Raw genomic sequence first — 178,128 nt, forward strand, 5'->3', positions numbered from 1 at the left:
TCGCCGAGCGCTTCGCCGACGAGGGCCTCGCCGACCGCCCCGACCTGCTGCCCCGCCCGTTCCCCGTGGACGGCACCGTCGCCGCGTCCTTCGGCGAGGCCCAGCGGGCCTCCTGGTCCATCGCCGTCGAGGACGAACTGCCCGTCGTCTCCTGGTCGGTGACCGGATTCGCCGACGGGCGGCCGGTCGGCGAGCCCACGCCGGCGGCCCGGGCCACCGCCGAGGGCGCCGAGGGCAGCGTGGCGCTGGCCGGGCTCGGCCACGACAGCCGGGGCATCGCCGAGCGCGTCACCGCCGCACTGCGCGGGGCGCACGAGGCGCGCGCGGGAGCCGGCTCGTGAGCCGGCGCCTGGCGCGCCGAACGCGCCTGCTCACGGCCGCCGGCCTTGCCCTCGGCGTGCTGTGGGGCACGGCCACGCCCGCCGGAGCCGACTCCATCAGGGATCAGCAGCGTTGGGCCCTGGACGCCGTGAACGCCCCCGCCGCCTGGGAGTTCACCCGGGGCGAGGGCGTCACCGTCGCCGTCCTCGACACCGGCGTGGACGACGACCACCCCGACCTGGCGGACAACGTCGACTCCGGCTGGGACTTCGTTCAGATGGGCGCCGAGCCGGGCGACCGGTACTGGGCCGCCCACGGCACCGCGATGGCCGGCATCATCGCCGGCCACGGCCATGGCCGCCAGCGCGGCGACGGCGTGCTCGGCGTCGCCCCCGAGGCCCGCATCCTGCCGGTCCGGGTCCTGCTGGAGGACGACGACCCGGAACGCGACCGGGCCAGGGACGAGCGCGCCGGCGCACTCGCCGATGGCATCCGCTGGGCCGCCGACCAGGGCGCCGACGTGATCAACCTCTCCCTCGGCGACGACAGCGCCTCCGCCCACCCTGACCCCGAGGAGGACGCCGCCGTCCGCTATGCCCTCGGCAAGGGCGCGGTGGTCGTCGCCTCCGCCGGCAACGGCGGCGAGAAGGGCGACCCGGTCTCCTACCCCGCCGGCTACCCCGGCGTGATCGCGGTCACTGCCGTGGACCGGGGCGGCAGCCCGGCCGAGTTCTCCACCCGCCGCTGGTACTCGACGATCAGCGCGCCCGGCAAGGACGTCATCGTCGCCGACCCCGACGGCCGCTACTACACCGGCTGGGGCACCTCGGCCGCCGCCGCGTTCGTCTCCGGGAGCGTCGCGCTGCTGCTCTCCGCCCACCCCGACCTCGAACCGGCCCAGGTGCGGCGGCTGTTGACCGAGACGGCGCAGCACCCGCCGGAGGGCGGCAGGAACGACGCGGTCGGCAGCGGCATCGTGGACGCCGCCGCCGCGATCGAGGCCGCCAACGAGGCGGCGGGCGCGGCGGGCGCGCCCGCCGCCGAGAGCGGCGGCACCTATGCCGGCGAGTACTTCGGTCCCGGGCCCGCCAACGAGTCCGCCGACGGCGGCGGCACCGGCTGGCTGGCCCCGGCCGCCGGCGCGACGGGCGTCCTGCTGCTGGGCACCGGCGGCGTCCTCCTCTTCCGCCGCATCTGGCTGGGCGGCCTGCCTGTGAGATGAACGCTGGCCGCTGGGCTTTCGGGGAACGGGCCGCCGGCCCGGCCGCTGGCCGCCTGCGGCGGGCGTTGCGGGTGGGTGGCGGCTTGGACTGCCGCCGGGCCCCCGGCCGCCTGCGGCGGGCAGGGCAGGCAAGCGGTCTGTTGGTCCGTCGCATCCCGTTCCGTCGGGCCTGCGGCGGGCGTTGCCGGAGGGCAGTCGGTTGCCCCGGTCGTTGGTCGCCTGCGGCGGGCATGGTGGGGCTGCGAGAGGGCGGCCGGTTGGGCTGCCGCCGGCCGCCTGCGGCGGGCGCGCGGCTGGACGGCGCGGCTCCTGGTCGCCTGCGGCGGGCATGGGGGGCAGCGGCCCGTTGGTTCGTCCCGCCGCGCTTGCGGCGGGTGCTGCGGGAACGTGGTCACTGCGCCCGGCTGCTGGTCGCCTGCGGCGGGTGCGGTGGAGTAGCCCCGGCGGGTGGTGGCTTCGGCTGCCGGCGGGCCCCGCCGCCTGCGGTGACCATGGGAGCAAGCGGCCCGTTGGTCCGTCTCGACCCGCCTGCGGCGGGTGCTGCGGGAAGACAGCGGGGTGGCCCGGCTGCTGGCCGCCCATGCGTGGGCCGTTGGCGCCGCCCGGCTCTGCCTGCGGCGGGGGTTGCGGGCCGTTCTGCTGCACGCCGGCGCGGCGTGGGCGGTGAACGGAACGGTGGCGCGGTCGAGTTGGTGATCAGGGGTGGGCCACGGCCGCACGGTGCCGCTGTGCGAGGGGTGTTGAGGAAGCCGGTCGAGGATCGGCCGTTGGCGGAACGGTGGCGCGCGTCGGGCGGCTGCCGGCTTGCCGGTGGGGTGTCCGCCGGGCCGCGAGCCCGTGGCCGCGCTGGCTGGCGGGCACCCCGCTCGCCAGGGCAATGGGTGCCGTCCGTGGGTGAGTTGGGCTGCTGCCGGTGGGGTGTCTGCGGTGGCCTGATGCTCTGGTGGCGCCTGGCGGTGGTGCGTCAGTCGCTGGTTCGGGCTGACAGGTGGCGCGCCCGGCGGGCGGGCGCGTGGTCAACGGCAGTTCACCGTCGGGGAGTTGGGGGTGCTCGTCGGCGGTGACCGGGGCCGGCCATGCCCGCTCCGCCGGGTTGCCGGCCGGCGGGCACACCTGACCTTCGGCCTCCGGCCGCCCGCCCAGGTCAACAGGCTGCGTCCGTCTGGGAGTCGGGCGGCCCCGGCCGGCCGGCGAACGCGGGGGAGTCGTCCGTGGAAACCGGCGAGCGCGGTGGTCCACCGCGCGGCGGAGCCCGCCGGTGCCCAATCGCCCCAGCACCAGCCCACCGCCCCGGAGTCCCGACGGCCCCTCCGGCTCATCGGCTCGCCGGCCCAACGGCCCCGCCGGCCCAACGGCCCCGCCGGCCGAACGGCCCCGGCGACCCGCAGTCCGAACAGTCCCGGCGGCCCGCCGGCCTATCGGCTCGCCAGGCCAACGACCTGCCGGCCCACCGACCCGGCGCCCCATCGACCCATCGGCCCATCGGCCGAACGGCCCGCAGTCCGAACGGCCCCGCCGTCCCGTCGACCTATCGGCCCGCAGCCCCGCCGGCCCACCGAGCCGCATCCCCAACGGCCCCTCCGGCCCATCGACCCGCAGCTTAACGACCTGCCGGCCCACCGACCCGACGCCCCATCGACCCGCAGCCGAACGGCCCCACCGACCTGCCGGCCCACCGACCCGACGCCCCATCGACCCGCAGCCCAACGACCTGCCGGCCTGCCGGCCCGTAGCTCAACGAACTGCCGACTTGCCGGCCCGCAGCCCCAACGGCCCCGCCGGCCGAATGCCCCATCGACCCGCAGCCGAACGGCCCCACCGGCCTGCCGACCCACCCACCGCCCCGCCGGTCCAACGGCCCCGCCGACCTACCGGCCGCACCGGCTGAACGGCCCACCGGCCCATCGACCTGCCGGCCCAACGGCTCCGCCGGCCCGGCCGCCCCGCCGCTCAACGACCTGGCCCCGCCCCACCGCCTCACCACGCCACCGCCCCACCGCCCCGCCGCTCCACCGCCCCGCCGGCAGCGCGACGTTCGGACCGGGCCCGCGCGGTCCGACGGCGTCTCGCATCCAGGAAACAGCGCCCCGCACCAGGAAGCAGAATCCCCACGTCCCCGAACCCCCCGGAGGGAACCCCACCACCCGGCACCCCCACCCGACCTGAACCCCCCAGGGGTTCAGGTCACCCGAGGCGCCGCGCCAGCGGCCAACGTGTGGATGGCCGCCTCGGCGGCCCACTCGACGGCCGCTATCCCGGCCTCCTGGCTGGAGTGCCCGTCGGAGACCACGGCCACCAGGTAGTCGCGGCCCCGCGCCGTCACCCAGCCGATGCTGTTGACGTCCCACAGCCCGGTCTCGCTGCGCGGCAGCCACCCGTTCTTCAGCTCGAACCCGTCGAGGTTCGTCTCCCCGCCGTCCGCCGCCGCCGATATCCCCCAGCGCTGGCCGTCCACCACCGAGGCCATCAACTCCCGCAGATAGCGCTGGGATTCGGCGTCCAGCGCCGAGTCCGGCGCGTATATCGCGCGCAGCAGGGCTATCTGGTCGGCGCTGGTGGTCTGGGTCAGGCCCCAGTGGCCGCCGGCGCCCGGCGTGGTGGCGGTCAGGCCGAGGCGCTCGTTGGCCTCGGTCAGGCCGGCGGCGCCGCCGATCTGCCACCACAGCGCGTCGGTCGCCGCGTTGTCGCTCTGCCGGATCATGACCTCGGCGCGTTCCCGTTCCAGCTCGGTCAGCTCCCGGTCCTCGTCCTGCGCCTCCAGGAGGAGCGCGGCCAGCACGTTGACCTTGACGATGCTGGCCGTGTCGAACCGCTGGCTGCCGAAGGTGGCGGTCGTCCCGCTGTCCAGGGCTGCCACCGAGACCGACAGCCTGGCGCCCGGCTCGGAGGGCAGCGGCGCCATCGCGTGGGCCAGCGCCGCGTTCGCCGCCCGGTCGGGGATCAGCAGGTTCGGCGAGGTGCGGGAGGGCGGGGAGAGGTCGGACGTGATGTCGCCGAGCCCGTCTCCCGCCGGCGGGCCGGCCTGAACCTGGTCGGAGGCGGGCTCGCCCGGCTCGCCGTCGGCCGTCATTTGTGGCGCGTCTCCCACCGCAGCGAACGCCAGCAGCGTGCCCGCGAGGGCCGAGTTCACCAGCAGGGTCGGGCGCAGCCGCCGCGCTGGGTGCCGGTCGTTCAGATTCATAACTCTGAACGGTAACTCGCACATTCACACGAGTCACCGGCGTATGTGTGAAAAACGGGTAACAGTGCGTGAGGAGGAAGCCGCCCCTCCGTTCCCGTCGCCCGCCGCAGGCGCCGGCTCACGCCCTGGATACCCTCGACGGATGGCGCTCAGGAACATCCCCCAGCCCGCCTTCGCCGACGACGACGGCACCGCCGACCCCGCGCTCCGCGCGGCCCTCGACGCGTGGGCCGCCCAGCCCGACCGGCACGCGCCGGCCGTGGTGGCCGCGCTGGCCGGCGCCCGGCTGCTGGCCGGGGTGGTCGCGGTCCTCGGCGAGGAGGAGGTCGACGGGGCCGGGCGGCGCCGCGAGAAGAGCAGCGACATGGCGTTGCTCACGCTGGAACTCCTCGGCGGCCGGCGGGCCCTGCCCGTCTTCACCGCGCTGGACACCCTGGCCCGCTGGCAGCCCGAGGCGCGCCCGGTGCCGGTGACCGCCACCCAGGCGCTGGCGGCCGCGGTGCAGGAGGGCGCCGGCGCCCTGGTGCTCGACGTGGCCGGGCCCGTCACCTTCGAGGTGGTCGGGCCGGCGCTGCGCTCGCTGGCCGGCGGCGGCCCGCCCGCCGAACGGCCCGAGGTGCTGGCCGCCGTCCGCGAGGTGCTGGCGGCCCAGCCGGCCGTGGTCGCCGCCCAGCTGGTGCCGGGCGGCTCGGCCGACGGCACCCTCGCGGTGCTGCTCGACCAGGGCGCCGACGCCACCGCCGTGGCCCGCGCGCTGGCCGGCGGCCTCGCCGCGCACCGGACGCTCCGCGCCCACCTGGTGCGCGGCCTCAGCCTGGCCGTGCTGCCGCCGGGCAGCGGCCTGCCGGGGGAGCCCAGCTACCGGCGCTGAGCGGCCGGGTTCCACGAAGTTCAAACGAACGGGAGCCCTCACCCGGACGGCTCAGCCAAGGTGCGGGGGGTCGCGCGGTGGCCAAGACTGCCAGCAGATCCGCTAGGCACGGGAGGCGCCATGTCCGCCGAGACCTCCGCCAAGACCACAGCCGACGCCTCCGCCGGGGGCGTCGGGGAGCACGACCCCAGGGCGCTCGCCGCCGAGGCGGTCGGCACGCTGGTCCTGGTCTTCTTCGCCGTCGGTTCCGCCGTGCTCGCCGGTGAGTTCATCGGCAGCCTGGGCATCGCGCTGACCTTCGGCTTCGCCCTGCTGGGGCTGACCTATGTGCTGGGGCCGATCTCCGGCGCCCAGTTCAACCCGGCCGTCACGCTCGGGATGCTGCTGTCCGGCCGCATGAGTCCCCGGGCCGCCTGCTGGTACTGGCTGGCGCAGGTCGTCGGCGCCATCGTGGGCGCCGCGCTGCTGTTCCTCGTCGCCCACCAGGTGCCGGGCATCAGGACCGGTGAGGCGTTCGGCAGCAACGGCTACGGCCACCGTTCGGCCGTCGGCCTGTCGATCGCCGGGTCCTTCGTGACCGAGGTGATGCTGACCGCGCTGCTGGTCTTCGTCTACCTCTCGGTCGCCCGGAGGATCACCCTGGGCAGCCTCGACGGCCTGCCCATCGGCCTCACCCTGGCCGCCGTCAGCCTGGTCGGCATCCCGCTGACCGGCGCCTCCGTCAACCCGGCGCGCAGCATCGCGCCCGCGCTCTTCGCGGGCGGCGACGCGCTGATCCAGCTCTGGCTCTTCGTGCTGGCGCCGCTGGTCGGCGCGGCCATCGCGGTGCTGGTGCACCGGTTCACGCACGCGGAGCCGCACGACTGGTTCGCCGACATCCCGTGGCTCTCGTCGAAGCTCAACGGGAAGGGCGGCCACCGGGGCAAGGCGAGTGGCGAGGCCCCCGGGGCTAGCCGATGACCGGGCCGGTGAACTTCTCGCCGGGACCCTGGCCCGGCTCGTCCGGGACGGCCGACGCCTCGCGGAACGCCAGCTGGAGCGACTTCAGCCCGTCCCGCAGGGGCGCGGCGTGATACGTGCCCACCTCGGTGGCGCTCGCGGTCACCAGGCCGGCCAGCGCGGTGATCAACTTCCGCGCCTCGTCGAGGTCCTTGTGCCGCTCCCCGTCCTCCGCCAGGCCCAGGTTGACGGCGGCCGAACTCATCAGGTGCACCGCCACGGTGGTGATCACCTCGACCGCCGGGACCTCGGCGATGTCCCGGGTCAGCTCGGCCGTGTCCTGGCCGGCCCCGCCGGTCGTGGGCTCAGTCTGGGGGTCGCTCATGGCGCCCAGCCTAGGCCCCGGGCCCGGGGCCCCTGACCGGGGGCGGGACAACGGGCGCGACGGCGGCAGGACGCCGGGTTCGCCCATCCCGCGAGGTGGTGTAGCCTGGAATGTGACCGGCCGGACATATGTTGTGTGCGGCCCGCAAGTGGAGGCTCCGCGCTCCCACCTTACTGACCCCAGGGTCGGGAGGTCTTCGGTCAGGCAGCGCCTCGCGGTCACGCCGCGTGGGTGCTCCCGGTCTGTATCTCGGAGCCCCCACCTGTGTGCCGGTCGGGGCGTTTTTTCACGCCCTCCCACAGCCGGCGGTCACCTGACTTATCCGGCACGGCTGTCCGCCAGACATCCGTGCGGCGCAACCGAGGAGGCCCCATCAGCGCCGAGCCCCGTATCAACGACCGGATTCGCGTCCCCGAGGTGCGACTCGTCGGTCCCAGCGGCGAGCAGGTCGGCATTGTGCCGCTTGCCAAGGCCCTGGAGCTTGCCCAGGAGTACGACCTGGATCTCGTCGAGGTGGCGGCCACCGCCCGCCCGCCGGTCTGCAAGCTCATGGACTACGGAAAGTTCAAGTACGAGTCGGCCATGAAGGCCCGTGAGGCGCGCAAGAACCAGGCGCACACGGTCATCAAGGAGATGAAGCTCCGGCCGAAGATCGACCCGCACGACTATGACACCAAGAAGGGTCATGTCGTCCGGTTCCTCAAGCAGGGGGACAAGGTCAAGATCACGATCATGTTCCGTGGCCGTGAGCAGTCCCGCCCCGAGCTGGGGTTCCGGCTGCTTCAGCGGCTCGCGGAGGACGTCCAGGATCTGGGCTTTGTCGAGTCCAACCCGAAGCAGGACGGGCGGAACATGATCATGGTTCTCGGTCCGCACAAGAAGAAGACCGAGGCGATGGCCGAGGCGCGCGAGGCCCAGGCCGCCCGCAAGGCAGAACGCCAGAAGGGGAAGACGACGGCCTGACACCGGCCGCCTTTCCCAGCGGGTTCATTGACAGGAAAGAACGAGGAGAGTACGGCGATCATGCCGAAGAACAAGACGCACTCCGGTGCCGCCAAGCGGTTCAAGATCACTGGCTCGGGCAAGGTGTTGCGGCAGCGGGCGGGTCGCCGTCACTACCTGGAGCACAAGCCGTCCACGCTGACCCGACGCCTGGCCGGCACGACGGAGACCTCTCCGGCCGACGCGAAGAGGATCAAGAAGCTTCTTCGCAAGTGATCCCGGCCGACCGCCAGCCCCACCAGGCGGCGGTCGGCGGACCGACCGGAACCATCCGTTCCCGGGCCGTGTGACCATCCCCACGGCCCCGCTACAAGGAGTACACACGTGGCACGCGTCAAGCGGGCAGTCAACGCCCACAAGAAGCGCAGGGCGATTCTCGAACAGGCCAGCGGCTACCGTGGCCAGCGCTCGCGGCTGTACCGCAAGGCGAAGGAGCAGGTCACCCACTCCCTCGTCTACAACTACAACGACCGCAAGAAGCGCAAGGGCGACTTCCGGCAGCTGTGGATTCAGCGCATCAACGCCGCCGCCCGCGCCAACGGCGTCACCTACAACCGGTTCATCCAGGGGCTGAAGGCCGCCGAGATCGAGGTGGACCGCAAGATGCTCGCCGAGCTGGCCGTCAGCGACCCGGCCGCCTTCGCGGTGCTGGTCGAGACCGCCCAGAAGGCGCTGCCGAGCGACGTCAACGCGCCCAAGGCGGCCTGAGCGATCCCGCTCTTCCCGGACCCGCAGGCCCCGGGGCCTGCGGGTCCGTCGCTTCCCCTGGCCGGTTCGCCGGCGCCGGGGTCCGTTCCCAACAGCCGCCGTCACGAAGCGAGTTCGCCGTCCATGGCTCCTGGCACCCAGCTGACCTCAGCGCGTTCCCCCCGCGTGGCGGCCGCCCGCCGGCTGGCGCGGCGCAGCTTCCGGGGGCGGGAGCGGCGCTTCCTGGCCGAGGGGCCGCAGGCCGTCCGCGAGGCGGTCGGGCACCGCGCGTCGGAGGGCGCGACCCTGCGGGAGCTGTTCGCCACCCCGGAGGCGGCCGAGCGCTATGCCGAGTTGGTCGGGGCCGCCGAGGCGGCCGGCGCCCGGGTGCACCTGGCCGACCCCGAGGTGGTCGCCTCGATCTCGCAGACCGTCACGCCCCAGGGGCTCGTCGGCGTCTGCGCCTTCCTGGACCGGCCGTTGGCCGAGATCCTGGCCGCCGCGCCCCGGCTGGTCGCCGTGCTGGCGCACGTCCGCGACCCGGGGAACGCGGGCACCGTGCTGCGCTGCGCCGACGCGGCCGGCGCCGACGCCGTGGTGCTGACCGACGCCTCCGTCGACCTGTACAACCCGAAGGCGGTGCGGGCCTCGGTCGGCAGCCTGTTCCATCTGCCGGTGGCCGTCGGGGTGCCCGTCGCCGAGGCGGTCGCCGGGCTGCGCGGCGCCGGGGTGCGGGTGTTGGCGGCCGACGGCGGGGGCGAGGCCGACCTGGACGCCGAGCTGGACGGGGACACCATGGGCGGCCCCACCGCCTGGATATTCGGCAACGAGGCGTGGGGCCTGCCGGAGGAGACCAGGCGGCTGGCGGACGCGGTGGTGCGGGTGCCGATCCACGGCAGGGCCGAGAGCCTCAACCTGGCGACGGCCGCCGCCGTGTGCCTGTACGGCTCGGCCAGGGCCCAGCGCCGACCGGGCGGTTGCCGGGCCGCCCGCTAGCTCACCTTCCACAACGTTCGCCCCGCAGGGCTGTAGCCCTGGCGGGTGCTGTGGCGGCCGCCGCTGCGGGATGATTGCCCGTTCAACCGGTCGCTGAACGGGGCGGGTTGGGCGTGCTCGGGGTGACCCACATCGGGAGAGGGGCGAGGGGATGGACACAGCGGTCGGTGCCGGGGAGCTTGCGCGGGTGCACCCCGACGACCTGCCCGACGGGCTGGTGGTCGCCGACCACCGGGGGGTGGTGGTGTGCTGCAACGCGGCGGCGGCCCGGCTGACCGGCGTCCCGGCGGCCGAGGCGCTGGGCCGGCCGATCGAACGGGCGCTGCCGCTGGAGGACCAGGACGGGCGGCCCTGGTGGCGGCTGACCGACCCCTACGGCGGGCTCGCCACCCGCACCGGCCAGCCGGAGCGCAACCTGCTGCTGCCCGGCGCCCGCGAGGTGCTGGTCTCCGCGCGTTACGTCCGCGCCCGGCCCTCGGGGGAGCTGCGGCGGCTGGTGGTCTCGCTGCGCGGCACCGAGGCGCGGCAGCGCATCGAGCGCGGCAACGCGGAGCTGATCGCCACCGTCGCCCACGAGTTGCGCTCGCCGCTGACCTCCGTGAAGGGCTTCACCGCGACGCTGCTGGCGCGCTGGGAGCGGTTCACCGACGAGCAGAAGCGGCTGATGCTCCAGACCGTGGACAGCGACGCGGACCGGGTCACCCGGCTGATCACCGAGCTGCTGGACGTCTCCCGGATCGACTCGGGGCGGCTGGAGATCCGCCGCCAGCCGGTGGCGCTGGGCGAGGCGGTCCGCCGGCGCGTCGACGCCTTAGTCAACAACGGTCAGGACGCCGACCGTTTCCAGCTGGACATCCAGGAGGACCTGCCCAGTCTCTGGGCCGACCCGGACAAGATCGACCAGGTTCTGGTCAATCTGCTGGAAAACGCGGTGCGGCACGGAAGCGGTAGGGTCACCATTGAGGTGCACCGCGCACCCGCGACCAGGACCCGCCAGGAAGGGACGGCCGTCACCGTGAGCGACGAGGGCCCCGGCATCCCCGAGGACGCCATGCAGCGGGTCTTCACGCGCTTCTGGCGGGGCAGCGAACGCGGCGGCACCGGCCTTGGCCTGTACATCGTCAAGGGCATCGTCGAGGCGCACGGTGGCACGGTCACCGTCGGCCGCTCGACCGGGGGCGGCGCCCGTTTCCGATTTATCCTGCCTGCGGGCACCCCGGCCTTTCTCCGCTGAGCCGTCCGGTGGGTCACCACCGGGAGCGGGAACCACCAGCACGGGCCGAGTCCGCAGGCTGACCCACGCGTGTCCAGGCCGCCGCGCGCCGCCCCTTAGACTCGGGTCCCGGGTCCTCGCGGGGCGTAGCGGAGCCCAAGCCATCAGGAAGCACGGGAAGAGATGTCGGCACCCAACAAGTCGTACGACCCTGTCGAGGTCGAGGCACTGAAACCAGAGGAGATCGACGCGGCCAGGGACGCGGCGCTCGCCGCGTTCGAGGCCGCCGCCGACCTTGAGGCGCTGCGAGAGGCCAAGATCGCGCACACCGGCGACCGTTCGCCGCTGGCGCTGGCCAACCGCGAGATCGGCGCCCTGCCGCCGCAGGCGCGGGCCGCCGCCGGCAAGCGCGTGGGCCAGGCCAGGGGCGCGGTCAACAAGGCGCTCGCCGCCCGGCAGTCCGCGCTGGAGGCGGAGCGGGACGAGCGGGTCCTGGTCGAGGAGGCGGTGGACGTCACGCTGCCCTACGACCGCGCGCCCGCCGGCGCCCGGCACCCGCTGACCACCCTCTCGGAGCGGATCGAGGACATCTTCGTGGCCATGGGCTACGAGGTGGCCGAGGGGCCCGAGTTGGAGGCCGAGTGGTTCAACTTCGACGCCCTCAACCTCGACCCCGACCACCCGGCGCGCTCCACCCACGACACGTTCTTCGTCGCCGACGAGCAGGGCAGCCCCGACTCGGGTCTCGTGCTGCGCACCCACACCTCGCCGGTGCAGATCAGGTCGCTGCTGGACCGGGAGCCGCCGGTCTATGTCGTCTGCCCCGGGCGCACCTACCGCACCGACGAGCTGGACGCCACCCACACGCCGGTCTTCGGCCAGGTCGAGCTGCTGGCCGTGGACGAGGGCCTGACCATGTCCGACCTGAAGGGCACCCTCGACCACATGGTCGTCTCGCTCTTCGGCCCGGGGATGCGGACCCGGCTGCGGCCCAACTACTTCCCGTTCACCGAGCCTTCGGCCGAGATGGACATGGTGTGCTTCCGCTGCCGGGGCGAGTCCGTGGGCAACCCGGACCGGCCCTGCCGCACCTGCTCCAGCGAGGGCTGGATCGAGCTCGGCGGCTGCGGCGTGGTCAACCCCCGGGTGTTGGTCGCCTGCGGGGTCGACCCGGAGCGGTACAGCGGCTTCGCCTTCGGCTTCGGCATCGAGCGGATGCTGATGTTCCGGCACGGCGTCGCCGACATGCGGGACATCATCGAGGGTGACGTGCGGTTCACCCGGCCGTTCGGGAGTGAGATCTGATGCGCGTGCCCCTCTCCTGGCTCCGGGAGTACGTGGACCTGCCCGCCGAGGTCGGCGGGCGCGAGGTCGCCACCCGGCTGATCTCCGCCGGCCTTGAGGTCGAGCTGGTAGAGCGCCTGGGCGCCGACCTCACCGGGCCGCTGGTCGTCGGACGGGTCCTCGCCATCGAGGAGCTGACCGGGTTCAAGAAGCCGATCCGCTACTGCCAGGTGGACGTCGGCGAGGCCAACGGCACCGGCGAGCCGCAGAACATCATCTGCGGCGCGACCAACTTCGCCGTCGGCGACAAGGTCGTGGTCGTGCTGCCGGGCGCGGTGCTGCCCGGCGGGTTCAAGATCTCCGCGCGGAAGACCTACGGCCATGTCTCCGAGGGCATGATCTGCTCCTCGCGCGAGCTGGGCGTCGGCGACGACCACGACGGCATCCTGGTGCTGCCGCCCGAGCACGAGGTCGGCACCGACGCCATCACCCTGCTCGAACTCCTCGACGAGGTGCTGGACATCGCGGTCACCACTGACCGTGGCTACTGCCTGTCGATGCGGGGCGTCGCCCGCGAGACGGCCACCGCGTTCGGGCTGCCGCTGCGCGACCCCGCGCTGCTCGACGTGCCGGGGGCCGGCGGCGCCGGGCAGCCGGTGCGGATCGAGGACGAGGCCGCCTGCGACCGGTTCGTCGCCCGCACGGTCACCGGCGTGCGGCCCGACGCGCGCTCCCCGATCTGGATGCGGCGCCGGCTCCAGAAGTCCGGCGTGCGGCCCATCTCGCTGGCCGTCGACATCACCAACTACGTGATGCTGGAGATCGGCCAGCCGCTGCACGCCTACGACCGCACCCGGCTGAACGGGACCATCGTGGTGCGCCGCGCGGCGGCGGGGGAGAAGCTGACCACCCTCGACGACGTCGAACGGACGCTGCACCCCGAGGACCTGGTGATCGCCGACGACCGGGGGCCCATCGGGCTGGCCGGCGTCATGGGCGGCGCCGACACCGAGATCGCCGACGCCCCGCAGGAGGCGCGCAGCCCGCTCGCCCCGGAGGGCACCACCGACATCGTGATCGAGGCCGCGCACTTCGACGCGGTCACGGTGGCCCGCGCGGCCCGCCGGCACCGGCTGTCCACCGAGGCGTCGCGCCGCTTCGAGCGCGGCGTCGACCCGGCGGCGGCCGGCGCCGCCGCCCAACGGGCCGTCGACCTGCTGGTGTTGCTCGCCGGCGGCACGGCGGGGGAGGGCGTCACCGACCTGGGAACGCCCGCCGCGCCCGCCACCGTCGAGCTGCGCGCCGACCACCCCGACCGGGTCGCCGGCGTCACCTACGGCCGCGAGGTCGTGGTGCGCCGCCTCCAGGAGGTCGGCTGCTCGGTCAGCGGCTCGGACGTGCTCCAGGTCACGGCGCCCACCTGGCGCCCCGACCTGACCGACCCCAACGACCTCGCCGAGGAGGTGCTGCGCCTGGAGGGCTACGAGTCGCTGCCCTCCACGCTGCCCAAGCCGCCGGCCGGGCGCGGGCTGACCGAGGGGCAGCGGCTGCGCCGGCGCGTCGGCCGGGCGCTGGCCGGCGCCGGCTATGTGGAGACCCTCAACTACCCGTTCGTCGGCGAGAAGGCGCTCGACGGGCTCGGCCTGCCGCAGGACGATCCCAGGCGGCGCGCGGTGCGGCTGGCCAACCCCCTCTCCGAGGAGGAGCCGCTGCTGCGCACCACGCTGCTGCCCGGGCTGCTGGAGACGCTTCGCCGCAACCACGGCCGGGGCGGCCACGACCTGGCGCTCTTCGAGACCGGGCTGGTCTTCCGGCCGACCGGGCAGGAGCCGGCGCAGATCAGGCCGCCGGTCACCCGCAGGCCCACCGACGAGGAGGTCGCCGCGCTCAACGCGGCGCTGCCGGCGCAGCCGCGCCGCGTCGCCGTGGTGCTCTCCGGCGCCAGGGAGCCGGCCGGCTGGTGGGGCGGCGAACGGCCCGCGCTGTGGGCCGACGCCATCGAGGCCGCCCGGGTGGTGGCCCGCGAGGCGCGGGTCGAGCTGATCGTGGAACGCGACCAGCACGCGCCCTGGCACCCGGGCCGCTGCGCGGCGCTGCGGGTGCGGCGGGACGGCGAACGCCGACTGGCCGGCCACGCGGGGGAGTTGCACCCCCGGGTGGTGAAGGCGCTGGGGCTTCCTGAGCGCAGCTGCGCGATGGAACTCGACCTGGACGTGCTCGCCGACGCGGCGGGCGGCCCGGTCGTCGGCCCCCATGTGTCGACGTTCCCGGTCGCCACCCAGGACGTGGCGCTGGTGGTGGACAACGCGGTGCCCGCCGCCGAGGTGGAGGCGGCGCTGCGCGCCGGCGCGGGTGAACTGCTGGAGTCCGTGCGGCTGTTCGACGTCTTCACCGGCGAACAGCTGGGCGCCGGGCGGAAGTCGCTGGCGTACGCGCTGCGGTTCCGGGCGCCGGACCGGACGTTGACCGCCGAGGAGGCGACGGCCGCCCGTGAGGCGGCCGTCGCGACGGCGGTCTCCCGCACGGGGGCGACGCTGCGTTCCTGACCGGACGCGCGGGCGGGGCCCGGCGCCCTGAGGGCGCCGGGCCCCGCCCGCGCGGTGCGCTGCGCGCTGGCGTTCGGGGTGCCGGCCGTTGGCCGTCTTGGGGCCCCGGCCGTTGGCCGGGGCCCCAAGACGTGCCAGGGCCGGTGCGGGGCTCTGCCCGGGGTTGGGCCGCAGGCCGGGCCGTGCCCCCTGCGGCGGGCCGGAGTTCGCCGGGGCTGAACGGGCCGCTGCCCCCGCGCGCCGTCCCAAAATGCCGCCGTCGGGCGGTCGTTGGTCGGTGCCTGACGGGCCGGGCCGGGCACCTCGGACATGCCGGCGGCGCCCGGGCGCCCCCAGAGCGCCTCGGGTCAGGCGCGGGCCCAGGGGGGCCCGGGTCAGGGGCTCGCCCAGCGGGGGAGCCACGCGTCGTCGGGTGTCTTCGGTGCCGTCTCGTGCAGGTGGGCGCGGAGTTCGGTCAGCGCCGGGTGGCGTTCGTCGGTGCGGAACAGCAGGCTGTGCGGGTACACCGGCGTCGGGTCGTGCAGGGGGACACGTCGCAGGTCGTGGGCCTGCGGCCACACGTACCGGTCTCCGGCGCCGACGAGGGTGGCCAGGGAGGGCGAGTCGGCCAGGGTGTCCATCAGGGCCTCGTCGCCGAAGTGGGGGCCGAGCGCGTCGATGCTCAGTCCGAACGTCTCGGCCAGCGCCGCGTAGAACGCCGACCACTCCATGCCCGGCCGGATGCCGGGCACCCAGATGCGGTGCCCGGCGAGGTCGGCCGGCCTGACCGCGCGGGCGTCCGCCAGCGGGTGAGCGGGTCCGACCAGGAGTTGGAGGGGGAAGTCCAGGAGCCGTTCGGCGCTGATGCCGGCGGGCACCCGGTCGGCCGGCAGCGCGCGGAACGTGGCGTCGACCGTTCCCCTCAGCACCGCCTCGGTCGCCTGGGCCGCGTTCAACTCGCCCAGGGCGACCGGCTCCAGGCTGGTCCGGGGGCGGGAGCGGTAGAACCGGTAGACGGCCTGGGCCGGGGCGATGCGCCGGTTGAGGACGTCGACCCGCAGGGGCCTGCTCCCCGGCCGCACGGCGTGCTCGGCCCGCGCGACGGCGGCCAGGACCCGCCTGGCGTGCGGCAGGAAGGCCCGCCCGTCCAGGCTGAGTTGGGACCCGCGCGGGGTGCGCACCAACAGGGCGACGGCGAGGTCCCGCTCCAGGCCGGCGATCCGCTTGGACACCGCCTGCTGGCTGATGCGGAGTTCGTCGGCCGCCGCCTGGAACTGCCCGTGGTCGGCCACGGCCACGAACGTCCGGACCGCTTCGACATCCATGCCCGGGATCGTACGCGGCACAACCAACGGTGGTGACGGGCGCTCCGACCGGTTGTTTGCCCGGGGGATAGCGGCGTTGGTTCACTCCCAGCGGCCACACGAGGGTTGTCACCGGGAGGCGGAATGGACTTCGTGCAGCGGGTGCGGCGGGCGATCGACAGGGCGGAGCGGATCAACGCGCTGACCTATGCCCAGCAGGACGAGATACGCGAGCGGTGGACCGAACTCACCGGGCAGGCGGTGGACGAGACCTTCCACCTGATCCCGCCCGTCCACACCGACCACGGCGTGCACCTCCGGGTGGGCCGCAACGTCTTCGTGAACCAGGGCTGCCGCTTCAACGACATCGGGGGCATCGAGATCGGTGACGACGTGATGCTCGGTCCGAACGTCAGCCTGATCTCCTCGGGACACCCGCTGGACCCGGCGCGGCGGCGTTCCGAGGTCACGTCGGCGCCGATCCGGATCGAACGCAACGTCTGGATCGGGGCGTCCGCCACGATCCTTCAGGGCGTGACCGTCGGCGCCGACGCCGTGGTGGCCGCCGGTGCCGTGGTGACCCGTGACGTTCCCGCCCGGAGCGTTGTCGCCGGGGTGCCGGCGCGGGTGGTCAAGAAGATCGACTGAGTCCGCGCCTCCCGTCATCCCGGCAGCGGCGCCGCCTCGTCCCCCGAGGCCAGCGGGGCGAACAGGTCGCCCAACTCGTCGAGCCGGTCCGGGAGATCGGCGAGGGTGATCTCTAGGTCCTCGGGCGTCTCGCAGGCCGCGATCTCGTCCCAGGTCACGGGCGCCGAGACCGTCGGCAGGGGCCGGGCGCGGAGGGTGTAGGGGGTGGCGGTGGTCTTGCGGGCGGCGTTCTGGCTGTGGTCGATGAAGACCCGGCCCGGGCGCAGCCGGCGGGCCATCGCCGCGATGGCCAGGTCGGGCAGCTCGCGGCCGGCCTCGACGGCCAGCCGCTTCGCGTAGGCGGAGGTCTCCTTGGCCGGGGTCGGCGTCACCGGGCAGAGCAGGTGCAGGCCCTTGGACCCGGAGGTCTTGACGTAGCAGGTCAGCCCGTCGGCGGCCAGCCGTTCCCGCAGCCAGAGCGCGACCCGGCAGCAGTCGACCACGGTGGCCGGCTCGCCCGGGTCGAGGTCGAAGACGAGCCGGTCGGCGGTGCCCGGGTCGTCCAGCGTCCACTGCGGGGTGTGGAACTCCACGACCAGGTTCGCCGCCCACACCAGCGAGGGGAGGTCCCGCACCACGAGCTGGCGCATCGTGCCGCCGCCCGAGCGGGGCACCTCGCCGGTCATCACCCAGTCGGGGGTTCCGGGCGGAACGTTCTTGGTGAAGAAGCGCTCGCCCGCCGCCCCGTCCGGGTAGCGCAGCAGGCTCAGCGGCCGATCGACCAGGTGGGGCAGGAGCAGCGCGCCGTGGCTGGCGTAGTGGTGCAGCAGCTCGCCCTTGGTGGTGCCGTCGGCGTAGAGCACCTTGTCGAGGTTGGAGAGCGTCAGTCGACGATCCTCCACGGTGACCACAGGCATACCCTGAGGTTGGCATGGCTGGCGCGAAAGGGGCAGATCATGCGATCCATCTGGAAAGGGTCGATCTCGTTCGGTCTGGTGACCATTCCCATCAAGGTGGTCAGCGCCACCGAGAACCACTCCGTCTCCTTCCGGCAGGTGCACATCGCCGACGAGGGCCGCATCCGGTACCGCAAGGTGTGCGAGCTGGACGGCCAGGAGCTGAGCGGCGACGAGATCGGCAAGGCGTACCAGGCGGCCGACGGGACGCTGGTGCAGATCAGCGACGAGGACCTGGCCGCGCTGCCGCTGCCTACCGCGCGGACCGTGGAGATCCTGGGCTTCGTGCCGATCTCCAGCGTCGACCCCTACCAGCTGGACCGCTCCTACTACCTGGCGCCCGACACCGGCGCGGACAAGCCCTATGTGCTGCTGCGGGAGGCGCTGCGCCGTTCGGGGCAGGCGGCGGTCGCCAAGCTGGCGATGCGGGGGCGGGAGACCCTCGCCCTGGTGCGGACCCGGGAGGACGAGGACGTGCTGGGGATGCACACGCTGCTGTGGCCGGACGAGATCCGTTCGTCCGAGGGGCTGGCGCCCACCGGGAAGGTCAACGTGCGGGACGCCGAGCTGGACATGGCGGACACCCTGATGGACACCCTGGGCTCGGTGGACATGTCCGAGCTGCACGACGAGTACCGGGAGGCCGTGGAGACCCTGGTCAACGCCAAGTTGGAGGGCATCGAGCCGCCCAGCCCCGGCGAGGAGGCGGCCAGGGGCGGCCGGGTGGTGGACCTGATGGCCGCCCTGGAGGACAGCGTGCGCAGCGCGCGGGAGTCCCGGGAGTCCCGGGGGGAGGGCGGCGAGGACGCCACGGTCACCGACATCTCCGGCGGGGGGCGGGGCGGCCGGCAGGCGAAGAAGTCGACCGCCAAGAAGTCCACGGCGGGCAAGGGCGCGGCGAAGAAGTCGCAGGCGAAGAAGTCCACGGGCAGGAAGGCCACGGCGAAGAAGTCGACCGCCAAGAAGTCCGCCGCGAAGAAGACCGCTTCGAAGAAGTCGACGACCAAGAAGGCCGCCGGGTCACGCCGCCGCGCCTCCTGACCGTTCCGCCCGCGCCCGCTCCGCCCGCGCCCGTTCCGCCCGCCGCTCCGCCGCCCGTTCCCTGAGCACCCCGACCGCGACCAGGCCGGCGGTGACCAGCCCGGTCGCCACCACCGGCATCGCGGTCACCGTCGCCGCCAGGACCAGCGTGGCGCCGGCGGGGAAGAGGAACGGGCCCCAGCCGCCCCGGTGGTGCGGGCGGACGTGCAACGCCCAGACGGCCATCAGATAGACGGCGACCGGCACCGTCACCGTGGCCGCCGCGCCCGCGTCGGTCAGCGCGGCCTCGTCGGTGAGCGCGTCGATGTTGAGCGCGAGACCGGCGCCCACGGCGGCGGCCGCGCCGAAGATCAGATAGTGGCCGTAGCCCCACAGAAAGCCCTCCCGCGTGGAGTCGAGGAACTCCCCGGCCGAGGACGCGAAGTACATCCACCACATGGCGAACACCGTCAACAGCCCGCCGCCCGCCAGCAGGTAGAGGTCGCCGCCCGCGTAGTCGGCGTCCACCGCGCGCCGCACCGCCGAGGTGGCCGACATCACGGACTCGCCCAGCACGATCATGGTGAACAGGCCGTAGCGCTCCGCGATGTGGTGCGCGTGCCAGCTGGTGGGGCGCACCCGTTCGCCGAGCACCGGGACCGCCAGGTCGAGCAGGGCCAGCAGCACGAACACCGGGCGCTGCCACTCCTCGGGCAGCAGCAGCCAGGCGCACCACAGGCCCTGCACCACGGCCAGGCCGGCCGCGAACGTCCGGCCGGTGCGCCGGCCGGCCGCGCCCGCGCACGCCGCCCGCAGCCAGAGGCTGATCAGCGCCAGCCGCATCACGGTGTAGCCGACGACGACCAGCGCGAAGTCGTGCTCCTCGAACGCCGGCCGCACCCCGGCGGCCAGCACCAGCGCGCCGGTGACGATGACCAGCGTCACCAGCCGGAACGGGACGTCGTTGGGGTCGAACGCCGACGAGAACCACGTGAACCCCATCCAGCCCCACCAGATGGCGAAGAAGACGGTGAGGAAGCTGCCCACCGCCGTCGCCGGCCGGCCCTGGGCGAGGTACTCGTGCAGCTCGCCGGCGATCTGCGCCACCGCCACCACGAAGCACAGGTCGAAGAAGAGTTCGAGCGGGGTGGCCGTGCGGTGCGGCTCGTTGGTGTCCCGCGCGGTCATCCTCCGATGCCAGCGGTAGTCCACGGACATCCTCGCCGCCGCCCAATCCCGTTCGTGGGTCCGTTTGTGGGGCCAACCGGTCCCGGTCCTGCCGGAGCGGGGCAATTGTGACCCACGGGGGCGTTCTGGGCGGCGAGCGGGCGTTGCCGGCGAGCCGAACTGTTCCGCGGCGGGACCAGTCTTGGGCCCGGATCAGTCCTGGGCCCGGATCAGCCCTGGGAGGGGGTCAGCCCTGGGAGGAGTAGGAGTAGAAGCCGGCGCCCGACTTCCGGCCCAGCTGGCCGGCGGCCACCATCCGCAGCAGCAGCGGCGGGGGAGCGTAGAGCGGCTCCTTCAGCTCCTCGTACATCGAGGCGGCGATCGAGGCTACGGTGTCCAGGCCGATCAGGTCGGCCACCTTCAGCGGGCCCTGCGGGTGGGCGCAGCCCAGCTCCATCCCGGCGTCGATGTCGTCGCGGCTGGCCGCGCCCGACTCGAACATCCGGATGGCGGAGAGGAGATACGGAATCAGCAGCCCGTTGACCACGAAGCCGGAACGGTCCTGGGCACGGATCGCGTGCTTGCCCAACACCCCGGTGACCAGGGCTTCGGCCCGCTTGACGGTGGCCTCGCCGGTGGTCAGCGCGGGGACCAGCTCCACCAGCCGCTGCACCTGCGCCGGGTTGAAGAAGTGCACCCCGAGCACCTGAGCGGGGCGGGAAGTCGCCACCGCGAGGTTGACCAGCGGGATCGCCGAGGTGTTGGAGGCCAGAATGGCGTCCTCCCTGGTCACCACCTGGTCGAGCACCTGGAAGATCTCGGTCTTCACCTGCTCGTTCTCCACCACGGCCTCGATCACCAGGTCGCGGTCGGCGAACTCGCCCAGGTCGGTGGTGAACGTCAGCCGCTCCAGCGCCGCGTCGCGCTCGGCGACGTCGATCTTGCCGCGTTCCACGGCCCGCTCCAGGGAGTTGACCAGGCGGGTCCGGCCCAGTTCCAGCGCCTCCCCGGTGGTCTCGGCGACCCGCACCTCAAGTCCCGCCCGGGCACACACCTCGGCGATGCCGGCCCCCATCTGGCCGCATCCCACCACGCCAACGCGTTCGATATCCGTCACGCCGTGCCCCTTCGTCGGTACTGGCTCTCGTCGGTCAGGGGCCCGACGTTACCCGCGCGGTGCCGACGGAGCGGCGCCCGGGTCCTGGCCCTCCGGCTTCCGGCCGGCGTCCCGACCGCTCCCCTCGGCCGACTCCGTCTCGTCGTCGAGCACGATGGGCTGGTACTCGCGGGCGTAGGAGGCGAGGAACGTGCGGGCCGGGGCCGGCAGTGGCAGGTCGACCGCGACCGAGTACTCCAGGACACGCTTCCGCTCGTGGTAGCTCCACACCGTGTACTCGGGGGCGCCCTCCGAGAGTCCCGGGTAACGGTCCGCGCTGCCCAGCAGGTCGAGCAGTTCGGCGAGGCCCATGCCGGAGACCTCCTCGGCCGTCAGCGACGGGCCCTCGGGCAGTCTGGTGCGTTCGCCGCCTCCAGCCGAGCGCGCCGTGCCGAGCTCGGCCAACGTGGCGAGCTGTTCGCGCTCCAACCTGAACCAGGGACCGCGTTGGGTCAGGACCAGCCAGCTGTCGGTGGCGGTGTGGCGGAAGATCTCGCAGTCCTCGCCCTGGTAGATCGGGTTGCCGAAGTGGAAGCCCGGCTGGGTCAGAGTGTGGGTCTCACCGCCGGCCTCGAAAATCAGGCTCCTCCCGTACCCGGTCATGATCGATCGGAACTCCGCCAGGAACGCTTCCCTGTGCTCCCAGCCGGACAGGCAGGAGAAGTGCAGGGCACCCTCGAAGAAGGGCGCGTCCGACTGCCACTCGGCGCGCAGCAGCGTGTAGCTGGGCACGTAGTAGCTCCAGCCGGGAATCTGGAGCACGAACTCCCCACAGATCCGGCAGGAGTTCAAGTCATCAGCCATGATGGCAAACCTCTCTCACGGGCCCGCATCCTCGATCAGCCTAGACGCGGCACGGGCACGATGAATCCCCGGTCGTTGACCGGCGCGTTCGGCGGGATGACTCCCGGGTCGATGAGGCCGTTCCCGTCGAAGAAGCGCAGTTGGTCGTCTCGGCTGATGACCACCTCCACGTGGTCGGACCTCTTGTAGGCGAGGTCGCGCGTCATGCTGTCGCCGATGCCTCGTAGCCGCTCCATCTCGTTCGGAGGGCCCGGCAGCCGGTCCTCCGGGTGGGTGTGCGCGATGAAGTCATAACCCTGTTCGCGCAGATCGCGGGGAATCGCCGAGGTCACGTCCGTGCCCTGGAAGAGTCGGAGTTGGCCGGCGGGGTTCTGGATGATGGCGTGCTCCCGGCCCGCGAACCGCTGAAGCTCGGCCATATGGGAGACATTCACCTCGGCCGTCCTGATCGGGATGTGGCCATGCAGTTGCAGGTCCCTGGCCAGTTGGCGCGCCTTGGGGGAGAGCGCGCGGAACGGGATCTGTCCGCCGGGCAGCCGGGACGAGCCCTTGAAGACGTTGGCCATCCCGCGTACTCCGGCGGCGACATCCCCGAGCCCGCCGGTCGCGAGGTTCTTGACACCGCGCAGCAGGCCGCCGGCGGTGGTGAGTCCCTTGAAGCCCGGGATGCAGTCGAGGGCGGCGAAGGCAACGTCGAGGAGTCCGGCTTCTCCCCTGGCGTATTTGATGAGGGTGTCGGCGAGGACGACGAGGGCGGCGGCGAGGACGACCCAGGCGAGGGGGCCGCCGATGATCATGACGACGATGCCGAGGACGGCGACGATGACCTTGCAGATCTCGACGAGGGTGTCCCAGTTGTCGGTGACCCACTTGATGGCCTTCTCCCACCAGCGGCGGTTCTGGATGCCGGCGTCGGAGGCCTCCTCGATGCCCTGGGCGCACTGTCGGGCGGCTTCCTCGCGCATCTCCTGGGCGTCGAGGGCGAGTTGACGGGCGGCGGAGAGGCGTTCCTCGGCGTCGTCGACGCGGCCCTGCGCGGCGCCGGCGGCGGCCTCGGCGGCCTGTTGGTCGCGGGCCGCCGCGCGGACGTCGTTCTCGTCCGGGGGCTCGACGTTGTCGCGTTCGCCCTCGCGTTGCAGCCGTTCGGCCTCGTCGCCGGCCCGGCCCACCCAGTCCTGGGCGTCGCCCAACGCGGCCTGGGCGCTCGCCAGATCGGCCTGGGCCGAGATGGCGCGATCCAGCGCCCGGTCCGCCATGCCCTGCGCGGTCTGAAGCTTGGGCCAGTAGGTCTGGAGCGCCTGGGAGCAGAGGCTGTAGGAGTCCTCCAGCTTGATGAGGTTGTCGGGCACGCCCTCGAACTCGGAACGGAACGCGTCGGCGGACAGACCCGCCCACTCCAACACCGCACGCTCCGAGGCCAGGCCCCGGATCTTGCCCAGGGCCTCCCCCACATCGTCCGCGAAATCCTGGAGCTCATCGGCGAGTTCGCGCACCTCGTCCGGGTCCCCGGGCGTGGGGTCCCGATCCAGGTCCACCGGCGACCAGTCACTCGGACGTGCCACTTCACATCCCCTCGGTCATCCCCGCGCGACGTGATGCGGGAGTCATTGGCGCTGCGTTGCCTGCCTGGGCGGGCGGGCCCGTCGATGCCCGCGGCCCGCCACTTGACATCACTCCGGATGAGGCGGTCGTGGTTCCAGAGGGAGCGGAACACTTGTGTCCAGGTCGCTCCCCTTGGGTGAGCTTTCTGTTGCGAAGCGTCGAAACCGACGTCCGCCGGGTGTGTCAGCGGCCGGTGCGGCCCGCATTCCGTCACGCTGTGCTGGGCATGGATAACGGAACGACACGTCTGGGGGCACACTCATGGGTCCGATCAGTCGCCGGGGCTTCGCCCTGGTCTCGATGGCCACGCTGGCCGGCACGCTCAGCACCGCTTCGTCCGCCGGGGCACACCAGCGGCCTCGGCCGGCGCCGGCGGAGGACGGGGCGGCCGGCGGCCCCGCGCCGCTCGCCGAGGAGCTGCGCGGCATGTGGATCGCCTCGGTCAGCAACATCGACTGGCCGACCCGGCCAGGGCAGTCACCCGAGACCGTCCGCGCCGACCTGCTCAAACTCCTGGACGTGGCGGTGCGTTGGGAGTTGAACACCGTCTTCCTCCAGGTGCGGCCCACCGCCGACGCCCTGTGGCCGTCCCCGCACGAGCCCTGGTCCGAGTGGCTCACCGGCAGCCAGGGCCAGGACCCGGGCTGGGACCCGCTGGCCTTCGCGGTGGAGGAGGCACACGCCAGGGGGCTGGCGTTGCACGCCTGGTTCAACCCGTACCGGGTCGCCACCCACACCGACCGCTCCCGGCTCGCCGCCGACCACCCGGCCCGCCGCGAGCCGAGCTGGGCGGTGCCCTACGGCGGCCGGCTCTACTACAACCCGGGCCTGCCGGAGGTCCGCTCGTTCGTCCAGGACGCGATGATGCACGCCGTCACCTCCTACGACATCGACGGCGTGCACTGGGACGACTACTTCTACCCGTACCCGGTGGCGGGCGAGGCGTTCGACGACGACGCCGCGTTCGCCGAGCACGGCGGCGACTTCGCCGACCGGGGCGACTGGCGCCGGCACAACATCGACCTGCTGGTGCGCGAGATGCGCGACCGGGTGGCCGAGGCCAAGCCCGAACTGCCCTTCGGCGTCAGCCCGTTCGCGGTCTGGCGGAACCGTTCGACCGACCCGCTCGGCTCCGACACCAGGGGCGGCGTGCAGACCTACGACGACCTCTACGCCGACGTCCGCACCTGGGTGCGGGAGTCCTGGATCGACTACGTGATCCCGCAGGTGTACTGGCACATCGGCAACGAGGCCGCCGACTACGCGGTGCTCGCCGACTGGTGGTCGCGGGTCGCCGACGACACCGACGTCGCGCTCTACCTGGGCGAGGCCGCCTACAAGGTGGGCGACCCGGCGCAGCCGGCCGCCTGGCAGGACCCGGCGGAGCTGTCCTCCCACCTGACGCTCTGCGCCGACCGGCACCCGCAGGTCACCGGCCATGTCTTCTACTCCGCCAAGCAGGTCGCCGCCGACCCGCTGGGCGCGCTCACCCGGGTCTGGGAGGACCACTACCGCTCCGGTTCGTGAACGGCCGGCGGCCCCGGGGCGCGGGCGCGGGAGCGCGGTCCGTGCCCGGGTCACCGAAATTAACGTGCGAGTAGTGGTCTACTCCTTCAGCTGTTCGTACCATCACGCCATGCTGGTCACGCTGATAGCCGCTGCCCGCAGTTCCTCGCTTCTCGACGCCCGCTTCGACGACGAACGGCCCCTGGACGCGGCCGGCTGGCAGGCGCTGGAGCGCGCCATCCCCGCGCTTCTGCCGCTGGCCGCCGCCGAGTTGCGCTACTGCTCACCCACGCCGTGCAGCCGGCAGACCGGCGAGGCCCTCGGCCTGGCGCCGCTGGCCCAACCCGCCCTCCGGGACTGCGACATGGGCCGCTGGCGCGGCATGACCCTCCACGAGGTCACCGCCCGCGAGCCGCAGGCCGTCGACGCCTGGCTGGCCGACCCCAGGTCGGCGCCGCACGGCGGCGAGTCGCTGCTGGCCTTCGTCTCCCGGATCGGCGGCTGGCTCGACACCCGCCCCATCGAGGGCGAAGGGCTGGTGGTGGCCGTCACCGAACCCACCGTGATCAGGGCGGCGATGCTCTACGCGCTCAAGGCGCCGCCGGCCTCCTACTGGCGCACCGAGGTCCACCCGCTCTCCGTGGTCAGCCTCAGCGGGGGCCGGGGACGGTGGACCCTGCGGCTGGGCTGACGGCCCCCGCCCGTTCCCCGTGGGCCCGTTCCCCGTCCGACGGTTCCCCGTCGGCCCGTTCCCCGTCGGCCCGTTCGCCGTCCGCCCGTTCCGGCTCGTCGCCGTCGTAGCCGGCGGCGATCTCGGCCGCCGTCCGGGCCAGCAGCCGGCGCGCCTCGGGCGGGGCGTCGACCACCACCCGGGTGCCGAACTGCAACAGCTGGTGCACCGCGCCCAGTTCCTGGTACCGCAGCTCGACCGGCACCCACTCCGGCCCCTCGGCGCGCCCGTCGCCCTCGGGCAGCGCCGCCACCGAGGACCCGGAGATCCGCAGGAACAGGTCCAGCCGGGAACGGTGCACCCGGGTGCGCACCGTCAACGGCGTCGGCCGTTCCTCCACCCGGCGCCGCAACTCCTCCCAGACCTCCGCCAGTTCGACGCCCGGCCGGCGGCGCACCGGCTCGACGGCCGTGCTCACGGCCGCCATCCGGTCGGCGCGGAAGAGCCGGGGCGCCGCCCGGTGGTCGGCCACCAGGTACCAGATCCCGGCCTTCACCACCAGCCCGTAGGGATCGACGGTGAACCGGCGCGGCGCGGGCGAACCGCTCGGCCGGTAGCGCAGCCGCAGCCTGCGGTCGGCCAGCACCGCCTCCAGCAGGGCCGCCACATCCACCTCGGGGCGCGGCCCGCCCAGCCAGCGGTCCGGGTCGACGAGCACCCGCCGGCTGGTCAGCTCGGCCGCCGGGCGGTGCGGCGCCGGCAGCGCCGCCATCACCTTCCGCAGCGCCGTGCCCAGCGCGCCGTCCAGGCCCAGCGCCGCGTGGGTGCCCTGCGCCGTCAGCACGAACAGCGCCCGCGCCTCGTCGGCGGTCAGCCCGCTGACATCGGTGCGGTAGCCGGGGAGCAACGCGATGCCGCCGCGCCGGCCGCGCTCCGCGTAGACCGGGACGCCGGCCGTGGAGAGCGCCTCCACATCGCGGTAGACCGTGCGCACCGACACCTCCAGCCGCCGGGCCAGCTCGGCGGCCGGCACCCGCGCCCTGGTCTGGAGCAGCAACAGGATCGACAGCAGGCGGTCGGCCCGCATCACAACCTCCCCTGGGGACGCGTGGAACGGCGCGAGAACCCGCCGCCGAAAACTTGCCGGAAGATGTCAGGTTATGCCAGCCAGAGTGCGTCTGAACACGACGAACGACCAGGTCGAGGAGTTCCCATGACCACTTTCCGGCATGACGCGTCCGCCGAGGCACCCCGAGGCGGGCCCCGGGGCCCACACCGGGGTGCGCCGTTGGCCGACCGCGACGTCGCCGACCTCCGCCGCTGGGTGGCCGGCCCGGTCCTGCTGCCGGACGACCCCGGCTTCGCCGCGGAGTTCGCCGGCTACAACAGCGCCCGCGTCGAGCGCCCCGCCCTCGCGGTCGGCGCCACCGGCACCGTCGACGTGGCGGTGGCCCTCGCCTTCGCCCGCGACCGTGGGCTGACCGTTGCCGTCGCCAACACCGGTCACGGCAGGGCCCGTTCGGCCGACGGCGCGCTGCTGCTCAACGTCTCCAGGATGACGGACCTGACCGTGGACCCGGCCGCCCGCGTCGTCCGGGTCGGGGCCGGGGTCCCGGCGCGGCGGGTGGCCGAGGCGGCGGCCGAGCACGGGCTGGCCGCGCCGGTCGGCTCCTCGGGGCAGGTCGGGCTGGTCGGCTACGCCCTGGGCGGCGGGCTGCCGGTGCTCGGGCGGACCCTGGGTTGGGCGGCGGAACGGGTCCGCGCCCTGGAACTGGTGACGCCCGACGCCCGCACCCTCCGGGTCACGGCCGAGAGCGACCCCGAGCTGTTCTGGGCGGTGCGCGGCGGCCGGGACAACTTCGGCGTGGTCACCGAGCTGGAGCTGGAACTCGTCCCGCTCCGCACGTTCTTCGGCGGCGGCCTCCACTTCGCCGCCGAGACCGAGGAGCGGCTCGCCGAACTGCTCGGCGCCTACGCCGCCTGGACCGGCGGCCTGCCGCGGCAGATGCACTCCTCGCTCGCGGTGGTGCCGTTCCCCGACGTTCCGCAGCTTCCGCCCCCGCTGCGCGGCCGGCGCGTCGCTCATCTGCGGGTCGCGTGGACGGGGGCGCCGGCCGAGGGGGAGGCGCTGCTCGCCGGCTGGCGGGAGCGCGGGCCGCTGGCCGTCTCGTGGGGCGAACTGCCGGCCACCGCCGTGCGGACGCTCCACCAGGAGCCCGACGACCCCGCCCCGTTCACCCAGGACTCGGCGCTGCTGGACCGCGTGGACGACGCCGTGGTGCGGGCCTTCGCCGAGGCGGCCGGGCCGGGCGCGGGGCGCGCCCACGTCGTGGAGGTGCGCCACCTGGGCGGGGCGCTGGCCCAGCCGGCCGGGCGGCCCTTCCCCGGCGTGCGGCGTTCGGCGTCGCACCTGCTGAGTGCGGTCTCGATCCTGCTCGGGCCGGACGGGACGCCGGAGGCGACCGGCGCGGTGCGCGGTCGGCTGTTCGACGCGGTGGCCGGGCGGAGCCTGGGCCGGCTGGGCAACTTCACCGGCGGCGGCGAGGACATGTCGGCCGCCGTGGCGGCCGACGCCTACGAGCCGGCGGAACTGGCCAGGCTGCGCGCGGTCAAGGCGCGCCTCGACCCGGGGAACGCCTTCCGGCACAACGCGAACATCGAGCCGGCGGGGCCGCTCGAAGGGGACACCGGCGACCGGCCCTCCCCGGCCGGGTCGGTTCGCGGCGCGTCCGGCACCATGGGGAGATGAACGCGCGACCGGTGCTGGTCTTCGACGGCGACTGCGGCTTCTGCACGACCTCGGTGAACTTCGCGGAGCGGAGGATCAGACCCGACTGCACCGTGGTCGCCTGGCAGTTCGCCGACCTGGCGGCGCTCGGGGTGACCGAGGAGCGGGCCCGGCACGAGGTGCTGTGGGTGACCCCGACCGGGCGGGTCCACGGCGGGGCCGCCGCCGTCGCCCGGCTGCTGATGCGGGCCGGCGGGGTCTGGGCCCCGTTGGGCGCGTCGCTCACGCTGCCGCCGGTGAGTTGGCTGGCCCGCCTCGGGTACCGGCTGGTCGCCGCCAACCGGCACCGCCTGCCCGGCGGGACCCCGGCCTGCGCGCTGCCTCCGGGCGGTCGCCCTGGCGCGCGGTAGCGGACCCGGGTCATGCCCCGGCGCGGCCGGCCGAACGGCCAACCGCGCCGGGGAGTACGGGAGTTGGTTACCGAGTGTGCCCGTTTGATTTCGGCCATCCAGGGCCGGAATCCCGGGTGGCCGTCACGCGGGGGATTGGTCCGGTGGCTCGGCGTGCTCGGGGCGGACGGCGGTCAGCGTGGAGATCTCCTCGATGTCCCGGCCGGTAAGGGTGATGTGTCCGCCGCCTCTGTTGTGCGGGAACTCCCGCAGTCGTGCCTTTCGGCGAATCCAACTCGCCGACCAGGGCAGCCATCTGGCGGCCTCCTCGGGGGTGTAGTGGAAGAGTTCGCCCTCCGGAGTCCCAGGTGCGGGCACCTGTCGTCCGGGTGGGGGAGGTGGTGCGGGGTCGCCCTCGGCGCGCAGCAGATCGTCGACGGGGGCCTCCAGTGCCAGGGCGATCCGGTGCAGACTCGCCTCGCTGGCGCCGGCCATGCCGCGCTCCAGCCGGGAGAGGTGGCCCCGGTCGAGACCGGTGAGTCGGGCCAGTTCGCGAAGGCTCATCCGCCGCACCACGCGGATGGCTCGGATCGCGGTGCCGTTCGGTGTCACGTTCAGAGGATAGGGCCATGGACGATGCGTGAGCAACCATTGATGCTCAGTAACTGAGCATCAATGCCTAGTAGTTGCTTGTTTCAGCCCATCAAATGGGCCTGAGGCAACCAAATGGCGCTGTACATGCTGATCAATGGCTGATTTGCGGCTGGTGCGTTGCTCCTAGGTGCGGCAACCTACAGTGCATGACTCAAGACTGGGCACGACTGGGAACGAAGTTGAAGCGCGCGCGGGAGAGCCGTGGGCTGCAACAGAAGTTCGTCGCCAAGTCCCTCACAGTGGAGCGCGGCGCCATCTACAACATCGAGAAGGGCGCCATCAAGAAGCTCACCGGGACCATCAACCGCTATGCGGAGATGGTGGGTTGGACCCCGGAGTCGCTGCGGCTCGTGCTGGAGGGCGGTGAGCCGGTGACCACCGATGACGTCGAGCGCTCCAGCGCGGTCGCCCGCTCGGGCGAGCCGGCCCCCGCCGGCGACCCCGGCCTGGCCGGACTCTCCCTGCTGGTGCGGAAGGCCCTCTCCGAGGGCGAGTTGATCGACTCCGAGGTTCAGTCTCTCAGCACGCCGACGGGGCAGATCCAGGTGGCCATCGTCGCCCGGGCGCAACCCGGCGCGAGCCCGGCCCAGTTGGACGAGGCCGGCGCGCTCTGGGCCCGGCTGCGCGCCGCGTTGGTCAAGGCCCTCGACGAGGAACGGGGTCGCGGCCGCTAGGCCACCCCCAGGCCGTGGCGCCCGGCCCGAGGCGCCACGCTCAACCTCAATGCATCCCGCACCATGCGGGAACCGTCATGCGATGTACACCGCCACCCCCGGGAGGAAGGACCCGGAGACGCCCACCACAGACCGAGGGCCGCGCGGCCGCCCGCCGCGCGGCCCGTTCGCGTGCGCGGTGCGCGGTGCGCGGGCGGCGGCGCGGCGCGGCCCTCGGTGGTGTTCGGCCCAGGATCGCCGGCATGGCGCTGCGCCCCGTGCAGGTGAACGTGAAGGCCCTCGACCACGCTGAGACTGAGCGTTTCACCTGGCGGGTGAGCTGAGCGCTTGAGTTGGCGGGGATGAGCGTGGGAGGTGGCGAGGTTCTGCTCCGTGAGCTTGGGTTGGGCGGGTGGTCTCGCGGGCTGACAAGAGCGCAGGTGGTCAGTCCCGAGCGTGTTGAACCGACGGAAGAACTCTTCGAGGCCCGACGTAGACACAGAGCCTCAGTGCTGATCCGATCCCTCAGCCCGTACCGGCGACGAGTGCCTCGCCGAGCGGGGTGCGGCGGTAGAGCACAGACCGTCCGGACCGGGCGCGGACGAGCAGTCCCGCGCCTCGCAGGATGGCGAGGTGGTCTCCTACCGCGCCGGGTGTCATGGCGAGGCTTCGGGCGAGGTGGCTGGTACTGGCCGGGGCGTCCAGCGCCAACAGCAGCCGAGCTCGGGACCGGCCGATCAGAGCGGTCAGCGTGTCCGGTCGGGGGACGGTCTCCTGGTCGCCCCACAGGGCGGCGGTGCCGCGGGCACGATAGACCAAGGTCCTGGGCCAGGGCCAGGGGTCTGCCAAGTGGGCGGCGATGTTCGCGACGAAGACCGAAGGGATCAGCAGGAGTCCGTCGCCGGCGAGGCGGACTGGTTCGACGTGGGTGAAGTGGCCGATCTCGATACCGCCGGCTTGCCAGGTGATGCTCGGGTGCAGGCTCTCGATGGTCGTGACCCATCCGTGTTCGCCGATCGTACCCACCCGGTGCACGACGTCGCGCTCACAGATCGCGCGCAGTTGCGGCCAGTCCGCGGCGAGCAGCTCGTGCCAGGCCCGGTCCATCGCCTCGGCGATCCTGGAGACGGCGTCCGTCGAGTCCAGCACCGCGCGTACGCGGGGATCACCGGCGGACGGGCCGGTCGCGTGGGTGGCGATTTCGAGGCGGGCCGCTTCCAGCGGTGTGGCCCGGATCATGGCCAGGTCGTTCGCCCAGGTTTGGTTGAGGCCGCGAGGGGGCGGGGCGACGAAGCTCGGCCCGGATCGCGGGTTGTGCAGCGCGAGGGCGGCGTTCAGTTCACTCTCGCGGCGAAGCCGTTCAAAGGCCGGGAGGAGCCGGGTGGCCCAGGCGCGCGGCAGCGGTCTGTCCTGGCCAGCGAGTGAGCGCAGCAGTAGGCAGAGGTCCAGCGCGGGCGACAGCGCGAAGCGGCTACGCAGTAGGTCCTCGACGGAGACTTCGAAGCGGAGCACCGCGCCATGCTACCGAGGGACGTCTGTTCCGATTCGTCCAGCGACGAATCATTGGTGTTGGGCGCGGGAGCACGGCGAGGTTGGGCGTCATGACCCCAACCGCCGAGCCCGCGCAGGGCGATCACCGTGCCACCTACCGGGAGGTGCTGGCCGAGCCGCGATTCCGGCTGCTCTTCGCAACACGCGCCGTCGCGATCACGGCGGACATCCTGCGGATCACCACGTTCTCAGTGCTGGTCTTCTCGGCCACCGGCTCCGCGTCGCTGAGCGCAGCAGCCTTCGGTATCGGCTTCATCCCGCAGCTGTTCGGCTCGCTGTTGCTGGGGTCACTGGCCGACCAACTGCCGCCCCGCGCGCTCATTACCGGCGGCTACGCCTTGACGTGCGCCGCCGCCCTGCTGCTCGCCCTGGTGCGGATGCCGGTCGCGGCAAGCCTCAGTGTCGTGGCGCTGGTCTCTCTCGCCACACCGGTGTTTCACGGCGCGTCAAGTCGGCTGGTCGCTGAGTCGCTGAAGGGTGACGCCTATGTACTGGGCCGTTCATTGAACAACATCGCCGGTGCTGGCGCGCAATTGCTCGGTCTGGCGCTAGGCGGTGCGACCGTCGCGGCACTCGGCCCACGCCGGGCGCTCGCGGCCAGCGCCGTCCTCTACCTCGGCTGCGCGCTGGCCATCCGCATCCGGCTGCCCCGGCTGCAACCGGGAGAGTCCGGCGGCACACCCGGCAGCGCTGGGAGCGACAGCGGGGCCGTCCGTGCAAGCCTGCGAGGTGCAGGCCTGCTGCTGCGTCGACGCACGGTGCGACGGCTGATGCTGGCCCAGTGGCTCCCCGTCGCGTTCGTAGCGGGCTCGCAAGGCCTCCTCGTCGCCTACTCGGGAGAACGCCACTTCGCGCCCGGCTGGTACGCGGTGCTGATGGGCTGTCTTCCGGTCGGCATGCTTGTCGGTGACCTGCTGGTGGGCCGACTGCTACGGCCGCCCACTCGGGAGCGACTGGTAGTGCCGTTGATCGCGCTGACGGGACTACCGCTGGTCGGCTTCGCCGCCCAGCCCGGGGTAGGCGTCTCGTCCTGTCTGCTGCTGCTCAGTGGCCTCGGATACGCCTACCAACTCGGCCTGCAACGCCCGTTCCTCAACGCCCTGCCGCAGGATGGCCGGGGCCAGGCCTTCAGCCTGCTCGGCGCCGGCAGCATCACGCTACAGGGCGTCGGGGCGGTTTGCCTGGGCGCGGTGGCCGCAGCCATCGGAACAGGCGGCGCAATCGCCCTGGCAGGCGGCGTGGTGGCGCTTACCGCCGGCTGGATTCTCACCTGGCACCCGCCCGCCTCCCCGGTCCCCGTCCCGAACTGCTCAACGGGATCAGAGAACAGCACCGAACAGCATTGCGTGTAGTCCGCCTGCGCAGTAACCGTCGCAGGTCGGGTCGGCCGCGAGCCGTCACGCCCCACCCCACGTCTCCCGGACCTCACCCCCACCCCAACGCCAGGCCAGACCAGCCAGGTTGGAGAACGCTCACTGGCCATGGAGCTTCCCTTCTTTAGGTAGTGCGAGATGCGAGGGGGGCGCTGGCGTCGATGACTTCTGCGAGCCGCTTGGAGTACTCGGTGAGGATCTTCCGTAGGTCGCCGTAGTGGCGGAGGGGATCGGGTCGGGTGAGCTGGAACCACGTGGTGTGACGCCTGGCGTCCCAGGCGCGTTGGACTTCCGGTGGTTTGGCCTCGGCGATCGGTCGTGGGGCCAGGATCGGTTCGCCGCCGGTGACCTGGACCCAGACGAACACCAATGCCTCCTGGCGTTTCCGGTCGTCCAGGCTTGGTCGGATGGGGCCGGGGATTCTTGGCAGGTAGCTGGTGAGCTCGGTCCAGATCTGCGGGTCGAGTGCCCAGTTTCGGAGCTGGTCACGGCGGCGGTAGTCGATGCGGAGCGAGGCTTTGCGGAGGGTGCCAGCCAGCTCGCGGAGGGCCATTTCGAGATCCTGGCGGGCTTCATCGGTGATCGCCCATTTATGGGTGTTTGATGTGATGGTGTAGGTGATCCTTTCGGGGTTGATGCCGAGGAATCGTGCGGCGTCCTCGATGGAGCTGTCCTGGGCCTGTTGAACGAGGCGGACGGCGGCGACGCGTCGCAGGACTTTGATGGGGAGGGCGTCGATATGGCTCAGGTGCTGCTGATACCAGTGGTTTTCCAGTTGGGCGGGGATCTGTTCTGCGCGGTAGCCGCTGTTCGGCGGGAATCGCGGGACGCTGCTGGCGAAGGGGTGGTTGAGGATGCGGGCTGCGGCTTGCAGCCGGTCGGAGCAGTCGGCGGCATGCTGGTCGTAGAGGCGTTTCCAGGCAGCGCGGGTGCGGGGGTGACCGAAGGCGGTGTCGAAGTACTGCGCCAGGGCGCGAGGGAGGTCGCTGGAGTGCAGGACCGTGTGTGCGGCGCCCAGGAGGGCCGCGGTGGAGGCGGCGTCCTCGGGTGGGACGTCGAGGTGCCGGTAGTAGCGGTAGGACCGGTTGCGGGAGGACGGCAGCGATGACTGGCGCTCGTCCAGGCGGTGGAGGTGGGCATCGACGGGGGCGACCAGTTCGGTGTCGATCAGGTGCCGTGCTCGGGGCCATGAGGCGGTGAGGATGGCAGTGATCAGACGGAGATCGGTGAAGTAGGCGGCGGCCTCCCGGGCGGGGCGGCTGGGGTGGAGGTGGCTGAGGATGTGCTGTTGGAGGTCGAGGGCTTCTCGGCTGGGTGTTGGTGCGGTGGGCTGCTGCTGGTCGAGGCGGATATCGCAGATCTCCCGGCGTCGCCCGCGTGGGGTGTTCCAGTGGCGGCATAGCGCGGGGTGACGGACGTGGTCGCCGCTGCGGATGATGAGCCCGTAGCGGGCGGAAACGGAAGGAGCCCGGTGGCGGGGGCCGGGGCAGGCGTGCTGGAGGAAGCAGGCGTGTTCGAGGCAGGCGAACACCACACGAAGGTGCCATTCCTTCTTCCAGACTCCGCTGTGGACCTGGTCGGCGGAGTCCTTACCGGCGAGGCACTGCGGGCAGTAGCGCGGGATCCCGAGGGTTATCCAGGCGTCCGACCAGGAGATTCTCGTCTGGTGCGGCTGGGAGCGGGCGATGGGTAGGTAGCGGTCTCGCCAGCCGTCCAGGGTGAGGCCGGCCGCTTCGGTGGGGGTGAGCCGTGTCGCGCGGGCGAGGAGATCGATCTGCTGATCGGCGAGTTTGAGCAGCAGTTTCTGGTGGAGGTGCCCGCCGGTGGGCTGCGTGTGGAGGCCGATGTGCCGGGCGAGGTTGAGCGGTGGGACGTCGAGCCGGTGGCTGAGTCGCAGCAGGTAGCCCATCAGCGATTCCCCGGGGAGGGGATCTAGACTGCGTGGTAGCGGGCGCATGGGCAGGCTCATGCTCCGGACGCTGCCGCGGGGCCGTGGTCGTCGAGCACGGTGTTCCTGCCGCGCTTCGCCTTGCCGGAGGCGGCCCGCTTCGTTCCGCCGCCGTCCTTCGTGGCCGGGATGTCGGGGATCTCGCCGGCGCCCGGATCGCGGCCCGGGGCTCCGCCGACGGTGATGGCGATCCCATCGAGGAGTGATTCGGTCAGACGCTCCCCTCCTGAGTCGACGGCTTCGTGACAGCCGTCTTCGATCAGCCGCTCCAGCAGGCCGACGACGCCGTTGGTCCGCTCGAAGAGGTACTCGGGCATGCGATCTCGCGTGAGCATGCCGGGCGGTGCCCTGAACAGCCTGAGCTGGTCCTCGATGCCGGTCAGGTGATCGATCCAGGCGGTGATCTGGGCGGGTGTGTCGTAGCGGAAGCGGTCGAGTTCGACCAGGTCGAAGCGTCGTTCGGTCTGGGTCGGCTCCAGCCCGTGGACCTTCGCGTGCCGGGAGGGAGCGAAGATCACCTGCCCGGTGCGGGGATCGTGGCGGCCTTCTCTCAGCAGGCCGGAGCCCGGGATGTCGACGCCGACGAGGACGAGGGTGACGTGCATGCTCATGAACGCCCGGATGAGGTCGGGCAGGTCCATGCGCGGATGGAGCGGGGCGCCGTAGAAGTTGAGGATGGCTTTGCACGTGCTCTTCGGCTTCGCGGTCACCGGCGTTTGGACGTAGGCGACCGGAGCGTGCAGATCGCGGGCTCCGGGAACGGCGTCGGGATTGAGATGCCGGTGCAGGTCCAGCCAGGCGTCCTCGAAGGTCGCCAGGATCTCGCAGGTGGTCTCGGTCTTTCCCTGGTAGCCCCCGCCCGTGATCATCACACCGGCGCGGGTGGTCGGCTTGGCCTTGAGCGCGTTGGTCATGACCCGGCCGTGCAGCAGCTTGGTCACCGCCTTGGTCATCGGCGTTTGCAGCAGCGGGAGATTGGCGTGGGTGGCCGCGCGGTGCAGATCGTGCAGCGTCTTCTTCCTCGGGCTCAGCTGACGCCACTCGGCCAGGCTCAGCCTGGGAGCGGGCGTGAAGGCGTGGCGGGTGGTCCGCCAGGCTTCCCAGCCCTCGACGGTGTCGCGCATCGGCGGCGAGCCCGGCAGGACGAACGGAACCGGGCCGCTGTCTTCCCCGTCGGTCATGTCGGCTCCGGGCCGGGTTCGTCGGCCGGGGCCTCGTCCTCGTCGGGCAGCAGGAACAGGCTGCGCGCCCGCAGGGCCTCGCCCAGCAGGGGCGGCGGTGTCGGCGGCGTGGAGACGGCGTCCCGGCGACGCCGCCGGTCGGCGGTGACGGCGCGACGGGTGGCAGTGGCCAACTCGGCCGGCTCGGCCGGTGGAGGAAGCACGCTCAGCGGGGCAGCCGGCCGGTCGGCCGCGGCAGCGCGGGCCCGGGTCAGCTCGCGGGCCCGCTCGGCCTTCTGCTTGGCGGTCATCTGCGTCGGCCACTCGGCCACCGGGGTCCGTGCGGTGAGCAACTCCAGCAGCACCGGCAGCAGTTCCCTGTCATCGCGCGGCGCAAGGCCGGACCGGGCCGCTTCGCGGAGGAGTTCGCGGACCCGCGCGTCGGAGAAGACCGGGACGTCCTCTCCGCGCGGCAGCCCGTTCCAGTCCAGAGCGTGCCAGCGTCCAGGGTGCTGGGGGTCTTCGAAGTAGACTCACGGCAGTCCCGAGGGTCGCGGTTGATGGCCCACTTGCCCGCGTGCCGTCCGCTGCGGGCAGAGCGCTGGCCGCGGTAGGGGTCCAAGACGGCCGCGTCGCCGCCGTACCACAGTCCGCCGATCTTCACTCCGCGTCTCCGGTCGATCTTCACGTAGTGCGTGGGCAGCAGTTCGTAATACTGGTCGGGCTCGGGGATCTCCAGGCTGATCCCGTCACGGGCCGCCGCAGCGGCGAACAGCGTGTTCGGGCTGTGCCGCCCACCGGGGTCCCAGGCCGGCGCGTACTGGTCCAGCCTGCGGTTTTGCCACACCGAGACGATCCAGGTCGCCAGCAGGTGCTCCATCTCCGCGAGCGTCCAGACCGCGTCGCCTTCCGGATCGGCTCCCCGGTCGGCGACATCAACCCCCCGGTAGCCGAGCAGCATTTCCAGCAGCAGCGACTGGATCCCCGCGAAGGCCCGTTCGCAAGCAGCCTTGTCGGTCGGGCGCATTAAGCGCGCCGGCAGCAGCTCGCTCCCCCAGCGTGCGGGCGACAGAGACGACGTGGTGGTTCTTGTAGACGCTGCCGTGGTCGGTGGTCACTGTCTCCGGGGCGAAGAACGGCAGCCCGGCCACCCGGTGCCCGGCGAACTCCGCGACCAGCGCGGCCGGGACACCCGGGTAGGGCCACTCCATCTCCTCGCCCCAGTCCGGGCGCATCGGCAACGGCCGCAGCACATCCCGCAGCACCATCGCCACCTCCACCGACGAGTCCGACACCGGCGTGAGGCGAAAGGCCACCAAGGAATGCGAGAAAGCGTCCAGAGCCAGGGTGAGGTGCACGGAGATCGGGACGCCGAAGACATCGTCGAGGACCTTCACCGGCAGCGGCGTGGTGTCCAGCGCGACCACCTGGCCCGGCCGGCTGATCACCACTATCGCCGTCCCCGTCTCCACCGCCGCGGCGGAACGGACATAGCGCTGCCGGGCACCCCCGGTGCCGAACCACTCCTTCCACACCTTCGCCAGCGTGGTGTAGTGCGGGACCTTCACCTCCGGGCCGAACCTCTCACGCACGTACTGGTGGACCAGCCGCTCCTTGGTCCTCATGCTCACCTTCGAGCGATGCAGACACTCCGCGTGAACCGCCGGGATCGCCTCGGCGACCTCCTCGGTGATCGCCCGCCGACCGCGCAGCGGCGGCGTCCACCGCCCATCCGCCAGACCCATCAGCCCGTGCTCGGCGTACTTGGCGGCCATGCGCTCCAATGTGCGCTCGCTGATCCACTCCAGCCCCAGCTGCTTGGCCTCCCGGTGGTCCATCCCCTTCAGCTCGGCCACCTTCGCCCGGCGCCGCTCGGTCAGCGTGGTGCGCTCCGGGTCATACTCGGGCCTGGGCTCACCGGGCCGGGCCCAATACCGGCTCCCACTGCGGTAGCCCGTCTCCACCTCCAGCAGATGCGCCATCCGGATCCGGGCCCTGGTCAGATCGTGATCCTTCAGATCGTCGCGCTGCGACCGCTGGCGTCCGTCGTCCATCACCGCCTCCCCACCGGGTAGATCCACGCGGCATCGCTCAACGGCTGGGCCAGATCCATCGCCAATCGGCGATGCCAGAGCAGGTGAACGGCATGCGCGCGGGCCACCGCCGGCAACGACGTCGTCTGCGAAGTCCAAGGCCAGCAGCACACGACGCTCCGCCAGGCTTTCGAAACCATGCATCCGGCCCGTCGCCAGCATCGGCCGCAGCCCAGGGCGATGCCGCTGCTGCGTCCCCCAAGTGAACCTGCGGACTGGAACCGACGCCAAAGCCGGGAAACCCGCCAAGTCCTGAACGGGGCAGACCACATCGGCCCCGACCGTCTTCCACGCCGTGGTCCACCGACGAGCCCACCCCGCCCTGCTCTCCAACCGTTCCGCCATCGCCGCATCGAGGGTGTACGGCGCGACAAGATCCTCCAACGTGCAGCAGTGCGACCACACCGGCCGGGACCCGGCGTCCGGCGTACGGACGGACATCTCCATGCCCCCACCACACCCAACCCGCACGGCCTCCCGGACCACTTTCCCGAAAGACACCGCAGGTGAGAAGGACAACCACTACTCTGCCCGCCACCTCAAACGCTCAGCCCCGCCACCTCAAACGCTCAGCCCCGCCAACTCAAGCACTCACCCGCCAGCTGAAGCACTCAGTCTCAAACGCGGCCGTCGGCCGCCCTCGGCGCCATTGCATAAAAGTGCTGCGCTACGTATAGTCATGCTATTCCACGGAGGAGGCGATGGCAGTGCGGGCTGCGGTGGCGGGCGCCAGCGGTTATGCGGGGGGAGAGGTGCTCCGGCTGTTGCTGGGGCACCCGGAGATGGAGATCGGCGCGGTGACCGCCCACGCCAACGCGGGGCACCGCCTCGGCGAACTCCAGCCTCATCTGGTGCCGTTGGCCGACCGCGTGCTCGGCCCGACCTCGGTCGAGACCCTCGCCGGCCACGACGTGGTCTTCCTCGCGCTGCCCCACGGCCAGTCGGCCGCCGTCGCCGAGCAGCTCGGCGACGAGGTGCTGGTCGTGGACTGCGGCGCCGACTTCCGGCTGCGGGACGCCGACGCCTGGGAGCAGTTCTACGGCACCCCGCACGCCGGCACCTGGCCCTACGGCCTGCCCGAACTCCCCGGCGCGCGCGAGGCGTTGCGCACCACCCGGCGGATCGCCGTGCCCGGCTGCTACCCGACCGCCGTCAGCCTGGCGCTCTTCCCCGCCTACGCGGCCGGCCTGGTCGAGCCCGAGGCCGTGATCGTCGCCGCCTCCGGCACGTCCGGCGCCGGCAAGTCGCTCAAGCCACACCTCCTCGGCAGCGAGGTGATGGGCTCGATGAGCCCCTACGGCGTCGGCGGCGGCCACCGCCACACCCCCGAGATCGCGCAGAACCTCTCGGCCCTGGCCGACGAGCCCGTCACCGTCTCGTTCACCCCCACCCTCGCGCCCATGCCGCGCGGCATCCTCGCCACCTGTTCCGCCCGCGTCCGCCCCGGCGTCACCGCCGAGACGGCGCGCGAGACCTACGCCAAAGCGCTGGCCGGCGAGCCGTTCGTCCGGCTGCTGCCCGAGGGCCGCTGGCCGGCGACCGCCGCCGTCGTCGGCTCGAACGCCGCGCTGCTCCAGGTCGCGCTCGACGAGGCGGCCGGCCGGCTGATCGTCGTCAGCGCCATCGACAACCTCACCAAGGGCACCGCCGGCGGCGCCATCCAGGCCATGAACCTCGCCCTGGGCCTGCCCGAGGAGACCGGGCTGCCGTTCACCGGGCTCGCGCCGTGAGCGTCACCGCGCCGGCCGGCTTCACCGCCGCCGGGGTCGCGGCCGGCGTCGCGGCCGGGCACAAGCCCGCCGGCGCCCCCGACCTGGCCCTGGTGGTCAACGAGGGCCCCAGCCTGGCCGCCGCCGGCGTCGTCACCACCAACCGGGTCAAGGGCGCGCCCGTGCTGTGGACCGAGCAGGTCCTGCGCGCCGGCGCGGTCTCCGCCGTGCTGCTCGACTCCGGCTGCGCCAACGCCTGCACCGGCCCGCTCGGCTTCCAGGACACCCACGCCGCCGTCGAACGCGCCGCCCGCGCGCTGGACCGCAACGCCGCCCAGATCGCCGTCGCCGCCACCGGCCCGATGGGCGTGCGCCCCGCGCTGGACCGGCTGCTGCCCGGCATCGATCTGGCCGCCGGGCAGCTGAGCGAGTTCGGCGGGGAACGGGCCGCCCGCGCCATCATGACCACCGACACCCAGCCCAAGACCGCGGCCGCGCGCGGCGGAAACGGCGACGGAAACGGCGGCGGGAGCGGGAGTGGCACCGCCGCCGGCTGGACCGTCGGCGGGATGGCCAAGGGCGGCGCGATGCTCGCGCCCTCGCTCGCCACGCTGCTGGTCGTCCTCACCACCGACGCCGAGGTGCCCGCGCCCGCGCTGGACCGCGCGCTGCGCGCCGCGACCCGCGCCACCTTCGAACGGATCGACGCCGACGGCGTCGCCTCGCCCAACGACACGGTGCTGCTGCTCGCCTCCGGCGCCTCCCAGGTCACCCCGGACGCCGACGAGTTCGCCGAGGCCGTCCACGCGGTCTGCGCCGACCTGGCGCGGCAGCTGGTCAAGGACGCCGACGGCGCCACCAAGGAGATCAGGGTCGAGGTCACCGGCGCCGCCGGCGAGGAGGCGGCCCTGACCGCCGCGCGCGCCGTCGCCGGCGACGCCCTGGTCAAGGCCGCCCTGCGCGCCGAGGACCCGGCCTGGCCCCGGGTGGTCGCGGCCGTCGGCGCGAGCGGCGTCGCGGTCGAGCCGCACCGGCTGGCGGTCGCCGTCAACGGCGTCCAGGTCTGCCGGGGTGCCGCCCCCGCCGACGACCCCGCCGCCGTCGACCTGCGCTTCCGCGAGGTGACCCTCGCCGTCGACCTGGGCGCGGGCGACTGTTCCGCGACCGTGTGGACCACGGACGCGACGGCCGCCGCGCCCCGCCCCACGCACCACCCAGCGCCGCTCCCGACATCCCATCCGCATCCCCGAGCCGAAAGCGTGTGATGACGGTCAACGCAGCCAACGCCCCCGACGCGGCCAGCACCGCCAACCCGGCCCACGCCACGGGCACCGCCAACCCGGCCCACGCCACGGGCACCGCCCCCGCCGACCCCGGCGCCGGGCCCACCCGCCGACACACCGCCCTGCCCAAGGCCCGCATCCTCATCGAGGCCCTGCCCTGGCTCACCCGCCACCACGGCAGGACCGTCGTCATCAAGTTCGGCGGCAACGCCATGGTCGACGAGGAGCTGAAGGCCGCCTTCGCCCAGGACGTCGTCTTCCTGCGGCACGCCGGGCTGCGCCCCGTCGTGGTGCACGGCGGCGGCCCGCAGATCAACCGGCAGCTCGAACGCCTCGGCCTCGCCTCGGAGTTCCGCGCCGGCCTGCGGGTGACCACCCCCGAGACCATGGACGTGGTCCGGATGGTGCTCGCCGGCCAGGTGCAGCGCGAGCTGGTCGGCCTGCTCAACCGGCACGGCCCGCTGGCCGTCGGCATGACCGGCGAGGACGCCCATATCCTCACCGCCACCAAGCGGTTCGCCGAGGTGGACGGCGAGCCCGTCGACCTCGGCCGGGTCGGCGAGATCACCGCCATCGAGACCGGCGCGGTCCAGGCGCTGCTCGACAACGGGCGCATCCCGGTGATCTCCTCCATCGCCCGCAGCGCCGACGACGACCACGTCTACAACATCAACGCCGACACCGCCGCCGCCGCGCTCGCCGCCGCGCTGGGCGCCGAGACGCTGATGGTGCTCACCGACGTCGAGGGCCTCTACGCCGACTGGCCGGCCAGCGACGAGGTCATCAGCCGGCTGACGGTCAGCGAACTGGAGAAGCTGCTCCCGGAGTTGGCGAGCGGCATGGTGCCCAAGATGGAGGGCTGCCTGACCGCCGTCCGCAACGGGGTGCGCACCGCCCGCGTCATCGACGGCCGCGTCCAGCACTCGATCCTGCTGGAGATCTTCACCGACGAGGGCATCGGCACGATGGTCGTACCCGACGACGCCCCGGCCGCCGGTGCCGACGAGCCGGCCGTCACCCCCGCCAACCACCCCACCGAGGGAGAGTCCGCATGAGCAACGAGTCGCTGAACGCCCGGTGGCAGGCGGCGCTGATGGACAACTACGGCCAGCCCCGGCTCCCCCTGGTGCGTGGGGAGGGCGCCCGGTTCTGGGACGCCGACGGCCGCGAGTACCTCGACTTCGTCGGCGGCATCGCCGTCAACTCCCTGGGCACCGGACACCCGGCGCTGGTCGAGGCGGTATCCCGGCAGGTCGCCGCCCTGGGCCATGTCTCCAACCTCTTCGTCGCCGAACCGCCCGTGGCCCTCGCCGAGCGGCTCCTGGCGCTGGCCGGCCGGCCGGGCCGGGTCTTCTTCTCCAACTCCGGCGCCGAGGCCAGCGAGTCCGCGTTCAAGCTCGGCCGGCTCACCGGCCGCCCCCACATGGTCGCCACCGAGGGTGGCTTCCACGGCCGCACCATGGGCGCCCTGGCCCTCACCGGCCAGCCGGGCAAGCAGGACGGCTTCGCGCCGCTGCCCGGCGACGTGACCCACGTTCCCTACGGCAACGTCGAGGCGCTGCGGGCCGCCGTCACCACCGACACCGCGCTGGTGATGATCGAGCCGATCCAGGGCGAGAACGGCGTCGTCGTCCCGCCCGAGGGCTATCTCGCCGCCGCCCGCGAGATCACCCGCGCCACCGGAACGCTGCTCGCCCTGGACGAGGTGCAGACCGGGATCGGCCGCACCGGGCACTGGTTCGCCGGGCAGGCCCAGGGCGTGGAGGCCGACATCGTCACCCTGGCCAAGGGCCTCGCCGGCGGGCTGCCGATCGGCGCGACCCTGGCCTTCGGCCCGGCGGCCGAGCTGTTCACCCCGGGCCGGCACGGCTCGACGTTCGGCGGCAACCCGGTCTCCTGCGCCGCCGCGCTCGCCGTCCTCGACACCATCGAGTCCGACAACATCCTCCAGCGGGTCAAGGAGACCGGCGAGCGACTGCGGGACGGCGTCGACCAGTTGGGGCACCCGCTGGTCGAGGGGGTCAGGGGCGCCGGGCTGCTGCTGGGTATCGTGCTCACCGAACCCGTCGCCGCACGGGTGCAGCGCCTCGCCCAGGATGCCGGCCTGCTGGTGAACGCCGTCGCGCCGAACGTGCTGCGGCTGGCCCCGCCGCTGATCATCGGGAACGCGGAGGTCGACACCCTGCTGGCCGCGCTGCCCGGGCTCCTGGACGCCGCCGGCGCCGGCGAGGGGCACGGATGACAACCGGAGAGGGAGCATGACGGACGAGGCGCAGCCCAGGGGAGGGGCGGGCAACGGGCCCGCCGTTCCCCAGACCCGCACGGCCCGGCACCGCAGGATCGTGGAGATCCTCAACCGGGGTCCGGTGCGCTCCCAGAGCCAACTGGCCAAGCTGCTGGCCGACGACGGGCTGAGCGTCACCCAGGCGACGCTCAGCCGGGACCTCGACGAACTCGGCGCGGTGAAGATCCGCAACGCCAACGGCGAGTTGATCTACGCCGTGCCCAGCGAGGGCGGCTTCCGGACCCCGAGGGCGCCGCTGGGGGAGTCCGCCAAGGAGGAACGGATGGCCCGCCTCGCCGGCGAGCTGCTGATCTCCGCCGAGGCGTCCGCCAACCTGGTGGTGCTGCGCACCCCGCCGGGCGCTGCGCAGTTCCTGGCCTCGGCGATCGACCAGGCCGAGGTGCACGACATCCTGGGCACCATCGCCGGCGACGACACGCTGCTGCTGATCAGCCGCGACCCCACCGGCGGCCAGTCCCTCGCCAATCACCTGCTGCGGCTGGCCCAACGCGAGTAGCCTGCCGGCGGCTGGCGGAGCCGGCCCCGGCCCGGGGGGCCGGTGCCGGCCGGCGGGGCGGTGGGGCTGCACGGGGTGTTTTCGGTGTCGCCGTGGCGGGCGCTGCGCGCCCCGCCGGCGGGGCCGGCGGGGCCGGGGGCGGCGGCCATCCGTCGGGTGGTGAACGGCTGGCTGCCGGGCGGGACAGCACAACTCGGCCTCCGGGTACGCGGCTTGCCTCTCAGCGGCGGAACCCGGCCGGGGGCCGGGCAGTCCCGGCAGGGCCGGGGGCGATGGTCATCCGCCGGGGGGCGAGCGGCCGACCGCCGGGCGGGACGACCCGGCGGGGCCGGGGGGCGGCGGCTGTCCGCCGGGTGGTGAACGGCTGGCTGTTCGGCGGGGCGACGCGTCGGTGAGGCTACTGGCTTGCGGGGGTGCATCGGGCCGGTCTGACAACTCCGCGCTCGGGTACGTGGCTTGCCCCTCGGCGGCGGAACACGGCCGGGAGGCCGGGCAGTCCCGGCGGGGCCGGGGGGCGGCGGCTGTCCGCCGGAATCGGGGCCCTTCCCGTTTCGGCCGGGATCGGCGAACGGGGGCCGGCCCGTAGCATCGTCGGATGCCCGAGGACGCTTCGCTCCGACGCCCCCCGCCCGTTCCGCCGATGCCGCCCGGGATGGGCATCCGCGCGTTGGATCTGAGCGATGCCGCGACCGCGTCCGAGGTGCACGCGGTGGGGCGGCGCGCCTACGCGGTCGAGGCCGAACTCATCGGCTTCGACGGCATTCCCGCCCTCACCGAATCCCTACGGGAGTTGACGGCCCGGCCCCTGCGTTGGCTGGGCGCGGTCACCGGCGAGGGAACGGTGGCCGCCTTCGTGGCCTGGGAGACCGAAACCGACCGACGCGTCACCCATATCGACCGGGTCTGCGTGGACCCGGCCTGGTTCCGCCGAGGGCTCGCCTCACGTTTGCTGAACCACCTGCTGACCGAGGTGGTCGTCGGACACGAGGTGCGGGTCAGCACCGGAGCGGACAACGAGCCCGCCGTGCGGCTCTACGCGCGGCTCGGCTTCGACCGCACCGCGGACTCCCACCCCGAACCCGGCCTCCGCATGGCCCACTTCGTCCGACCGCACTGACCCGGGCGGGCCGGCCCGGAGCCGGCCCGCCGGCAGGGGCCCATCCCGGCCGCCGTTGCCCCTCCGGCCAGCCGGCGCCGTTCTCGCCGCCCAGGCCGGTGGGCTGGTCGTGTTCGGTCGGCGGGGCGCCTGTCGCCCGGCGGCAAGTCACCTGACGGGCACACGAGTTGTCGCTTCGGCCCGGCGTGCCGGCGTGGCCCTCGCGGGCCGGCCGTCCCGCCGGGGGCCATCCCGCCGCCGGCGACTTCGCCGGGCGGTCCGCTCGCCCGGCGGCGTTCCGCCGCATCGGGCGCCAGGTCACCAGCCCTGCCGGGGGCTCGGCCGCCCACACCGCGCCCGCCCGCCGGCGGCAACCATCCCGCCCCCGCCGCCGGCAGCCGCCCCGCCCCCCGGCGGCGAGCCGCGCAGCGGCTTCGCCGCTCCGCCCCGCCCGCCGCCGGCGGCAGCCGCCCCGCCGCCCGGCGGCGAGCCGCCCGTCCGGGAAGGATCACCTGTCGCGGTGGCACACCATCAGCGCCAGCGCGGCGAGGCGTTCCACCGCCGCCGCGTCCGCCGCGTCGGACGCGTTCAGGTCGGCCAACGCGGCCCGAGCGCCCGCGAGTTGGTCGGCCGCCGCGCGTTCCGCCCAGGCGCGGCCGCCGGCCTCGGTGACCAGTTCGGCGAGGGTGGCCACGGCCACCCCGCCGTCCCCGCCGTCCCCGCCGTCCCCGCCGTCCCCGCCGTCCCCGCCGCCCGCCTCGTCCCCGCCGCCCTCGCGCTCGACGTCGTCGCGCTCGACGTCCTCGTCCACATACAGCTCGGCCAGCCGCCGGGCCGCCGGCGTTCCGGAGTCCAGCGCGGCCACCACGGGCAGCGACTTCTTCCGGCTGGCCAGGTCGGCCCCGGCCGGCTTGCCGGTGACCTCGGGGTCGCCCCAGATGCCCAGCAGGTCGTCCGTCAACTGGAAGGCCATGCCCAGGTGGTGGCCGAAGCGGCGCAGCGCGTCGACGGACCGTTCGTCCCCGCCGCCCCACAGCGCGCCCAGCGCGCAGGCGCAGGCCAGCAGCGCCGCCGTCTTGCGTTCCGCCATCAGCAGGCACTCGTCCAACGAGACCCGGGAACGTTCCTCGAAGTGCAGGTCGGCCTGTTCGCCCTCGATCAGCTGGTTGGTCGCGTCGCTCAGCCAGCGCACGCCGGTGAGCGCGTGCGCCGGCGCGTCCGGTTCGGCGAGCGCCCGGATCGCCTGGTTGAGCAGCGCGTCCCCGGCCAGCAGCGCCGCCGAGGAGCCGAAGACCGCCCAGGCGGTGGCCCGGTGCCTGCGGGTGGTGTCGCCGTCGAGGATGTCGTCGTGGAGCAGCGAGAAGTTGTGGGTCAGCTCCACCGCCACCGCCGGCGTCAGCGCCTCCTCGGCCCGCCCGCCGACGGCCTCGGCGCAGGCGAAGACCAGTGCCGGCCGCAGCGCCTTCCCGGCCGGGGCGGCGTCGGGTCTGCCGGCGCTGTCCGTCCAGCCGAAGTGGTAGGACGCCACCCGCGCCACCGGCGGCGGCAGCCGGCGCACCCACGCCCGCAGCTCCGGATCGAGCAGCGTGCGCGCCTCGCGCAGCGCCCGGCGTGCGGTGGTGCGGTCGTCCTGGGTGTCGGGAACGGTCGTCACGGCGGGCTCCTCGCAGGCGGATGGTCAGGAAAACGGAACGTGTCCCAGCTTGGCCGCCCGCCGCCGCGATCAAAACGGTGCGTGCCCCCGCGCCGGCCCGCCCGCCCGCGCCGCGCGCCCCGGCGCGAACCCGACACACCCGAGCTGACCTGGCGTTCCCTCCCGTCGTTCGCCCCGGTTCCGGAACCGCGATCCGCCGGGCCACGGCCGGCCGGTCTACCCGTGTGGGTTAACGGACCCCCGGGTGCGGTCGCCGCCGGGACCGGCCAAGTCCGCGTCGCCGCCGGCCACTTCGGCCGCCCGACGCGTCGCCCCGGCCCCGCGCGCCGGCCCGCCGCCCCGGGCGCCCGCCGCCCGTTCACATCCCACCGGACGCCGTTCCCGGCTGCCCTGACCTGCACGTTTGACGAAACATGCAGAGGCTCGCATACTTATTCCACGTTGCCCAGTGAAGCCCCAGCGCGGTACCAGCACTGCTTGCCCTAAGGAGACACCGTGACCCAGCGCGTCGTACTCGCCTACTCCGGTGGCCTGGACACCTCGGTCTGCATCGGCTGGATCGCCGAGGCCACCGGGGCCGAGGTCGTCGCCGTCGCCGTGGACGTCGGCCAGGGCGGCGAGAGCCTGGACGTCATCCGCAAGCGGGCGCTGGCCTGCGGCGCGGTCGAGGCCGAGGTCGTCGACGCCAAGGACGAGTTCGCCGAGGAGTACTGCCTCCCGGCGATCAAGGCCAACGCCCTCTACATGGACCGCTATCCGCTGGTCTCCGCGCTCTCCCGGCCCGTGATCGTCAAGCACCTGGTCGCCGCCGCCCGCAAGCACGGCGCCGACACCGTCGCCCACGGCTGCACCGGCAAGGGCAACGACCAGGTCAGGTTCGAGGCCGGCATCGCCTCCCTGGCCCCCGACCTCACCTGCATCGCCCCGGTCCGGGACTACGCGATGACCCGGGACAAGGCCATCGCCTTCGCCGAGGAGAAGGGCCTGCCGATCGCCACCTCCAAGAAGTCCCCTTACTCCATCGACGCCAACGTCTTCGGGCGGGCCGTGGAGACCGGCTTCCTGGAGGACATCTGGAACGCGCCGATCGAGGACATCTACGAGTACACGCAGAACCCGGCCACCCCCAGGGACGCCGACGAGGTCGTGATCACCTTCCGCGAGGGCGCCCCCGTCGCCATCGACGGCCGGCCCGTCACCATGCTCCAGGCGATCAAGGAGCTGAACGAGCGGGCCGGCGGCCAGGGCGTCGGCCGGATCGACATGGTCGAGGACCGGCTGGTCGGCATCAAGTCCCGCGAGGTCTACGAGTCCCCGGGCGGCATCGCGCTGATCACCGCGCACCAGGAGCTGGAGAACGTCACCGTCGAGCGGGAGCTGGCGCGCTACAAGCGGCAGGTCGAGCAGCGGTGGAGCGAGCTGGTCTACGACGGCCAGTGGTTCTCCCCGCTGAAGAAGGCCCTGGACGGCTTCGTCAACGAGGCCAACCAGCACGTCAGCGGCGACATCCGGATGACCCTGCACGGCGGCCGGGCCGTCGTCACCGGGCGGCGCTCCGACCAGTCGCTCTACGACTTCAACCTCGCCACCTACGACACCGGCGACAGCTTCGACCAGTCGCTGGCCAAGGGCTTCATCGACATCTTCTCCCTGTCCAGCAAGATCGCGGCCAAGCGGGACGTCGCCCCGTGAGCCAGCCGCACGAGGCCACCGGTGGCAACGAGCCGGGTGCCGACATCAAGCTCTGGGGCGGCCGGTTCGCCCACGGACCGGCTGAGGCGCTGGAGCGGCTGAGCGCGTCCGTCCACTTCGACTGGCGGCTCGCGCCCTACGACATCGCCGGCTCCCGGGCGCACGCCCGGGTGCTGGCCAGGGCCGGCCTGCTCGACGACCAGGAGCTGGCCGCGATGCTCGAAGGGCTGGACCGGCTGGCCGCCGACGTGGCGGACGGCTCGTTCACCGGCACCGTCGCCGACGAGGACGTGCACACCGCCCTGGAACGCGGCCTGTTGGAGCGGCTCGGCCCGGATCTCGGCGGCAAGCTGCGCGCCGGCCGCTCGCGGAACGACCAGGTCGCGACGCTCTTCCGGATGTATCTGCGGGACCACGCGCGGATTCTCGGCGGCCTGCTGGCCGACCTCCAGGAGACCCTGATCGCGCTGGCCGACGCGCACCCGGGCGTCGCCATGCCGGGCCGCACGCACTTCCAGCACGCCCAGCCGGTGCTCTTCGCCCACCATGTCCTGGCCCACGTCCAGGCGCTGTCCAGGGACGCGGAACGGCTGCGGCAGTGGGACGCCCGCGCGGCGGTCTCGCCCTACGGCTCCGGCGCGCTGGCCGGCTCCTCGCTGGGCCTGGACCCGGAGGCGGTCGCCGCCGAGCTGGGCTTCGAGGGCGGCTCGTCGGCCAACTCGATCGACGGCACCTCGGCCAGGGACTTCGCCGCCGAGTTCGCCTTCGTCACGGCGATGATCGGCGTCGACCTCTCCCGGATCGCGGAGGAGGTGATCGTCTGGAACACCAAGGAGTTCTCCTTCGTGACCTTGCACGACGCCTTCTCCACCGGCAGCTCGATCATGCCGCAGAAGAAGAACCCGGACATCGCCGAGCTGGCCCGGGGCAAGTCGGGCCGCCTCATCGGCAACCTGACCGGCCTGCTCGCCACGCTCAAGGCGCTGCCGCTGGCCTACAACCGGGACCTCCAGGAGGACAAGGAGCCGGTCTTCGACTCCTGCGACCAACTGGAGGTGCTGCTCCCGGCGTTCACCGGGATGCTGGCCACCCTCACGGTCAACGGGGAGCGGATGGCGGCCCTGGCCCCGGCCGGCTTCTCGCTGGCCACCGACATCGCCGAGTGGCTGGTCAAGCGCGGGGTCCCGTTCCGCGACGCGCACGAGGTGGCCGGCGAGTGCGTCAAGGTCTGCGAGGCCGAGGGCATCGAGCTGGACCAGCTGACCGACGAGCAGTTCGCCAAGATCTCGCCCCGGCTCACGCCCGAGGTCCGCGAGGTGCTGACCGTCGAGGGCGCGCTGGCCGCCCGCTCCGCCAGGGGCGGCACGGCGCCGGTGGCGGTCGCCGCCCAACTCGCCGACGCCAAGGGCGACCTGGACCGGCAGCGCGCCTGGGTCGCCGCCCGCCCCGGCCTGGCCTGAGCCCGGCCGCCCGCCGTGGCCTGAGCCCTGCCCACCGAGAACGGCGAACGCCGCCCGCCGGACGGCCCGATCGCACCGGGCCGTCCGGCGGGCGGTCGCCCGTTCACTCGTCCGGGTAGCGCAGCCCGATCTCCTGGCGCGCCGCGTCCAGGGTGCGCATCACCGCGAGGGTCCCGTCCAGCGGCACCAGCGGCGACTCCGTCTCCCCGGCGCGCAGCGCCCGCCCCACCTCGGCCGCCTGGTGCATGAAGGACCCCGAGGGCCCCGGCGCGGAGAACTCCTCCGGTTCCGCGCCGACCCGGTGCAGCACAAACCGCTCCGGGTGGAAGAAGCCGCGCGGGAACTCGATCCGCCCCAGCGAACCCGTGACCACCGCCGTCCGCGCCGTGTCCGCCACCAGCGAGCAGGTCAGCGCGGCCACCGCGCCCGAGGCGTAGCCCAGCAGCAGCCCGGTGTTCTCGTCGACCCCGCCCGACATCCGCGCCCAGGCCCGCACCTTCTCCGGCTCACCCAGCACCAACTGCGCGAACGACACCGGGTAGACGCCCAGGTCCAGCAGCGCGCCGCCGCCCAGCCTCGGGTCGCGCAGCCGGTGCGAGGGGTCCATCGGCGCCTCGATGCCGAAGTCCGCGTGCACCGCGAGCACCTCGCCGATCGCCCCGTCGCCGATCAGCTCCACCATCCGCCGCACCACGGGGTTGCAGTACGTCCACATGCCCTCCATCAGGAAGACGCGGCGCTCCCTGGCCAGCCCGACCAGCTCACCCGCCTGCGCCGCGTTCAGCGTGAACGGCTTCTCGCACAGCACCGGGGTGCCGGCCTTCAGGCACAGCCGCACCGGCTCGGCGTGCGCGCTGTGCGGGGTCGCCACATAGACCACGTCCACCTCGGGGTCGGCGGCCAGCGCCGCCCAACTGCCGTGCGCCCGGCCGATGTCGTAGCGCTCGGCGAACGCTTCCGCCGACTCCGCCGAGCGGGAGCCGACGGCCACCACCTCGGCGTCCGGCAGCTCCGCCAGGTCCGCGACGAACTTCGCCGCGATGCCGCCCGTCGCCAACACCCCCCACCGCACCGGTCTTCCGGCCAGCCCGCCGCCCTCGTCAGCCATCCGTGCTCCCTGCTCGTGCCGTCCGTGCCGGGCCGCCCCACGGGCGGCCACCAGCGGATCATCGTAGTTCCCCGGTCCGACACCACCCCCGGCGCCGCCGCGACCCGGGGTCCCGGCCCTGCCGGTACGGTGAGCATCCCGGCGGGCGGGGGAGCGACCGGGGGACCGACCAGGCAGGCGAGAGGCGCGAAAGGGCACCGCGATGGCGTTCACCCGATTCCACCCCGAGGCCACCCCGACCGCCCGGATCGGGCTCGGGCTGGCGGCCGTGGGCCGCCCCGGCTACCTCAACCTCGGCCGGGCCGACGACCTGCCCGCCGACCGCACCCCCGAGGCGCTGCGCGAACGCAGCCACCAACTCCTCGACGCCGCCTTCACCCAGGGCGTGCGCTACCTCGACGCGGCCCGCTCCTACGGCCGGGCCGAGGAGTTCCTCGCCGACTGGCTCACCAGCCGCGCCGACGCCGCCAAGGAGGTGGTCGTCGGCAGCAAGTGGGGCTACACCTACACGGCGGACTGGCGCGTCGAGGCCGACGTCCACGAGGTCAAGGACCACTCGGCGGCCACCCTCGACCGGCAGTACGCGGAGAGCACCGCGCTGCTCGGCGACCGCCTCGACCTCTACCAGATCCACTCGGTCACGCCCGACAGCCCGGCGTTGACCGACCCGGCCGTGCACGCCCGCCTGGCCCGGCTCGTCGAGGACGGGGTGACCGTCGGGGTGTCGACCAGCGGTCCGAGCCAGGCCGAGGCGATCCGCGCCGCGCTGGAGGTGACGGTCGCCGGGGAGCCGCTCTTCACCACCGTGCAGGCCACGTTCAACGTGCTGGAGCCCTCAGCGGCGCCCGCGCTCGCCGAGGCGCACGAGGCCGGGCGGACCGTCATCGTCAAGGAGGCGCTGGCCAACGGGCGGCTGGCCGGCCGGGCCGCGCCGCCCGAACTGCTGCGGCTGGCGGCCGAGGCGGACACCAGCCCCGACGCGTTCGCCCTGGCGGCGGTCCTGGCCCAGCCCTGGGTCGGCCTGGTGCTCTCCGGCGCTGCGACCGTCGCCCAACTGACCGACAACCTCGCCGCCGCCCGGCTGACCACCGACCCGGCGCGGCTGACCTCGCTGGCCCGGCTGGTGGAACGCCCCGAGAGCTACTGGCGCACCCGCGCCGCGCTGCCCTGGCGCTGAGAACCCCGCCGGCGACCCGGGCCCGGCGAACGCTCCGGGCCCGGCGAACGGTTCAGGCTCGGCGAACGGTTCAGGCGGCGCGCGCCTTGGTGGCGTACATGTCCACGTACTCCTGGCCGGAGAGACGCATCACCTCGGTCATCACCTCGTCGGTGACGGCCCGCAGCACATAGCGGTCCCGGTCCATCCCGTCGTACCGGGAGAAGTCCAGCGGCTGGCCGAAGCGCACCGTGATGCGCCGCCCGCCGCCCAGCCTCGGCAGCCCCCGGCCGCCCGGCTGCACCCGGTCGGTGCCGATCATCGCGAACGGCACCACCGGCGCGCCCGTCATCAGGGTCAGCCGGGCGATCCCGGTCCTGCCCCGGTAGAGCCGCCCGTCGGGCGACCTGGTGCCCTCCGGGTAGATGCCGAAGACATCGCCCCGCTCCAGCACCCGGCGGCCCGTCATCAGCGCCGCCACCCCGCCGCGCCCGCCGTCCCGATCCACCGGGATCATGCCGACCGCCGTGAAGAACCAGGCCATCAGCCGGCCCTTGAGCGAACGGCCCTTGACGTACTCGTCCTTGCCGATGAAGAACACCTGGCGGTCGCAGACCAGCGGGAGGATCACCGAGTCGATGAAGGTCAGATGGTTGCCCGCCAGGATCACCGGACCCGTGGCCGGAATGCGCTCCAACCCCTCCACCCGGGGGCGCAGCAGCAGCTTCAGCAGAGGTCCGAGCAGCACCTTCAGCAGCACGAAACGGGACAACTTCCCCTCCGGTCGGTCATGGTCGCGCGCTCGGTCAGGCGCGCCGGTGCGTCGCGCCCCGGGGGCGCGACGCATAGGGACGATACTCGCGCGAACGGCGCCGTCCCGCACCAGGTTCACTCCATGGTGCGGAGAACGTCACACCCGCGACACGGGAACGCGGCCGGTCACGGGCGTGGCGGGCGGACCGTCGGGGCCCCGGGAGAGGGTCGGGCTCGCCCGAAGTTCGCCCGGGGTTCGCCCGCGCGTCCTCGCCTCGCGCCCGCCACCTTCCTACCATCGACCGGCGACCCAAGATCACCGGCGAGGGAGAGACCATGGCAGCTCGACAGGCGGCATCCACCCAGCAGCCCCGGCCGGGCCGGCGCGCCGTGCTCGGCGCGGCGATGGCCGGCGGCGCCGGCGCCGCCGGCCTGCTGGCCGCCGGCAGCGGCACCGCGACGGCGGCCGGCGCCGCCGGGCGGCACGGCGGCGCCGGCCCGGGCCGGCTGCCGGTGCCCACCGTGGTGGCCCACCGGGGCGCCTCCGGCTACCGACCCGAACACACCCTCGGCGCCTACCAGTTGGGCCTCGACCTGGGCGCCGACATCATCGAGCAGGACCTGGTGCCGACCCGCGACGGCCAGCTGGTCTGCCGCCACGAGAACGACATCACCGGCACCACCGACGTCGCCGACCACCCCGAGTTCGCCGACCGCCGCACCACCAAGAGCGTCGACGGCACCGAGCTGACCGGCTGGTTCACCGAGGACTTCACCCTCGCCGAGCTGAAGACCCTGCGCGCCACCGAGCGCATCCCCGCCCAGCGCCCGAACAACACCCTCTACGACGGGCGCTGGACCGTTCCCACCTTCGCCGAGGTGCTCGACTGGGCGGCCGAGCGCGCCCGGAAGCGGGGCCGGCCGGTGTGGCTCTACACCGAGACCAAGCACCCCACCTACTTCCGTTCCCTCGGCCTCGGCCTGGAGGAGCCGCTGGCCCGGCTGCTGCGCCAGCACCGGCTGCACCGCGCGGACGCGCCGGTCATCCTCCAGTCCTTCGAGCCCAGCAGCATCCAGCGGCTCCGCCGACTCGTCGACACGCCCGGCGTGGTGCTGCTGGGCGCGGCCGACGACCGGCCGTGGGACTTCGTCGAGTCCGGCGACCCGCGCACCGTCGCCGACCTGATCACCCGCCGGGGCCTCGCCGAGATCGCCGGCTACGCCCAGGGCATCGGCCCGACCCTCGACCTGGTCATCCCGCGCGCCGCCGACGGCTCGTTGACCGCCCCCACCTCGCTGGTCGGCGACGCCCACCGCGCCGACCTGCTGGTCCACCCGTACACGCTGCGGAACGAGAACGCGTTCCTGCCGGCCGACTTCCGGCGCGGCGACGACCCCAACGCCTACGGCGACGTCTTCGGCGCGGCCCGGGCCTACTTCGAGGCCGGCATCGACGGCGTCTTCGCCGACCACCCCGACACGGCGCTGCTCGCCGCCGAGGACTTCCGAGGGTGACGCTCCGTCAGGTTCGGCGCCACGTCTGACGGGTGGCGAGGCGCCCGATCCGTTCCGTAGTCACGAATCTCACAGCCCAGTTGGCCCGGGGGCATTCCCCCGCGCCCAACTCCCTAGCACAATGCTGACGGCGCGGGTTCTGACCTGCGCCGTCAGGGCTATCGCCGGATTCCGCGCGCACCCTCACCAGCGCGGCCGGCCGAACTCCTCACCTGGAGGCGTGTGCAATGGGCATGAGCGTCACGATCGAGCCGGCGACCGACCAGGACGCCGAGCAGATCCTCAAACTCCAGTACCTGTGCTATCAGCCCGAGGCCGAGCTGTACGGCGACTACACCATCGCGCCGCTCACCCAGACCCTCAGCGAACTCCGCGCCGAACTGGCCGAGAGCTGTGTGCTGGTCGCGCGGCTCGGCGGCGAGGTCGTCGGCTCGGTACGCGGCTCGGTGGACGCCGACGGCACGGCCAGGATCGGTCGGCTGATCGTCCACCCGAGGATGCAGCGGCACGGTCTCGGCGGACGGCTGCTGGTGGCGGTCGAACGGCGACTGGCAGCCGAGCGGTCCGCCGCCCGCTACCGCCTCCTCACCGGGCACCGCAGCGCCGCCAACCAGCGGCTCTACCGCCGCCTCGGCTACGCCCCGGTGGCCATCGAGCAGATCAGCCGGCAGCTGAGCCTGGTCACGATGGAGAAGCCGGTGGCCGCCGCGCCCGAGCCGGAGCGCCACGTCGCCGCATAGCCCGCAACGGTCGGGCCCGGGTCCTGCGTCCGGGCCCGACCGTTGGGCGTTCAACGCGGCTGGGCGTCGAGCCACTCGCCGAAGGTGGGGCCGGCCAGCGTGGCGTGCGGCCCCGGCAGGAACCCGCCGGCCGCCACGATCTCGGCGTCCGGGACGCCGGAGCCGTCCACCCCGACCACCCTGATGCCCCGCCGCTCGCCCAGCAGCCGGGCGGCCTCGGTCAGGATCTCCCTGCGTGGCCCGGCGACCTCGGGGATCGGCGCCCCCGGCTCCGGCCGGTCGGCCGCCCAGGGGTCGGTGGCCAGGTCGGCCAGCGTCTCCGCCACGGTGCGGCAGGCCACCAACTGCGTGGACACCGCCGGGACATAGGCCACCTCGCCGCCCTGCCAGTCCAGGAGCTGGCCGACCAGCTCGTGGAACTGCGCGGCCCGCAGAATCCGCGCCGGCAGCAGTCCGGACAGATGGGCCTCCTCGTGCACCTGCTGGGCGGCGATGAACCCGGTCGTCGCCTTGTCCGCGCCGATGATGGACGCGGCGACCACCCGCCCCACCCCGGCACGCTCGCCGGCCTCGTGCAGGTTGTGGCTGGCCGTGCGGAAGAACTCCGTGGCGGCCTCCTGATCCGAGTCGTGCCATGACGCGACGTCAACGATGACGTCGACCCCGACGAGCGCCTCGGCCAGGCCCTCGCCGGTGATGATGTCCACGCCCGTCGCGCGGGACATCGGCACCACCCGGTGCCCCCGTTCCCTGAGCACGTCCACCACATGACGGCCCAGCCGCCCCGTCGCCCCCGCCACCGCGAACCTCTCACCGCTCATCGCTGCCCCACCCTTTCACCGTGCCGCTCCGGCTGATCCGGTCACGCGGCGTCCTGACGCACACCAGACGACGGCGCCCCGCCGTCCGTAACGCACCCGGCCGTGTGACCCAGCCCACCCCGCGCCGATGTCACAGGACGGCGGGCCGCTGCGTCACGTGTGTGTGGGGGCGGCGGGCGACGAGCGGACGGGAGCCGGATTGAACGAGCGGAGCGGACCAACCACGGGCACGACCGGGCGGGTTGACCGGGGCCAGCCGCTGGACCCGGCCACCGAGGCGTTCCTCGCCCACCGCAACCTGCTGTTCACCGTCGCCTACGAGATGCTCGGCTCGGCCGCCGACGCCGAGGACGTCCTCCAGGAGACCTGGCTGCGCTGGGTCGGCGTCGACCACGCGAGCGTGCGGAAGCAACGCGCCTACCTGGTGCGGATCGTCACCCGGCTGGCGTTGGACCGGATGCGGGCGCTGGGCCGGCGCAAGGAGTCCTACATCGGCGCCTGGCTGCCCGAGCCGCTGCTGACCACGCCCGACGTCGCCGAGAACGTCGAACTGGCCGACAGCATCTCGCTGGCCATGCTGCTGGTGCTGGAGACGCTGACGCCGGTCGAACGGGCGGTGTTCGTGCTGCGCGAGGTGTTCGACGTGCGGTACGAGGAGATCGCCGAGGCCGTCGGCAGGACCCCGGCGGCGGTCCGCCAACTCGCCTACCGGGCACGGGGACGCGTCGCCGCGCGCCGACCGCGCGGCACCGTCACCCCGGCCCAGACTCGCGCCGCGCTGCTGGCCTTCCAACGGGCGGTGGAGACCGGCGAGTTGCAGAGCCTGCTCGACATCCTCGCGCCGGACGTCGTCGCCCTCAGCGACGGCGGCGGCCGCCGGCGGGCGCTGCCGCGCCCGATCGTGGGCGCGGACCGGGTGGCCCGCGTGTTGGCGACCGGCTGGTGGCGCCGCGAGGCCCGACGGTCCGTCGAACTGGTGCAGGTCAACGGCGGCCCCGGGCTGCTGGTCCGACTCGACGGTGAGGTCGACGGCGTGGTGGCGGTGCGGGTCGAGAACGGCCTCATCACCGGGGTGTACCACGTCCGCAACCCCGAGAAGCTGTCCCATCTGACCAGCGAGACCGCAGTCACCCGCTGAGGTTCCCGGCGCCGCAGGGCGCGGGGAGCCTCAGCGGGGGCGTCGAGCGCCGGGAGGGGGGCGCTCGACGCCCGCGGCCTTGCCGGCCGTTCAACGGGACGGCCTTGCCGGCCGTCGGCGGAGGGGGGTTGTGCCGCCCGCCGGCCCGGACGCGGGCGCGGCGGGGGCGCCCCACCGTTGGCCCGGGCGCGCGCCGCGTCTGGGCGCCGGCCGGCGGCCGGCGGAGCGGTTCGGGCCCTCGGCGGCGGCCGGCCCGCCTCGCCTTCGGCTGTCTGGCCTGCCAGGCGAGCCTTCCGGTGCCCCGCGTGCGGGCCTTGCGCCGGTCGGCCAACTCCCGTAGGACCGCGCGGCGTTGCGCCCGGCCGATGCGCGGCCTGCGGCGTGCGCCCGTGGTCGGCCGCCGGGCCGGGCTCGCCGCCCGGGGCCCGGTTGCCCCGCGCCGAGCCGCGTGCGTTGACCGCCGGTCCGGCCCGTACCCGCGCGCAGCGCGGGTCGGGTCAGCCCTCCCGCGCCGGAGGCGCCACCGGCGCCGCAGGCGCTCCCGAGGCGCCGCGCCAGCGGAACCAACGGAGGCCCGTCAACGGCAGAATCAGCGGGAAGAAGACATAGCCGATGCCGTAGTCCGACCAGACCGTCGCGTCGGGGAAGGCGCCCGGGTCCACCAGGGACCACGTGCCCACCGTCAGCACCCCCACCAACTCGGCCGCGCAGCACACCAACCCGACGCGCCGCGCGCGTTCCCCGCCCCGCGCCAGGCAGAACGTGATCACCGCGTACACCACGGCCGCCACCGCCGACAGCAGATACGCCACCGGCGCCTCGTCGAACCGCGTCGAGAGCTGGTACGCCGAGCGCGAGGCCGCGCCCACCGCGAAGACCCCGTAGAGCAGCACCAGCAGCCGACCCGGGCCGTGGTTCAGATCCAGCCGCCCGCCATCCCGCCGTTCCGTCCGCTCGGTCCGCTCCGTCTCAGACACCGCCCGCCCCCGCCCACACGTCGGCCAGCCGGATCTGGAGCACCGCCAGCACCACAGCGCCGGCGGCGACCGTCGCCGAACCCCAGCGGTTCCGTTCGGTCAACGACACGACGGCGGTGATCGGCAGGCACAGCGGCACCGCGACCAGGTAGCAGACGAAGACCAGCGTGCTGCCGTCCCCGGCCGGCCGGTCCCCGCCGGCGAGGGCGACCGTCGAGACCGTCGCCTGCGCCAGGGTGAGCGACTCCACCAGGGCCGCACCCGCGTAGTGCCAGTCCTTCACCGGCTGGTCCCGGAACGAGGCGTACCCGCACCAGACGGCCAGCAGCAGGGCGGTCACCACGACCGTCACCGTCAACGGGGTGAACATGGCGACGACTTTACGCCGGCCGCACCCGCCCCCGTTCCCCGCCCCCGGCCGGCCGGGCCCCCGCCGCGACCGACCGCGCCGGCCGGGCGCACGTGGCGTTGGCCACAGCACACCCGACCGTGGCGATCCCGCTCTGACCGGTCTGTTTTACTGGACGGCATGACACCGACGAGCAGCCTTCACGCGGCGACCGAGGCACGGACGTTGCCCGGTGCTCACTGTCCGTGTCGAATGTGTGACCGCTGAGGGCCCCCGCCGAGCGCCTCGCGCCCCGAAGCGAACCGCACCGCCGCGCCGCCCCGTCGCGCGCCGGTGACCGCCGGCCCCGACCGGCCACCCCGCCCCGCGCTCCCGCACACATTCCCCGACCCTGCCCCGCACCGGGCGCACGGCGTCGCCGTGCGCCTCCGTGTGCCGTCCGACAGCGATGGAAGCCAGTGATCACCACCACGGATCTCACCAAGGTCTACCGCTCGCGCGGCCGCGAGGTCACCGCGCTCGACGGCGTCAGCCTCCATGTCGAGCCCGGCGAGATGTACGGCGTCATCGGCCGCAGCGGGGCGGGCAAGTCCACCCTGATCCGCTGCGTCAACCTGCTGGAACGTCCCGACTCCGGGACCGTGACCGTGGACGGCCAGGACCTGACCGCCCTGCCGGGACCCCGCCACCGCGCCGGCCGTTCGCTCCGCCAGGCCCGCACCGGCATCGGCATGATCTTCCAGCACTTCAACCTGCTCTCCTCCCGCACCGTGCGCGGCAACGTCGAGCTGCCGCTGGAGATCCTGGGCCTCACCCGCCGCGAGCGGGCCCGCAAGGCGCTCGAACTGCTCGACCTGGTGGGCCTCGCCGACCACGCCAGGGCCTACCCGGCGCAGCTGTCCGGCGGCCAGAAGCAGCGTGTCGGGATCGCGAGGGCGCTGGCCGGCGACCCCAAGGTGCTGCTCTCCGACGAGGCCACCTCGGCCCTGGACCCCGAGACGACCCGCTCGGTGCTCCAGCTGCTGCGCGACCTCAACCGCCAACTCGGCCTCACCGTGCTGCTGATCACCCACGAGATGGACGTGGTCAAGGCGGTCTGCGACTCGGCCGCGCTGATGGAGAAGGGCAGGATCGTCGAGGCCGGCGTGGTCTCCGACCTGCTGGCGACGCCGGGCTCGCGGCTGGCGCACGAGCTGTTCCCCGTCGCCGGCGCCGTCCCGGGCGGCGACCGCACGGTCGTGGACATCACCTTCCACGGCGACAGCGCCGGCCAGCCGGTGATCTCCCATCTGGCCAGGACCCACGAGGTCGACGTGTCGATCCTGGGCGCGGCGATGGAGACCGTCGGCGGCCGCCAGGTCGGCCGGATGCGCATCGAGCTGCCCGGCCACCCGGACACCAACGCCGCCGCGCTCGCCTACCTGCGGGAACGCGGCCTCACCGTGGAGCTGCCGGCCGAGGCCGAGCCCATCGACAAGGGCCCCGCCCCCCTCGACAAGAGCCCCGACCCCGACGAACTCGCCCCGGAGAGCACCCGATGACCTGGTCCCAGATGGAGCCGCTGCTCACCCAGGGCACGATCGACACCCTCTACATGGTCGGCTGGGCCACCTTCTACGCGGTCCTCGGCGGCCTGCCGCTCGGCGTGCTGCTGGTCCTCACCGACCGGGGCGGCCCGCTGCGCAACGTGGTGGCCAACCGCGCGATCGGCGTGATCGTCAACGTCGGCCGCTCGCTGCCGTTCATCATCCTGCTGGTGGCGCTGATCCCGTTCACCCGCTTCGTGGTCGGCACCGCGATGGGCCCGACGGCCGCCGTGGTGCCGCTGGCCATCGCCGCGATCCCGTTCTTCGCGCGGCTGGTGGAGACCGCGATCCGCGAGGTCGACCACGGGCTGGTCGAGGCCGCGCACGCGATGGGCGGCGGCACCTGGACCGTGGTCGGCAAGGTGCTGCTGCCGCAGGCCCTCCCGTCCCTGATCGCCGGCCTGACCACCACCGTGATCGCGCTGATCGGCTACTCGGCGATGGCCGGCGCGGTCGGCGGCGGCGGGCTCGGCACCCTCGCCTACACCTACGGCTACCAGCGCTTCGAGGACGAGTTCATGCTCGTCACGGTCGCGGTCCTGCTGGTCATCGTCACCGCCGTCCAGCTGATAGGCGACGGCGTGGTCCGCCTCGTCACCCGCCGCACCCGCACCGGCTGAGTCCCGCCGTTCACCGGTCGGGCGCGGCCCCCAAGACCCCGGGTCACCCCCGGTACCCGTAACAACCCGCAGCAAGCGAAAGGCACTCTTCGTGCGTACCAACCTCAGGCACGGCGCCGTTCTCGCCGCCACCACCGCTCTCGCCCTGGCCCTCGCGGCCTGCGGCACGGACTCCGACCCGGACACCGGCGGTGGCTCGGGCGACGGCGCGGCGGCCGACCCCACCGAACCGTTGAGCGTGGCGGCCACCCCCGTTCCCCAGGCGGAGATCCTCCAGTTCGTCAAGGACAACCTCGCCGAGGAGGCCGGGCTCGACCTCGACATCCGCGAGGTCACCGACTACGTCATCCCCAACACCCTGGTCAACGACGGCGACGTGGACGCCAACTTCTTCCAGCACGCGCCCTACCTGGACGACTTCAACGCCCAGCAGGGCACCGACATCGTGCCGGTGATCAACGTCCACCTGGAGCCGCTCGGCCTCTACTCCAACGACCTCACCAGCGCCGACGAGCTGGGCGAAGGCGCCACCATCGCCATCCCCAACGACGCCACCAACGAGGGCCGCGCGCTGCAACTCCTCGCCGCCAACGGCCTGATCGAGCTGGCCGACGGCGTGGGCACCAACGCCACCCCGGCCGACGTCACCGAGGACAACGGCATCACCTTCCAGGAGCTGGAGGCCGCCTCGCTGCCCCGCTCCCTGGAGGACTTCGACGCCGCCGTGATCAACGGGAACTTCGCGCTGGAGGCCGAGCTGGTCCCGGCCGAGGACGCGCTGGTCCTGGAGGAGGCCGAGGGCAACCCGTACGCCAACTTCCTGGCCGTGAAGTCCGGCAACGAGGACGACCCCCGCGTCCAGACCCTCGCCGAGCTGCTCAACTCCGACGAGGTGCGGCAGTACATCGAGGAGACCTACCAGGGCTCGGTGGTCCCGGCGTTCGGCGCCCCCACCTCCTGACCCGGGCCGGCCCCAACCCGGGCCGGCACCGCGCACCGAACGAGCAGCACCGCGCACCGCCCACCGAACGGGCCGGCGCCCCCACCGCAGCGCGGCTGGGACGCCGGCCCGGCCGTTGTCAGCGCACCCCGGCGACGACGCCCGGCTCCGCCTCGTCGAGGAACGTCCGCCGCGACTGTGCCCGCCGCAGGCCGAACCACTCCTCGCCCTCGGTGGCCAGCGCCGCCAGCACCCGGAACCCGGCCGAGACGCCGGAGGCGTCCAGCGCCACGTCCCGCAGCTGCCCGAGGTTCGCCCCCGCCGTCGCGAGCTGGTGGTGGGTCTCGATCCGCACCTCCAGGTCCTCCCGGTTGTTCAACACCAGGCGCAGCACCTCACCGGCCGGCGGCTGCTCCTGCGGCACCGTCTGCCACCCCGTCGCCCCGGCCTGGGCCCCGGCGGTCTGAAGCACCACCGAGCTGATCGAGTCGAAGCGGAAGACGAAGTCCCTGCGCCCGTCGTGCCGGGACGTCGCCGTGTCGATCTCCCACGTGCACACCCACACCCCGGCCGTGGTGAGCACGAACAGCTTCAGCCCGTAGCGCGCGTAGCGCGGCGGCCCGTTGGGCACCTTGGCCCGCACGCAGTCCGGCGCGGCCTCCAGCACGAAGAACGTGAACTGGATGCCCCGGTGCGCCATGCGGTGCTCCCGCAGCACGTCCCGCAGCAGCGCCCGCTGGTCCAGATCCAGCCAGCGGCCCATCTCCTCGTCCACGGGCCGGTGCGCCAGCAGGAACGCGCGCCACTCGGCGTGCTCCCGCTGCTCCGCGCCGAAGGACGCGAACTCCTCGGCCGCCAGGGCCAGTTCGACGAGCCGACCGGCCACCCCGATGCCCCCCAGGACGCCGGCGGCGCAGAGCAGGAGCACCAACATCGCGATGCCCGGGGCGCTCTCCAGCAGGACCAGCGACGGAACGGCCGACCCCAGCGCGACGAGCAGCACGCCGATCCTGGCCCACCGCCACTGCTCGAACGCCGAGCGCGGCGCCGACGGCAGCTTCCCCTCCGCCCAGGCGGCGGCCGCCCGCCTGGCCCGCACCTGGAGCCACCAGTCGAGCCCCTCCGGCTGCCCGGACTGCCAGTAGCGGGTGGCCAGTTCGTCGACCAGCTCCGCCTGGACATGGGCGGTGGAGAACTGCCAGGCGGCGGGCCCGGGACCGTTGGCCGGCCCGGCCTCGGCGAACCGTGCGGCGGCCAGCGCCGCCAGCCGGGCGCGGAAGGCGTGGAACGCGAGCGCCTCGGCCGGCTGCGCCACCGGCCCCTGGGCCGCCCGCAGCCGTTCGCGCTCGGGGGAGAGCGGGCGGCGCTCCCGCACCCAGCCGGGCCGGCGCCCCTGGCGGGCCCGGCGGCGCAGCTCCGCCCGCCCGTTCCTGAGCAGCAGCAGCGCGCCGGGAACGACGAACACCGCGACCCCGAACAGCGTCCCCCCGGCCAGGGCGCCGGTCTGGGCGACCCCGAGCACCAGCCCCAGCGCGAGGAGCACCCCGGCGACGGCCAGCAGCGTCGTCGCCGTCGAGGGGTCGCTCGGCCAGATCGACCGCCCCGCCGGTGCCGGCGGGCGCAGCGGCAGCGGGTCGGGCGTGAAGAAGAGCGGCACCCGCGCGGCCCGGTCCCGGCGCGCCTCCTCGGCGAGGCCCGCGTCGATCTCCGCCGAGTCCTCGGCGGAGATGACCGACTCCTCGACCCGCTGGATCACATAGCGCAGATGGTCGGTCACCTCGGCCCGCCGCGCCTCGGGCAGCGCGGCGATCCGCCGCTCGACGTCGCCGGCCGGGTCCGCGCCGGCCGCACCGCCCGAGCCCGCCCCGTGCTCCGCGGTGAGCGCGGCCGTCAACAGGTCGTCCACCAGCCGCGCGGCCTCGGCGTAGCCGCCGACATCGCCCGACCCGGCCCCGTTCGCGCCCGGCCCGTTCCCTCCGGCGTCGGGCCACGTGCCCAGCGCGCCGTTCAACGCCCGACGCAACGGGACCCAGTCCTCGTCCGTCAGGTCCTCGGGCGAGCGCCGGCTGACGATCGTCAACACCCAGCCGTAGTAGCCCTCCCGCGACCGGTGGCCCCGGCCGATGGCCTCCTCGACCAGCTGTCTGGCCCGCACCCGCATCCCCGCCGTCAGGCACCGCATCCCCTCGGCGAAGACCTGCTCGGGGGAGGCCGCCGGGTCCAGCAGGTACTGGTTGACGTACTGGTCCCCGTGCAGCACCCCGATCCCGCCGTGCGCGATGTCCCCGCTCAGCGCGCCGATGCCGCTGTTGTTGGTGATCCGGGGTCCCGGGTTGGTCGATCCGTTCAACACTGCTCACCTCTCAGGGTGTTGACGAGGTTCCTGATGGGCTCGGCGATCGCGCCGACGCCCGCCACCAGCGCGCCGAGCTTCACCAGCGCGCGCGTCAGCGTGCCCCGGCTCTCCTCGTCCTCCGCCCCGGCGCACTCCTCGGCCGTGTCCAGCTCGCGCGAGGCATCCTGGTAGGTGCCGGCGTCGATGTCCCTGCGCTCCAACGCCTCCTTCAACAGGGCGCGCAGCGACTCCAGCTCACGGGCCAGGGCCTCGCCCTCGCCCCCGGCGCCCGGGGCGGGCCGGTCGCCGAAGTCCTGGGTGACCTCGCCGTGCACCACGCCGATGCCGCCGTCCCTGATGTCGCCGAAGAGCTGCCCGATGCCCGCGTTGTGCCCGATCAACGGCCCCGGCCCCGACGCCCGTTCGGGCCCTGAGGCCCGTTCGCCCGGCGTCCGTTCGCCCGGCGTCCGTTCGCCCGGCGCGGGCGCGGGACCCGCCGCCCCGGCCGGCCCCGGCGACCAGGCGTGCCCCGGCACCCGGACCCAGATCGTCTCGTTGGCGATCTCCTTCGCGTCGAACCGCACCGGCCGGTACTCGGCCGCGTCGATCCCCGGGTGGTGATGGCTGACCACCTTGCGGTGCCACTCGTCCGAGACCGCCACCACCAGCTCGGCCTCCGGAACGGCGGCCAGCGCGTCCCGCAGCGGCTGGTGATCCACCATCCGGCAGGCCGTGTTGAGGTCGGCGCCCACCCAGCCGTGCCCGTCGTGCGCCACCTCGCCGCCGTGCAACGCCAGCCGCATCCGCAGCCGGCCCTCCCCGCCACTGGTCCGCGCGTGGGAGCGCAGCCCCTCCCGCAGCCGCTCGACGAACGGACCGGTCACGTCCTCCTTGGGCACCGTTCCCGGCAGCAGCAGAAAGGCGCCGTCGCCCCGGTCCTCGGGCGCGGGCCCGGCCTCCGCGTCGATCCCCGCTCCCTCGAAGGCGTCCTCCAACAACTGGCGCAGCCGAGCCCGAAGCCAGGACTGCACCGGGTTGGGCCGCCGCCCGAAACCCTCGATGTCGACCACCACGATCGTGTGGTACGTGTACTTCACCGGCATGAATCCCCCTCACTGGACTGACGCCGAACTGGCGCCACACCGGGCGCGAACGGGCGGGCCGGCGCCCCCCGCCGACCCGTCGGCCCGCCCGCGCACCACCAGGAAACCCCCGAACGGCCGCCCACACCGCGTCAGATGACGCATCGGGCACCTTCAATCAGAAGCCGTCACGAACCGCCGCGAGCTATCGCGAAACGAAGGCGAACCAAACGGGAACCGAAGGCGAACCGTCGCGGGCCGCTCAGCCGCGCCGCCACTCCCGCAGGCCCGCCAGGTCCACCACCAGCGTCTGGCCCCGCTCGCGCACGATCAGCCCCTCCGCCGCCAACTCGCCCAGCGCCCGCACCAGCGACTCCCGCGAGGTCCCCGCCGCTCCCGCCAGCTCCTGCTGGGTGACCCGCACCGCCAGCGCGCCCGGCGGCTCGGCCGCCTCGACCCCGTGCCGGCTCGCCATCTCCCACAGCACCCGGGCCACCCGCACCCCCGCCGGATAGGCCCCGTGCTCGGCCCGTAGCCGGTCGGAGTCGCGCAGCCGCACCGTGACGCTGCGCAGCACCGCCAGCGCCAACTCGCCGTGCGCCGCGAGCAGTCGCCGGAACCGCTCGCCCGGCACCACCGTGCCGTGCACCGCCCCCAACGCGGTCGCCGTCGCCGAACGCGGCCCGCCGTCCAGACACGACAGCTCGCCCAACAGTTCGCCCGGCCCGCGCACGGCCAGCACGCTGGTGTAGCCGTTGGCCGACTCGGTCGTGATCTTCACCAGCCCCGACTCGATCAGGATCACGTCACTCGACGGAGCGCCCTCCACCAGCACCGCCTCCCCGCGCTCCCAGCCGCGCGCCCGGCCCGCCCCGTGGACCAGGCCCAACTGCTCGGGGGTGAACGCGTCGCCCGAGACCATCGCCCGACCTCCCTCACGCCTCACCGAAAACGCCGGCGCACGCCCCGCCTCGGGCGCCGCCCTCGCCGCAGCGTAGAGGCCGGGCCCCCGACGCCGCCGGCACTCGCGAAAGTCCCGGACGCCGCTCGCCCCGGGACCGTCCAGGCGCCGGCGTCCCGGAACGACACAGCCGGGGCCCGAGCGGCGAAGGTGAACGGCCATGCGCCATGCTTGCCCGGAAGGACCCCAGGCCAGGCAGGGAGCGACGCATGACATCCACCTTCCCCGACATCTCCCTCAGTACCGAACGGCTGACGCTCCGCCCGTTCGAGGAGCCCGACGCCGACGAGCTGGCCGCCATGATGAGCGACGAGCTGAGCGTCGCCTGGACCTCGGCACCCATCCCCTACACCCGGCGCGAGGCGTACGACTGGATCACCCGGGGCGCCCCCGCCGAACGCACCGAGGGCCGGGGCATCGTGCTCGCCGTCGCCGAGTACCTCACCCACCGGCTCGTCGGCTGCGTCCACCTGATGAACACCGACTGGCGCACCCTCAGCACCGAGGTCGGCTATGTCGTGGCGCCCTGGGCCAGGGGAGAGGGCTACGCCGCCGAGGCCGTGCTGGCCGTCGCCCAGTGGCTGTTCCGCGACCAGAAGTTCGAACGTCTCGAACTCCGCACCGCCGCCGGCAACACCGCCTCCCAGCAGGTCGCGCAGAAGATCGGCTGCATCAGCGAGGGCGTGCTCCGCAACGCGCTGATAGTGCGCTCCCGCACCGAGGACGGCGGCTGGACCGACATCCGCACCGACCTCATCGTCTGGGGCCTGCTCCCCGAGGACATCGAGGGCATCGAAGGCGTCGACGACCTCGACGGCATGGACGGCCTCGACAGTCTCGACGGCATCGACAGCAGGGGCGGCATCGACAGCAGGGACGGTCTCGACGGGTTCCGGGGCCGCCCGGGCGCCTCGACCGAGGGCTGACCGCCCGTCGCGGTAGGCTCAACTGCCGTTCCCACCCACCGCTCCCCGCAGGAGACCCCTGACCATGGCCGACCGCGTCACCGTGATCGGATGGGACGGGTCCCCGCTCGCCCCGGCCGCCGTGACCGCCCTGCGGGCGGCGACCCTGGTCGCGGGCGCCCCCCGCCACCTCGCCCTGCCGGAGGTCCCGCCGCACGCCGAGCGCGTCGTCCTGGGCAGCCTCGTCATCGCCGCCGAGCGCATCGCGGCCCACCGGGGCACCGCCGTGGTGCTGGCCGACGGCGACCCCGGCTTCTTCGGCGTCGTCCGCGCGCTGCGCGCGCCGGCGCACGGCCTGGAGGTCGAGGTGGTGCCCGCCGTCTCCGCCGTGGCGACGGCCTTCGCCCGCGCCGGGATGCCCTGGGACGACGCCCGCATCGTCGTCGCCAGCGAACGGAACCTGCGCCGCGCCGTCAACGTCTGCCGCGCCCACCCCAAGGTCGCCGTCCTCACCTCGCCCGACGCCGGCCCCACCGAGATCGCGCTGCTGCTCGGCGCCGAGCAACGCACCTTCGTCATCTGCGAGTCGCTGGGCACCGAGCGGGAACGCGTCACCGTCCTCACCTCCGACCGGGTGCCCCAGCACCGGTGGACCGACCCCAACGTGGTCATCGTCATCGGCGGCGCCGTTCCCCACTCCAGCACCAGCAGCTGGCTGGCCGGGCTCGCCACTGGCGACGTTCCCGAGGGGCCGCGCGGCTGGGGCCTGGACCCGGCCGCCTACGGGCAGCCGGAGCCGCCGGCCGCGACCGAGGGCGCGGGCCGCGACCGCCGGCTGCGTGCCCTCGAACTCGCCGCCCTCGGCCCGCGCTTCGGCGACCTGCTGTGGGACGTGGGCAGCGGCAACGGGCTGACCGCCGTCGAGGCCGCCCGGCTGGGCGCCGCCGCCATCGCCGTCGACCGCGACCCGCGCGCCGCCGCCCTCGCCGAGGCCACGGCGCGCCGGGTCGGCGTCCAGGTCCGCTGCGTGCGCGGCGCCGCGCCCCAGGTGTTGTCCGACCTGCCGCAGCCGGACCTGATCCGGGTGGGCGGCGGCGGCCGACGGGTCCTGGTGGCCTGCGCCGACCGCAGGCCCGAACGGCTCGTCACCCACGCCATGACCCGCGACCAGGCCGAGGAGGCCGGCCGGGTGCTCACCGGGGCAGGTTACGCGGTGGAGTGCAGCCTGGTGCAGTCCGTTGAACTCGCTGCCCAGGACTGGTCGGAACGCGGTCGAAGCGTTGTCTTTCTGCTCGTCGCACGCCTGTTGTCATCATCGACCTGACAAATACGGATCATCCAGGGACAGTCGCCCACCCAGCGCCAGTGTCGGGTCCCATCCCGGGTAGGCTGAACGACCGTTGCGCCGTCGGCCGGCCACGCGGTTTCGTCCCGCTTGGTCCGGACAAATGGCAACGGAAGGAGCACATGCGATGGGCGAGGTGGACGCATGACGGACGCCCCGGGCGAGATTCCCGAGCGGGAAGCGCCGGAGCAGCCGGAGCGGTTGGAGCCTCCCACTCCCGCCGCCTACCCCTATCCAGGACAGCCCGTCGCGGGGCAGATCCCGGTCGCCGACGAGGACGACGAGGCCGAGGAGGAGCTGCTGATGCCCGGCAGCGCCGCGGCCTGGGGGGAGTCGCCGCAGCCGGCCCAGCCCGTTCAGCCGGTCGCCCCCGCAACGCCCGCCCCACGGCCCCGGCAGAACGTGCGCCCGGTGCCCCGCCCGGGCCCCCACCCCACCGAGCCGGAGTACCTCGACGTCCCGATGACCCATGCCGACCAGCCGTCGCCGACGCAGCCGACGGCCACCCCGGCGCACGGGCAGCAGCCCGTCCCGGCGCAGGCCGCGCCCGCGCCCGCCGCCGCCCACGCGGCCCCCAACCCGCAGGCGGCGCCGGCTCTTTCGCAGCCGGCACCCGGGCCGGAGCCGGTCGCCACCGATCCCGCCGCGCCGGTGCCGGCCGAGCCGGCCGTTGCCCAGCCGGACCCCGCGCCGGTTGCCGAGCCGGTGGCAGTCGAACCCGAGCCCGTCCCGGCCGAGCCGACGGTCACCGAGCCCGCCCCCGTCGCCGTCGAGGCGGAACCCGAGCCCGCGCCGGCCGTCGCCCAGCCGGAGCCCGCGCCGGAACCGGCCGAGCCGGTCGCGGCCGAGGCGGCGGAGCCCGTTCCCGCCCCCGCTGCCCCGACCCCAGCCGAGGCGCCCGAGGGCGCCGTCGCCCCGGCGGCCGAGACCCCAACGCCCCCCGCCCCGGCGCCCGTTGCCCCCGGGCCCGCCGCCGCCCCGGAGCCGGCGGCGGCCGAACCGGCCGCGCCGCCCGTCGAGCCCGCGCCCACCCAACCGGCGCCGCCCGCCGAACCGTTGGCGCCCGCTGAACCGGCGCCGGCCGCCGCCGCGCCCGGCTACCCCGAGACCGAACGGGCCGCCGTGCACCGCCTGATGCGCGACCGCCGCGACGTCCACCACGGCTTCCGCCCCGACCCGGTGCCGCCCGAGGTGCTGCTCCGGGTGCTGGAGGCGGCCCACAACGCGCCCAGCGTCGGCCCGGCCCAGCCCTGGGACTTCGTGATCATCAAGGCCCCCGAGACCCGCAACGCGATCCACGAACTGGCCCGCCGCCAGCGCGAGACCTACGCCAGGTCCCTGTCCAAGGCCAGGGCCCGGCAGTTCCGCCAGCTCAGCGTCGACGCCATCCGCGACACCCCCGTCAACATCGTGGTCACCGCCGACCCCACCCGGGGTGGCCGCAACACCTACGGCTGGCACCTCCAGCCGCAGACCACCCCCTACTCCTCGGCCCTCGCCGTCGAGAACCTCTGGCTCGCCGCCCGGGCCGAGGGCCTCGGCGTCGGCTGGATCGGCTTCTTCGACGAACGCGAACTCGTCCACGCCCTCGGCCTGCCCGAGCACCTGGAGGTCGTGGCCTACCTCTGCGTCGGCTATGTCGACTCGTTCCCCGACGAGGCCGAGCAGGGCCCGGGCGGTTGGACCCACCGCAGGCCGCTGTCCTGGGTCGTCCACGAGGAGTCCTACGGCCGCCGTGCCCTGCCGGGCGCCGAGCCGCACGACCTGCTGAGCCAGACGCTGGGCGAGATCAGGCCGTTGGACGCGCAGGCGCTCGGCGAGGCGTGGGAACGCCAGAAGCGCATGACCAAGCCGGCCGGCTCGCTCGGCGCGCTTGAGGTCATCTCCGCCCAGCTCTGCGGCCTGTCCCGCAGCTGCCCGCCGCCGGTGCCCGAGCCGGCCGCCGTCGCCGTCTTCGCCGCCGACCACGGCGTCCACGCCCAGGGCGTCACCCCCTGGCCGCAGGAGGTCACCGGGCAGATGGTGGCCAACTTCCTCGGCGGGGGAGCGGTCTGCAACGCGTTCGCCGCCCAGGTCGGCGCCGAGGTCTGCGTGATCGACGTCGGCGTCAAGGACGAACTGCCCGGAATGCCCGGGCTGATCCCGCGCCGGATCAGGCCCGGCACGGCCGACCTCAGCGTCGGCCCGGCGATGAGCCGCGAGGAGGCGCTGCGCGCCGTCGAGGTCGGCATCGAGATCGCCAGGGACCTCGTCGCCGCCGGCAACCGGGCGCTGCTCACCGGCGAGATGGGCATCGCCAACACCACGCCGGCCGCCGCGCTGGTCGCGGCGTTCACCGGCGCCGAGGCCGCCGAGGTCACCGGGCGCGGCTGCGGCATCGACGACGAGACGCACGCGCGCAAGGTCGACGTCGTCCGCCGCGCGCTGCAACTCCACCAGCCCGACCCCAGCGACCCGTTGGGCGTGCTGGCCGCCGTCGGCGGCCTGGAACACGCCGCGCTCACCGGACTGATTCTGGGCGGCGCGGCGCAGCGGGTGCCGGTGCTGCTCGACGGCGTCAGCGCGGGCGCGGCGGCGCTGGCGGCGCGGGCGATCGCGCCGGAGGCGGTCTCCGTCTGCGTCGCGGGGCACCGCAGCGCGGAGCCCGGCCACCAGGCGGCGCTCACGGCGCTGGGCCTGCGGCCCATGGTCGACCTCGACCTTCGCCTCGGCGAGGGCACCGGCGCGCTGCTGGCGCTGCCGCTGGTGCAGAGCGCGGCGCGCGCGATGCGCGAGGTCGCGACGTTCGACTCGGCGGGCGTCACCGACAAGAACTGACCCGCCGGTCGGGCCCGGGAGGCGCCCGGCGGGCGCCGAGGCGCCGGGGGCGCTCGGCTGACGGCGGCGCCTGTCGCCTTCGGCTCATCTGGCGTGATGGCTGTGGGCGCCGACTCGGACCGGGTGTGACCACCGACCATGCGGGTCGCAACCCCCTCGGCCGGGTCCGGCTTTCCGTCGCGCGACGGGGCACGTCACCGGCCCGGCCTGCCGGTTGCCGGAACGCCGAGCCCGGCACATCGCCGCCCGGTTCGGCGAGGTGGCGTGCCGGTGGTCGGAGGCGCCGCCTCCGGCCCACACCGGGGCCAGCCGCTCGCCAGGGGCGGCACCTACCCGGCCACCCGCCCCAGCCGTCCCGGCGCGCGCCCGATCGCCCCGCCACCAGGACCCGGCGGCCCGCGCAGCCGACCACGACGCTCCACTTCGCAAGCCAGCGCGCCCGTCCCGCAACGAACGCCCGCCTCCGCCGGCGCACCGGCGGAGGCGGCGGCACGGCGCCCGAACGCCCCGCGCAGCGGCACCCCCGGTCCCCGCGCGGCGCGGAGGCGCCGAACCGCCCGCCGGCGTCAGGTCGTTGCCGACCACCGCGCCCACGCCGGGTGGGTGGAGGCGCGCGCGATGTCGATCCGGGCGACCCGACCGTCCCAGGTGGTGACGGCGACGACCGCGAGGGGGTGGCCGCCGGGGGCGACGACATGGACCCGTTCGCCCGCGAGGCGCATCGGCGCGCTGGCGCGAATGCGGTCGGCGAACCGCCCGGTCTCCTCGGCGACGGCGGAGGCGCCGCTGACCACGGTCGGCGTGCCGGGAGGCACCAGCGTCTCGTCGACGACGCGCACGCAGTCGTCGGCCAGCAGGGCGAGGACCCGGCCGATGTCACCGCCGGCGGCCGCCGCGAGGAAGGCATCCACGACGGCGCTGTCGACGCTCGTCGCGGGCGGGGACGCGGACGTTGGCGCGCGGTGCGCGATCCGTTCGCGTGCCCGGCTGGCGTGCTTCTTCGCGCTGTCCCGGCTGGTACCGAGATGCCCCGCGACCTCAAGGAACGGGACGTCGAACAGGTCATGCAGGACGTACGCGACGCGCTGGGATGGCGTCAGCCGGGCGAGGATCACCATCAACGCGCGGGAGATGTTCTCGCGCCGAAGGTACTGCTCGTCCGCCGCGAGGGCCTCGTCCGGGATCAGGTCCGCGAACAGGGGCTCCTCCCGGCGCCGCTGACGAGCCCGCAGCTGGTCGAGGCAGACACGGGTGAGAACGGTCGTCAGCCAGGCCGCCGTGTTGCGAAGGGTGTCGGCGTCGACGGCCCTCGCCCTGATCCAGGTGCTCTGCACGGCGTCTTCCGCGTCGTCGACGGAGCCGAGCAGGCGGAACGCGATCGCCGTCAGCTGCGGCCGGGCCGCTTCGAACTCCTCAAGGGGTACCACCAGGTGTCACCTTTCCGGGGCGGGAGACGTCGGACGCACGAGACCGCCGATCTCGCCCACGAAGCCCCCTACCGAGGAGACACCCACCGATGAGCGTACCCGTGGTCCCCTGGTCCGCCACTTCGAGACGGGCCCCGCGCCCCCGCCCGCCGCGCGGCGGGAGCGGCGCATGACGGCCGTCCTGTTCGTCGCCACGCTCGTATGCATCGTGGCGAACGCGTTCATCGCCGTCGCCGATCTCGTCAGGGCGGGGTTCGTGGTGCGGAACGCCGCGGCGGTGCGCGTTCCCGCCACCGCTCTGTCCTGGCTGGGCTCGTTGAAGCTGGCCGGGGCGGCCGGACTCGTCGTCGGGCTGGCCGTCGCGCCCTGGCTCGGCGTCGCCGCCGGCTTCGGCCTGACGCTGTTCTTCGTCGGTGCGGTCGTCGCCCACGTGAGGGCCCGCGTCTTCTCCAACATCGCCTTCCCCGGCCTGTATCTGCTCCTCGCGGTGGCGGCCACCGCCTGTCTGCTCCGCCGAGCGGTGGGCTAGCGTCCCCTGTGCCGCGAGGCACGGGGGACCGGACCCGAGCCCCGCCACCGCCCGGCCGCCCCCGACTCCCGGGGCCCCGCCCCCCGGGCGCGGCCCCGTAAGCTGAGGCTCGCGGAGCACCGGCGCCCCGCGTCGTTTCTCCGGTCCGCACTCCCGGCACGCCCAGCCGCGAGCGCGGCCCCGCGTCAAGGAGTTCGTGCCGTCGATGTCTGACCTCCCCGCCTACCCCGTCGGGCTGCGCCTCGCCGGCCGCCGAGTCGTCGTGCTCGGCGGCGGCACCGTCGCCCAACGGCGGCTGCCCGCACTGCTGAACGCCGGCGCCGACGTGACCCTGGTCGCCCCCGCCGTCACCCCGTCCGTCGAGGCCATGGCCGACGCCGGCCAGCTGCGCTGGGAACGGCGCGGCTACCGCGCCGGCGACGTCGACGGCGCCTGGTACCTGCTGATCGCCACCGACGACCCCGAGGTCAACGCCGCCGCGTCGGCCGAGGCCGAGCGGCTCCGCGTCTGGTCGGTGCGCAGCGACGACGCGGAGGCGGCCAGCGCCTGGACCCCGGCGACCGGCCGCTGCGACGGGGTCACCGTCGCCGTGCTCACCGGCCGCGACCCGCGCCGTTCCGCCGCCGTGCGGGACGCCGTCGTGGAGGGGCTGCGCGAGGGCACCATCGGCGCGCCCCGCCACCGCGACCGGACGCCGGGCGTCGCGCTGGTCGGCGGCGGCCCAGGCGACCCGGACCTGATCACCGTCAGGGGCCGCCGGCTGCTGGCCGAGGCCGACGTGGTGATCGCCGACCGGCTCGGCCCGCGCGACCTGCTCGACGAACTCCCGCCCGGCGTCGAGGTGATCGACGCCGCCAAGATCCCCTACGGCCGCTACATGGCGCAGGAGGCGATCAACGCCGCGCTTGTCGAACACGCCAGGGCCGGCCGTTCCGTGGTGCGGCTCAAGGGCGGCGACCCGTATGTCTTCGGCCGGGGCCGGGAGGAGGCCCAGGCTCTGGCGGAGGCCGGCGTCCCGGTCACCGTGGTGCCGGGCGTCACCAGCGCCATCTCCGTGCCCGGCGCCGCCGGCGTGCCGGTCACCCACCGGGGCGTGGCCCACGAGTTCACCGTGGTCAGCGGCCATCTCGCCCCCGACGACCCGCGCTCCCTGGTCGACTGGCCGGCGCTGGCCGCGCTGCGCGGCACCCTGGTGCTGCTGATGGCGGTGGAACGGATGGCCGCCATCGCCGAGACGCTGATCGCCCACGGCCGGGACCCGGAGACGCCGGCCGCCGCGATCCAGGAGGGCACCACGCCGGCCGAGCGTCGGGTCGACGCGACCCTGGCCACCGTCGCGGCGCGGATCGCCGAGGCCGGCATCCGGCCGCCGGCCGTGATCGTGGTCGGCGACGTGGTGGCCGTGCCATGACCGCGACCCCGGGAACGGCGCCGGCGACGCCCCCCGCCGCCGTGCCCGCCGGGCGGCTCACCGCCGTCGAGGACCCGGCCGACCCCCGGCTCGCCGACTACACCTCGCTGACCGACGTGGCCCTGCGGCGACGCCTCGAACCCGCCGAGGGCCTCTTCATGGCCGAGGGCGAGAAGGTCATCCGCCGTGCCCTGGACGCCGGTTACCCGATGCGTTCCATGCTGCTGGCCCCGCGCTGGGTCGAGGCCATGGCCGACCTGATCGCCCGCACCGAAGCCCCCGTCCACGTGGTCAGCCCCGAGCTGGCCGAGGCCGTCACCGGCTACCACGTGCACCGGGGCGCGCTGGCCGCGATGGGCCGTCGCCCGCTGCCCGACGCCGCCGACCTGCTGGCCGGGGCCCGCCGCGTCGTGGTGCTGGAGGCCGTCAACGACCACACCAACATCGGCGCCGTCTTCCGCTGCGCCGCGGCCCTCGGCATGGACGCGGTGCTGCTCTCGCCCGACTGCGCCGACCCGCTCTACCGGCGTTCCGTGAAGGTCTCGATGGGCGCGGTCTTCGCCCTCCCGTACGCCCGACTGGCCGGCTGGCCCGGCGGGTTGAACGCGGTGACCGGCGCCGGCTTCCGGCTGCTGGCCCTCACCCCCGACCCGGCCGCCGTCGACCTGGCCGACGCCGTCGCCGAGGCCGGCGGCGCCCGGCTGGCGCTGATGCTCGGAGCCGAGGGCGACGGCCTCACCCGCCGCGCCCTGGCCGCCGCAGACCGGTGGGTGCGCATCCCGATGGCGCACGGCGTCGACTCGCTGAACGTGGCCGCTGCCGCCGCCGTCGCCTGCTACGCGCTGACCCAGGGGCGGCCCGCGACCGCCGGCTGAGCCCCATCGCCCGCACCCGCCGAAAAACCCGACTCCCGTGCCGCGCCCGGCCGTTACCCTGCGAAACCATGACCACCAGCGAGGCCGCCCCGGCCGTCACCCGCCGCCCCGACGGCTACCAGATCTCGACCGACCCCGACCGGCTCGACATCGACCGCGTGCACCGGTGGCTGTCCACCGACGCCTACTGGGCGCTGGGCCGCGACCGCGAGACGGTGGCCAGGGCGATCGCCGGCTCGCTCAACTTCGGGCTCTACGCGCCCGACGGCCAACAGGTCGGCTTCGCCAGGGTGGTGACGGACCTGGCCACCTTCGCCTGGCTCTGCGACGTCTATGTCCGCCCCGAGGACCGGGGCCGTGGCCTGGGCACCTGGCTCGCCACCACCGTCAGGGACCACCTCGCCCCGCACCGCCTGAAGCGGATACTGCTCTTCACCGAGGACGCCCACGAGGTCTACGCCCGCGTCGGCTTCACCGCGCTCCCCGAACCACCGGAACGCGTGATGTCCCTCCGCCTCGACGCCGACTGACCCGCCCCCGCCCCGCCGCGAGCACCCAGGAACCAGCCGCCCCGGAACCGGCCGTCTCCGGCCCGGCCGCCCGCGCCCCGGCCGACCTCGCAGCCGCCCGCGCCCCCGGCGTTCTCCTGCCCCGGCCCAGCGGCCATGAGCTACAGCGGTCCCTGGCACCCCTGCGCCAGCGTGATGCCCAACGCGACCAGCAGCGTCACCGTGACGAAGACGAACACCCGCTGCCGCAGCAGCCGTTGGTCCGCCGCCCGGCGCCGCGCCGAGGGCCCGGGCCGACGGCGGGCCCGCTCCGGCGGCCTGGCCGGCGCACGCTCGGCGGGACGCTCCGGCGCGCGCTCCCGTTCCCTCGTGCGCCCCCGCGCGACCGCCCCCGCGCCGGCGCCCCCGCGCCCGCCCGAACGCCCGTCCCCGCGCCCCTCCCCGTGCTGGTCGGAGGTGCCGCTCACCGCGACCCGCTGCCGCCTGGCCGGCTGCGGCACGCCCCGCGCCTCCCGGACGGCGATCTCCTTCAGCCGCAGCGAGAGCCCCGTCGTGCTGGGCCGCTCCTCCGGCGACTTGTCCAGGCAGGACCGCAGCAGCGGCGCCAACGCGGCCGGCACGCCGTCCAGTTGCGGCTCCTCGTGCACCACCCGGTAGAGCATGACCTCCGAACTGCCCTGCCCGAACGGCGAGTCGCCCAGCGTCGCGTACGCCAGCGTGGCGCCCAGCGAGAACACGTCGCTGGCGGGCGTGACGCCCTGCCCGCGCACCTGCTCGGGCGCGAGGAACCCGGGCGAGCCCACCGCGGTCCCCACGTGGGTGAGGGTGCTGGCCCCGGTCGACCAGGCGATCCCGAAGTCGATGATGCGCGGGCCCTTGGGCGAGAGCAGGATGTTCGACGGCTTCAGGTCCCGGTGCACGACGCCCGCCTCGTGGACCGCGACCAGCCCCTCGGCCAACGCGGCCCCGATCGCCGCCGTCTCGGCGGCTGACAGCGGCCCGTGCTCCAGCACCCGGTCGTGCAGCGAGGGGCCCGGAACGTACTGGGTGGCGAACCACGGCCGGCTGGCCTCCAGGTCGGCCGCCACCAGCCGGGCGGTGCAGCCACCCCTGATGCGCCGGGCCGCCGACACCTCGCGGGCGAAACGCGAGCGGAACTCCTGGTCCTCCGACAGGTCGGGTCTGATCACCTTCAGGGCGACCCGCTGCCCCCGCCGGTCCGACCCCAGGTAGACGACCCCCATGCCGCCGGCCCCCAGCCGTCGGTGCAGCCGGAACGCCCCAACGACTCGCGGGTCCTCGCGCCGGAGCCGCATCATCGCCATGTCCACCTCGCTGCCCGGTGCTTGTGATGGCCACAGCTTACGGACTGGACGCCGCCAGCGGGGAAAGGCCGCGCGCGCCACGGTGACCTATCCCCGCCCACCCGCCACCGGCGCCCCACCCCTCCACCTGCCGCTCGGCGCTCCCCTGGGGGCAAACCCTTGGCTTGGTGCGGACCTTGTCCACCCTGAGGAGTAGGCGACCGGTCCCGCCGTCATCCTGGGGGAGGCCCGAGGTCAGTACGCCGGGGTGACGTGCCGGGGGAGCGGCCCTGCCTACAGTTGAGTCGCAGCGACGGGCGCAGAAGCCGTCCCCCGAGGTCACCCGCCCGTCGCTGCCAACAGACGGACTGGAGTGCGGAGATGACACGCATGAGCGCGGTACAGCGGGCACCTCGCCCGACCGACAGGCGGCACCCCCTGGTGGCGGCTGCGATGGTGCTGCCGCTCGCGTTCGTCCTCGCTTTCATGACGGGCGGCATCGACGCCGTCGTCACCCAGGCGTCGTCCGTGGCCGGCACTCTGGGGCGCTGAGCGGCGCCCCAGACCTGGGAGAGCGGCCCGGGTCGGGGACACCGGCAACACCACCCCGTGGGGACGGGGAGACGGACGGCATTGTGCCCGGGCGGCTGGGGAGCCGCCCGGGCATCTTTCTGCCTCCTCCTCCCGAAGGAGGAGACCGGGAGAACAAGACGAACGGCCGGGGGCCGGGAGGCGTCCGCCGCCTCCCGGCCCCCGGCCGGTGTTGTCGCTGTGCGCGATACTGGGATTGAACCAGTGACCTCTTCCGTGTCAGGGAAGCGCTCTCCCGCTGAGCTAATCGCGCGGGAGGGTCCTCGCGGACCCCGTGGACGATACTGGGATTGAACCAGTGACCTCTTCCGTGTCAGGGAAGCGCTCTCCCGCTGAGCTAATCGTCCGAGGTGGAGACGGGATTTGAACCCGTGTAGACGGCTTTGCAGGCCGTTGCCTCGCCTCTCGGCCACTCCACCGGATGAGGGCAACCGCCCTCTTCGAGCGGACGACGAGATTCGAACTCGCGACCTCCACCTTGGCAAGGTGATGCTCTACCAACTGAGCTACGTCCGCAGGTGTCTCTCCGGATCTTGGACCGCGACCCGGCGACGTCATGAACTCTAGCGGATTCGCCGGCCAGCTCAAACTCACCTTTCGCGGCCGCCTTGCCTAGACTCGCGCAGGTGTCCGATCATCCTCCGCTTGCCCGGTTCGGCGGGTTCCTCGCGACCGACCTGGTCGATGTCACCGACGACCCGGCCGCCCTGGACTCCAGCGGCTGGTGGGCGGTGGTCGCCGGCTTCGAGGGCCGGCTGGTCTGCGCCAGGTTCGCCACCCTGCGCAGCGCCCCCGTCACGCCGCCGGCCCGCCGCTGGCGCGGGCCCGACCCGGCGGCCTGGACCGGCTCCCTGAACCGCGCGGGCTACCTCGCCGGCGTCGCCGCCATCCACTCCCGGATCGCGGCCGGCGACGTCTACCAGGTCAACCTCTGCCGGGTGTTGTCCGCCCCGCTGCCCGATCACGCCCCGGACATCGACGCGTTGCGCGCCCACCTCGCCGCGCGCCACCCCGCGCGGTACGCCGGCAGCGTGCGCCTCCCGGCGCACGGCACCGAGATCGCCACCGCCTCCCCCGAGTTGTATCTGCGCCGGGCCGGCGACGTCGTGGAGTCCGGGCCGATCAAGGGCACCGCCCGCGCCCCCGAGCTGATGCTGCCCAAGGACCGCGCCGAGAACGTGATGATCGTCGACCTGGTCCGCAACGACCTGGGCGCGGTCTGCGCCCCCGGCACGGTCACCGTTCCCCAACTGTGCGGAGTCGAGGACTACCCCGGCCTGGTCCACCTGGTCTCCCGGGTCGCCGGCCGGCTCGCGCCGGGCGCCGGCTGGCCCGAGCTGCTCGCGCACACCTTCCCTCCCGGCTCGGTCACCGGCGCCCCCAAGTCCAGCGCGCTGCGCGCCATAGCCGACCTGGAGACCGCGCCCCGTGGTCCCTACTGCGGCGGCATCGGCTGGGTGGACGCCGACCGGGGCGTCGGCGAGCTGGCCGTCGGCATCCGCACCTTCTGGATCGACCGGCCCGCCGGCCGCCCCGTGCTGCGCTTCGGCGCCGGCGCCGGCATCACCTGGGACTCGGACCCGGCGGGGGAGTGGGCGGAGACCGTGCTCAAGGCCGAACGCCTCCTTCGGGTAGCGTCTGAACCGGGGGGTCGGGCAGGAGACGAACGCGAGGTGAAGGAGTCGGCATGGCGCTGATCTGGCTGAACGGCGAGCTGCGGGACGCCGACAGCGCGCGGATCTCCGTCTTCGACCACGGACTCACCGTCGGCGACGGGGTGTTCGAGACGCTGAAGACGGAACGGGGTCGCCCCTTCGCGATGACCCGCCACCTCGACCGGCTGGCGGCCTCCGCCGCCGGGCTCGGCCTGCCCGAGCCGGACCGCGAGGAGGTGCGGCGCGCGGCGCGCGCGGTGCTGGACGCCGTCCCGCTGGAACGCGGCCGGCTGCGGATCACCTACACCTCGGGCAGCGCCCCGCTCGGCTCCGACCGGGGCGAGGAGGCCCCGACCCTGGTGGTCGCGCACGCCGAGGCCAAGGCGCCGCCGGAGACCACGGCCGTGATCACCGTGCCCTGGACCCGCAACGAGCGCGGCGCCCTCACCGGGCTCAAGACCACCTCCTACGCCGAGAACGTGCTCGCCCTCGCTCGCGCCCGCCAACAGGCCGCGTCCGAGGCCCTGTTCGGGAACAACGCCGGCCAGCTGTGCGAGGGCACCGGCACCAACGTCTTCGTGGTGCTGGAGGGCGTCGCCCACACCCCGCCGCTCAGCTCCGGCTGCCTGGCCGGCGTCACCCGCGCCCTGGTCGTCGAGTGGCTGGGCGCCAAGGAGACCGAGCTGCCGATGGACTGCCTGCGCTGGGCCGATGAGGTCTTCCTCACCTCCAGCACCCGCGATGTGCAGGCCGTGCGCCGGGTCGACGACCGCGAACTGCCCGGCGCCCCTGGGCCCGTCACCGCCGAGGCGCTCCGCGTCTTCCGCGCGCGCTCCGCCGCCGACCAGGACCCCTGAGCCCGGCGAAGTGACCCGGCGGGGACGGGAGAACGGGCCGCCCGCCGGGTAGAGATCCCGCGATGACCACCACGCTGCGCCCCACGGCCCCCGAGGAACACACCGACGACGGGGGCCGCCGCCGGGCCTTCGCGATCACCGTCAACGGCCGCCCCGTCGGCGCCCTCCGGCTGGAGACCGACGCCCGCTTCGCCCACCGCGTCGGCCGCCTCGTCGACCTGACCGTGGAGCCCGCCGAACGCCGGCGCGGCCGGGGCACCGTCGCCGCGCTCGCCGCCGAGGAGGTGCTGCGCTCCTGGGGCTGTGGGCAGGCCGACGTCGCCGTCCCCGACACCGCGACCGGCGCGCTGCGGCTGGCCGCCGCCCTCGGCTACGCGGCGCGCTGGCGCACCCTCGCCAAGGAGCTGGCCGACCCGCCGCCCCCGCCGCCCGAGGACAGCGCCCACCGCCCGCTCACCGAGGCCGAGTACCAGCCCTGGCTGGCCGCCGAACGCGCCTCCTACGCCCGCTCCTGGACCGAGCGCGGGGTGCCGCCGGAGTGGGCCGCGTTCCGCGCCAACGCCGCCACCGAGGCGGCCCTGCCCCAAGGGCTCGCCACCGCCGGGGTGTTGGTCCACGTGCTGGAACACGCCGGCACGCCCGTCGGCAGCTGCTGGCTGACCAGGACCCACGAGGGCGCCCGGGGCGAGCCGGCCGTGATGGGCGTGAGCGTGGCCCCCGAGCACCGGGGGCTCGGCCACGGCCACACGCTGCTGGCGCACGCCGAGCGGCTGGTCGCCGAGCGCGGCGCCAAGCGCCTGCTGGCCCACGCCTTCGCCGGCAACCTCCCGGCGTCCCGCCTCGCCGCCTCCCTCGACTACCGGCCGCTCACCCACCACCTGAGCAAGCCGCTCCTCTAGGGCACGAGCGAGGAAACGGCTCAGGCCCCCTCGGCCAGCAGCCGCTCGGCGATCTCCGCGATCGTCTCCCGCAGCCCCTCCTGGGACTTCCCGCCGTCCAGCCGCCGCCCGTCGATCAGATACGTCGGCGTGCCCGTGACGCCCAGCGCCTTCCCCTCGGCGTGGTCAGCGTCCACCTGCAACAGGTGCCGCCCGTCGATGAGCGCCGTCTCCAACTCCTCGACGTCCAGGCCGAGTTCGCCCGCCAGCTCCAGCAACACCGGCTCCCCGCGCCGCCCCAGCTCGGCCGTCCGCCCCAACAGCGCCGTCCAGTACTCCTCGCCCCGGCCCTGGGCCAGCGCCTCTTCGGCGGCCTGCGCCGCCGCCAGCGCGTGCCGGTGCCCGGCCAGCGGAAAGTGCCGCCGCCTGATCTCCAGCGCCGACCCGAACCGCTCGCGCAGCGCGGCAAGATCGGACTCCGCACGGTGACAGTCCGGGCACTGAAGGTCACACCACGCGTCGAGCACGGCGTGCCCGGTCGTCTTGTTGTTCATGGCGGCAGTCTTCCACCCGCCGCCGACAACCCCGATATCTCCCTGATCCCGCCGCCCGACGCTGGCCTTGGCCGGCGGGCTTGGGCACGATGGAAAGATGTTGACTGGCACCGTATGTACTCTGCTGTCCGTCGCCGGCCTGGGAGTCTCGCTGCTGGTGGCCAGGCGCCGCCGGTACGCCACCGCGATGCGGCTGGCGGCGCTGTCGCTGGTGCCGGTCGGGCTGGCGATGACGGGCATCCTCCGCCTGATCATCAACATGACCTTCAACCCGGTGGCCTGGGTCGGCGTCGGCGTCCTCGGCTTCGCCGTGCTGCTCTTCCTCTCCGCCCGCCTCGCCGACCGGAGCCGCAAGGGCGCACCCGCCGCCGAGCCCGGCACCCCGCCCGTCGCCGCCAAGGGCGCCTCCACCCCGGCCCTGCCGGCCACCGGCCGCAAGGGCGCCCAGGCCGCCGGCGGCGCCGACGACTTCTCCGACATCGAGGCCATCCTCAAGAAGCACGGCATCTGAGGTCGGCCCGCCCTAGCACAACGGGCCACGCCCGCGCCGGGCAAACCGCCGATTGCCGCGCGAAGGAGACGCCGCGATCGCGGCAACGGCCCACCCTGCGCCATGATCGCCGCGTCATGGCCCACATCACCGGGGAGCACGCTCCCGAATCCGTCCGCCCCAGTCCGCGCCCGACCGCCGACCCGCGCCCTCCCGAGGCCGCGCCCGACGAGGCGGCCGAGGCGCCGCCCGAGCCCGGCGGCTGTCTGTTCGCCGTCTCCCAGCCCCCGCTGATGCTCTTCCTGACGGTCATCGGCACCCTGCTGCTGATCGCGGGCCTGCACGACCAGTTCTGGCTCTAGTCCACCGGGACCCGCCGGCCCGGGGCCCCGGAACGGCGACGGCGCCGTCGCGGGCGGTTGCTCCGCGACGGCGCCGTGCCGGAGGTAGCGCCGGTCCCGCACCGTCGCCCCGAGTTCAGACGGTGCGAGGGACCGGCGGGTCGTTAACTCTCCGCGAGGATGTGCGAGAGTTCCGTATCGAGGTCGAAGTGACGGTGTTCCGTGCCCGGGGGCACGGCCGCGTCGGTCCGCTTGAGGAACGACTCCAGTGCTCGGGCGGGGGCCTCCAGCAACGCCTCCCCCTCCGGGGAGCTGAGGGCGATGCAGACGACCCCCTGTCCATGGCTGCGGGATGGCCAGACCCGAACGTCGCCTGTTCCCGTCGGGCGGTGCAGCCCTTCGGCCAACAGGTCGCGGGCGAAAACCCACTCGACGGTTTCTTCGGCTCCGGTGTGAAATGTGGCGTGTACGGCGTAGGGGTCCGCCGTGTCATACCGCAGCCCCGCGGGTACAGGAAGTGAGGACTCGCTCGATACAACGAGGCGCAGGTGCAGCTCGCAGCTGACCGTGGTGTTCATAAGCGCCAGGGCCTTTCGCTCAGTGTGCGCTCGGGGATTCGCACGTCGGCCAAATCGAGATGCCACATACCCGTCGGTTGTAAACCGGTCTGCCCGCATTGCTCCCCTTAACGTCATTCCAATGGTCGAGCTGCGACACGGCCCGGAACCTAGGGTGATGGGCATGTCTCACACCTGGTGGAGTCGCTATCAATTCGGCGGGGTCTGGCGTGTCGCGGCGCCCACGGCGAGGGTGTTCGCGGCGCTGGACGAGCCGGCCGACTACCCGCGCTGGTGGCCCGAGGTCCGCGAGGTGATCCGCTGCGACCAGCGGAGCGGGGTGGTGCGGTTCCGTTCGTTCCTGCCGTACGAGCTGCGGGTGGGGGTGCGCGCCGGGGTGCGGGACGAGGCGGGCGGGCGGCTGGAGATCCTGCTCTCCGGCGACCTGGAGGGCCGGCTGTGCTGGTCGCTCTTCCCCGTCGGGCGCGGAACGCTGCTCGTCCACGCCCAGGACTGCGTGGTGACCGGCGGGCTGCCGCTGCGGCTCGGGCCGCTCGCCAGGCCGGCGTTCCGGGCCAACCACGCGGCCATGATGCGGTCCGGCGAACGGGGCCTGCGGGCCTGGCTGCGCGAGTGACCGGGAGGCGTCTCCGACCGCACGGCCGACCGCACCGCCAACCGGTTTGGACGTCAGGTGACCTGCCCTGTATGGTTCTTCCCGTGCCGAGGGGCACAACACCCGGGCGATTAGCTCAGTGGGAGAGCGCTTCGTTCACACCGAAGAGGTCACTGGTTCGAACCCAGTATCGCCCACCCGGGAAGGCCGGTCCGCGCGTGCGGGCCGGCCTTCGTCATGGGCCCCGGGCTGCGGCCCCGACAACGCGCCTCGTACCATGCCTGGAGAGCCCAAAGGCGGGGAAATCCCCCAAGATCCACAGGACTCGGGCTCAGCACACGGAAACGACGAGGTGGCGGCGCGACGCGTGGGCGTCCGTGCCGCACGGAGCAGAGGAGAGCACCGGTGGCGGAAGTCCGAGTGGCCGTACTGCGCGACGCCGAGCGGCAGGAGCGTGTGGTGCCCACGGGGACGACGGCCGGCGCCCTCTTCGAGGGCGAGCGCTCCGTCGTGGCCGCCCGGGTCGGCGGCGAACTGCGCGATCTGAGCCACCCGCTGGCCGAGGGCGACGAGGTCGCGCCGGTCGAGCTGGCCTCGCCCGACGGGCTGGACATCCTGCGCCACTCCACCGCCCATGTGCTGGCGCAGGCGGTGCAGGAGCTGTACCCGGAGGCGAAGCTCGGCATCGGCCCGCCCATCAGGGACGGCTTCTACTACGACTTCGACGTGGCCCAGCCGTTCACGCCCGAGGACCTCGGCCGCGTCGAGAAGCAGATGCGGCGCATCGTCAAGCAGGGCCAGCGCTTCGTCCGCCGGCCGGTCGGCGACGAGGAGGCGCGGGCCGAACTGGCCGACGAGCCCTACAAGGTGGAGCTGATCGGGCTCAAGGGCGCGGCGGCCGAATCGGCCGAGGGCGCGGGCGCCGAGGTGGGCGCCGGTGAGCTGACGATCTACGACAACGTGGACCCGAAGACCGGCGAGCGCCGCTGGCGCGACCTGTGTCGCGGTCCGCACCTGCCGAACACCCGCCTGATCCCCGCGTTCCGGCTGATGCGTTCGGCCGCCGCCTACTGGCGCGGCAGCGAGCGCAACCCGCAGCTCCAACGGATCTACGGCACCGCCTGGCCGAGCATGGACGAACTCAAGGAGTACCTGGCGTTCCTCGCCGAGGCCGAGAAGCGCGACCACCGTAAACTCGGCGCGGAACTCGACCTGTTCTCCATTCCCGAGGAACTGGGCTCGGGACTCGCCGTGTTCCATCCGAAGGGCGGCACGATCCGCCGGGTGATGGAGGACTATTCGCGGCAGCGCCACGAGGCGGCCGGGTACGAATTCGTCAACACGCCGCACATCAGCAAGCGGAACCTCTTCGAGACCTCGGGCCATCTGCCGAACTATGCCGAGTCGATGTTCCCGCCCATGGAATTCGAGGGGCAGGACTATTACCTCAAGGCAATGAACTGCCCGATGCACAACCTGATCTTCAGGGCGCGCGGGCGTTCCTACCGTGAACTGCCGCTGCGGCTCTTCGAGTTCGGCACCGTCTACCGCTACGAGAAGTCCGGCGTGGTGCACGGCCTCACCAGGGCGCGCGGGTTCACCCAGGACGACTCGCACATCTACTGCACCAAGGAGCAGATGCCGGCCGAACTGGACGGGCTGCTCACCTTCGTGCTGGGGCTGCTGCGCGACTACGGGCTGGACGACTTCTACCTGGAGCTGTCCACCCGCGACGACTCGGAGAAGTTCATCGGCGAGCCCGAGGAGTGGGCCGAGGCCACCGAGGTGCTGCGGCAGGCCGCCGAGAAGCAGGGCCTCGAACTGGTCATGGACCCGGGCGGGGCGGCCTACTACGGGCCGAAGATCTCCGTCCAGGCCAGGGACGCCATCGGCCGCACCTGGCAGATGTCCACGCTCCAGGTCGACTTCCAGCAGCCCAAGCGGTTCCACCTGGAGTACACGGCGGCCGACGGCGGCCGGCGCACCCCGGTGATGATCCACCGGGCGCTCTTCGGCTCCATCGAGCGCTTCTTCGGGGTGCTGTTGGAGCACTACGCCGGCGCGTTCCCGCCCTGGCTGGCGCCCGTCCAGGCCGTCGGCATCCCGGTGGGCGACACCCACGTGCCCTACCTCGCCGAGTTCGCGGCCGAGGCGCGGGCGGCCGGGCTGCGGGTCGAGGTCGACGCCTCGGCCGACCGGATGCAGAAGAAGATCCGCAACGCCCAGCGCGCCAAGGTCCCGTTCATGCTGATCGTCGGCGACGACGACCAGGCGGCGGGCACCGTCAGCTTCCGCTACCGGGACGGCAGTCAGCGCAACGGCGTGCCCCGCGAGCGGGCGCTCGCGGAGATCGCCGACGCGGTCGCGCGACGCGTCCAGGTCTGAGCGCGCGCACCGGCCCCCGGGCTCAACCCGGGGGCCCGGTCAGCGGCGATACGCCATATGCTGGCCGGCATGAGCAGCGAGCCGGAGCAGCAGATCGGGGTCGGGACGCCGGACGCGTTCCAACGCCTGTGGACGCCCCACCGGATGGCCTATATCCAGGGTGAGGGGAAACCGACCGGGCCCGGCGCCGAGGACGGCTGTCCGTTCTGCTCGATCCCCGCCAAGAGCGACGAGGACGGCCTGGTGATCGCCCGGGCCGAGACGGTCTACGCGGTGCTCAACCTCTACCCGTACAACGGCGGCCACCTGCTCGTCGTGCCCTACCGGCACGTCGCCGACTACACCGAGCTGACCGGCGAGGAGACCGCCGAGCTGGCCACCCTCACGAAGCAGGCCATGACCGCGATCAGGTCCGCCTCCGGCGCGCACGGCTTCAACATCGGGATGAACCAGGGCGCCGCCGCCGGCGCCGGCATCGCGCCCCACCTGCACCAGCACGTCGTGCCGCGCTGGGGCGGCGACGCCAACTTCATGCCGGTCGTCGGGCACACCAAGGTGCTGCCCCAACTCCTCGCCGACACCCGGCGGATGCTCGCCGACGCCTGGCCCTCGGACGCCGGCGTCTGACGTGCGCGCCGGCCCGGGCCCGGGCCGGCGCTCCGCTCACATCCCGTACGTGTCGTCCTGGCTGGGCCCCGGGTCCTGGACCGAGCCGCTCAGTATCTGCGCCCTGGCGTCGAACGGCGCCATGTCCACGCCGTTCTCCCGCAGCACCTTGAACGCCGCCGACAGCGCCACCCGCAGCACCGGCGTCGCGGTGCGCAGCACGTCGTCCACCATGAAGCGGTGGTTCCACGGCTTGGTGGCCCAGGTGTGCCGCAGCCCGAACGGCTCGGGCAGCGCGATCGTGCCGCCCAGCTTGTCCAGCCGCTTGGGGAACCAGGTCAACGGCGCCCGGGCCGCCAGCCGCACCGCCTCCCTGACGTTGACCGCCGGCAGCTCCACCTCCCGCTGCTTCCAGAACCTCGGGAAGTCCCGCACCTTCTTCTTGTCCGGCTTGGGCTTCTCGCCGAAGAAGCCGTGCAGCGGCCCCAGCGCGTAGCCGGAGACCTCGATCCGCAGCGTGTGGTGCAGCACCGTCACCGTGATCATCATGGTGATCACCAACTCGCCGTCCCACAGCACGAACTGGACGCCCAGATAGTGCCGGTCCCCGGCGCTGTACTGCTGCTCGTTGCAGATCCGCTGGACCTCGATGTTGCTGAAGCGGAACCCGTCCGCGTTGGGCCCCTCCGGCCTGGCCACCTCGCCGGCGCCCTCGCCCACGTGCCGCACCACCCAGTGCGTTATCGTCGGCGCGGTGAACCCGCCGGTGTGCAGCGGGCCGCGCTCCAGCAGCCGCATCTGGTCGCCGATCGCGCGGGCCACGTCCCAGGCGCGGAACGGGTCGATCTCCCGGCCGGGGTCGCGCGGCCGCAGGTCCTCCGCCAGGTGCCAGTGGCCCCAGCGCACGCCCATCCCGAGTATCCCCTTGGTGCCGGCGTAGTACGTCAGGTTGCTCTCCTGCTCGGCGGCCAGCTTGGCCAGGCCGATCCGCAGCCGCTCGGCGTCCGCGTCGTTCGGGTTCTGCGGGACCGCCTCCGGTACCACGACGCCGGAGCCGCCGCCGCCGGCCAGATCGGCCCAGTGGGCGCGGAGGTTCTGCGCGGTCCGCTCGCTGACCTGCCGGGCGAGGAACCAGCCGATCACCGGCGCCGGCAGCATCGCCCACAGATAGATCTGGAGCACCCCGCCGACCGGGGCCCGCACCACCAGCAGCGCGACGAACAGCGCGATGCCCACCAGCAGCAGCGTCCCCAGCGCCCCGGCGCGCCGGTCCTGCGAGCCGGCGAACGTCCGACGCAGCTGGAACAGCCCCAGCCAGACGGCCACGCCCGGCAGGAAGAGCAGCCCGAGAACCGCCATGATCACGGTCAGCCTGGCGTCCCGCTGCCGGCGGATGCGCTTGGCGGCCAGCGCGTGCTCGACCACCACCTGCGGCTCGGCGCCGAACGACTGGATCAGCGGCTTGCGCCCGTCCGCCAGCATCCTGGTCTCGATGGCCCGGGTGAACGCCTCGCCCAGGTTCGGCTCCAGCAGGCTGAACCTGCCCTCGTTCACCTTGGCCGCGTCGTTGGGCTCCTTGATCTTCTCCGGCGAGCCCTCCCGGTACGCCACCGAGGCGATCCGCTGGCTGAGCCCCGTTCTCCCGCCGCTCGACCCGGACAGCGGCACCTGCGCGCCGGGGGCGAAGTCGAACTCCACACCAGCGGCGTTCCGCAGGTCGTCAAGCGCCGTCATGACTGACCCCACTCCCTGAGCCGTCCGACGGGAGGCCCCGCCGGAGAACCGTCCTCAATCCCGCACGGGCGGGGCGCGACCACCCGTCGCCGACAGGCCCGTTCCCGCGCCGCGAGCCCGGCAACCCTGCCGCGACCAGCCTATCGGCGGGAAGCGCAACGCCGCTGCCCCACGGGCCAGTTCTCGCCGCCGAGGCGGGGTGGGGCGGCGCCCGCCCGGCGCGTGACTACGATGGGCCCTCCGGTGGCCGCCCGACCAGCGCGGCCCGCTGCGACCCCCTGGGAAGGACATGCTCAACAAGTACGCGCGTGCATTCTTCACGCGTGTCCTCACCCCGTTCGCCGCCCTGCTGCTCCGGCTGCGGGTGAGCCCGGACGCGGTGACCCTCGTCGGAACCGCCGGAGTCATGGCGGGAGCGCTGGCCTTCTACCCCAGGGGCGAGTTCTTCTGGGGCACCGTCGTCATCACCCTGTTCGTCTTCTCCGACCTGGTCGACGGGAACATGGCGCGCCAGCTGGGCGTCTCCAGCCGCTGGGGCGCGTTCCTCGACTCGACCCTGGACCGGGTCGCCGACGCGGCGATCTTCGCCGGCATCGCCCTGTGGTACGCCGGCGGCGGCGACGACCAACTGCTGTGCGCCGTCACGCTGTTCTGCCTCGCCAGCGGCCAGGTCGTCTCCTACACCAAGGCCAGGGGCGAGAGCATCGGCCTGCCGGTGGCGGTCAACGGCCTGGTGGAACGCGCCGAGCGGCTGGTGATCACGCTGGTGCTGGCCGGCTTCTCCGGCTGGGAGCGCACCTTCGACGTGCCGCACATCGGCCTGCTGCTGCCGCTGGCGCTGTGGGTCGTCGCGGTCGGCTCCCTGATCACGCTGATCCAGCGGATGCTCACCGTGCGCCGCGAGTCCGCCGAGGCCGACGCGGCGGCGGCGCGCGAGGCGTCCGCCGAGCGGGAGCCCGAGGGGAAGCGCGAGCAGGCATGAAGGAGCGCCTCGCCGACCTCGGCTACCAGCTCGGCTGGAGCACCGTGAAGCGGATGCCCGAGCCGCTCGCCAATCGCCTGGGCCGGCGGGCCGCCGACAGCGCCTGGCGCCGGCGCGGCCCCAGGGTCCGCCAGCTGGAGCGCAACCTCGCCCGGGTGGTGCCCGAGGCCGACGAGGCCGCGCTCCGCGCGCTCTCCCGCGCCGGGATGCGCAGCTATCTGCGCTACTGGACGGAGTCCTTCCGGCTGCCGGTGTGGAGCAGGGAACGGATCGGCGCCTCGCTGCGGCTGGACGACGCCCACCACCTGACCGACGCCGTCGCCGAGGGCCGGGGCGTGGTGCTGGCCCTGCCGCACCTCGCCAACTGGGACCTGGCCGGCGGCTGGCTGGTCACCGAGCTGGGCATCCCGTTCACCACGGTCGCCGAGCGGCTGAAGCCGGCGAGCCTGTTCGACCGCTTCATCGCCTACCGCGAGGGCCTGGGCATGGAGGTGGTGGCGCACGACGGCGGCTCCGCGTTCGGGCTGCTCGCCCGCCGGCTGCGCGCCGGCGGGGTCGTCGCGCTGGTCGCCGACCGCGACCTGTCGGCCTCCGGGGTGCCGGTCACCTTCTTCGGCGAGCGGGCCAGGATGCCGGCCGGGCCCGCGCTGCTGGCCCAGCAGACCGGTGCGGCGCTGCTGCCGGTCGCGCTCTGGTACGACGAGACCCCGGTGATGCGCGGCCGGGTGATGGCCCCGCTGCCCGTGCCGGCCGACGGCACCCGCGCCGAGCGCACCGCCGCGCTCACCCAGGCTCTGGCCGACCACTTCGCCGAGGCCATCGCCGCCCACCCGCAGGACTGGCACATGCTGCAACGGCTGTGGACGGCCGACCTCACGCCCCGGGCCGGGGCCGGCGAGGGCGCCGGGGAACGCCGGCCCTCGGGGACCGACGGCGGGCAGCCGACCGTGAGGGACCGACCATGAGGGACCGACCGTGAGGACGCGCGCATGAGGATCGGCATCGTCTGCCCCTACTCCTGGGACGTCCCCGGCGGGGTCCAGTTCCACGTGCGCGACCTGGCCGAGCACCTGATCGAACGCGGCCACTCCGTCTCGGTGTTGGCCCCGGCGGACGAGGACACCCCGCTGCCGCCCTATGTGGTCTCCGCCGGGCGGGCCGTCTCCGTCCCCTACAACGGCTCGGTGGCCCGGGTGAACCTGGGCCTGATGTCCGCCAGCAAGGTGCGGCGCTGGGTCAAGGACGGCGACTTCGAGGTGCTGCACATCCACGAGCCGGTGGTGCCCTCGCTCGGGCTGCTGACCTGCTGGGCGGCGCGCGGCCCGATCGTCGCCACGTTCCACACCTCCAACGCGCGCTCGCGCGCCATGGTCGCCGCCTACCCGATCCTCCAGCCGGCGCTGGAGAAGATCAGCGCCAGGATCGCCGTCAGCGAGTACGCCCGCCGCACCCTGGTCGAGCACCTGGGCGGCGACGCCGTGGTGATCCCCAACGGCGTGGACGTGGACTTCTTCGCCGAGGCCGAGCCCAGGCCCGAGTGGCAGGGCGGCACCATCGGCTTCATCGGCCGGATCGACGAGCCCCGCAAGGGACTTCCGGTCCTGATGCGCGCCCTGCCGACGATCCTGCGGGAACGGCCCGAGGCCCGGCTGCTGGTCGCCGGGCGCGGCGACGAGCGCGAGGCGCTGGCCCCGCTGCCGGCCGAACTGCGCGCGCGCGTCGAGTTCCTGGGCATGGTCAGCGACGAGGACAAGGCGCGGCTGCTGCGCAGCGTGGACCTCTATGTCGCGCCCAACACCGGCGGGGAGAGCTTCGGGATCATCCTGGTCGAGGCGCTCTCGGCCGGCGCCCCCGTGCTGGCCAGCGACCTCGACGCGTTCGCCCAGGTGCTGGACGGGGGAACGGCCGGTGAGCTGTTCGCCAACGAGGACGCCGAGGCGCTGGCCGCAGCGGCCGTGCGGCTGCTGGGCGACGCGGACCGGCGCGCCGAGCTGACCGGGCGCGGCAGCCGCCATGTGCGGCGCTTCGACTGGTCGACGGTCGGCGCCGACGTGCTCGCCGTCTACGAGACGGTCACGGCCGGCGCTGGCGCGGTGGCCCCGGACGACCGGGTGGGGCTGCTGGGGCGGCTGGGCTTCGCCCGCGACTGAGAACCGGGCCACGGGCGCCCGTTGACGCGGCGCGGCCGGCCCGGCTGACGCCCGCCGGGCGGCGCCGGTAGGGTGGCCGGGCGTGACCACCGTCATCGTCGTCGTCGCCGCGCTGCTGCTGATCGGCGTCTACCTCAGCTGGACCGCCGGCCGCCTGGACCGGCTGCACGCCCGCATCGACGCGGCCAGGGCCGCCCTCGACGCCCACCTGCTGCGCCGCGCCTCCATCACCCAGGAGCTGGCCACCGCCGGGGTCTTCGACCCGGCCGCCTCGATGGTTCTCTACCAGGCCGCGCACGCCGCGCGGCTTGCCGAGGACGAGCAGCGCGAGGTCGCCGAGAGCGAGCTGACCCAGGCGCTGCGCGCCGTCTTCGCCGAACGCGCCCAGGTGCGCGCGGTGTTGGAGGCGCCGGGCGGCGAGGCCAGCGCGGCCGAGCTGGTCGCGGCCGTGCGCCGGGTGCCGATGGCCCGCAGGTTCCACAACGACGCGGTGCGCGCGGCCCGCGCCGTGCACCGCCACCGCACGGTCCGCTGGCTGCGGCTGGCCGGGCACGCGCCGTTCCCGCTCGCCTTCGAGATGGACGACGAGCCGCCGCCCGCGCTGCTGGAGCCGCTGACCCCGCCGGGCCCGCCGACGGCGCCGGGGGAGCCACCGAGGGAGCGGTGAGCCGCCGGCCATCGTGCCGGTTGGACCTGTTCGGGGAGCCACCAGGGGACGATTGGCCCTTCCGGCGCGCGGGCCGAAGGGGTCCAATGGAGGGGACGACCTCGCGGTGGCCGGGACCGAGGACCCGCAGGGACGGGACCCCGGGCCCCTGGGGGACACCGAAGGCACCGACCTACCATGGGGTTGTCTGAATTTCCCGTTGGATGTCCCGTTTCCCAGCCCGTTCGAGTGAGGTTTCCTTCGTGTCCAGCACGCCCACCAGCAGCACCCCCGCCACGGCGAACCCGGCGACCCCGGAGACCGGCACCGCCCGGGTCAAGCGCGGCATGGCCGAGCAGCTCAAGGGCGGGGTGATCATGGACGTCGTCACCCCCGAGCAGGCCAGGATCGCCGAGGACGCCGGCGCGGTGGCCGTGATGGCCCTGGAGCGGGTCCCGGCCGACATCCGCAAGGACGGCGGCGTCGCCCGCATGTCCGACCCGGACATGATCGACGGCATCATCGAGGCGGTCTCCATCCCGGTCATGGCCAAGTCCCGCATCGGGCACCTCGTCGAGGCCCAGGTCCTCCAGGCGCTCGGCGTCGACTACATCGACGAGTCCGAGGTCCTCACCCCGGCCGACGAGGTCAACCACACCGACAAGTGGTCGTTCACCACGCCCTTCGTCTGCGGCGCCACCAACCTGGGCGAGGCCCTGCGCCGGATCTCCGAGGGCGCGGCCATGATCCGTTCCAAGGGTGAGGCCGGCACCGGCAACGTGGTCGAGGCCGTCCGCCACATGCGGCAGATACGCGGCGAGATCGGCCGGCTGCGCGGGCTCGACAACCACGAGCTGTACGCGGCGGCCAAGGAGCTGCGCGCCCCCTACGAGCTGGTCCGCGAGGTCGCCGAGCTGGGCAAGCTCCCGGTGGTGCTCTTCTCCGCCGGCGGCGTGGCCACCCCGGCCGACGCCGCGCTGATGCGACAGTTGGGCGCCGAGGGCGTCTTCGTCGGCTCCGGGATCTTCAAGTCCGGCGACCCCGCCAAGCGCGCCGCCGCCGTCGTCAAGGCCACCACCTTCTACGACGACCCCAAGGTGATCGCCGACGTCTCGCGCGGCCTGGGCGAGGCCATGGTCGGCATCAACCTGGACACCCTGCCCGACGGCGAGCGGTACGCCTCCCGTGGCTGGTGACACCGCGTCCGCAAGCACGCCGGAGGCCCGGCCCGAGATCGGGGTGCTCGCCCTCCAGGGCGACGTGCGCGAGCACCTGAGCGCGCTGCGCGCGGCCGGGGCCTCGCCCCGGCCGGTGCGCAGGCCCGAGGAGCTGGCCGCCGTCGCCGGCCTGGTCATCCCCGGCGGCGAGTCCACCACCATCTCCAAACTCGCGGTCGCCTTCGGCCTGTTGGAGCCGCTGCGCGCGCGGGTCGCCGAGGGGCTGCCGGTCTACGGCTCCTGCGCCGGCATGATCATGCTCGCCGACAAGATCCTCGACCCCAGGTCCGGGCAGGAGACGGTGGGCGGCATCGACATGATCGTGCGCCGCAACGCCTTCGGCCGGCAGAACGAGTCCTTCGAGGCCGCCGTCGAGGTGGCCGGCGTGCCCGGCGGGCCGGTGCACGGCGTCTTCATCCGCGCCCCCTGGGTGGAGTCACGCGGCGCGGGCGCCGAGGCCCTCGCCGCGTTCCAGGGCCACCCGGTCGCGGTCCGGCAGGGCAACCTGCTGGCGACCGCGTTCCACCCGGAGCTGACGGGCGACCACCGGGTGCACGGCCTCTTCGTCGCGATGGTGCGCGCGGCGGGCCGCTGAGCTGCCGGTAGGATCGCTGGGCGACTGACGCACGGGAACTAGTTGGCGACAACGAAGGAGCAGCGCTGTGTCCGGCCACTCCAAGTGGGCAACCACCAAGCACAAGAAGGCCGTGATCGATGCCAAGCGCGGCAAGCTGTTCGCCAAGCTGATCAAGAACATCGAGGTCGCCGCCCGCACCGGCGGCGGCGACCCGGACGGCAACCCCACGCTCTTCGACGCCATCCAGAAGGCCAAGAAGAGTTCCGTGCCCAACACCAACATCGACCGCGCGGTCAAGCGGGGGGCGGGCCTGGAGGCCGGCGGCGCCGACTACCAGACCATCATGTACGAGGGCTACGGCCCCAACGGCGTCGCGGTCCTGATCGAGTGCCTCACCGACAACCGCAACCGCGCCGCCTCCGACGTGCGCGTGGCGATGACCCGCAACGGCGGCTCGATGGCGGACCCGGGCTCGGTCTCCTACCTCTTCCACCGCAAGGGCGTGGTGATCGTCCCCAAGGGCGAGCTGTCCGAGGACGACGTGCTGACGGCGGTCCTGGAGGCCGGCGCCGAGGAGGTCAACGACCTGGGCGAGTCCTTCGAGGTGGTCAGCGAGGCCGGCGACCTGGTCGCGGTGCGCACCGCGCTCCAGGAGGCCGACATCGACTACGACTCGGCGGAGGCCAGCTTCGTCCCCACCATGCAGGTGGAGTTGGACGAGGAGGGCGCCCGCAGGATCTTCCGGCTGATCGACGCCCTGGAGGACAGCGACGACGTGCAGAACGTCTTCGCCAACTTCGACGTCGCCGACGACGTGATGGCCCGGGTCGACGCCTGACCCGCCCCCGTCACCCGACCACCACCCGCCCCGGGTCAACGCGCCGCCGCCGCACGACGGTTGACGCCGGCGGCCGGCCTCGGGCCCGGGCGCGCGGGGCCAGCCGCCACGCCGACGCCGGGCGTGGGACGGCTCGTTGTCAGTGCTCGCCGGTAGCCTGCCAGGCGGCTGGTCGAAGGGCCGGCCGAGGGGCGAGCGTTGAGGAGATCCGGTGCGGGTGCTGGGAGTTGACCCGGGGCTGACCCGCTGCGGGGTCGGCGTCGTCGAGGGCACGGTGGGCCGCCCGCCCAGGATGCTCGGGGTCGGGGTCATCCGCACCCCGCCCGAGCTGGACGTGCCCGAGCGGCTGGTGCTGGTCGAGCGCGGTATAGAGGAGTGGCTCGACGCCCACCGGCCCGAGTCGGTCGCCGTGGAGCGGGTGTTCAGCCAGCACAACGTGCGCACGGTGATGGGCACGGCCCAGGCCAGCGCCGTCGCGATGCTCTGCGCCGCGCGGCGCGGGCTGCCCGTGGCGCTGCACACGCCCAGCGAGGTCAAGGCCGCCGTCACCGGCAGCGGGCAGGCGGACAAGGCGCAGGTCGGCGCCATGGTCACCCGGCTGCTGCGGCTGTCGGCCCCGCCCCGCCCGGCGGACGCCGCCGACGCGCTGGCCCTGGCCATCTGCCACATCTGGCGCTCCCCGGCCCGCCACCGGGTCGCCGCAGCCGAGGCCGCCGCCCGGGCGGCGGCCAACTCCCGGCCGCGAGGCCACCGTTCCCCCGGTTCCCCCGCCGTTCCCCCGCCGAAGGGCAGCGCCACCGCATGATCTCGTTCGTCTCAGGGCCGGTCGCCGCCGTCGCCCCCGACCACGCGGTGGTCGAGGTCGGCGGCGTCGGCATGGCCGTCCAGTGCACCCCGGGCACCCTCGCCACGCTGCGGGTCGGCGAGCCGGCCAGGCTCGCCACCTCGCTGGTCGTCCGGGAGGACTCGCTCACCCTCTACGGCTTCGCCGACGACGACGAGCGGCAGGTCTTCCAACTCCTCCAGACCGCCAGCGGCGTGGGGCCCCGGCTCGCGCAGGCGATGCTCGCCGTGCACGCGCCGGACGCGCTGCGGCTGGCCGTGGCCACCGGCGACGAGAAGGCGCTGACGGCCGTGCCTGGCATCGGGAAGAAGGGCGCACAGAAGCTGTTGTTGGAGCTGAAGGACCGGCTGGGCGCCCCCGTCGGCGCCGTCACGCCCCCCCAGCGGGGGCGCCCGACGGCCGTCGCGCCGCCCGGCTGGAGCGAGCAACTGCACGACGCGCTCGTCGGGTTGGGGTACCAGCCGCGCGAGGCCGAGCGGGCCGTCGAGGCCGTGCGGCCGCAGGCCGAGGCGACGTTGGCCGAGGGCGGCCAGCCCGCCGTCCCCGGGCTGCTGCGCGCCGCGCTCCAGTCGCTCAACCGCACCCGCTGAGTCCGTTCCGGCCTCGGCCGGAACGGGACGAGGCGAGGCCGCGCCCCGGTCGGCACTGGCCGGGGACCGGGACACCGACCGACCGAACGAAAGGGGAGGGGAAGGGGAGTGAGCCGGATACCCGTGCCGTCTGCCCGTCGACCGGACCGGCCGCGCCGACGCGGCCCGACGCCCGGTTCCGTGACCGAGACGGCCAACCGGCTTGCCGCACGCCCTCGCCCCGAGGGCCCCGCCGGGGACACCGACCGGGCCGGAGGCCAACCCCGTTGGCCGGAACGGCCGCAGCCCGACGACGACGTCAGCGTGACTGACCGCCGCAGCCGACCCATCCCTGGAGGAGAGCACCCGTGAGTCCGGACGACGACAGCGTGGCCGGTGGTGCCGATCGCCTGGTCGGCGCGGTGGCCGACGGTGACGACCTGGCCGTCGAGGCCGCCCTGCGGCCGAAGGACCTGGGGGAGTTCATCGGCCAGACCCGGGTCCGCGAGCAGCTCGACCTCGTGCTGCGGGCCGCGCGGGCCAGGGGCGGCACCGCCGACCACGTGCTGCTCTCCGGCTCGCCCGGGCTCGGCAAGACCACCCTCTCGATGATCATCGCGGCCGAGATGGCGGCCCCCATCCGCATCACCTCCGGCCCCGCGATCCAGCACGCGGGCGATCTCGCCGCGATCCTCTCCTCGTTGACGGAGGGCGAGGTCCTCTTCCTCGACGAGATCCACCGCATGTCGCGGCCCGCCGAGGAGATGCTCTACATGGCGATGGAGGACTTCCGGGTCGACGTCGTCGTCGGCAAGGGCCCCGGCGCCACCGCCATCCCGCTGGAGCTGCCGCCGTTCACCCTGGTCGGCGCCACCACCAGGGCCGGACTGCTGCCGCCGCCGCTGCGCGACCGGTTCGGGTTCACCGGGCACATGGAGTTCTACGAGCCGGCCGAGCTGGAGCTGGTGGTGCACCGGTCCGCCGGGCTGCTGGACGTGGAGATCACCGCCGAGGGCGCGGCCGAGATCGCCTCGCGCTCCCGGGGCACGCCGCGCATCGCCAACCGCCTGCTGCGCCGGGTGCGGGACTACGCGCAGGTCCGCGCCGACGGCCGGGTCACCCGGGAGATCGCGGCCCGCGCCCTTGAGGTCTACGAGGTGGACGCCAGGGGCCTCGACCGGCTGGACCGCGCGGTGCTGCGCGCCCTGTTGGAGCTGTTCGGCGGCGGCCCGGTCGGCCTGTCCACGCTCGCCGTCGCGGTGGGGGAGGAGCGGGAGACCGTGGAGGAGGTGGCCGAGCCGTTCCTGGTGCGGGAGGGGCTGCTGGCCCGCACCCCCAGGGGCCGGGTCGCCACCCCCGCCGCCTGGCGCCACCTCGGGCGCACCCCGCCCGAGCCGGCGGCCGGCGGACAACCGGGACTGTTCGGGACGTGATGCCGCCTCGCGCCCGACGAATCACACCCCGTGGAACTTCGATAGCATCCTGGACGTTGTTCCCCCGGCGAAGCCTCGCTTAGACTCCGCCGATGCCATCCGCCCCCAGGACGGCACACCTGACCCCCGACATGCCGGCCGCGCCAGCGGCCAAACAAAGGAAACTCCTCCGCCGTGGATATCGCGTTTCTCTTCCCGTTCATCCTGCTCATCGGCGTCATGTTCCTGATGACGCGTTCCGCGAAGAACCGCCAGCGACAGGCGCTGGAGATGCGCGACTCCATGGAGCCAGGGTCAGGTGTCCGGACCATCGGCGGCATGTACGCCGAGGTCAAGGAGGTCCGCGAGGACACCGTGCTCCTGGAGGTGGCCCCCGGGGTGCAAGCCATCTACGCCAAGAACGCGATCGGCGCCGTGCTGGACCCGGAGGAGTACGACCGGATCGTGAGCGGTGACCTGCCCGAGGACGAGGACTCCCTGGTGGTGCCCGACGACGCCTCCTCGCTGACCGCCGAGGAGACCGAGGACCGGGTCGAGCTGGAGAAGTCCGCCGACCAGGACGACGTCGACGAGCCCGAGGACGCCGCCGCCAGGCGCCGGCGCGACCAGGGTGACGAGGGCGAGGGCGGCTCCAAGGCGTGAAGGCGACGGCAGCGACCGTCCGTCAGTCATCCCGCTGAGCCTCGCCGCGAGCAGCGGGCGCGCGGGTCTTTGGACAGAGAGAAGACGACAAGGTGGCGACACCGAAGAAGGACCTGAGGTCCTCACGAAAGCGGGATTTGAAGTCCCGGGGCCAGGGCAGGCCGGGTCGGGCGCTGGCGTTGATCCTGCTGATCGTGATCGCGCTCACCGTGGGGATGTTCGCGTCGGGACACACCACACCCCGGCTCGGCATCGACCTCGCCGGCGGCACCAGCATCACGCTGACCGCCCGCCCCGATGCGGACGACGCGGACGCCGTCAACGCGACGAACCTGAACACGGCGGTCTCGATCATCGAGCGTCGCGTCAACGGCCTGGGCGTGCAGGAGGCCGAGGTCCAGACGCAGGGCGACGAGAACATCATCGTCAACATCCCCAAGGGCACGGACGAGCAGGCGGCGCGCGAGCAGGTCGGCACCACCGCCGAGCTGGGCTTCCGCCCGGTGCTCACCGTCGCCTCCGCGGCCCCGGCGCAGGAGCCGCCGCCGGCCGAGGAGGGTGGCGAGGAGCAGCCCGAGGACGGCGGCGAGGAGCAGCCGACCGAGGAGCCCACCGACGAGTCCACCGAGGGCGCCGAGGAGCAGCCCACGGACGAGCCGACCGACGAGGGCGCGGCCGAGGACGGCGAGGCCGGGGCGGACGAGTCCACCGAGAACCAGGGCGCCCCGGCGCCCGGGGCGCGGGACGAGGGCGGCCTGTCGCCCGCCTCCTACCGCACCGACGACGAGCCCACGGACGAGCCCACCGACCAGCCGGCGGAGGACTCGACCGAGGAGCCGACGGACGAGCCGGCCGAGGAGGGCGGCGAAGAGCCCGCCGAGGAAGGCGCCGAGGAGGGCGGCAACACGGGGGACCCGGCCGCCGACGCCGCCGCGCTCCAGGCCCAGCTCGAAGCGCTGGACTGCACCACCGAGGAGGCCAGGCTCGCGGCCAGCCGCGCCGCTGCCGAGGCCAAGGACGAGGAGACGGTCGTCTCCTGCGACACCGACGGCGTCTGGAAGTACGCGCTCGGCCCGGTCGCCGTCCCCGGCACCGACGTCAGCGACGCCAACGCGATCTACGACACCCAGCGCGGCCAGGGCTGGATCGTGCAGATGCGGTTCACCGACGCGGGCGCCGGGAAGTTCGCCGACATCACCGAGCAGCTGTCCACCCAGGCCGAGCCGCAGAACCAGTTCGCCATCGCGCTCGACGGCGAGGTCGTCTCCGCCCCCAGCGTCCGCGAACGCCTGGGCGGCGGTCGCGCCGAGATCTCCGGCAGCTTCAACCAGGAGTCCGCCGAGGAGCTGGCCAACATCCTCAAGTACGGCGCCCTGCCGCTGAGTTTCGAGGAGTCCTCGGTCTCGACCGTCTCCCCGACGCTGGGCGGCGACCAGCTGCGCGCCGGCCTCATCGCCGGCGGCATCGGCCTGGCCCTGGTCGTGCTCTACATGCTGGTCTACTACCGTGGCCTGTCCGTGATCGCCATCGTGAGCCTGCTGGTCTCGGCCGCGATGACCTACTCGATCATGTCGCTGCTCGGCCCGGCCATCGGCTTCGCGCTCAACCTGCCGGCCGTCTGCGGCGCCATCGTCGCCATCGGTATCACGGCCGACTCGTTCATCGTCTACTTCGAACGGATCAGAGACGAGATCCGCGAGGGGCGTTCCCTGCGTCCCGCCGTGGAGCGCGCCTGGCCGCGCGCCCGACGCACCATCCTCGTCTCCGACTTCGTGTCCTTCCTGGCCGCCGCCGTGCTCTTCGTCATGACGGTCGGCAAGGTGCAGGGCTTCGCCTTCACCCTGGGGCTGACCACGGCCCTGGACGTGGTGGTGGTCTTCCTGTTCACCAAGCCGCTGATGACGCTGGTGGCGCGGCGGAAGTTCTTCTCCGGCGGGCACCCCTGGTCCGGACTCGACCCCAAGCGGCTCGGCGCACCGCCCCCGTTGCGGCGCACCCGGCGTCCGGCCCCCGTCGTTCCGTCCGACCCGAAGGAGGCCTGAGATGTCCCGACTCGGCGATCTCGGCGCCCGGCTCTACCGGGGTGACGTCAGCCTCGACATCGTCGGTGCCCGCAAGATCTGGTACGGGGTGTCCATCCTCATCACCATCCTCGCCTTCGGCGCGCTGCTGGTGCGCGGCCTGCACATGGGCGTGGAGTTCGAGGGCGGCGCGGTGTACACCACCCCGGCGACGGACGTCTCCGTAGAGGAGGTCAGGGAGGTCGCCGAGGAGACCTCGGGCAGCCTGGCCCTGGTGCAGACCCTCGGCAACGACGGCACCATGCGCGTCCAGGTCAGCGGCCTGGACACCGAGACCTCCAACGAGACCAGGGCCGCGCTGGCCGAGACGTTGGGCATCCCCACGGAGGAGCTGAACGCCGAGCTGATCGGCCCCAGTTGGGGCAAGCAGATCGCCGACCGCGCCTGGCAGGGCCTCGCCATCTTCATGGTGCTGGTCGTGATCTACCTGGCCCTCGCCTTCGAGTGGCGCATGGCGTTGGCCGCGCTGATCGCCCTGATCCACGACCTCACGATCACCGTGGGCGTCTACGCCCTGGTGGGCTTCGAGGTCACCCCCGGCACGGTGATCGGTCTGCTGACCATCCTCGGTTACTCCCTCTACGACACGGTCGTGGTCTTCGACGGTCTCAAGGAGACGACGCGCAACTTCGAACGGCAGACGCGGTTCACCTACCGGGAGTTGGCCAACCGCAGTCTCAACGGCACCCTGGTGCGTTCCATCAACACCTCGGTGGTGGCGCTGCTGCCCGTGGGCGGCCTGCTCTTCATCGGCGGTGGCCTGATGGGCGGCGGGATGCTCAACGACATCGCGCTGTCGATCTTCGTGGGTCTGGCCGCCGGCGCCTACTCCTCGATCATGATCGCGACCCCGCTGGTCGCCGACTTCAAGTCGCGTGAACGAGAGATCGCCGCGCAGGACCGCCGGGTGCTCAACAAGCGCGCCAAGCGGGCGGAGTCCGGCGAGGAGCCGGAGCCGGCCGAGGACGCCACCGCCCCCCGCGCGGCCGAGTCCACGCCGGCCGAGGCGGCGGACGAGGACGATCCGGAGGACGGCGGCCGGGACGAGGCGGCCGGCGTCGGCGCCGGCGGCCAGCGCCGGGGGCCGCGCCGCCAGCCGGTCTCCCGCGGCCGTGGCCGGGGCCGCCCGTCGGGGAAGCGGCGGTGAGCGTGGCCGAGGGGCTGTCGGACCTGCTGCTCAGCCGGGTGCGGGACGTCCCCGACCACCCCAAGCCGGGGATCGTCTTCAAGGACATCACCCCGCTGCTGGCCGACCCCGAGGCGTTCGGCGCGCTGACCGAGGCGCTTGCCGCCACGGCCAGGGAGCTGGGTGCCACCAAGGTCGTCGGGCTTGAGGCCAGGGGCTTCATCCTGGGCGCCCCGGTGGCGCTGGCGGCCGGCGCCGGCTTCGTTCCGGTCCGCAAGGCCGGCAAGCTGCCGGGCGCCACCCTCTCGCAGTCCTACGACCTGGAGTACGGCAGCGCCGAGATCGAGATCCACGCCGAGGACCTCGCCGACGACGACCGGGTGCTGATCGTCGACGACGTGCTGGCCACCGGCGGCACAGCCGAGGCCGCCATCGGCCTGGTCCGGCGGACGAAGGCGACGCTGGTGGGGTTGGCGGTGCTGATGGAGCTGGGTTTTCTGCCCGGCGGTGAGCGCGTCCGCCTCGCCCTCGGGGAGGTCCCCTACCAGGCGCTTGTCACGGTCTGACGGCGCACGCACACGCACGGGGCGCCCGCCACCACGGCGGGCGCCCCCGCTTGTGTGCCGGTTGAACGGGAACGGTTTGCCCGGGCTCGTTACCATGGCAGTCCGATCGTTCCTCGGCCGGACTCTTCTCCGGGGCGGCGTGTCCGAAAGCGCCCGGAGGACCGTTCTCCCCGCCGACGCCCGCCCAGGCGCCGACGAGGGGCCGCACAAGGAGTGCCCTTGCCCGACGACGCCCAGCCGCTCACCTCGACGCAGCGGAAGAACAGCAAGCCGGCCACCGCCCTCTGGCGCGACGGCGGCGCGGAGAACCGCGCCCAGTCCGCTGCCCCGGGCACCACCCCGGCGGTCTCCGGCGTCTCCGGCCGCTCGGGCTCGTCCAACCGCGTCCGCGCCCGGCTGGCGCGGCTCGGCGTCCAGCGCTCCACCCCGTACAACCCGGTCCTCGAACCGCTGCTGCGGGTGGTGCGCGCCAACGACCCCAAGGCCGACACGGCCGCGCTGCGCACCATCGAGCGCGCCTTCCAGGTCGCCGAGCGCTGGCACCGCGGCCAGAAGCGCAAGAGCGGCGACCCGTACATCACCCACCCGCTGGCCGTCACCACCATCCTCGCCGAGCTGGGCATGGACGCGGCGACGCTGATGGCGGGGCTGCTGCACGACACCGTCGAGGACACCGAGTACGGCCTGGAGACCCTGCGCCGCGACTTCGGCGACCAGGTGGCGCTGCTGGTGGACGGCGTCACCAAGCTGGACAAGGTCAAGTTCGGCGAGGCCGCCCAGGCGGAGACGGTCCGCAAGATGGTCGTCGCCATGGCCAAGGACCCCAGGGTCCTGGTCATCAAGCTCGCCGACCGGCTCCACAACATGCGGACCATGCGTTTCCTCAAGCGCGAGAAGCAGGAGCAGAAGGCCCGCGAGACGCTAGAGATCTACGCGCCGCTGGCCCACCGGCTCGGCATGAACACCATCAAGTGGGAGCTGGAGGACCTGGCGTTCGCCATCCTCTACCCCAAGATGTACGACGAGATCGTGCGGCTGGTCGCCGAGCGCGCGCCCAAGCGCGACGAGTACCTGGCCACCGTGATCGACGAGGTGCAGTCCGACCTGCGCGGCGCCCGGATCAAGGCGACCGTCACCGGCCGGCCTAAGCACTACTACAGCGTCTACCAGAAGATGATCGTGCGCGGCCGGGACTTCGCCGAGATCTACGACCTGGTGGGCATCCGCGTCCTGGTGGACACCGTCCGCGACTGCTATGCCGCGCTGGGCACCGTCCACGCCCGGTGGAACCCGGTGCCGGGGCGGTTCAAGGACTACATCGCGATGCCCAAGTTCAACATGTACCAGTCCCTGCACACCACGGTGATAGGGCCGGGCGGCAAGCCGGTCGAGTTGCAGATCCGGACGTTCGACATGCACCGCCGCGCGGAGTTCGGCATCGCCGCGCACTGGAAGTACAAGCAGCAGGCGGTCGCCGGCTCCTCCAAGGTCCGCACCGACAGCCCGAAGCGGTCCGGCGACAAGAGCGGCACGGTCAACGACATGGCCTGGCTGCGGCAGTTGCTCGACTGGCAGAAGGAGACGGAGGACCCGGGCGAGTTCCTGGAGTCGTTGCGTTTCGACCTGTCGCGCAACGAGGTCTTCGTCTTCACCCCGACCGGCGACGTGATCGCGCTGCCCGCCGGCGCCACCCCCGTCGACTTCGCCTACGCCGTGCACACCGAGGTCGGGCACCGCACCATAGGGGCCAAGGTCAACGGCCGCTTGGTGCCGCTGGAGTCCACGCTGGACAACGGCGACACCGTGGAGATCTTCACCTCCAAGGCCGACGGCGCCGGCCCCTCCCGCGACTGGCTGGGCTTCGTCAAGTCGCCCCGGGCGCGCAACAAGATCCGGGGCTGGTTCTCCAAGGAGCGCAGGGACGAGGCCATCGAGCAGGGCAAGGACCTCATCGCCCGCGCGATGCGCAAGCAGAACCTGCCCATCCAGAGCGTCCTCACCGGCGACTCGCTGGTCACCCTCGCCCACGAGATGCGCTACCCGGACATCTCCTCGCTCTACGCGGCGATCGGCGAGGGCCATGTGTCGGCGCAGAGCGTGGTGCAGAAGCTCGTCCAGGCCGTCGGCGGCGAGGAGGCCGCGAGCGAGGACCTCGCCGAGACCGCGCCGCCCGTGCCCTCCGGCGCCAAGCGCCGCTCGGCGTCCGACCCCGGCGTGGTGGTCAAGGGCGTCGACGACGTGTGGGTCAAGCTGGCCCGCTGCTGCACGCCCGTGCCGGGCGACCCGATCATCGGCTTCGTCACCCGGGGCAACGGGGTCTCCGTGCACCGCGCGGACTGCGTCAACGTCGACTCACTGTCCCGGGAGCCGGAGCGCATCCTGGAGGTCGAGTGGGCGCCCACCCAGTCCTCGGTGTTCCTGGTGGCCATCCAGGTCGAGGCGTTGGACCGCTCGCGGCTGCTGTCGGACGTGACCCGCGTTCTCTCCGACCAGCACGTCAACATTCTGTCGGCGGCGGTGCAGACGTCGAGGGACCGGGTGGCGACGTCCCGGTTCACGTTCGAGATGGGCGACCCCAAGCACCTCGGGCATGTGCTCCGCGCGGTCCGGCGCGTGGAGGGCGTCTACGACGTCTACCGCGTGACCTCTCCGAGGCGGCCGTAGCAGACGACGACGGTGCTGGGTGGCCACGGTGGTTGGTCGTCCGCAGGTCGGTGGTGGGTTGCTCGCGCAGTTCCCCGCGCCCCTTTAAGGCCGGTGGGCGCTTGGGGGCGCGGGGAACTGCGCGGTGCATGGGGGGCGGGCCGCAGACGACGACGGTGTGAACGGGCCACGGCGGGTGGTCGTCCGCAGGCCCCCGGACGGGAACTAGCCTCCGAACTCCTGGAGTCCCTTCAGCGCCTGGTCCAACAGGGCCTGGCGCCCAGCCAGTTCCTGCTCCAGCTTCTCCGCCTTCGCCGTGTTGCCGGCGGCCCGCGCCTTCTCCGCCTGCTCCCGCAGCCGGTCAACCGCGTCCTGCAACTGGCCGGTCAGGCCGGCCGCCCTGGCCCTCGCCTCGGGGTTGGTGCGCCGCCACTCGGCCTCCTCGGCCTCCCGCACCGCCCGCTCAACGGCCGCCATCCGCCCCTCGATTCCGGCCCTGGCGTCCCTGGGCACATGCCCGATCGCCTCCCACCGCTCCCCGATGGAACGCAGCGCGGCGCGGGCCGACCTGAGGTCGGTGATCGGCAGCAGCTTCTCCGCCTCGGCCGCCAACTCCTCCTTGCGGGCCAGGTTCTCCCGCTGCTCGGAGTCACGCTCGGCGAAGACCGCGCTCCTGGCCTGGAAGAAGACGTCCTGCGCCGCGCGGAACCTGGCCCACAGGTCCTCCTCGGCGTCCCGGTGCGCCCGCCCCGCCGCCTTCCAGTCGCGCATCAACTCCCGGTAACGGGTCGCCGTGGGGCCCCAGTCCGTGGAGTTCGAGAGCGCCTCCGCCTCGGCGATCAGCTTCTCCTTGCGCCGCCTGGTCTCCTCGCGCTGCGCGTCCAGCGCCGCGAAGTGCGACTTGCGCCGCTTGGAGAACGCGGAACGGGCGTGGGAGAAGCGGTGCCACAGCTCGTCGTCGGTCTTGCGGTCCAGCCGGGGCAGGCCCTTCCAGGTGTCGACCAGCGCGCGCAGCCGCTCGCCGGCGGACCGCCACTGATCGCTGCCCGCCAGCTCCTCGGCCTCGACGACCAGCGCCTCCTTGGCCGCCCGCGCCTCCTCCGTCTGCCGCGCCCTGGCCGCCTTCCGCTCCTCGCGACGCTCCTGAACCGTGGCGACCAGCGCGTCCAACCGCGCGGCCAGCGCGGCCAGATCGCCCACCGCGTGGCCCTCGTCCACCTGCGCCCGCAGATGGTCGATGGCGGCCGTGGCGTCCTTCGTCGACAGGTCGGTGGTCCGCACGCGCCGTTCCAGCAGCCCGATCTCGACCACCAGGCCCTCGTACTTGCGCTCGAAGTAGGCGAGCGCCTCGTCGGGGGAGCCCGCCTGCCAGGAGCCGACGACCCTCTCTCCGTCGGCCGTCCGCACATAGACGGTCCCCGACTCATCAACACGGCCCCACGGCTCGCCGCTCACAGCGCCTCCTCGTTTGATGCGCGACGGGGTCAACACCCCCGGCATCGTCCACAGTTCTCCACCGGCCCAGACCCGGGCTGCCGGGCCCGCACCGCAGCGCCAGGCCCAGCACAGGGCCAAACATAGGCGACAGCCCGCCCGGCTGTCCGCACCTTGCCCGGCGGAAATTGCCGCTGGCCTGGCCCGGAGGTCAGGCCGCCGGCTCCACCGTGGCCTCGTTGATCACCACCGTGGCGTTGGGCGCGGTGTTCCCGCTGGTCGGGTCCGGCGCCGCCGCACCGGCCCCCGCGATGGTCTCCAACACGTCGAGGCCACCCGTGACCTGCCCGAACGGCGTGTAGCTGGCGGGCAGTTGGCTGTCCTCGTAGACCAGGAAGAACTGGCTGCCGCCGGTGTCGGGACCGCTGTTGGCCATGGCCACCGTGCCCGCCGGGTAGACGCCATCGGCGACCTCGGGGGCGTCCAGGTTCTCGTCGGGCAGCTCGTAGCCGGGCCCGCCCTGACCGGTGCCGGTCGGGTCGCCACACTGCAACACGAAGATGCCCTCCGTGGTCAACCGGTGGCAGGGAGTGTGGTCGAAGTAGTCCTCGCCGGCCAGAAACGCAAAGGAGTTGACCGTGCGCGGGGCCGCCTCGGGGTCCAGCGTCAGCTCGATGTCGCCGCAGGTGGTCGCCAGCGTCATCACCTGCGGGGTACCGGTGTCCACGGTCAACTCCGGCTCCGCGTCCCACTGGTCGCCGGTCGGCTCGCCCTCCGCGGGCGCGGCACAGGGGTCCTCGACCGGCTCCTCGGAAGGCGCCTCGTCCGTGGGGGCGTCGCTCGGCGAGGCCGCCGCGTCCGTCGGGGAGTCGTCGTCGTTCAGCCACATCGCCCAGGCCGTGCCGCCGCCCGCCACCACCAGCACCGCCACGACCGCGAGCAGCACCCGGACTTTGCGCCCCCGCCGGGCCCGCTCCGCCCGCCGCCTGGCCTGGCGTTCGTACTTGGCCCGCGCGAGTTCCCTGCGCCGTCGCTCCTTGCTGGACACCGCGCTCTCCTTTGCTCCAACGGACACTTCCACCGGACACTTCCACCGGACACGTCAAACGTGCGGACGTGGCGTCACCGTATACGGGTTCCGCCGCCGCGCACCCGTCGCCGGTAGGCTTCGAACCACCCGCCACCCACCCGCCAGCCACCCGCCCGACGATCGACGAGAGGGCCGACGTTGCTCATCGCAGGCTTCCCCTCCGGCGCCTGGGGAACCAACTGCTATCTGGTCGCCCCCGCCGCCGGCGAGGAGTGCGTGATCATCGACCCGGGTCACCGCGCGGCCCCCGGCGTCGAGGAGACCATCGCCCGTCACCGGCTCAAGCCCACCGCCGTCATTCTGACCCATGGGCACATCGATCATGTCGCCTCGGTCATCCCCGTCTGCGGCGCGCACGACGTGCCGGCCTGGATTCATCCCGAGGACCGCTTCATGCTCGCCGACCCGGAGAAGGCGCTCGGCGCCACCATCGGGCAGCCGCTGCTGGGCGAGTTGACCGTCGGCGAGCCCGACGACCTGCGGGAGTTGACCGACGGCGGCTCGCTGTCGCTGGCCGGCCTGGAGTTCACGGTGGCGCACGCGCCGGGGCACACCCGGGGCTCGGTGACCTTCTCGACGCCCGAACGAGCCGACGTTCCCCCGGTGTTGTTCTCCGGCGACCTGCTCTTCGCCGGTTCCATCGGCCGCACCGACCTGCCCGGCGGCGACGCGCGGGAGATCCTGCGCTCGCTGGCCCGGGTCTGCCTGCCGCTGGACGACGCCACGGTGGTGCTCTCCGGGCACGGCCCCCAGACCACCATCGGCAGGGAGCGCGTCGACAACCCGTTCCTGCGCGAACTCGCGGCCGGGCGCGGCCCGGACGGGGACGCGACGCCCCGCCGGGGGCTGTGAGCGCCGGGGTCTCGGCGGCGGGTCAACGTCGGGGCGCCGGCGGAGGGTCCCCCGACCGGATGGTCGTCACGCAGCGTCTTTTGGTGCTTAACGGGGCGTATCGGTCGGGAACGCGCCTCGGGCGCCCGTGACTTTGACGGCGGCCTTACACGGGGGCCGGTTCACTGGTACAGAATGGTGGACCCCTGACCGGTGGCAGCCCGGTGGCCTCGGTGGGGTTCCCCGGTGGCGCGGACGACGGAGCGGATGGGCGAGATGGCAGCAGACGCGGCGGTGGACGAGGTGCGCGCGGACGACGATCCGGTGGGCGGCGAGCGCGACGGCGGCGCGGTCGGCGCGGGGCGCGCGTTCGCCCTGATGCTGGTGATCACCGGCTTCGCCGGCCTGTTGGCGGCCTGGGTCATCACGCTGGACAAGTTCCACCTGCTGGAGGACCCGGACTTCACGCCGGCGTGCAGCCTCAACCCGGTGATCTCCTGTGGCTCGATCATGGAGAGCGACCAGGCGGAGGCGTTCGGCTTCCCCAACCCCATGCTCGGGATGGTCACCTACGGCATGGTGATCGCCATCGGGATGGGCCTGCTGGCCGGCGCCAGGTACCAGCGCTGGTTCTGGCTCGGCCTCCAGGCCGGCACGCTCTTCGGCGTCGCGTTCTGCACCTGGCTCCAGTACCAGTCGCTGTACGAGATCAACGCGCTGTGCCTGTGGTGCTCGCTGGCCTGGGTCGCGACCATCGTCATGTTCTGGTACACGACGCTGCACAACGTGCGCAACGGCTTCCTGCCCGCCCCGCGCGGCGTCCGGAACGCGCTGGAGGAGTTCCACTGGCTGTTCCCCACCGTGCACATCGCGGTGATCGGGATGCTGGTCCTCACGCGCTGGTGGGACTTCTGGACCAGCTGAGCCGAGCCCTGGCCGGGCGGGCTTTCGGGGAGCGCCGCCGGCGCGGGGGGCGTGGGCCTCTCGGGCGGCGTGGCCCTGGCCGGGCGGGCTTCTGCGGGGCACCCGCTGGCGCGGGAGGTGCCCTGGCCGGGCTGGTCTTTGCGGTTGCGCGCTGGCGCGGTCGCTTGGCCCTGGGCCTGCGGGCCTTCGTGGGAGTGCGCCGCCCGGGCGGTTGACGTGGAACGGGGGTGCTGACGCCCCGGTTCGGCGAGCAGCGCCGCCCTGGTTGGGCCGTTCTCGCGGAACGGTGGTTCGTCGTGCGCGCACCAGGGCGGCTTCGTTGTTTCCGGTGGGGGCGGTGCCCTGCCGGGCGGCGAACGCCCGAAGGCGGAGCCCCGACGGCGGCGGTGCGCCCGGTCCGGGGCCCGGCCAGGCCGGCGCCTTCTCCGCTGATCACCCGACGCGCCACGGCACGGGCCCGGCCTCGCCACCCGGCGGGTGTGGCGCCGGGGCGCGGGGCACCGGTCCTGGACCCTCGTTCGGAGTGGAGCCAGGAGGCGGGAGCGCCGCCACCGGTGTTCGACGCCCGGCGGAGGGGCCGGCCCCGACGGGCCGTCTCGGTCTGACCGCGACGGCCCGACGGCCTGGGACGCGTGGATGATCCCCGGCAGGCGGACGGACGCGCGCCCGGCTCCGCCGGGAGGACGCGGAGCGTCGCGCGGGCCAGGACGCCGTTCCCGGTGGGTCGTTGGCGTCGCCCGGCAGGACCGGGGCGAGAGCGCCCTGGGCCCGGCGGCCCGAGCCTCGTCGCGGACGACGACCCGCCCCCGGGCTGGGCCCCGAGCCCCAGCCCGGGCTCCGGGGTCCACTGTCAGTGGGGTGGCTTAGGGTCGGGAGGCGTGGAGCATGATCTGTTCACCGCCGCCGCCGAGGACAGGGCGGAGAAGGACCCGGCGGCCCGTCCGTTGGCCGTGCGGATGCGGCCGCGCAGCCTGGACGAGGTGCTGGGGCAGCGCCATCTGCTGAAGCCGGGCTCGCCGTTGCGGCGCCTGGTCGGCGAGGGCGGGGGCGGACCGGCCGGCCCGGCATCGGTGATCCTGTGGGGCCCGCCGGGCACGGGAAAGACGACGCTGGCCCATGTGGTCAGCCAGGCCACGGACCGGCGTTTCGTCGAGCTGTCCGCGATCACCGCCGGCGTCAAGGAGGTTCGGGCCGTCATCGACGGCGCCCGGCGTTCCTCGGGCGGCTTCGGCAAGGAGACGGTGCTCTTCCTGGACGAGATCCACCGGTTCAGCAAGGCCCAGCAGGACTCGCTGCTGCCCGCCGTAGAGAACCGCTGGGTCACCCTGATCGCCGCCACCACGGAGAACCCGTACTTCTCCGTGATCTCCCCGTTGATGTCCCGCTCGTTGCTGCTCACCCTGGAGCCGCTCACCGAGGACGACCTGCGTGGGCTGCTGCGCCGCGCGGTCGCCGACGAGCGCGGGCTCGGCGGCGCCGTGGCGCTGCCGGAGGAGACGGAGGCGCATCTGCTGCGGATCGCCGGCGGGGACGCGCGGCGGGCGCTGACCGCGCTGGAGGCGGGCGCCGGCGCGGCGTTGGCCGAGGGGCTGACGGAGATCACGTTGCCCGTCCTGGAGACGGCCGTCGACCGGGCGGCCGTCGCCTACGACCGGGACGGTGACCAGCACTACGACGTGGCCAGCGCGTTGATCAAGTCGATCAGGGGCTCCGACGTGGACGCCGCGCTGCACTATCTGGCGCGGATGGTCGAGGCGGGGGAGGACCCGAGGTTCATCGCCCGCCGGCTGATGATCTCCGCCAGCGAGGACATCGGGATGGCCGACCCCACGGCGCTGACCACGGCGGTGGCGGCCGCGCAGGCTGTGGCGTTGATCGGCTTCCCGGAGGCGGCGATCACGTTGAGCCAGGCCACCATCGCGCTGGCCCTGGCGCCCAAGTCCAACGCGGCGGTGGTCGCCATCGGCGCCGCGCAGGCGGATGTGCGGGCCGGGCTGGCCGGCCCGGTGCCCCCGCATCTGCGGGACAGCCACTACAAGGGCGCGCAGAAGCTGGGCCACGGCGCCGAGTACCAGTACCCGCACGACCTGCCCGGCGGCATCGCCGCCCAGCAGTACGCGCCGGACGCGGTGGACGGCAAGCGCTACTACCAGCCGACCCGGCACGGCGCGGAGGCCCGTTACGCGGAGGTGCTGGAGCGGGTCCGCGAGCGCCTGGCCGACCGGCCGCCCCGCCGGGACTGAGCCCCCGCGCGCGGCGCGCTCCGATGTCGACCTGACCGGTGGCCGCCTGGCAGGCGCCCCCGGTCCGCTCGGCCGGGACGGCAACGGATGGCGCCGGGGTGGGCCGACGGCCTCGCCTGTCCGCGGAACGCCCGGCGGCGTCGGGCGCCCGACGCCGACCGTCACCCGCGAGGTCATGCCCAACGGCGGCCGGCCGCCCACCGCGCGACCGCGCCCCGTTCACCCGCGCCGCCGAACGGGCCAGCGCGGGCGCGATACCGCCCGCCCCGAGCGGCGGGCGCCGCCCCCGCGCCCCAACCGGCCGGGCCCTTCGGTCAGTTCGGTCAGCGGTCGGCCGCCGGAGGCGTCTCGGCGGCCGACTCGAAGAGCCAGCGCATGGCCCGGCGCAGCTGCCCGATGTCGCCCACCGGCTCGGGGAAGTCGAAGCGCGCGTCGAAGCAGGAGCCCTCCGTGCGGCAGCGCAGCCGCAGCCCGAAGCGGTCCAGGCTCAGCGGGGCGATGGACACCGGCTGCCGGCAGCCGCCGGGCGCCTGGTCCAACAGCCGGCAGAGCGAGCCGAGTTGGTCCTGGTGGCTGGCGGCGAGGTGCTGGAGCAGCTCGGCCTCGTGGCGCGCCATCGGGTCGGCCGTCGCGTCGGCGAACTCGTCGGGCTCGACATGCGCCTCGCCCCACAGGTCGTCGGTGTACGCCTCGCCGACCTCCAGACGCAGCAGCGTCCAGCCGGGCCCCGGCACCGGCCCGGCCGGGTGGGCCTTGGCCAGCAGCCGGCGGCAGGCGCCGCTCTCCTCGGCCGGCACCGAGGTCAGCCAACCGGCCACCCAGGCCCGTCCCCTGATCCTCTGGGGCACCGAAACGGGCGCGACATCTGTGATTTCCATCACGGCGGTCACCTCGTCGTGCTGGGCGTGAACCGCCGTACGCCCAGCCAGTGAGTCCGTCGGCACCAGCAGAAGGACATCCCCGCGTGGGGTGACGGCCCGAGCCTCCGGCACACTGGGGACGGGGTTGTCGAAGGTGTCCCGCTCGCCGCCAGGAATGGTGAGCGTGGCCGACGCGTTCGACTCCACCAGGGTGCGCACCCGCTCGGCGGCCGTCGGCTGTTGGGCTTCCTCCGTGGGACGCGGCTGGCCCGCCTCCCGGCTCCGGTTTCCGGTGTCGGGCAGGGGGCTCCCAGGTCGAATCATGCGCGCTCCTCAGCTAAGGTAAGGCTCACCTAACTTACTACGGAGGTCCGTTCAACGTGAACCAGTCGCGTCCCAAGGTCAAGAAGTCGCGTGCACTCGGCATCGCGCTCACCCCGAAGGCGGTCAAGTACTTCGAGAAGCGCCCCTACCCGCCGGGTGAGCACGGCCGTGGCCGCAAGCAGACCAGCGACTACAAGGTCCGGCTGCTGGAGAAGCAGCGGCTGCGCGCCCAGTACGACATCAGCGAGCGTCAGATGGTGCGGGCCTACGACCGCGCCCGCAAGGTCACCGGCAAGGCCGGCGAGGCGCTGATCGTCGAGCTGGAGCGCCGCCTTGACGCCCTGGTCCTCCGCTCCGGCCTGGCCCGCACGATCTACCAGGCCCGCCAGATGGTCGTGCACGGCCACATCGCCGTCAACGGCCGCAAGGTCGACAAGCCCTCCTTCCGGGTGAGCCCCGACGACGTGGTCAGCGTCCGCGAGCGCAGCCGCGACAAGTACCCGTTCCAGGTGGCCCGCGAGGGCGGCTACGCCGGCGACGGCGAGACCCCCCGCTACCTGGAGGTCAACCTGCCGGCCCTGGCGTTCCGCCTGGACCGCAACCCCAACCGCAGCGAGATCCCGGTCATCTGCGACGAGCAGCTCGTCGTCGAGTACTACGCCCGCTGACCCGCCCGCTCACTCCGGGGCGGCCCGCCGCCGCGCCGGAGGCAGCGGCGGCGGGCCGGCCAACGCCGGGTGCGGGGCGGTCGACCCCCGACCCCGCACCCGCAGCGCCCTGGCCACGGCGGCGTCGGTGTCCAGCCGTTCGCCCTCCCGCAGGCACTCGCGGAAGCGCGCCTTGCCCAGCCGCTCGGCGACCTGCTGCGCGCTGCGCGCGTGCGGGTCGTTGAAGTACTCCGAGCCGAACAGCGGCATCCCCACCGAGCGCCACAGCCGGGCCGCCGCCCCCTGGAGCACCGCCGCCTCGGCCGCGTCCCCCTCGCTCGCCGTGATCCCGGCCAGCAGCTCCAACGCGAAGACCGTGCCCACCAGATCGCGGAACGCGTAGTTGACCGGCAGCGACTCTTCCAGGATCTTCCGCGCCGCCGCCGTGTCCCCCCGACTCCATGCCGCGAAGCCCAGCACGTGCAGGGCATAGGAGCGGGCCCACTGCTCGCCGTGCTCCTCACACACCTCCCGCACCTCCTCGCAGAGCGCGGCGGCCCCCGCGATGTTCCCCTGGAACACCAGCGCCATCGCCAACTCCACGCGCCCCATCAGCACGTTGCTGTTGAGTTCGCCGATCTCCTCGTACCGGTCCATCGCCGCCCGCAGCAGCGCCTCGGCCTCGGCCGCCTCGTCGTTGATCAACGCCAACGCCCCGCTGTGGTGCAGCGAGTAGGCCACCGCCCGCGCGTTGCCGGTGCGTTCGGCCGCCTCCCGGCACTCGTGCAGCGCGGTCAGCGCCGCCACCGTGTCGCCCTGGAGCACCGCCACATAGCCCACCGCCCACAGCGCCCGCAGCCGGGTGTCCTCGTGGTCGGTCTCCAGCGCCAACGCCCGGTCCAGCCAGTGCCGTCCCTCGGCCAGCCGCCCGCACGCCACCCAGCAGAACCAGAGCGTCGCCGCCAGATAGAGACCGAACCTGGCGTCCTCGTCCTCCTCCAGCGCGAACTCGAACGCGGCCCGCAGATTGGGCAGTTCGTCGTGCACGCGCCGCGCCACCTCCGACTGGCGCGGGCTGAACCACTCCAGCTCGCACCAGGTGACCAGGCCCGTGCACCAGTCCCGGTGGCGCCGCCGCAGCCGGTCGGTGTCGCCGGTGGCGGCCAGCCAGTCGGCGCCGTAGGCGCGCACGGTGTCGAGTATCCGGTAGCGCACGCCCGACGGCGCCTCCTCCCGGCTCACCACCGACTGCGCGACCAGCTCCGTCAGCACGTCCAGCACCTCGTCGGCCGGCAGGTCGGGGCCCGAGCAGACGTACTCGGCCGCCTCCAGGTCGAAGTGGCCGGCGAACACCGACAGTCGGGCCCACAGCAGCCGCTGCTGCGGGGTGCACAGCTCGTGACTCCACCCCATCGCGGTGCGCAGCGTCTGGTGCTGCGGCGGCGCGCCGGCCCCGCCGCCGACCAGCAGCCGGAAGCGGTCGTCCAGCCGTTGCAGCGTCTGCTCCAACGAGAGGGTGCGCAGCCGGCCGGCGGCCAGTTCCAGGGCCAACGGGATGCCGTCGAGCCGGTGGCACAGCTCGGCGACCACCCGCCGGTTCTCCGGCGTGATGGTGAACCCGGGCAGCACGGCGGCGGCCCGGTCGGCGAAGAGCCAGGCCGCCTCGCCCAGCGGCACCCGCGTCGGCTCGTGGCTGGCCGGGCCAGGCGCGGTCATCGGCGCCAGCGGGTAGAGCCGCTCGCCGACGATGCCCAACGGCCGCCGCCCGGTGGCCAGCACGCGCAGCCCCGGCACCCGGCGCAGCAGCTCGTGCGCCAGCTCGGCCGTCGGCTCCACCAGGTGCTCCACCCCGTCCAGGACCAGCAACATCCGCCGCCCGGCGAGCTGTTCGAGCAGCACCGTCAGCGGCGGCCGGCCCGACTGGTCGGTGACGCCGAGGGCCTCGACCACGGCGTGCTCCAGCAACTCCGGGTCCCGCAGGCCCGCCAGCTCCACCAGCCAGACCCCATCGCAGAAGCGTTCCTGCAAGAGGCGCGCCGCCTGAAGCGCACACCGTGACTTCCCCACGCCCCCGACCCCGGTGACGGTGACCAGCCGCTCCTCCGTCAACGCCGAGGTCAGCGCGCTGACTTCGGCACTGCGCCCGATGAACCTCGTCAGCTCACTGGGCAGATTGCCGGGGCGACACCCGCCCGGTCCGGTCCCCCGCGCCGTCTCCCGAGCCGGAGGCTCGGACCCCTGAAAGCCTCGCATAAGACACGCAGGGTACTCGTAGGTAAGCAGAACGTACAATTGTCGCCGGTCCCCCTTGGCAGACGCGGGCTTATGCGGTACGAGCCCGCGCGGGGAGCGCGATAGGGTCGGGACCTGCCGTCCAGCGGGGCGGACGGCGGCGCGGGGAGAGCCGTCGCGGCCGGTTTCGGCCGGGCGGCCGTCGACCCCGAGGCGGCGAAAATACCCGTCCGAGGGAAACCTCCCAGGGAACCTCCAAAGGAAGCGGTGCGTTCGTGTCCGGTGGCGAAGTAGCCGGCCTGCTGGTGGCCGTCTTCTGGGCGATCCTGGTCTCCTTTCTCGCCGTCGCGCTGTACCGGCTGGCGCGCACGCTCCAGGCGGCCACCGAGCTGGTCGGCTCGCTGACCGAGCGCGTCGTGCCGCTGCTCGGCGAGGCGTCCGCCACGGTCCGCAGCGCCCAGTCCCAGCTGGAGCGGGTCGACGACATCACCGCCGACGTGGCCGATGTCGCCGCCAACGCCTCGGCGTTGTCCACCACCGTGGCCACCACCTTCGGCGGGCCGCTGGTGAAGGTCGCCGCGTTCGGCTACGGCGTGCGCCGCGCGCTCGGCCGCCGGCCGGCCGCCGAACCGTCGCCACCCCGCGTTGTGCCCGCGCCCCGCCGCCGTCGCAGGGGAAGGAACGACCGATGATCCGCCGTGCGCTGTGGTTCACCACCGGCGCCGTCGCCGGCGTCTGGGCCACCACCAAGGTCCAGCGGAAGCTGCGCGCCCTCGCCCCCGACAGCCTCGCGCTGCGCGCCGCCGACCGGGCCGTCACCACCGGCCACCGGCTGCGCGCCTTCGCCGGCGAGGTGCGGTCGGGCATGGCCGAGCGCGAGGACCAACTCAACGACGCGCTCGGCCTGTCCGCGCCCCCGACCGGCCCGCAGGCGCCCCCGACCGTGCTGCCGGCGCCGCCGCGTGCCGCCCTCGGCCGCCCCCCGGCGCGCGCCGAACGCCCCGCGCCCCGCCCCCGGAACGACGCGCCCCGCCCCCGGAACGAACTGACCGAACCGACCCGACCGACCGGAACCGAAAAGAGGACCACTGATGGAGTCGGCTGAAATCCGCCGCCGCTGGCTGAGCTTCTTCGAGGAGCGCGGGCACGCCGTGGTGCCCTCGGCGTCGCTGATCGCGGACGACCCGACGCTCCTGCTGGTCCCCGCCGGGATGGTGCCGTTCAAGCCCTACTTCCTCGGCCAGGCCACCCCGCCCTACCCCCGGGCCGTCAGCGTCCAGAAGTGCGTGCGCACCCCGGACATCGAGGAGGTCGGCAAGACCACCCGGCACGGCACGTTCTTCCAGATGTGCGGGAACTTCTCCTTCGGCGACTACTTCAAGGAGCGGGCCATCACCCTGGCCTGGGAGCTGATGACCACCTCCCAGGACGAGGGCGGCTACGGCCTGGACCCCGAGCGCCTGTGGGTCACCGTCTACGAGGAGGACGACGAGGCGTACCGGATCTGGACCGAGACCGTCGGCGTCCCCGCCGAGCGGGTCCAACGCCTCGGCAAGGGTCCCAACTTCTGGGACATGGGCGTGCCGGGCCCCTGCGGCCCCTGCTCCGAGATCAACTACGACCGGGGCCCCGCCTTCGGCCCCGAGGGCGGCCCCGAGGTCAACGACGAGCGCTATGTCGAGCTGTGGAACCTCGTGTTCATGCAGTACGAGCGCGGCCCCGGCCAGGGCAAGGACTACCCCATCGTGGGCGACCTGCCGGCGCGGAACATCGACACCGGGCTCGGCCTGGAGCGCCTGGCGATGGTCCTCCAGGACGTGCACAACATGTTCGAGACCGACACCCTGCGGGTCGTCATCGACAAGGCCGCCGCCCTCACCGACGTCAGCTACGGCGCCGCCGACGAGAGCGACGTCGCGCTGCGCGTGGTCGCCGACCACATGCGCACCTCGGTGATGCTCATCGGCGACGGCGTCACCCCCGGCAACGAGGGCCGCGGCTACGTGCTGCGCCGCATCATGCGCCGCGCCATCCGCAACATGCGGCTGCTGGGCTCGTCCGGGCCCGTCGTCGGCGAGCTGGTGGACACCGTCATCGGCATCATGGGCGAGCAGTACCCGGAGCTGGTCACCGACCGGGGCCGGATCGAGTCCGTCGCGCTGGCCGAGGAGGCCGCGTTCCTCAAGACGCTGCGGGCCGGCACGAACATCCTCGACACCGCCGTCTCCGAGACCAAGGCCGCCGGCGGCAGCGTGCTGCCGGGCGAGCAGGCGTTCCTCCTCCACGACACCTGGGGCTTCCCCATCGACCTCACCCTGGAGATGGCCGCCGAACAGGGCCTGTCCGTGGACGAGTCAGGGTTCCGCCGGCTGATGAAGGAGCAGCGGGAACGCGCCAAGGCCGACGCCAGGGCCAAGAAGCAGGGCCACGCCGACCTGACCGCCTACCGCGAGTTCGCCGACGCCGCCGGGCCCTCCGAGTTCATCGGCTACACCAGCACCACCGGCGAGTCCGCCGTCGTCGGGCTCCTCGTCAACGCCGCGCCCGCGCCCGTCGCCGTCGAGGGTGACGAGGTCGAGGTCGTGCTCAGCCGCACCCCGTTCTACGCCGAGGGCGGCGGGCAGCTCGCCGACACCGGCCGGATCAGGACCGACGCCGGCGCCGTGGTCGAGATCCGCGACGTGCAGCAGCCGATCCCAGGCGTCATCGCCCACAAGGGCGTCGTGCTGGTCGGCGAGGTGTCCGTGGGGGCCTCCGTGGAGAGCGAGATCGACGTCCAGCGCCGCCGCGCCATCGCCCGCGCCCACAGCGCCACCCACCTCACCCACCGCGCGCTGCGCGACGCGCTGGGCCCGACGGCCGCCCAGGCCGGCTCGGAGAACGCCCCCGGCCGCTTCCGCTTCGACTTCGGCTCGCCGACCGCCGTGCCCGGCACCGTGCTGTCCGACGTCGAGCAGAAGATCAACGAGGTGCTCAGCCGCGAACTCGACGTCACCGCCGAGGTGATGTCGATGGACGAGGCCAGGAAGCAGGGCGCCATCGCCGAGTTCGGCGAGAAGTACGGCGACCGGGTGCGGGTGGTCACCATCGGCGACTACTCCAAGGAGCTGTGCGGCGGCACCCACGTCCACAACACCGCCCAACTCGGCCTGGTCAAGCTGCTGGGCGAGTCCTCCATCGGCTCCGGCGTGCGCCGGGTCGAGGCCCTGGTCGGCGTGGACGCCTACCGCTTCCTCGCCCGCGAGCACACCGTCGTCGCGCAGCTGACCGAGCTGCTCAAGGGCCGGCCCGAGGAACTGCCCGAGCGGATCTCGGGAATGCTCGGGCGGCTGAAGGACGCCGAGAAGGAGATCGAGCGGTTCCGCGCCGAGAAGGTCCTCCAGGCCGCCGGCGGCCTGGCCGCCGGGGCGCGTGACGTGCGCGGCGTCGCCCTGGCCAGCGGCCGGGTGCCGGACGGCACCACGGCCGACGACCTGCGCAGGCTGGTGCTGGACGTGCGCGGCCGGCTGGCCGGCGACCGGCCGGCCGTGGTCGCGCTGTTCACCGTGACCGGCGGGCGGCCGCTGACCGTGGTGGCCACCAACGAGTCCGCCAGGGAGCGCGGGTTGAAGGCCGGCGACCTGGTGCGGGTCGCTGCCAAGGCGCTCGGCGGCGGTGGCGGCGGCAAGCCGGACGTCGCCCAGGGCGGCGGCCAGAATCCGGCCGCCATCGACGAGGCGCTGGCCGCCGTGGAACGCCAGGTCGCGGAAGCCGCCTGATGCGACGCGGCAGGCGGCTGGCGGTCGACGTCGGCGAGGCCAGGATCGGGGTCGCCTCCTGCGACCCCGACGGGCTGCTGGCCACCCCGGTGGAGACCGTTCCCGGGCGTGACCTGCCGGCCGCCAGGCGCCGCCTCGGCCAACTGGTCGCCGAGTACGAGCCGATCGAGGTCGTCGTCGGGCTGCCCCGCTCGTTGAACGGGCGGGAGGGCCCGGCGGCCGGCCGGGTGCGCGCCTTCGCCGAGGCGCTGGCGCGCCAACTGGCGCCCGTGCCCGTGCGGTTGGTGGACGAGCGGATGTCCACCGTGGCCGCCGCCCGGGACATGCGGGCCTCCGGCGTCTCGGCGAAGAAGGGCAGGTCGCGCATCGACCAGGCGGCCGCCGTGGTGATCCTCCAGACCGCCCTGGAGACCGAGCGCGGCTCGGGGCGCCCGCCGGGGCAGTGCGTCGAAGTGGTTGTCTGATCGCGATACGGTAACGTTCCGCGCGACATGGCAGTTTGCTGCATGGGGGGTACGGGGCTGCCACCTGCTGCACAAGGGGATCGATGACTGATTACGGCCGGGGCTCCGGCTCCGAACCGTGGTACCCGGAAGACCCGCTCTACGGCGAGCGGAACTGGCCCGGGGGACCCGAGGGTTACGACCCGAACGGCCAGGGCCAGGGCCAGCCGCCGGGCGGCGCCGGGGACTTCGGCGGCTACGGCGCCCCGGGCCAGGGCGGCCAGCAGGCGGGCTACCCGCAGGGCTACCAGGACCCGTCGTACTCGGACCCCTCGTACCAGGACCCCGGCTACCCGGGGCACCAGGGCCAGCCGGGGCCCGGCTACCAGGACCCGGGCTACCAGGGCGGTCAGCCCGGCTGGGACACCGGCGCGCACCAGCACCCGCCCCATCGCCAGGAGCAGGGATACCCGTCGGGCGGCTACCCGAACCAGGGCGGCCACGGGGGAGACACCTACGGCGGCCAGGGCCAGGGCGGCCAGGGCGGTCAGGGTTACGACACCGGCGGCTACGACACGTCCGGCTACGACACCGGCTCCTACTCCACCGGTGGCTACAACACCGGCGGCTACCAGGGCGGTTCGTACGACACGGGCTCGTACGACACCGGCTCCTATGACACGGGCGGCTACCAGGCCGGCGGCTATGACACCGGCTCCTACCGGGCCGGTCAGGGGGGCCAGGGCGGTCAGGGTTACGACACCGGCGGCTACGCCTCGCCCGGCTATGACACCGGCGCGCGGGGCGCCGTTCCCCACCAGGGCCAGGGCGTTCCGCACGGCCACGCCCCGCCGCCCGGCCAGCGCGGCCCCGCCGAGCACCCGCAGGGCGCCACCCAGGCGATGCCGGCCGTCGAGGTGCCGCACGCGCGGGACGGCGAGCACCCGCGCGGGAACGGCGGCGGCGACGGCCCGGGCCCCGACCCGGAGACCGGCTGGGACCCGGGACCCGACCAGGGCGAGTCGGACTTCTTCCGGCGCACCAACGAGGACGACGACCGCGACTACCGGGACGACCGTGGCGAACGCGACGACGACGGCGGCCGGCGCGGCGGGTCCGGCCGACGCCGGGGCTGCGGCTGCCTGTTGCTGGTCGCCGTGGTGGTCGGCGGCGTGGGCGGGGCCGGCTGGTACGGCTACCAGTTCTACCAGGACCGCTTCGGCCCGGCGCCCGACTTCGAGGGCGAGGGCCACGGCGAGGTCGAGGTGGAGATCCCCGCCGGCTCCGTGCTCTCGCAGATGGGCAACATCCTCAAGGAGGCCGGCGTGGTCAAGAGCCACGACGCCTTCGTCGAGGCAGCCGAGGCCGCCGAGGCGTCCATCCAGCCCGGGGTCTACACGCTCCGCCAGGAGATGTCGGCCGAGGCCGCCGTCGCCGCCCTGACCGACCCCGAGGCGCTCAACGTCCTGACCATTCCCGAAGGCAAACGCGCCACCGAGATCTACACGCTGATCGACGAACGCCTCGGGCTGGAGGAGGGCGCCACCGAGGAGGTCGCCGAGACCGCCGACCTGGGCCTGCCCGACTGGGCCGAGGGCGACCCGGAGGGCTTCCTCTTCCCCGCCCGCTACGACGTCGGCGGGGAGACCACCCCCGAGGAGCTGCTGACCGAGATGGTCGAGCGGGCCGAGGCCGAGTTCGACGGGATCAGCCTGGAGACCGCCGCCGAACAGCTCGGCCACACCCCGCGCGAGGTCCTCACCATCGCCTCCCTCATCCAGGCCGAGGCGCAGGAGGACGAGGAGTTCGGCAAGGTCTCCCGGGTGATCTACAACCGCCTCGACATCGACATGCGGCTCCAGTTCGACTCCACCATCAACTACGCGCTGGGCCGCGACACGTTGGACGTCTCCATCGAGGACACCCAGCTCGACTCCCCGTACAACACCTACGTCGAGTACGGGCTGCCGCCCGGCCCCATCGACAATCCGGGCCACCAGGCGCTGGAGGCCGCGCTCAACCCCACCGAGGGCGACTGGCTGTTCTTCGTCACCGTCGAACCGGGCGACACCCGGTTCACCGCCGACGACGAGGAACACGAGCGGAACGTCCAGGACTTCAACGAGGCGCAGGAGCGCGCCCGCGAGGAGGGCGACGGATGACCCGGCCCGTGCCCGTGGGACCGTCGCGCCGGGCCGCCGTTCTCGGCTCGCCGATCGCCCACTCGCTCTCCCCGGTGCTGCACCGGGCCGCCTACCGGGCGCTGGGGCTGACCGGTTGGCGTTACGACAGGTTCGAGGTCGGCGAGGCCGAACTGGCCTCGTTCCTGGGCGGGTTGGGCCAGGAGTGGGCCGGCCTGTCGCTGACCATGCCGCTCAAGCGCGCGGTGATCCCACTGCTGGACGAGATCAGCGACACCGCCGCCTCGGTCTCCGCCGTGAACACCGTCCTCCTCACCGACGACGGGCGCGCGCTGGGCGAGAACACCGACATCCCGGGTCTGGTCGCCGCGCTCGCCGAGCGCGGCGTCACCGGGGTGGAACGCGCCACCGTGCTGGGCGCCGGCGCCACCGCCGCCTCGGCGGTGGCCGCGCTCCGGCGGCTGGGCGCGGCGGAGGTCACCGCCTGCGTGCGCGGGGAGGCGCGGGCGGCGGAGATGCGCGCCTGGGGCGAGCGCCTGGGCGTGACCGTGGTCCCCGCGCCCTGGGCCGAGGCGGCGAAGGCGCTGGACGCGCCGCTGGTGATCGCGACGACGCCGGCCGGCGCCACCGACGCGCTGGCCGACGCGGTGCCGGCCGAGCCCGGGGTGCTCTTCGACGTGCTGTACGAGCCGTGGCCGACCGCGCTGGCGGCCGCCTGGTCGGCGGCCGGCGGGAAGGTGGTCGGCGGCCTGGACCTGCTGGTCCACCAGGCGGTCTGCCAGGTCGAGTTGATGACGGGGCTGGCCCCGGCCCCCCTGGCCGCGATGCGCGCGGCGGGGGACGCCGCGCTGGCCGGCCGGTAGCCCGACCGGCTGGCGCGCCTGGCCGGTGGAGCCGGCAAGGCCCTCGGCCGGCCCGTCTCGCTCGGCAGACGGGTGAGCTGGCCGCAGGCCGAACGTGGGAAGATCGAGGCACACACCCGGGTCGATCCGCCGAAGGCGCCGAAGGCGCTGAATGCGCCGAAGACCCATCTGAAGACGATCCGAAGACGATGAAGAGTCGAGCATCCGAGGAGCACCGTTGAGCAGGCTGCGCTGGCTGACGGCGGGGGAGTCACACGGCCCCGCACTGGTCGCGACGTTGGAGGGGCTGCCCGCCGGGGTGCCGATCACCACCGACCTGGTCGCCGACGCGCTGGCCCGTCGGCGGCTCGGCTACGGCCGGGGCGCCCGGATGAAGTTCGAGCGGGACGAGGTCACGTTCCTCGGCGGCGTGCGGCACGGCCGCACCCTCGGCTCGCCGGTCGCGATCATGGTCGGCAACACCGAGTGGCCCAAGTGGGAGAAGGTCATGGCCGCCGACCCCGTCGACCCGGCCGAGCTGGCCGAGTTGGCCCGCAACGCCCCGCTCACCCGCCCGCGCCCCGGCCACGCCGACCTCGCCGGAATGCAGAAGTACGGCGTGGACGACGCCCGCCCCATCCTGGAGCGCGCCTCCGCCCGCGAGACCGCCGCCCGCGTCGCGCTCGGCACCGTCGCCCGCTCTTATCTGAAGGAGACCGCCGGCGTCGAACTCGTCTCGCACGTCGTGGAGTTGGGCGGCGCCAAGGCGCCCGCCGGGACGCTGCCGCGCCCCGAGGACGTCGCCGCGCTCGACGCCGACCCGGTGCGCTGCCTGGACGCCGAGGCCAGCAAGGCGATGGTCGAGGTCATCGACCAGGCCCACAAGGACGGCGACACCCTCGGCGGCGTCGTCGAGGTGGTCGCCTACGGCGTTCCCGTCGGCCTCGGTTCGCATGTGCACTGGGACCGCCGGCTCGACGCCCGGCTGGCCGCCGCGCTGATGGGCATCCAGGCCATCAAGGGCGTGGAGTTGGGCGACGGCTTCGACCTGGCCCGGGTCCCGGGCTCGCAGGCGCACGACGAGATCGTCGGCACCCCCGACGGCATCCGCCGCGCCTCGGGACGCTCCGGCGGCACCGAGGGCGGCCTGTCCACCGGCGAGGTGCTGCGGGTGCGCGCCGCGATGAAGCCCATCGCCACGGTGCCCAGGGCGCTGGCCACCGTGGACGTCGCCACCGGCGAGGCCACCAAAGCGCACCACCAGCGTTCCGACGTCTGCGCCGTGCCGGCGGCCGGCATCGTCGCCGAGGCGATGGTGGCGCTGGTCCTCGCCGACGCCGTCGCCGAGAAGTTCGGCGGCGACAACGTCGTCGAGACCCGCCGCAACGTCACCGGCTACCTCGACAACCTGGAGATCAGGTGAGCACCCCGGCCGTCATCCTGGTCGGCCCGCCCGGCTCGGGGAAGACCACCGTCGGCGGCCTGATCGCCGAGCGGCTCGGCCTCGAACTGCGGGACACCGACGCCGACATCGAGCGCGCGGCCGGCAAGCCGATCCCGGAGATCTTCCTGGAGGACGGCGAGCCGCACTTCCGCGCGTTGGAGGCCGACGCGGTCCGCCGCGCGGTCGCCGAGCACACCGGGGTGCTCTCGCTGGGCGGCGGCGCGGTGCTCGACCCGGCCACCCGCGCCCTGCTCGTCGGGCTGCCCGTCGTCTTCCTCGACGTGGCGCTGGCCGAGGCGGTCCGCCGCGTCGGCCTCGACGTGCCCCGCCCGCTGCTCGCGGTCAACCCCCGGCAGCGCTGGCGCACCCTGATGGAGGAGCGCCGCCCCTGGTACACCGAGGTGGCCCGGGCCGTGGTGACCACGGCCGACCGCACCCCGGACGAGGTGGCCACCGCCGTTCTCGACGCATTGGAGCGCCACCCAGCATGAGCAGCGCCACCCCCCACGACGAACCGGCCCGTGAGCCCGTTCACGACGCCGAACCGCTGCGCGTAGCCGTCGGCGGCAGCGCCGGCACCGCGCCCTACGAGGTGCTGATCGGCCGTCAACTGCTGGGCGAGCTGCCCGGGTTGATCGGAACGTCCGCCCAGCGGGTCGCCGTGCTGCACCCGGAGGCCCTGGCCGAGACCGGGCAGGCGGTCCGCGAGGACCTGGCCGCCCAGGGCTACCAGGCGATCGCCGTCGAGGTACCCAACGCCGAGGACGCCAAGCAGGTCGAGGTCGCCGCCTACTGCTGGCAGGCGCTGGGCCAGACCGGCTTCACGCGCTCCGACGTGATCGTCGGCGTCGGCGGCGGCGCCACCACCGACCTGGCCGGCTTCGTCGCCGCGACCTGGCTGCGCGGCGTCCGCTGGATCGCCGTGCCGACCACCGTGCTCGGCATGGTCGACGCGGCCGTCGGCGGCAAGACCGGGATCAACACCGCCGAGGGCAAGAACCTGGTCGGCGCCTTCCACCCGCCGGCCGGCGTGCTGTGCGACCTGGCGGCGCTCGACTCGCTGCCCGTCCACGACTACGTGTCGGGCCTGGCCGAGGTCATCAAGGCCGGCTTCATCGCCGACCCGCGCATCCTCGAACTGGTCGAGTCCGACCCGGAGGCCGCCAGGACGCCGGGCGGCCCGCACACCGCCGAGCTGATCGAGCGTTCCGTCCGGGTCAAGGCCGAGGTGGTCTCCGAGGACCTGAAGGAGTCGGGCCGCCGGGAGATCCTCAACTACGGCCACACCCTGGCGCACGCCATCGAGAAGAACGAGCGCTACCGCTGGCGGCACGGCGCCGCCGTCTCCGTCGGCATGGTCTTCGCGGCCGAACTCGGCCGGATCGCCGGCCGGTTGGACGAGGCGACCGCCACCAGGCACCGGGAGGTGCTCGCGTCGGTCGGCCTGCCGGTGACCTACCGGGGCGACCAGTGGCCGAAGCTGCTGGAGACCATGCGGATCGACAAGAAGACCAGGGGCGACCGGCTGCGGTTCATCGTGCTCGACGGGCTGGCCCGGCCGACCGTGCTGGAGGGCCCGGACCCGGCCGCGCTGCTGGCCGCACACGCGGAGATCGCGGCATGACGCGCACCACGGGCACCACGGGCACCACGGGCACCAGGGCAGGGGAGTTGGCGGCGTGACCAGCGAACGGACCACGAACGGTCGCCGGGTCCTGGTGCTCAACGGGCCCAACCTGGGCCGGCTGGGCTCCCGGGAACCCGACGTCTACGGCAGCACCTCCTACGCCGGGCTCGTCGAGCGCTGCGGCGCGCTCGGCGCCGAGCTGGGGTTCGCCGTGGAGGTCCGGGAGACCAACGACGAGGGGGAGATGATCCGTTGGCTGCACGAGGCGGCCGACGGTGAGCTGCCCGTGGTGCTCAACCCGGGCGCGTTCACCCACTACTCGTACGGGATGCGGGACGCGGCCGCGCAGCGCACCGCGCCGCTGATCGAGGTGCACATCTCCAACCCGCACCGGCGGGAGGAGTTCCGGCACACCTCGGTCGTCGCCGAGGTGGCCACCGGCACCATCGCCGGGTTCGGCATCGACTCCTACCTGCTGGCGCTGCGCGCGCTGGCGGCGGAGCCGGCGGGCTGAGACGCCCGCCGACCGGCCGCCGCCTCCCGGACCCGGGCGGCGGAACGGTACCGTGTGTCACACCGGAACGGGTGCGCGAGCCGGGGGCTCGCGCAGGGGAGAAGACGGAGTGGGAAGCGGATGCAGCAGCCCGGTGGAATGCCCACGCCACCGCCCGCGCCGCTGGACGGCGGCACGACCGGGTACATCCAACTGCCGCCAGGACACGCGGTGCCGGCCCCGAGCCCGGCCGCCGCGCTGCCGGACGTCCACCACGCGGGCGTCGCCGTGCTGTTGATCGGCCCGGCCGGCGCCGGCAAGACCACGGTCGCGCGGTTCTGGGCGGAGCGCCGCCAGGTGCCCACCGCCCACATCAGCCTGGACGACGTGCGCGAGTGGGTGCGCTCCGGCTTCGCCGACCCGCGCACCGGCTGGGACGACAGCTCCGAGGCGCAGTACCGGCTGGCCCGCAGGACCTGCGGCTTCGCCGCCCGCAACTTCCTCGCCAACGGCATCTCCTGCATCCTGGACGACGCCGTCTTCCCCGACCGCCCGTCCGTTGGACTCGGCGGCTGGAAGCGCCACGTGGGCCCGGGACTGATCCCGGTGGTGCTGCTTCCGGGTCTCGACGTGGTGCTGGAGCGGAACGCGGCGCGCACCGGCACCCGGCGGCTCTCCGACGAGGAGGTCGCCACCATCCACGGCCGGATGGCCGGATGGTACGGCTCGGGCCTGCCCATCATCGACAACTCCCGGCACGACGTGGCCACCACCGCCCGGATGCTCGACGACGCGGTCACCCGCAGCCTGCACAGCCCGCCGCCGTGGTGACCGCCGCGCGCGGCGCCGAGGCGCGTGGGGCCGTCGCTGGTCGGGCCGCCGCTCGTTAGGACGCCTTCAGGCGGCCGGGCCCGCCGCCGCTGCGTAGGCTCGACGCATGTCCGAGGTTCACGCGGCTCGACGATCCTGGCTGCGCGCCCGCTGTTCCCCGCAGAACGGCGCCGCCGTCGTCGCCAGGCCGGCCAACGTCCGCTATCTGGTCGGTTCGGCCCCCGCCGGCGCCGCGCTGCTCGTGCGCCAGTCGGGGGGTGATGTGCTGCTGGGCCACTGGGACCCGGCCGAGAGCCCGGGCGGGCCGCTGGGCGAGCTGGGCGGGCCCAGGATCGTGGCGCTCGACGGCGACGCCGACCCGGTGGAGGCCGCCGTGGCGCTGGCCGTCGAGGAGGGCGCGGGGGAGGTCGCCGTCGAGGAACACCATCTGACCGTGGCCCGACACCGGGCGCTGCTCGCGGCCGTGCCCGGGGCGCGGCTGACCGACCTGGGCCGCGCGGTCGAGGGGCGGCGGGTGGTCAAGGACGAGGACGAGATCGCGGCGCTGCGGGCGGCGGCCGAGATCACCGACCGGGCGCTGGGCGAGCTGCTGGAGTCCATCCTGGTGGGCCGCACCGAGCGGCATCTGGCGCTGGAGCTGGAACGGCGGCTGGTCGATCACGGCGCGGACGGGCCGGCGTTCCCCACCTCCGTCGCCACCGGCAGCCACTCGGGCCTGGCCGGGCACCGGCCGACGGACCGCAGGGTGGAGGAGGGCGACTTCCTGACCGTGCGGCTGGGGGCGCGCTTCCGTGGCTACCGCTGCCGGATCGGGCGGACGTTCGTCATTGGCACCAGCCCGGCGGACTGGCAGATCGAGCTGTACGACGTGGTGTTCGCCGCCCAGCGGGCCGCGCGCGAGGCGCTGGCCCCAGGGGCCGACTACCGGGCCGTGGACCGGGCGGCCCGCGAGGTGCTGACGGCCGCCGGCCACGGCAAGGCGCTCGGCCCGGTCACCGGCTACGGGGTGGGGCTGGAAATCGGGGAGGACCCTCGGTTGGGCCCTTCGGCCATGGGTAGACTGAGCGCTTGTGTTCCGGTCACCGTCGAGCCGGGGGTGCATCTCCCAGGCCGGGGCGGGGTCCGGATCGACGACACACTCGTCGTCCGCCCGTCGGCGGACGGCGGACCCGAGCTACTCACCATCACGACCAAGGAACTCCTGGCTCTGTGAAGCCCAGCCGGCAGCGGACCGGGAGTCGCTGGTCCGTCCACTGCGGCAGCCTCAGGAGAATCCACGACCGTGGCCACCACGAACGACCTCAAGAACGGCATGGTGCTCAAGCTCGACGGGGGCCAGCTGTGGTCCGTAGTCGAGTTCCAGCACGTCAAGCCCGGCAAGGGCGGCGCCTTCGTGCGCACCAAGCTCAAGCATGTGCTCACCGGCAAGGTGGTGGACAAGACGTTCAACGCCGGTACCAAGGTCGAGACGGCCACGGTCGACCGTCGCGCGATGCAGTTCTCCTACAAGGACGGCGCCGACTTCGTCTTCATGGACACCTCGACCTACGACCAGCTGCCGATCAACCCCGAGACGGTGGGTGACGCGGCCAACTACCTGCTGGAGGGCCAGGACTGCACGGTCGCCATCTACGAGGAGGCCCCCCTCTTCGTGGAGCTTCCGGCCGCCGTCGAGCTGGTCATCGAGTACACCGAGCCGGGCGTCCAGGGCGACCGCTCCACCGGCGGCACCAAGCCAGCGAAGCTGGAGACCGGCTACGAGATCGGCGTGCCGCTCTTCATCACCACCGGCGAGAAGATCAAGGTCGACACCCGCTCCGGCGAATACCTTGGCCGGGTGAACAGCTAACCGTGGCTGCCCGCAGCAAGGCGCGCAAACGAGCCCTTCAGATCCTCTTCGAGGCCGACCAGCGCGGCGCCAAGCCCGGCGAGGTCCTGGCGGACTGGGCGCGGCTGGCCACCACCGACGAACGGCAGCCGCCGGTCAGCGAGTTCAGCAGGCGGCTGGTGGAGGGCTACGCCGAGCGGGCCGAGCGGATCGACGAACTGCTCGCCCAGTACACCGTGGGCTGGCCACTGGACCGGATGCCGGTCGTGGACCGGAACATCCTGCGGCTGTCCGCCTACGAGCTGATCTGGGAGGACGAGACGCCCGACGCGGTGGTGCTCGACGAGGCCGTGCAGCTGGCGCGGGAGTTCTCCACGGAGGAGTCCCCCGGCTTCGTCAACGGGCTGCTGGGGCGGCTGAAGGATCTCAAGCCCACGCTCCGCCGCTGAGTCCTGGCCGGACGGGCTTCCCGGAGTCGCCGGCGCTGCGCGCGGCGGGGGCGCCCTCCGGGCTCGGGGGTCTCCGCGCGATGCGCGCGGGGCTCCCGGAAGGGTGGGATGTTCCCCGGGGCCGGGGGCATCGGTTCACCGCGCGTGGACGCGGGGTGAGGCTCCCCGGTCTCGGGGTTCGTTTTTTTCCGCGCGTGTGCGCGCGGTGCGGTGAAGCGGCGAGGTATCCGGGTGGCGGATGGGCCGCGCGGGTGCCGGGGTGGTCTCGGCCTTGGCTCTCTGGCCTGGCAGATCGTTTCCGGTCTGCGTCCGCGCGGTGCGGCGCAGGGGTGAGGTATCCCGGTGGCGGATCGGCCGCCCGGGCGCTGGCTCTGTCCGGGGCGGCGGATCAATGCAGCGCGTGTGGGGTGCTCCCGGTCCCGTTCTTCCCCGGTCCTCGGCCTCGCGGATCGGCCGATCGCGCATGGCGAGGTTCCCCGTGCACCCGGTGCGCGAAGCGGTCAGCGACTCCTGTCCCCGGGCCCGGTGAAACGGCCACCCGTGCGTGGCGCGCTGCCCCCGGACCTCCGGCATCCCGGATCGATTCACCGCCCGTGCGGGTGCGGTGAGTTGCGACGGTGGGTGTTTCCTCAGGCGCTGAGCCTGACGGGTCGGCCGGCCAACGCCTGCGCGCCCGGTGTGGTGCGGCGAGGCGGCAGGGGACTCCGGGCTTTTGGGGTCGGCGGAGCGCCAACCGTGCGCGGCGGGATGCGACCGGCCCCGGCTTTCCGGATCGGGTAACCGCCCGTGCGGGTGCGGTGAGTTGACCCGGCGCGAGGTCACCGGCGCCCTGCGCGCCTGCGCGGCGCCTCCCGAGCCCGGGCAACGCGGCACGGTGTCCCGGCCCGCGTGCCGTCGCCGTTCCCCCGGGCCCCCAGGGCCCGGGGGAACGTCAGGAACGCGACCTCGCCGTGGGCGGCGGTCCCGCCCCGGCGGGTCGGGCTCGGGCCGGGCCCCCAGGGGCCCGGCCCCCGGCTCAGCCCTCTTCGACCTGAACGGCCCGCCGCGCGTCCGCGCCCAGGACGCCCCAGCTGATCAGCTGCTCGGTCAGGACCGAGGGCGACTGGTCGTAGATCACGGCGAGGGTGCGCAGGTCGTCCTGGCGGATCGAGAGCACCTTGCCGTTGTAGTCACCGCGCTGGCTCTGGATGGTGGCGGTGTAACGCTGGAGCGGGCCGGCCTTGTCGCTCGGGACGTTGGCCAGACGCTCCAGGTCGAGCACCAGCTTCGGCGGCGGCTCGGCGGCCCCACCGGGCGTCGAGCCCGGCAGCAGCTCCTGCACCGGCACTCCGTAGAACTCCGCCAGCTCCGCGAGGCGCTGCACGGTCACGGCCCGGTCGCCGCGCTCGTAGGAACCGACCACCACGGCCTTCCACCGGCCCTGGGACTTCTCCTCGACCCCGTGAAGCGACAGACCCTGCTGGGTGCGGATGGCCCGAAGCTTGGCTCCGAGCTGTTTGGCGTATTCGCTGGACATGTGTCTCCCCGGACGGCTTTTCGTAACTCACTGTGAGGTTACGCAGCGTGATATCTCTCGTCAAGCCGAGGCCAGAGAGTTCTTTCTGACCTGGGGCGATGCGGAGCGTGCGAAACGCCCTGATAGGGTCACACTCGTTCCACCCGACATCCTTTAACGGCCGTCCCGTGAGGCGGTCAAGGAGGTCCGTACGACCATGAGCGACAACGACCCGAGCCCGGCCCGCTCCGTTCTGGAGGCGCCGGACATCGCGCGGGCACTGACCCGCATCGCGCACGAGATCGTCGAGCGCGCCAAGGGCGCCGACGACGTGCTGCTGCTGGGAATCCCCACCCGGGGTGTCTTCCTGGCCCGCCGGTTGGCTGACCGGCTCCACGAGATCACCGGCGGCCCCGTCCCGCACGGCTCACTCGACATCACGATGTACCGCGACGACCTGCGGCTGCGCCCGGCCCGCGCGTTGGGCCGCACCGAGATCCCGGACGGCGGGATCGACGGCCGGCTGGTCGTCCTGGTCGACGACGTGCTCTTCTCCGGCCGCACCATCAGGGCCGCCCTCGACGCGCTCGGCGACATCGGCCGGCCCCGCGCCGTGCAATTGGCCGTGCTGGTCGACCGGGGCCACCGCGAGCTGCCGATCCGCGCCGACTACGTCGGGAAGAACATCCCGACCTCGCTGCGGGAGACCGTGAAGGTCAGGCTCACCGAGGAGGACGGCCGCGACGGCGTGCTGCTCGGCACGCGCGCGCCCGACGCGGGGCGGTAGCGCCCCCGCGCGTCACGCCCGCACCCGGCACACCCCCGAACACCGGCACCCTCCTGCCCCCTGGGAAGGCTCACGATGAAGCACCACCTCATCTCGGCCGCCGACCTCACCCGTGACGACGCCGTGCTGATCCTCGACACCGCCGAGGAGCTGTCCCGCGTCGCAGGCCGGCCGATCAAGAAACTCCCCACGCTGCGCGGCCGCACCGTGGTCAACCTGTTCTTCGAGGACTCCACCAGGACCCGGATCTCCTTCGAGGCCGCCGCCAAGCGGCTCTCCGCCGACGTGATCAACTTCTCGGCCAAGGGCTCATCGGTCTCCAAGGGCGAGTCGCTCAAGGACACCGCGCTGACCCTGGAGGCCATGGGCGCCGACGCCGTGGTCATCCGGCACCACGACTCCGGCGCCCCGCACCGGCTCGCCACCTCCGGCTGGATCGGCGGCCATGTCGTCAACGCCGGCGACGGCACCCACGAACACCCCACCCAGGCGCTGCTGGACGCGTTCGCGCTGCGCCGCCGGCTGGTCGGCGGCGAGCTGGGCGCCGACCTCACCGGGCGGCGGGTCACCATCGTCGGCGACATCCTGCACAGCCGCGTCGCCCGCTCCAACGTGCGGCTGCTGACCACCCTGGGCGCCGAGGTCACCGTCGTCGCCCCGCCCACCCTGCTGCCGGTCGGCGTGGAGAGCTGGCCGTGCGCCGTCTCCTACGACCTGGACGCCGTGCTGCCCGACTCCGACGCGGTGATGATGCTGCGGGTCCAGCGGGAGCGGATGAACGCCGCGTTCTTCCCCACCGAGCGCGAGTACGCCCGCCGCTACGGCCTCGACGGGGAACGGATGGCGCGGATGCCCGAGCACGCCGTCGTGATGCACCCGGGCCCGATGAACCGGGGCATGGAGATCACCGCCGAGGTCGCCGACTCGCCCCGCTGCACGGTCGTCGAGCAGGTCTCCGCCGGGGTCAGCGTCCGGATGGCCGTCCTGTACCTGCTGCTGGGCGGCGCCGGCCCGACCGGCGAAGAGGCCACGGCAACCGCGAGTTCCACCGCCGCCACCGGCGCCGAAGCGACACGAGGGAAGCGAGCATGAGCCACACCCAGCGGACCGTGATCCGAGGCGCGAAGGTCCTGGGCGGCCCCGCCCGCGACGTGCTGATCGACGGCGAGACCATCGCCGAGGTCGGCGCCGGGCTGACCGCCGACGGCGCCACCGTCGTCGAGGCCGAGGGCCGCGTGCTGCTGCCCGGCCTGGTCGACCTCCACACCCACCTGCGGGAGCCGGGCCGGGAGGACTCCGAGACGGTCCTCACCGGCACCAGGGCGGCGGCCGCCGGCGGCTTCACCGCCGTGCACGCGATGGCCAACACGTTCCCCGTCGCCGACACCGCCGGCGTCGTCGAGCAGGTCTGGCGGCTGGGCCTCGCCTCCGGCTACTGCGACGTCCGGCCGGTCGGCGCCGTCACCGTAGGGCTGGGCGGCAGGCAGCTCGCCGAGCTGGGCGCGATGCACGACTCCGCCGCCGGCGTCACGGTCTTCTCCGACGACGGCAAGTGCGTGGACGACGCCGTGATCATGCGGCGCGCCCTGGAGTACGTGAAGGCGTTCGACGGCGTCATCGCCCAGCACGCCCAGGAGCCCCGGCTCACCGAGGGCGCCCAGATGAACGAGGGCGTGGTCTCCGCCGAGCTGGGCCTGGCCGGCTGGCCGGCGGTCGCCGAGGAGTCGATCATCGCCAGGGACGTGCTGCTGGCCGCCCACGTCGGCTCCCGGGTGCACGTCTGCCACCTGTCGACGGCCGGCTCCGTCGAGCTGGTCCGCTGGGCCAAGTCGAAGGGCTGGCAGGTCACCGCCGAGGTCACCCCGCACCACCTGCTGCTCACCGACGAGCTGGTCCGTTCCTACGACCCGGTGTACAAGGTCAACCCGCCGCTGCGCACCGAGCAGGACGTGCTGGCGCTGCGCGAGGCGCTGGCCGACGGCACCATCGACTGTGTGGCCACCGACCATGCCCCGCACCCCCACGAGGACAAGGACTGCGAGTGGGGCGCCGCCGCCATGGGGATGGTCGGGCTGGAGACCGCGCTGTCCGTGGTGCAGCACACCATGGTCGACACCGGACTGCTCGACTGGTCCCAGGTCGCCGACCGGATGTCGACCCGCCCCGCCGCCATCGGCCGGGTCGCCGGCCACGGCCGGCCCGTCTCCCCCGGCGAGCCGGCGAACCTGACGCTCCTCGACCAGGACCACCGCGCCCCCGTCGAGCCGGCGGCCTTCGCCTCCCGCAGCCGCAACACCCCCTACCGTGGCCTGGAACTGCCCGGCCGGGTCACCGACACCTGGCTGCGCGGCCGGGCCACGCTGCGGAACGGAGCCCTGGTATGACGCTCGGAGCACCCCTGCTGGCCACGCTCGCCGAGGAGGGCGAACGCCGCTCCCAGCCGGTCACCGACTGGGCCGAGCGCATCGGCTGGGTCGTCGGCCTGCTGCTGCTGGTCGCCCTCGTCTACTGGCTGATGCGGCAGGGCTGGAAGTGGCGCGCCACCCTTCAGAGCGACCTGCCGGCCCCCGAACCGCTGCCCGAGGAGCAGGCCGAGGAACAGGCCGAGGCCAGGCTGGCGTTTACCGGCCGCTACCACGGCTCGACGGTCGCCGGGCAGTGGCTGGAGCGCATCGTCGCCCACGGCCTGGGCGTGCGCAGCCGCGCCGAGGTCACGCTCACCGAGCGGGGCGTGGCCGTCGCCAGGCCCGGCGCCGGCGACTTCCTGATCCCCGCCGACGCCGTGCTGGGCGCCCGCCTCGACAAGGGCATCGCCGGCAAGGTCCTCACCGAGGGCGGCCTGCTGGTGATCACCTGGCGGCTGGGCGAACGGACGCTGGACACCGGCCTGCGCTCCGACCGGGCCGCCGACCACGCCGCCTGGGTCGAGGCCCTGGGCCACCACCTTCCCGCACCACTCGCACCGCAGCCGCCGGCCGACGGCGCCCGGCCCTCGCACGCGACCGACAACGCGACAGAACCGGAGGGCGCACGATGAACGCCACCAGCCCCACCGGCGGCCGGGTGCCCGCCGAACTCGTCCTGGAGGACGGCCGGGTCTTCACCGGCCGGGCCTACGGCGCGGTGGGGGAGACCCACGGCGAGGCCGTCTTCTCCACCGGCATGACCGGCTACCAGGAGACCCTCACCGACCCCTCCTACCACCGCCAGATCGTGGTGATGACCGCCCCGCACATCGGCAACACCGGCGTCAACGACGAGGACCCCGAGTCCCGCCGGATCTGGGTCGCCGGCTATGTGGTGCGCGACCCCGCCCGCACCCCGTCCAACTGGCGCTCCCGGCGCGGCCTCGACGAGGAGCTGGCCGCCCAGGGCGTCGTCGGCATCCAGGGTGTCGACACCCGCGCCCTCACCCGCCACCTGCGGGAACGTGGCGCGATGCGGTGCGGGATCTTCTCCGGCGAGGCGCTGGCCGACGGGCGCGAGGCCCGGCTGGCCCGGGTCCGTTCTGCCCCGCAGATGGTGGGCGCGCCCCTCTTCGACGAGGTCGCCACCGAGGAGCCCTACGTCGTCCCGGCCGTCGGCGAGCGCCGGTTCACCGTCGCCGCGATCGACCTCGGCATCAAGGGCATGACCCCGCAGCGGATGGCCGAGCGCGGCATCGAGGTCCATGTGCTGCCCGCCACCGCCGACCTGGACGCGGTCTACGCCGCCGGGCCCGACGGGGTGTTCTTCTCCAACGGCCCCGGCGACCCCGGCACCGCCGACCACCCGGTGGAGCTGATGCGCGGCGTGCTGGAGCGCGGCACCCCGCTGTTCGGGATCTGCCTGGGCAACCAGGTCTTCGGCCGCGCCCTCGGCTTCGACACCTACAAGCTCAAGTACGGCCACCGGGGCATCAACCAGCCGGTCAAGGACCTGTCCACCGGCAAGGTCGAGGTGACCGCGCACAACCACGGCTTCGCCGTGGACGCCCCGCTGGAGAAGGCGGCGAAGACCCCGTTCGGGCCCGCCGAGGTCTCCCATGTCTGCCTCAACGACAACGTGGTCGAGGGGCTGCGGCTGGTGGAGAAGCCCGCGTTCAGCGTGCAGTACCACCCCGAGGCGGCCGCCGGGCCGCACGATGCCGCCTACCTGTTCGACCGCTTTGTTTCCCTGATGGAGGGCCAGCGTGCCTAAGCGCACCGATATCCAGTCCGTCCTGGTCATCGGCTCCGGCCCGATCGTCATCGGCCAGGCCGCCGAGTTCGACTACTCCGGCACCCAGGCCTGCCGCGTGCTGCGCGCCGAGGGCCTGCGGGTCATCCTGGTCAACTCCAACCCGGCGACCATCATGACCGACCCCGAGATCGCCGACGCCACCTATGTCGAGCCGATCACCCCCGAGTACGTCGAGCGGATCATCGCCAAGGAGCGCCCCGACGCGCTGCTCGCCACCCTCGGCGGCCAGACCGCGCTCAACACCGCCGTCGCCCTGCACGGCGACGGCACCCTGGAGCGGTACGGCGTGGAGCTGATCGGCGCCAACGTCGAGGCCATCCACAAGGGCGAGGACCGCGAGCGGTTCAAGGAGGTCGTCGCCGCCGTCAAGGAGCGTATCGGGCACGGCGAGTCCGCCCGCTCCGTCATCTGCCACTCCATGGACGAGGTGCTGGCCGGCGTCGCCAAGCTGGGCGGCTACCCGGTCGTCGTCCGCCCCTCGTTCACCATGGGCGGCGCCGGCTCCGGCTTCGCCCACGACGAGGACGAGCTGCGCCGCATCGCCGGCCAGGGCCTGGCGCTCTCCCCGACCACCGAGGTGCTCCTGGAGGAGTCCATCCTCGGCTGGAAGGAGTACGAGCTGGAGCTGATGCGGGACCGCAACGACAACGTGGTGGTCGTCTGCTCCATCGAGAACCTCGACCCGATGGGCGTGCACACCGGCGACTCCATCACCGTCGCCCCCGCGATGACGCTGACCGACCGCGAGTACCAGGTGCTGCGGGACATCGGCATCGCCGTGATCCGCGAGGTCGGCGTCGACACCGGCGGCTGCAACATCCAGTTCGCCGTCAACCCGGACGACGGCCGCATCGTCGTCATCGAGATGAACCCGCGGGTCTCCCGTTCCTCCGCGCTGGCGTCCAAGGCCACCGGCTTCCCGATCGCGAAGATCGCCGCCCGGCTCGCCGTCGGCTACACGCTGGACGAGATCCCCAACGACATCACCCGCGAGACGCCGGCCTCCTTCGAGCCCACCCTCGACTACGTGGTGGTCAAGGTCCCCCGGTTCGCGTTCGAGAAGTTCCCCGCCGCCGACGCCACGTTGACCACCACCATGAAGTCCGTCGGCGAGGCCATGGCCATCGGGCGGAACTTCACCGAGGCGCTCAACAAGGCGCTGCGCTCCATCGAGAAGAAGGACGCGCCCTTCGACTTCACCGGCAAGCCGGGGGAGTCGGGGGACACCTCCGACGACAAGGACCAGCTGCTGCGGCTCGCCGCCACCCCCACCGACGGCCGGCTGGGCACCGTGATGCGCGCCATCCGCGCCGGCGCCACCCCCGAGGAGGTCTTCGAGGCCACCCGGATCGACCCCTGGTTCGTCGACCAGCTCTTCCTGATCGGGGAGATCGCCGACGAGCTGGCCGCCGCCGACGAGCTGAGCGCCGAACTCCTCGCCCACGCCAAGCGGCACGGCTTCTCCGACGCCCAGATCGCCGGCATCAGGGGCCTGCGCGAGGACGTGGTGCGCGAGGTGCGGCACGCGCTGGGCGTGCGCCCGGTCTACAAGACCGTCGACACCTGCGCCGCCGAGTTCGCCGCCCGCACCCCCTACCTCTACTCCTCCTACGACGAGGAGACCGAGGTCGCCCCCCGCGAGAAGCCGGCCGTGATCATCCTCGGCTCCGGCCCCAACCGCATCGGCCAGGGCATCGAGTTCGACTACTCCTGCGTCCACGCCTGCTTCGCGCTCAGCGAGGCCGGCTACGAGACCGTGATGGTCAACTGCAATCCGGAGACCGTCTCCACCGACTACGACACCTCCGACCGGCTCTACTTCGAGCCGCTCACCCTGGAGGACGTCCTGGAGATCGTGCACGCCGAGACCCTGGCCGGCCCGGTCGCCGGCGTCCTGGTCCAGCTCGGCGGCCAGACCCCGCTCGGCCTGGCCCAGGCGCTCAAGGACAACGGCGTGCCCGTCGTCGGCACCTCGCCCGAGGCGATCAACCTGGCCGAGGAACGCGGCCACTTCGGGCGCGTCCTCGCCGAGGCCGGGCTGCCGGCGCCCAAGTACGGCACCGCGTTCTCCTTCGAGGAGGCCAGCGCCATCGCCGCCGGCATCGGCTACCCGGTGATGGTCCGCCCCAGCTACGTCCTCGGCGGCCGGGGAATGCAGATCGTCTACGACGAGCCCTCGCTGGAGGACTACCTGCGCCGGCACGCCGGGCTGATCTCCGAACACCCCGTGCTGATCGACCGGTTCCTCGACGACGCCATCGAGATCGACGTCGACGCCCTCTACGACGGCCACGAACTGTATCTGGGCGGCGTGATGGAGCACATCGAGGAGGCCGGCATCCACTCCGGCGACTCCGCCTGCGCCCTGCCGCCCATCACCCTCGGCGGCCACGACATCAAGCGGCTGCGCGCCTCGACGGAGGCCATCGCCCGGGGCGTCGGGGTGCGCGGGCTGATCAACATCCAGTTCGCGCTCGCCGGCGACATCCTCTACGTGCTGGAGGCCAACCCGCGCGCCTCCCGCACCGTCCCGTTCACCTCCAAGGCCACCGCCGTGCCGCTCGCCAAGGCCGCCGCCCGGATCTCGCTGGGCGCGACCGTCGCCGAGCTGCGCGCCGAGGGGATGCTCCCGGCCGAGGGCGACGGCGGGACGCTCCCGCTGGACGCGCCGATCTCCGTCAAGGAGGCCGTGCTGCCCTGGGCCAGGTTCCGCGACGTGCACGGGCGCGGCGTGGACACCGTCCTCGGCCCCGAGATGCGCTCCACCGGCGAGGTCATGGGCATCGACTCGGTCTTCGGCACCGCCTACGCCAAGTCCCAGGCCGGCGCCTACGGCGCGCTGCCGCTGCGCGGCCGCGCGTTCGTCTCGGTCGCCAACCGCGACAAGCGCGCCATGGTCTTCCCCGCCCGCGCCCTCGCCGAGCACGGCTTCGAGCTGCTGGCCACCTCCGGCACCGCCGAGATCCTGCGCCGCAACGGCATCGACGCCACCGTGGTGCGCAAGCAGAGCGAGGGCACGGGCCCGGCCGGCGAGCCCACCATCGTCCAGCTGATCCACGACGGGCAGGTCGACCTCATCGTCAACACCCCCTTCGGCACCGGCGGTCGGCTCGACGGCTACGACATCCGCACCGCAGCCGTCGCCCGGGGCGTGCCCTGCCTGACCACCGTGCAGGCGCTCGCCGCCGCCGTCCAGGGCATCGACGCCCTGCTGCGCGGCGAGGTCGGCGTGGCCTCCCTCCAGGAGCACGCCCAGAAGCTGATCGCGGCGCGCACCCGATGAGCGCCGCCCAGGAGCCACGCGGCTACCGCCTGCTGTACCGCACGGTGCTGCGCCGGATCGACGCGGAGCGCGCCCACCACGGCGCCTTCGCGCTGATCCGGCTGGCGGGGCGCGTTCCCGGGCTGCGCTCCGCCGTGCGCGCCCGCTACGCACCCCCGCACCCCACGCTGGCGGTGAACGCGCTGGGGATGCGGCTGCCGGGCCCGTTCGGCCTGGCCGCCGGCTTCGACAAGAACGCCGTCGGCATCCGTGGACTGGCCCAACTCGGCTTCGACTTCGTCGAGATCGGCACCGTCACCGGCCAGCCGCAGCCCGGCAACCCGACGCCCCGCCTCTTCCGCATCACCGCCGACCGGGCGCTGGTCAACCGGATGGGCTTCAACAACGACGGCTCGGCCGCCGTCGCCGCCCGCCTCGCCGCCCTCGGCGCGGACCGCCCGCCGCTCGGCGTCAACATCGGCAAGACCAAGGCCGTCCCCGAAACGGATGCCATCGACGACTACGTCACCAGCACCGAACGGCTCGCCCGGCACGCCGACTACCTCGTCGTCAACGTCTCCTCGCCCAACACCCCGGGGCTGCGCGACCTCCAGGCCACCGAACGGCTGCGCCCGCTGCTGACCGCAGTCCGCGCGGCCGCCGACCACTCCGTCACCGGGCGGCGCGTCCCGCTGCTGGTCAAGATCGCGCCCGACCTCGCCGACGAGGACCTGGACCGGATCGCCGACCTGGCCGTCGAGTTGGGCCTGGACGGCATCATCGCCACCAACACCACCACCGCCCGCGACGGGCTGCGCGCCGATTCGAGGGCCGTCGCCGCCCTCGGCCCCGGCGGCCTCTCCGGCGCCCCGCTCAAGGAACGCTCCCTCGCCGTGCTCCGCCGGCTCTACGCCCGGGTCGGCGACCGCGTCACGCTGGTCGGCGTCGGCGGCGTCGAGACCGCCGACGACGTCTGGGAGCGCGTGCTCGCCGGCGCCACCCTGGTCCAGGGCTACAGCGGCTTCATCTACGGCGGGCCCGGCTGGCCCCGCGCCCTGCACGCCGGCCTGGCCCGGCGGCTGGCGGCCAGCCCCCACACCACCCTCGCCGACGCGGTCGGCGCCGACGTGAGGAGTTCCCGCCCGTGACCACTCCCACCACTCCCAGCACTCCGCCCGCTGCCGCCATGCCCCCGTCCGCCGGCGAGCCGTTCGGCGCCCGGCTGCGGCGCGCCATGGACCAGCGCGGCCCGCTGTGCGTCGGCATCGACCCGCACCCCGAGCTGCTGGCCGCCTGGCAACTCCCGGACAGCGCCGAGGGCCTGGCCCGGTTCGCCGACACCGTGGTCGCGGCGCTCGCCGACCGGGTGGCGGTGCTCAAGCCACAGTCCGCGTTCTTCGAGCGCCACGGCTCGGCCGGCGTCGCCGTGTTGGAACGGGCGGTCGCCGACGCCAGGTCGGCCGGCGCGCTGGTGCTCCTCGACGTCAAGCGCGGCGACATCGGCTCCACCGTCGCCGCCTACGCCGGCGCTTACTTCGGCGAGGGCGCCCCGCTGCGCTGCGATGCGATCACCCTCACCCCCTATCTCGGCTACGAGTCGCTGCGCCCGGCCCTCGACCGGGCCAGGGCCGACGGCGCCGGCGCGTTCGTGCTGGCCCGCACCTCCAACCCGGAGGGCGCGGCCACCCAGACCGCCCGCACCGAGGCCGGAGTCCCGCTGGCGCAGACGGTGTTGAACGACCTCGCCCGGGAGAACGCCGGCGCCGAGCCCTGGGGCTCCTTCGGCGCCGTGGTCGGCGCGACGGCCCCGGAGTCATCCCTCGAACTGACCATCAACGGCCCGCTGTTGGCCCCGGGCCTGGGCGCCCAGGGCGCCACGGCCGACGACCTGCCCCGGGTCTTCGGACCGGCGCTGCGCCAGGTGCTGCCGTCGGCCAGCCGGTCCGTGCTGCGCCGGGGCCCCGGCGTCGACGGCCTACGCGCGGCGGCCGAGTGGGAGGCGGCCGAACTGGCGCGGGTGCTGGCCTGAGCGCCCCAACGGGCGGGCAGGCCAAGGCCACCGCGCCGAAGAGTCGCCACGCGGGCGTCGTGCGTCACTGAAAAGTCAACGAAAGAGCCGCCGAAACGTTCCTTGAGCCGTCAACTGACCCGAAAACCGTGGGCATATATCCGATATGTCGCCGAAGCAGTTCAGCTGACCTGGACTTTTTGTCGATTCTCCCTGACTTATTGCCGTCACGGCCGCTAGTCTCCGTCGAGAGCGGAGCACCCGGGCGCGTTGCTCGTTGCTCCGCTGGTGCGGGCCCACTAGGTTCCTCACCGTTCCATATCCGACCAGTTCGACAACCGAGGTGACGTAGGCGTGGCTCTTCCGCCCCTTACCCCTGAACAGCGCGCAGCCGCGCTTGAGAAGGCCGCCGCGGCTCGCCGGGAGCGCGCCGAGGTCAAGAATCGGCTCAAGCACTCCGGCGCTTCCCTGCACGAGGTCATCAAGCAGGGCCAGGAGAACGACGTCATCGGCAAGATGAAGGTCTCCGCCCTTCTCGAGTCGATGCCGGGCGTCGGCAAGGTCCGCGCCCGCCAGATCATGGAGCGCCTCGGGATCTCCGAGAGCCGTCGCGTCCGTGGCCTTGGCTCCAACCAGATCGCCTCCCTGGAGCGCGAGTTCGGCAGCGGCGCCTGAGCGGCGCTTCGAAGGCGGGTGCCGCGCTCGTGGACGGGTTTTCGCCACCGAAGCGGGAAGCGGGATAATCGCCGGCATGACCGATCGTTCGCGACTGACCGTGCTCTCCGGCCCCTCGGGGGTCGGCAAGAGCACGGTCGTCGCTCATCTGCGCAGGGCTCATCCGGAGGTGTGGCTGTCCGTCTCGGCCACCACCCGCCATCCACGGCCGGGGGAGCGGCACGGCACCCACTACTTCTTCGTCAGCGACGAGGAGTTCGACAAGCTGGTCGCCAACGGCGAGCTGCTGGAGTGGGCCGAGTTCGCCGGCAACCGCTACGGCACACCGCGCCGCGCGGTCGTCGAACGCCTTGAGGCCGGCGAGCCCGTGCTCCTGGAGATCGACCTCCAGGGCGCCCGGCTGGTCCGCGCGTCCATGCCGGACGCCCGGCTCGTCTTCCTCGCGCCGCCCAGCTGGGACGAGCTGGTGCGCCGGCTCACCGGCCGGGGCACCGAGCCGCCCGAGGTCATCGAACGCCGGCTGGCGGTCGCCAGGACCGAGCTGGCCGCCGAGCCCGAGTTCGACGTGACGCTGGTCAACACCTCCGTCGAGGAGGTCTCCGCCGAACTGCTAGCCTTGATTCGTTGAATCCGGGGGCCGCGCCACACGTTGGTCCTACGGTCCCCCGAAACCCACCGGAAGGCAGAGCGTGTCCTCTCCCATCACCACGCCCGAGGGCATCATCAACCCGCCGATCGACGAGCTGCTTGAGGCGACCGACTCCAAGTACAGCCTGGTGATCTACGCGGCCAAGCGCGCCCGCCAGATCAACGCGTACTACTCGCAGCTGGGCGAGGGCCTGCTGGAGTACGTCGGCCCCCTCGTGGACACCCATGTGCACGAGAAGCCGCTGTCCATCTCGCTCCGCGAGATCAACGCGGGCCTGCTCACCTCCGAGGCCATCGAGGGCGCCACCGACTGACGCTCGGCGCCTGGCCGGCGGGGGGCGTGGGGGCGACCACCCGCCTGTGGCCCTCGGCGCCGTCGTCGTCCGCGGGCCTTCGCCCATGCTTCGCGCGGTTCCCCGCGCCCCTGGGGATTCGGGGGCGCGGGGAACCGCGTGTGGGGGCCGGAATCTCAGGAACGTGGGAGCAAGGAGGCGCGCCGTGGGGCGGACCGAGGTCGTGCTGGGCGTAGGCGGCGGCATCGCCGCCTACAAGGCGTGTGAGCTGTTGCGCCTGTTCACCGAGTCGGGGCACGCGGTGCGCGTGGTGCCCACCGCCTCCGCGCTCCGCTTCGTCGGCGCCCCCACCTGGGCGGCGCTCTCCGGGCGGCCCGTGCACACCGAGGTGTGGGACGACGTCGCCCAGGTGCCGCACGTGCGGATCGGCCGCGAGGCGGACCTCGTGGTGATCGCCCCGGCCACCGCCGACCTGCTCGCCAGGGCCGCCACCGGCCGCGCCGACGACCTGCTCACCAACGTCCTCCTCACCACCCGCGCCCCCGTCGTCCTCGCGCCCGCCATGCACACCGAGATGTGGGAGCACCCCGCGACCCGGGAGAACGTGGCCACCCTCCGCCGCCGGGGCGCCGTCGTCGTCGAGCCCGCCGTCGGCCGGCTCACCGGCGCCGACACCGGCAAGGGCCGGCTGCCCGATCCCGCCGCCCTCTTCGAGGTGGCCCGCCGGGTGCTGGCGCGCGGCGTCGCCGCCGCCACCCCCGACCTCGCCGGCCGCCGCGTGGTGATCAGCGCCGGCGGCACCAGGGAGCCGCTGGACCCGGTCCGCTACCTGGGCAACCACTCCTCGGGCAAGCAGGGCTACGCCCTGGCCCGCACCGCCCAGGCCAGGGGCGCCGAGGTCACCCTCGTCGCCGCCAACACCGCGCTGCCGGCGCCCGCCGGCGTGACCGTCGAACCGGTCGGCAGCGCCGAGGAGTTGCGCGCCGCGATGCGGAAGGCGGCCGCCGAGGCCGACGCGGTCGTGATGGCCGCCGCCGTCGCCGACTTCCGCCCCGCCAACCCCGTCGGGCAGAAGATCAAGAAGCGCGACGGCGTGGACCCCGACCCGATCGCCCTGGTCCGCAACCCCGACATCCTCGCCGAGCTGTCCGCCGCCCGCCGCCCGGGACAGGTCGTCGTCGGCTTCGCCGCCGAGACGGAGAACGTGCTGGCCGGCGGCCGCGCCAAGCTCGCCCGCAAGGGCTGCGACCTGCTGGTGGTCAACCAGGTCGGCGGCGGCCTCGCCTTCGGCACCGACGAGAACGAGGCGGTCATCCTCGCCGCCGACGGCGACGAGACGCCCGTTCCCCTCGGCCCCAAGGAGGCGCTCGCCGACCGCGTCTGGGACGCCGTCGTGCGCCGCCTGCCAACGCCCTGACCGGCGGCGGACGTTCGGAACGCGCGCCCCCGCCGGCCGGCCGCGCCGACCACCGAGCGTGAATCCGTGCGCGGTTCTCTCCGCCAGGAGGGCCCCATGTGGCTACACTGAGCGGTGCCGTGGCCGGTCCCACCGGGCGCGGAAGCATAGTCAGCAGCCGCTGCAACCCCAGGGAGCGTTGTGTCCCGTCGTCTGTTCACCTCAGAGTCCGTGACCGAGGGCCACCCGGACAAGATCGCCGACCAGATCAGCGACACCATTCTGGATGCCCTTCTCACCGAGGACCCGGGCTCCCGGGTCGCCGTCGAAACCATGATCACCACCGGCCTGGTCCATGTCGCCGGCGAGGTCACCACCAAGGCGTACGCGGACATCGCGACCCTGGTGCGGGCCAAGATCCTGGAGATCGGCTACGACTCATCGAAGAAGGGCTTCGACGGCGCCTCCTGCGGCGTCTCCGTCTCCATCGGCGCCCAGTCGCCCGACATCGCGCAGGGCGTCGACACCGCCTACGAGTCCCGCGTCGGCGGCGCCGAGGACGAGCTGGAGAGGCAGGGCGCCGGCGACCAGGGCCTGATGTTCGGCTACGCCTGCGACGAGACCCCCGAGCTGATGCCGCTCCCCATCCGGCTCGCGCACCGCCTCTCCGGCCGCCTCTCCGAGGTCCGCAGGAACGGCACCATCCCCTACCTGCGGCCCGACGGCAAGACCCAGGTCACCATCGAGTACGACGGCGACAAGGCCGTCCGCCTCGACACCGTGGTGGTCTCCAGCCAGCACGCCTCCGACATCGACCTCGACTCGCTGCTGGCGCCTGACATCCAGGAGTTCGTCGTCGAGCCCGAGCTGAAGGCGCTGCTCAGCGACGGCATCAAGCTGGACACGGAGAACTACCGGCTGCTGGTCAACCCGACCGGCCGGTTCGAGATCGGCGGCCCGATGGGCGACGCCGGGCTGACCGGGCGGAAGATCATCATCGACACCTACGGCGGCATGGCCCGGCACGGCGGGGGGGCTTTCTCCGGCAAGGACCCGTCGAAGGTGGACCGTTCGGCCGCCTACGCGATGCGCTGGGTGGCGAAGAACGTGGTGGCCGCCGGGCTCGCCACCCGCTGCGAGGTGCAGGTCGCCTACGCCATCGGCAAGGCCGAGCCGGTCGGCCTGTTCGTCGAGACCTTCGGCACCGCCTCGGTCCCGGCCGAGCGGATCGAGCAGGCCATCACCGAGGTCTTCGACCTCCGCCCGGCCGCCATCATCCGCGACCTGGACCTGCTGCGGCCCATCTACGCCCAGACCGCCGCCTACGGCCACTTCGGCCGCGAGCTGCCGGACTTCACCTGGGAACGCACCGACCGGGTCGACGCGCTGCGCGCCGCCGCCGGCCTCTGACGCACCCCGTTTCTCGACCGTTCCCCCTCCTTGGCACGACCGCCGAAGCGCCGACCGCACTGTCCGAGCCGTCTGATGTACTGGCCGGATGAGTGAGGCCGGCGCTTCGGAGCGTCCGGGCGGGGAGCAACTGGCGCTGATCAGGGCCGCCGTCCGGGAGCGGAAGCTGCCCAAAGCCAGGCCGCGCACCTGGCGCGACGCCCCGCTCGCCGAGCGGCTGCCGGTCGCCCGCGTCCTCGTCGACAAGGGCCTGGTCCACCTCGACCGCTGCTTCGACTACGCCGTGCCCGCCGGCCTCGACGCCGAAGCCCAGCCGGGCGTGCGGGTCCGCGTCCGGTTCGGCGCCGGGCAGCGCGACGGCCGCCGCGAGGGCGGCGGCCTGGTCAACGGCTATGTGGTGGAACGCCGCGCCGACAGCGACTTCACCGGCGTGCTCGCCCCGCTGGCCCAGGTCCTCTCGCCCGAACCGGTGCTCACCCCCGAGCTGTTGGCGCTCTGCCGCGCCGTCGCCGACCGCTGCGCCGGCGCCCTCGCCGACGTGGTGCGGCTCGCGATCCCACCCCGGATGGCCAAGGCCGAACGCGCCCCCACGCCCGAGCCCCCGCCGCCGCCCGAACCGCCGGCGCCGGGCGGCTGGTCACGTTACCCGCACGGCGCCGCGTTCCTCACGGCGCTCGCCAAGGGGCGCGCGCCCCGCGCCGTGTGGACCGCGCTCCCCGGACCGCGCTGGCCCGACGAGCTGGCCACCGCGCTGGCCGCCACTCTCGCCGGCGGGCGCGGCGCCCTCGCGGTGCTGCCGGACGGGCGGGCCGCCGCCCGGGTCGACGCCGCCCTCACCGAACTGCTCGGCCCAGGCCACCATGTGCTGCTCACCGCCGACTCGGGGCCCGAGCAGCGGTACCGGCGGTGGCTGGCGATCCACCGGGGCGCCGTGCGCTGCGTCGTCGGCACCCGCGCGGCGATGTTCGCGCCGGTCCGCTCCCTCGGCCTGGCCGCCATCTGGGACGACGGCGACGCCGCGCACCGCGACGACCACGCGCCCCAACCGCACGCCCGCGACGTGCTGTTGCTGCGCGCCACCCAGGAGAACGCGGGCCTCCTCCTCGGCGGCCACGCGCACACTGCCGAGGCCGCCCGGCTGGTGCGCGGTGGCTGGGCCAGGCCGCTGGTCCCCGAGCGGGAGACGTTCCGCGCGGCCGCGCCCCTGCTGCGCACCGTCGGCGACCACGACCAGGCCCGCGACGAGGCCGCCCGTTCCGCCCGGCTGCCCACCCTCGCCTGGCAGGCGCTGCGCGAGGGCCTGGCCCGGGGCCCGGTGCTGGTCCAGGTGCCGCGCCGGGGGTACGCGCCCCGGCTGGCCTGCGACCGCTGTCGGGAGCCGGCCCGCTGCGCCGGCTGTCACGGCCCGCTGGCCTCGGTCGGCGCGGACGAGGAGCTGCGCTGCGGCTGGTGCGGCACGGCCGAGCGTTCCTGGCACTGCGGGGAGTGCGGCGGCCGTCGGCTGCGGGCCGTCGTGATCGGCGCCCGCCGCACCGCCGAGGAGCTGGGCCGCGCCTTTCCGAGCGTGCCGGTCCGCGCCTCCGGGCGGGATCATGTGCTGGCCACCGTTCCCGACCAGCCGGCGCTGGTGGTCAGCACGCCGGGCGCCGAACCCGTTCCCGAGGGCCCCGGCTACGCCGCCGTGCTGCTGCTGGACGGCTGGGCGCTGCTCGGCCGGCCCGACCTGCGGGCCGGCGAGGAGACGCTGCGCCGCTGGCTCAACGCGGCGGCCCTGGCCAGGGGCCGCCACGACGGCGGCGTCGTCGTGGTCACGGCCGAGCCCACGCTGCGGCCCGTGCAGTCCCTGGTCCGCTGGGACCCGGAGGGGCACGCGCTGCGCGAACTCGCCGACCGGGAGACGCTCGGCTTCCCGCCGGTCTCCCGGATGGCCGCCGTCACGGGTCTGCCTGAGGCGGTCGCCGGGCTGCTGGCCGTCGCCGAACTCCCGCCCTCGGCCGAGGTGTTGGGCCCGGTCCCGCTGCCGGAGACCCCGGCCGGCCGCCCCCGCAGAACGGGCGAGCCGCCACCCGGCGAACAGTGGGAACGCGCGCTGATCCGCGTCCCGCCGGGCGCCGGCGGCGCGCTGGCGCTGGCCCTGAAGACGGCCCAGGCGCACCGCCTGACCCACCGCGAGGGGCCGCCGGCCTGGGTCCGGATGGACCCCGACGACATCGGGTGATCCGCGTGATCCGCGTGATCCGCCTGCCGGCGCACCGGCTCGGGAGCGGGGTGCGCCTGCCGGCGCACCGGCTCGGGAGCGCCGAGGCGCCCTGGGGGCGCCCGGCGTGGGGTTCTGCCTGGCGGTGCTCGGTGGAGAGGGTCTCCGTTTGGCGGTGGCGCGTTGGGTGAGGAGGGGGGTGGCCGTGGGTGTCGTGGTTTGGGGTGTTCGGGAGGGTGCGGCGTCGGCTGGGCCCTTGGCGGTGTTCGCTCGCGCGGCGTTGCTGTCTAAGGGCCGGGCACGGGGGTGTGGTGCGTCTGCCGGCGCCCGGCGTGGGGGTCTGTCTGGCGGTGTTCGGCGGAGGGGGTCTCCGTTTGGCGGTGGTGCGTGGTGGGCGAGGGGGCGGGGTGGCCTGTGGTGTTGGGCGGAGGGGTTCTCCGTTTGGTGGTGACGGGCGGGGTGGCCGTGGGTGTCGTGGTTTGGGGTGTTCGGGAGGGTGCGGCGTCGGCTGGACCCTTGGCCGTGTTCGCTCGCGCGGCGTTGCTGTCTGGGGGCCGGGCGCGGGGGTGTGGTGCGACGTGGCGTGGGTAACGGGCGGTGTCCGTCTGGGCGTTGGCGGGGGCGGCTGAGGGGTTCTCCGCTTGGTGGTATCGCGTACTGGGTAAACGGGTGCTGGTTGGGGCCGGGTGGAGAAGGTCTCCGTTTGGCGGCGGGGGAGGGGTTCCCCGGTCGCCCGGGCAGCGGGACGTCAGTGAGAACGGGGTCGGCGTCCGGGGCGTTGTTGGTGAGCGAAGCAACTCGACCCTGGCCTTGACCGCCGTGGCCCGATGGCGGCCGGTGCCAAGCATTTCCGGCGGTGCGGCTGGGCAGTTGACCGGCGGGGCCGTTCCCCAGGAGCGCGGGCCGTGGCACTCCTGGGTCCGTCGCCGTCACGCGTGACGGCGACGGACCACAAGTAGCGCTGCTCGGCGGGCTGCTGGCCCCAGGACCGGCCGCGTCGCCTCAGGGACGGGCCCCCAGGCTTCGGGCCCGGGGCCCGTTCGCCCCGGGTGGGCACCTCCGGGCCCGCCGCCTTGGGCGGCGGCCCGGTCCCGAGGCCAGCCGCCAGGCGTCAGCCGCGTTGGCCGGGGAGGCTGTGCGGCTCGGGGGCCGGGGTCGTCGCGGCGGGCTGCGGGCGGCGGGCCGGCGGCACGGCCGGGGGCACCGTGCCGACCGGGGCCTCCCGTCCCCCGGCCGGCGGCGCCGGCCGCCGCGCGCCGTAGCGCCGGTGCACCGCCTGCTTGGTGACCCCCAGCGCCGAGCCCACCGCGTCCCAGGAGAACCCCAGCGAACGGTCGAAGTCGACCGCCGCTGTGACCAGCGCCTCCACGCTGTCTCGCAGCTCCTGGGCCAGCCGCACCGTGGGCGCGGGGGCCCGCCCATAGACCACGAAACCGGCCGAGGGGCCGGTCCGTCGTGGTCGGTAGACGTTGCCCAACTGCGCGGTGAGCGTACGCAGGGCGTCCACCTGGCGGCGAACCCGCTCGATGTCGCGTACCAGCAGATGCAGGCTGGCCCGCGCCTGAGCGTCAGGGGTGGCGTGGTCGGCCATTTACAAGCCTCTCGAACCGGCGGCAAGGAAGGGACGGGACGCGAGGGACCCGTCTGCGGTCAATCTGTCTTGACCAACGCGCCACCGGGCGCCTGAGTCACGCCCTCGGCGCGCATCGTCAACACGGCGGAGCGCACGGCCCCGAGCCCTGCGCCCCCCGGTGCCCCCGAACGCACCAGCACGCCACGGAACGTAGACTCTGCGGGCGTTCACCCCGCCCCACGCGGGAGGCTCAACGGGGGGCCGTCCGGCTCGTCGGCCCCGCCGGTCCCGTTGAGGACACGTCCGAGTTGAAGACACGTCCGAGAGGTCACCCACCCACGATGAGGCCCGCACGATGAGGCTGGTTTTCGCCGGCACCCCCGAGGTCGCCGTTCCCGCGCTGGACGCCCTGCTGGCGTCCGACCGGCACGAGGTCGTCGCCGTCGTCACCCGCCCCGACGCCCCGGCGGGGCGCGGCCGGCGGCTGGTCGCCAGCCCGGTGGCCGAGCGGGCCGCCGAGGCCGGGATCGAGATCCTGCGGCCGCGCCGCCCCAAGGACCCGGACTTTCTCGACAGGTTGACGGAGATCGCCCCCGACTGCTGCCCCGTGGTGGCCTATGGCGCGCTGCTGCCCAGGCCCGCGTTGGACATCCCGGCCCGGGGCTGGGTCAACCTGCACTTCTCCCTGCTGCCCGCGTGGCGCGGCGCCGCGCCCGTTCAGCACGCGCTGCTCGCCGGCGACGAGGTGACCGGCGCCAGCACCTTCCAGATCGAGGAGGGCCTGGACTCGGGCCCGGTCTACGGGGTGATCACCGAGGAGATCCGCCCCCGGGACACCAGCGGCGACCTGCTGACCCGGCTGGCCCTCGCCGGCTCCGGCCTGCTGGCCGCCACCATGGACGGCATCGAGGACGGCAGCCTCACCCCCCGCCCCCAGCCGACCGAGGGCGTCAGCCTCGCCCCGAAGCTGACCGTCGATGACGCGCGGGTCGACTGGAACGCGCCGGCGCTCCGCGTGGACCGGGTGGTGCGGGCGTGCACGCCGGCGCCCGGCGCGTGGACCACGTTCCGTGGCGAACGGCTCAAGCTGCGCCAGGTCGAGCAGCTGCCCGGTGAACCCGCCCTGGCGCCGGGCGAGTTGTCGGCCGACAAGCGGACGGTGCGGGTCGGCACCGGCTCCCACCCCGTCGAGCTGGCCTTCGTTCAGCCGCAGGGCAAGCGGCCCATGGCCGCCGCCGACTGGGCCCGAGGGGTGCGGGTCGCCGAGGGCGAACGACTCGGCGGCTGAGGCCGCCGGGCCGCGTCGCCGTACCCTGGACCCCGGCCCCACCGGCCACCAGCCCGTCATCCACCCCGTTGCACCCGTTGCACGCGTTCCACCCGTTCCCCCGTACCCGCCGGAGTCAACGTTCCCGTGAGCAGTCGGCAGCGCCGCCCGTCCAAGCCCTATCGCCGCCCCCAGCGGGACCCCGCGCGCATCCTCGCGTTCGACGCGCTGCGCGCCGTCGACGAGCGGGACGCCTACGCCAACCTGGTCCTGCCGCCGCTGCTCGCCCGCGCCAAACGGGACGGCAGCCTCGACGACCGGGACGCCGCGTTCGCCACCGAGCTGGTCTACGGCACGCTCCGCCGCCAGGGCACCTATGACGCGATCCTCGCCGAGTGCGTGGACCGCCCGCTGCGCGAGGTCGACCCGCCGGTGCTCGACGTGCTCTCGCTCGGCGTCCACCAGCTGCTCGCCACCCGCATCCCCACGCACGCCGCCGTGAGTTCGGCCGTCGAGCTGGCCCGCTGCGTGGTCGGCGACGGCCGGGCCAAGTTCGTCAACGCGGTGCTGCGCCGGGTCACCGCCCACGACCTCGACGGTTGGATCGAGCTGCTCGCCCCGCCCTACGACCGGGACCCCGAGGGCCATCTCGGCCTGCGGCACGCCCACCCGCGCTGGGTCGTCGGCGCGCTGTGGGACGCGCTGGGCGGGGGGCGCGAGGAGATCGAACGCCTGCTGGTCGCGGACAACGAGCGCCCCCGCGTCACCCTGGCCGCCCGCCCCGGGCGCAGCACCCAGGAGGAGCTGCTGGCCGGCGAGGGCGCCGAGCCGGGGCGCTGGTCGCCGCAGGCCGTGCGGCTGGTCGAGGGCGGCGAGCCGGGCGCGGTGCCCGCCGTCGTCGAGGGCCGGGCCGGCGTGCAGGACGAGGGCAGCCAGCTGGTCGCGCTGGCCCTGGCCAACGTGCCGCTGGCCGACGGCCCCGACCGCCGCTGGCTCGACGGCTGCGCGGGCCCCGGAGGCAAGGCCGCGCTGCTCGGCGCGCTCGCCGCCGAACGCGGCGCCGCCCTGGTGGCCAGCGAACTCCAGCCGCACCGGGCCCGGTTGGTGGCCCGCGCCCTGGCCGGCAACCCCGGCCCGTACCAGGTGCTGGTCGCCGACGCCCGCCGTCCCGCGTGGCGGCCCGCCAGCTTCGACCGGGTGCTGCTGGACGTGCCCTGCACCGGACTCGGCGCGCTGCGCCGCCGCCCCGAGTCCCGCTGGCGCCGCCGCCCCGAGGACCTGGACCGGCTCGCCACCCGGCAGCGCGAGCTGCTGCGCGCCGGCCTGGAGGCGCTTCGCCCCGGCGGCGTGCTCGGCTACGCCACCTGCTCCCCGCACCTGAGCGAGACCCGGCTGGTGGTCGCCGACGTCATCAAGGGCCTGGCCGACAGCGACCTCGCGGTGGAACGGGTCGACGCCCGGCCGCTGCTGCCCGGCGTTCCCGAGCTGGGCGACGGGCCCGACGTCCAGCTGTGGCCGCACCGCCACGGCACCGACGCGATGTATCTGGCGCTGCTGCGGCGGACCGGCTGAGGCGCTGGCGCCGGGCGCGCACCACCGGGCCGGCGCCGAACGCGATGTTGAATACTGGGCCCATGGCCCAGATCAACCCCAGCATTCTGTCCGCCGACTTCGCCCGCCTCGCCGACGAGGCCCGCGCCGTCGAGGGCGCCGACTGGCTCCATGTCGACGTCATGGACAACCACTTCGTGCCCAACCTGACGCTGGGCGTGCCCGTGGTCCAGTCCCTGCGGAAGGCGACCGACACCCCGCTGGACTGCCACCTGATGATCGAGGACCCGGACCGCTGGGCGCCGTCGTTCGTCGAGGCGGGCGCCGGCTCGGTCACCTTCCACGCCGAGGCCGCCGCCGCGCCGGTCCGGCTGGCCAGGGAGATCCGCGCGCTGGGCGCCCGCGCCTCGATGGCGCTGAAGCCGGCCACGCCGATCGAACCGTTCGAGGACCTGCTGCCCGAGCTGGACATGATCCTGGTGATGACGGTCGAACCCGGCTTCGGCGGCCAGGCGTTCCTCGACATCATGCTGCCCAAGATCCGCCGCACCCGGGCGCTGATCGAACGCCACGGGCTGCCGCTCTGGCTCCAGGTCGACGGCGGGGTCTCGGCCGACACCATCGAGCGCTGCGCGGAGGCGGGGGCCGACGTCTTCGTCGCCGGCTCCGCCGTCTACGGCGCCGACGACCCGGCGGCCGCCGTGCGCGGGCTGCGCGCCTCGGCGGAACGGGCGGCGGCCGCCGCCTCAGGGCGGGGCGGCTCCGGCGGCTCCGGGCGGTGAACCGGTTCGCGTTTCGTCTGCGAGGATTGAACGCGGAACGTGACCGGGGACACAGGGCCGATGAACAGTGAGGTGAGTGCGGTGCCGACCGGAAGGTCTGCCACACGGATGGGGCCCGCCGAGCTGATGCAGGCGGCGGCGATGGCACGGCGCTTCTACCTGGAGGGGAAGTCCAAGATCCAGATCGCGGACGAGTTCGGCGTCAGCCGCTTCAAGGTCGCCCGCGTGCTGGAGTCGGCGGTCGAACAGGAGCTGGTGCGGATCGAGATCCGCGTGCCCGCCGAGCTGGACGCCGAACGCTCCGACGCGCTCCGCTCGCACTTCGGCCTGCGCCACGTCGTCGTCGCCGAGTCGCCGACCGAGGCCACGGAGGACACCCCGGACCCGGAGCACCTCGGCGAGGTCGCCGCCGAACTGCTGGAGGAACTGGTCGCCGAGGGCGACGTGCTGGGCCTGGCCTGGGGAAGGTCAACGATCCACATGGCGGCGGCACTTCGCCAGCTGCCGCCCTGCACGGTGGTCCAGCTGACCGGCGTCTACGACGCGGGCGCCGAACGCGGCTCGGTCGAGGCGGTCCGCCGGGCCGCCGACGTCTCCGGCGGCGAGGCGCACCCGATCTACGCGCCGATGCTGCTCTCCGACCCCGGCACCGCCGCCGCGCTGCGCGCCCAGCCCGGGATCGCCGCCGCCTTCGACTACTTCGACCGGGTCACCATCGCGGCCGTCTCCATCGGCACCTGGGAGACCGGGATCTCCACCGTTCACGACATGCTGGGCAAGGAGGAGCGCGACCACTACGCCTCGCTCGGCGTCGCGGCGGAGATGTCGGCGCATCTCTTCTCCGCCGACGGGCGGCGGATCGGCCGCGACCTCGGCGAACGGTGCATCACCGTGGAGCCGGAACGGCTGCGCCGCGTCCCCGAGGTCGTCGCCATCGCCGGCGGCCGCCGCAAGGCGGGCGCGATCAACGCGGTGCTGCGCTCCGGGCTGGTCACCAGCCTGGTCACGGACACGGCGGCGGCCGACCAGCTGCTGGCCACGCCGGCGCCGGCCCGACCGGCGCTGGACCGGGCGGACCTCGACGCGTGACGCTGGCCGCTGGGCCTCGCCCGGTTTTTTCTTGCCCACCCGCCCGCCCCTTGTTGCCTGCGGCTCGCTGCGGGCCGGTGCGTTCGTTGCCGCTTGGCGGTAACAGGGGTGGGTGGGACCACGCCTTGGGGCTGCCGGTAGTCGCCCGTCAATGGCCAGTGGTGGGTGGGGGCGTTGCCCCCACCCACCCGCCCCTTTTTGCCTGCGGCCTGCTGCGGGCTGGTGCGTCCGTTGCCGGCTAGAAGTAAACCCCAGGCCGGCTCGCAGCCGCCGACGGCGATTCGCCGGCCCACTACCGGCGGCGAAAGGGCGGGCGGGTGGGAGAAACGGCCGTCAACGGCCAACCCCACGCGGCGCGTTCGCGCCTCCGCCCTCGCGAACCGCGTTCGCGCCCCCGCCGCCGCGAGCCGCGTTCGCGCCCTCAAGAACGGGAACGATGATCTCGTCCGTCACCCACCGCGCCACGCCCTCCGGGAACGGGGCCGGGAGGCTGAGGACGATGTGGGTCGCGCCGGTGGTCAGCAGGTCCGTGACCACCGCGCGGGTGGCGGCCGGGTCGGTGTAGGAGACGTGGGTCTGCACCGAGCGGGTGATCTCGCCGGGGTCGCGGCCGAGTTGGGCGCACGCCGCGTCCAGCGCGGCGGCGCGCTCGCGGACGCGCGCGACGTCGGCGTGCGGCGGTCCCGAGATGTTCCACAGGTCGGCGTGTTCGGCGGCGACCCGCAGCAGCCCGTCGCCCGAGCCGCCGATCAGCAGCGGCAGCCGCCGCGCCGGGCGCGGCGCGGCCCGGGCGCCGGCCAGGCGGTAGTGGCGGCCGGCGAAGTCCGTCGGCTCCTCGTTCTCCCAGAGGGCGCGCAGCACCCGGCAGCTCTCGGCGAGCCGGGCCAGCCCGACGCCGGGCGTGGGCGGTTCGATGCCCAGGGCGCGGTACCCGGCGACCGCCCTGGCCGCAGGGCCTGCGGCCGCCGGCTGGCCGGGGCGGGGGAGGGTGGGGCCCATGCCGAGGCCGACGGTGAGGCGTCCCTCGGAGATGCCCTCCACCGTCGCGGCCGTCTTGGCCAGCAGCGCTGGCGGCCGGAGCCGGTTGTTGGAGACCAGCAGGCCCAGGCCGATCCGTTCGGTGGTGGCGGCGAGCGCGGCCAGCGTGGTCCAGCCCTCCCACGTCGGCCCGGTGGGCGGGCCGAAGAGCGGCGGGAGGTGGTCCCAGAGCCAGGCGTGCTCGATCCGCTCGATGCCGTCGGCCTCGCGCCAGACGCGCAGCACGTCCGCGTAGTCGGTGTGGGCCGGGGTGGTCTTGATGCCGAAGCTCAGCCGACGCCCGTTCGTTCCTCCGGTCATCCGAACCTCCCGCTGCCGCCGGACCGTTGGGCGCCATCGTGGCAGCGGCGTCGGGGGGCCGGGGGCCCGGCGGGGGAACGTCACCCGGGGTGCGAACGCGCGGCGGGTGGTGCGTTCCGACTCGTGCGCCGCGCGAGCCGGCGCGCACGCGAGCGCGTGGGGGCGCGTGGACGGTGGACGACCTGGGTGATAATGGCACAGGAGCCGCAGCCTCCCACCCGCCATTCCCCATCGAGCCACAGCAGGTGAGAGCGCGAGCATGAGGTTCCTCAACGACGCGAAGCCGTCCCACGACCTGACCTATGACGACGTCTTCATGGTCCCCAACCGTTCCTCCGTCGGTTCCCGGCTCGCGGTCGACCTGTCCTCGCCGGACGGTTCGGGCACGACGATCCCCCTGGTGGTCGCGAACATGACGGCGGTGGCCGGCCGCCGGATGGCCGAGACGGTGGCCCGGCGCGGGGGCCTGGCGGTGATCCCGCAGGACATTCCGCTGGACGTGGTCACCGAGGTGATCGCCTGGGTCAAGCGCCGCCATCTGGTGCTGGACACCCCGATCACGCTGGCCCCGACCCAGACCGTGGCCGACGCGCTGGCGCTGCTGCCCAAGCGGGCGCACAACGCCGGCGTGGTGGTCTCCCACGAGCGCCCCGTGGGCATCGTCACCGAGGCCGACCTGACCGGCGTCGACCGGTTCGCGCAGGTCGGCGAGGTGATGTCGCGCGATCTGCTGGTGCTGGCCGCCGACCTGGACCCGCAGGAGGCGTTCACCACCCTGGACTCGGCGCACCGCAAGATCGCCCCGGCCGTCGGCCCCGACGGGCGGCTGGTCGGCATCCTCAGCCGCAAGGGCGCGCTGCGTGCCACCCTCTACCAGCCGGCTGTGGACGCGGCGGGCCGGCTGCGGGTGGCCGCCGCCGTCGGGATCAACGGCGATGTGGCGGCCCGCGCCGAGGCGTTGTTGGCCGCCGGGGTGGACACCCTGGTCGTCGACACCGCGCACGGCCACCAGGAGTCCATGATCGCGGCGCTGCGGGCGGTGGCCGCGCTGCGGCCTTCGGTTCCCGTGGTGGCGGGGAACGTGGTCTCCGCCGAGGGCACCAGGGACCTGATCGAGGCGGGCGCCGACATCGTCAAGGTGGGTGTCGGCCCGGGCGCGATGTGCACGACCCGGATGATGACGGGCGTCGGCCGGCCGCAGTTCTCCGCCGTGCTGGAGTGCGCCGCCGAGGCGCGGCGGCTGGGCCGGCACGTGTGGGCGGACGGCGGCGTGCGGCACCCCAGGGACGTGGCGATGGCGCTGGCCGCCGGGGCGTCCAACGTGATGATCGGCTCCTGGTTCGCCGGCACCCACGAGTCGCCGGGCGACCTCCAGCAGTCGGCCGACGGGCGCCTGTACAAGGAGAGCTTCGGGATGGCCTCGGCCCGGGCGGTGCGCAGCAGGACCGCCGAGCAGTCGGCGTTCGAGCGGGCGCGCAAGGGCCTGTTCGAGGAGGGCATCTCCACCTCGCGGATGTTCCTGGACCCGGCGCGGCCGGGCGTCGAGGACCTGATCGACTCGATCATCGCGGGGGTGCGTTCCTCGTTCACCTATGCCGGGGCCGCCAACCTGGCCGAGTTCGGGGAACACGCCGTGGTCGGGGTGCAGTCCGCCGCCGGCTATGCGGAGGGCAAGCCGCTGCACGCCAGTTGGCAGTAGCGGCTTCCCAGGCGAACGGCGGGCGTTACCCGGGTGAAGTGAGGGATGTGGGGGAAACGTTGGTCGGCGGCGCACGGACCGTGATCTGATGATGGCATGAGTGGACGTACCCGTGAGGGATGTATCGGAACGGGTCCGGGGCCCATCACCCCGGACGGCTGTGCGGTGGAGCGGTGGCTGCGGCTGCCGGTGGGGCGCGAGCCCAACATCATCGAGCGGGCCGTTCCGGCGGGCGCCAGCATTCTCGAACTCGGCTGCGGGGTGGGTCGGGTGACCCACCCCCTGGTCGAGCGGGGCTTCACGGTCACGGCCGTGGACGAGTCGCCGGAGATGCTGGAGCACGTCCGGGGGGCGCGCACGGTCTGTGCGGCCATCGAGGAACTGGATCTGGGCGACGAGACGTTCGACGTGGTGCTGCTCATGTCGTTCCTGATCCACAACGCCGACCCCGGGGTGCGCGCCGGCATGTTGCGCGCCTGCCGGCGCTATGTGGCGGACGGCGGGGTGGTGTTGATCCAGCGGGAGGGAGAGGACTGGCACCAGCGGGTGCCGAGGGAGGCGAAGACGGGGGACGACGGGCTGATCCGCGTCGCGTCCGCCGAGCCGATCAACGACGAACTGATCCGCATCCGGGTCGAGTACGAGTTCCCCGACGCGGAGTGGACGCACACCTTCTCCTCCTACCGGTGGGGCCGGGAGGCGTTCGAGGAGGCGCTGGCCGGCGCCGGCCTCCCCGTGGAGCGGTATCTGACGCTGGACCGCACCTGGGTGCTGGCCCGGCCGGCGTGAACGACCGGACCGTGCGGGGCGTGACCGACCGACCCGCCCGGCGCGGGCGCCGGCGGGACCCGTGTGGGCGCGGCGTTGCCTGTTCGTCAACTCCCGTCACCCGACGGAGGGTTGAGCATTCCTGTCGGGGTGCATAGGTTCGACTTCCGGTAGTGAACGGCCCGCCCGACCCGGGCGGGCCGCCAATCCCGGGAGGATGCGCCATGCGCACGCGTCAACGGATCGCCACCCTGTTCACGGCCCTCGCCCTCAGCCTGGGCGTCATCTCCGTCTCGGCCGCGCCGGCCACCGCCGCGCTGGCCGACAAGCCGCAGGTGCTGAGCAGTTGGACGCAGACGAGCGCCAGCAGCTACAACGCCTGGCTCTCGGCTCGCAACAACCAGGGGGCCTGGGCCTCCTACGGCTTCGACTGGAGCACCGACCTGTGCTCCTCCTCACCCGACAACCCCTTCGGCTTCCCCTTCAGCTTGTCATGTGCGCGGCACGACTTCGGCTACCGCAACTACAAGGCGGCCGGCACCTTCGACGCCAACAAGGCGCGCCTGGACAACGCGTTCTACCAGGACCTGCTGCGGGTCTGCGACAACTACTCCGGCGCCCAGGGCACCGCCTGCGACAGCACCGCCTGGACCTACTACCAGGCGGTGCGGCTGCTCGGCTGACGCCACCCGCACCCGCCGAACCCGGCGGGGGCCGGGCCGCGTTGACCCTCGGATCACTCGGCCCGGCCCGCCGCCCGGTCCCCGGCCCGTTCCCCGGCGCCCGGCGCCGAGGCCACCGGCGCGCTCGGCCGGGACCCGCGCCCCAGCACCCCCGCGCCCACCACCAGCAGCGCCGTCGCGACCGTGACCACGGCGAACGAGGCGCGCAGCGAGGCCAGTTCGCCGACCGCGCCGATCAGCGTGGGCGCGATCAGGCTGGCCGTATAGGTGATGGTCGCCACGCCGGCGATCGCCCGGCTCGGGTTGGGCCCGCTGTGCCCGGCCGCCGCGAACGTCAACGGCACCACCACCGCTATCCCCACCCCGATCAGCGCGAAGCCCGCGATCCCCTGGGCCGGCACAGCGGCCGTCACCACCAACAGCCCGCCCAGCGCGGCCAGTCCACCGCCGCACCGCACCGTGCGCACGGGGCCGAGGCGGCGCACCACCGCGTCCCCGACCAGCCGGGCCACCGCCATCGTCGTGGCGAACGCCGTGTAGCTGGCGGCCGCCACCGTCTCCGAGGCGCCGGTGAGATCCCGCAGATACACCCCGGACCAGTCCATGCTGCCGCCCTCGGCCAGCACCGCGCAGATCCCCACCGCGCCGATCAGCAGCGCGGAGCGCGGCGGCAGCGCGAAGCGGGGCGGCGCCGCCTCGTCCCCGCTCGGCCGCACGTCCAGCAGCCCCCGGCAGGCCGGCACCACCGCCAGCAGCAACAGCGCGGCGACCAGCGGGAGATGACCGCGCGCGTCCCACTCCAGCGCGACGGCGCCCACGCCCAGCGCCGAGCCGGTCAGGGTGCCGACGCTCCACAGCCCGTGCAGCCCCGACATGATGGACCGCCCGTGGCGCTCCTCCACCTCCACGCCCTGGGCGTTCATCGCCACGTCCGCCATCCCGGCCGTCGCGCCGAAGAGGAAGAGCAGGGCGCAGAGCGCGGGCATGTTGGGCGCCATGACCGGCAGCGCGGAGGCCGCGATCCACAGCGCCAACAGTCCCCGCACCGCCGCGCGGGCGCCATGTCGGTGGATCACGCGGCTGGCCAGCGGCATCGCGACCGAGGCGCCGACGGCCGGGAAGGCGAGGGCCAGGCCGAGGGCGGCCGTGCTGAGGCCCAACTGGTCCTGGAGCCAGGGGATTCGGGTGACGAAGCTGCCCGAGGCGGCGCCGTGCAGGGCGAACACCGCGCCGACGGAGACCCTGGCCCGGCGCACCCGGGCCGCCTCGACGATCAACGGGGCGACGGAGGGGGCGGGTTGAGGCTCGCCTGGGGGCCCGGGGCGGGGCTCGCCTGGGGGATCGGGGAGAGACATGGCACGGAAACTATCAGGAAGGTTGCCTAATAGTAAGGGGATAGAATCCCGGCCATGAGCAGCGTGCGCACCGCCACCCCGCAGACCGCCCGGGCCATCAACGACCGGATCGCGCTCGAACTCCTCACCGAGCACGGCCCGTTGACCGCCGCCCGACTGCGCGAGCTGACCGGGCTCTCCCGCCCCAGCGTCGCCGAACTGCTCGGCCGACTCGGCCGCGACGGGTTGGTCGACGTGGTGGGGGAGACCGGCGCCGAGCGCCGGGGACCCAACGCGCGGGTCTACGGACTGGTCGCCGACCGCGCCCATGTCGCCGCCCTCGACGTCCGGTTCGACCGCGTCGAACTGGCCCTCGCCGACCTCGCCGGCGCCACCGTCGCCACCAGGACGCTGCCGCTGGTCGACGCGGCCGACGCGGCCGACGCGGCTGGCGTGGCCGGTGTGGCCGGCGTGGCCGGGCCGGCCTCGGGCGGCCAACACCCCATGGTCGCGGCCGTGTTGGCGGCCCTGGACGAGATCGGCGACGCGGCCGGCGTCGTCGAGCCGCACACCGTGGCGCTCGGCGCCCCCGGGCTCGCCGACCCGGCCACCGGCGCCCTGCGCTTCTCCGACGCGCTGCCCGCCTGGCACCGCGAGCTGCTGGCCGCGCTGCGGGAGAACCTCGACGCCCCGGTGCTGCTGGAGAACGAGGTCAACCTCGCCGCCATCGCCGAACACCGGCTCGGCGCGGCCCGCGATCGCGACACGTTCGTCCTGCTCTGGCTGGGCGCCGGCGTCGGCGCGGCCGTGGTCCTCGACGGCGCGCTGCGCCGGGGGGCCTCGGGCGGCGCCGGCGAGGTGGGCTTCCTGCCGGTGCCCGGCCGCGCGGGACTGCCCTCGGCGACGGACTGCGAGGCCGGCTTCCACGGCCTGGTCTCCGGGGCGGCCGTGCGGGCGCTGGCGGTGGAACACGGCCTGGAAGTCGGGGAGTTGGCGCCGGGCGAGCTGGCCGGGCCGGATCGGCCGGTCGCCGAGGCGGCCGAGCGGGGCGACGGACCGTCCGGCGCGTTCCTCGACGAACTGGCCGGCCGGGTGGCGCTGGGCGCGGCCTCGGCGGTCGCCGTGCTCGACCCGGGCTGCGTGGTGCTCGGCGGCGAGGTCGGCCGGGCCGGCGGGGCCGCGCTGGCCGCCCGGGTGGCGGAACGGCTGAGCGCGATCTCCCCCCTCGACACGGAGGTCCGCGCGGCGACCGTCACCGGCAACCCGATCCTCGGCGGCGCCCTCGTCACCGCCCTGGCGGCGGCCCGGGCCGACCTCTTCGCGACGGACCGCTGACCGCCAGCCCCGCCGGGGCTCGCGGACCGAACCGGCAACGAACGTTCGCGCCTGTGATGCCGGGTGTTGTGCCGACCCCGCCGTACGGGTTGACCCGTCCCGTAGCGTGGGGTGTCGTGACGGTACTGATCGTCGGTGGCTCCGGGTTCCTGGGCGCCGAACTGGTCCGGCGGGCGACGGCCGCCGGCCTCTCGACGGCCGCGACCTACGCGTCCTACGCGACCGGGCCGGGGAGCGTCCGGCGGGTCGCGTGGCATCGCCTCGACCTGCGGGTTGCCGAACGGGTGGAGACCGTCCTGACCGAGGTCGGCCCCCGCGTCGTGGTCAACGCGTCGAGCGGCGGGGCGGACTGGGCGGTCACGGCCGAAGGCGCCGTGCGCCTGGCGATGGGCGCGGCGAAGGTGGGCTGCCGTCTGGTCCGTGTCTCCAGCGACGCCGTGTTCTCCGGGGCCCGTGTCCACTACGAGGAGTTCCGCCGCCCCGATCCCGTGACCCCGTACGGGGCGGCGAAGGCGGCGGCGGAGACCGGCGTGCTGCGAGCCGGCCCGGCCGAACGGGGCCGGCCCGGGCCGGGATGGTCCCCTCGGAGGCGGGACCCTGCGGAAGGTGAATCTCCCGCAGGGGCAACCGACTTCGCCGCCCCTCTGGGGCGGGCCGCTGCGGCAGCGGAGGTGTTCTCCGCTTCCCGGGCTGGGCTACTCCCGGAGCGGAGCGGCTATCCGCCCCGGCCACGGCGGCTCCCGGAGCGGAGCGGTTTTCCGCTTGCGGGCTTGGTGGTTCCTTGAGCGGAGCGGTTCTCCGTCTGCGGGCTTGGTGGTAGGTGCAGCGGAGGGGTTCTCCGTTTCACTGGTTCGGCCACTCCTTGAGCAGAGGGGTTCTCCGTCTGCGGGGTTGGTGGCTCCTGGAGCGGGAGTGGTTCTCCGTTCCCCGGCCCGGCGGCTTCTAGAGCGGAGTGGCTCTCCATCTGCCGGCTCGGCGACTCCGGCAGTGGAGTGGTTCTCCGTTTGCGGGCTCAACGGGGCCGGGCTCGTTGATGGAGCGCCACGGCGGGCGACTCGCAGAGTATGAACTGGCCGCGCGCTGGGGTGACTTCGCCGGAACGGCCCGCCGGGCGTGCCGTGTCGTCCCTTCCGCAGGGCGGGTCCTGTCGGGAGGCGGGCCCTGTCGGGAGGTGCGGACCCCGGCGCGGCAGGTGAGGGCCAGCCCGCAGGGCGTGTCCTGCTCGCCGGGCACGGGCGCGGCCCGGGCGCGCGGGGAAGCGCCCTCCGGGCACCCGCCCCGCTCGCCCCCGCCGCAACGCGCCGCCCCTGCCACAACGCGCGGCCCTGCCGAACGCCCGTCCGCCGCAGGCGGGTTGAGGCCGGCCCGCAGGGCGGGAAGCGCCACGTGGCGCGCGAGCGCCGCCGGCGCGGCCTGCCGCGAACGCTTCCGCCGGAGGCGGCCCGGGTCGCCAGGTGCCCGAGGCGCGCCCCGGCCCCGGCGCCACGGCCGCCGGCACCGCGCGCCCCCTGGGATGCCCCCGCCGCCGGGCCGCGAACGCCCCCGCCGCCGCCGGCCGCGCGGCCGGCGCCCGCCAGCAAACCGTCGCTGGCGCGAAGTGCGGGCCGTCGCCCGACGCCCGCCAGGGCGTCGGGTGTGAGGCGGGACACAGCCCCGCGTGCTCCGGCGGATCGCGTGGCAGACTGGTGGGGTACCAGTGACGTAGCGCACTCCGGGGTCGGTGAAACTCCGAACCGGCGGTTATAGTCCGCGACCCGTCCGCAGCCAGCGGCCGGTTGACCAGGTGAAACTCCTGGACCGACGGTGAAAGTCCGGATGGGAGGCAGTGCGCGGCGGACGCGGTGTGTGTGCCGTTTCGCCCCGTCGTCGGGCCACTCTCAGGGTGGCCGGCGCGTTCGGGCCGGCGGTGGGCCGCCGTTCCCGTCGGTCCTGATGTGTGATGGACGCCCCGGAGTCGTGCCCGATGTAGGCAGGAGACCCGGTGGCCTTCTCGTTCGCGCCCCCTCGCTCCGGTGGTCCGGCTTGCTCCGGCGGTCCGGCTCGCTCCGGCGGTCGTGCTCGCTCGCGCGGCCACGCCGGAGCGCGTCCCGTGCCGTCCCCGAACCGTCCGGGGGCCGCCGTGGAATCAGCGCTCTCCGCCCGGTGTTGCTCCTGCCGGCGCCCGACCGTCCCCGTGTGGCGGTCGCGCCGCGCCCCGCAGCCCGTCGCCCTTCGCAAGCCCGAGGAGTCCTGAATGTTCACCGGAATCGTCGAGGAGTTGGGCCGGGTCGTCGCCGTCGAACGGCTCGGTGACTCCGCCCGCCTGCGGCTGCGCGCCTCGACCGTGGTCGAGGACGCCGCACACGGCTCCTCCATCGCCGTCAACGGCACCTGCCTGACCGTGGTGGAGTTCGACGGCGAGGGCTTCACCGCCGATGTGATGGCCGAGACGCTCCGCCGTTCCAACATCGCCACCCTGGCCCCGGGCGACGTGGTCAACCTGGAGCGCCCGATGGCGCTCGGGGGCCGGCTCGGGGGCCACCTCGTGCAGGGTCACGTCGACGGCACCGCCGAGGTGCTGGCCAGGGAGCCTGGTGAACGCTGGGAAACGGTCACCTTCACCCTGCCGCCCCAGCTGGCGCGCTATGTCGTGGAGAAGGGCTCCATCGCCGTCGACGGCGTCAGCCTCACCGTGGTCGAGGCCGGCCGGGACCGGTTCTCCGTCGGCCTGATCCCCACCACGCTCGACCTGACCACGCTGGGTCGCCGGCAGCCGGGCGACCTGGTCAACCTGGAGGTCGACCTGCTGGCCAAGCACGTCGAGCGGCTGCTGGCGCACGGCGCCCAGGTGCCGTCCGGGCGGCCGGAGGGCGCAGTCTTCGAGGGAGTGAACGTCCGGTGAACCTCGACCAGTTGAACGCGACGGCGTTCGAGGCGTTCAACCAGCCGGTGATGTGGTCCGACATGGTCGGCAACCTCGCCGGGCTGGCCGCGCTGGCCCTGGGCTGGCGCCGTTCCCTCCTCACCTGGCCGGTGCAGCTGCTCTCCGGGCTGATCCTGGTCGCCGCCTACAGCGCCGCCGACCTCGGCGGCGGCGTCGGCAAGCAGCTGCTGGTGATGACCGCCGCGCTGTGGGGCTGGCGGCAGTGGAGCGTCGGCCGGCAGAACAGCGGCGACGGGCAGAAGATCGCCGTCCGCTTCGCCAGCTGGCGGGAGCGCGGCGCGCTGGCCGCCGGCGCGGTCGTCGGAACGCTGCTGGTGGGCGGCCTGTTCACCGCCTACCCCTCGCTGTCCTGGAACCCCTGGCCCGACGCCTACATCTTCGTCGGCACCCTGGTCGCCATGGTGGCGCAGGCCAGGGGGCTGGTGGAGTTCTGGATCGCCTGGCTGCTGGTGGACCTGGTGGGGGTGCCGCTCGCGTTCAGCAGCGACCTGCCGTTCTCCGGGCTGGTCTACGTCGTCTACCTGTTCCTCGTGCTGTGGGGGATGCGGGACTGGTGGCAGCGCTCCGCCGCGCGCCGCATGCCCGAACCCGCGACCGAGCGGCTGGAAGGAGCCCCGGCATGACCCTCACCGAACCCGCGGCCAGCGACCCCCGGGACCTCGGGGCGCTCGCCGACGCCGGGCCCCACGCGGCCGGGGACCCGGCCGACCCGGACACCGCGCTCGACCCGATCGAGCGCGCGATCGCCGACATCGCGCTGGGACGCCCCGTGGTCGTCGTGGACGACGCCGACCGGGAGAACGAGGGCGACCTGGTGCTGGCCGCCGAGCTGGTCACGCCCGAGACGATCGCGTTCATGATGAGCGAGTGCCGGGGCCTGATCTGCGTGCCCATGGCCGCCGAGGAGCTGGACCGGCTGGAACTGCCGCAGATGGTGGAGAAGAACACCGAGTCGATGGCGACCGCGTTCACCGTCTCGGTCGACGCCGGCCCCGAGCACGGCGTCACCACCGGGATCTCCGCCGCCGACCGCGCCGCCACCATCCGGCTGCTGGCCGACCCGAACGCCCGGGCGGACGACTTCTCCCGCCCCGGCCACGTCTTCCCGCTGCGCGCCCGCGCCGGCGGGGTGCTGATCCGCCCCGGGCACACCGAGGCGGGCGTCGACCTGGCCACCCTGGCCGGGCTGCGGCCCGCCGCCGTGGTGGTGGAGATCGCCGGCGAGGACGGCCGGATGCTGCGGCTGCCCGCGCTGCGTTCGTTCGCCCGGCGCCACGGCCTGACCCTGGTCTCCATCGCCGACCTGGCGGCCTACCGCGCCGCCCGGGAGGAGACCGAGGAGGCGCTGCCCGTGCCCGAGGTGTTCCGCGAGGCGGTCACCTCGCTGCCCACCGCGCACGGCACGTTCCGCGCGCACGGCTACCGCTCGGCGGTCGACGGTGTGGAGCATGTCGCGCTGGTCGCCGGCGACCTCGGGAACGGCGAGGACGTGCTGGTGCGGGTGCACTCCGAGTGCCTGACCGGGGACGTCTTCGGCTCCCAGCGCTGCGACTGCGGCCCCCAGCTGACCGCCTCCCTGGAGCGCGTCGCCGAGGAGGGCCGGGGCGTGGTGGTCTACCTGCGCGGCCACGAGGGGCGCGGCATCGGGCTGCTCTCCAAGCTGCGGGCCTACGAACTCCAGGAGCGCGGCCGGGACACCCTCGACGCCAACCTGGATCTCGGCCTGCCGGCGGACGCCCGCGACTACGCCGTCGGCGCGGGCATCCTCGCCGACCTCGGGGTGCGCTCGGTGCGGCTGATCACCAACAACCCCGCCAAGGCCGAGGCCCTGGGCGGCCACGGGGTGAAGGTCAACGAGCGCCTGCCGCTGCCCGTTTCGCCGGGCGAGCACAACCTGCGCTATCTGCGCACCAAGCGCGACCGGATGGGCCACGACCTGCCCTGGTTGGACGCGGCGCCGGCGTCGGCCCACGCGGACCGGCAGCCGCGTTACCTTGGGTACGCCAAGCCTGACGTTCTGTGACAGTCGCACCATCGGTTCGAACATGTGAGGAGTGAGTCGTGAGCGGAACGGGCGCCCCCGAGGTGACCATCTCCGACGCCACCGACCTGCGGGTCGCCGTCGTCGCCGCCCAGTGGCACCGGAAGGTGATGGACGGCCTGCTGGACGGGGCCGAGCGCGCCCTGGCGGAGTTCGGGGTCACCGGGCACACCGTGATCCGGGTCCCCGGCAGCTTCGAACTCCCGGTCGCCGCCGGGGTGTTGGCCCGGCAGGGCATGGACGCCGTGGTGGCGCTCGGGGTGGTCATCAGGGGCGGCACCCCGCACTTCGAGTATGTCTGCCAGGGGGTGACGGAGGGGCTGACCCGGGTGAGCGTGGACACCGGGGTGCCCGTCGGCTTCGGCGTGCTGACCTGCGACACCGAGGAGCAGGCCCTGGACCGCGCCGGTCTTGAGGGCTCAACGGAGGACAAGGGGCACGAGGCGGTCTCGGCCGCCGTCGCCACCGCCGCCGTGCTGCGGGCCGCCGTGGAACCCGGGCGCTGGGCGGTGCCACCCACGCCGTAGGCTGAGGGTCACCATGGCCAACAAGACTTTCGACCAGCTCTTCGCCGAGCTTCAGCAGAAGGCCGCCACCGGCGACCCCTCCACCTCGCGCACCGCCGAGCTGGTCGGGGCGGGGGTCCATACCATCGGCAAGAAGGTCGTCGAGGAGGCCGCCGAGGTGTGGATGGCCGCCGAGCACGAGAGCGCCGAGCGGACGGCCGAGGAGATCTCCCAGCTGCTCTACCACCTCCAGGTGATGATGGTGGCCCGGGGCATCTCCCTCTCGGACGTCTACGCCCACCTCTGAGCCGAGCCGACCCCGCACGACCGTCCACGACCGACCCTGCCCGTCCACGCCCCGTTCAACGTCCGTCTTCGCCCGCCCGTCAGCCTGTTCCGATCACCGAAGGAAAGCTCACTCATGCTGCGCATCGCCGTCCCCAACAAGGGTTCTCTCGCCGAGCCTGCGGCGGCCATGCTCCATGAGGCCGGGTACCGACAGCGCAAGGACCGCAAGGAACTGGTGCTGATCGACGTCGAGAACCAGGTCGAGTTCTTCTATCTGCGCCCCCGCGACATCGCCGTCTACGTGGGGCTCGGGCGGCTCGACCTCGGGATCACCGGCCGGGACCTGCTGCTGGACTCCGGTGCCGAGGCCGAGGAGATCATGAAGCTCGGCTTCGCGGCCTCCACCCTCCGCTACGCCACCACGCCGGGAACGGTGGGCGACGTCCGGGAGTTCAACGGGCTGACCGTGGCCACCTCCTTCGCCGGCGTGGTCAGCGCGCACCTCGCCGAGCACGGCGTCGAGGCGTCCGTGGTGCACCTGGACGGCGCGGTGGAGACCGCCATCCAGCTGGGCGTCGCCGAGGTGATCGCCGACGTGGTGGAGACCGGCACCACCCTGCGGAACGCGGGCCTGGCCATCATCGGCGAGCCGATCCTGGAGTCCGAGTCGGTGGTCATCCGCCGCCGGGGCGACACCGAACAGGAGGCCAAGGTGCGGCAGTTCCTCCGTCGCCTCCAGGGCGTCCTGGTCGCCCGCCGCTACGTGATGATGGACTACGACATCAGGACCGAACTGGTCGAGAAGGCCGTCGCCCTCACCCCGGGCCTGGAGTCACCGACGGTCTCCCCGCTGCACGACCGGGGCTGGGCCGCCGTCCGTTCCATGGTTCCGGTGCAGGACGCGCAGCGGGTGATGGACGAGCTGTACGAGCTGGGCGCCCGCGCGATCCTCACCACCGGCATCCACGCCGCGCGGCTGTGACCGTGGCCACCACCAACGAACCGACCGGCGCGCCGCACGACGAGCGGGCCCTCCCGCTGACGCTGCGCCCCACCCTGACCCGGGTAGTGCTGCTCGTCGCCGGGCTGACCGTCGTCGGCGTGCTGACGCTGATCGCGGTGCTGCTGCCGGCCGGCGGCGCGGTCAGCTGGGGGCTGGGCGACCGGCTCGCGATCGTCGGCAGCGGGCTGCTGGTCCTGGCCGTGCTGGCGCTGCTGGCCCGCCCCCGGGTCAGCGCCGACGCCGAGGGCGTCACGGTGGTGAACCTGACCACCGTGCGCCGGCTCGCCTGGCAGGAGATCGTGCGCGTCACCCTGCGCCCCGGCGATCCCTGGGTCACCCTGGACCTCGCCGACGGCACCGTGCTGCCCGTGATGGCGATCCAGCCCGGCGTCTCCCGCGAGCGTTCCCTCGCCGACGCCCGCACGCTGCGCTCCCTGGCCGAGTCGCTCGGCTCCGCCCGCGACGACCGCTGACCAAACCGCTGACCGAGCCGGTCAACGGGCCGCGCGTCCTGTCAACGCACCGGTCAACCGGCCGTGTGCCGGCGGCCGTTCACCAGCGTTCCCAGTGCAGTACCTCCTCCCTGGGCACCCGGCGGGCCGGGCGGAAGTCGGTGCCGAGGGTGAACGCCAACGGGACGAACGCCGCCAGCATCACCTCCCGGTGCGGCACGCCCAGCGCCTGAGCCAACTCGCGTTCCACCGCGCCCTGGGCCGTCGTCCACACCGTGCCGAGGCCACGGGCGCGGGCGGCCAGCATGAACGACCAGACCGCCGGCAGGATCGAGCCCCAGGTCATCGACTGCTCCAGCACCGAGGCGCGGTCCGTGCGGCCCTCCACGGCGGGGATGACGAAGGCCGGCACCCGGTGGATGTTGTCGTACAGGTGCCGCACGCCCTCGGAGACCTTCTCCATCGAGCCGGGGTGGGCGTACATCCGCCGCAGATCCCGCTCCGTCGGCCCGCGCCCGCCGCCGGTCAGCAGCGCGCGGCGGAACAGGTCGCCGACGACCCGCCGTTGCTCGGCCTCGGTGACCACCAGGAAGTGCCAGCGCTGGCGGTTCCGCCCGGTCGGGGCCTGGGTGGCCAGGTCCACGCACTCCTCGATCAGCCGGCGGGGCACGGGCCGGTCCAGGTCGAGGCGCCGGCGGACGGCGCGGGTGGTGGAGAGCAGTTCGTCGGGGGTGCGGGGCAGCGTCACCGGAGTCTCCTCGGTCGGCACGCCGCATACCGTCGGCCCGCCGATAGTTTGGAAGCAGATGATTGGCGAGCATATGGGCTCGATGGTTGGCGGTCAAACAGTTCGCTTGCGGATCGTTTGTTAGGCTGCCGACCGGAGCGAGGGAGAGGACCATGACCAGCAGCGAGAAAGCGCCACTCGGCGCCGCGTACTTCCACCAACTCGCCGCCGAACGCCCGGACATCGCCCTGTGCCGGGCCTCCGCCGCCGTCGCCCGCGCCGCCGAGGCGCACACCGACGCCACCGCCGGGCTCGGCGTCGGCCCGCACCTGGTGCTCAAGGCGCTCGCCGAGGCCGGCCCCGCCTCACAGCGGGCGCTCAGCGACGCGCTGCGCATCGACCGCTCCGTGATGGTCGGCCTCTGCGACGGCCTGGAGGCGGCAGGGCTGGTCCGCCGCGAACGCGCCGCCGGCGACCGCCGCGCCTACGCCGTCACCCTCACCGACGCCGGCCGCGCGCGGCTGGCCACCGCCGAACGCGGCGTGCCCGCCCTGCTGGAGAACGCCCTGGCGCCGCTGACCGCCGAGGAACGCGCCCAACTCGCCACGCTCCTCGGCCGGTTGCTCTGACCGTCTCGTCGCTGACGGTTCGTCAGCCCTCGGGGTGGGGCGCGGCAACGCTCAGGTCAGCGGCGGCAGTTCGTCGTCCGTCGGCAGCGTGCGGCCCCGGCCGGCCAGCACCTCGCCATAGGCCAGCATCAGGTCGGACAGCCGCAGCGTGGACAGCTCCTGCCGGGTCGGCGAGGCGCCCGACTCGGCCAGCCGCACATCGCGGAACGCGCAGCTGGACTCGTAGAGCGTGCGCAGGAAGCGCCCGTTGCCCAACTCGTCGATCCAGCCCTCGGCGACGACGTGTTCGCTGATGCTGCGCAGCTCCTCCAGCGCCTCCGGGTCCCAGGAGTCGCCGTGCTCGGTGGCCAACAGCTCGCCGATGGCGGTCAGTTCGTTCGGCCGGTAGCTGGGGAACTCGACCCGGGCGGCGAACCGCGAGCCCAGGCCCGGGTTGGCCGCCAACAGCCGGTCCATCCCCTCCGGATAGCCGGCCAGGATCACCACCAGGTGCTCCCTGCTGTCCTCCGCCCGCTTGAGCAGCACCTGAAGCGCCTCGTCGCCGTAGGCGTCGCCCTTGCTGTAGCCGGAGTGCACCAGGCTGTACGCCTCGTCCACGAACAGCACCCCGCCCAGCGCCGAGTCGATCAGCCGGTTGGCCTTCACCGCAGTCTGCCCCAGGAACTCCCCGACCAGATCGGCCCGTTGCGCCTCCACCAGCCGGTCGTTGGCCAGCACGCCCAGCGCGTGGAAGACCCGGCCCAGGATGCGCGCCACGGTCGTCTTGCCGGTGCCCGAGGGGCCGGAGAAGACGAAGTGCCGCTTCGGCGGCTGCACCGGCAGCCCCTGGCCCGAGCGCAGCCGGGCCATCCGCAGCTGCGCCGACATCGCGCGCACCTGCTCCTTCACCGGCTCCAGGCCCACCATCCGGTCCAGCTCGCCCAACGTCCGCGCCAGCAGCGCCTGGTCGGGCACCGGCGGCGGCCCCGCGTCCCGGCCGCCCGAGCCCGCGCCGAACAGCAACGTGCCCCGCTCGCCCGGGCGTTCACCGCCGCCGCCGGCCGGGGTCGCGGGCGAGGGCACCCGCAGGTCGGGGAACGGTGGCTCGCCGACCCCGCCGGCCGGCACCGCCGACGGCTCGTCGACCCGGTCGCCGAACCCACCGAGCAGCAGCCCCTCCGACTCGTCCGTGGTCAGCGCCGTCAGCCGCACCGCCGTGTCCATGAAGTCCGGGTCCGCGTGCTGCACCGCCCGGTACAGCGGGATCGCGGCGGCCCCGCGCCCGCTGCCCTCCCTGGCCCGCGCCAGCCAGTAGCGCAGCTCCTTGCGCTGCGGATGCTCGCTGCGGCAGCGCATCAACGCCGCCGTCAGCAGCGGCTCCGCCTGGTCGAACATCTCCAGCCGCACCCGCGCCATCCCGGCGAACAGGCCGGCCTCCACGCCGAGTTGGGGGTCCTCGGTGAGCGTCGAGGTGTAACGGAACAGCCCCTCCCAGTCCTTGGAGAGATAGCAGCGGCAGGCGTGCAGGAAACGCGCGTAGGGATCGGACTCCGGCGCCGGGCACTCCGCCAGCGCCCGGTCCAGCTCGGTCATCCGCCGGCCGTCGAGTAACTGCGAGGCGTGCGCCAGTATCAGGTCACGTTCGCTCTCCAACACCGGCTGGACCCACCAGCCCAGCCAGTACCAGGAACTCAACGGCCGCCCGTGGCGCTCCCGTTGCTCGCCGAACCTGGCGCGGTTGCGGTACATCTGACGTAACGCCGTCGGCACGTCACAGCGCAGCGCGTGCAGCCCCAGCCAGGCGTCGGCCATCCCGGGGTCCTCCCGCACCGCCGCGCGGAACTCCTCCTCGGCCTCGGGGTAGGCGGCGGCCGTGTAGGCGTCGACGCCGCGCAGCCACGCCAGATCCGCCATCGGGGGCGGCACCGGGGAAGCGGGATCGCCAGCAGTCATAAACTCCTCACAACGCGGGTGCCCTCGCCCGCCCTTGGCATCCGTTGGACCTCATTCGCAGGCATGGTGACTGTCTCCCCCTGAAGTCATCAGGATATCCGCAAAGGGTCTTGACGGGTCATCGGCAAAATGGCGCAGCTCGGCTCGTTCCCACGCGTCCCAGAACGAAGCGAGCGCCGGCCCGTCCCGCAACCGCCCCCGGCGCCAGGCGACTTCGGGCGGCACCTCCAGCCAGATCAGCAGCGCGAGATGGGGGCGCACCGCGCGTCGGCCCGCGCCCACCCCCTCCACCAACACCACGGGCGCGGGCTCAAGCGGCGCGCTCGCGGTGAACGCGCGCCGGGTCCAGTCATAGACCGGGTGGTGCGCGACCTCCCCGCGCGCCAGCGGGGCCACCACCCGGCTGCGGAAGGTGTCCGTCCAGTCGAAGAACGCGTCATGGCTCGCCAGGTCGTCCAGGTGGAGCACCGGGGTGGTCCCGGGCAGCGCGGCGGCCAGCCGGCGCGCCAGCGTCGACTTGCCCGAGCCGGCGTGCCCGTCCACGCCCACCAGCCGCACCGGGCCGACGGAGGGCGGCAGCGCGGACAGCCGCGCCGCCAGCGCGTCCACGGTGCCGCCCGTTCCGCCGTCGCCCGTTCCGTTGCCGGTCGTGTCGCCCGTTCCGCCGTCGCCCGTTCCGTTGCCGGTCGTGTCGCCTGTTCCGCCGTCCGCCCCGCCGTCGAAGATCATCGCGGCCAGGGTAGCGCCACCGCGGGCCGCGCCCGACGGCCGCCAGCCGTCGCCCGGTGGCCACGGGGCGCCGGGGATCGCCACAGGTCGACACCAATATTGGTGGTCGTCGATGGCCTGGCCTTACTGGTCGTCAGGGCCCCGAGTCGGGATAGTGGTACGCACTCGCGCCCGTGCCGTCTCGCCGCCGGGCGAGGCGTTTCGCTGACCACACCGGGAGACCATCACGTGACCAGCACCCCTCGACGCACCGTACTGGCCGCCGCCGTGGCGGCCGTGGGCACCGCGACCGCGCTCTCCGCCGCCCCCACCGCCCTGGCCGCCGGGCGTTCCGCCGGCCGGGGCCGGCCGCGCGCCGACTCCACCATCGAGTACCACGCCTGGACCACGGCCGGCGACTGGCGGGCCGGCACCGGCGACGGCGTGGCCGTCGTCGCCGGCGCCCGCCCGGGCGTCCGGATCGACGCGCCGGCCGGCACCGTCGACTACACCGACCCCCACCTGGGCACGACCGCCACCTACGAGTACGCCACCTGGGTCTCGCCGAGCCACGCGCCCGCCACGCCCGGCGGCGAACTGATCGCCTCCTGGAACGCGGACACCCCGGCCGGCACCTTCGTGAGGATCGAGGTGCGGGCCGACTACTCCGACGGCACCCAGACCCCCTGGTACACGCTCGGCATCTGGGCCTCGGGCGACGAGGACATCCACCGCACCTCCGTGGACGGCCAGGAGGACGGCAAGTCCACCGTCTGGACCGACACGCTGGCCATCGACGACACCGAGACCGGTCCCCGCTTCGTCGCCTACCAGCTGCGGCTGACCCTGCACCGGGCCGCCGGCGGCGACGCCACCCCGACCGTGTGGCGGATCGGCGCCATGACCTCCGACGTCCCGGCCCGCTTCGAGGTCCCCGCCAGCAGCCCCGGGGTGGCCAGCGGGATCGAGCTGGACGTTCCGACGTACTCGCAGAACATCCACGTCGGGCGCTACCCCGAGTACGACAACGGCGGCGAGGCCTGGTGCAGCCCCACCTCCTCGCAGATGATCATCGAGTCCTGGGGGCGCGCCCCGACCCCCGAGGACCTGGCCTGGGTCAACCCCGACTACGACGACCCCCAGGTCTGCCACGCGGCCCGCTTCACGTTCGACTACCAGTACGACGGCTGCGGCAACTGGCCGTTCAACGCGGCCTACGCGGCGACCTACCCCGACCTGGAGGGGATCGTCACCCGGATCGCCTCGCTCGACGAGGCCGAGGAACTCATCGCCGCCGGCATCCCGTTGATCACCTCCCAGTCCTTCTACGAGGCCGAACTCGACGGCGCCGGCTACGGCACCTCCGGCCACCTGATGACCGTGGTCGGCTTCACCGAGGACGGCGACATCATCGCCAACGACCCGGCCAGCACCGACAACTCGACCGTCCGCCGGGTCTACCCCAGGCGGCAGTTCGAGAACATCTGGCTGCGCACCCAGCGCTACGACGAGAACGGCGCGGTCCGGAGCGGCACCGGTGGCGTCTGCTATCTGTACTTCCCGGCGAACCCCACCGCCCGCCAACGCCGCGCGCTGCGCCGCCTGGGCTGCCGCTGAGCGGCGACGGCCGCCCCGGGTGAGGGGTGGCCGCAGCGGTCGACCGTGACCCCGGACGGGCGGTGTCCCCGGACACTCCCGGCCGGGGTCACGGACGTCCACGGACGCCGGGGACCGTGCGGCGGGTGGTGGGGGCGTCCAGCCATCAGGCCACGCAGAGCTGAGCTGTGCTGTGCGCCTTGGGCGTCACGCGCGCTTGTAGGCCCGGAAGTAGTCGACCACGAACTCTTTCGGTCGGGGGTCGTTGGGGTCGACGTCGCCCGTCCAGCCGGCGTTCTCGTAGATGCTCAGGAGGAACGCCATGTTGTAGGAGGGGGACGAGTCGATCGTTTTCACCAACTGGTTGTCCACGTACAGCTTGAGCTGCGTCTCGCTCCATTCCAGAGCGTAGATATGCATCTCGTTGTTGATGTCGAAGCCGGTGGTGATCGTGTTGTTGGACTCCGTGACATTCGGGTCCGACCAGCGGTGGAGGTTGAACAGGAACTGGTTCGGGTTTGGCCCCGGGTCCTCCAGGATGTCGATCTCGGCGTTCTGGGTCGCGGTGTCCTGGGTGCCGACCGTCCAGAAGGCGGCGTGGAGTCCGCTGCGCGCGGAGGTCTTGGCGCGGATCTCGAAGTACCCGTACCGCGTGGCGTACTTCCACTCCGTGGGGATGCTGTGGTCGTAGGGGGATTCCTTGTGCAGCCCGGTCATCTGACCGGTCTGGACGCTCGACACCTTCATGGGGTTGTCCGGGTAGTACGTCGGTTGGTTGTCGTCGATCCGCAGCACGAGAGCGTTGTTGCGGAATCCGTACCACGCCCTGGCCCGGTCCTCGGTCGTCCTCGACTCGAGGTATCGCGTGATCCACATGCTCCGGTCGAGGGCGCCGTTGAACTCGTCGTGCCGGTCGAGTACCCACCCCGGCTTCTCCAGCGGGTTCGGGGGGACCTCGGCCGCGGAGGCGGGAGCCTTCACGAGCGTGGAGAGGGCGAGCGCACCGGCACCGGCGAGCAGGCCCCGACGGCCGAGTTTGGGATCCAATGCCATGATCATCTCCTTTGATGTGCGACCTTCCCCACGATCGCGCTGAGCTGCGGCGAGGCCCGGAGCCGCACCGCTCCGGCAGTCGTAAGTCATGGTCATGACAGCAGCATGAAGAGGCGCGTGCGTGCCCCTCCCCTCGGCTCCCGGCGCCGTCCCGCCGTGCCGGAACCTGGGGGCTACCTGTCTGCCGGAGTCGGGGGGCCATGAAGCAGAGGTCGCTGTTGCACCCGATGATGACAACGGTTCCAGAATCGTGTCAATCGATCCGTCATACGCTTCTGAAGCGAGCTGTGGTGAGCATTCGGAGTGGGGCGAGGGTGCCGGCTTCCGTCGGTGAGAACGGTTTCAGTCCGTTTCTCGGGGGCATCCTTCGACGGGACGTGTCTGACCGGTGCGGGCTTCTTCAGCGTGCCGTCGCGGGCGGACTGCCCGGGGTGCTCTCCCGGATGACGAGTGCCCCGGGGAGCAGGAGGTCCTCCGGGGTGGTCGGTGCGAGGGCCATCTCCAGCGCGCTGCTGCCAGCCTCGGCGAAGGGCAACGCGACCGTGGTCAGGGCAGGAGTGATGTCGCGGGCCAGCGGGATGTCGTCCACGCCTGACACGGCGATCTCTCCCGGCACCGGGATGCCCAGCCGCCGGAACTCGTTCATGGCGCCGATCGCCAGGACGTCGTTGCCCGCGAGCACCAGGTCCGGCCTGGGCCGCATCCGTGCCAGGCGGCTCGCGGCGTCGCGGCCGCCGGCTCGGGAGAGTTCGCAGTGCTCGACCGCGACCGCGGCCGGCTCGAATCCCCGTTCCTTCAGCCCCGTCAGGAAACCCCGGCAGCGGCTTTCGAGCGCGGGATGGCCGGCGGTGGTCAGGACGGCCGGCCGCTGGCGCCCCAGCCGGCCCATGAAACGGCCGACGATCCGGCCCAGTTCGACATCGCCGAACCGCACCGCGGGAAAGGTCGTGTCGTGTTCACCGATGAAGACGACGCTACAGCCGTCGGCCTGGAAGCGTTCAAGATCCGGCAGCACCTGTGCTGTTGGGACATCGGCGAAGCTGGCGCTGGTCACGACCAGCGCGCGAGGGCGCAGACCGCGAATGACGCCGAGTGCCGCCCGGTGCGTCGCCGCGTTGCTTCCGGCCGCGATGATGCTGACCAGGACGCCTCGCTCGCGGCCGGCCGTTTCCATGCCGGCCGCCATCGCCGCGATCGACGCCGTCCTCGGGTCGCTCGCGAGGAGCACGACCGCCGTGCGTCGCCCGCGGAGGGCCCGCGCCGCCTGGTTGGAGACATAGCCGAGCGACTGGGCCACGGCGACCACGCGGGCCGTGAGTTGATCGCTGACGCGCAGGTCCCCGCCGTTCAGGACCCGGGAGGCGGTGGAGGGGGATACCCCGGCGACCTCGGCGACGTCACGTAGCGTGGCGCTTTGGTAGGCTCGCCGCACGGCTCCTCCGCAGTCAGGGGAACGGACCCCGAACTCGCTCCGCCGAGGCCGCAGACCGGGGCGGCGCACCGCGCGGTACGCCTGATGTCAGGATGCCAGAGTGACGAGCGACCCCACGACCGCCAAGCCTGGGAGCGATGTTCCGCGACGAGCCACAGCGACGCTCAGCGATGTCGCCCGCGCCGCAGGGGTCTCGAAGGCCTCGGCCTCGCGGGCACTGAACCCGGGCTCGCGGCATGTGTCCGCGGAGTTGCGGGCCCGCGTGCGGGAGGCCGCGCGTCGCCTCGGCTATCAACCGAACTCGTCCGCACGGGCAACGACCACCGGCACCACCGCGATGGTCGTGGTCCTCGTCTCCGACATCAGCGACCCGTACAACGCCGAGATCACGCACGGCGTGATCGAACGCGCCGGAGAGGCCGGGCTCGTGGCCACGATCGCGGGAACCGACCACGCGATCGACGACGAGGTGCGCGCCGTGCGCATGATGCGGAGTCTCCGGCCGAGCGCGATGATCCTGACGGGAACGCGCAGCGGCTCCGCGGTCTCCCGGGCCCTGCTGAACGAGGAGTTGGAGCGTTACACGCGGGAGCGCGGGCGGGTCGTGGTCGCCGGGGACGACGAACTGCCCTTCGACACCGTGGTCGTGCCGCGTCGCAGGGGAGCCGCCGAGTTGGTCGCGGCCCTGCACGAGCTGGGGTACCGGTCGCCCGCGGTGATCCTGCCCGACCGCGACGCGGTGGCCGCGCGCGAATGGGAGGCCGGCGTCGTCGAGGGCGCGCGCCGGCTCGGGCTCCGCTTCGACTACCAGGTGGCGATCCGCGTGCCGACCACCAGGGACGGCGGCTACGAGGGCACCGCGCGCCTGTTGCGGGACCGGCCCGGAGATGTCGACGTCGTCCTCGCCGCCACCGACACGATGGCCGTCGGCGCGATGAGCGCGATCCGTGACGCGGGGCTGCGCCCCGGCACAGACCTGGGGGTCGCCGGCTTCGGCGACATCGAGGGCACCGAGGACGTGACGCCGAGCCTGACCAGCGTGAACCTGGCCCTGGTGCAGGCCGGTGCCGCAGCGGTCGAATGCGTGCTACGGGATTCCACTGCCGATCGCCGGATGGTCGAACTCCAAGCGCGTGTCGTCATCCGTGGAACCACACCGCCCCGGGGCGCCGACAGGAGTTGAATTCTCGAAGCTCAACACCAGTATGACCGTCGGCACTGACAGTGCTCGGAGAATATGGGCAACTCAGGTCTGCTTTCGCGCAGTTCATCCCTCCGCCGCAGGGCGAGCCCCATCGACGACGGTGTGTTCGCGCGCGGTTGCCGAAGGATCGCTGACCTGCCCCGCCTTGAACGCGCCGCTTGATCTCCCGGATTATCGATGCCTCTTCGGCGCGTCCACAACGCGTAACCCCGTCCTGCGAAGGGGGTTGACACCGGCGAGCGCGGCCACATACTGAACGCACCACCCCGAAAGTTTACGCAAACATCGTGTTGATGCCGCGTCAGTAAGCGATATGCCGCGTCGTTGGCCCGGGAGTTTGGGCGGCCGTGTTTCACGCGCACCAGATGACCGGTCCTGGAACGGTTGCGACTGGTTTCCGGCTGACGCGACAAGGGGTGGATGCACCATTGTCTTGCTCTTTCACGGTCGGTCCTGCCTGATCGCATGTGAGACCGCCGCGAATCGGGCTGCGGAATGGCATCCGAATCCGCAAGCGCCGTGCTCACGCCGGGATTTCATCCTGGCGCATCCGAGGGTTCGACAGGCCCGGCCGTACCGACGAACGACCGACAGCACAGTTCCCGTCTCATGTGAGAGGTGTCCGCTGATGCGTTCCCCCACGACCATCCCGAGCAGAGGGCGAGGTCTGCACGGCGCCGCGCTGCTGGTGGTGGCGCTCTGTCTCAGTGTCGCCGCCGCCATGGTGTCCAGTCAGGAGGCCCACGGGGCTCCGGCCAACCTGCTCAACGGAACCCAGTTCACCACCGTCGACGGCAACCCGCTGCACGCGCACGGCGGCGGCATCCTCGAAGTCGACGGCTACTACTACTGGTTCGGCGAGAACCGGCACGACGACAACAACGGCTTCCGCTATGTCTCCGCCTACCGTTCCACCGAC

At 73.7% G+C, this 178,128-nt stretch carries 160 protein-coding genes, 5 tRNA genes, 1 pseudogene and 1 riboswitch (1 of these 167 cut by a window edge); of the genes and pseudogenes, 119 read left to right on the forward strand and 47 right to left on the reverse strand.

Annotation, left to right across the window (positions count from 1 at the left end):
* The 3 genes from FH609_RS22290 to FH609_RS31215 form a co-directional block, all read left to right on the forward strand.
* On the forward strand, positions 1-341 hold the 3' portion of the coding sequence (locus tag FH609_RS22290; RefSeq protein WP_226961893.1) for a hypothetical protein. The gene continues 670 nt to the left of window position 1, outside the view; the window shows 341 of its 1,011 coding nt (coding positions 671-1,011); its start codon lies off the left edge, out of view; its stop codon occupies positions 339-341.
* The gene (mycP, locus tag FH609_RS22295; RefSeq protein WP_139670857.1) at positions 338-1,543 is read left to right on the forward strand and encodes a type VII secretion-associated serine protease mycosin; all 1,206 of its coding nucleotides are present in this window, start codon (positions 338-340) and stop codon (positions 1,541-1,543) included. The genes FH609_RS22290 and mycP overlap by 4 nt, the downstream gene beginning before the upstream one ends.
* 537 nt (positions 1,544-2,080) lie before the next feature.
* The gene (locus FH609_RS31215; RefSeq protein WP_193318004.1) at positions 2,081-2,239 is read left to right on the forward strand and encodes a hypothetical protein; all 159 of its coding nucleotides are present in this window, start codon (positions 2,081-2,083) and stop codon (positions 2,237-2,239) included.
* A 1,483-nt stretch (positions 2,240-3,722) separates the two neighbouring features.
* On the opposite strand, the gene FH609_RS22300 is transcribed toward FH609_RS31215, so the two are convergent.
* Positions 3,723-4,724, reverse strand: a complete 1,002-nt coding sequence (locus FH609_RS22300) for a serine hydrolase (RefSeq protein ID WP_139670859.1) — start codon at positions 4,722-4,724, stop codon at positions 3,723-3,725.
* A gap of 142 nt (positions 4,725-4,866) precedes the next feature.
* Here FH609_RS22300 and FH609_RS22305 point away from each other — a divergent pair, with 142 nt between their 5' ends.
* Both FH609_RS22305 and FH609_RS22310 read left to right on the forward strand, forming a co-directional pair.
* Positions 4,867-5,595: an SseB family protein gene (locus tag FH609_RS22305; protein WP_139670861.1), complete on the forward strand. Its 729-nt coding sequence runs from the start codon at positions 4,867-4,869 to the stop codon at positions 5,593-5,595.
* A 120-nt stretch (positions 5,596-5,715) separates the two neighbouring features.
* On the forward strand, positions 5,716-6,555 hold the full coding sequence (locus FH609_RS22310; protein ID WP_139670863.1) for an MIP/aquaporin family protein: 840 nt from the start codon (positions 5,716-5,718) through the stop codon (positions 6,553-6,555).
* On the opposite strand, the gene FH609_RS22315 is transcribed toward FH609_RS22310, so the two are convergent.
* Positions 6,545-6,919 (reverse strand): DUF1844 domain-containing protein, encoded by a 375-nt coding sequence (locus FH609_RS22315; RefSeq protein WP_139670864.1) that lies wholly within the window; start codon positions 6,917-6,919, stop codon positions 6,545-6,547. The genes FH609_RS22310 and FH609_RS22315 overlap by 11 nt on opposite strands.
* A 348-nt stretch (positions 6,920-7,267) precedes the next feature.
* Between FH609_RS22315 and infC the strand changes: the two genes are divergently transcribed.
* The 7 genes from infC (at position 7,268) to pheT (ending at position 14,647) form a co-directional block, all read left to right on the forward strand.
* The gene (infC, locus tag FH609_RS22320) at positions 7,268-7,882 is read left to right on the forward strand and encodes a translation initiation factor IF-3 (RefSeq protein ID WP_139670866.1); all 615 of its coding nucleotides are present in this window, start codon (positions 7,268-7,270) and stop codon (positions 7,880-7,882) included.
* A 60-nt stretch (positions 7,883-7,942) separates the two neighbouring features.
* Positions 7,943-8,137, forward strand: a complete 195-nt coding sequence (gene rpmI, locus FH609_RS22325; RefSeq protein WP_122185735.1) for a 50S ribosomal protein L35 — start codon at positions 7,943-7,945, stop codon at positions 8,135-8,137.
* A 108-nt stretch (positions 8,138-8,245) separates the two neighbouring features.
* Positions 8,246-8,629, forward strand: coding sequence for a 50S ribosomal protein L20 (rplT, locus tag FH609_RS22330; RefSeq protein WP_122185736.1), 384 nt, complete (start codon positions 8,246-8,248; stop codon positions 8,627-8,629).
* A gap of 123 nt (positions 8,630-8,752) precedes the next feature.
* Positions 8,753-9,604, forward strand: a complete 852-nt coding sequence (locus FH609_RS22335) for a TrmH family RNA methyltransferase (RefSeq protein WP_139670868.1) — start codon at positions 8,753-8,755, stop codon at positions 9,602-9,604.
* Between the two features lie 151 nt (positions 9,605-9,755).
* Positions 9,756-10,838: an ATP-binding protein gene (locus tag FH609_RS22340; protein WP_139670870.1), complete on the forward strand. Its 1,083-nt coding sequence runs from the start codon at positions 9,756-9,758 to the stop codon at positions 10,836-10,838.
* A gap of 162 nt (positions 10,839-11,000) precedes the next feature.
* Entirely contained in the window at positions 11,001-12,122 is a 1,122-nt protein-coding gene (gene pheS / locus FH609_RS22345; protein ID WP_139670872.1) for a phenylalanine--tRNA ligase subunit alpha, read from the forward strand.
* Positions 12,122-14,647: a phenylalanine--tRNA ligase subunit beta gene (gene pheT, locus FH609_RS22350; RefSeq protein WP_139670874.1), complete on the forward strand. Its 2,526-nt coding sequence runs from the start codon at positions 12,122-12,124 to the stop codon at positions 14,645-14,647. Before pheS ends, pheT begins: the two co-directional genes overlap by 1 nt.
* 374 nt (positions 14,648-15,021) lie before the next feature.
* Here pheT and FH609_RS22355 read toward each other — a convergent pair whose 3' ends face one another.
* Positions 15,022-15,951 carry a LysR family transcriptional regulator gene (locus tag FH609_RS22355; RefSeq protein WP_139670876.1) on the reverse strand — a complete coding sequence of 310 codons (930 nt, stop codon included), beginning with the start codon at positions 15,949-15,951 and terminating at the stop codon, positions 15,022-15,024.
* Positions 15,952-16,074: 123 nt separating this feature from the next.
* Between FH609_RS22355 and FH609_RS22360 the strand changes: the two genes are divergently transcribed.
* A complete protein-coding gene (locus FH609_RS22360; protein WP_139670878.1) occupies positions 16,075-16,578 on the forward strand; it encodes a DapH/DapD/GlmU-related protein in 504 nt (167 codons plus the stop codon).
* A 14-nt stretch (positions 16,579-16,592) separates the two neighbouring features.
* Here the strand turns inward: FH609_RS22360 and ligD are convergent, their stop codons facing one another.
* Positions 16,593-17,474 (reverse strand): non-homologous end-joining DNA ligase, encoded by an 882-nt coding sequence (gene ligD, locus FH609_RS22365; RefSeq protein WP_139670880.1) that lies wholly within the window; start codon positions 17,472-17,474, stop codon positions 16,593-16,595.
* 39 nt (positions 17,475-17,513) lie between these two features.
* Between ligD and FH609_RS22370 the strand changes: the two genes are divergently transcribed.
* Entirely contained in the window at positions 17,514-18,554 is a 1,041-nt protein-coding gene (locus FH609_RS22370; RefSeq protein ID WP_139670882.1) for a Ku protein, read from the forward strand.
* Here FH609_RS22370 and FH609_RS22375 read toward each other — a convergent pair.
* The 4 genes from FH609_RS22375 to FH609_RS22390 all read right to left on the reverse strand — a co-directional run bounded on the left by FH609_RS22375 (position 18,534) and on the right by FH609_RS22390 (position 23,222).
* Positions 18,534-19,721, reverse strand: coding sequence for a low temperature requirement protein A (locus tag FH609_RS22375; RefSeq protein WP_139670885.1), 1,188 nt, complete (start codon positions 19,719-19,721; stop codon positions 18,534-18,536). The genes FH609_RS22370 and FH609_RS22375 overlap by 21 nt on opposite strands.
* Positions 19,722-19,947: 226 nt before the next feature.
* A complete protein-coding gene (locus FH609_RS22380; protein WP_139670887.1) occupies positions 19,948-20,817 on the reverse strand; it encodes a 3-hydroxybutyryl-CoA dehydrogenase in 870 nt (289 codons plus the stop codon).
* Between the two features lie 48 nt (positions 20,818-20,865).
* Positions 20,866-21,660 (reverse strand): hypothetical protein, encoded by a 795-nt coding sequence (locus FH609_RS22385; protein ID WP_139670889.1) that lies wholly within the window; start codon positions 21,658-21,660, stop codon positions 20,866-20,868.
* Positions 21,661-21,695: 35 nt separating this feature from the next.
* Positions 21,696-23,222, reverse strand: coding sequence for a WXG100 family type VII secretion target (locus FH609_RS22390; RefSeq protein WP_139670891.1), 1,527 nt, complete (start codon positions 23,220-23,222; stop codon positions 21,696-21,698).
* A gap of 301 nt (positions 23,223-23,523) precedes the next feature.
* On the opposite strand from FH609_RS22390, the gene FH609_RS22395 reads away from it, so the two are divergent.
* Positions 23,524-24,789, forward strand: a complete 1,266-nt coding sequence (locus tag FH609_RS22395) for a glycoside hydrolase family 10 protein (protein WP_139670893.1) — start codon at positions 23,524-23,526, stop codon at positions 24,787-24,789.
* A gap of 109 nt (positions 24,790-24,898) precedes the next feature.
* Positions 24,899-25,459 carry a histidine phosphatase family protein gene (locus FH609_RS22400; protein WP_139670895.1) on the forward strand — a complete coding sequence of 187 codons (561 nt, stop codon included), beginning with the start codon at positions 24,899-24,901 and terminating at the stop codon, positions 25,457-25,459.
* Here FH609_RS22400 and FH609_RS22405 read toward each other — a convergent pair.
* Positions 25,419-26,525, reverse strand: coding sequence for a helix-turn-helix transcriptional regulator (locus FH609_RS22405; RefSeq protein ID WP_139670896.1), 1,107 nt, complete (start codon positions 26,523-26,525; stop codon positions 25,419-25,421). The genes FH609_RS22400 and FH609_RS22405 overlap by 41 nt on opposite strands.
* A gap of 126 nt (positions 26,526-26,651) precedes the next feature.
* Between FH609_RS22405 and FH609_RS22410 the strand changes: the two genes are divergently transcribed.
* Together FH609_RS22410 and FH609_RS22415 are read left to right on the forward strand one after the other, a co-directional pair.
* On the forward strand, positions 26,652-28,187 hold the full coding sequence (locus tag FH609_RS22410) for an FAD-binding oxidoreductase (protein WP_193318005.1): 1,536 nt from the start codon (positions 26,652-26,654) through the stop codon (positions 28,185-28,187).
* Positions 28,184-28,576: a thiol-disulfide oxidoreductase DCC family protein gene (locus FH609_RS22415; RefSeq protein ID WP_139670901.1), complete on the forward strand. Its 393-nt coding sequence runs from the start codon at positions 28,184-28,186 to the stop codon at positions 28,574-28,576. Before FH609_RS22410 ends, FH609_RS22415 begins: the two co-directional genes overlap by 4 nt.
* A 123-nt stretch (positions 28,577-28,699) precedes the next feature.
* Here FH609_RS22415 and FH609_RS22420 read toward each other — a convergent pair whose 3' ends face one another.
* Positions 28,700-29,167 (reverse strand): XRE family transcriptional regulator, encoded by a 468-nt coding sequence (locus tag FH609_RS22420; RefSeq protein WP_139670903.1) that lies wholly within the window; start codon positions 29,165-29,167, stop codon positions 28,700-28,702.
* A 188-nt stretch (positions 29,168-29,355) separates the two neighbouring features.
* Between FH609_RS22420 and FH609_RS22425 the strand changes: the two genes are divergently transcribed.
* Positions 29,356-29,883 (forward strand): helix-turn-helix transcriptional regulator, encoded by a 528-nt coding sequence (locus FH609_RS22425; RefSeq protein ID WP_193318006.1) that lies wholly within the window; start codon positions 29,356-29,358, stop codon positions 29,881-29,883.
* A gap of 504 nt (positions 29,884-30,387) precedes the next feature.
* Here the strand turns inward: FH609_RS22425 and FH609_RS22430 are convergent.
* Positions 30,388-31,374, reverse strand: a complete 987-nt coding sequence (locus FH609_RS22430) for a winged helix-turn-helix domain-containing protein (protein ID WP_139670907.1) — start codon at positions 31,372-31,374, stop codon at positions 30,388-30,390.
* A gap of 89 nt (positions 31,375-31,463) precedes the next feature.
* Between FH609_RS22430 and FH609_RS22435 the strand changes: the two genes are divergently transcribed.
* Positions 31,464-32,765 carry an MFS transporter gene (locus FH609_RS22435; protein ID WP_139670909.1) on the forward strand — a complete coding sequence of 434 codons (1,302 nt, stop codon included), beginning with the start codon at positions 31,464-31,466 and terminating at the stop codon, positions 32,763-32,765.
* A 145-nt stretch (positions 32,766-32,910) separates the two neighbouring features.
* On the opposite strand, the gene FH609_RS22440 is transcribed toward FH609_RS22435, so the two are convergent.
* The 5 genes from FH609_RS22440 to FH609_RS22460 are packed head-to-tail and all read right to left on the reverse strand — an operon-like array spanning position 32,911 to position 37,948.
* Positions 32,911-34,695, reverse strand: coding sequence for a TniQ family protein (locus tag FH609_RS22440; protein WP_193318007.1), 1,785 nt, complete (start codon positions 34,693-34,695; stop codon positions 32,911-32,913).
* 56 nt (positions 34,696-34,751) lie between these two features.
* Entirely contained in the window at positions 34,752-35,915 is a 1,164-nt protein-coding gene (locus FH609_RS22445) for a hypothetical protein (RefSeq protein ID WP_139670913.1), read from the reverse strand.
* Positions 35,912-36,205, reverse strand: coding sequence for a hypothetical protein (locus tag FH609_RS22450; protein WP_193318008.1), 294 nt, complete (start codon positions 36,203-36,205; stop codon positions 35,912-35,914). The genes FH609_RS22445 and FH609_RS22450 overlap by 4 nt, the downstream gene beginning before the upstream one ends.
* Complete coding sequence (locus FH609_RS22455; RefSeq protein ID WP_139670917.1) at positions 36,202-36,921, reverse strand: hypothetical protein; 720 nt, start codon at positions 36,919-36,921, stop codon at positions 36,202-36,204. Before FH609_RS22455 ends, FH609_RS22450 begins: the two co-directional genes overlap by 4 nt.
* On the reverse strand, positions 36,830-37,948 hold the full coding sequence (locus tag FH609_RS22460; RefSeq protein WP_139670919.1) for a hypothetical protein: 1,119 nt from the start codon (positions 37,946-37,948) through the stop codon (positions 36,830-36,832). The genes FH609_RS22455 and FH609_RS22460 overlap by 92 nt, the downstream gene beginning before the upstream one ends.
* A 740-nt stretch (positions 37,949-38,688) precedes the next feature.
* Here FH609_RS22460 and argC point away from each other — a divergent pair.
* The 6 genes from argC to FH609_RS22490 all read left to right on the forward strand — a co-directional run bounded on the left by argC (position 38,689) and on the right by FH609_RS22490 (position 44,897).
* On the forward strand, positions 38,689-39,717 hold the full coding sequence (argC, locus tag FH609_RS22465) for an N-acetyl-gamma-glutamyl-phosphate reductase (RefSeq protein ID WP_139670921.1): 1,029 nt from the start codon (positions 38,689-38,691) through the stop codon (positions 39,715-39,717).
* The gene (locus tag FH609_RS22470) at positions 39,714-40,961 is read left to right on the forward strand and encodes a bifunctional ornithine acetyltransferase/N-acetylglutamate synthase (protein WP_139670923.1); all 1,248 of its coding nucleotides are present in this window, start codon (positions 39,714-39,716) and stop codon (positions 40,959-40,961) included. The genes argC and FH609_RS22470 overlap by 4 nt, the downstream gene beginning before the upstream one ends.
* On the forward strand, positions 40,961-42,034 hold the full coding sequence (gene argB / locus FH609_RS22475) for an acetylglutamate kinase (protein ID WP_139670925.1): 1,074 nt from the start codon (positions 40,961-40,963) through the stop codon (positions 42,032-42,034). Before FH609_RS22470 ends, argB begins: the two co-directional genes overlap by 1 nt.
* Positions 42,031-43,221 (forward strand): acetylornithine transaminase, encoded by a 1,191-nt coding sequence (locus FH609_RS22480; protein ID WP_139670927.1) that lies wholly within the window; start codon positions 42,031-42,033, stop codon positions 43,219-43,221. Before argB ends, FH609_RS22480 begins: the two co-directional genes overlap by 4 nt.
* A gap of 16 nt (positions 43,222-43,237) precedes the next feature.
* Positions 43,238-43,780, forward strand: coding sequence for an arginine repressor (locus FH609_RS22485; RefSeq protein ID WP_122399057.1), 543 nt, complete (start codon positions 43,238-43,240; stop codon positions 43,778-43,780).
* 595 nt (positions 43,781-44,375) lie between these two features.
* Positions 44,376-44,897: a GNAT family N-acetyltransferase gene (locus FH609_RS22490; RefSeq protein WP_226961882.1), complete on the forward strand. Its 522-nt coding sequence runs from the start codon at positions 44,376-44,378 to the stop codon at positions 44,895-44,897.
* Between the two features lie 487 nt (positions 44,898-45,384).
* On the opposite strand, the gene FH609_RS22495 is transcribed toward FH609_RS22490, so the two are convergent.
* Positions 45,385-46,530 (reverse strand): polyprenyl synthetase family protein, encoded by a 1,146-nt coding sequence (locus tag FH609_RS22495; protein ID WP_139670929.1) that lies wholly within the window; start codon positions 46,528-46,530, stop codon positions 45,385-45,387.
* 495 nt (positions 46,531-47,025) lie between these two features.
* Between FH609_RS22495 and FH609_RS22500 the strand changes: the two genes are divergently transcribed.
* Complete coding sequence (locus tag FH609_RS22500; RefSeq protein ID WP_139670931.1) at positions 47,026-48,222, forward strand: argininosuccinate synthase; 1,197 nt, start codon at positions 47,026-47,028, stop codon at positions 48,220-48,222.
* Entirely contained in the window at positions 48,219-49,682 is a 1,464-nt protein-coding gene (argH, locus tag FH609_RS22505) for an argininosuccinate lyase (protein ID WP_139670933.1), read from the forward strand. The genes FH609_RS22500 and argH overlap by 4 nt, the downstream gene beginning before the upstream one ends.
* Positions 49,683-49,785: 103 nt before the next feature.
* Here the strand turns inward: argH and FH609_RS22510 are convergent, their stop codons facing one another.
* On the reverse strand, positions 49,786-50,790 hold the full coding sequence (locus tag FH609_RS22510) for a Gfo/Idh/MocA family protein (RefSeq protein WP_139670935.1): 1,005 nt from the start codon (positions 50,788-50,790) through the stop codon (positions 49,786-49,788).
* A 202-nt stretch (positions 50,791-50,992) separates the two neighbouring features.
* Here FH609_RS22510 and FH609_RS22515 point away from each other — a divergent pair, with 202 nt between their 5' ends.
* Complete coding sequence (locus FH609_RS22515) at positions 50,993-51,967, forward strand: aldo/keto reductase (RefSeq protein WP_139670937.1); 975 nt, start codon at positions 50,993-50,995, stop codon at positions 51,965-51,967.
* 70 nt (positions 51,968-52,037) lie between these two features.
* Here FH609_RS22515 and FH609_RS22520 read toward each other — a convergent pair whose 3' ends face one another.
* Entirely contained in the window at positions 52,038-52,718 is a 681-nt protein-coding gene (locus FH609_RS22520) for a lysophospholipid acyltransferase family protein (RefSeq protein WP_122399051.1), read from the reverse strand.
* 317 nt (positions 52,719-53,035) lie between these two features.
* On the opposite strand from FH609_RS22520, the gene FH609_RS22525 reads away from it, so the two are divergent.
* Both FH609_RS22525 and FH609_RS22530 read left to right on the forward strand, forming a co-directional pair.
* Positions 53,036-54,214 carry a glycerophosphodiester phosphodiesterase gene (locus FH609_RS22525; RefSeq protein ID WP_139670939.1) on the forward strand — a complete coding sequence of 393 codons (1,179 nt, stop codon included), beginning with the start codon at positions 53,036-53,038 and terminating at the stop codon, positions 54,212-54,214.
* 227 nt (positions 54,215-54,441) lie between these two features.
* The gene (locus FH609_RS22530; RefSeq protein ID WP_139670941.1) at positions 54,442-54,954 is read left to right on the forward strand and encodes a GNAT family N-acetyltransferase; all 513 of its coding nucleotides are present in this window, start codon (positions 54,442-54,444) and stop codon (positions 54,952-54,954) included.
* 50 nt (positions 54,955-55,004) lie between these two features.
* Here FH609_RS22530 and FH609_RS22535 read toward each other — a convergent pair whose 3' ends face one another.
* Positions 55,005-55,775, reverse strand: a complete 771-nt coding sequence (locus FH609_RS22535; protein WP_139670943.1) for an SDR family oxidoreductase — start codon at positions 55,773-55,775, stop codon at positions 55,005-55,007.
* A 199-nt stretch (positions 55,776-55,974) separates the two neighbouring features.
* Between FH609_RS22535 and FH609_RS22540 the strand changes: the two genes are divergently transcribed.
* Positions 55,975-56,913 carry an RNA polymerase sigma-70 factor gene (locus FH609_RS22540; RefSeq protein ID WP_405379074.1) on the forward strand — a complete coding sequence of 313 codons (939 nt, stop codon included), beginning with the start codon at positions 55,975-55,977 and terminating at the stop codon, positions 56,911-56,913.
* Positions 56,914-57,410: 497 nt separating this feature from the next.
* Here FH609_RS22540 and FH609_RS22545 read toward each other — a convergent pair whose 3' ends face one another.
* Both FH609_RS22545 and FH609_RS22550 read right to left on the reverse strand, forming a co-directional pair.
* Positions 57,411-57,890 (reverse strand): hypothetical protein, encoded by a 480-nt coding sequence (locus tag FH609_RS22545; RefSeq protein WP_405379077.1) that lies wholly within the window; start codon positions 57,888-57,890, stop codon positions 57,411-57,413.
* Positions 57,883-58,260: a hypothetical protein gene (locus tag FH609_RS22550; RefSeq protein WP_139670947.1), complete on the reverse strand. Its 378-nt coding sequence runs from the start codon at positions 58,258-58,260 to the stop codon at positions 57,883-57,885. Before FH609_RS22550 ends, FH609_RS22545 begins: the two co-directional genes overlap by 8 nt.
* A 437-nt stretch (positions 58,261-58,697) precedes the next feature.
* On the opposite strand from FH609_RS22550, the gene FH609_RS22555 reads away from it, so the two are divergent.
* The 3 genes from FH609_RS22555 to FH609_RS22565 all read left to right on the forward strand — a co-directional run bounded on the left by FH609_RS22555 (position 58,698) and on the right by FH609_RS22565 (position 61,406).
* A complete protein-coding gene (locus FH609_RS22555) occupies positions 58,698-59,780 on the forward strand; it encodes a methionine ABC transporter ATP-binding protein (RefSeq protein WP_139670949.1) in 1,083 nt (360 codons plus the stop codon).
* Positions 59,777-60,445, forward strand: coding sequence for a methionine ABC transporter permease (locus FH609_RS22560; protein WP_139670951.1), 669 nt, complete (start codon positions 59,777-59,779; stop codon positions 60,443-60,445). Before FH609_RS22555 ends, FH609_RS22560 begins: the two co-directional genes overlap by 4 nt.
* Positions 60,446-60,536: 91 nt before the next feature.
* Positions 60,537-61,406: a MetQ/NlpA family ABC transporter substrate-binding protein gene (locus FH609_RS22565; RefSeq protein WP_139670954.1), complete on the forward strand. Its 870-nt coding sequence runs from the start codon at positions 60,537-60,539 to the stop codon at positions 61,404-61,406.
* A 118-nt stretch (positions 61,407-61,524) separates the two neighbouring features.
* Here FH609_RS22565 and FH609_RS22570 read toward each other — a convergent pair whose 3' ends face one another.
* The 3 genes from FH609_RS22570 to FH609_RS22580 form a co-directional block, all read right to left on the reverse strand.
* Positions 61,525-63,735, reverse strand: a complete 2,211-nt coding sequence (locus tag FH609_RS22570; protein ID WP_139670956.1) for a hypothetical protein — start codon at positions 63,733-63,735, stop codon at positions 61,525-61,527.
* Positions 63,732-64,817 (reverse strand): hypothetical protein, encoded by a 1,086-nt coding sequence (locus tag FH609_RS31220; protein ID WP_193318010.1) that lies wholly within the window; start codon positions 64,815-64,817, stop codon positions 63,732-63,734. The genes FH609_RS22570 and FH609_RS31220 overlap by 4 nt, the downstream gene beginning before the upstream one ends.
* Before the next feature lie 247 nt (positions 64,818-65,064).
* Positions 65,065-65,724 (reverse strand): Crp/Fnr family transcriptional regulator, encoded by a 660-nt coding sequence (locus tag FH609_RS22580; RefSeq protein ID WP_122399822.1) that lies wholly within the window; start codon positions 65,722-65,724, stop codon positions 65,065-65,067.
* Between the two features lie 248 nt (positions 65,725-65,972).
* Between FH609_RS22580 and FH609_RS22585 the strand changes: the two genes are divergently transcribed.
* The 3 genes from FH609_RS22585 (at position 65,973) to cobT (ending at position 70,830) form a co-directional block, all read left to right on the forward strand.
* Positions 65,973-66,689, forward strand: coding sequence for a GNAT family N-acetyltransferase (locus FH609_RS22585; protein ID WP_139670957.1), 717 nt, complete (start codon positions 65,973-65,975; stop codon positions 66,687-66,689).
* Between the two features lie 64 nt (positions 66,690-66,753).
* Positions 66,754-67,992 carry a precorrin-6y C5,15-methyltransferase (decarboxylating) subunit CbiE gene (gene cbiE / locus FH609_RS22590; protein WP_139670959.1) on the forward strand — a complete coding sequence of 413 codons (1,239 nt, stop codon included), beginning with the start codon at positions 66,754-66,756 and terminating at the stop codon, positions 67,990-67,992.
* A gap of 165 nt (positions 67,993-68,157) precedes the next feature.
* Complete coding sequence (gene cobT / locus FH609_RS22595) at positions 68,158-70,830, forward strand: nicotinate-nucleotide--dimethylbenzimidazole phosphoribosyltransferase (RefSeq protein WP_139670962.1); 2,673 nt, start codon at positions 68,158-68,160, stop codon at positions 70,828-70,830.
* Between the two features lie 566 nt (positions 70,831-71,396).
* On the opposite strand, the gene FH609_RS22600 is transcribed toward cobT, so the two are convergent.
* Positions 71,397-72,257 (reverse strand): sigma-70 family RNA polymerase sigma factor, encoded by an 861-nt coding sequence (locus tag FH609_RS22600; RefSeq protein WP_139670964.1) that lies wholly within the window; start codon positions 72,255-72,257, stop codon positions 71,397-71,399.
* Between the two features lie 169 nt (positions 72,258-72,426).
* On the opposite strand from FH609_RS22600, the gene FH609_RS22605 reads away from it, so the two are divergent.
* From FH609_RS22605 to FH609_RS22620, 4 genes are all read left to right on the forward strand, one after another.
* Positions 72,427-72,786, forward strand: coding sequence for a DoxX family protein (locus FH609_RS22605; RefSeq protein ID WP_139670966.1), 360 nt, complete (start codon positions 72,427-72,429; stop codon positions 72,784-72,786).
* A 205-nt stretch (positions 72,787-72,991) separates the two neighbouring features.
* Entirely contained in the window at positions 72,992-74,197 is a 1,206-nt protein-coding gene (gene cobA, locus FH609_RS22610) for a uroporphyrinogen-III C-methyltransferase (RefSeq protein ID WP_139670968.1), read from the forward strand.
* The gene (locus FH609_RS22615) at positions 74,194-75,072 is read left to right on the forward strand and encodes a TrmH family RNA methyltransferase (protein WP_139670970.1); all 879 of its coding nucleotides are present in this window, start codon (positions 74,194-74,196) and stop codon (positions 75,070-75,072) included. Before cobA ends, FH609_RS22615 begins: the two co-directional genes overlap by 4 nt.
* 68 nt (positions 75,073-75,140) lie before the next feature.
* Positions 75,141-75,602 (forward strand): GNAT family N-acetyltransferase, encoded by a 462-nt coding sequence (locus FH609_RS22620; RefSeq protein WP_139670972.1) that lies wholly within the window; start codon positions 75,141-75,143, stop codon positions 75,600-75,602.
* Positions 75,603-75,742: 140 nt separating this feature from the next.
* On the opposite strand, the gene FH609_RS22625 is transcribed toward FH609_RS22620, so the two are convergent.
* Positions 75,743-76,906 (reverse strand): serine/threonine-protein kinase, encoded by a 1,164-nt coding sequence (locus FH609_RS22625; protein WP_139670974.1) that lies wholly within the window; start codon positions 76,904-76,906, stop codon positions 75,743-75,745.
* Between the two features lie 360 nt (positions 76,907-77,266).
* On the opposite strand from FH609_RS22625, the gene FH609_RS31225 reads away from it, so the two are divergent.
* Positions 77,267-77,437, forward strand: a complete 171-nt coding sequence (locus FH609_RS31225; RefSeq protein WP_193318011.1) for a hypothetical protein — start codon at positions 77,267-77,269, stop codon at positions 77,435-77,437.
* Positions 77,438-77,657: 220 nt separating this feature from the next.
* Here FH609_RS31225 and FH609_RS22630 read toward each other — a convergent pair.
* The 4 genes from FH609_RS22630 to FH609_RS22645 form a co-directional block, all read right to left on the reverse strand.
* A tRNA-Val gene (locus tag FH609_RS22630) sits at positions 77,658-77,729 on the reverse strand.
* Positions 77,730-77,751: 22 nt separating this feature from the next.
* Positions 77,752-77,823 (reverse strand) — tRNA-Val (locus FH609_RS22635).
* A 1-nt stretch (position 77,824) separates the two neighbouring features.
* A tRNA-Cys gene (locus tag FH609_RS22640) sits at positions 77,825-77,895 on the reverse strand.
* A 24-nt stretch (positions 77,896-77,919) separates the two neighbouring features.
* Positions 77,920-77,992, reverse strand: a tRNA-Gly gene (locus tag FH609_RS22645).
* 110 nt (positions 77,993-78,102) lie between these two features.
* Here FH609_RS22645 and FH609_RS22650 point away from each other — a divergent pair.
* The 3 genes from FH609_RS22650 to FH609_RS22660 all read left to right on the forward strand — a co-directional run bounded on the left by FH609_RS22650 (position 78,103) and on the right by FH609_RS22660 (position 80,887).
* Complete coding sequence (locus FH609_RS22650) at positions 78,103-79,173, forward strand: chorismate-binding protein (RefSeq protein WP_139670975.1); 1,071 nt, start codon at positions 78,103-78,105, stop codon at positions 79,171-79,173.
* The gene (locus FH609_RS22655) at positions 79,164-79,988 is read left to right on the forward strand and encodes an aminotransferase class IV (protein WP_139670977.1); all 825 of its coding nucleotides are present in this window, start codon (positions 79,164-79,166) and stop codon (positions 79,986-79,988) included. Before FH609_RS22650 ends, FH609_RS22655 begins: the two co-directional genes overlap by 10 nt.
* A 62-nt stretch (positions 79,989-80,050) precedes the next feature.
* Complete coding sequence (locus tag FH609_RS22660) at positions 80,051-80,887, forward strand: GNAT family N-acetyltransferase (RefSeq protein ID WP_139670979.1); 837 nt, start codon at positions 80,051-80,053, stop codon at positions 80,885-80,887.
* A 20-nt stretch (positions 80,888-80,907) separates the two neighbouring features.
* Here the strand turns inward: FH609_RS22660 and FH609_RS22665 are convergent, their stop codons facing one another.
* Positions 80,908-81,420 (reverse strand): DsbA family protein, encoded by a 513-nt coding sequence (locus FH609_RS22665; RefSeq protein ID WP_139670981.1) that lies wholly within the window; start codon positions 81,418-81,420, stop codon positions 80,908-80,910.
* 97 nt (positions 81,421-81,517) lie between these two features.
* On the opposite strand from FH609_RS22665, the gene FH609_RS22670 reads away from it, so the two are divergent.
* Both FH609_RS22670 and FH609_RS22675 read left to right on the forward strand, forming a co-directional pair.
* The gene (locus FH609_RS22670; protein ID WP_139670983.1) at positions 81,518-81,931 is read left to right on the forward strand and encodes a hypothetical protein; all 414 of its coding nucleotides are present in this window, start codon (positions 81,518-81,520) and stop codon (positions 81,929-81,931) included.
* A 116-nt stretch (positions 81,932-82,047) separates the two neighbouring features.
* Entirely contained in the window at positions 82,048-82,272 is a 225-nt protein-coding gene (locus FH609_RS22675) for a hypothetical protein (RefSeq protein ID WP_139670986.1), read from the forward strand.
* A gap of 143 nt (positions 82,273-82,415) precedes the next feature.
* Here the strand turns inward: FH609_RS22675 and FH609_RS22680 are convergent, their stop codons facing one another.
* Positions 82,416-82,829, reverse strand: a complete 414-nt coding sequence (locus FH609_RS22680; RefSeq protein ID WP_003959770.1) for an SsgA family sporulation/cell division regulator — start codon at positions 82,827-82,829, stop codon at positions 82,416-82,418.
* Between the two features lie 163 nt (positions 82,830-82,992).
* Here FH609_RS22680 and FH609_RS22685 point away from each other — a divergent pair, with 163 nt between their 5' ends.
* The 4 genes from FH609_RS22685 (at position 82,993) to FH609_RS22700 (ending at position 86,436) form a co-directional block, all read left to right on the forward strand.
* The gene (locus tag FH609_RS22685; protein WP_139670988.1) at positions 82,993-83,445 is read left to right on the forward strand and encodes a polyketide cyclase; all 453 of its coding nucleotides are present in this window, start codon (positions 82,993-82,995) and stop codon (positions 83,443-83,445) included.
* A gap of 104 nt (positions 83,446-83,549) precedes the next feature.
* A tRNA-Val gene (locus tag FH609_RS22690) sits at positions 83,550-83,621 on the forward strand.
* A 208-nt stretch (positions 83,622-83,829) separates the two neighbouring features.
* The gene (gene thrS, locus FH609_RS22695; RefSeq protein WP_139670990.1) at positions 83,830-85,809 is read left to right on the forward strand and encodes a threonine--tRNA ligase; all 1,980 of its coding nucleotides are present in this window, start codon (positions 83,830-83,832) and stop codon (positions 85,807-85,809) included.
* 57 nt (positions 85,810-85,866) lie between these two features.
* The gene (locus FH609_RS22700) at positions 85,867-86,436 is read left to right on the forward strand and encodes an HIT family protein (protein WP_122183272.1); all 570 of its coding nucleotides are present in this window, start codon (positions 85,867-85,869) and stop codon (positions 86,434-86,436) included.
* A gap of 36 nt (positions 86,437-86,472) precedes the next feature.
* Here FH609_RS22700 and FH609_RS22705 read toward each other — a convergent pair whose 3' ends face one another.
* The gene (locus FH609_RS22705; RefSeq protein ID WP_139670992.1) at positions 86,473-88,149 is read right to left on the reverse strand and encodes a hypothetical protein; all 1,677 of its coding nucleotides are present in this window, start codon (positions 88,147-88,149) and stop codon (positions 86,473-86,475) included.
* Between the two features lie 289 nt (positions 88,150-88,438).
* Between FH609_RS22705 and pgsA the strand changes: the two genes are divergently transcribed.
* From pgsA to FH609_RS22780, 15 genes are all read left to right on the forward strand, one after another.
* Positions 88,439-89,131, forward strand: a complete 693-nt coding sequence (gene pgsA / locus FH609_RS22710) for a phosphatidylinositol phosphate synthase (protein ID WP_139670994.1) — start codon at positions 88,439-88,441, stop codon at positions 89,129-89,131.
* Positions 89,128-90,096 (forward strand): phosphatidylinositol mannoside acyltransferase, encoded by a 969-nt coding sequence (locus FH609_RS22715; protein ID WP_139670996.1) that lies wholly within the window; start codon positions 89,128-89,130, stop codon positions 90,094-90,096. The genes pgsA and FH609_RS22715 overlap by 4 nt, the downstream gene beginning before the upstream one ends.
* Positions 90,097-90,120: 24 nt before the next feature.
* Positions 90,121-91,281 carry a glycosyltransferase family 4 protein gene (locus FH609_RS22720; protein WP_139670998.1) on the forward strand — a complete coding sequence of 387 codons (1,161 nt, stop codon included), beginning with the start codon at positions 90,121-90,123 and terminating at the stop codon, positions 91,279-91,281.
* A gap of 82 nt (positions 91,282-91,363) precedes the next feature.
* Entirely contained in the window at positions 91,364-91,948 is a 585-nt protein-coding gene (locus tag FH609_RS22725; protein WP_139671000.1) for a hypothetical protein, read from the forward strand.
* A 203-nt stretch (positions 91,949-92,151) separates the two neighbouring features.
* Positions 92,152-93,123 carry a pyridoxal 5'-phosphate synthase lyase subunit PdxS gene (gene pdxS, locus FH609_RS22730; RefSeq protein WP_139671002.1) on the forward strand — a complete coding sequence of 324 codons (972 nt, stop codon included), beginning with the start codon at positions 92,152-92,154 and terminating at the stop codon, positions 93,121-93,123.
* Positions 93,113-93,739 carry a pyridoxal 5'-phosphate synthase glutaminase subunit PdxT gene (pdxT, locus tag FH609_RS22735; protein ID WP_139671004.1) on the forward strand — a complete coding sequence of 209 codons (627 nt, stop codon included), beginning with the start codon at positions 93,113-93,115 and terminating at the stop codon, positions 93,737-93,739. Before pdxS ends, pdxT begins: the two co-directional genes overlap by 11 nt.
* A gap of 67 nt (positions 93,740-93,806) precedes the next feature.
* Complete coding sequence (locus FH609_RS22740; RefSeq protein ID WP_139671006.1) at positions 93,807-94,559, forward strand: YebC/PmpR family DNA-binding transcriptional regulator; 753 nt, start codon at positions 93,807-93,809, stop codon at positions 94,557-94,559.
* 211 nt (positions 94,560-94,770) lie between these two features.
* Complete coding sequence (ruvC, locus tag FH609_RS22745; protein WP_226961883.1) at positions 94,771-95,364, forward strand: crossover junction endodeoxyribonuclease RuvC; 594 nt, start codon at positions 94,771-94,773, stop codon at positions 95,362-95,364.
* The gene (ruvA, locus tag FH609_RS22750) at positions 95,361-95,993 is read left to right on the forward strand and encodes a Holliday junction branch migration protein RuvA (protein ID WP_139671008.1); all 633 of its coding nucleotides are present in this window, start codon (positions 95,361-95,363) and stop codon (positions 95,991-95,993) included. The genes ruvC and ruvA overlap by 4 nt, the downstream gene beginning before the upstream one ends.
* A gap of 347 nt (positions 95,994-96,340) precedes the next feature.
* On the forward strand, positions 96,341-97,405 hold the full coding sequence (gene ruvB, locus FH609_RS22755) for a Holliday junction branch migration DNA helicase RuvB (RefSeq protein ID WP_139671010.1): 1,065 nt from the start codon (positions 96,341-96,343) through the stop codon (positions 97,403-97,405).
* A gap of 174 nt (positions 97,406-97,579) precedes the next feature.
* Positions 97,580-98,047: a preprotein translocase subunit YajC gene (yajC, locus tag FH609_RS22760; protein WP_139671012.1), complete on the forward strand. Its 468-nt coding sequence runs from the start codon at positions 97,580-97,582 to the stop codon at positions 98,045-98,047.
* Between the two features lie 92 nt (positions 98,048-98,139).
* Entirely contained in the window at positions 98,140-100,089 is a 1,950-nt protein-coding gene (gene secD / locus FH609_RS22765; RefSeq protein ID WP_226961884.1) for a protein translocase subunit SecD, read from the forward strand.
* A gap of 1 nt (position 100,090) precedes the next feature.
* On the forward strand, positions 100,091-101,275 hold the full coding sequence (secF, locus tag FH609_RS22770) for a protein translocase subunit SecF (RefSeq protein WP_139671014.1): 1,185 nt from the start codon (positions 100,091-100,093) through the stop codon (positions 101,273-101,275).
* Positions 101,272-101,820 (forward strand): adenine phosphoribosyltransferase, encoded by a 549-nt coding sequence (locus tag FH609_RS22775; RefSeq protein WP_139671016.1) that lies wholly within the window; start codon positions 101,272-101,274, stop codon positions 101,818-101,820. The genes secF and FH609_RS22775 overlap by 4 nt, the downstream gene beginning before the upstream one ends.
* Before the next feature lie 219 nt (positions 101,821-102,039).
* Positions 102,040-104,484, forward strand: a complete 2,445-nt coding sequence (locus FH609_RS22780) for a RelA/SpoT family protein (protein WP_139671018.1) — start codon at positions 102,040-102,042, stop codon at positions 104,482-104,484.
* 204 nt (positions 104,485-104,688) lie between these two features.
* On the opposite strand, the gene FH609_RS22785 is transcribed toward FH609_RS22780, so the two are convergent.
* Positions 104,689-105,918 (reverse strand): DUF349 domain-containing protein, encoded by a 1,230-nt coding sequence (locus FH609_RS22785; RefSeq protein WP_139671020.1) that lies wholly within the window; start codon positions 105,916-105,918, stop codon positions 104,689-104,691.
* A gap of 190 nt (positions 105,919-106,108) precedes the next feature.
* Positions 106,109-106,945, reverse strand: coding sequence for a peptidylprolyl isomerase (locus FH609_RS22790; protein WP_139671022.1), 837 nt, complete (start codon positions 106,943-106,945; stop codon positions 106,109-106,111).
* 180 nt (positions 106,946-107,125) lie between these two features.
* Between FH609_RS22790 and FH609_RS22795 the strand changes: the two genes are divergently transcribed.
* From FH609_RS22795 to FH609_RS22805, 3 genes are all read left to right on the forward strand, one after another.
* Positions 107,126-107,839 (forward strand): MBL fold metallo-hydrolase, encoded by a 714-nt coding sequence (locus FH609_RS22795; protein ID WP_139671024.1) that lies wholly within the window; start codon positions 107,126-107,128, stop codon positions 107,837-107,839.
* Positions 107,840-108,094: 255 nt separating this feature from the next.
* The gene (locus FH609_RS22800; RefSeq protein ID WP_139671026.1) at positions 108,095-108,742 is read left to right on the forward strand and encodes a vitamin K epoxide reductase family protein; all 648 of its coding nucleotides are present in this window, start codon (positions 108,095-108,097) and stop codon (positions 108,740-108,742) included.
* A gap of 878 nt (positions 108,743-109,620) precedes the next feature.
* Positions 109,621-110,985, forward strand: coding sequence for a replication-associated recombination protein A (locus tag FH609_RS22805; RefSeq protein ID WP_139671028.1), 1,365 nt, complete (start codon positions 109,621-109,623; stop codon positions 110,983-110,985).
* 323 nt (positions 110,986-111,308) lie between these two features.
* Here FH609_RS22805 and FH609_RS22810 read toward each other — a convergent pair whose 3' ends face one another.
* Complete coding sequence (locus FH609_RS22810; protein ID WP_139671031.1) at positions 111,309-112,169, reverse strand: DUF2470 domain-containing protein; 861 nt, start codon at positions 112,167-112,169, stop codon at positions 111,309-111,311.
* A 56-nt stretch (positions 112,170-112,225) separates the two neighbouring features.
* On the opposite strand from FH609_RS22810, the gene rpsD reads away from it, so the two are divergent.
* Positions 112,226-112,837 carry a 30S ribosomal protein S4 gene (gene rpsD, locus FH609_RS22815; RefSeq protein ID WP_139671033.1) on the forward strand — a complete coding sequence of 204 codons (612 nt, stop codon included), beginning with the start codon at positions 112,226-112,228 and terminating at the stop codon, positions 112,835-112,837.
* 9 nt (positions 112,838-112,846) lie between these two features.
* Here rpsD and FH609_RS22820 read toward each other — a convergent pair whose 3' ends face one another.
* A complete protein-coding gene (locus FH609_RS22820) occupies positions 112,847-115,069 on the reverse strand; it encodes an ATP-binding protein (RefSeq protein ID WP_139671034.1) in 2,223 nt (740 codons plus the stop codon).
* Between the two features lie 254 nt (positions 115,070-115,323).
* Here FH609_RS22820 and FH609_RS22825 point away from each other — a divergent pair, with 254 nt between their 5' ends.
* From FH609_RS22825 to nusB, 14 genes are all read left to right on the forward strand, one after another.
* Entirely contained in the window at positions 115,324-115,740 is a 417-nt protein-coding gene (locus FH609_RS22825; protein ID WP_139671035.1) for a DUF948 domain-containing protein, read from the forward strand.
* On the forward strand, positions 115,737-116,153 hold the full coding sequence (locus tag FH609_RS31865) for a DUF6167 family protein (protein WP_226961885.1): 417 nt from the start codon (positions 115,737-115,739) through the stop codon (positions 116,151-116,153). The genes FH609_RS22825 and FH609_RS31865 overlap by 4 nt, the downstream gene beginning before the upstream one ends.
* The gene (gene alaS, locus FH609_RS22835; protein WP_139671036.1) at positions 116,140-118,806 is read left to right on the forward strand and encodes an alanine--tRNA ligase; all 2,667 of its coding nucleotides are present in this window, start codon (positions 116,140-116,142) and stop codon (positions 118,804-118,806) included. The genes FH609_RS31865 and alaS overlap by 14 nt, the downstream gene beginning before the upstream one ends.
* Entirely contained in the window at positions 118,806-119,270 is a 465-nt protein-coding gene (gene ruvX / locus FH609_RS22840; RefSeq protein WP_122399790.1) for a Holliday junction resolvase RuvX, read from the forward strand. The genes alaS and ruvX overlap by 1 nt, the downstream gene beginning before the upstream one ends.
* A gap of 83 nt (positions 119,271-119,353) precedes the next feature.
* Positions 119,354-121,411, forward strand: a complete 2,058-nt coding sequence (mltG, locus tag FH609_RS22845) for an endolytic transglycosylase MltG (protein WP_139671038.1) — start codon at positions 119,354-119,356, stop codon at positions 121,409-121,411.
* Complete coding sequence (locus FH609_RS22850; RefSeq protein ID WP_139671040.1) at positions 121,408-122,253, forward strand: shikimate dehydrogenase; 846 nt, start codon at positions 121,408-121,410, stop codon at positions 122,251-122,253. The genes mltG and FH609_RS22850 overlap by 4 nt, the downstream gene beginning before the upstream one ends.
* A 217-nt stretch (positions 122,254-122,470) precedes the next feature.
* Positions 122,471-123,655, forward strand: coding sequence for a chorismate synthase (aroC, locus tag FH609_RS22855; RefSeq protein WP_139671042.1), 1,185 nt, complete (start codon positions 122,471-122,473; stop codon positions 123,653-123,655).
* The gene (locus FH609_RS22860; RefSeq protein ID WP_139671044.1) at positions 123,652-124,167 is read left to right on the forward strand and encodes a shikimate kinase; all 516 of its coding nucleotides are present in this window, start codon (positions 123,652-123,654) and stop codon (positions 124,165-124,167) included. Before aroC ends, FH609_RS22860 begins: the two co-directional genes overlap by 4 nt.
* Positions 124,164-125,300, forward strand: a complete 1,137-nt coding sequence (gene aroB, locus FH609_RS22865) for a 3-dehydroquinate synthase (RefSeq protein ID WP_139671046.1) — start codon at positions 124,164-124,166, stop codon at positions 125,298-125,300. Before FH609_RS22860 ends, aroB begins: the two co-directional genes overlap by 4 nt.
* Before the next feature lie 55 nt (positions 125,301-125,355).
* Complete coding sequence (aroQ, locus tag FH609_RS22870) at positions 125,356-125,817, forward strand: type II 3-dehydroquinate dehydratase (RefSeq protein WP_139671048.1); 462 nt, start codon at positions 125,356-125,358, stop codon at positions 125,815-125,817.
* Positions 125,818-125,871: 54 nt separating this feature from the next.
* Positions 125,872-126,627, forward strand: coding sequence for an AAA family ATPase (locus FH609_RS22875; protein ID WP_405379080.1), 756 nt, complete (start codon positions 125,872-125,874; stop codon positions 126,625-126,627).
* Between the two features lie 106 nt (positions 126,628-126,733).
* A complete protein-coding gene (locus FH609_RS22880; protein WP_139671050.1) occupies positions 126,734-127,840 on the forward strand; it encodes an aminopeptidase P family protein in 1,107 nt (368 codons plus the stop codon).
* A gap of 69 nt (positions 127,841-127,909) precedes the next feature.
* Positions 127,910-128,476 (forward strand): elongation factor P, encoded by a 567-nt coding sequence (gene efp / locus FH609_RS22885; RefSeq protein WP_139671052.1) that lies wholly within the window; start codon positions 127,910-127,912, stop codon positions 128,474-128,476.
* A gap of 2 nt (positions 128,477-128,478) precedes the next feature.
* Complete coding sequence (gene nusB / locus FH609_RS22890; protein ID WP_139671054.1) at positions 128,479-128,904, forward strand: transcription antitermination factor NusB; 426 nt, start codon at positions 128,479-128,481, stop codon at positions 128,902-128,904.
* Between the two features lie 1,015 nt (positions 128,905-129,919).
* On the opposite strand, the gene bldD is transcribed toward nusB, so the two are convergent.
* Entirely contained in the window at positions 129,920-130,420 is a 501-nt protein-coding gene (gene bldD / locus FH609_RS22895) for a transcriptional regulator BldD (protein WP_122184846.1), read from the reverse strand.
* A gap of 196 nt (positions 130,421-130,616) precedes the next feature.
* Between bldD and pyrR the strand changes: the two genes are divergently transcribed.
* From pyrR to FH609_RS22965, 14 genes are all read left to right on the forward strand, one after another.
* Positions 130,617-131,186 carry a bifunctional pyr operon transcriptional regulator/uracil phosphoribosyltransferase PyrR gene (pyrR, locus tag FH609_RS22900; protein WP_139671055.1) on the forward strand — a complete coding sequence of 190 codons (570 nt, stop codon included), beginning with the start codon at positions 130,617-130,619 and terminating at the stop codon, positions 131,184-131,186.
* A 75-nt stretch (positions 131,187-131,261) separates the two neighbouring features.
* Entirely contained in the window at positions 131,262-132,278 is a 1,017-nt protein-coding gene (locus FH609_RS22905; protein WP_139671056.1) for an aspartate carbamoyltransferase catalytic subunit, read from the forward strand.
* On the forward strand, positions 132,275-133,570 hold the full coding sequence (locus FH609_RS22910) for a dihydroorotase (protein ID WP_139671057.1): 1,296 nt from the start codon (positions 132,275-132,277) through the stop codon (positions 133,568-133,570). Before FH609_RS22905 ends, FH609_RS22910 begins: the two co-directional genes overlap by 4 nt.
* Complete coding sequence (locus FH609_RS22915) at positions 133,567-134,223, forward strand: hypothetical protein (RefSeq protein ID WP_226961887.1); 657 nt, start codon at positions 133,567-133,569, stop codon at positions 134,221-134,223. The genes FH609_RS22910 and FH609_RS22915 overlap by 4 nt, the downstream gene beginning before the upstream one ends.
* A complete protein-coding gene (carA, locus tag FH609_RS22920) occupies positions 134,220-135,365 on the forward strand; it encodes a glutamine-hydrolyzing carbamoyl-phosphate synthase small subunit (RefSeq protein ID WP_139671059.1) in 1,146 nt (381 codons plus the stop codon). The genes FH609_RS22915 and carA overlap by 4 nt, the downstream gene beginning before the upstream one ends.
* On the forward strand, positions 135,358-138,690 hold the full coding sequence (gene carB, locus FH609_RS22925; protein ID WP_139671061.1) for a carbamoyl-phosphate synthase large subunit: 3,333 nt from the start codon (positions 135,358-135,360) through the stop codon (positions 138,688-138,690). The genes carA and carB overlap by 8 nt, the downstream gene beginning before the upstream one ends.
* Positions 138,687-139,817: a quinone-dependent dihydroorotate dehydrogenase gene (locus FH609_RS22930; RefSeq protein WP_139671063.1), complete on the forward strand. Its 1,131-nt coding sequence runs from the start codon at positions 138,687-138,689 to the stop codon at positions 139,815-139,817. The genes carB and FH609_RS22930 overlap by 4 nt, the downstream gene beginning before the upstream one ends.
* 38 nt (positions 139,818-139,855) lie before the next feature.
* Positions 139,856-140,698 (forward strand): orotidine-5'-phosphate decarboxylase, encoded by an 843-nt coding sequence (gene pyrF, locus FH609_RS22935; protein ID WP_139671150.1) that lies wholly within the window; start codon positions 139,856-139,858, stop codon positions 140,696-140,698.
* A 333-nt stretch (positions 140,699-141,031) separates the two neighbouring features.
* Complete coding sequence (locus FH609_RS22940) at positions 141,032-141,352, forward strand: integration host factor (protein ID WP_062215601.1); 321 nt, start codon at positions 141,032-141,034, stop codon at positions 141,350-141,352.
* A gap of 76 nt (positions 141,353-141,428) precedes the next feature.
* The gene (gmk, locus tag FH609_RS22945; RefSeq protein ID WP_139671065.1) at positions 141,429-141,980 is read left to right on the forward strand and encodes a guanylate kinase; all 552 of its coding nucleotides are present in this window, start codon (positions 141,429-141,431) and stop codon (positions 141,978-141,980) included.
* Positions 141,981-142,041: 61 nt separating this feature from the next.
* Positions 142,042-142,314, forward strand: coding sequence for a DNA-directed RNA polymerase subunit omega (rpoZ, locus tag FH609_RS22950; protein WP_062215606.1), 273 nt, complete (start codon positions 142,042-142,044; stop codon positions 142,312-142,314).
* A gap of 85 nt (positions 142,315-142,399) precedes the next feature.
* Positions 142,400-143,710, forward strand: coding sequence for a bifunctional phosphopantothenoylcysteine decarboxylase/phosphopantothenate--cysteine ligase CoaBC (coaBC, locus tag FH609_RS22955; protein ID WP_139671067.1), 1,311 nt, complete (start codon positions 142,400-142,402; stop codon positions 143,708-143,710).
* Between the two features lie 180 nt (positions 143,711-143,890).
* Positions 143,891-145,099 (forward strand): methionine adenosyltransferase, encoded by a 1,209-nt coding sequence (metK, locus tag FH609_RS22960; RefSeq protein WP_139671069.1) that lies wholly within the window; start codon positions 143,891-143,893, stop codon positions 145,097-145,099.
* A gap of 88 nt (positions 145,100-145,187) precedes the next feature.
* Positions 145,188-147,317, forward strand: a complete 2,130-nt coding sequence (locus FH609_RS22965; protein WP_139671071.1) for a primosomal protein N' — start codon at positions 145,188-145,190, stop codon at positions 147,315-147,317.
* 1,090 nt (positions 147,318-148,407) lie between these two features.
* Here the strand turns inward: FH609_RS22965 and FH609_RS22970 are convergent.
* Positions 148,408-148,887, reverse strand: coding sequence for a hypothetical protein (locus tag FH609_RS22970; protein WP_139671072.1), 480 nt, complete (start codon positions 148,885-148,887; stop codon positions 148,408-148,410).
* Between the two features lie 337 nt (positions 148,888-149,224).
* On the opposite strand from FH609_RS22970, the gene fmt reads away from it, so the two are divergent.
* From fmt to FH609_RS22990, 4 genes are all read left to right on the forward strand, one after another.
* The gene (gene fmt / locus FH609_RS22975) at positions 149,225-150,157 is read left to right on the forward strand and encodes a methionyl-tRNA formyltransferase (protein ID WP_139671073.1); all 933 of its coding nucleotides are present in this window, start codon (positions 149,225-149,227) and stop codon (positions 150,155-150,157) included.
* Between the two features lie 126 nt (positions 150,158-150,283).
* A complete protein-coding gene (locus FH609_RS22980) occupies positions 150,284-151,708 on the forward strand; it encodes an RsmB/NOP family class I SAM-dependent RNA methyltransferase (RefSeq protein WP_139671075.1) in 1,425 nt (474 codons plus the stop codon).
* A 62-nt stretch (positions 151,709-151,770) separates the two neighbouring features.
* Positions 151,771-152,469 (forward strand): ribulose-phosphate 3-epimerase, encoded by a 699-nt coding sequence (gene rpe / locus FH609_RS22985; protein ID WP_139671077.1) that lies wholly within the window; start codon positions 151,771-151,773, stop codon positions 152,467-152,469.
* Between the two features lie 108 nt (positions 152,470-152,577).
* Entirely contained in the window at positions 152,578-153,558 is a 981-nt protein-coding gene (locus tag FH609_RS22990; protein ID WP_405379083.1) for a sugar-binding transcriptional regulator, read from the forward strand.
* 333 nt (positions 153,559-153,891) lie between these two features.
* Here the strand turns inward: FH609_RS22990 and FH609_RS22995 are convergent, their stop codons facing one another.
* On the reverse strand, positions 153,892-154,896 hold the full coding sequence (locus tag FH609_RS22995) for an LLM class flavin-dependent oxidoreductase (protein WP_139671081.1): 1,005 nt from the start codon (positions 154,894-154,896) through the stop codon (positions 153,892-153,894).
* 259 nt (positions 154,897-155,155) lie between these two features.
* Here FH609_RS22995 and FH609_RS23000 point away from each other — a divergent pair, with 259 nt between their 5' ends.
* The 3 genes from FH609_RS23000 (at position 155,156) to FH609_RS23010 (ending at position 158,046) form a co-directional block, all read left to right on the forward strand.
* The gene (locus tag FH609_RS23000) at positions 155,156-156,595 is read left to right on the forward strand and encodes a GuaB1 family IMP dehydrogenase-related protein (protein ID WP_139671083.1); all 1,440 of its coding nucleotides are present in this window, start codon (positions 155,156-155,158) and stop codon (positions 156,593-156,595) included.
* Between the two features lie 96 nt (positions 156,596-156,691).
* Positions 156,692-157,384, forward strand: a complete 693-nt coding sequence (locus FH609_RS23005) for a class I SAM-dependent methyltransferase (protein ID WP_139671085.1) — start codon at positions 156,692-156,694, stop codon at positions 157,382-157,384.
* 203 nt (positions 157,385-157,587) lie between these two features.
* Positions 157,588-158,046: a phospholipase gene (locus FH609_RS23010; protein ID WP_139671087.1), complete on the forward strand. Its 459-nt coding sequence runs from the start codon at positions 157,588-157,590 to the stop codon at positions 158,044-158,046.
* Between the two features lie 53 nt (positions 158,047-158,099).
* Here the strand turns inward: FH609_RS23010 and FH609_RS23015 are convergent, their stop codons facing one another.
* The gene (locus FH609_RS23015; RefSeq protein WP_139671089.1) at positions 158,100-159,401 is read right to left on the reverse strand and encodes an MFS transporter; all 1,302 of its coding nucleotides are present in this window, start codon (positions 159,399-159,401) and stop codon (positions 158,100-158,102) included.
* Positions 159,402-159,455: 54 nt separating this feature from the next.
* Between FH609_RS23015 and FH609_RS23020 the strand changes: the two genes are divergently transcribed.
* From FH609_RS23020 to FH609_RS23060, 9 genes are all read left to right on the forward strand, one after another.
* Positions 159,456-160,715, forward strand: a complete 1,260-nt coding sequence (locus FH609_RS23020; protein ID WP_139671091.1) for an ROK family transcriptional regulator — start codon at positions 159,456-159,458, stop codon at positions 160,713-160,715.
* 116 nt (positions 160,716-160,831) lie between these two features.
* The gene (locus FH609_RS23025) at positions 160,832-161,500 is read left to right on the forward strand and encodes a sugar nucleotide-binding protein (protein WP_139671092.1); all 669 of its coding nucleotides are present in this window, start codon (positions 160,832-160,834) and stop codon (positions 161,498-161,500) included.
* A 917-nt stretch (positions 161,501-162,417) separates the two neighbouring features.
* Positions 162,418-162,548, forward strand: a riboswitch (FMN riboswitch).
* A gap of 400 nt (positions 162,549-162,948) precedes the next feature.
* Complete coding sequence (locus FH609_RS23030) at positions 162,949-163,596, forward strand: riboflavin synthase (protein ID WP_139671093.1); 648 nt, start codon at positions 162,949-162,951, stop codon at positions 163,594-163,596.
* A gap of 50 nt (positions 163,597-163,646) precedes the next feature.
* Complete coding sequence (locus tag FH609_RS23035; protein ID WP_139671153.1) at positions 163,647-164,261, forward strand: nicotinamide mononucleotide transporter family protein; 615 nt, start codon at positions 163,647-163,649, stop codon at positions 164,259-164,261.
* Complete coding sequence (locus FH609_RS23040) at positions 164,258-165,661, forward strand: bifunctional 3,4-dihydroxy-2-butanone-4-phosphate synthase/GTP cyclohydrolase II (protein ID WP_139671094.1); 1,404 nt, start codon at positions 164,258-164,260, stop codon at positions 165,659-165,661. Before FH609_RS23035 ends, FH609_RS23040 begins: the two co-directional genes overlap by 4 nt.
* Before the next feature lie 38 nt (positions 165,662-165,699).
* Positions 165,700-166,206 carry a 6,7-dimethyl-8-ribityllumazine synthase gene (gene ribH, locus FH609_RS23045; RefSeq protein ID WP_139671095.1) on the forward strand — a complete coding sequence of 169 codons (507 nt, stop codon included), beginning with the start codon at positions 165,700-165,702 and terminating at the stop codon, positions 166,204-166,206.
* A 13-nt stretch (positions 166,207-166,219) separates the two neighbouring features.
* The gene (locus tag FH609_RS23050) at positions 166,220-166,492 is read left to right on the forward strand and encodes a phosphoribosyl-ATP diphosphatase (protein ID WP_122181666.1); all 273 of its coding nucleotides are present in this window, start codon (positions 166,220-166,222) and stop codon (positions 166,490-166,492) included.
* A gap of 114 nt (positions 166,493-166,606) precedes the next feature.
* Positions 166,607-167,455 carry an ATP phosphoribosyltransferase gene (gene hisG / locus FH609_RS23055; protein WP_139671096.1) on the forward strand — a complete coding sequence of 283 codons (849 nt, stop codon included), beginning with the start codon at positions 166,607-166,609 and terminating at the stop codon, positions 167,453-167,455.
* A 2-nt stretch (positions 167,456-167,457) separates the two neighbouring features.
* Entirely contained in the window at positions 167,458-167,949 is a 492-nt protein-coding gene (locus FH609_RS23060; protein WP_139671098.1) for a PH domain-containing protein, read from the forward strand.
* Positions 167,950-168,028: 79 nt separating this feature from the next.
* Here the strand turns inward: FH609_RS23060 and FH609_RS23065 are convergent, their stop codons facing one another.
* On the reverse strand, positions 168,029-168,676 hold the full coding sequence (locus tag FH609_RS23065) for a nitroreductase family protein (protein WP_139671156.1): 648 nt from the start codon (positions 168,674-168,676) through the stop codon (positions 168,029-168,031).
* A 152-nt stretch (positions 168,677-168,828) separates the two neighbouring features.
* Here FH609_RS23065 and FH609_RS23070 point away from each other — a divergent pair, with 152 nt between their 5' ends.
* Positions 168,829-169,284: a MarR family winged helix-turn-helix transcriptional regulator gene (locus tag FH609_RS23070; protein WP_139671101.1), complete on the forward strand. Its 456-nt coding sequence runs from the start codon at positions 168,829-168,831 to the stop codon at positions 169,282-169,284.
* A 51-nt stretch (positions 169,285-169,335) separates the two neighbouring features.
* Here FH609_RS23070 and FH609_RS23075 read toward each other — a convergent pair whose 3' ends face one another.
* Both FH609_RS23075 and FH609_RS23080 read right to left on the reverse strand, forming a co-directional pair.
* Positions 169,336-171,216: an AAA family ATPase gene (locus tag FH609_RS23075; protein ID WP_139671103.1), complete on the reverse strand. Its 1,881-nt coding sequence runs from the start codon at positions 171,214-171,216 to the stop codon at positions 169,336-169,338.
* Positions 171,217-171,267: 51 nt separating this feature from the next.
* Entirely contained in the window at positions 171,268-171,945 is a 678-nt protein-coding gene (locus tag FH609_RS23080) for a uridine kinase (protein WP_139671105.1), read from the reverse strand.
* 228 nt (positions 171,946-172,173) lie between these two features.
* Here FH609_RS23080 and FH609_RS23085 point away from each other — a divergent pair, with 228 nt between their 5' ends.
* Positions 172,174-173,541, forward strand: a complete 1,368-nt coding sequence (locus tag FH609_RS23085) for a peptidase C39 family protein (RefSeq protein ID WP_139671107.1) — start codon at positions 172,174-172,176, stop codon at positions 173,539-173,541.
* 186 nt (positions 173,542-173,727) lie between these two features.
* Here FH609_RS23085 and FH609_RS23090 read toward each other — a convergent pair whose 3' ends face one another.
* Together FH609_RS23090 and FH609_RS23095 are read right to left on the reverse strand one after the other, a co-directional pair.
* The gene (locus tag FH609_RS23090; protein ID WP_193318012.1) at positions 173,728-174,573 is read right to left on the reverse strand and encodes a family 16 glycosylhydrolase; all 846 of its coding nucleotides are present in this window, start codon (positions 174,571-174,573) and stop codon (positions 173,728-173,730) included.
* A gap of 400 nt (positions 174,574-174,973) precedes the next feature.
* The gene (locus FH609_RS23095; protein WP_139671113.1) at positions 174,974-176,005 is read right to left on the reverse strand and encodes a LacI family DNA-binding transcriptional regulator; all 1,032 of its coding nucleotides are present in this window, start codon (positions 176,003-176,005) and stop codon (positions 174,974-174,976) included.
* Between the two features lie 100 nt (positions 176,006-176,105).
* Here FH609_RS23095 and FH609_RS23100 point away from each other — a divergent pair, with 100 nt between their 5' ends.
* Positions 176,106-177,188: a LacI family DNA-binding transcriptional regulator gene (locus FH609_RS23100; RefSeq protein WP_139671116.1), complete on the forward strand. Its 1,083-nt coding sequence runs from the start codon at positions 176,106-176,108 to the stop codon at positions 177,186-177,188.
* A 649-nt stretch (positions 177,189-177,837) separates the two neighbouring features.
* Positions 177,838-178,128 (forward strand): annotated as a pseudogene (locus FH609_RS23105) (hypothetical protein); the annotation flags it as partial.

Origin of the sequence: Streptomyces sp. 3MP-14, assembly GCF_006334905.2 — a bacterium.
In the GTDB taxonomy this organism is placed as follows: domain Bacteria; phylum Actinomycetota; class Actinomycetes; order Streptomycetales; family Streptomycetaceae; genus Streptomyces; species Streptomyces triticirhizae.

Bases quoted from the DNA above. Each gene is read 5' to 3' on its own strand.
- cobA (WP_139670968.1), top strand. From the start codon at position 72,992: ATGTCTGACCTCCCCGCCTACCCCGTCGGGCTGCGCCTCGCCGGCCGC.
- argC (WP_139670921.1), top strand. From the start codon at position 38,689: ATGGCAGTGCGGGCTGCGGTGGCGGGCGCCAGCGGTTATGCGGGGGGA.
- FH609_RS23075 (WP_139671103.1), bottom strand. From the start codon at position 171,216: ATGACTGCTGGCGATCCCGCTTCCCCGGTGCCGCCCCCGATGGCGGAT.
- FH609_RS23010 (WP_139671087.1), top strand. From the start codon at position 157,588: ATGCGCACGCGTCAACGGATCGCCACCCTGTTCACGGCCCTCGCCCTC.
- FH609_RS22510 (WP_139670935.1), bottom strand. From the start codon at position 50,790: ATGGCTGACGAGGGCGGCGGGCTGGCCGGAAGACCGGTGCGGTGGGGG.
- FH609_RS22965 (WP_139671071.1), top strand. From the start codon at position 145,188: ATGAGTGAGGCCGGCGCTTCGGAGCGTCCGGGCGGGGAGCAACTGGCG.
- carA (WP_139671059.1), top strand. From the start codon at position 134,220: ATGAACGCCACCAGCCCCACCGGCGGCCGGGTGCCCGCCGAACTCGTC.
- cobT (WP_139670962.1), top strand. From the start codon at position 68,158: ATGACGGACGCCCCGGGCGAGATTCCCGAGCGGGAAGCGCCGGAGCAG.
- mltG (WP_139671038.1), top strand. From the start codon at position 119,354: ATGACTGATTACGGCCGGGGCTCCGGCTCCGAACCGTGGTACCCGGAA.
- FH609_RS22585 (WP_139670957.1), top strand. From the start codon at position 65,973: ATGACATCCACCTTCCCCGACATCTCCCTCAGTACCGAACGGCTGACG.
- FH609_RS23050 (WP_122181666.1), top strand. From the start codon at position 166,220: ATGGCCAACAAGACTTTCGACCAGCTCTTCGCCGAGCTTCAGCAGAAG.
- secF (WP_139671014.1), top strand. From the start codon at position 100,091: ATGTCCCGACTCGGCGATCTCGGCGCCCGGCTCTACCGGGGTGACGTC.
- FH609_RS22670 (WP_139670983.1), top strand. From the start codon at position 81,518: ATGTTGACTGGCACCGTATGTACTCTGCTGTCCGTCGCCGGCCTGGGA.
- fmt (WP_139671073.1), top strand. From the start codon at position 149,225: ATGAGGCTGGTTTTCGCCGGCACCCCCGAGGTCGCCGTTCCCGCGCTG.
- FH609_RS22525 (WP_139670939.1), top strand. From the start codon at position 53,036: ATGGCAGCTCGACAGGCGGCATCCACCCAGCAGCCCCGGCCGGGCCGG.
- FH609_RS22685 (WP_139670988.1), top strand. From the start codon at position 82,993: ATGTCTCACACCTGGTGGAGTCGCTATCAATTCGGCGGGGTCTGGCGT.
- FH609_RS23000 (WP_139671083.1), top strand. From the start codon at position 155,156: ATGAGGTTCCTCAACGACGCGAAGCCGTCCCACGACCTGACCTATGAC.
- FH609_RS22905 (WP_139671056.1), top strand. From the start codon at position 131,262: ATGAAGCACCACCTCATCTCGGCCGCCGACCTCACCCGTGACGACGCC.
- FH609_RS22990 (WP_405379083.1), top strand. From the start codon at position 152,578: ATGGGGCCCGCCGAGCTGATGCAGGCGGCGGCGATGGCACGGCGCTTC.
- FH609_RS22910 (WP_139671057.1), top strand. From the start codon at position 132,275: ATGAGCCACACCCAGCGGACCGTGATCCGAGGCGCGAAGGTCCTGGGC.
- FH609_RS31225 (WP_193318011.1), top strand. From the start codon at position 77,267: ATGACACGCATGAGCGCGGTACAGCGGGCACCTCGCCCGACCGACAGG.
- FH609_RS23015 (WP_139671089.1), bottom strand. From the start codon at position 159,401: ATGTCTCTCCCCGATCCCCCAGGCGAGCCCCGCCCCGGGCCCCCAGGC.
- FH609_RS22995 (WP_139671081.1), bottom strand. From the start codon at position 154,896: ATGACCGGAGGAACGAACGGGCGTCGGCTGAGCTTCGGCATCAAGACC.
- rpe (WP_139671077.1), top strand. From the start codon at position 151,771: ATGGCCCAGATCAACCCCAGCATTCTGTCCGCCGACTTCGCCCGCCTC.
- FH609_RS23035 (WP_139671153.1), top strand. From the start codon at position 163,647: ATGTGGTCCGACATGGTCGGCAACCTCGCCGGGCTGGCCGCGCTGGCC.
- FH609_RS22615 (WP_139670970.1), top strand. From the start codon at position 74,194: ATGACCGCGACCCCGGGAACGGCGCCGGCGACGCCCCCCGCCGCCGTG.
- FH609_RS22810 (WP_139671031.1), bottom strand. From the start codon at position 112,169: ATGATTCGACCTGGGAGCCCCCTGCCCGACACCGGAAACCGGAGCCGG.
- FH609_RS22415 (WP_139670901.1), top strand. From the start codon at position 28,184: ATGAACGCGCGACCGGTGCTGGTCTTCGACGGCGACTGCGGCTTCTGC.
- FH609_RS22300 (WP_139670859.1), bottom strand. From the start codon at position 4,724: ATGAATCTGAACGACCGGCACCCAGCGCGGCGGCTGCGCCCGACCCTG.
- ruvX (WP_122399790.1), top strand. From the start codon at position 118,806: ATGCGACGCGGCAGGCGGCTGGCGGTCGACGTCGGCGAGGCCAGGATC.
- pyrF (WP_139671150.1), top strand. From the start codon at position 139,856: ATGCCCCCGTCCGCCGGCGAGCCGTTCGGCGCCCGGCTGCGGCGCGCC.
- FH609_RS22400 (WP_139670895.1), top strand. From the start codon at position 24,899: ATGCTGGTCACGCTGATAGCCGCTGCCCGCAGTTCCTCGCTTCTCGAC.
- gmk (WP_139671065.1), top strand. From the start codon at position 141,429: ATGACCGATCGTTCGCGACTGACCGTGCTCTCCGGCCCCTCGGGGGTC.
- FH609_RS22655 (WP_139670977.1), top strand. From the start codon at position 79,164: ATGGCGCTGATCTGGCTGAACGGCGAGCTGCGGGACGCCGACAGCGCG.
- pyrR (WP_139671055.1), top strand. From the start codon at position 130,617: ATGAGCGACAACGACCCGAGCCCGGCCCGCTCCGTTCTGGAGGCGCCG.
- FH609_RS22335 (WP_139670868.1), top strand. From the start codon at position 8,753: ATGGCTCCTGGCACCCAGCTGACCTCAGCGCGTTCCCCCCGCGTGGCG.
- FH609_RS23030 (WP_139671093.1), top strand. From the start codon at position 162,949: ATGTTCACCGGAATCGTCGAGGAGTTGGGCCGGGTCGTCGCCGTCGAA.
- FH609_RS22395 (WP_139670893.1), top strand. From the start codon at position 23,524: ATGGGTCCGATCAGTCGCCGGGGCTTCGCCCTGGTCTCGATGGCCACG.
- FH609_RS22370 (WP_139670882.1), top strand. From the start codon at position 17,514: ATGCGATCCATCTGGAAAGGGTCGATCTCGTTCGGTCTGGTGACCATT.
- pheT (WP_139670874.1), top strand. From the start codon at position 12,122: ATGCGCGTGCCCCTCTCCTGGCTCCGGGAGTACGTGGACCTGCCCGCC.
- FH609_RS22580 (WP_122399822.1), bottom strand. From the start codon at position 65,724: ATGGTCTCGGGCGACGCGTTCACCCCCGAGCAGTTGGGCCTGGTCCAC.
- FH609_RS22680 (WP_003959770.1), bottom strand. From the start codon at position 82,829: ATGAACACCACGGTCAGCTGCGAGCTGCACCTGCGCCTCGTTGTATCG.
- FH609_RS22660 (WP_139670979.1), top strand. From the start codon at position 80,051: ATGACCACCACGCTGCGCCCCACGGCCCCCGAGGAACACACCGACGAC.
- FH609_RS22605 (WP_139670966.1), top strand. From the start codon at position 72,427: ATGACGGCCGTCCTGTTCGTCGCCACGCTCGTATGCATCGTGGCGAAC.
- FH609_RS22700 (WP_122183272.1), top strand. From the start codon at position 85,867: ATGCTGGCCGGCATGAGCAGCGAGCCGGAGCAGCAGATCGGGGTCGGG.
- FH609_RS22550 (WP_139670947.1), bottom strand. From the start codon at position 58,260: ATGTTCACCCCGTTGACGGTGACGGTCGTGGTGACCGCCCTGCTGCTG.
- FH609_RS22340 (WP_139670870.1), top strand. From the start codon at position 9,756: ATGGACACAGCGGTCGGTGCCGGGGAGCTTGCGCGGGTGCACCCCGAC.
- hisG (WP_139671096.1), top strand. From the start codon at position 166,607: ATGCTGCGCATCGCCGTCCCCAACAAGGGTTCTCTCGCCGAGCCTGCG.
- ruvA (WP_139671008.1), top strand. From the start codon at position 95,361: ATGATCTCGTTCGTCTCAGGGCCGGTCGCCGCCGTCGCCCCCGACCAC.
- FH609_RS22800 (WP_139671026.1), top strand. From the start codon at position 108,095: ATGGCAGCAGACGCGGCGGTGGACGAGGTGCGCGCGGACGACGATCCG.
- FH609_RS22455 (WP_139670917.1), bottom strand. From the start codon at position 36,921: ATGCGCCCGACCGACAAGGCTGCTTGCGAACGGGCCTTCGCGGGGATC.
- pdxS (WP_139671002.1), top strand. From the start codon at position 92,152: ATGTCCCGTTTCCCAGCCCGTTCGAGTGAGGTTTCCTTCGTGTCCAGC.
- FH609_RS23005 (WP_139671085.1), top strand. From the start codon at position 156,692: ATGAGTGGACGTACCCGTGAGGGATGTATCGGAACGGGTCCGGGGCCC.
- FH609_RS22355 (WP_139670876.1), bottom strand. From the start codon at position 15,951: ATGGATGTCGAAGCGGTCCGGACGTTCGTGGCCGTGGCCGACCACGGG.
- FH609_RS22820 (WP_139671034.1), bottom strand. From the start codon at position 115,069: ATGCGAGGCTTTCAGGGGTCCGAGCCTCCGGCTCGGGAGACGGCGCGG.
- FH609_RS23040 (WP_139671094.1), top strand. From the start codon at position 164,258: ATGACCCTCACCGAACCCGCGGCCAGCGACCCCCGGGACCTCGGGGCG.
- rpmI (WP_122185735.1), top strand. From the start codon at position 7,943: ATGCCGAAGAACAAGACGCACTCCGGTGCCGCCAAGCGGTTCAAGATC.
- FH609_RS22620 (WP_139670972.1), top strand. From the start codon at position 75,141: ATGACCACCAGCGAGGCCGCCCCGGCCGTCACCCGCCGCCCCGACGGC.
- FH609_RS22535 (WP_139670943.1), bottom strand. From the start codon at position 55,775: ATGAGCGGTGAGAGGTTCGCGGTGGCGGGGGCGACGGGGCGGCTGGGC.
- FH609_RS22435 (WP_139670909.1), top strand. From the start codon at position 31,464: ATGACCCCAACCGCCGAGCCCGCGCAGGGCGATCACCGTGCCACCTAC.
- FH609_RS23070 (WP_139671101.1), top strand. From the start codon at position 168,829: ATGACCAGCAGCGAGAAAGCGCCACTCGGCGCCGCGTACTTCCACCAA.
- FH609_RS22425 (WP_193318006.1), top strand. From the start codon at position 29,356: ATGACTCAAGACTGGGCACGACTGGGAACGAAGTTGAAGCGCGCGCGG.
- FH609_RS22715 (WP_139670996.1), top strand. From the start codon at position 89,128: ATGAAGGAGCGCCTCGCCGACCTCGGCTACCAGCTCGGCTGGAGCACC.
- bldD (WP_122184846.1), bottom strand. From the start codon at position 130,420: ATGTCCAGCGAATACGCCAAACAGCTCGGAGCCAAGCTTCGGGCCATC.
- FH609_RS22850 (WP_139671040.1), top strand. From the start codon at position 121,408: ATGACCCGGCCCGTGCCCGTGGGACCGTCGCGCCGGGCCGCCGTTCTC.
- FH609_RS22880 (WP_139671050.1), top strand. From the start codon at position 126,734: ATGTCCGAGGTTCACGCGGCTCGACGATCCTGGCTGCGCGCCCGCTGT.
- FH609_RS22460 (WP_139670919.1), bottom strand. From the start codon at position 37,948: ATGGACGACGGACGCCAGCGGTCGCAGCGCGACGATCTGAAGGATCAC.
- pgsA (WP_139670994.1), top strand. From the start codon at position 88,439: ATGCTCAACAAGTACGCGCGTGCATTCTTCACGCGTGTCCTCACCCCG.
- FH609_RS22705 (WP_139670992.1), bottom strand. From the start codon at position 88,149: ATGACGGCGCTTGACGACCTGCGGAACGCCGCTGGTGTGGAGTTCGAC.
- FH609_RS22375 (WP_139670885.1), bottom strand. From the start codon at position 19,721: ATGACCGCGCGGGACACCAACGAGCCGCACCGCACGGCCACCCCGCTC.
- FH609_RS22970 (WP_139671072.1), bottom strand. From the start codon at position 148,887: ATGGCCGACCACGCCACCCCTGACGCTCAGGCGCGGGCCAGCCTGCAT.
- aroB (WP_139671046.1), top strand. From the start codon at position 124,164: ATGAGCAGCGCCACCCCCCACGACGAACCGGCCCGTGAGCCCGTTCAC.
- FH609_RS22675 (WP_139670986.1), top strand. From the start codon at position 82,048: ATGGCCCACATCACCGGGGAGCACGCTCCCGAATCCGTCCGCCCCAGT.
- FH609_RS22385 (WP_139670889.1), bottom strand. From the start codon at position 21,660: ATGGCTGATGACTTGAACTCCTGCCGGATCTGTGGGGAGTTCGTGCTC.
- FH609_RS22310 (WP_139670863.1), top strand. From the start codon at position 5,716: ATGTCCGCCGAGACCTCCGCCAAGACCACAGCCGACGCCTCCGCCGGG.
- pheS (WP_139670872.1), top strand. From the start codon at position 11,001: ATGTCGGCACCCAACAAGTCGTACGACCCTGTCGAGGTCGAGGCACTG.
- coaBC (WP_139671067.1), top strand. From the start codon at position 142,400: ATGCTTCGCGCGGTTCCCCGCGCCCCTGGGGATTCGGGGGCGCGGGGA.
- FH609_RS23090 (WP_193318012.1), bottom strand. From the start codon at position 174,573: ATGGCATTGGATCCCAAACTCGGCCGTCGGGGCCTGCTCGCCGGTGCC.
- FH609_RS22720 (WP_139670998.1), top strand. From the start codon at position 90,121: ATGAGGATCGGCATCGTCTGCCCCTACTCCTGGGACGTCCCCGGCGGG.
- FH609_RS23080 (WP_139671105.1), bottom strand. From the start codon at position 171,945: ATGATCTTCGACGGCGGGGCGGACGGCGGAACAGGCGACACGACCGGC.
- FH609_RS22305 (WP_139670861.1), top strand. From the start codon at position 4,867: ATGGCGCTCAGGAACATCCCCCAGCCCGCCTTCGCCGACGACGACGGC.
- FH609_RS22930 (WP_139671063.1), top strand. From the start codon at position 138,687: ATGAGCGCCGCCCAGGAGCCACGCGGCTACCGCCTGCTGTACCGCACG.
- FH609_RS22440 (WP_193318007.1), bottom strand. From the start codon at position 34,695: ATGGGCTACCTGCTGCGACTCAGCCACCGGCTCGACGTCCCACCGCTC.
- FH609_RS22450 (WP_193318008.1), bottom strand. From the start codon at position 36,205: ATGACCGCCAAGCAGAAGGCCGAGCGGGCCCGCGAGCTGACCCGGGCC.
- FH609_RS22560 (WP_139670951.1), top strand. From the start codon at position 59,777: ATGACCTGGTCCCAGATGGAGCCGCTGCTCACCCAGGGCACGATCGAC.
- FH609_RS22410 (WP_193318005.1), top strand. From the start codon at position 26,652: ATGACCACTTTCCGGCATGACGCGTCCGCCGAGGCACCCCGAGGCGGG.
- FH609_RS22445 (WP_139670913.1), bottom strand. From the start codon at position 35,915: ATGACCGACGGGGAAGACAGCGGCCCGGTTCCGTTCGTCCTGCCGGGC.
- FH609_RS22515 (WP_139670937.1), top strand. From the start codon at position 50,993: ATGGCGTTCACCCGATTCCACCCCGAGGCCACCCCGACCGCCCGGATC.
- FH609_RS23020 (WP_139671091.1), top strand. From the start codon at position 159,456: ATGAGCAGCGTGCGCACCGCCACCCCGCAGACCGCCCGGGCCATCAAC.
- FH609_RS22360 (WP_139670878.1), top strand. From the start codon at position 16,075: ATGGACTTCGTGCAGCGGGTGCGGCGGGCGATCGACAGGGCGGAGCGG.
- FH609_RS22665 (WP_139670981.1), bottom strand. From the start codon at position 81,420: ATGAACAACAAGACGACCGGGCACGCCGTGCTCGACGCGTGGTGTGAC.
- cbiE (WP_139670959.1), top strand. From the start codon at position 66,754: ATGGCCGACCGCGTCACCGTGATCGGATGGGACGGGTCCCCGCTCGCC.
- FH609_RS22485 (WP_122399057.1), top strand. From the start codon at position 43,238: ATGACGGACGAGGCGCAGCCCAGGGGAGGGGCGGGCAACGGGCCCGCC.
- argB (WP_139670925.1), top strand. From the start codon at position 40,961: ATGACGGTCAACGCAGCCAACGCCCCCGACGCGGCCAGCACCGCCAAC.
- ligD (WP_139670880.1), bottom strand. From the start codon at position 17,474: ATGCCTGTGGTCACCGTGGAGGATCGTCGACTGACGCTCTCCAACCTC.
- alaS (WP_139671036.1), top strand. From the start codon at position 116,140: ATGGAGTCGGCTGAAATCCGCCGCCGCTGGCTGAGCTTCTTCGAGGAG.
- FH609_RS22490 (WP_226961882.1), top strand. From the start codon at position 44,376: ATGCCCGAGGACGCTTCGCTCCGACGCCCCCCGCCCGTTCCGCCGATG.
- FH609_RS22480 (WP_139670927.1), top strand. From the start codon at position 42,031: ATGAGCAACGAGTCGCTGAACGCCCGGTGGCAGGCGGCGCTGATGGAC.
- FH609_RS22315 (WP_139670864.1), bottom strand. From the start codon at position 6,919: ATGAGCGACCCCCAGACTGAGCCCACGACCGGCGGGGCCGGCCAGGAC.
- FH609_RS22530 (WP_139670941.1), top strand. From the start codon at position 54,442: ATGGGCATGAGCGTCACGATCGAGCCGGCGACCGACCAGGACGCCGAG.
- FH609_RS22625 (WP_139670974.1), bottom strand. From the start codon at position 76,906: ATGGCGATGATGCGGCTCCGGCGCGAGGACCCGCGAGTCGTTGGGGCG.
- FH609_RS22405 (WP_139670896.1), bottom strand. From the start codon at position 26,525: ATGCGGGCCGACCGCCTGCTGTCGATCCTGTTGCTGCTCCAGACCAGG.
- FH609_RS31865 (WP_226961885.1), top strand. From the start codon at position 115,737: ATGATCCGCCGTGCGCTGTGGTTCACCACCGGCGCCGTCGCCGGCGTC.
- FH609_RS22915 (WP_226961887.1), top strand. From the start codon at position 133,567: ATGACGCTCGGAGCACCCCTGCTGGCCACGCTCGCCGAGGAGGGCGAA.